Raw genomic sequence first — 223990 nt, 5'->3', positions numbered from 1 at the left:
GAAACCCCAACGGCCCGCGAAGAGGCGGCCACTGAAATTCCGACCGAGCCGCAAGAGCGCGCCAGCGCGCCGACCACATCCGTGCGCCCCAAGGCGCGACCAAACCGGCCCGCCGCCCAGCCCGCGCCGACCGAAACCACAGAGGCGCCAGAAGACAGCAACCGCGACAGCAGCGTGAATGACGCGCTCGCCGCCGCCCTTGCAGAGGCCGATGCTCCTGCCGTGCCAAGTGGTCCGCCCCTGACAGCGGGGGAGCGCGACGCTCTGCGCATTTCGGTGCAGGAATGCTGGGTTGTGGATGTCGGCAGCCAGGCGGCAAATGTGACCGTGACCATTGCCATGTCGCTGGACCGCGCGGGGCAGGTGGTGTCCGGCTCGTTGCGGCAGATCGCAGCTGAGGGCGGCGATGAGGCCGCCACGCGCGCGGCCTTTGATGCGGCGCGGCGCGCCATTCTACGCTGCCAGCGCGGTGGCTATAATTTGCCGATTGAGAAATATGACCATTGGCGTGAAGTCGAAATGACGTTTAATCCGGAGAAAATGAGGCGCAGATGAAACATATTATTGCATCCCTCCTGCTTGGTTTGGCCAGTCTTGGTGCCACCGCCCCCGTGGCGCGGGCGCAAGATGGCCCGCTTCGGATCGAAATCACCGACGGGGTGATCGAACCTTTGCCCTATGCGGTGCCGGCCTTTGTCGCAGAAACCGGCAACGCCGCGCAGATCGCGCAGGACATCGCTCGTGTTGTGGCGGCGGACCTCTCGGGCACCGGGTTGTTTCGGGAAATCCCGAAAGAGGCTTTTATCAGCAATATCACCAACTTCGCGGCCCCAGTTCAATTCGCGGACTGGAAGGCGATCAACGCGCAAGCGCTGATCACCGGCGCGGTCAGTGCCGATGGCGCGGGCAATATCGCAGTGAGCTTCCGAGTCTATGACGTCTTTGCCGGGCAGGAGCTGGGCAATGGGCTGCGCTTTCGCGGGACGCAGGATGGGTGGCGACGCATGGCCCATAAGGTGGCCGATGCGGTCTATAGCCGGATTACCGGCGAAAGTGGATATTTTGATAGTCGTGTGGTCTATGTCAGCGAGTCTGGCCCCAAAAATGACCGAAAAAAACGATTGGCGATCATGGATTATGATGGCGCGAACCTTAAATTTCTGACCGATAGCACCAGCATTGTGCTTGCGCCGCGCTTCTCGCCGACCGGGGATCGGGTACTGTACACCTCTTATGAAACCGGCTTTCCGCAGGTGTTTGTCTTGGACGTTGGCAGCGTCACCCGCCGCGTACTTGAAGCGCAAAGTGGCACGATGAGTTTTGCGCCACGCTTTTCGCCGAATGGGCAAGAAGTGGTCTATTCGATCACCGATGGGGGCAACACCGATATCTATCGCATGAATATTGGCACGGGCGTGCGCAGCCGTCTGACCTCGGCCCCGTCGATTGAGACCGCGCCAAGTTTCAGCCCGGATGGCCGCCAGATCGTTTTTGAAAGCGACCGCTCGGGCACGCAGCAGCTTTACATCATGCCTGCGAGTGGCGGCGAGGCAAAGCGCATCAGCTTTGGCCAAGGCCGCTATGGCACCCCGGTCTGGAGCCCACGCGGCGATCTCATTGCCTTTACCAAACAGAACAAGGGACGCTTTCATATCGGCGTGATGCGCACCGATGGCTCCGAAGAGCGGCTTTTGACCGCGAGCTTCCTTGATGAAGGCCCGACATGGGCCCCTAACGGACGTGTGATCATGTTTACCCGCGAAACGCAGGGTGCAACCGGGTCGGCCTCGCTTTATTCGGTTGACGTTTCTGGCCGAAACCTCAAGCCTGTACGCACGCAGGGCGGTGGGTCGGACCCAAGCTGGTCGCCGTTGCAAGAGTAATAACCAAATTGCCCGCGCGGCGACAGGATTGACCGCAGACCATTGAGGCGACAGTAGGAGTTGAGCATATGATGAGAGCCATTACAAAATCCGCCGCGCTATGCGCCATTGTCGCGCTTGCGGCCTGTACCAACCCCAACAGCGCCGGCCAGGGTGGCCTGTTTGGCGGCAACAGCGGCGCCGCAGGCGATGTCGTGCCCGGCAGCGCCAATGATCCGCGCAGCCCGGCCTATTTTCAGCAAGCCATCGGCGATCGGGTGCTTTTCCCGGTTGATCAATCCACGCTGACCGATGAGGGGCGCGCTGTGTTGACGGCGCAGGCGGGCTGGCTGATGACCAATTCGGATTACCTTGCGGTGATCGAGGGGCATGCAGATGAGCAGGGCACCCGCGAATACAACCTTGCGCTTGGGGCACGCCGCGCCAATGCCGTGCGCGAGTACTTGATTGAACAGGGCGTGGCTGGCAACCGGCTGAAAACGCTCAGCTACGGCAAAGAACGCCCGATTGAAATCTGTTCGCTTGAGGCGTGTTATGCGCAGAACCGCCGCGCAGTTACGATTATCTCCGCTGGGCTGACCAGTTGATAAAGAAAGGATAGCGCATGCGTGTTCTAGCCGTTGTTGCCTGTTTGATGGGGGGCGTTGCCCCGGGCGCTTTGATTGCGCAGCAAAGCGAGACCCTGGCCGATATCCGGCAGCAGATGTCGGTGCTTTATGTCGAGGTGCAGCGGCTTAAGCGCGAGCTGTCGACCACAGGCGCGCCGCAGACCGGCATCACGGGTGACAGCGCGCTGGCGCGGATCGACGCGATTGAGGCCCAGTTGCAGGCGCTGACCGGAAAGACCGAAGAGCTGGAGTTCCGGATCAGCCAGATCGTCACCGACGGCACCCGCCGGATCGGCGATCTTGAGTTCCGCCTGGTCGAGCTTGAGGGCGGCGATGTCAGCCAGCTTGGGGAAACATCGACGCTAGGCGGCGATATCGCGCGTCTACCTGGGCCGGTGCCGGTGACGGAAACCGGCACAAGTGAACTGGCGGTCGGGGAAGAGGCCGATTTCAACAGCGCCATGGCGTCGCTTGAAAATCAGGACTTCAGCGCTGCGGCAGAACAATTCTTGGCCTTTATCTCAAGCTATCCCGGCAGCCCGCTTGAGGCAGAGGCGCACCTGCGCCGGGGCGAAGCCCTGGAAGGCACCGGCGCGATGCCGGATGCGGCCCGCGCCTATTTGGAAAGCTATTCTGGATACCCGCTCAGCAGTGTTGCACCAGAGGCGCTGTATCGACTGGGGGCGTCGCTGGGCAAATTGGGGCAGGTGAACGAGGCCTGCGTGACCCTCAGCGAGGTTGAGGTGCGCCACCCCGGCCATGACATTATCGGCGATGCGCGCACCGAAATGCAGAGCCTTGGATGCAGCTGACCAGCGCTGATGAACGGCTGCTGACGCAAATTACCGCTGCACTTGAGATCAGGCGACACGCGACGCTGGGCGTTGCTGTTTCTGGGGGCGGCGATTCTATGGCCTTGTTGCATCTTTTGGTGCATTTGCGCGCGCGGTGGTCGTTGAAACTATCGGCGATCACTGTCGATCACGGCTTGCGCGATGGGGCCGCGGCAGAGGCGCAATTTGTTGCGAAGGCATGTGATGCGCTTGGCATTCCCCATGTCACCCGGCGTTGGCAGGGCTGGGATGGGCGCGGCAATCTGCAAGACGCTGCGCGGCAGGCGCGGTATCGCATGATCAGCGACTGGGCGGTCGATACGGGTTGTGACAGCGTTTGTCTTGGACACACGCAGGATGATGTAGCCGAGACATTTTTGATGCGCCTTGGGCGGGCGAGCGGCGTGGATGGCCTGGCCACTATGGCCCGGCAATTTGAGCGCGCGGGCATGAGGTATTTGCGCCCGCTGCTGACGATGTCGCGCGACGAATTGCGCGCGTTTCTGCGGCGGCATCAACTGGAATGGTGCGAAGACCCTTCCAATGAAAACGACATGTTCCAGCGCGTGCGGGCACGCAAGGCGCTGGCCGGGCTGGCACCGCTGGGCATCACTGCAGAGACGCTGGCGCAGGTTGCCGCCAACATGACCGATGTCAGCGCAGTGATGCTGGATCAGCTGCGTGCATTGGCGCAGACCGCCGTCAGCGAAGACAATGGCGATCTGCTTATTGAGAACAAGGCCTTTGGTGTGGCCCGCTTTGAGTTGCGCCGCCGGCTATTGCTGGCCGCCCTCAACTGGATACAGCCAAGCCCCTATCCGCAGCGGCGCAGCGCAGTGCAGGCGCTGGATGCTGCCATCGCGGAGGGGCGGGTGTTTTCCCTTGGCGGCTGTCTCATTCAGCCCGGCGAAAGGCAGTTCCGCGTGATGCGCGAATATAACGCGGTGCGCGACCTGGTCGAGCATTCGCCCGCCTGGGATCGCTGGCATCTGACCGGCTATTGGCAGGTGGGCATGCAGGTGCGCGCCCTCGGGGAGCCGGCGCTTGCGGTGGGAGACAATTGGCGCGACAGCGGCCTGCCGCGACGCTCGCTGATGGCGTCGCCCGCGCTTTGGCAGGATGGGCGGCTGATTGCCGCGCCGCTGGCCGGAATGATGAATGGTTGGCAAGCCACGCTTAAATCCGCATCATTTCAGGACAGCTTGGCCCGCGGGGACAATTATCGCATTGAACCTCGGTGATTGATGTCTATTTAACAGGTGTGGCTGCTGTGTTAGGGACAGCGCCAATTGACTTTTGGGAGAATTGCCTTGGGCAACGCACGTAATATCGCATTTTGGGTGGTGCTGTTCCTGCTGATCCTCGCCCTGTTCAATCTGTTCAGCGGCAACAGCAGCACATTGCAGAGCCGTGAAATAGGCTATTCAGATTTTGTCGCAGCCGTTGAAGATGGCGGCGTGACCAGCGTGACGCTGGACGGCGAAAAAGTGATTTACCGCGGATCGGACGGCAAGGATTATCTGACCATCGCGCCGGAAGACGCGAAAGTGACAGAACTTCTGCTTGAGAAAAACGTCCCTGTGCAAGCTGAGGCGCAGCAGCAATCTGGGCTGCAATCTTTCCTCTTGAGCCTGCTGCCCTTCGCGCTGCTGATCGGCGTCTGGATCTATTTCATGAACCGCATGCAAGGCGGTGGCAAAGGCGGCGCAATGGGCTTTGGTAAATCCAAGGCCAAAATGCTCACCGAAAAGCATGGCCGCGTCACCTTTGATGATGTGGCGGGCATTGATGAAGCCAAGGAAGAGCTGGAAGAGATCGTTGAATTCCTGCGCAACCCGCAGAAATTCTCGCGCCTCGGTGGCAAAATTCCGAAAGGCGCGCTGCTGGTAGGCCCTCCGGGCACTGGTAAGACGCTTTTGGCGCGTGCGATCGCGGGCGAAGCGGGCGTACCGTTCTTTACCATCTCCGGTTCTGATTTTGTTGAAATGTTCGTGGGTGTTGGCGCGAGCCGCGTGCGCGACATGTTTGAACAAGCCAAGAAGAACGCGCCTTGTATTGTCTTTATCGACGAGATTGACGCCGTGGGTCGCCATCGTGGTGCGGGCTATGGCGGCGGCAACGATGAGCGCGAACAAACGCTCAACCAATTGCTGGTTGAAATGGACGGCTTTGAGGCCAACGAAGGTGTGATCATTCTGGCGGCGACCAACCGCAAGGATGTTCTTGACCCTGCGCTGCTGCGTCCGGGCCGTTTTGACCGCAACGTGACCGTGGGCAACCCTGACATCAAAGGCCGCGAGAAAATTCTGGCCGTGCATGCGCGCAAGACGCCGCTTGGCCCAGATGTTGACCTGCGCATTATCGCGCGCGGTACACCGGGTTTCTCGGGCGCTGATCTCGCGAACCTCGTGAACGAGGCTGCGCTGATGGCGGCGCGTGTCGGTCGCCGCTTTGTGACCATGGAGGATTTTGAATCCGCCAAAGACAAGGTCATGATGGGGGCTGAGCGTCGCTCGATGGTGCTGACCCAGGACCAGAAAGAAAAAACCGCCTACCACGAAGCGGGACATGCGGTTGTTGGCCTGATGCTGCCGGAATGTGACCCGGTTTACAAAGCGACGATCATTCCGCGCGGCGGCGCTCTGGGTATGGTCGTGTCCCTGCCCGAAATGGACCGGCTCAACTGGCACAAAAACGAGTGTGAGCAAAAGCTGGCCATGACCATGGCGGGCAAGGCGGCCGAAATTCTCAAATACGGCGATGACCATGTTTCAAACGGCCCCGCAGGCGATATCCAGCAGGCGAGCCAATTGGCACGCGCCATGGTGATGCGCTGGGGCATGTCCGACAAGGTTGGCAATATTGACTACGCCGAGGCGCACGAAGGCTATCAGGGCAATACCGGTGGTTTCTCGGTCTCGGCCAACACCAAAGAGCTGATCGAAGACGAGGTGAAGCGCTTCATTCAGGAAGGCTATGAAGTAGCGCATCGAATCCTGACGGAAAACAAAGAGGCTTGGGAGCGTCTGGCGCAGGGGCTCCTGGAATATGAAACCCTGACCGGCGATGAAATCAAGCGCGTGATGGAAGGCCGCCCGCCGCAGGCAGGTGATGATGACGACGGATCTGCCAGCGTCGAAGAAAAACCATCGGTCACGGCGATCCCTAAAACCAAGCCGCGTAACAAACCGGACAGCGGATTGGAACCTGAACCAAGCGCCTGATTTTCGGAACTGACATCCAAAGAAACCCCCGGCCTCGCCAAAAGGCCGGGGGTTTTTTCGTGCCGCGCGCCCCCTTTGGGTGCAGCCATTGGACGCTTGCACCCCGGTCTTTGTCGCAAATCGACGCTGATTGTCTGGCAAAACACGATATTTGTTGAGATGCTTGCGTCAGACAGGGAGGGAGCAACCGTCATGACACATCAAAGCGATATCGAAATTGCCCGCGCTGCGGACAAATTGCCAATCGGAGATATTGCCGCGCGGCTGGGGATGCAGCCCACGGACATTGTTCCCTATGGGCATGACAAAGCGAAAGTTGGCCAGGGCTTTATCCGCTCTGTGCAGGACCGGCCGGATGGCAAGTTGATCCTTGTCACCGCGATCAATCCGACCCCCGCAGGAGAGGGCAAGACGACGACCACCGTGGGGCTGGGCGATGGTCTGAACCGGATTGGCAAAAAGGCGATGATCTGCATCCGCGAAGCCTCTCTGGGTCCCAATTTCGGTATGAAGGGCGGCGCAGCCGGTGGCGGCTATGCGCAGATCGTGCCGATGGAGGACATGAACCTGCATTTCACCGGGGATTTTCACGCCATCACGGCGGCGCATTCCCTGTTGTCGGCGATGATCGACAACCATGTCTACTGGGGCAATGAACAAGAGATCGACATTCGCCGCATCACCTGGCGGCGGGTGGTTGACATGAACGACCGTGCGCTGCGCCAGATCACGGCCTCATTGGGCGGGGTGTCCAACGGCTTTCCACGCGAAACCGGCTATGACATCACCGTGGCCTCTGAGGTCATGGCGATCCTCTGTCTGGCCGAAGATCTGAAAGATCTGGAGCGACGGCTTGGGAATATCATCATTGGCTATCGGCGTGACAAATCGCCGATCTACTGCCGCGATATCAAGGCGGCCGGGGCCATGACCGTCTTGCTGAAAGACGCCATGCAGCCCAATCTGGTGCAGACGCTGGAAAACAACCCCGCCTTTGTCCACGGCGGACCCTTCGCCAATATTGCCCATGGCTGCAATTCGGTGATTGCCACCAAGACCGCGCTGAAACTGGCGGATTATGTTGTCACCGAAGCGGGTTTCGGGGCCGACCTCGGGGCCGAAAAATTCATGAACATCAAATGCCGCAAGGCCGGCATCGCGCCGTCGGTGGTGGTTGTGGTGGCCACGGTGCGCGCCATGAAGATGAATGGCGGTCTGGCCAAAGATCAATTGGGCCAAGAGGACACAGACGCGGTGCGCCGTGGCTGCGACAACCTTGGGCGGCATATCGAAAACGTCAAATCCTTTGGCGTGCCCGTCGTTGTGGCGATCAACCATTTCGTCACAGATACCGACGCCGAAGTGGATGCGATCAAAGATTACGTCACATCTCACGGGTGTCAGGCAATCCTGTCGCGCCATTGGGAGCTTGGCTCAGAAGGGTCTGCTGATCTGGCTAAAAAGGTCGCGGAACTGGCCGATTCAGATGCCGCGCATTTTGCGCCGCTCTATCGTGACGAAATGCCTCTGTTTGAAAAAATCAAAACCATCGCGACACGCATCTATCGCGCAGATGAGGTGATGGCGGACAAGAAAATCCGTACCCAACTCAAAGAGTGGGAAGCCGCAGGCTATGGCCACCTGCCGATCTGCATGGCCAAGACACAGTATAGTTTTTCCACCGACCCCAATCTGCGCGGCGCGCCAACAGGTCATTCGGTGCCGATCCGCGAGGTGCGGCTTGCGGCCGGGGCGGGGTTTATCGTGGTGGTCTGCGGGGAAATCATGACAATGCCGGGGCTGCCGCGAACCCCTTCGGCTGAATTCATTCATCTAAACGAAGAAGGACAGATCGAAGGGTTGTTCTAAGCGCAAAAATAGGCTTTCTGCGGGGCAATGCCTTAGCGGCGCAGGAGTAGCAGTATGAACAATCCGCTTACAGCACAAGATTGCACAGACATGTCAGAGGTTCGGGCCGGGATTGATCGGTTGGACAAGGCGCTGGTGGCCCTGCTGGCGGAGCGCGCGACGTTTATCGACCGCGCGGTCGCGCTCAAGTCGGAAAACGGTTGGCCCGCGCGCATCCCGGATCGCGTCGAAGAGGTTGTGCAGAATGTGCGCCGCGAGGCCGAAGCGCAGGGGCTGGACTCTGCGCTGATCGAACGGATCTGGCGGCAGTTGATCGACTGGTCGATTGATCGGGAAGAACGGGGCCTGAACCGCAAATAAGCGCACGGCCAAACACGACGGTGTAGGAGAAGACAATGTCGGCACAGATAATTGATGGCAAAGCGTTCGCTGGGCAGGTGCGCGAGAAAGTCGCGCAGCATGTGGCGCGCTTGAAAGAAGAACACGACATCACCCCGGGTCTGGCCGTGGTGTTGGTGGGCGAAGATCCCGCGAGTCAGGTCTATGTGCGCTCCAAGGGCAAACAGACGGTCGAAGTGGGCATGAACAGCTATGAACACAAGCTTGACGCCGACACCTCGGAAGCGGACCTCTTGGCGCTGATCGAAAAGCTGAACGCCGATCCTGCGGTGCATGGCATTCTGGTACAGCTGCCTCTGCCGGGCCATTTGAACGAAGATCTGGTGATCAACTCGATTGACCCGGCCAAGGATGTTGATGGGTTTCATATTTCCAACGTCGGCCTGTTGGGGACCGGGCAAAAATCAATGGTGCCCTGCACGCCGCTGGGCTGCTTGATGATGCTGCGCGATCACCATGGCTCGCTCTCCGGCATGAACGCTGTTGTGATTGGCCGCTCCAACATCGTGGGCAAACCGATGGCGCAGCTGTTGCTGGGCGACAGCTGCACCGTGACGATCGCGCATAGTCGGACCAAGGATCTGCCCGAAGTGGTTGGCCGCGCTGACATCGTGGTGGCGGCTGTTGGACGGCCGGAAATGGTGCCCGGGGACTGGATCAAAGAGGGCGCGACCGTGGTCGACGTGGGTATCAATCGGATCGAACGCGACGGTAAGAACAAGCTTGTGGGCGATGTGGATTTCGCCAGCGCATCGGCGCGCGCAGGGGCGATCACGCCCGTGCCGGGTGGTGTCGGCCCGATGACCATTGCCTGCCTGCTGGCCAATACCGTGACGGCCTGCTGCCGTGCCAACGACCTGGCTGAACCTGAAGGGCTAACTGCCTAAGTTTACTCAACAAAAGATTGCATTGGCGCGGCCCTCGGGTCGCGCTTTTTTGTTGACTGCCCCAGAAATCCTTTGTCTCATTTTGACGTTTGCTCTATGCAGGTTTGAGTTTTTAAGCATCTATTGATATTTATTTTCGAACAGAGGAAGGCATGTTCATTATCTTTCGAGATACATTCAAATCGCTGTTATCGAGGCCCATTATTTTGATCTGGGCCATCGCCACGGGTGGAGCAATTTTGGCTGGCCCCTTTGGCACCTTTGAAAGCATGGCTTTCGCCCCCCGTGCGCTGTATTGGCTGATCATTGTCAGCAGCTCGATTGTGCTGGGGTATTTTGGCCATGCGCTCGCGCGTCTTGTGGCTGGTCCGGATGAAACCGCAGTGGTGCAATTGCTGAGCGGAGCGTTTGGCACGGTTTTTGTGGCCACCGATGTGTGGCTTGTGCGCCATCTTTTCCAAACCTCGGAAGGTGCCCAGATGGGGTATCAGGCCCTGCTGGGCAATGTGGGCTTTGTGTTCTTTGCCGTGGTGGCTGTTCGGATCGGCATCATGCAGGTCCATCGCGCTCAGGGGCATGACACGGAGCCAGAAAAAATGGCACCCAGCATGCGTGAGGCACCAGAAGAGGATGCGCCCGCTGCGACCCCGCGCCTGATGCAGCGACTGCCGGCCCATATTGGCGGGCAAATTTTGCGGCTGACCGCGGACAATCATTTTGTCGAGGTCGTTAGCACGCAGGGGGCGACCTCGCTGCGCATGCGCTTCCGCGACGCGATTGCGGAACTGGATGGGATCGCCGGGTCAGTGGTGCACCGGTCTCACTGGGTGGCGCATGACGCCATCAGCGGCGTTGATAAAACTCACGGGAAATTGGTGCTGCGCCTTCGCAACGGGGATGAAGTGCCGGTCAGCCGCAGCTATCGCGCCGAGTTAGAGGCCGCAGATCTGCCTATGTTGCCGTTTGCGACAGAGATATCATCCGAGGTGTCTGACCGGTCGTAATGGCATAGGCGGTGCGGCGCATAAGCCCGGCCAGCGCCGGATCGCTGCTGCGCAGCCCGCCGGTGTAGGTGCCATAGGCAGGCAGGATCACCCGATCGGAGTCAAAAAGGAAAGCTGGGCGCGAGATGCGTCTCAGCCGCGTTTGAACGCTGATCTTTGGATGGTAATGCCCAGAAATCTCACCGCTCTGCCCGGGTTGGGCAATGTGGCGAAACGTCAGGGGCGGGGTCAACAGCTCTGCCAGGTGGCTGCCGGGCAGATCCAGCGGGCCGGGATCGTGGTTGCCCTCAATCCACACCCAGCGTCGCCCTGCCTGAAGGCGCAAGATCCAATCCGTGGCCTGTTCTGGCAAAGCATCTGCAGCCGCCAAATCGTCAAAACTGTCGCCCAAACACACCACGTTTTCCGCGCCGGTCTGCCGCAGATCATTCTCAAGCCGGATAAGCGTATCCTGCACATCATAAGGCGGCAGGTGGCCACCGCCTTTGCGCAGGATGCGTTCTGATTTGCCCAGATGCAGATCGGACACACAGAGCAGATTGTGCGCGCCCCACCACAGCGCCCCGGACCCGAGCGCCGTGAGCGTTTCGCCTGCCAAAGAAAATTCAACAGTTTTCATGCCCCAGAGGTGACGGCTTTTGCCGGGCAGGGCAAGGGGCGCGCTGCGTTATTCTGAAATTCCAGCCGCCGTGAGCAATGCCGCCTCTTCTTCGGCCAGCAGACGTTCATCGGCACTGCCGTTGACCTGTACTTTGCCCACCTCCAGAAACAGCGGCGCGGCAAACGGGCTGACCCGCTCCAGCGGGTGGTGGTCAATATTACCGCCGGCGCGTTGCATCATCTCTTCGATCCGGGAAAAATCGACAAGGCCGCGCATGGCCTCTTCGCGGGTGATCTGCATCAGCAGGTGATCCGGGTCATAGCGCAGCAGCGTGTCATAAAGGATATCGCTGCTGAACGTCGCCTGCCGCCCGGTCTTTTTCTGTGCCGCTGTGCGTCGCTCCAGCAGCCCGGCGATGGTGGCGACACCGCGAAAGCTGCGTTTCATCAAGGCATTTTCCGCCAGCCAACCGTCCAGTCCCGCGCGCAAAAGCGCCATATCAAATAGCGGCACCGGGTCCGTGATGGCATCAAGCCCCCAGATCAGCGTCGCGTAATCGGTGGCGACAAACCCCATGGGCGCAAGCCCCAGGTCCTCCATGCGTTTGGTGAGCAACAGCCCTAGGGTTTGCTGCGCGTTCCGCCCGGCGAACCCGTAAACGCAGAGGTGGGCCCGCCCTTCGTGCGGAAAGCTTTCGATCAGCAGCCGCCCGGCTTGCGGCAGGCACGAAACCTCTTGCTGCAGCGCCACCCAATCGCGCGTATGGGGCGGCAAAGCCGTTAGATCACCGCCATTTAACAACGCCAGAATGCGCGCCGACAGCTGGGTGGAGGTGGCGAATTTGGTGCCCATGAACGTGGCGACTTTGGGCTTTTTCGCAGCGGCGCGGCTGACCTCAACCGTCAACTCGCGCAGCCCTTCGTATCGCACGATCTGCCCGCCCATCAGAAAGGTATCACCGGGGGTGAGCGAGGCGGCAAAGCTTTCTTCGATTTCCCCCAGCGGGCGGCCACCGCGCCCGCGCCCTAGGCGTACTTTCAAAAGGTCACTGTCCTGGATGGTGCCTGCGTTCATGCGAATGCGCGCGGCGCTGCGCGGATCGCGCAAGTGCCACAGCCCGTCGGCACCTTGCCGGATACGCTGCCATTGATCATAGGCGCGCAGGGCATAGCCGCCGGTGGCGCAGAACTCCAGACAGGCGTCAAAGTCGGCGCGGCTCAGCCCAAGGTAGGGGCCGGCGCTGCGCATCTCGTCAAATAGGGCGTCAGCGTCAAAAGGGCCCGCGGCGGCGCGCAGCAGAATATGCTGGCACAGTACATCCTTGGGCCCGTCTGCGCGCGGGCTGCCATCCAGTTTTCCGGCCAAAACCGCCTGAAGCGCCGCCACACATTCGATGACCTCAAAGCGGTTGGCCGGCACCAACAGGGCCTTGGAAGGCGCATTGTAACGGTGATTGGCGCGGCCGATCCGTTGCACCAGGCGCTTGACGTTCTTGGGGGCACCGATCTGAATGACCAGATCCACATCCCCCCAGTCGATCCCCAGATCAAGGCTGCCGGTGCAGACCACCGCGCGCAGCTCTCCGGCGACCATGGCGGCTTCGACCTTCAGGCGTTGGGCATGATCCAAAGACCCGTGGTGGATGCCGATCGGCAGGCTGTCGTCATTGGCAAGCCAGAGATTGTGAAAGAAAATCTCGGCCTGCGCGCGCGTGTTGTGGAAAATCAGCGTGGTCTTGTGTTTGCGGATCTCTTCCAGCACGGCGGGAATGGCATAGGCCGCGCCGCCGCCTGACCACGGGGGCGGCGTTTCGGTGCGCAGCATGGCGATATCGGGGGCGGGCCCCGGGTCGGCGTCGATCACCTCACAGGGGGCAGCGCCTGCGAGAAACTGCGCGATGTCTTCTGGGCGGTCCACCGTGGCCGACAGGCCCACCCGCTTGAGACCTGGGCAAATCGTTTGCAGTCGCGCCAGCGCCAGCATCAGTTGATCCCCGCGTTTGCTTTCGGCAAGCGCATGGATTTCATCCACCACAATGCGTTTCAGCCCGGCAAAGGTGCGCGCCGCATCTTCATAGCTGGTCATCAACGCAAGGCTTTCCGGGGTGGTCAGCAGGATATGCGGCGGGTCGGCACGTTGGCGTTTTTTGACGCTGTTTGCGGTGTCGCCGGTACGGTCTTCGACGCGGATCGGCAGCTGCATCTCGGCAATGGGCGTGCTGAGGTTGCGTTTGATATCAGCCGCCAGCGCCTTGAGCGGTGACACATAAAGCGTGTGCATACCCTGATGGGTGCCATCTGCGAGCGCGATCAATGTGGGGAGGAACCCGGCCAAAGTCTTGCCGCCGCCGGTCGGGGCAATCAGCAGAGTGGCGGGGGCAGCGGATCGCGCCAGCAAAGCGGATTGATGCGGGTGAATCTGCCAGCCCTTGTCATGAAACCAAGCGTCAAAAGCGGCGGGCAGTTGCGTCATCTCTGCGCGCGTCAGCCCTGATCGGGGGCGCAGAACATGCGATAGAGCAGGGCGATGACTTCTTTGGTGTTCGGGTCTGAAAGCGAATAATACACCTGCTTGCCATCGCGGCGCGTGGATACAAACCCATCGTCCCGCAGGCGCGCCAACATTTGGCTGACCGTCGCCTGACGTATTTCAAGCAGCGCTTCCAACTCGCTGACGGAGCGTTCGGCCGTGCAGAGATGGCACAGGATCATCAGCCGCCCACCATGCGCGAGCGTTTTCAGATAGCTCGCGGCGCTTTCGGCGTTTTGCTCCATCTCGGAGATCGGAACAGTGGTCGGCTGTATATTCATCGCGAATTCCCAAATGCCAGTCTTTGATACCATGCCGCTCGCGCGGGGGCGAGCATCATATGCCTCAAGAGGAGAGGGGGTTATCAGGCAATGGCTTGCGTGACAAGACCAGCAGCGCGCCGCCCATTAATGAGGCGGCGAGCACAAACACTGCGCCCGGAAAAAAGATGGGTGCCTCGCCCGAGGAAAAATAGGCAAAGGTCTGGGTCATCAGCAGGGGCGAGAGGATCATGCCGATGGAGGAGACCGCGCTGAGCACGCCCTGCAACTCCCCTTGGGCGTCATCCGGCACGCTTTGTGACATCAGCCCTTGCAACGCGGGCAGCCCGACCGTAGCAAGCGCGGCCAGCGGCGTGGCGATCAGCGCCAGGGATCCGGCGGTGATAAATGCCATCAGCGTCATGACAATCACCTCCATGCTGATACCGGCCACAACCGCGCCGCGCGCGCCAAACAGGTTCACGGCAGGCTGGACCAACCCGCCTTGCACCAGCGCAAAGGTTACGCCGAAAATACCCAGAGACAGCCCGATCAGACCGGGGCCCCAGCCAAATTGCTGCGCGGTGAAATAGGGCCAGATCACCGGGTAAACCATGACGGACAGCTGATAGAGGAAAAAGACGTAAATGAGGTTTGACAGCCCCGGCATCTTTGCAATTGACAGCAAGGCGCCCAGCGGGTTGGCCCGCCGCCATAAAAAAGCGCGCCGTTTTTCAGGCGGCAGCGACTCCTTCAGGACAACGCAGCCAAGCAGCATGATCGCAGTTGCCAAGAAAGCTGCGGCGAACATCGGTGCGCGCGTGCCATATTCGCCGAGGAGACCGCCAAGCATCGGGCCCAGAACAAACCCCACGCCAAAACCTGCGCCAATCAGGCCAAAGTTGCGCGCCTTTTCGTCCTGCGTGCTGATATCGGCCATATAAGCGCTCGCCGTGGCCTGCGTTGCGGCGGCAATCCCACCCAGCAGGCGGGCCAGGATCAGCACAATCATGCTGTGGGTGAGGCCCATGACCAAATAGCTGACAGCCATGACAGCCAGCGAACTCAGCAAAAGCGGGCGGCGGCCATAGCGATCAGAAAGCCCCCCGATCACCGGGCCAAACAGAAACAGCATCCCGGCAAATAGCGTCGCCAACAGGCCGCCCCAGATCGCGGCATCGGCGATGTCACTGCCTTCGATCTCGCGGATCAGTTCCGGTGTCACCGGCATGATCAGCCCAATGCCCATCGCGTCGACCATGATCGTCGCGAGGATGAAAATCTTTGAGGTAGGGCGCAGCATGGCGACTCGGTTTGAGGTGTTACCCCTAAGATTTAAAGCAAATTCTGGCTTGTTGCAGGTGTGGCAATCATGACTTTTGCGCCAAAAGCAGGCTGGAGTAGGCACCGAGGCACAGTTGTGGCAGGTGCAGCGTCGTGGTGACTTCCGAAACTTCGGCGCTCTCTGCAAAAGCGCTCTCATGCCCTCGGCAGGCGGACGCCAAAGCGGCATGGCGCGCATCGGCTTTGCTGTTGGCGTCAGACAACGCTCCGGCGAGCGCGGCCAGCCAACTGCCAAGCGCGTGCAACACCGCTTGGAGCGGCGCGCTCGGCGTATCCCCCAGCCGCAGCGCCGCGGCGAGCGCGGTGTGATCTTCGGCGGGCAGCCCCCTCAACCAAAGCTGTGATATTGCGGTTTTCAGTGCGGGCAGGGCGGCTTCCAGATCGGTCAAAGCGGTGGATTTCTCGGGCAAGGCTGCCAGATCACGCGCGCAGAGCGTCAGAAACTGTCGCAGGCGCAGCGCGTCAGCGGTGGCTGCGACGGCCTGCGCCTCTGCGCCGCGCATCAGATATTGGCTGTGCTCGGGGGCTTCGAGTTCCTTAGCAAAAGCGTCGGACAGCGCGGACGCCAGCGGACGTCCGGTGCCGATGCTCTGGGCCAGGCTCGCCGGATCAATCTGCACCTCCATCGTATTGCGATGCAAAAACATCCCAGACTCTGCGGGGATAGCCCCGCTTTCGGCCTGCACTTTGGCAAGGTTGCCGATCACCAGCAGGATGGCGCGCAGCTTTGCGGATTCGGTGAAAAGCCGTCCTGCGTCGCCAGTCGGGAAGCGTTTGGCATAAAGCGGGCTGTCAAATACAGAAGCGGCCATGGCAATGTCTTTCGGTCTATTAAGGTGGGCTTAGCCGCAGCAGCCTGCGGCACCATCATCGGTCTTGGCGGCACGCGCGGCTTGGCCAATTGCGATCAGAAAGTTCGAAAGCGCCTTGGCGAAAGCGGCGGGCTGATCCAGAGGGCTCAAATGGCTCGAGCGGCGCAGCAGGTGAAACTCTGATCCCGGGATCAGCGCCGCGGTTTCGCGCAGCATGTCTGGCGGCACCAGCCGATCCTCGGCGCCCGACATGGCCAATGTTGGCAGGCGCAGACCGCTGGTGGGGGTATAAAAATCGGTGCCCTTGATGGCTGCAAAGGCCCCGATCAGCCCATCCACCGGCGTGGCGGCAAACTGTGCTTCGGCCCGCTGATGAGCCCCAGCGCGCAGATCAGCACGATGAAACCACAGTGGCATCATGCGGGCCGCCAAAGGCGCGGCACCTGCTGAGGCCAGCTCGTCCATCATCGCGCGCCAATGGGGCGCATGACCAAGGCGAACGGCAGTATTTACCAGACCCAATGCGCGCACCTGATCCAGCCGTTTCACCGCCAGCCCCTGGGCAATCAGACCACCCAGTCCTAGCCCCAGCACCATCGCGTCACGAATGGACAGATGATCGAGCAGCCGTTCCGCATCACGCACCAGCGCCCCCATGCTATAGGGGGCCGGCGGGCAGGAAGAGCGGCCATGGCCACGCAGATCAAAGCGCAGCACCCGTAGTGTCGTTGGCAATAGCGGCAGCACCGCGTCCCAAAGCGACAGATCGGTGCCAAAGGTGTGGATCAAGACAAGGGGCGCACCTTCGTCCGGCCCGTGTAGTTCCGCGTTGAGGGTGACATCCCCAAGGTCAATCTGCATCATCCGGTCCCAGCCGCATATGTGCGATGATCTGCCCATGGTCCGACGCCAATTTGTTATACGGCGCTTCCGGGTGGCTCCCGTCGGTCAGATGATCATTAAGCACACTGAAATAGTTCATCGTGCCAATACGCTTTGGATTGTCCGGATGAAAGTGTTGGCTAAGGAAAATCTGGTCAATGCTCTCGTGCACGCCGCCAAAGGCGGTGGTGTAAATCATGTCGCGCAGGCTTTTGCGCACGAACAGCTTTTCCGCTGAGGTCAGGCGCAGCCGCTCCATCCGCGCGCGGATCGCGGCATCTTCGGCCGCGCTATAGCGGTCGCGCGGGCTTTGGGCGTCATGGCGCAGCATCCATTCATAGTTCTTGAACGGCACTTCGCCCGAAATGATTTCGGAACTCACCGCATCTTCGCCATCGTTGAAATCCCCCGTGACCATCACCGGATGGCCGGCCTCAAGTTCAGCCACGATCGCGCGGCGCAATACCCAGGCTTCTGCCATGCGGCGCAGCGCGGCGCGCAAGGCCCCTTGGGCCCGCCCCAGCGGATCATAGCGCGTCAGGTCCGCCTCAGGCGGATAGGGGCGGCCGGGCGGGGTGATGAACTCGCCCAGCTTGGATTTAAGATGGCAGGTAAAGACCGTGATCTCTTGGTCCGCCACCGGCACGCGCACCTTGAGGATCGGACGCGACAGCCGCGATATCGTATAATGCCCACCGTCCCCGCCGCCCAACTCCTGCAAGGGGATATGCACCGGCTCTTGCAGATCCTGGATCACCTCGGGCGCGCCGCGAAAGCCAAACCGGCTGAGCACCGCGACACCGGGCCGGCGCTGCCCGGGCGTGGGGCTGTCATTGCTGTTGGGGGCAAAGGCCAGCGCGGCATCGCGGTAGCCGCCAAATCCCAATTTGCGAAATATCGCCTTGCGGTGATAGCGCTTGTCCGGCCCCGGCACGCTGGCGGCATTCAGCGCCGCGCCCCGCGCATCCGCCTCTGCGATCACCGTTTTCAGCGCCTCCTCTTCAAAGATCTCCTGAAAGCCGACGATATCGGCATCCATCGACAAGAGTTGATCGGCCAGCCAATCGACCTTCCAGGCGTGTTCTTCCGGCGTATAGCTTTGGAACCTGTAATATTCCTGATCGGGGCCAATCAGGTTTTTGACGTTGAATGAGGCGATCGTGAATTCGGTCATGGAAACTCCGGCGCTTTGGGCTGGCGGTGGGCGTTCAAGTGAGCAGGCGTATCTGGTCGATCCACTGCCTCAGCGCGTCAAGCGCGGCGGGTTCGTCCAGAAAGGGGATGTGGCCGCGATCAGGGACGTTGACCGCAATGGCTTCGGGCAGAGCCGCCTGCATTTTGTCAAAGGTCTCTTGGGTCAATAGCGGGCTATTTGCGCCGCGGATCAATGCCGTAGGGCAGGCCGCGAAAGCGTTGAAAAACGGCCAGAGATCCGGGATGGGTTGCAGGCTGGCCTCGAGCACAGCGTCGCGCAGCTTGGGATCATAAGCGTTGATCAGCCCGGCGTCGGTCTGGACAAAAATCTTGGCGCATTCCTCACGCCAGCGCCCGTCGGGCACATTGGCAAAGCCTTGCATGATCTCGGCGCGTGCGCTGGCGGCGCTGTCCAGATTCTGCCAGATCGGCGGTTGACCGACGAAATTCTTGATGTCCTCCAGCGCGGCAGCGGCCAGTTCGGGGCCAATATCATTCAGCGCAACGCCCAGCAGGCGATCCATCTGCGTTGCGCCAAGTGCCATGGCGCACAGCCCGCCCCGTGAGCTGCCGATGATCGCAAAGCGCGCAATGCCAAGGTGATCCATCAGTTCAAGCGCATCCAGGCTCTCGCGGGGAATGGAATAGCTGCTGTGGTCTGTTGCCCAATCGGAACGTCCGCGCCCGCGATAGTCCATTTTGATCAGGCGCACATCGCCCAGAAGGCCGTCGATATAATCAAAGTCGCCGGAATTGCGCGTCAGCCCCGCGAGGCAGAGGATCGGCAGGCCCTTGCCGGTGTCGGTGTAATGCAGCGTCAGATTGTCGGAGGTTTTAAAGTTGGGCATTGGGCGTGATCATCTTTGCAATCGGGGACAGGTTGGCCAATTCAAATTGTGGCGTGTGGGGGAGGCGATCCATGGGTTCGCCACTGCGATTGACCCAGACGGTCTGAAAACCAAAGCCGCTGGCCCCGGCGACGTCCCAGCCATTGGACGACACGAAAAGCACCGAATCCGCAGCGACGTCAAAGTGATCGAGCACCAGTTGATACACCGCGCGGTCGGGTTTGAAATTGCCGACGCTTTCCACGCTCAGCTGCGCATCCAGCAGCGAGGCGATATCGGCGCTGTCGACCGCCGCTTGCAGCATCCTGGGGCTGCCGTTGGACAGGATGGCGGTCTTAAGCCCCGCCGCCTTCAGCGCCTGCAAAAGCGCGCGCGCCTCTGGATAGGCGTCAAGTTCCCAATAAAGTTGCAACAGCCGCGCCCGCAGCGCGCCATCCTCTAGCAGCCCTGAGGCTTCCAGCGCCCAGTCCAGGGCGTCTTCGGTGACGCGCCAGAAATCGCAATACTCGCCGCTGACAGCGCGCAGCCAGGAATATTGCAGCTGCTTGGCGCGCCAGTCTGTGGCCAGTTTGGGCCAATGGGCGGCCAGCATGGCGTGCTGTGGTTCCTCGGCGGCGCGGCGGGCCGCGGCGGTGACGTCAAACAGCGTGCCATAGGCGTCAAATACGCAGGTGGTGATTGGCATGGGGCCTCCTTATCAATGCAGGATGGGGTGCCACGGAAAGATGTCAACCGGGCGATTTGCCTTTTGGGCTCTGAGCGCTTAGGGTCCGGCGTTTGTGGCCTTGAGGCACAAGGCGAGACTGAGAGAAAAGTTAGGAAAACGCATGACAGCGGCAAAAGCGGGCGACAAGGTCCAGATTCATTACACAGGCACTCTGGACGACGGGAGCGTGTTTGACAGCTCCGAAGGGCGCGATCCGCTGGAGTTTCAACTTGGGTCCGGTCAGGTCATCCCCGGGTTTGACACGGGTGTGACCGGCATGGAAGTCGGCGAAAAGAAAACCATCAACATTCCTTGCGAAGAGGCCTATGGCCCAGTCAATGAGGCGATGGTGCAAGATGTGCCGCGCGGTCAGATCCCGGCCGAGATCCCGCTGTCCGAAGGGCTGATGCTGCAAATGCAGGGGCCGGATGGGCAGGTGCTGCCGGTGCAGGTCAAGAAATTTGACGATGAAACTGTTACGTTGGACGCCAACCACGCGCTGGCAGGTAAAGACCTGACCTTTGCGCTGGAGCTTGTGTCGATCAACTGATCGTCGCAGCAATTGGGACCAAAAAGCAAAGAGGCCGCCCGGTGGGCGGCCTTTTTTTGTTCGGTATTCGCGCGATCAAAGTCCGCGCGATCAAAGATTGTCTGGCTGCGGCATGCCCAGCACGTGGTATCCGCCGTCCACACGGATGATTTCGCCGGTGGTGCAGGCCCCGGCGTCCGACGCCAGATAAACCGCCGTGCCGCCCACCGCCTCGAGCGTCGCATTGGCGCGCAGGGGGGCGTTTTGTTCGGTCTGGCGGAAGGTCTTGCGCGCGCCGCCAATGGCAGCCCCGGCGAGGGTTTTCATCGGGCCGGGCGAGATGGCGTTAACGCGGATGCCATCGGGGCCAAGGTCATTGGCCAGATAGCGGGTTGTCGCCTCAAGCGCGGCTTTGGCAACCCCCATGACATTGTAAAACGGCGTGACGCGGTTGGACCCTTGATAGGTCAGCGTCAGAATGGTGCCGCCATTGTCTTTCATCATCGGATGGGCGCGGCGCGCCACTTCGATCAGGCTATAGGCCGAGATATCAAGCGAGTTCTTGAAATTGGCGCGGCTGGTGTCAAGAAAGCGGCCGGTCAGCTCGTTCTTGTCGGAATAGGCGATGGCGTGCACCACAAAATCAAGGCTGTCCCAGCGGGTGGCCAGCGCCTCAAACGCCGCATCAAGCGAGGCATCATCAGTGACGTCCACATCGACCAGAAGATCGCTGCCAACGCTTTCTGCTAGCGGGGCAAGGCGTTTGCCAAAAGCGTCGCCCTGATATGAAAATGCCAGTTCGGCCCCGGCGTCCGCCATCGCCTTGGCAATGCCCCAAGCGATGGAGCGTTCATTGGCCACGCCCATGACAAGGCCGCGTTTTCCTTTCAGAAGATCAGACATGCCTGCAGTCCCTCTTAGCCGTTGTATTTGGACAGGATCATGGAGCCGTTGGTGCCGCCAAAGCCAAAGCTGTTGGTCATCACACTGTCCAGACCGGCGTTCTCGACCAGTTTGGTGGCAATCTCGCCCTCGTTGATCCCTTCGGCGAGGGTTTCAACATTGATTGATGGGGTGATGAAATCATCCTTCAGCATCAAGAGGCAGAAGATGGCCTCCATCGCGCCCGCCGCGCCCTGACCATGGCCGGTCATGGATTTGGTCGAGCTGATGGGCGGCACATTGCCTTCGCCAAAGACGCGGCGCACGGCCTGAACTTCGCCGACATCCCCCACTGGGGTCGAGGTCCCATGTGCGTTGATGTAGCTGACGGCGCGGCCTTCGGGCAGGGTTTGTAGCGCCAGGCGCATGGCGCGTTCGCCGCCTTCGCCGGATGGGGCCACCATGTCATGGCCATCGGAGGTCGCGGCAAAGCCGGTGACTTCTGCATAGATCTTCGCGCCGCGCGCCAGCGCGTGCTCCAGATCTTCCAGCACCACAATGCCGCCGCCGCCGGTGATGACAAAACCGTCGCGGTCCTGATCAAAGGCGCGGGAGGCTTTGGTGGGATCGTCATTCTTTTTGGAGGACATCGCGCCCATCGCGTCAAACAGGCAGGACAGGGTCCAGTCCAGCTCTTCGCCGCCGCCCGCAAACATCACGTCTTGTTTGCCCATCATGATCTGCTCTGCCGCGTTGCCGATGCAATGCAGCGATGTGGAACATGCCGAGGTGATCGAATAGTTGATACCCTTGATTTTAAAGGCGGTCGCGAGGTTGGCCGAGATGGTCGAACTCATGCATTTTGGCACCGCGAAAGGCCCGATCCGCTTGGTCGCGCCGCTCTTTAGAACGGTTTGATGCGCGGTCAGCATGGCCGAGGTCGATGGGCCGCCGGAGCCGGCCACAAGGCCGGTGCGTTCGTTGACAACCTGATCTTGGCTCAGGCCGGAATCGGCAATGGCCTGCTGCATGGCGATATGGGCATAGGCCGCGCCGGGGCCCATGAATCGCAGCGTGCGTTTGTCGACATGTTCGCTGACGTCGATTTTCAGCGTGCCTGCGATCTGGCTGCGAAAGCCGTGTTCAATCATCTCTGGGCTGGATTCAATGCCCGATTTGCCTGCGCGCAGGGCGGCGGTAACTTCTTCAGCGTTATTGCCGATTGAGCTGACGATGCCCAATCCTGTGACGACGACACGACGCATACGTGCACTCCCTAAATTGCTTATGCCTTAGTAGGCTTTGCGCGGAGCGGGTGCAAGGCGACATGCCGGGCCACTCCATATAAAAAAGAGGCCTCAGGGCCTCTTTTCAGTCGTTCATGACATAGACGATCAGCTTTCGCTGAGGGCAACTTTCATGTCCTTGACCTGGTAGATCACTTCGCCATCGGCTTCGACGATGCCGTCTGCGACGCCCATGGTCAGGCGGCGGGTCTGGATCGCCTTGGTGAAATCAATCTTATAGGTCAGCATTTTGCGGTCCGGACGCACCATGCCGGTCAGCTTGACCTCACCCACACCCAGCGCATAGCCGCGCCCTTGCCAGCCGCGCCAGCCGAGGTTGAAGCCGGTCAGCTGCCACAGGCCGTCAAGGCCCAGGCAGCCGGGCATGATTGGGTTGCCTGGGAAGTGGCAGTCAAAAAACCAGAGGTCTGGCGTAATGTCGAATTCAGCCAGAACATGGCCTTTGCCATGTGCGCCGCCATCGCCGGAAATTTCGGTGATGCGGTCCATCATCAACATCGGAGGGGCCGGAAGCTGCGCGTTGCCTGGGCCGAAAAGCTCGCCCCGCGCGCATTTCAGAAGGTCCTCTTTGTCAAAGCTGGTTGGATAATCGGCCATTCTGGCGTGCCCCCGTAATTCTTTTGTGTCAAACTCCTCTATCATTGCCGCAAAGGGGCGTGCAAGGCCCGGCGCTGCCCGAGGGGCAGACTTCGCGGCAAGGCTGAAACGGGGGAAATCATTTGAATTCCACTTGGAATGCTTCTAATATCCATCTTCAACGTCACGCAGGCATCCAAGCAGAGATCATCGCTCTTATGACATCTCAGGCCATCAGCAACGGAACCCATTGGCTGACCAGCGCCGGGGTGCGCCCGACGCGGCAGCGCGTGGCGCTTGCGTCCTTGTTGGTTGGCGACGGCATGGATCGCCATGTCACCGCCGAAAGCCTCTATGCCGAAGTGCAGCGCCAAGGGGAAAGCGTGTCCTTGGCCACGGTGTACAACACCCTGCGTGCGTTCTGTGACGCAGGCTTGATGCAGGAAGTGCTGGTGGATGGCTCCAAAAGCTACTTTGACACCAACACCCATGACCACCCACATTTCTTCTGGGAAGATGATCATGTGCTGACCGATGCGCCTGCTGATCAGCTCAAGATCGTGGCGCTGCCAGAGGCCCCGGAAGGGGCAGAGATCGCCAAGGTGGATGTCGTCATCCGTCTCAGGCGGAAGTAATCCAATCGCTTTATCGCGGGGCCTTCGGGCCCTTCTTTTTTGGCACAATGCGTGCCGCCCACCACACGGCTTTGCCGTTTTGTCACGAGGTTAGACCGCCCGGCCTCAGCTTAATCCGGGCAAAGAAAGAGAGTATGTTATGGCTGGATTGCTGACCGCAATCATATCATTTGGCGTCTTGTTGACGCTTGGACTTGTGGCGTTTTGCGTCATCAAGTGGTGGAACGTCAAAGTCGTGGGTGTCACGCCCGTGCCGCTGTTCACCTTTATCGCGATCCTCTTTACATCCGGTTTGGATGTGGGGCTGATCATGTTCCCCTTGGGTGAATTCCCGGTCTATGCCGATCCCGAGAACGCCGAGTATGGCTTTACCAACCCGCTGTCGATCGAATTTGGGTTCTGGGGCTTTTTGATCTGGAGTTTCTACTTCCTCACCGCATTCTACTTCTGCGTGATCGAGCCGCGGGTGAAGTTCTTTGAAATCCCCGTTGTGCGCATCATCAACAATATTGTCATCATCGGGACCTGCGCGTTCACCGCAAGCCTGTTCCTGGTGTACCTGCCGTTTTACATCCCCGAAATCGGTGATGGCGAAACCGTGGTGCCGGTCTTCTATGTGATTGTTTTCCTGACAATTGTCGCCGCCAGCTATTCCAGCACTGACATCAAATATGTGCGCATTCTCAGCATCACCTCATCTGCGGTTTTTGCAGCGCTGATTATCTTCATGTGGCTTTATGCCAAGATGGGTTTTGGCGGACTGCTGGGCAATCTTGGTTTGCTTGCCGAGGGGTATTTTGGCAATATCCACCGCTTTGCGCTGCCGATTAATGATTACCATGAATTCTACCTTTTCTGGTGGTTTGCCTGGTCCATCATGATTGGCCAGTTCACCGCGCGGTTTGTTGGCGGGCTGCGCACGCAGACGCTGTTGCTTGCGCTTCTGGTGATCCCGTCCATCCCCTTGGCGATCTGGTTCTCGGTGCTGTATTTCTATCATCAGAACGGCATTGAGACCGCGGGTCTGGTCAACATGATGATGATCATTGTGGGCATTTCCTTTGTCGTGAACTCGCTGGACAGTCTGATCCGGCTTTACTCTGACAACCTGTCGCTCACCACCGCCCGGCTGGGCCGCATGGGCTATATCGCGCTGAATGTCGCGCTGCTCTTCGGGCTGACGCTCGCGTTTCAGAGCCAGTGGCTGCAGATCCAATGGGTCGGGGCGGTTGTTGTCGGCATCTATGTCGCCTGCTGCGCCTACATCCTGCTACGCAAACGCCGCGCTGTGCTGGAGATCAAAGCCGCGCCGGAAGAAAACACGCTGGATTTCAGCAAGATCGAAACCGTGCACTAAGCAGCGCTTCAGTGGCTGTCACGAAGCCCGCAGCCTTGGCTGCGGGTTTTTTTATGTGTAGGGCAGGGCGGGTTTGGGCATGACAGCGATTGCGTTATCTGACATAACCTGCGGCCTAATCGGATCCGGCTTGGCCACCGGGGTCCATACGTGATGTGGAGAATGGCGTTGAAATACGATGTGATCATTCCGGTCTATAATGGCGTGCAGAAATTAGAGCGCACCATTCAGAGTCTTCTGCAGCAGTCCTCGATTGCCTCTGGTCAGGATAGTTTTTCCTGTCTCATCGTTGATGGGGCGTCAACCGATGGGACCATAGACTTGGCGCGGTCGTTTCAGGACCCCCGCATTCATGTGATCAGCGAACCGGACAGCGGCATGTACCATGCGCTGACCAAGGGCCTAAAACGCGCGCAGGGCGATGTGTGCTGCTATTTGCCAGCCGGTGAATTTTTTGAGCCAAGCGCGTTTTCGACTGTCTCGGAAATTTTCACCACACATCGCGATGTGCATTGGTTGACGGGCATGAATGTCCTGCGAAATGAGAAACTTCAAACGATCAACGTGTTTACGCCACCCGCGTTCAAAAGAAAATTTTTCACCAAAGGCCTCTACGGAACCCGCTTGCATGTTGTGCAGCAAGAAAGCACTTTCTGGCGCACCACGCTGAACGAGTTGATCGATCTGGAGCGATTGGCCGCCTGCAGGTTGGCGGGGGATTTCTTTTTGTGGAAGTGCTTTGCGAAACAGCATGAACTGCATGTCGTCAGCAGCATTCTTTCCGGCTTCACAAGCGAGGAGGGGCAACTGTCTGGGCAGATACCGGGCGGTTATCGAAAAGAGCTTAAATCACTGCGCGACAGGCCAAGCGTGTTTGAGGAAATACACGCGATGGTTTTGCGTGAGGTCTACAAACACAAACGGTTTGATCCACGTAAGAGCGGCGCGTTTTATTACGATCTTGATAGGAAACGCTGGGCAAGAGGATGACAGCGCTGACCGCGCTTGTGCCAAATGCCTCTTGCGGCGTTGCGCCTAGAACCATTGCCCCGGTTCCATCAGCCCCAAATCCAAAAGTTGCCGGCTGTGCCATTCAAACGGCACGGAATTGTGCCATTTGAAGCTGGGGATATCAAAGGTGCTGCCCGGGTTTGTTTTCAGCGCCTTTGCCGTGCGGAAAGAGCAAACGGCGGCTGTCAGGTTGTTGTGCCATTTGCAGGCAAATGTATTGAACTCCGCCTCCGTAAACGTAAAGTCATCCAGAAGGGTCGCGCCCTCTTTACCGCGAAAAATAGAAATGCGGTCAATGTTGCGCCGGTTCTGCGGAATGTGTTCTTCATAGCGCCAGCGCAAACCGCCATAGAAATCGAGCTGCCGTTCCTTGGGGTGATTGTGATTGTCTGCATCGTGGCGCGACAGGGCGTAATAGCCGGTTTTGTCGATCTGCGCGGTCTCTAGGGAAACCGCGTTTTTGTGCTCATAGAGATTTTCGGCATAGAGATCGACCACATAGGTCAGCATGGCATCACGGCGTTCCTGGGCGTGAAACTCCAGCATCTCGCGCACGCTGCGCGATTCGCAGAACGGAAACAGCAGGTATTCCGCGTTGAAACAGTAATACAGCCAAACGCCTGGCGCTGCCTTGGCGACCGCGTTGACCATGGCCACCATGGCACTGCCACTGGTGGCTTCGCAATCGACGCGGATGATCTCTTCGCTGACGTCATAGGAAATCTTGAAGGCTTTGGGGCAGAAGGCAATCACCTGATCAAAGCCTAAGCCCTTGTGATGGCGCAGGGTTGAGTCGACCTCGACCTCATCCTCAACGAAGATCAGCGCAAGCGGGCCTTTGGCCAGCAGCTCCGGCGCTTGTGCCTTAAGATCGTCAAAGGAGGAAAAATGCATACCCGGCGCCTGTTCTTTTGCTCTGCAGTGCTCTGCTATTCTGCCTGTAAATTCGGTTAATTTGACGTGCATTGCAAGCCGGGGTGGTCCTGATGTAAGACACGCGCTTGAAACCTCGCCATTCGCAAAGGGCAAGATCATGGCCGATCCAAAGAAATTGTTCATCAAGACATATGGCTGTCAGATGAATGTCTATGACAGCGAGCGTATGGCCGAGGCTATGGGCGGGGCAGGCTATGAGACCACCGACAGCCCGGATGATGCGGATATGATCCTGCTGAATACGTGCCACATTCGCGAAAAGGCGGCGGAAAAAGTCTATTCGGAACTGGGCCGTTTCAAAGGGCTGAAGGCCGAAAAGCCGGATCTGAAAATCGGCGTTGCCGGCTGCGTTGCGCAGGCCGAGGGCGAAGAGATCATGCGCCGCCAGCCTCTGGTGGATCTGGTCGTGGGGCCGCAGGCCTATCATCGGCTGCCCGAGATGGAGGAAAAGACCCGCCAGGGCGCCAAGGCGCTCGATACGGATTTCCCCGAAGAGGACAAATTTGAAAAGCTCAAAGGCCGCTCCAAAGCCAAGCGCGCGCCGGCCGCCTTTCTCACGGTACAAGAAGGCTGCGACAAATTCTGTGCCTTTTGCGTGGTGCCTTATACGCGCGGCGCAGAGGTCAGCCGCCCAGCGGAGCGTGTGCTGAGCGAGGCGCGCGAGCTGGTGGATCGCGGCGTGCGCGAAATCACCCTGTTGGGGCAGAACGTCAACGCCTATCACGGCGCTGGCGAGAATGGCGGCACCTGGTCCTTGGCGGATCTGATCTGGAAGCTGAACGAGATTGACGGGCTGGAGCGCATTCGGTTTACCACCAGCCACCCCAATGACATGCAGGACGATCTGATTGCCGCCCATGGCGAATGCGCCAAGCTGATGCCCTACCTGCACCTGCCGGTGCAATCGGGCAGCGACAAGATCCTCAAGCGGATGAACCGCAGCCATACGGCGGAAAGCTATCTGCGATTGATCGAGCGGATCCGCGCCGCGCGGCCTGATCTGCTGCTCTCTGGTGATTTTATTGTCGGTTTTCCCGAAGAGACCGAAGAAGATTTTCAGGCCACCATGGACCTGATCCGCGAGGTCAAATACGGCCAGGCCTATTCTTTCAAGTATTCCACCCGTCCCGGTACACCGGCAGCCGAGCGCCCCTTGGTGGATGACGCTGAGGCGAGTGACCGTCTGCAGCGGTTGCAAGCGCTCCTGAGTGAGCAACAGCGCGATGTGCAAAACGGCATGGTGGGGCGCGAGGTTTCAGTCTTGCTGGAACGCGAAGGACGCGAAGCGGGGCAGATGGTTGGTAAGTCCGAATATCTGCATTCGGTGCATTTGCAGGCGAACGGCCATCAGATCGGTGACATCGTGCGCGTGAAGATCACGCAGAGCATGGCCAATTCTCTGACCGGCGCATTGATCTAGGCGCAGCAACGGCATTTGGGGTGGGGGCGTTGTGCCTTCGCCACGATGGCGCGGCTTTTCCTAGGCGCGGCTACTATATGTTGTGAAAAACCTTTCCATACCCCAGAAATTTGCTAAAGTGCCTCTAATTTCAGTTCGCCAGACTAAGCTGCACCATAGACGTGCGGCGGGCGGAGCAGACAGAGGACATGATCGTGGCAGTTACATTGAAAGCATCCGCGCGCAAAGTGATGGGAGGGCTGGCAATTGCGGCGCTTACCGCCACGGCTTTTGCTGGCGCAGCCGTTTCTCAGGAAACCAAGACCGTCCGGGCGCAGCAATATGTGCCCACCATCTGGGTGGACCCGGATGGATGTGAGCATTGGGTGATGGACGACGGGGCCGAAGGCTATATGAGCCCGCATCTCACCCGTCAGGGCCTGCCGGTTTGCCGCGACGGCAATATGTGCGGCGAGCTGAGCTCTGACCAGTTCTTCTCGTCCGGCAGCGCCGGGCTGAGCGCCGCTGGCCGCGCCAAGATCAAGCAATTCTTCGAAACTGCAGGCGCGCAATATTACATCGTGATGGGGCACACCGACAGCCGTGGCAGCGATGAAAGCAACATGGCGCTGAGTTTCCGCCGCGCAGCTGCTGTTGCCAAGGTTGGCTCCTCTGCCGGGGCCAAGATTGCCGATGTGCGCGCCTATGGCGAACGCATGCCACGTGCCAGCAACAAGACGTCCAGCGGCCGCGCGGCCAACCGGCGTGTTGAAATCATGTGTATCCGCTAAGGGGGACGGGTTATGAAAGCTATTAAACTTTGTGCTGCATTGTCTGTCGCCACCGCATTGGCGGGCTGTTTTGGCGAAGAAAGCGGCGGTGAAATCACCGACAAAACCGTGGACCGCGGTTATGATGAAAAACACCTGAGCCAGCTGGTCGCCGGTATTTGGGTGGATCCAAATGGCTGTCACCACTGGATTATCGACGATGGCAACGAGGGCTATATGGACGCCCGCCTGGATCGTTATGGCAAGCCGGTCTGCGCGCCAATCGCCCCTCCGGGCACGGCGACAGGGGCCTACAAAGAGGGCACCTTCTTTAACGATCCGGCTTGATTTTCTCGCCTGAAAATCCATCGAAATTTTTTAATGGTCGCATGTTTGGCATGCGGCCATTTTTTGTAACGAATGCATGATTTTTCGTCCAAGGCGCTTGCGCCCGCAGGGGGAAAAGTGGCAGCCTGAGACTCAGTAACCCGCCTGATAGGAGATGTATTTGGCCATCAGCGAAATGACCCCGCCACCCGCAAACGAAACCCCAAAAGAACATATTCTGGAGTTTCCCGACAATCGTTTGCTGATTGATCTTTGCGGCGAATATGATCGCAACCTGGCGGAAATCGAACAGAAGCTGAGCGTTCAGATCATCCGCCGTGGCAACCAGCTTGCGATTTTTGGCGAAGAAGCCGCACAGGCCGAAGCGGCCAGCGTGCTTGAAACACTGTATCAGCGGCTGGAAAGCGGCAAATCAGTGGAACACAGCGATATTGACCGCGAGCTGCGCATGGGCGGCTCTGAACAGAACACCGGCAGTCGCGATGGCGACCAGATGGAGCTGTTCAAGGGCGGCAAGGTTGAAATCAAGACCCGCAAAAAATTGGTTGAGCCGCGCACAGACGCGCAGAAAGCCTATGTGCAGAACCTTTTTGCCAATGAATTGGCTTTTGGCATCGGCCCCGCGGGCACCGGCAAGACCTATCTTGCGGTTGCGGTGGGCGTCTCGATGTTCATCAGCGGCGAAGTCGATCGCATTATCCTGTCGCGCCCGGCGGTCGAGGCGGGCGAAAAGCTCGGTTATTTGCCCGGTGACATGAAGGACAAGGTCGATCCTTACATGCAGCCGCTGTATGACGCGCTGAACGATTTTCTACCCAGCAAACAACTGGCCAAGCTGATCGAGGAAAAGCGCATTGAAATCGCGCCGCTGGCCTTTATGCGCGGGCGCACATTGGCCAATGCCTTTGTCGTGCTTGATGAGGCGCAGAACGCCACCACCATGCAGATGAAGATGTTCCTGACCCGTCTGGGAGAGGGCAGCCGCATGGCGATTACGGGCGACCGCACGCAAGTGGATCTGCCACGCGGTGTGCAATCGGGCCTGCGGGATGCAGAGCGGCTGCTCAACCGTTTAAATGGCATCAGCTTCAACTACTTCACCGCCGACGATGTTGTGCGTCATCCGCTCGTGGCTGCGATTATCAAGGCCTATGACGCGGATGCGGAGAAACCGACCACCTAAGGTCACTTATACAGAGGGTTGCCTATGTTCAGACGCCTGTTTTTGACGGTGACTCACTTGGGAATGTTGGCCCTTGGCTTCGCGCTTGGCATCTATTTTTTGCCGATTCTCACCGCGCCGCCGTCGCCCGATGGCAGCGAGATTGAGGCGCAGGCTGCGGGGGCATTGTTTGTCGCCAGCTTTGATCGTGACCGGCAGGGCAGTGATTTTCTGCATTGGGGTGAAGGCCAGCTGAGCGTGACCGAACGGGCAATCGTGCACGAAGGCAAGCTTGCGCCCGGGCCGGATTATAAACTCTATCTGATGACACAGTTTGTTGAGGACGAAGCCGGCTTTGAGGCCGCGCGCGCCGAGGCCCTCCAGATCGGCGATATCAAAAGCTTTGGCGGTTTTGTGGTGCCGGTGCCTGACGGGGTGGATGTAAGGCAATATTCGACGGTTGTTGTCTGGTGCGAAAGCTTTGGTGAATTCATCACTTCGGCCCAATATCAGTAAAATCATATGCGGCGCGGCTTTTGCTTTAGGGCCGTCTCAGGTAACAGGCCCCATGACCGTTGAGATTATCACCGAAGATCCGCGTTGGGATGCGCTTGCGCTTGAAGCTCTGGCAGAGCGCGCCAGCGAGGCGACGCTTGCGCATTTGGGATATGACCCGGATGAATGGGACATAAGCCTTCTGGCCTGCGATGACGCGCGCATTGCGGTGTTGAATGGCGATCACCGCGACAAGCCGCGCCCGACCAATGTGCTGTCCTGGCCCTCCGAAGAACGCGGCGCTGAGCGCGCTGGCGCGTCGCCGCAGCCGCCCGCGGGGCCGGACCCAGAGCTTGGCGATATCGCCATTGCTTATGACACCTGCGCGCGGGAGGCCGCCGAGGCCGGTAAACCGATGCAAGATCACGTCACACATTTGCTTGTGCATGGAATTTTGCATTTATTGGGCTACGATCATATCCGTGACCAAGATGCCACTTTGATGGAAGGTCTTGAGGTTGCGATACTTGGCAAACTGGGTCTGCCTGACCCATATAGGATAGACGCGGGGGAAACCCCCAATTTGGAAAGGTAAGATGGGCGACAGTACTGACGGGTCTTCTAACGCGGCGCAGCGCGCGCGGGAAGATTCTCAACCGAACCAGAACGATAAGGCGCGGAGCGGATTTTTCCGCCGTCTTATGGAAGCGATCAGCCCCGCCGATGCAGGTGCTGATGTTCAGACACTCTTGACAGAGCCGGCCCCCGTGCAGACGCATGGGATGATCAACTTGCGGCGAATGCGGGTTGAGGATGTGGCTGTACCCAAGGCGGATATCATCGCCGTCTCGGTGTCTATGGCGCAAAGCGAAGTGGTCAACACCTTCCGCGAAAGTGGTTTTACCCGCTTGCCGGTGTTTGATGGCACGCTGGATACGCCGATTGGCTTTGTGCATCTCAAAGACATTGCGCTGAAATATGGCTTTGACGGTCAGGGCGGACGCTTTGCCCTGCGCCAACTTCTGCGCCCCTTGCTGTTTGTGCCGCCGTCCATGCCGATTGGCGTCCTGCTCGCCAAGATGCAGACCGAACGCCGACACATGGCGCTGGTGATTGATGAATATGGCGGTGTCGAAGGGCTTGTGACCATCGAAGACCTGATTGAACAGGTGGTGGGTGAAATCGAGGATGAGCATGATCAGACCGGCGATCTGCTTTGGACCGAAGAGGCACCGGGTTGTTACCTCGCGCTGGCAAAAACACCACTGGACGAATTCCAAAACGCGATCGGCTATGCGCTGACTGATGCCGAAGAGATCGACGAAGAAGAGATCGACACGCTCGGCGGGCTGGTCTTTATGTTGGCAGGCCACGTGCCGGCGCGTGGCGAAGTGGTGATTCACCCTGATGGCACCGAGTTTGAAGTGGTTGATGCGGACCCGCGCAAAATCAAGCGCCTGCGCGTGCTCTTGAAGGATGCGCAGCGGCATGTGGCCGAATAGGGCGCTGGCACATCTGACTGACGCGCCACGTTGGCGGCGGTTTCTGACATTTGCATTACTCGGTGCAGTGGCAGCGATGGGGCAGGCCCCGTTTTCTTGGCCGTTGCTGTCGCTTCTTGGGTTTGTCGGTGCGTGTCTTTGTTTGGCCCAGACGGCTAAGGCGCGGTCCGCAACACTGTTGGGCTGGGCCTTTGGCCTTGGGTATTTTGTCACGACATTGCATTGGCTCGTCTCCCCCTTTCTGGTGGAGCCGGAGCGCCATGGCTGGATGGCCCCCTTTGCCGTGGGGTTCATGGCCGCAGGGCTGGCGCTGTTCTGGGCAGCGGCATTTGCTTTGGCAAAACGCTTTGGCTGGGCTGCGCTGGCGCTGACCCTGCCGCTTGCGGAACTGGCGCGCGCCTATGTATTTACTGGGTTTCCTTGGGGCATGCCTGCCTATGGGCTGATTGACACGCAGTTTGCCCAAGCTGCCGCCTATGTCGGCGTGCATGGCGTGAATTTGCTCTTTACGGTGTTGGCGGTGGCCATAGCAGGAGCCATCTTTGGGACCCTCTCAGCATCCAATGGCGACCGGGGCTGGCTGCGACTGCTCGCCTTGATGGGCGCTGCAATCGGGCTTGCCGGGTTTTTGCCGGGGCCAGCGCCCAGCGATGCGCCCGCTGAGGCCGCGCGCGTGCGTCTGGTGCAGCCCAACGCCCCGCAGCATTTGAAATGGCGGCTAGGCTATATGCCGGTGTTTTTTGACCGCGCGCTGGGGTTCACGGCGGCCGCGCCCGAAGGCCCCGCCGCGGACCTGATCATTTGGCCTGAAACCAGCCTGCCGGCGAGCCTGCCCAATGCGGACCGGGCCTTGGGCGCGCTGCATGCGGCGGCGGCGGGCACACCGGTTCTCTTTGGGGCTAATCGCTATCAGGGCTTTCGGCTTTTTAACACGGCGGCGCTCATGGGGGCGGACGGACAGATTGCTGCACAATACGACAAGCAGCACCTCGTGCCCTTTGGTGAATATTTTCCCTTTGGCGATCATTTGGCGCGGTTTGGCATCTACGGGCTGGCGGCCAGCGAAGGGCGCGGGTTCAGCGCTGGGCAGGGCAGCGGCGTGATGGATCTTGGCCCGCTTGGGCTGGCGCGGATGCTGATTTGCTATGAGGCGGTGTTTCCGCAGGATGTCCGCCGCTATGACAGCCGCCCTGCGGTGCTGGTGCAGATCACCAATGACGCCTGGTTCGGGGCATTTTCAGGACCCTATCAGCATCTGGTGCAGGCCCAAATGCGCGCGATAGAGCAGGGGCTGCCGCTGATCCGCGCGGCCAATACCGGGGTCTCGGCCATGATTGATGCGCGCGGGCGCATCACCGCTGCGCTGGGGCTGAATACGGCGGGCTATCTGGATGCGGCGCTGCCGCCCAAGCGCGCCATGACGCTCTATGCGCGTACCGGCGATTGGCTGATTTTCGCGCTGCTCCTCGGGGCATTGCTGCTATGCGCGGCCCGAAAGGCGCGGTTTAATGATTGACCTTGCTGCATCCCCCCCATATGTGCAGCGGGTACCAACTGTCACAACGGCTTCCTGGCGTGGCAGATATTTTGTTAATGGAGCACTTCATGATCAGACAGAATTTCACTTTCACGTCCGAGTCCGTCTCGGAAGGGCATCCTGACAAGGTCTGCGACCGCATTTCTGATGCCGTTCTGGATGCCTTGATCGCCGAAGAACCCGAGGCGCGCGTGGCCTGCGAAACCTTTGCCACCACCAACCGCGTGGTCATTGGCGGCGAAGTCGGCCTGTCCGATCAAGCGAAGCTGAAAGATTACATGGGCCGTGTCGATGAGATTGCGCGCGCCTGTATCAAAGACATCGGCTATGAGCAGGATAAATTTCACCATGAAACGGTGAAGATCACCAACCTGCTGCATGAACAATCCGCGCATATTGCTCAGGGTGTGGATGCCGCCGCCGACAAAGAAGAAGGCGCGGGCGATCAGGGGATCATGTTTGGCTATGCCACCAATGAAACCCCGGCGCTGATGCCAGCCCCGATCCAATATGCCCACGCGATCCTGCGCCGCCTCGCCGAAGTGCGCAAATCCGGCGAGCAGCCGGTGCTTGGCCCGGATGCGAAATCGCAGCTTTCCGTGCGCTATCGTGATGGCAAGCCGGTGGGGATCGACTCCCTTGTGCTCTCAACGCAGCATCTGGACGAAAGCCTGACCAGCGCCGACATCCGGGGCATCGTTGCGCCTTATATCGAAGAGGTCCTGCCCGAAGGCTGGCTGACGCCGGAAACCATCTGGCATGTGAACCCCACGGGCAAATTCGTGATCGGTGGGCCAGACGGCGATGCCGGGCTGACCGGGCGCAAGATTATTGTCGACACCTACGGGGGCGCTGCGCCGCATGGCGGCGGGGCCTTCTCGGGCAAAGATCCGACCAAAGTGGACCGCTCTGCCGCCTATGTGGCGCGCTATCTGGCGAAAAACGTTGTGGCCTCAGGCATGGCGGATCGCTGCACCATCCAGCTTTCTTATGCCATTGGCGTGTCGCGTCCATTGTCAATCTATGCCGATACCCATGGTACTGGCCAGGTCGAGGATGCGGCGATTGAAACCGCGATTGGCCAGGTGATCGACCTGACCCCGCGTGGCATTCGTGAGCATTTGCAACTGAACAAGCCTATCTACCAGCGCACTGCCGCCTATGGCCACTTTGGCCGCGCGCCTGATGCTGACGGCGGTTTCAGCTGGGAAGCGACCAATCTGGTGGATGCGCTGAAGGCCGCTGTCTAAGCGCAACGCCCCAAGATTAACACTTTGCAAAAGCGCGGCGGATGAATTCTGCCGCGCTTTTGCATGATCGGCGGCATTGCCAGGGGCCCTTGACCCAAGCGGCCCCATGCGGCACATGGGCGCGATCCAAATTGAGAGACCCAGATGGCCGACGACAGCTCTAAAACCCCAGATCAGCACCCATCCGGCGCGCCGTGGCGCAATTTTTATGGGCGGTTCAAAGGCAAAGGGCTGCGCAAGTCGCAGGAGGCTTGGCTTGATGAAGACCTCGCCAAGCTGTCGCCTGGAAAAGTGAGCTGGGAAGAGAACCCTGAGCGGGACAATATCGACCTGAACGCCTTGTTTGGCGCGCGCGACGTCTGGCTTGAGGTCGGGTTTGGCGGTGGTGAACATATGGTGCATCAAGCCAGTAACAATCCGGACGTCGGCTTTATTGGCTGCGAGCCTTATATCAACGGCGTCGCCATGCTTTTGGGGAAAATCCGCGCTGCGGGGGCTGACAATATCCGTGTGCATCCGGGTGATGCGCGGGACATGTTTGATGTGCTGCCGGAGGCGTCGGTTTCCAAGGCGTTTCTGCTGTATCCCGATCCATGGCCGAAGAAACGCCATCACCGACGCCGCTTTGTGACGCAAGAGCATCTTGTGCCTCTGGCGCGTGTGCTGAAGCCCGGCGCAATATTCCGGGTCGCCACCGACATCGAAGATTATGTGCGCCAGACACTGGAAGAGGTGCCGCAGGCGGGGTTTGAGTGGCTGGCCGAAGGCCCAGAGGACTGGCGAAAGCCCTGGGGGGACTGGATTTCGACCCGCTATGAGCAGAAAGCCTTCCGCGAAGGGCGCACGCCGCATTATCTGACCTTCCGCCGCCTCGGCTGAACTGCGTGCAAAAGGGGCAGGGGCGTTGCCCCTCGGCCACAAGGCGGGGCCTTGCGGCCTCACCCCAGAGTATTTTTGAAAAGATGAACCCCGGCGCAATGATTGGATCGTCGCGCTGCCCCATGGACCTTCGCAATCTTCTGCGCTAACAGCCTAACAAACGACAGTTTGAGGATCGCGCATATGTCTGGCCACGGCACCCCCATTCCGATGACATCCCGCCCCTGTGGGCCGCTGAACGGCATAGCCAATGTGCCGGGCGACAAATCCATTTCTCACCGCGCGCTGATCCTCGGTGCGCTGGCGATTGGGGAAACCCGCATTACCGGCCTTTTGGAAGGCGAAGATGTGCTGGACACGGCCAAGGCGATGCGTGCTTTTGGCGCTGAGGTCACGGATCACGGTGGCGGCGAATGGTCGGTGCACGGAGTGGGCGTTGGCGGCTTTGCCGAGCCGGAAAACGTGATTGACTGCGGCAACTCGGGCACCGGTGTGCGGCTGATTATGGGATGCATGGCCACGAGTGATATCACTGCGACGTTTACCGGCGATGCCTCGCTGAATAAACGCCCGATGGCGCGGGTCACAGATCCGATCGCGCTCTTTGGGGCGCAGTCTGTCGGCCGCTCTGGCGGGCGTCTGCCGATGACAATTGTGGGCGCGGCGGAGCCGATGCCAGTGCGCTACACGGTGCCGATGCCCTCAGCGCAGGTGAAATCCGCGGTTTTGCTGGCGGCGCTGAATGCGCCGGGCAAGTCCGTGGTGATCGAAAAAGAAGCAACCCGCGATCATACCGAGCGTATGCTGCAAGGATTTGGCGCAGAGTTGACGGTTGAACAAACCGATGAAGGCCGCGTCATCACGTTGACCGGACAGCCGGAGCTTAAGGCGCAGACCATTGTGGTGCCGCGTGATCCGTCCAGTGCCGCCTTTCCGGTCTGCGCCGCGATCATCACACCCGGCTCTGACGTGTTGATCCCCAATATCGGGCTCAATCCGACCCGCGCTGGGCTCTTTACCACGTTGCGCGAAATGGGCGCCGACCTCACCTATGAAAATGAGCGCGAAGAGGGCGGAGAGCCGGTTGCGGATTTGCGCGCCAAATTTTCGCCAGATCTCAAGGGGATTGAGGTTGACCCGGCGCGTGCCGCTTCGATGATTGACGAATACCCGGTGCTGTCGGTTGTGGCCGCTTTTGCCGCGGGCGATACGGTGATGAAGGGCGTCAAGGAGTTGCGCGTGAAGGAATCTGATCGCATCGACGCCATGGCCAAGGGGCTGCGTGCCAATGGTGTGACGGTCGATGAAGGCGAAGATTGGTGGGTTGTCAAAGGGCTGGGCCATGGCAATGTGCCCGGTGGCGGCACCTGCGCCAGCCAGCTTGATCACCGCATCGCGATGAGTTTCATGATCCTTGGCATGGCAACGCAGAAGCCTGTCAGTGTGGATGATGGCAGCCCGATTGCCACATCTTTCCCGATCTTTGAGCCGCTGATGGCGGAGCTTGGCGCGCAGCTCGTGCGCAGCAACGCCTGAGGGTCCCATGGCATTCACCATCGCGATTGACGGTCCTGCGGCAGCTGGCAAAGGCACGATTTCTAAGGCCATCGCGCGCGAGCTGGGCTTTGCGCATCTGGACACCGGGCTGATCTATCGCGCGGTTGGGGCCAAGGTTTTGGCGGGTTCAGATCCTTTGAAGGCGGCAAACAGCCTCAGTGCAGAAGATCTGGAGGCGGATAATCTGCGCACGCCCGAAGTGGCGCAGGCCGCCAGCAAAGCGGCGGTGATTGCCGAGGTGCGCGCCGCGCTGGTGCAGTTTCAGCGCAGCTTTGCGCGCCGCGCCGGTGGGGCCGTTTTGGACGGGCGCGATATCGGCACGGTGATCTGCCCGGAGGCTGAGGTAAAGCTGTTTGTAACCGCCTCTGCCGAGGTCCGCGCGCAGCGACGCCATGCTGAGCTGACCGAAAAGGGACATGCGCTGAGCTTTGACGAGGTGCTGGCTGATGTCAAAGCCCGTGACGATCGAGATATGAGTCGCGCCGAAGCGCCCTTGAAGCCAGCCGAGGATGCGGTTTTGATTGATACATCTGACCTGGCCATTGACGAGGCGATCACCGCCGCTTTGCAGGTCATTCACGCTGCGAGATAAGGAAAGCCCATGAAACATCGCCCGATTGGAACAGAAAAGCGCATGGTGTCTGCGGTCGGGGTCGGGGCGATGAGCTTTGCGGATTTCTATGGCCCGACCACCGAAGAGAATTCTTTGGCGATTTTGGATGCCGCCCGCGACGCTGGCGTTACCCATATTGATACTGCGAATGTCTATGGCATGGGCCGTTCGGAAACCGTCATTGGGCAGTATCTGGCTGCGCGCGGGGCGGCAGAACGGGAGCGTCTGCATATCGCAACCAAGGCGGCGATCATGCGAAATGCGGATGGCGGGCGCAGGTTCAACAACGAAATTGCCTATCTTGAGACGGAGCTTGACGCCAGTTTGAAGCGTCTGGGAACGGATCATGTGGATTTGTTCTACGTGCATCGGCGTGACCAAAGCATCCCCATCGAAGAGGTCGCCGGCGCTTTGGGAGATTTGGTGAAAAAGGGTAAAACACGCGGGATCGGGTTTTCCGAGATCGCGCCAACCTCGCTGATGAAAGCGCATGCGGTTCACCCTGTTGATGCCGTGCAGTCCGAATATTCCCTCGCGACGCGCGCGCCCGAGCTTGGGCTGCTGCAGGCCTGTGAAAGAACGGGCACAACATTTGTGGCCTTCTCGCCGGTGGGGCGGTCGTTTTTGACAGATGCGCCGCTGTCCGCCGACGCCGTGGCAAACGGGCCATTTCTGCGCGTCAATCCACGGATGCAAGAGCCAAACTACAGCGCCAATCTGGCCGCGGCCCAGCCCTTTCGCGCGCTCGCGGCGGATATGGGGTATGCGGCGGCCTCACTCGCGATTGCCTGGGTTCTGGCGCGCGGGCAACATATCATCGCCATTCCGGGCACCCGCTCGGTCGCACACTTTGAAGAGCTGGTGAAGGGTGCAGAGATCGATCTGAGCGCAGCAGATCTGGAGGCGATCGAAACGGTCCTGCCCGTGGGCTGGGCGCATGGCGATCGCTACAATGCGGCCCAATGGGAAGGACCGGAGCGGTATTGCTAGCGCTCCGCAAGGCCGTCCAATGTGGTTATAGCTCTTGCAAATAAGGATGAAACGCCGTAAATGCGCCCATGTCTGACGACCGTAAAGAGTCGCGATCATGGTGAGCAGGGGCTGAAAGCAACTTTCGGCCCTTGTTGTTTGTGTGTTTTTGCCATGAATCGTAACGCTTTAAATACGCCGTCAGGGCAACGAAACCAAGACCGGCGGAGACAACCGCGCGGCCAGAAAACATTGTCAAAGGAACCTGAGACCACATGGCTCAAAACGTATCTATGGAGGATTTCGAAGCCCTCCTGAACGAAAGCTTCGAGATGGATACCCCAGAAGAGGGATCCGTTGTCAAAGGCAAGATCATCGCAATTGAAGCGGGTCAGGCCATCATCGACGTAGGCTACAAAATGGAAGGCCGCGTTGAGCTGAAAGAATTCGCAAACCCTGGCGAATCCCCAGAAGTTGCTGTTGGCGACGAAGTTGAAGTCTTCTTGCGCGCGGCAGAAAACGCCCGTGGCGAAGCTGTTATCTCTCGTGAGATGGCGCGCCGCGAAGAAGCATGGGATCGTCTGGAAAAAGCATACGCAAACGAAGAGCGCGTCGAAGGCGCAATCTTTGGTCGCGTCAAAGGTGGCTTCACTGTCGATCTGGGTGGCGCAGTTGCCTTCCTGCCAGGTTCGCAAGTTGACGTGCGCCCTGTGCGCGACGCCGGCCCTCTGATGGGTCTGAAGCAACCATTCCAAGTTCTGAAAATGGACCGTCGTCGTGGCAACATTGTTGTGTCCCGCCGCGCGATCCTCGAAGAATCCCGCGCCGAGCAGCGCGCAGAAGTCATCGGCAAACTGGCCGAAGGCGATGCGGTTGACGGTGTGGTCAAGAACATCACCGAATACGGTGCATTTGTTGACCTGGGCGGCGTTGACGGCCTGCTGCACGTCACCGACATGGCATGGCGCCGTGTGAACCACCCATCTGAGATCCTGTCCATCGGCGAAACCGTCAAGGTACAGGTCATCAAGATCAACAAAGAAACCCACCGCATCTCGCTGGGTATGAAACAGCTGATGGAAGATCCATGGGATCTGGTTGCTGCGAAATACCCACTGGAGTCCGTCCACACCGGCCGCGTCACCAACATCACCGATTACGGTGCATTTGTTGAACTGGAGCCAGGTGTCGAAGGTCTGGTGCACGTGTCCGAAATGTCTTGGACCAAGAAAAACGTACACCCAGGCAAGATCGTCTCTACGTCGCAAGAAGTCGAAGTTATGGTTCTGGAAATCGACGGCGCGAAGCGTCGCGTGTCCCTGGGCCTCAAGCAGACCATGCGCAACCCATGGGAAGTCTTTGCTGAGACTCACCCAGAGGGCACCGAAGTTGAAGGTGAAGTCAAAAACATCACCGAATTCGGCCTGTTCATCGGTCTGCCTGGCGAAATCGACGGCATGGTTCACCTGTCCGACATTTCCTGGGACGAACGCGGCGAAGACGCCATTCAGAACTACCGCAAGGGCGATGTCGTCAAAGCGGTTGTGTCCGAAGTTGACGTCGAAAAAGAGCGTATCTCTCTGTCCATCAAAGCGCTGGGTGGTGACAAGTTCGCCGAAGCGACTGGCGGCGTGAAGCGTGGCTCCATCGTGACTGTTGAAGTGACTGCCATCGAAGACGGCGGCATCGAAGTGGAATATGAAGGCATGAAATCCTTCATCCGCCGCTCCGATCTGGCCCGTGATCGTGCAGATCAGCGCCCAGAGCGTTTCAACGTTGGCGACAAAGTTGACGTACGTGTGACCAACGTAGATGGCAAAACACGCCGTCTGGGTCTGTCTGTGAAAGCACGTGAGATCGCAGAAGAAAAAGAAGCAGTTGAACAGTATGGTTCTTCTGACTCCGGCGCGTCCCTGGGTGATATCCTTGGCGCAGCGCTGAAGGGCGACGAATAAGCGAAAGCTTCGTCTCCTAAGCAATTTGGCCTCGCCCGCTTGGGCGGGGCCTTTCTTATTGAAGGCCGTTTTGGGTATCGCAGTTCTCTGTTTTGCCTCGTTGGCCCTCCCACGCAGGGGCGTGGACACCTTACAAAAGAGAAGAACTGACTGTGAAACAAGCACTCCGCGACGCACTTGACGACCGTGGGTATGACACCCTGACACCTGTTCAACAGGCCGTTTTGGACCCTGAACTTGAAGGCAAAGACCTTTTGGTGTCAGCACAAACCGGCTCCGGCAAAACGCTGGGCTTTGGCCTGGCCATCGCGCCGACCCTATTAGAAGACAATGACCGCTTTGAACGCGCCGCTGCCCCGGTTGCCTTGGTGATTGCCCCCACCCGCGAGTTGGCCCTGCAAGTGAAACGCGAACTCAGCTGGCTCTATGCCAAAGCGGGCGCTGTTTTGGCCTCGACCGTGGGCGGCATGGACATGCGTGATGAGCGCCGCAATCTGGCACGGGGCGCACATATCGTTGTGTCCACACCGGGCCGTTTGCGCGACCACATCATGCGCGGCTCAATCGATCTGTCGCAGATCAAAGCTGTGGTTCTGGATGAAGCTGACGAAATGCTCGACCTCGGCTTTCGCGAAGATCTGGAGTTCATTCTGGCGGAATCTCCAGAGACACGCCAAACGCTGCTGTTCTCTGCGACGGTTCCAAAATCCATTCTGGGCCTCGCCAAGAAATACCAAAAAGACGCAGAGCGCGTTGTCGCAAAATCCGAAAACGCCCAGCACAGCGATATTGAATACCGCGCGATGAATGTGATTGACCGCGACGTTGAAAACGCCGTTATCAATACATTGCTTTATTACGATGCGCCAAACGCCATCGTCTTTGGCAACACCCGCGCAACGGTAAACCGCCTGACAACACGTCTGTCCAATCGCGGTTTCAAAGTGGTGGCCCTGTCGGGTGAGCTGTCGCAAACCGAGCGCACCCATGCGCTGCAAGCCATGCGTGATGGGCGGGCCAAAGTCTGTGTTGCCACGGATGTGGCTGCGCGCGGGATTGACCTGCCCAACCTTGATTTGGTTGTGCACGCAGAACTGCCAGGCAGCCATGAAACCCTGTTGCACCGCTCTGGCCGGACGGGCCGCGCGGGACGTAAAGGCACCAGCGCCTTGGTTGTGACCAAGCGCAACATGAAAAAAGCGCAACGCATCTTGAGCATGGCCAAGCTGAAAGCAGAGTGGGGCAGTGCACCCTCCGCTGCCGAAGTATCTGAGCGTGAGCAAGAGCGTATCTTTACCAGCGACGAGTGGACCCAAGCTGTGACTGAGTCAGAGCAGCCTTTGGTTACACGCCTGACCACGGAATTTTCCATCGAGCAAATCGCAGCGGCCTATACGCGTTTGCGTCAATCTCTGCATTCAGCCCCAGAAGAGCTGAGCGTGTTTGACGACAAGCCGCGCCCACGTGAGGAATTTGGCGCAAGCGTCTGGTTCTCGATCGAAGGTGGCCGCGCCATGGGGGCAGAGCCCCGTCGCATCCTGCCCATGCTGTGCAAAGCGGGTGGGCTGACCAAAGATGACATTGGTGCCATTCGCGTTCAGAAAAGCTGCACCTATGTCCAAATTCTCGAGTCCAGCGCCAGCAAGTTCCGCGCGGCCATCGGGCCGGACATGGTGGTGGAAGACGGCGCGGCTGTGACCCAGCTTGCCGAGACCCCAGTTCTGGAGCGCCCTGAACGTAGTGAGCGCCCGCGCAAAAACTTTGATCGCAAACCGGGTGGCAAACCTGCCCATCGCGGCAAGCGTGATTTTGCGCCCGATCAGGACGCCGCAGGCAAGGCCGACGGAAAACCCAAAAAGCCCAAGGGCGCGGGTAAACCAGCCGAGAAACCGGCGCGCCGCTATTCTGATGAAGAATGGTCCTCGGCCTCCAAAAAGGGTGGTAAACGACCCGGCAAGACGCCAAAGGGTCCACCGCCCCCAGCTGGAAAGGCCAACAGCAAAAAGAACAAGGCCCGCGCCAAACTGCGCGCCGAAGGTGGCCAGTCCGCGCCTCGGCGCAAGGGCTGATAGGGTCTTTGATCGCGCAGCGCCTAAGGCGCTGCGCCTCTGAACTGTTCCCGAATCGATTCAAATGCTGCGATGCAGCAGTTCGCACACGCCCAAGGGGAGTGCGCTTGCCGCGCTGTGATCACATGTTTTTTGCGAATTTTGACGACATTTTCGCGGAAAATCAGGGGTTTGGCCGATCTTAAGGTTTCCGTTTTCAGCGCGAATTTCGTATATTTGTCGCTAATGCCAACACTTTCATAACGAGCTTGGGGGGAGACATTAGATGATCCGATCGGAACTGATCCAAAAAATCGCCGACGAAAATCCGCATCTGTATCAACGCGACGTCGAGCGGATTGTGAACTCGATTTTCGAAGAGATTACCGGGGCCATGGCCCGCGGCGATCGGGTCGAGCTGCGCGGCTTTGGGGCCTTTTCTGTCAAACAACGCGACGCGCGCGTGGGCCGCAACCCGCGCACGGGCGAATCTGTCGCAGTTGAAGAAAAGCACGTTCCGTTCTTTAAGACTGGTAAGCTCTTGCGAGATCGTCTGAACGGGAAAGCCTAAATGCGCTATATTCGCTATGCCTTTTTGGCCACGGTGGCCGTGGTCCTGATTTCTGTCGCTTTGGCCAATCGGGATATGGTCACGCTCAACCTGCTGCCTGCGCCGCTGGCGCAGCTGACCGGCTGGGAATATGCGATCAGCCTGCCACTGTTCATCGTCATCTTCGGCGGGATCATTGTCGGGCTCTTGCTGGGCTTTGTCTGGGAATGGATGCGCGAATATAAGCTGCGGGCCGCCGCGTCGCGCACCGAGCGGGAGCTGAAGCAAACCCAACGCGAGATGCGCCGCCTGAAAGGCCGCGAGGGCAAAGACCAAGACGAGGTGCTGGCGCTTTTGGAATAAGCCCGGTAAACCAGACAAGATTATCTATGTGCCCCGGAGATGATCCGGGGCATTTTCATTTGGAGCGAACATGGACACGCGCGTCAAAATTTGCGGTTTGAAAACCCCGGAACATATTGCTGTCGCAGCAGAGGCAGGCGCGGCCTATGTGGGGTTTGTTTTCTTTGCAAAATCCCCACGCAATATCGCCCCTGAACTGGCGCGGGATCTGGCCATTGAGACGCCGGTTGGCGTCGCCAAAGTGGCGCTGACGGTCAATGCAGAGGATGCGTTTCTGGATGATCTGCTGGCGCAGGTGCCGCTGGACATGTTGCAGCTGCACGGCAGCGAAAGCCCGGAACGTGTCGCTGAGGTACGTGCGCGCTATGGCTTGCCTGTGATGAAAGCCATCGGCATTGCCACGCAAGCGGATGTGGCGCAGATCGATTTATATGGGCGGGTGGCTGATCAGCTTTTGGTGGATGCCAAGGCACCCAATGGCGCGGCGCTGCCGGGGGGCAATGGGCTGGCCTTTGATTGGCAACTGGTGAACCGGAAATTCTGGCCCAAGCCTTGGATGCTGGCCGGGGGGCTGACGCCCACCAATGTGGCGCTGGCCGCTCAAATGACCGGCGCGCGGCAGGTCGATGTGTCCTCCGGTGTGGAAAGCGCACCGGGCGTCAAAGACCCAGACCTGATCCGCGCCTTTGTCAAAGCAGCGCAAGAAGCGCCCGCGCCGAAACTTTCCTGACACTTTGCCATGGAAGTTTCGCGCCAAGCAGCCTAAGAAAAGCGGAACAGTTACCAAAGAGGCATCCATGGCCAACGATCTTTTCAACAGCTTCATGAACGGTCCCGACGAAAAGGGCCGCTTCGGCGATTTTGGTGGGCGTTTCGTGTCAGAAACCCTGATGCCACTGATCCTTGATCTGGAAGCGGAATACGAAAAGGCCAAGACCGACGAAAGCTTCTGGGCGGAAATGAACGATCTGTGGCAGCACTATGTTGGCCGCCCAAGCCCGCTGTATTTTGCACCGCGCATGACCGAAGAGTTGGGCGGGGCAAAAATCTACCTTAAGCGGGATGAGCTGAACCATACCGGGGCCCATAAGATCAACAATGTGCTGGGGCAGATCATTTTGGCCAAGCGCATGGGCAAAACCCGCATCATTGCGGAAACCGGCGCCGGCCAGCACGGGGTGGCCACCGCCACCGTCTGTGCCAAATTCGGCCTGAAATGTGTGGTCTACATGGGCGCGCATGACGTGCAGCGTCAGGCCCCCAATGTGTTCCGCATGCGTCTGTTGGGCGCTGAGGTTGTGCCTGTGACATCCGGTCGTGGCACATTGAAAGATGCGATGAACGATGCGCTGCGCGATTGGGTGACCAATGTGGCCGACACATTCTATTGCATCGGCACCGTGGCTGGCCCGCACCCATACCCTGCGATGGTGCGTGATTTTCAGGCCATCATTGGCAAAGAAGTGCGCACACAACTGGCCGAGCAGGAAGGCGAGGGACGTCTGCCCGATACCGTGATTGCGGCGATCGGCGGCGGCTCCAACGCAATGGGGCTGTTCTTTCCGTTTCTGGATGATGACAGCGTCGATATCATCGGCGTTGAGGCCGGCGGCAAGGGCGTTGACATGAAGATGGAGCATTGCGCTTCATTGACGGGCGGCCGCCCGGGCGTGCTGCACGGCAACCGCACCTATCTGCTGCAAGATGACGATGGTCAGATCCTTGAAGGTTTCTCAATTTCTGCGGGTCTGGATTATCCGGGCATTGGCCCAGAGCATTCTTGGCTGCATGAAATCGGCCGCGCGAAATATGTCGCGATCACCGATAAAGAAGCGCTAGAGGCCTTCCAATTCAGCTGCCGCACCGAAGGCATCATTCCCGCGCTAGAGCCAAGCCACGCGCTGGCCCATGTTATGAAGCTGGCCCCCACGTTGCCCAAGGATCATATCATCGTCATGAACATGTGTGGCCGGGGTGACAAAGACATCTTTACCGTTGCCCGTCATCTGGGGTTTGACATGAGCGACGCCGAGTAACGTATTGGCGTTAAATTCTTTTCTTTGTTTCAAGCGGCGGCCTTTTGGGTCGCCGTTTTGCGTTGGGCGGGCATAAACACAAGTTTATCCGCCTCAACCCCGGTGTCAGGGCAATGCAAATAAACCTGGGTACAATGGCGCAATTCGCTGGGCGTCCTCAGATGGGTGACACGGCAGGGCTGCTCCCTTGCCCTAACCTCGAAAGGACTTACCAAATGAAACGACTTCTTATGACCAGCGCCCTTGTCGCCCTTGGCTTTTCCGCACAGGCCCAAAGCGCAGATTTCATTGACCGCGTGAGCGCGGATTTGGCAGCGCAAGGCTATGACGATGTGGATGTGGAGACCGATGGCGGCACCATTGTGTTCGAAGCGACGCGCGATGGGGTGGAATTTGAATTCATCTATGACAGCGCGACCGAAGCGCTTCTGGAAACCCGCGAAGAGGCAGAGGATGACGACGCAGACGATGACGACGCAGACGATGACGATGATTCCGAAGAGGATGATGACGACGATGAAGACGAGGATGACGAAGACGACGAGGATGAAGACGACAATTGATGTTTAAATTGTTTGAGCGCGGTGTTTGATTAGTCAGGCACCGGCGACACAATCGGCGGGCTGGCTAAGCATCCCCGACAGGGGCCAGCCCGCCCTCTTTACCGGACCATGAGGATCAAGGAGCCTTCTATGCGCCGACTGGGACTATCTCTGTTGTTTCTGGCTGCCATGGTGCTGTGTGCGCCGGCGTCAGCCACCACGCTTGAGGCACTGCTGGCGGAGCTTGAGGCGCAGGGGTACCACGAGATTGAAATCAGCCGCACATGGCTCGGACGGATCCGCATTGAGGCGGAAAGCGCGACCCATGAGCGGGAACTCATTTTGGATCGCGGCTCGCTGGAAATTTTGCGCGACTATGCCGAGCCACAGGATGGGGATGACGATGATGCAGACAAGGCAGCGCCGGGCCACTGGCTGCTGGATTTTGACTGATGCGGCGCTGGCACCTTCTGTTGCTGACGCTCCTGCAGGCGGGCTGCGCATTGTTCTTTGTGCTCGATATCCTGCTGACCCTGACGGGCAGCCGCGTTGCGCCCAGCAGTTGGCAGTGGCGCGAAGCGTTGGAAATTGGCGCGGCCATCGGGCTGGTTTTGGGGACAGGGCTGGGGTTCGCAGCGCTGCGACACAGTATGCGCGCCCACGCCCGGGCCGCTGAAAGCCTGCGCATCGCGCGATCTGCGTTTCGCGATCACGTCACGCAGCAGTTTGAAGTCTGGGGGCTGACCGCGGCTGAAAAAGATGTGGCGCTGTTTTCCCTAAAAGGCATGAGCGTCGCGGAAATCGCCGCCCTGCGCGCCACCACCGAAGGCACCGTGAAAGCGCAAAGCAATGCCATCTACCGCAAGGCAGGCGTCAACGGCCGCGCGCAGCTGCTAAGTTGCTTTATCGAAGACATGATGCTGGATTAATCCAATGCGCAATCCTGCAGGACGACCAGCGGCACAATTTCTGCCGCGCGGGCATGAGTCGCCTCAAGGTCCACTTTGGGCGCGCAGCCTTCGTCATGGGCCTGCAGGAAGCGCGCAGCGCAAAGGCACCATTTGTCGCCGGGGGTCAGGCCGGGAAACCCCAGATCGGGCCGCGGGGTTGTGAGGTCATTGCCGACATATTTGGAATAGGCGAGGAATTCGGCGGTCATCACAGCACAGACCGTATGGCTGCCTTTGTCCGCCTCGCAGGTGTTGCAATGACCATCGCGGAAAAATCCAGTGGTCGGCCCATTAGAGCACCGCGTCAGCTTGCCACCCAAGATGTTGATTTCCGGGTCTTTCTGCATGGCATAAGCTTGCAACCGCTATTTGAATTTGTCCAATAACTTTTGCATCGGCGTGCGGGCATCTTCGGCCGGGGTTGGCGTCTTTTCGGGCTTGGCAGGGGCGGCCGCTTTGGTCCCGGTGGAAGAGCGGGGCGGGGCGACGCGCAATGCAACCGCGTTCATGAATTTGCCGCTGTCATCCGCCGCCAGATGCGCCGCGCCGTCACTGATGCCGCGCAAAAGATCATCCAGCCAGTCCTGATCGGCCTTGGCAAAATCGCGCAACACATACCCTGCGACGGCATCTTTGTGGCCCGGATGGCCGATGCCCAGCCGCACGCGATCATAATGTGGCGAAATATGCTGATGGATCGAGCGCAACCCATTGTGCCCGGCATGGCCACCGCCCGATTTGACGCGGCATTTGCCGGGCGCGAGGTCCAACTCATCGTGAAACACCACCACATCGGTGCTGTCGATTTTGTAAAACCGCATGGCCTCGCCAACAGACTGGCCGGACAGGTTCATAAAGGTTTCAGGCTTCAGCAGGGCAACGCGGGTGCTGCCGAATTTGCCTTCGCTCACCTGCGCCTGAAATTTCTTGCGCCATGGGCCAAAGCCGTGGTCTTCGGCGATCCGGTCGACCGCCATAAAACCGATATTGTGGCGATTGCCTGCGTATTTCGGGCCGGGGTTTCCGAGGCCGACAAAGAGTTTCATCAAAATAGTCTCTGGTGTTGGCAAGTGATTGGCCAGAGTTTTACGCGCCCTGACGCTGAAATGCGAGGGGAATTCATGGATAAACACCTGGCGGAGCTGTGCGCTGTGTCACATGATTTTTGGGCACAAAAAAACGCGGCCCTGAAACAAGGCCGCGTTTCAATTTGGTCGCGCAAGCGAGACTGGGCTTATGCCTCTTCGGTCTGCTCGATTGCTTCCACTTCATCTGCAGCAACTTCTTCTTCGTCGTCGTCAGACGCACGCAGGGAAGATGGTGCAGAGAGGTTCGCAATCACGAAATCGCGGTCGATGGTTGGCTTGGCACCTTCTGGCAGATCGATCTGCGAGATGGTGATTGTGTCGCCAACTTCTTTGCCGGTCAGGTCGAAAACCAGTTTCTCTGGGATATCGCCAGCGGTTACGTTCAATTCGACTTCGTTACGCACAACAGTCAGAACGCCACCTTTTTTGATGCCGGGCGCTTCTTCTTCGTTCACAAACTCAACAGGGATGAAGAGGTTGATTTTCGAAGTGCGGCGCAGACGCAGCAGGTCAAGGTGGGTTGGCAGGTCCTTCACGACGTGACGCTGCACGTTGCGGCAGATCACGCGCACGTCTTCCTGGCCTTCAATCTTCAGGTTGAAAAGCGTGGAAAGGAAGCGGCCTTGCTTCAGCTTTTTCAACAGAACATTGAAAGGAATGTTGATTGCTTGTGGTTCTGCGTCGCCGCCATAAACCACACCAGGAACCATACCATCGCGACGTGCTTGACGAGCGGCGCCCTTGCCTGTCCCCGTACGGACCTCGGCGTGAAGATCAGGGATCTGTCCAGCCATTTGAATTCTCCAATATGTTAGGGCGGGGTTCCTCCAAGGCTGTAACCCCGCGTGAAGCCCGGCCCATAGCGCAGAATCGTCAAAGGGGAAAGACGGAAATCACGCTTTTTTGCTGAAAATCAGCGTGGCGGCAGGCGCAAATGTCCGCCGGCCTGCAAGATCCGGTCATATAAGGCGAATTCTGCAGCGCGCGTCTGGCGCAGGCGCGCTTCGATATCCGGGGACAATGGCGTTGCTTTTGGCGGGGAGACATTGCGCACCGGCACCGTGATCGCGCGGCCAAAACGGTCATTCAGAAACGCTTTGATCTGCGGCTGACGTTCATAGGCAAACAGATGTTCCAGCGGCAGGCTGCCATCTGCCATCGTCAGGAAATGGTGCTGGCTGCCAATGGCAAAGAGTGGCGGCTGCGGATCCTTCAGCACGCCCAGCACAAAGGCATCAAAGCTGATCTCATTGGTGGAGCCATCCAGCCGCGCGCTTTTAGGGGCGGTGCGATAGCGATACCAGCTGCGGATCTGTTCAATCGGGTCGCGCATCACCGCCATGCGTTCGGGCACCAGCCGATAAAATTGCGCCAGAAATGGCATCATACGGCGTTCAAACTGCCCGGCGGTCATATGTTTGCGACGTTTGGCAAAGGTGATGTCCGCCTCTGGGCGCAAGGCGCGTTCATAAGCCGTGGTGCCGGTTTTGGGCACCGCAAGAAACGCCAGTTTTTGTTTGAAATAAATTTGCACTGTCGTCGCCTGCCGCTGTGTTGCCCTGACTATCGCTTGACCCGCCGCCACTGTCAAAGCGGCGCTGGGTATGACCGGGCAAGGTATCGGGCGCGGGTTTTATTTGTGTTAAACTATGCGCGCAATCTCGGAGGTTCCAACATGCCAAAAACAGCTCTCATCACCGGCGCATCAAGCGGCATAGGGCAGGGCACCGCCATTCGGTTGGCGCGCGAGGGGTGGCATATCCTGGCCCATGGCAGAGACGAAACTCGGCTCCGGCGGACTGTCGAGGCCATCAAGGCTGCCGGTGGATCAGCAGAGTATTTTTCTGCTGAGATGGGTGACATGGATGCCTTGGCAAAACTTGCAGAATGGGCGATCGGGCAGCCCCGGTTGGACGCCTTTGTGCATTGCGCCGCAAAGTACACTTACGGCAAGGTGTCGACGGACCGGTTCGCTGACTGGGATCAGTCCATTAATGACGTGCTCCGGGCGACGATCCGCCTGACGGCCTATGTACTGCCAGCGTTGGCGAAGACCCAAGGGTCCGTGGTTTACATCTGCGGCCCGACGTCTTGGCTTGGCTGGTCCCGCCACGCGATACATTGTGCCCTGCGCCACGCACAGGCGGGCTTTGCCAAGGCGCTGTATGAGGATGTCCGCGAAGAGGGCATTGGCGTCACCGTTGTGCATCCGGGGTTCGTGAACACCAGTCGCGATGGGTATGATGGCAAGGACGCCAGCAAGATGATCCAAGTCGAGGATATCGCGCAGGCGATTTACGGCGCAATTTGCTTTCCCAATACGGCCTGCGTCACGGAAATAACGCTGCGCCCGCAGCGAAATCCATATATCTGATGCGCGCAATCGGCCTTAGCCGCCACCGTCCATCAAGGCAAATGCCAGCGGAACCGGCGCGACGGCGATCATCACGCTGATCATAAAGGGCACAAAGCGATAAAGACCGGAAGACCCTGCGAAAAAAGCCAGCCCGCCGCCGCCGCCGAGCAGAGAGTTGCCCGGCGTGTTCAATAAGAGCATCAACAGCAAATACCGATTGTTCAGCGCGAACTTCGCCAAGCGACCATCCACCATCTGCGAGAGCTGCTGAATTACGGCGTCGCCATTCACTGATTGTGTAGCAAGCAGTTTCGCGGTGCGCGTGAGGCCGAGCCAATTGGCAAAATGGCCCATCGCTGCGGCGGGAACAAGCCGCGCCACAATGTAGGAGAGTAACATTGCTCCGGTCATCCCAAGGAACACCAAAAGCGCAGCTTGGCCGCCGAAGATAAAAAGCAGCGCGAAACCGATTTCTGCGCCCGGTACAAAGGGAATTGCGGCCGCAAGAATGAAGACCGCAAGCGCAACCATGACCAGGCGATGAATAAGCGGTTCATTCATGGGGCGCATCTCTGGGACCGCCAAGCCGTGAAGCGCTTCGCCGATGACCCAGCCCATCAACAAGAGCGCGACGTAAAGCAAAAGCGCGCGCCTTTTTGCCCAGATGCCCGTTAGAAGCGTGCGCACAGCGGGTCTTCGTCAATGTTCTGCAACTGCATTGCCGCACGTGTTTCCATGAGTGGCGCGGCAAGCCGGTCATCTTTCAACTGACCGCGAAAGGCAATTTCGCGCCGCGTGGTCCAGTACCACCGCTTGCGTTCCCATTTAATGGTCACATCAATGCCGCCGTCCGGGCGCACCAGGCCTTCATAGGTAAATTGCCCACGGCTTTCGCTTTGCAGCACACCTTGAAAGGTGATGCCCCGGTCTGTCGCCTGGCTTTGATATGCGCCCGGTTGAAAGCCGCAACGTGTGCAGATATCTGACCAAAAATGCCCGTCGGAAAAATGCAGGCTGTCTTCCAAATCAGGGTTGCTGCTCGGGCCGATCAATCCTTGAAAGACCTTGCCATCCAATTCGCTGGCGAAGGCATGGCTTTGCCCGATGCACACGAGCAGCAGGGCCGCGCCGCATAGGCGGCGCAGCGTCACTGCGATTTGATGGGTGTCACTCCACATCTTCCGTCGGGCCGCCCGCCGCTTTCCAGGCGTCGATGCCGCCGACATTGGTCACGTTGGCATAGCCCATTTCTTTTAAGGTCTTACCGGCCATGGCTGCCATCACGCCGCCGCCGCAAACAAGGCAGAGGTGCGCGTCTTTTTGCAGTTCTGGTTTGTAAAACGGGGTGTCCGGGTCCGCCGACAGTTCCACCATGCCCCGCGGGATGTGCAGGGCCCCTGCGATTGTGCCGCTGTCGCGCAGGCTGTTGCTGTCGCGCACGTCAATAAACACCGCGTCGCCCTTGGCGTGAATGGCGATTGCATCTTCGGTCGTCGCCTTTGGAACGATGGCATTCGCCTCGTCCAGATAGTCCTTCATGCGTTTCATCGCGTTTCCTCCCATGGTTCTGTCGCCCAGACAGCAGAGCAGACTTCGGCGGTTTTGCCAAGCGTCTGGGGTTTGCCTAGACGGGGAGGGCGGTGCTGGATTTCGTGCGCCGCAGGACGAAATTGGTATGGGAAGACCGCACGATCCCCAAGCGCAACACCCGTTTCATGATGAAGGTCTCAAGCGCCTCTGGTCCTTCTGCGACCACTTTCAGCATGAAATCATCCGACCCGGTGATCGAGCAGCATTCGGTGATCTGCGGTTCGTTCTGCACAAAGCGATCAAAGGCCGCAATCGTCGCCTCTGTATGGTCCATCAGCGAAACATGCATATAGGCCTGCGCATGCAGCCCCAGAGCGCGCGGGTTGAGAATGGCGACATAGCGATCAATCAGCCCGGCCTCCTCAAGCCGCTTTACCCGTCGCCAGCAGGGCGAGGACGACAGGTGCACTTTTTCCGCCAGCGCCTGAAGGCTGATTTTCCCATCTTGCTGCAGGATGCGGAGAATTTCTCTGTCTTTTTCTTCAAGTTGGGTCATGTATTCCACAATTTCGATATTTTTGGGTGAATTTTACCCAAAAATGCGCGTGCAGGCAATGGAATAGGGCAAACTTACCCTCGGTGGCGGGCGAGCCTATGAGAAAGGAGGACGCGATGCCAAAATCAACCAAATACCAAGCCAAGGTTCCCGACGCGGCGGGCTATATTTCCTATACCGCCGAGGAAGACGCGGTGTGGCGCGATCTTTATGCCGCCCAAGAAAGCGCAGTGCAGCAACATATGGCGCAGCCCTATCTGCAGGGGCTGGAAAAGCTGAACATGCCCAAGGATCGCGTGCCGCAATGCCCGGATATTTCGGCGGTGTTGACCCGAGAGACGGGGTGGAAAGTCGCCCCAGTGCCGGCCCTGATCGGGTTTAAAACCTTCTTTGGCATGCTGGCGGACCGGACATTTCCGGCCGCGTCGTTCATCCGCAGCCGTGAGGATTTTGATTACATCGAAGAGCCGGATATCTTCCACGAAATCTTTGGCCATACCCCTTTGCTGACTGACCAGCGCTTTGCTGAGTTTTCCCAAGCGATTGGTCAGGCCGGGCTGCGCGCGGAAAAGCAGGACTATAGCTGGCTCATTCGGCTGTACTGGTTTTCGATCGAATTTGGTCTGACCCGTGAAAACGGCGCGCGCAAGGCGCTGGGCTCAGGGCTGGCCTCCTCCAAGACCGAGCTGCCGCATGCGCTGTCAGATCAGCCGGTGGTGCGCCCCTTCGATGTGATCGATATCCTGCGCACGCCGTATCGCATCGACATTCATCAGCCGATCTATTTTGAGATTGGCGACATGAATGATCTGTTTGCGGCTGCGGACCGCGACCTGATGGCTGATATCAAAACAGCGCAGGCTAAGGGCCTGTTTGATCCGCTTTATCCCCCTGTCGAAAAGAAAGCATCTTGAAAATGACCGAAGCTGTTTGTGTCCCCTGTTCCGAAGGCACTGGTGTCTTGACCGAAGAAATGATCGCCGAAGGGCTGGCGGGCCTTGATGGCTGGGCCCGGCGGGGCGAAACCATCTATAAGCGGTATGAATTCAAAGGCTTCGCCAAGGCCACGCAGATGGCCAACCTTGTGGCCTGGCATTCTGACAAGATGGGGCATCACGCCGACATCAGTTTTGGCTGGGGCTATTGCGAGGTGGTCTATACCAGCCATGAAGCTGGCGGATTGACGGAGAATGATTTTCTCTGCGCCATGCGCCTTGAAGCGCTGCTTGCTTAAAGTGCTTATGAAGGCCGCGTTTTGGCCAGCCGCCGACCCTGGGTGGGGGTGAAGCCCCCTCCCGTGGGGAGGGTCGGGGGCTGGCCGGCGTCGCCGGCTCTGTCATGATTAAGGGTCGTTGCCCAAAAATGTGGCTTGTCTAGGGGCAATGAAAAGGGCCGCGCAGATCCTTCTGCGCGGCCTAATTTGTTCTGTGCCGTTGCTTAAGCCCGATGCGCGCCGTCGGACAGGGTTTTCACAAACGCCAGCACGTCTGCCACCGGCTTACCCGCCGCGATTTCGCTGACGATGGCAGAGCCGACCACCGCACCATCCGCAACCGAGGCGATGGCTTCCGCGCGTTCTGGCGTCTTGATGCCAAAACCAACAATCACCGGCAGATCGGTCGAGGCTTTGATGCGCGCCACCTCTGGGCCGACATCGCCCGCCTCAGCTTCGGCCGAGCCGGTGATCCCGGTGATCGAGACGTAATAGACAAACCCGGAGGTGTTCTGCAGCACTTTGGGCAGGCGTTTGTCATCTGTGGTTGGTGTAGCAAGGCGAATGAAATTGAGCCCTGCCGCCTGCGCTGGAATGCACAGCTCTTCATCTTCTTCAGGCGGCAGATCCACCACAATCAACCCGTCGATACCCGCCGCTTTGGCGTCTTTCAGGAATTGGTCAACACCGCGGTTATAAATCGGGTTGTAATAGCCCATCAGCACAATCGGCGTTGTGTCATCGGTTTTGCGGAATTCAGTCGCCAGATCCAGCGTCTTTTGCAGTGTCATGCCAACGTCGAGCGCGCGCTGACCCGCCAACTGAATGGTGCTGCCATCGGCCATCGGGTCGGTAAACGGCAGGCCCAGTTCGATGACATCCACACCTGCGGCGGGCAGGCCCTTCACCACCTCAAGCGAGGTGTCATAATTGGGATCACCTGCCATCACGTAGGCAACAAAAGCCTTCTTGTTGGCGGCTTTCAGCTCAGCGAATTTGGCGTCGATACGAGTCATGGGGGCCCCTTAGATGTCTTGCTAGGGGTTTGCCCGTTTCATCCCGGAAAATCAATGGCGGTTAGCGCGATGAGGGCGCGTCTTTCACCATGATCATCCAATGGGTGCCGAACCGGTCAAAACAGACCCCAAAACCGGCGGAAAAAAACGTTGCTTCAAACGGCATAGTCACCTTGCCCCCTTCTGCGAGTTTTTCGAAGGTCGCCTGCGCCGCTTCAACCGTGTCAGCCTCATGGGCAACGGCGCAGCCCGCCTGCGGTTCAAACTGCGAGGTGTCGGCGACGTCGCTGCACATCAGGACCGTATCACCCACGTTGATCTGGGCATGCATATAGCGGTCCGCGAGCGGCGGCAGGCCGATGTCAGGCGGTGCATCGGAAAACGGCATCTTTAGCACATTGTCGGCCCCAAAGACATCGGCATAGAAATCGATCGCCTCAGAGCAGTTTCCATCAAAGAAGAGATAAGGTGTGAAAGACATCTGGGCCTCCTATGTTGCCCGGCAAATGGTAACACGGCTTGCGTCATCCCCCAACTCTGCCTAGAAGCGGCACGAACATCTGTTAGGAGGCCGCAATGGGCTTTAAAGTTGGGATTGTCGGCCTGCCGAACGTGGGCAAATCGACCACATTTAACGCGCTGACCAGGACCGCCGCAGCGCAGGCGGCAAACTTTCCGTTTTGCACCATTGAACCCAATGTGGGCGACGTGGGCGTGCCGGATGACCGGCTCGATAAACTCGCGGCCATTGCCGGCTCCAAGCAGATCATCCCAACGCGCATGACCTTTGTGGATATTGCCGGTCTGGTGAAAGGCGCCTCCAAGGGCGAGGGGCTGGGCAATCAGTTCTTGGCCAATATTCGCGAAACCGACGCGATTGCGCATGTACTGCGGTGTTTTGAAGACAGCGATGTCACCCATGTTGATGACCGTGTTGATCCGGTGGCCGATGCGGAAACCATCGAGACCGAATTGATGCTGGCGGACCTGGAGAGCATTGAAAAGCGCCGCCAGGGCCTTGTGCGCAAGCTGAAGGGCAACGACAAAGAGGCCAAGGAACAGGATCGCCTGCTGGCGCTTGCGCAAGAGGCGATTGAAAACGACCGCCCCGCACGCACCGTGGAGATCGCGCCAGAAGACGAAAAAACCTGGAAAGGGCTGCAGCTCTTGTCCACCAAACCCGTGCTTTATGTCTGCAACGTGGGCGAAGGCGATGCCGCCACGGGCAACGCCCATTCCGAAGCAGTCGCCAAGATGGCCGCAGCGCAGGGCAATTCGCATGTCATTATCTCGGCCCAGATCGAAGAAGAGATCAGCCAGCTCGACGCGGAAGAGGCTGAAATGTTCCTGTCGGAAATGGGTCTGGAAGAAGCGGGGCTCGATCGTCTGATCCGCGCGGGCTATGAGCTTTTGCAACTGGAAACCTATTTCACCGTCGGCCCAAAAGAGGCGCGCGCCTGGACCATCACCAAGGGCACCGCAGCGCCTCAGGCCGCTGGCGTGATCCACGGCGATTTTGAGCGTGGGTTCATTCGGGCGGAAACCATTGCATATGACGATTTTATCGCGTGCAATGGCGAACAGGGAGCAAAGGAAGCCGGTAAGATGCGGGCGGAAGGGAAAAGCTATATCGTGCGCGATGGCGACGTGATGCACTTCCTGTTTAATACCTAAGCTTTCGGACAAACGCGCAATGATCGGGAGGCGCGCGCGCCTCCCGTTTTTTTTGAGGGGAGAGCGCTATGGTTGAGACTGTGAAACTGATCATCGACACCGATCCGGGCGTGGATGACGCCATGGCAATTTTCTATGCGGCGGCCGCGCCGGAAATTGAACTTTTGGGTCTGACCAGCATCTTTGGCAATGTGACCGTGGAAATGGCCACCCGCAACGCCCTGCGCTTGCGAGAGGCCGCGGGCCTTGCCGTGCCGGTCGCCCAAGGCGCGCAGGTGCCGCGTGTTCTGCCGCCTTTCAAACCCTCCTTTCATGTGCATGGCGACGAAGGGTTTGGTGATATCCCGGCCAAAACCCCAAAAGGCCGCGCCATTGACGAAAGCGCCGCTGCCTTTCTGTGCCGCATGGCGCGTGAGCACGCCGGTGAACTGGTGCTCTGCCCCATTGGGCCGCTGACCAATATCGCCGCCGCCATCGATCTGGACCCGGATTTTATTCGCAACGTCAAACGCATTGTCCTGATGGGCGGCAGCTATCGAGAAGGCGGCAACATCACGCCGCACGCCGAAGCCAATATCTACCACGACCCGCACGCCGCAGAGGTGGTGTTTGCCTCGGGCGCACATGTGGAGATGGTCGGGCTGGATGTCACCCATCGCATCCTGTGCCGCCCCGAGGATTTTGCTGATATGGCCAGTGCCGCCCCCAAACTGGGCGGGATGCTGCAGGACATGAGTCACTTTTATCTGAAGTTCTATGAAAGCGTCGGCAAGCTGGATGGCTGTTCATTGCATGACCCTGCCGCTGTCATCGCCTGCACCCATCCTGAGCTCTTTACCGCTGAGGCGGTGCCCATCACCGTGTCGTGCGACGCGGACACTTCGGGCGCGACGCTGAAGGCTGAGGACAGCCGGGCCGCCACGCAGGTCTATACGGCGGTGGATGCGGCGGCGGTCAAAGCGCTCTTTATGCAGCGGATCCAGCAGCTGCCGTAGCCCGCGGCAGGCTGAGGCGTTGGTCAAAATCGAGCGATAGGATGATATCGCTGATCCATTTGTGGCGCGAACTGTCTGTATTGCGCTTGTGCCACAACAGATCAAAATACAGCGTGATCCCCGACAGCGCGGGCACGGCGCAGCAGGCAAATTCTTGCATCACATTGCTGCTGAGGTGACTGGGCATGCTGGCGATGACATCCGTGCCCCGCATCAGCCCAGCCAACACCGAAACATTGCCCGCTGACAGCACAACATTGCGATGCCCCTGCACGCGCTTGACCTCATTGGCCACCGTGCTGCGCACATTGCCGCCAAAATCCAGCACCGCATGGCGCGCCTCAAAATAACGTTCATCCGTGTCCGGGGCCGGGCGCACGGAGGGATCGTAATAGGCGACAGTTGTATCGGTGAACAACGGCGCAGACGTCAGGGCAGGGGGATAATGCGCGGTGCGTACAGCCACCAGAAAATCTGCCAACCCATAAGAAAGAAAGGCTTCCATCTGATCGCGGCTGCCCAGTTCCAGAAACCGCACATGCCGATCCGGGCAAACCGCCCAAATCGCCTCACGAATCGCGGTCAGCGCGGGCATCATCGAATTCAGATTGCCGGCCAACGTGATGGGGCGCATGTCCTCTTTGGGGTCATAGGTGCCGGTGTCAGGCAACCCTTCGATTGCAGAGACGATCTGCTCTGCACGCGGAATGAGAGCCTTGGCATTTTCTGTCGGTTCGATGTTTCGCCCCACTTTTTCAAACAGCTTATACCCCAGAGATTGTCTGAGACGATCCAAGATATTGCTGACAGTGGATTGATTTATATCGAAAAAATCCGAAGCTCGGCTGACGGACTTTAATTCGCAGACCTTCAGGAACACACGCAGCGTATGTGCATCCAGCTTATATACATCATTTTTTTGCATGATTTTATTCGCTTTTCACGATGGATCGCAGAAACATCAGAGCATATTCTGACGCCGTAGTCATTCCCTGGCACTACATCGCCCGGAATTTCGCGCTGCATGGGTCGGTATGGCCCCACTCGCATCGCGCTCTCCCGGCACAGCGATACGCCCCCGGTTGCCGATGGTTTTGGGCACCGGGGGCGTTTTTCGTTTCGACGGACGGGCCAAGGCCCGCCGCGCCAAGCCTCTTCAAAAAAATGACAAATATCACTTGTGCCCCGCCGGGCTAATCATTAAACCCCGTCCTCGGAGACGTGGCCGAGTGGTCGAAGGCGCTCCCCTGCTAAGGGAGTATACCGGAAACGGTATCGAGGGTTCGAATCCCTTCGTCTCCGCCATTAACACTTAAAAAAACTGCTTGAAAACAATAACTTGTGGCACGTCGATTTCGGCAATTCCGTCAAGTAATTGATTTTGCTGCACAAAATGTCCCGCGTTTTGCCCCACATTACGAAATTGCCCGACATCTTAGCAGAGTAATTTCGTTGCCCGCATAAAAGCTCAGTTTCACGTATATGGCAAATTCAATGCTATTGAGATATGGCTCCTAAGAGAGAAATGTGAAAACAATTGACCCAATTTTACAATTTCATAGTGAACAGCGATAAAGTATGAACCCTGCAATTTCCGCCCATGAGGATGGACAGCAATTGGAGCTACAATTGTCTTACGAAGATAGAGACGAAGAGTTCGAAGATATTGAACCTACTGAGGAGGGCGATAGTTCTGGAGTTTCGGCCGGCGAATTCTCATCCCTTCTAATCTCGCCAACCGATTGGACAATCGAGACTCTTTATCGCCAAATCGGAAAGCAGATAAATCTTTCTCCAGAGTTTCAGAGGCGAAATGTTTGGTCTCCTAAAGCTAAAATAAGCTTCATAGAATCTTTGTTCCTTGGGATTCCAATTCCGCAAATTTTGCTTTCGTCCAGCGGTGGGAGTAATAAGGCTTTCTTGGTGCTGGATGGAAAACAACGTCTTCTCACTATTCAGGAATTTATCGACGGAAAATTTCCGAGCGGCAAAAAATTTAGACTGAAAGACTTAAGAGTGCTTTCCGAACTTGAAGGACTGACTTGGGAGGACATCAAAAGCGATGAAGAGTGGAGCTTTGAACTGCTGAACCAAACACAGCGCACTGCGGTAATTCGAGGGTGGGAGAATGACAGGATACTCTACGAGATTTTCCATAGACTGAACTCTGGTTCCGTAAAGCTCTCTCCCATGGAGCTCAGAATGTCACTTTTCCCCGGGGGGTTCCTAAAATTGTTGATCGATTGGACGGAGAAGGTTGGCCCCTTGCACCAACTTATTTCGAAAAAGTCTCCAGATCCAAGAATGAACGATGTTGAGTTGGCGGCTCGGTTCCTGGCTTTCTCAGATCCAGATTTAACGTATGCCGGAGATCTTAAGAAATTTCTCGATGAATTGTGCGTAAATCAGAACCAAGCTTTTGCGGAAGACAATTCCCAAAAAGCACAAATTCTTAGTAAGTTAGAGCAGATGGAAGCAGCCATCAAAGTTGGATTGACAATTTTTCCAGCAAAAAAATTCTGTAGAAAATTTGTGTCCGGAGAATATGAAAGCCGTTTCAATAGGGCCCTTTTCGACGTCTTAGTCGGCGCTCTATCTAATAGTGGTGTCCGAGCATGGGCGCTTGAGAATGGTGAGGCGTTTGTCGAGGGTTTCGAAGCAGTTTCCTCAAGCGACGAATTCAGGCGCGCAGTTGAAACAACAACAAAGTCTGTAGCCTCAACAAGAATTAGATATGAGAATTTTTACGCCAAAATTTGTGAAATGACAGGCATTGATTTAAAGTTACCGAAGTTTTCCGATGAACTCCCCAACTGAGCCATATTTAAGACTAAAAGACTCACTCAAATACATTAGAAAAATACTAGTTCGAGTCCCGGAAAGTGGATGCCTGAGTGATTTGGATCATCTGAAGGTCCAATCATTCGTATTGCTTTCGCATGCAGCGTTTGAGCAGTACATCGAAGAATTAGTTTCTGAAATATCCAAGAAAGCGCTCTCAGAACTTAAAAATAATGATGAGGTTTGCCGCGCGTTGTTATGTTTGGTGGCTTCAGAAGCGATGTTGCAAGTGGATAAAGAGGTGGCAAGGCGGAAAATACGATCTACGGCAGCAAGCGATTTGGTAGGTTTTGCTTCCGAGGCATATACGAACCTAACTAGAGACATAAAGTCCAATCACGGTGTGACTACTGCTGATCAAAGAAAATTGCTTTTGCAGGTAGGGATAGATCCTGAGGAAGTTGATCTAAATGTCTCTGCTGCACTGAACGCATTTGGTACAAAGCGCGGAAACATTGCGCATAAATTCAAAATCCAAACAAGTGAAACTCGAAGCTCAGTCCTCGCAGAAACAGACCAAATTTTTGAGGGTCTACTGAATTTCGACAAGGCCGGTTGCGTTCAGTTAAAAAGGTGACGCACGGCTTTTCAAGTTTTCTGGATATAACAATCATTTCTGTTGTGTTTATTAATTGGGGACATCGCCAACTCCGCAATGCACGCTCAAAAGTTGTTTGAAATTGCCCCATATTGCAACTTGATCAGAAAAATATTATTAAAAACAGATTCTTGTGGGGCAGAGTGTCGAAATCCGGCTCTCTTCGTCTCCGCCATTAGGCTTTGAAATAAATGACCTTTTAAACCTTTATTTCAGATACCCACTTAAAAATTTGTACATTCAATTGTTTCCGGCGAGTTTGATCTACCTGATACGCATTTTACTCATAGCCAATTTGATTGCAGGTGCGGCTCACGCTCAGACCGCGACAGAGAGGCACTATGAAAACGCTATTAGGGCCTTTGATACGTGTCAGGAAACTTGGTTCCAAAGTCGTCGAGAAGAGGCTCTCAGAGAATTTGAGAAAGCTGGTTCGCAATTCGCCCTAACCATGCGACCACTTTCACGTGACTTTGACCAACACTCTAAAATGCTTGAAGACGTTACGATTGCACTGAGGGTTTGTGCGGGCATTGTCTTTTCGAAATAGTGGTCATGATTTAGTGACAATGGTTTGAGTTTGTCCCGAGTGGTGCCGCTGAGGCCATGATCGCAGGTTAGATTCTGATTGCGCCTGCGGCTCCTCAGCCTCGCGCTTGCCCAGAAATCCATGCCCAGCTGCTGCGGCACATGTCGGTCAGATCGCGGGTTGCGTCAAAACCGAGGGCCGCGCGCGCCTTGGCGGGGTCGGCATAACAGGAGGCGACGTCTCCGGCGCGGCGGGGGGCGATTTTGTGGGGCAGCACGGTGCCGCAGGCCACCGAATAGGCGGCAATCATCTCCAGCACCGAGATGCCTCTGCCGGTGCCCAGATTGACCAGATGCCCTGCATCCTCCCGCGCCAGCGCCTCCAGCGATTGCACATGGCCGCGGGCCAGGTCGCAGACGTGGATGTAGTCGCGCACGCCGGTGCCATCGGGCGTGTCATAATCATCGCCGAAAACCTGCACATGCGGCAGCTCTCCGGCGGCGACTTTGGCAATATAGGGCATCAGATTGTTGGGAATCCCATTGGGATCCTCGCCAATCAGCCCAGAGTCATGCGCCCCGACCGGGTTGAAATAGCGCAGGATGCCGATGCGCCAGCGCGGCTCTGCGATTTGCGCCGCGCGCAGGATCTCTTCGCCCATGAGTTTTGTCATGCCATAGGGGTTGGTGTGGCTCAGCGGCGCGGTTTCCGGGATCGGCAGGACCTCTGGGTCGCCATAGACCGTCGCCGAAGAGCTGAACACCAGATCAAACACCCCCTGCGCCTGCATCACTTGCATCAGGGTGACAAGCCCGCCGACATTGCAGCTGACATAGTCAAGCGGTTTGGCCACCGACTCGCCCACGGCCTTTTTCGCAGCGAAGTGAATTGCCGCATCAAACCCGTGGGTTTCAAACGCGCGGGCAAGGGCGGCCTGGTCGCGGATGTCCTGCTCCAACAGCTGTGGCATCTGCCCGGTCAATTTGGCGAGCCGGGTGATCACGCTGCGATCTGCATTGGAAAAGTCATCCAGGATTGTCACCTGATGACCCGCTGCCAGAAGTTCCACATAGGTGTGCGAACCGATATAGCCCGCCCCGCCGGTCAGAAGAATATGCCGCGTCATAGAAAACCCTCGATGTTATGAAACCGGATTGCCACAGCCGCAGGCGCAATGCCAGAGCGGCGGGCAAAATTTGATAGGCTCGGCCGCAAGATGCCCAAATACAGTCATATTTTCTGTATAAGCCCAGTCTGATTGCGTATTATGACATATGGAACGGAACGATGGATGGAGCCTTGGATTTGGTAGATCCCACTGGTCAGGATGCAGCCCAAAGCACGCCGGCATCGCGGCTGTCCTGGAGCCTGACAATCTGTACATATAATCGGCCACATTTTCTGTTGCCGATGGTGGGGTATGTGGCGCAGCAGACCCGGTTGCCGCGAGAGGTGGTGATTGTCGACGCCAGTGATGATTGGCAGGACAGCAAGGCTGCGCTTTTGGCCGCTTATCCAGAATTTTGGGAAACTGTCACGCTGACTCATGTCCCGGCCAAGGTACGCGCCGTGGCCTACCAACGTAATCAGGCATTGGACCTCACCTCTGGGGACATTGTTTTTTCACTGGATGATGACATTTATCTCTATCCGGATACCGCTGATACAATCATGCGCATTTACGAAGCCGACCCGGAGCAGCGTATCGCAATGGTGGGGGCGCTGTTTGCCGATCTGCCACCTGAGGCGGCTCAAGAGGATGACAGCGCTGTCGTGGACTCGCCCGCACCGGGTTTGAAACAGCGGCTTAGGTCTTGGCTTGAAGCGCAGATGACGCTGGACCGCCATTTTGTGCCTTACGGCAAGCCGGTGGATCGAAGTCCCTTAGAAGAGCTCACCCTTCCAGTCAGGGTCTTCGCCACTGGTCTGATCAACGGCGGGCGCATGACATTCCGGCGCGGATACGGAGTGCAAACCCGCTGGTCAGAACTGCTGCGCTACTATGCCACCCATGAGGACAGCGATTTTTCCTATCGCATGTCGGCGCATGGGCGGCTGGTGACAGCGCCCGACGCGCGTCTGTTTCACGCTGATGGCAATGAGCGCGTGCTCAAGCCTTATCGCGTCAATCTGATCCGGGTGCGCAACATGATGGCGCTGACCCGCGTGTCAAGCGCGCGCAAACCCATCTCAGCACTCAAATTGATGCGGTCATTTCTGAAATACGCGGCGCTTTATGCGCTGATTGACCCGATACGCAAACGTTTCACCCTGCCAACCGTGCGCGCCTATCTCTATGGGGCGCTGCAGGTGCCATTTTTCCTGTTTGCGCCAATCCGCGATTTCAAAAGCTGGTATATCGCGCTGCAAGAACGGATGTATCAAACGCGCTAAGGCGGGCTGGACGGCTTCAGCATGCGCAGGATGGCCGACAGGCTTTTGGCTGTCGCGTTGCTGCCTTGCGCCAGCGCTGCTTTGGCGCGGGCGGCCATGGCGGGGGCTTCGCCGGTCAAAAGCGCGCTGAGCGCAGCGGCGATGTGCTCCGGCGTGTCCCGCATTTGGCAGCCGTTTGCGGCGCCAAGCGTGCGGTACACATCTTTGAAATTATAGACATGCGGGCCATGCAGAATGGCTGAGTTGAGCAGGGCAGGCTCAAACGGGTTATGCCCACCAATTGGCAAAAGTGATCCGGCCACAAAGGACACCGGCGCCAGCCGATACCAGAGGCCAAGTTCCCCGAGCGTATCGGCAATATAGATTTCAATCTCGGGCGACAGCGCGTCATCGTCAGATCGCAGGGCCACCGTGCGCCCCTCTGCGCGCAGCGCGGCGGCCAGTGCGGGGCCGCGTTCTGGGTGGCGCGGCACAAGGATCATGAGCGCGTCAGGCAGCGCGGTCTGCAAAAGCGCATGGGCCTTGGTCAGGACGTCTTCTTCACCCTCATGGGTGGAGGCCGCAGCCCAGGTTGGCCGCGCGCCAATCGCGTCTTGCAAAGCGCGCAGCAGTGCCGCATTGACCTCAGGCGGGGGCACCTCTTGCTTCAGCGCGCCGATCACCGCAACGGGGGCGTCCGGTCCCAAGATATCGCGGATCAGCTGCGCTGTGTCCTCGGTCTGGGTCAGGATCTGATCAAAATCCTGCAGCATAGCGCTCAGCGTACGCGGCCAGCGCCGCCACAGCCGCGCGGTTTTGGTTGAGATCCGCGCCGAGAGCAGCATCATCGGCACCTGTTGAGCGCGGCATTCGCGCAGCATACGCGGCCAAAGCTCGCTTTCCACCCAGATCGCCACATCGGGCTGCCAATGGGAGAGAAAGGCGCGGGCCGCGGCGGTGGTGTCGATGGGTGCATATTGATGCAGCGCGCGGCTGGGCAGCTCTTGCGCCAGCATCTGGGCCGAGGTGCGGGTATTGGTTGTCACCAGCACCTGCAGATCGTCGGATTGGGCCAAGAGCTGGCGGATGAGTTCTAGGATCGACCGGCTTTCGCCGACACTGGCCGCGTGAAACCACACAAGGCGGCCCGGTGGGCGCGCCGGCGGCGACTGCGCATAACGTTCGCCCAGCCGCGCGGGGTCTTCCTTGCCAGATTTCAAACGACGCCGGTGCAGCGCGCGATACACCGGGTCCGCAATGCGGCTAAAGCCCAGATAGGCCACAAGAACGGGTGGCAGCGACATCAGGCGGTGCCTCGTTTGGCGTGAAAGCTGCGGGTGATTTCATCGGGGTCATAGTGCTGCGCAAGCCATTGTCGCAGCGGCATGTCGCCCTGTTTGCGCATATCCGCAGCATAGCAATCAAGGATATGATCCAGAATACCGGCCTTGGTCCAATGCAAATGCACATAGCGCAGAGCCAGATGTTTGCGCGCCTCTTCCAACGGGCGGTTTTGCACGTGCAACAGGTAAAAGGCCGCAGCCAGCCCGGTGCGATCGGCACCGGATTTACAATGGATGACATACCCCGGCTTGAGCGTGTCAAAATGATCCAAAAGCGCCAAAAGCTCTGATCTGGGCGCGGCAGAGCGCGCGCTCAGCTCCAGCGTGATCAGGCGGATGCCGTGTTTGGCGCAGGATTCTTCTTCCAGCAACGCATGGCTTGAACGTGATGTACCGCGGAGGCTGAGGATCGTGTGAATGCCCATCTTGGCATATTGGGCAATGCGCTTGGGGCTGGGTTGATTGGCGCGATAGACGCCGGGGGCAAGCGCTTCGGTGTTGGTCCAGAAAACCCGCAGGATGCCGTGATCGGTCCAGTTAAAATGGCGCATCGCGGCGCGGCGCCCCTCTGCGGTACTCAGATCAAAGTGGCGGGGCCTTTTGCGGCGCGCGCGCAGCTTGCCCGAAATTTCCGATACCAGTTTTTCGAACATGCCATTTCCGCGTCTACCCTGTCCTTGCGCATACGGGAGATGGCGCGCTGATACAAGATGGTGATGCCGCGCGGCGTCATAGCGGGCAGGGGTTAACAAAGGCTTGCGGCGCGCGCTCTGATTTTCTGACAGCACTTTCCTGACAGTGTCAGGAGATTTCCCGTCTGCCCCAGACCCCGTTGCCCCAGCATAGTTAATGCGCGCTCAGCATTATGAATTCATTAGGATTTTGTGAGGTTCACATGGCGACAGTCAGTATTTTTGGCATTGGGTACGTGGGGGTCGTGGCGGCGGCCTGTCTGGCGAAAGACGGCCATCACGTGATTGCGGTTGATATTGATCCGGCCAAAGTGGCCGCGCTGAATGCCGGGGCCTCGCCCATTGTTGAACCCGGGCTACCGGCGCTGATCGCCGAGGGGATCGACACAGGCCGGTTGCGTGCCACCGAAGATGCCGAGGCGGCGATTGAACAGTCCGATATCTCATTTGTGTGTGTCGGCACCCCGAGTGACGAAAACGGTGCGGTGGGCCTCGCGGCGGTGCGCGATGTCTGTGACACCATCGGGCGGGCGCTTGCCAGCAAGGACCGGTTTCATTCGGTGGTCATCCGCTCCACCATCGTGCCGGGCACCGTGTCTGGGGTTTGCATTCCGGTGTTGGAACAGAGGTCTGGCAAACGGGCGGGGCGCGATTTTGGCGTGGGGTATTACCCAGAGTTCTTGCGCGAAAGCACCGCGATCCGCGATTATTACGACCCCGGTATGATTGTCTACGGTGCGCTTGATGCCCGAACGGCGAGCCAGTTGCAGGCGCTGAACGCGGATTTGCCATGCAGCCACCATCACGTGGAGATCGCGGCGGCAGAAATGGTGAAATACACCTCAAACGCCTGGCGCGCCGTGAAGATCAGTTTTGCCAATGAAATCGGTAATATTGCCAAATCCTGCGGGCTGGACGGCCCCCAGATCATGGATATGCTTTGTTCTGATACCAAGGTGAATATTTCGCGCGCCTTCATGCGGCCCGGCTTTGCCTTTGGCGGCTCCTGCCTGCCCAAAGACCTGCGCGCCCTGTCGCATCTGGCGGCCGGGCACAATGTCAAAACCCCACTTTTGCACGCAGCACTTGAGGCCAACGAGGCGCAGATTGCGCGTGCTGAAACCATGGTGATGGACAGCAAGGCGCAGCATGTCGGTTTTGTCGGCATCAGCTTTAAACCCGGCACGGATGATCTGCGCGAAAGCCCGCTGGCCGAGCTGGCGCAACGGCTGATCAACAAGGGCGTCGGGGTCGAGATTTTTGATCCCTATGTGCAAGAGGCGCTGGATGGCCCACAGACCGCTGGGCGCGGCAGCATGGGCGAGTTGCAGCGGCGTATCGTGCCCAACTTGGCCCCGTTGATTGACCGTTCTGATGCGATTGTGGTGGGCAATTACTACCACGAAACGGTTGCGCTTTTGGGAAAGGCCGCCCGCACCAAGCCGATGATTGATCTGGCGCGGCTGGATCCTGCGCTGACCTCGCAAGGGCAATATGCCGGGATCTGCTGGTAAAGCGTGCTGGGGCATATCGCATATCTCGCCGCCATCGTGCTTTTGGCGGCGCTGGTCCCGGCAGAGCGGCTGGGCGAAGGGCGGCAGGCGCTGATTGTGGTCGGTCTATTAGGCGGCTGGCGCTATTCTTGGGCGCTGACCAATTTTGCCCGCGCGATTTATTTTCGCCGTCATGCCTACCCGCGCCGCAAGGCCGCAGCGGAGGCGGCCTATGCCCTGCGCAAGATTGAGCCAGCGGCGTTTTTCCTGTGTACCTCTTATAAGATCGCGCCTGAGATTTCCGTGCCGGTCTACCAAAGTCTTTTTCGGGCGGCCGCCGCCGCGCGCGGGCAGGCCACGGTTGTGGCGTCGGTGGTCGATGGCGCGGATGCGCGGCTTGTGCGCCGGATCTATGAGGCCATGGCGCTGGATGCGGCGCAGGTGCGCCTGCGGATTGACCAGATCGCGGGCACCGGCAAACGCGATGCTTTGGCCTCGGGCCTTGCGCGTATCGCCGCCTTTAGCCCCGGGGCCCAGGATCTGGTGGTGCTGGTGGATGGTGACAGCTGCGTGCCCGCCGATATCATCCGCCGCAGCGCACCGTTCTTTACCCAGCCCAATCTGGGGGCCTTGACCACGGATGAAGCAGTTGCCATTCGTCAGCCCGGTGCCTTCAAAGATTGGTTCTGCCTGCGGTTTGACCAGCGGCAAGTGATGATGTGCTCAATGGGGCTCAGCAATCGCGTGCTGACGCTGACGGGACGTATGTCGGTCTTTCGCGCTGATCTTGCCACGCATCCCGAATTTATCCGCCTTGTGCAGCATGATGCGATTGATCATTGGCGTTTGGGCCGGGTGGATTTTCTGACCGGGGATGACAAATCGACCTGGTTCTGGCTGATGGCGCAGGGCTATGAACTTGGCTATCTGCCGGATGTGCGCTCTGTCTCGATGGAAACTCAGCCGGGGCCGCGTTTCTTGCCAAGCGCCATCGCCCTGATGCTGCGCTGGTTTGGCAATATGCTGCGCACCAATGCGCGCGCGCTGCGCCTGCCGCCGCGCCGGATCGGCCTGTTTGTCTGGTGGTCGATCTTTGATCAGAACCTGTCAATCTGGACAACATTGGCGGGGCCGATTGCCGCGATCAGCGCGGCGCTGCTTTATGACCCGATTGTGCTGCCGGCCTACCTCGCCTGGATCATGCTGACGCGCTATCTGTTTTGCTGGGCGATCGCTGCCTTTCGAGGGCGCAGCTTTCCGATCAGCTTTCCCTTTCTGCTCTACTTCAGCCAGCTCATGGGCGCGGCGGTCAAAAGCTATGTGTTCTTCCGGCTGGACCGCCAGAAATGGACGCGGCAGCAAACCGAAACCGGCAAGACGGGGCCCGCGGTGCGCCGGTTTGGCTCCGCCTATCTGCATGTGCTGGCGCTGGGCTGGCTGGCGCTTGCGGTGCTGCTGATGACCAGCGCGACGTAACCTGATGTCAGGAGAGATAAGATGACCCAAGCGGATCACACGGCGCAGACCGGCCAGAAAACCCCCCTTTGGGGCGACGAGATCCCAACTGATTTCGCCTTTCAGGATGAACATCCGCAGGTGCGATTGCCCTTTTCGGCGATCATCGACGATCGCAAGGTCGAAGGGCATAGCCTGTCGCTGACCCAGGCGGTGGTGCGCGGCTTGCTGCCCCCGGCGCTTGAGGGGCAGGAGGAGCTGGTCACGCTGCGCTTTGATTTTGACGGCTTTGCCGTGAACCTATTTGCCGAAGCCTTCGTGCACAAAGACGGGGCCGCGGATGATCCACAGGTGCGGCTGGTTTTCTCTGATCCCACGGGCGAACATCTGGCCCCGCTGCGCTATATCCTGAATGGGTCCATCGCGGGTGATGTCGTCTCGGTTGGGCAATTGCTGGGCTTTTCCGGCTCGGCGCGGGTGCCGAGTGCGCGCGCAACACCAACCCAATCCCCCATTTTGCGGTTGCGCAGCCTGTCCCGATTGGCGGCAATCTTCGCGCTGAGCGCGGGTCTGGTCTATGGCGCGGCCTCGATCGTGCATCAGCGCGTTGCCTATCAGTATGAATCACGGCCGGTTGTGGTCTCTGCCGGCGGAACGCTGTTGCGCGCCACAAGTGCGGGGCAAATTTCCTACCTCAATCCCGCCGCCCAAAAAGGCGAGGTGATTTATGCCATCAACGCCAACTCCGGCGCGGTATTGGCCACGCAGATGCCCTGTGATTGCCGCGCGACGCTGCACGCTGGGCTGTTTGATGGCGCAACAGTTCTGACGGGGGAGCCGCTGGTGACACTGGCGCGCGAGGATGCGCGCGTGCGGATCACCGCCGAGGTCAGCGATGCGGGCATCGCGCGCATGATCAAGGGCGATCAGGCCGAAATTGAATTGCTCAGCGGCGATGTGCTGCCAGTCTCGTTGCGTTTTGAAACCGGCACTGGTGGGGCCGCGACCGATGGCTTTGCCAGCGCCGAAGTGATCCTGCCGCCGCCCTTTGCGCAGCGCATAACACCGGGGGAGGTCGCGCGGCTGCGGTTTCGCAATGTCTGGGCCTTTGCGGGGATTTGGGCGCGCCAAAACGTAAATGAGGCGGCGGGCAGCTGACCTGCCGAAAACTCATTAAATTTTAACGAAATCAAGGAAATATCACTTTCACCACCACCCTCAGATTGAAACTGGAGAAGCCATTGAAGGACATTCATCCCATCATCTTATGCGGTGGTTCCGGTTCGCGGTTGTGGCCGGTCTCGCGGGTGCAAAGCCCCAAGCAATTTCATGCCATGAATGGCCCCGGATCGCTGAGCTTTTTTCAAGCCACCGTGCAGCGCCATCGCGCCGCGGGATTTGCGCGGCCGACGGTTGTCACCTCGGTCCAGCACAGCCACACGGTGGCGCGGCAACTCGAGGCGCTGCAATGCGACGCGCGGGTGATCTGCGAGCCGATGACGCGCAATACCGGCCCAGCGGTCTTGGCCGCCGCCATCGAAGTCGCCTCAGAAGACCCCGAAGCGCTGCTGCTGATTGCGCCCTCCGACCATGTGATCGAAGGCGATCTTAACCGCTCTATTCTAGAGATGCGCACCCCAGCCACTGCGGGGCGCATCGTGATGTTCGGCATTCCGCCGCGCTATGCCGAAACAGGCTATGGCTATCTCGTCGATGGCGGATCAGAGCCGGGGCAGGACGGTCTGCGCCGCGTGAAACGCTTTGTGGAGAAACCTCCCAGCGCGGAAGCGCAGAGGTTGATTGACACAGAGCACGCCTTTTGGGCGTCAGGGCTTTCGCTGATGACCGCGTCCACCCTGATCAAGGACATGCGCCGGTATGATGAGGCGACATACCACACGGTCTTTTCCGCGGTGGATCAAGGCGAACGCTCAGGCGCAATGTTGACGCTGCATCCCCCCAGCTTTCGCCGCGCTGCGGATGCGCCCACCGAAAAGCTGATCTTTGAACATTCTGATCGGGTATGCATGGCCGTGCTGGATGTCGGCTGGGATGATGTTGGCTGTTGGACGGCCATGCATGCGGTCAATCGCAGCGATCCGCAGGGCAATGTCCTGCTGGGGGATGTGCTGGCCGTGGAAACCGAAAATGCCTTTGTGCGCGCTGACAAGCGCCTGGTGGCTGTCGTGGGGCTGTCAGACGTGATTGTGGTCGATACGCCAGATGCCATTTTAGTGACGCAGCGCGGCCGGTGCCAGGACGTACGCCGCATTGTGCACGCCCTGAAAGCGGACGAACGCCCAGAGGCAGTGGCTCCGCTGGCCAAGGAATACCACTGGGGGCAGACGACGCGGCTGATGCGCTCCGGGCGGTTTGACATGTCGGTGATCAAGATCAACCCGGGGGCGTCGATCAAGATCGACTCCATGCCCGGACGCCAACTGATTGCCATCGGCGGAAGCCTGCAGGTGTTTGACGGGCAGCAGCGGCGCGATCTGGGAATGGGGGAGCGTTTGGTGATGCCGCCCATCGGGCGCACGAGCCTGACCAACACCCAGAACGACCCGGTGGAGGCTTTGCTGGTGACCGTGGCCTTGCCGATGGAGGATGAGATCGGCCTAGGGGCGGTGCAGAATGCGTAAGATTTTTTGCCAGAAAAACCTTCTTGTCCTGATATTGGCCTGGGGTCTGCGCTTTTGGCCAAGCGCCGTGGGTGCGGATGATCAATTTGCCGTGGCTCAAGCGCAAGATCACGTGTTTCACGCCGCCCTCATCGCGGCGCGGTCGGCCGACATCGGTCCGGCGCAGGCGCTTTTGGATATTGCTGAGCCGCACCCCACGGCGCGGCCGGAGGCGCTTGATTTGCCCGCGGCAAAGGTCAGCCTCACGGATCTGCGGCTGGCCCTTGCACAGCTGACGTTGGTCAGCGGTGCGAATGACCAATTGTTGGTGCTGCGGGCGCAAGCGCAGATCCAGCCGCGCGCGCTGACGATCAGCGGCGGTGCTATTTCGCTCGCAGCGTTGAAACGGGCGGCACAAGATTTGCCACAACCGGGCGGCACCGCGCTATGGGGGCCGCAGGGTCTGAACGTGCCGCTTGTGATCTGGCAGGACGCGGCGTTGCAATTGCGCCCGGGCGACCAGCTGGAGCTCTCGCGCCCACATGGGGCGTTTCTGTTGAATTTCGGGCAGCTCACTGCCGACCGGGCGGTGCTGCACGCAGTGGGGGGAACAAACCCGCGCGCCGCAGGCTTTCGCCCCTTTGTGGCCACGGTCGGTACCGGATCGGCACAGATTTGGGGCAGCGCGTTTGCCGGCCTGGGGTTTGGCCAGACCGCAGCATTTTCCGGGGTTTCTTTTGTGAACGGTGGCGTTTTCAGGCCGCGCCACATCAGCGAAATTATCGGGAGCCGGTTTGCTGACATTGGCGGCATCACTCTGCGCGGCACCACGGGCGCGCAATTGGCGGGGAACCTGATTGTCAAAGCGCGCGGCCCGGCGGTGGATCTGCGCGGAACAGAGGCGAGCCATCTGAGCAACAATGTAATTGTCGATGCCGCCGCGCGCGGCGCAATCCGCGTGACGCGCGAGGCGCGCGGCAGTGTGGTGCGGGGCAATGTGTTGCTGGCCAACAAGGGCGTTGGGATCGAGATTGGCAGCGCCGGGCCGGGGACGGTGGTTGCGGGCAACCTTATCTGGGCGCAGGGGCAGGCCGCCATTGCAGTGACGCTGACCGATTGCCTGCGCGTGACGGGCAACCAATTGTTGGCCAGCGGCGCGAAGGGCATCACGTTGCGCAGCGTGCGGCAGGCGCTGTTGACGGACAATCGCATTGAGCGCAGCCGCTCGGCAGGTCTGGCGATCACCGGGCAGGCTGCGAGCAGCCAGATTGCCCTACACGGCAACAGGTTTCAGGCCAACCGCAGCGGGATAAGCGGTGCCGGCTCGGGCGCGCTGCTGCTTAGTCGCAACGATTTTTCGCAGCAATTGCCGCAGATTGTCGCCGGTGATCTGGCCGGGCAGAGCGCCGCGCTCCTCAGCGATCTATATGGCGTGCGGCCCGTTCATCTGACAACGCCGACCTCTTCTGAGGCGCGACGCCCCACCGCATCATGCGCGCTGTGGCAGGAGGCGATGTAATGGTCTTTTCTTCGGAAAGTTTCCTCTTTCTTTTTCTGCCGGTCTTTATGGCGGTCTATTATGCCACGCCGCAAAGATGGCGGTCCTATCCGATCTTGCTGGGCAGCTATGTTTTTTACGCCTGGTGGCGCATCGATTTTCTGGGGCTGCTGGTGCTGACCACGCTGTTTGCCTATCTGATGGGGCAGCGCGTTGCGGCACACCGGGGCTCGCGACAGGGCCGCATTTACCTCACCATCGGGATCGGCGGCTGCCTGCTAGTGCTGGGGGTCTTTAAATACCTTAATTTCTTTGTCGACAGTTTCGCGGCGCTCTGGGGTACGGATGCCGCCGGGCTTGGCGTGCATTGGCGGCTGATCTTGCCGATTGGCATTTCCTTTTACGTCTTTCAGGCCATGAGCTATCTGATTGATGTGCATCGTGGCGATGCCCGCGCCAACGCGCGTCTCATTGATTTTGCTGCCTTTATCGCGCTGTTCCCGCAGCTGATCGCCGGGCCGATCCTGCGCTACAAGGATCTGGAACATCAGTTTGAACATCGCCGTCACAGCGCCGAACTGTTCTGTGATGGCATGGCGCGGTTTCTCGTGGGTCTCGCCAAAAAGGTCATTCTGGCTGATGCCATTGCCCCTTTGGTGGATCTGACCTTCGGCGCTTCGGATCCGGGCTTTGTTGTCGCATGGGTCGGGGCGCTGGCGTATATGTTGCAGCTTTATTTCGATTTTTCCGGCTATAGCGACATGGCAATTGGCCTTGGCAAGATGATGGGGTTCCGCTTTGGCGAGAATTTCCGCTTTCCCTATGTCAGCCGCTCGATCACCGAATTCTGGCGGCGCTGGCATATTTCGCTTTCAAGCTGGCTGCGCGATTACCTTTACGTGTCGCTTGGCGGCAACCGCAAAGGCGCGGCGCGCACCTATGTGAACCTGCTGATCGTGATGCTGTTGGGCGGGCTGTGGCATGGGGCCAACTGGACCTTTGTGATCTGGGGTCTTTGGCACGGCGGGTTGCTCGCGCTTGAGCGTGTCACCGGCTGGCATCAGCGCGCCGCGAGCTATTGGCTGGCGCTGCCGCTAACATTGATGCTGGTGCTGCTGGGCTGGGTCATGTTCCGCGCCGAGGCGGTCAGCGACAGTCTGGCGATCTACGCGGGTATGTTGGGGCTGAATGGATTCATCAATGATCCTTTGCTTTTTGGGGCGATGAGCCGCGAAAGCATTGCGCTCGCAGGGCTTGCGGCCTTGGTCGCGGCGGCAGAGCCCAAGCTGTGGCTGATTTTTTCAAATGCTGAAAACAAGGGGCCCAGCGGCGCGGTTGTTTCAACGCGCTTTCCAGCGGCCTCTGCGCCCCGGGCACATGCCAGCGCTGCGCTCGCGCATCAAAACGATGGCTGGACGGTGACGCTGGCGACGCTTGTTCTGGGTGCATACGCCGTCTTCCGCCTGACAGAGCAAAGCTTTTCACCCTTTCTCTATTTCCAGTTCTAAGGGGGCATCATGCGGTCGTTCTCTCCTAAATTGTTGTTGCCGATATGTTTCTTTGGCTATGCGGTCTTGGCCAATCTGGCGCTGTGGCACAATGGCGGCTGGCCCGGGCGCGCCGGGGCGCTGACCGACGGCGGGGCAAGTCAGCAGATCGACCGGCTTTATGGCGATGAAATGCCCCATCGCACCGTGGCTGTCGCAATGGTCGGCGCGTTGCGCTACCTGCTGTTTCACGAAGGGCGCAATGGTGTCGTGCCCGGCCATCACGGCTGGCTCTTTACGGATGAAGAGTTTCGGCAGATCCCGGATCGCGCCATCCAGCGCACGGCGGATCATATTGCCAGGGTGCAGGGCCGGCTGGCCGCCCACGGCAGCCAACTGGTGATGATGCCACTGCCGGCCAAGCTCGACATGGTGCGCCGGTTTTCACACCATCACGCCGCGGCATCCTTACAAGAACGTGCCTACACGACGTTTGTCCGCGCGATGGCGCAGCGCGGGATCAAGGTGCTGGATACACGAGCCGCCTTGGATCGCGATTTTCCTGCGTTTTTTGCCACAGACACGCATTGGACCACCGAGGGCACAATTGCTGTGGCGCAGGCGCTGCGCCACAGCGGGATGGTTGCCATCGGCGCGGATCGTTACGCGGTGCGCCCTGTGCCGCGCCAGACCTTTACCGGGGATCTTGTGAAATTCGTCACCACCCCAGAGGTGGCCCCGCATATCGGCCTTCTGCCCGAAGATATCGCCCCATTTGAGGCGGTGTCGCTGACCGGGGACTCATCCGGTGTGCGCAATCTCTTTGACGCGCCGCCGCCGGCACCTGTCGCGCTGGTTGGCACCAGCTATTCGGCCAATGCCAGCTGGAGTTTTCTTCCTGCTTTGCAGCTCGCGCTGCGTCAGGATGTCGTGAGCTATGCCGAAGAGGGGCAAGGGCCCATCGCGCCGATGCAAAACTTTCTTTCCGTCACTGAAGGGGCGGGCGGCACTTGGCCGCAATATGTGCTTTGGGAATTTCCGGTGCGCTATCTTGGCGATGAGGCATTGCTAAATGCGCTGCCCGCGCCGGCCCCAGATCAATTGGCTGAGGTGCAGTGATGCGTGCGTTGATCCTCCTTCTGACCCTGAGCGCACCAGATCCTGGCAGCGCCCAAGAGCTGACCCCACTGGGGGGCATCGCGCTGGGCAGTATGCCTGGCGCGGCGACGGTCCAGTTGGCCCCGCGGCGCGTTGCAAGCCGCGATTTGCCTGATGCCGGGCTGCGCAGGGCGCGCAGAAACCTGGTGCGGGGTCATCATGTCTCCAATCGCGATCTGCGTGCCCTCGCCGATTTGGGGGAGGGCAATGCGGCCTATCATTTTGCCCAAAGGCTGCGTGCCCAGGATCAGGCCGCAGCCGAGCAGGCGCATTATTTCGGAATATCGCTGGCAACCGGGCGTGACTTCGCCATGGGGCCCTTCCTTGCGGCAGTGGCGCAGCTGCCGCCTGGCACCCCCGCAGCCCGCCTGCGCGAGCTGCGCAAAATCCTGTTGGCCTATGTTGCGGCGGGCGATATGCGCGCAGTCACGGCCGCGCTTTCATTGGCCGAAGCGGGGCGACCCTTTGCCGGGCTTTTGCCCGATCTTCGGGAGATCGCGACAGGCGATGCCCCCGGCAGCGGCCCCCTTGCGCTGCATTTCGCAATTCGCTCGCTGCACACTGGGGAGGACGCATCGGCGCGCGACAGGCGCGACGCGGCGCGATGGCTGGCGCATGCCAGCACCAGCGCGATGCTTCCCGTGCGGCTGACCGCGCAAAACCTGCTGGTGCAGCTGGCATCGACCACATTCAAGGAGCCGAGACCATGACGCGGATTTGGCATTGGATCGCATGTATCGCCGCCATGGGTGCGGGCCCAGCCATGGCCTCACAATATGGCTGCACCGGCCTTGAAGAGGCGCGCGATTTGCCCGCCCTTGAGGGGCACGCAGGCGTGATCTACCGGATCAATGCCGATCTGCGCATGTATCACCCGTTTTCCGATCAGGTCGTTGACCAAATGGGGGCGCTGTCGCGGGCGCTCAGCGCGCAAGGCACCACATTGCTCTATGTGCCGGTGCCGACCAAAAGCGTGGCGATGCCGCAGTATTTGCCGGAACGGGCGGGGCTTTATGGCTTTGATCTAAATGTGGCCACCGAAGTGCACACAGATATCTTGCGCCGCCTTGCTGAGGCGGGGGTGCTGGCGGTGGATATCCGCGACGCGATGCGGCAGGTGCCTGCGGACGAATTGGCCTTCTTCAAAAGCGATTTTCACTGGACAACCGCCGGGGCCCGCGCCGCCGCACAGGCAATCGCGCAGCAGTTGCGCGCGACGCCCGGCTATGCGGATGCCAAGAAAACCCAGCATGAAACCTTGCCTGCAGGAAATGAGATTGCGTTTTCCGGCATGCGCCGCATTCTGCAAAAACGCTGCCGGGCCAGCTTGCCGCAACCACAAACCCCCACCTTTGTGACCCGCGCCAAGGCCGCAGCGTTGACCGCAGAGGGGCCGCTCGATCTATTTGGCAGCGCCAGCAGCGGGCCTGAGGTGGCGTTGCTGGGCACATCGTTTTCGGATTCTCCGATCAACAATTTTCCGGGATTTCTGGGGCAATATTCTGATCTGGAGGTGGTGAATTACGCAATCACCGGGGGCAATCAATTCGGTGCCATGCTGTCCTATCTGACCTCTGAGGAGTTTCAGCAAAACAGGCCGCGCTATCTGATTTGGGAAAACCCCATTTACAACAATCTGGCGCAATTCGGTGATCAGCCGATGCGTGCGCTTATTGCTGCGGCGGGGCAAAATTGTCAGCTGCCCTTGCCGGTGAGGCGCGGCGCAACCCCGCGCGAAATCAGCGTTGATTTGCGCCAGATTGCACTGGACCCGGCGCAGACGCTGTTTCTGGATAGCGATGGGGCACCGGCGCTGGGGGTGACATACCGCTTTGCGCTGGCCAGCGGGCGCATGCGGGAAAAACGCATATCGCGCAGTGCCCGGCTGCGTCGCACGGGCCGGTTTTACATGCCGCTGACCGGGCTTTGGCCTGCGGGCGCGGATCACGTGACCATTGCGCTGGATGCGGATTTCGGCCCCGCGCCGCGCGCCTTTCTTTGCACGGATGTACACGGAGGATAATGATGCAGACATCTGCCATGTTTTGCGCCTGTTTGGCGACCCTGGGTCTATTGACAACCGCCGCCCTCGGCGGTGACGACCGGTTATATGAAGGGGTGTTTGCCCCCAACACAAGTTTCATTCGCGTTGTTGCCCCCGGCGCGCAGTTTGCGGCGGTCGATGGGCACAGGCTGCCCACCGAAGATCTTGTGATCTCAGCCTATGTCAACGTTGCGCCAGGCGAGGTTGCGGTTGATCTCGCCGCGACAGCCGTGCCGGTGCCGGTGGCGGCCAATCTGCACTATACGGTCTTGGTGCATGACAGCGGTGCCCATGCGGTGATCACCGATGATTTGCAGGCCAGCCCTGCAAAGGCCGATGTCACGTTCTACAACCTCAGCGATCAGGCCGGCGTGACACTTTTTGCGCCAGCCGCATCAGCGGCGGTTTTTGAAGATGTCGCGCCACAGACTGGGGCGGCCATGGCACTGCGCGCGCCGTTGACCCTCACCTTTGAGGCGCGCGCCGCCGGGGTGACGCTGGCCGCCGCTGAGGCGGTTGCGCTGCGCCGCAAAGAGGGTGTCAGCCTTGTGCTGACCGGGGCAGCCGGGGTCTATGAACTCAGCGCATCGCCGCATCGGTACCAAAAATGAAGATGCGCCTGAAGCAGATTGGCAGATGGGCGCGCGGCGCGCTGCTGGTGGGCTGGCTTAGTCCGGCCGCGCTTTGGGCAGAGCCGTTGCCATTGGCGTTTCACCCGCCTGAGATTGCCGCCGCCCCGGTTTGCGTTGCGCGCCGGAGCGATGCAGAAACCCTGGCCTTTTGGTCTGCGTGGGATGGGAAAAGCGCGCCAGAGATGTCCGCAGCGCTGATCCGCCGCGACATCAAGCGGCTGCAATATCTGGATGCGCGAAAATGGATCGGCACCATTGAACAGATGATTGATTTGCTGGAACGGCGCGCTGCGCATTATGGCGGCAAAAATGCGCTGCTGACCCGGATCGAGGCACTGCAGGCCGCCGGACAGATCCAGCGTATCCGTTCTGAACGGCTTGTGCAGGCCCTGGCGGAGGGGGCGGATCAAGCCTCGCCACGCATTCAAAATGCGCTGTCTCGTTTTTACCGCGCGGGCATCGGCGTTGCGCCGGATGCGGCCCGCGCAGATGAATTGCTGTTTGCGGCGGGCTATGGCGGCAATGCAGATGCCTTGTTGGCGCTGAGCAAACGCAGCCTTGATGGGGCACCCGTCGCGGGGTGGGATGTGGCGGAATCCCTTGCCATCACCATGGCGTTTGGCGCGCTGGTGGGGGAGCTCAACGATACGATCTGCGATCGCACCTCTCGGATTGCGCGCGAATATCACAATGGGGAAATCGTGCAGAAAGATGCGGGCCTTGCATTGGCGTGGTTTCGGTTTGGGGCCGACCTGGGGGATGTGAATGCCGCCTGGAAAGTGGCCGAATATCACCTGCGCGCTGAAGACGTGCCCAAAGACAACGCGGTTCTTATGACCTATCTGACGCAAGCAGCGGAGGGCGGATTGCCCTTTGCGCAAGTCGAGCTGGGTCGTCTTTATGAGGCGGGCGCGCTCTTGCCGCAAAACCTGCCGCGGGCACTGACGCTTTACCGGGCCGCCGCCGACACTGGCAGTCGCGCAGGGCTGACGCGGCTGGCGCTGTTTTTGGAAGAACATGCAGCGGATTTCCCGCAGCATCAAGCAGAGCGCGGCGCGACGCTGGCACAGCTCGCCGCGCGCGCGGATGCACCGGGCTGGGTGTTCACACGGCTGGCGCAGGATGCAGAACGCAAAGCCGGCCGCTGGGCGGCGCGGCCAGAGGTGCTGGCGCTGCTGAAAAAAGCCAGCGTGCGCGACGATCTGGACGGCAGCAACCGCTATGCGCTGGCCTTGCTGGCAGATGGGCCATCGCCGGCTGAATTTGATCAGGCGACAAGCCTCTTGGGGCGATTGGTGTCGGTGCAGGGCGGGGTCACGCCAAGCAAACAGCTATTTGCCGCTTATATGTGTCAGGCCCCAGACGGTCCGCACATCGCTGAGGCACGCCATTGGGAAGCGATGGAGGTCGCCACTGGCACCGCCAACGTCAATCTAGACGCTCATGCATTGGCAGATTTGCACCGGCTGCCCCAGGCCGTCACCCTGGCCAAGTTGCAATCGCAGGCGCTTTACGGGCGGCCGACGTCTTTGGCCAGCTGGTTGCAGTATCTGGCCGTGGTTGGCGCAGCAGATGCGCAACAGGCGTTCTGGGCCTCGCGCGCAGAGGAGTATGAGCTGGTGGTTGAGGCGCGTCACAAGGCCACGATTCGCGCCGCAGAGGCAGATCTGAAAGCGCCGGTTCTGGCGCTATTGGCCCAGCAGAGCGCGGCAGGTGCCGCCGCAGCCGCCCCGCAATTGCCGGTGATCTGGCCAATGCTCACGCTGGCGGAGCAGACGGCAGCGCTGGAGAGTCTGGAGGTCATGGCAGCGCAGGGCAATGGTGCCAGCATGCGCGCTATCGCCGCCATCAGCAGGCAGCCCGCTGCAGAGATTTACGCCCGCTATGCCGAGGCGATCGCCCGATCCGGGGACAGCGCCGCGCATATTTTTGCATTGCCGCATGTGTCAAAGGCCCTGCGCGGCCAATATTTTGCGCGCGCCATTGGCCTGATGAGCTGTGATTACAAAACGGCGCGCGCGCTTGCCGATGTGGCGGCGGAGCTTGGCGAAGCCACGCGCGCCCGCAAATGGCTGCGTATCGCGGCAGAACTGACCGAAGATAACCTCTGGGCAGAGATTGACCTTGCAAATGCCAAGCTGCGCATTTTGGGACCTGATGCCTTGCCCGAGGCGCTTGCCGTGATCGAAGCAGCGAGCGCGGCAGGGGATACATCGGCGCGCATCCGCCTGTTTGAACTTCTGCTCCTGCCGGAAGCGGCAAGTTTTGATATGAAACGCGCAGTGGTGCTGCTGAGAGAGGCGCAATCTGATCCCGGTTTGCTGAGCGCGCTTTTGGGGCGTTTTCGGCGCGCGGACCAAAGCGTACAGCGCGCCCTGGCAGAGGAATTGGACGTGCCCGCAATCTTTCGCGTGGCCGCCGAGGCAGGAGATATCTACGCGATGCGCGGCTATGGGCAGATGCTACGCGATCAGGCAGAGACACCGTCAGATCTTGCGGTGGCGATGGGGTGGTTGCAGCGCGCGGCCGAAGGCGGGGATGTGACCGCCATGAGCGAGTATGGCCAGGCGCTGGCGCTGGGGCTGGGCGTGCCTGCGCAGCCGGATGCGGCGCTCAAATGGTTGGCGCGCGCGGCAGAGCACGGTCAGACCGAGGCGGCTGAAATCATGCGGCTTGTCGCCGTCTCGCAGCAGGTGACGCCGTGAGGCGCGTTTTCGGCCAGTGTTTTGCCCTCTGTCTGAGCCTGTGTCTGGCGACGCTCTTGGGGCCGACGCCCGGGCATGCGCAGAATGCGGTTTGCGCGGAGGCGCCGCCACCCGTGGTGCGCCTTGCCCATGGCAGCCGCTATCAGGCGGCGGACAAAAGCCGCTCGGTTCTGGATGCGGCCTCCAATGCAGAGGTGAACCGCGCGCTGGCCCCGGTAGAGGAGTTCCTGCGCGCGCTGGCGCGTGAGAGCAACGCAGCCCTGCGCGCAGGCACCGACCCGGCGAAGCGACGTGCACAGGCCAGTTGCGTGCTGCGCCGTATGGCCAGCTGGGCAGAGGGCAATGCGCTGTCAGATCTAGAGACGATGGGCGCGCAATTTGCTGTGGGCTCACGTCTGGCGGCTTTTGGCATGATCTATCTGCAGCTGCGCCCCTACGCAGCGGAGGCCGAAGACGAACAACTGATTGCAAATTGGCTGTTGCAGCGCGCGCGCGCGCAGGCCCGGTTTTGGGAGCAAGAGGCCCCGCCGGGCGCAGCGCGCGGCAATCTGCGTGCCTGGGCCACATTGGGGATCACCCTGGCTGCCATCGCCAATCAGGATCGCGAATTGCTGGATGACGCCGCCGCCGCCGCCGCACGGCTGCAATGTGAGGCTGCCGCTGATGGAAGCCTGCCGCAAGAAATGAAACGCGGCAAATATGCGTTGCATTACCAGCTGCACGCCGTGGCACCGATGGTGACAACAACGCTGTTGCTTGAACAGCAGGGAAATTCCATTCGCGGCGTCTGTAATAATGCGCTGCAGCGGATTGCGCGCTTTGCCTTTGACGATCTTGAGACTGGGGCCCGCAGCGCGGCGCATGCGGGGGTAAAACAAAGTTATTTTGACGGCACCGAGACGCTGCACAAATACGAGTTGGCCTGGATCGAGCCCTATCTGATCCTGCATTATGACGCCGAGATGGACCGGTTTGCCTCCGATTTGCGTCCTTTCAGCCACTCCAAGCTCGGCGGCAATCAGGATCTGGTCTGGGGGCGCAGTTTCTGACCAGCTTTGGTCTTTCTTAAGCGGATTTTAAGACACCCTTGGCGAAGCTGGGCTGAAGAGGTCTGGCTGGGGCAGGATCTGCGCGTCCAGCCTGCCTGCATGAATTGCAAAAGGAGCCTGCGCATGCATCGCGTGACATTGGTTGATCGCAATCCTTCTTTGGCCGAGGCGCTGGCCGTGCAATTGTCGCTGCCCAATGCGGTGGTATGCACCGGCCTTGCCGCGCCGCAGGCCGTTGGTGCGGTGCAGCTGAAGCAGGTGCCGGACCTGATGATCCTTGATCCGGCGCAACTGGCCTTGCAGCCGGGCTTTGATCTTGGCGAATATGTCGATGGGTTGCGCGCACGAAACGCAGCGCTGCGGCTCTTGTGTTACAGCTTTGACAGCAGTGATCCGATGGTGACTGCGATCATGCACGCCGGGTTTCATGGCGGGCTGAGCAAGACGGCGACCCTGGATCAGCTTGAGGTGGCGATTGCCGCAGTGCTCGGCGGCGGTGTGTACTTTGACGACGCCTTTGCGGCGCGGGCCCTTCAGCGGTGCGGGCAAAACCGCGCCGATCTGCTGAGTGCCCGCGAGAAAGAAGTGCTGGTGCGCATTGCCAAAGGGCTTGCCGGCAAGCAGATCGCCTTTGATCTCAGCATCAGCGCCAAGACGGTGGAAACCTACAAGGCGCGCGCCATTCAGAAACTGGGGCTGACCGATCGTTCCAAGGTGGTTGAATACGCGCTGGAACACGGATGGATTTCATGAGGTTTCCTCGGGTCCTACCGGCACGGCGCGCGGGTTGCCGTCGTGGTCAAGGGCCACAAAGATGAAATCCGCTTGGGTGACGCGATCGCTTTGCTCGACAAAACGCGCGCGTGCCCAGGCATCGACATGAATTGTCATTGAAGTGCGCCCGACCTTTTTGAGTGTGGCGTATAGCGTCACCTCATCGCCCACTTTCACGGGCCGCAGAAATTGCATCGCCTCCACCGCAACCGTCGCGCCGCGCCCGCGCGAGACGCGCGCAGCCAGGTTTCCGGCGGCGAGATCCATTTGCGACATCAGCCAGCCGCCAAAGATATCCCCGGCCGGGTTGGTGTCTGCGGGCATGGCAATGGTGCGAATGGCCAGCACGCCGTCATCTTGCTGCTTGGTACTTTTGGGGTATCCCTGCATGCCCTGCTTTGGGGCGCTGGGGGGCTTTGCTTCGCTCACTGTTGGGTCCCTGTCGTTTTGCATCAGTAAAGGCGCTGCGCCACATGGGGGCAAGGCAAAAACACCAGCTGCGGCTGTTAGGAGTTGTCTAGCCGGTTACAAAACTGACATCTATTTGCGATCCCACTGACATATTATGTTTATTTTTCTGTGATGCCGCGACCCTAGGGTGCCCCGCAAGCCTTGAGGGATGCCATGCTGACACTAGAAAATGTGACCAAGCGATTTGGACAGAAAATCGCGGTCGACAACGCGAGTTTTTCTGTCGATCAACCTGCCATGATCGGGATCATCGGCAGATCCGGGGCCGGGAAGTCGACCCTTTTGCGTATGCTCAACCGGCTCAGTGATCCGAGCGCGGGCACCATGCAGTATCGCGATATCAATGTCTCCGCGCTCTCCGGTGCAGCCAAGCGTAATTGGCAGTCGCGCTGCGCGATGATTTTCCAGCAATTCAACCTCGTGCCGCGCATGGATGTGGTGTCAAACGTGCTGCATGGCACGTTGAACCGCCGCAGCACGCTGGCGACGATGTTCAACCTGTACCCGCAGGCGGATATCCATCAGGCGATTGATATTCTGGAGCGGCTCGGCATCGCCGATCAAGCGGCCAAACGGGCCGAGGCGCTTTCGGGTGGGCAGCAGCAGCGTGTCGCCATTGCGCGGGCACTGATGCAAGACCCGGAAATCATTCTGGCGGATGAGCCCATCGCGTCGCTTGACCCAATGAATGCGCAGATTGTTATGCAGTCTTTGCGCCGCATTCACGAAGAAGACGGCCGCATGGTGATTGCCAATCTGCACACGCTGGACACCGCGCGCCGCTATTGCGACCGCGTGATCGGCATGCGCGATGGGCGCATCGTATTTGACGGCACGCCTGCGCAGCTGACCACCGGGGTCGCACGCGACATCTACGGGGCCGGGGATGATTTTTCCGAGGCCGCGACCTCAACCGAAATTGACGCTTTGGACCGGCCCAAACAGGGCATGCCCCTGCCGGCCTGATCCTTTCACAGCGCGCAAGTGAACGCGCGCCCCTTTCATCACGGAGAAACCAAATGACAAAAACCCTCGCCTTTGCGCTGGCCGCGACCACCGCGCTTAGCACCGCAGCCTTTGCCGACGATCAGGCAATTTCTGAATTCCGCATCGGCATTCTGGGCGGCGAAAACGCCCAGGACCGTCTGAACAACAACGAGTGTCTGCGCGAAAAAACCGAAGCGCTGCTGGGCGTTGAAACCAAACTCTTTGCCCCAGCTGATTACAACGGCGTCATCCAGGGCCTGCTGGGCGGCACCATTGATATGGCGTGGCTGGGCGCGTCCGGCTATGCAAAAATCCATCTGACCGATCCAGAAGCGGTTGAGCCTATTCTGGTCAAGGTCAACAACGATGGTGGCTTTGGCTATTATTCCATCGGCTTTGCTCGCAAGGACTCTGGCATTCAGTCGCTGGAAGATCTGAAAGGCAAAGTCTTTGGCTTTGGCGATCCAAACTCCACCTCCGGTTATCTGATCCCATCCATCGAGATCCCAGCACAGATCAATGCGACCATGGACTCCGGTGATTACTTTGGCGAAGTCAAATTCACGGGCGGTCATGAGCAAACCATCGTTGCGGTCAGCGCCGGTGATGTCGACGGCGGCGTGACCTGGGCGGACGGCCTGGGCGAATGGGAAGACGGCTTTAACTCTGGCGCGCTGCGCAAAGCCGTGGACGCGGGTCTGGTGGACATGAATGATCTGGTTCAGATCTGGCAATCTGCCCCCATTCCTGAAGGTCCAGTTGTGCTGCGCACCGAGCTTCCTGAGGACGTGAAAGTCAAAATGACCGGCTTGATGGCCTCGCTGAAGTCGATGGACGAAGACTGCGCCTATGGCGTGCTGCAGGGCGACGCCAAAGGCTTTATGCCGATCACCCACGACGCCTATGAGGTGATCGTGGAAGCGCGCAAGCGCAAATCCAGCTGATCACAGTGATCCCGGCGGGCGCGGCCTATTGTCTGCGCCCGCTTTCTTTTTACTGCCCGAGGTGCCCTGAATGACCGACGCCACGCTTGACGATGCAACGTTAACCACTGCCCAGATCCGGCGGGCCTATTTGGCGCAGACCCGGCGCAAGCGCAGCTATGGCGCGATCCTGATGGGGGTATTCGTCGTTTTGATGGTGGCGGGGTTTCACACCGCTGATCAACGCAACGCGGGTGGGTTCTGGTCGGGCCTGCATCGGTTCTTTGATTTCCCGGGCGAAGTGCTGGGCGAGGCGGCCCAAAAACTGGCTGATATGCCAGCCCATCTGGCGACCTATGCGCCCGCGCTGTTGGAAACGATCAATATCGCAGCGGCATCCACTTTGATCGGGGCGCTCTTGGCGGCGGTGCTGTCGCTTTTGTCCACGCGGGGCATGGCACGCTGGCCGCGGCTTGTGCCGGTGTTTCGGCGCTGCATGGATATCATGCGGGCCGTGCCCGAGATCGTGATTGCGCTGGTGTTGATCTTTGTGCTTGGCGGCGGGCCGGTGCCGGCCATGATTGCCATCGCCATTCACACGGCTGGGGCGCTCGGCAAACAGTTTTCCGAAGTGAACGAAAATGCCTCTCTCAAACCGCTGGAGGGGCTGGAAAGCGTCGGCGCCACCTGGGCACAGCGCATGTGGCTTGGCGTGTTGCCGCAGGTGTCGCCCAATTGGTTCAGCTACGGTTTGATGCGCTTTGAAATCAATATTCGCGCCTCGGCCATTCTGGGGTTCGTGGGTGCGGGCGGCATTGGCTATGAGCTGCGCAATGCCATTTCCTGGGGCAAAGGTAAATATGACGAGGCAGCAGCCATCTTTTTCATGCTCTTCGTCACGATTGTGATTGTCGATCAGATCTCCGCGAAAATGCGTCAGCAGCTGACCCATGGACGCCAGACGAAGGAGCAGGGGCAATGACTGCGACAGCGACCGCTTTGAATGTGAATAAACAGACCGCGCGTCAGCTCTTTGCGCGCAAACGGATGATCAACCTTGGCCTGCCAGTTCTGGTGGCGTTCTATCTTGGCTATATCTTTTTCGCCTTTGATGTCCCCGGCCTCTTGGCACGCGCGGACAGCGAAAATGCGCGCACGCTGGTGGCGGACAGCTACAGTTATAAAACCCATGTGACGCGCGATAACCGCAGTGGCGACATCAGCGTGGCCATCGAGGGCGAACGCAAAGGCAGCTATCCTGACGGCACCGCCCCCGCATGGGTCACGCTAGCGCCCGAGACAGGCGGCGACACCCGGATCGATCTGGGCACAGGCCATCTGGTGACGCTGGGGGCAGACAATTTTGTGGCCTTTGACATCCCCGGATATGGCCGCATCACCGCGCAACCAAGCCGCGCGCGCGGCGTCAACGCCACTTTCCCAGACGGGCCGTTGCCCGACTGGATCAATGCCAGCAAAAACCGGCTGGCGGTCACGACCGATGCTGGTCGCTTGTCGGTCACGCGCAATCAGACGCAGGTTTTCAAATATGCGCTGGGCTGGGAACTGTTCTTCTTTACGCTCGACAGTCCCTATCATGGCCTGCCGGTGTCCGAAGTTGCGGCGCGCGCCGTTTCGGGTGAGGCCGCGGCAATCTGGGCTGAATTCTGGAACAATAAGATGTGGCGCCATGCCGATGTGGCCTGGGCGTTGTTTGAAACCGTGTTGATGGCATTTCTCGGCACCATGGGCGCAGCCATCGTGGCGCTGCCGATGGCCTTTATGGCGGCGCGCAATTTCGCACCGTTTGTGGCGCTGCGCTTTGCGGTGCGCCGGGTGTTTGATTTCTTTCGCGGGGTGGATGCGCTGATCTGGACCATCATTCTGTCGCGCGCCTTTGGCCCCGGGCCCCTGACTGGAGCCTTGGCCATCCTGATCACGGATACTGGCACTTTTGGAAAACTGTTCTCAGAAGCGCTTGAAAATGTCGACGGCAAACAGATCGAGGGCATTCAGTCCACAGGAGCCAAGCCTTTGCAGCGCTATCGCTTTGGGGTCATCCCGCAGATCACCCCGGTGCTGTTGTCCCAAGTGCTCTACTATCTTGAAAGTAACACCCGCTCGGCCACCATCATCGGCGCAATCACCGGCGGCGGTATCGGCCTGCTTTTGACGCAGGCGATGATCACGCAAAAAGACTGGGAAGAAGTGACCTATTACATCTCCCTGGTGATCCTGATGGTTATGGCAATGGACAGCTTGTCCGGTTGGTTGCGCGGCAAGCTGATTGGATCGCGCGAGGATCAGCACTGATGACGCGCCTGTCACCGGACCAGCCGTTTTTGCATGCCGATGTCACCCTGACCGACACCACCTTTGGGCGCTATACCGAGGTGGGGCAGGGCAGCCGCATCGCCCATAGCGACATCGGCGATTATTCCTATTGCGACCGCTATGCCGATATTGCCAACGCCAGCATCGGCAAGTTTAGTAATATCGCCAGTTTTGTGCGCATCGGTGCCACCGATCATCCGATGCAGGGGGCGTCGCTGCATCATTTCCTTTATCGCTCTGCGGACTATTTTGACGATGCTGAGAACGACGCAGCGTTCTTTGCCCATCGGAAATCGCGCCGCGCCAGCATTGGCCATGACACCTGGATTGGACACAATGCAATGATCAAGCCCGAGGTGACGGTCGGCCATGGCGCGATTGTGGCCGCCGGCGCGATCGTGACCCATGACGTTGCGCCCTATACCATTGTGGCAGGCACCCCCGCGCGGGTTTTGCGCCTGCGCCAGTCGCCCAAGATTGCGACGCGGCTATTGGCGCTCGCGTGGTGGGATTGGTCCCATGACCGGCTCCGCGCGGCTTTGCCTGATTTTCGCGACCTGGCGGCCGAAGCCTTCTTGGAAAAATACGAACTTCAGTTGGCGTGATCGACCGGCGGCTCTTCCAGCGTCATCGTCACGCGCTCGCCGCTAAACCAGCTCATGCCGAACTCAACAGGCTGACCAGCGGCATCGATATCCAGCCCGGTTGTATAAAGCAGCGGTGCCCCTTCGCGCAAATGCAGGTGCAGCGCCTGTGTGGCATCCGCGAGCACCGCGCGCAGCCGGGTGCTGGCACGGGTGAAATCCGCAACACCCACAGCCGCAAGCGCGGCTGTCACGCTTGGCTCTTGGGTCAGGACCTTGGCAAGTCCCGGCAGCCGCGCCTCGGGGAAATGGCTTTCCGTCAGGGCAATGGGCTGATCGTCGGCCAGCGACAGGCCATGTTTCACGCAGATCAGATCACCGGGTGCCAATGCGAGGCGCATCGCTTCTTTCTGGGTGGCCTTGCGTGTTTCGATGCTGAGAATGCGCTTGGAGGGCGCACGCCCCGCCGCGCGCAGGTTTTGGTGATAGCGCATGCGTTTGCCCAGCGGGTATTCCGCCGGGGTGCCGGTCACAAAGGCCCCGGCGCCGCGCCGCGTGTGCACCAGCCCTTCCTCAACCAAAGCCGACAGCGCATGGCGCACGGTATGGCGATTGACGCCAAAGCGTTCTGCCAGCTGCGCCTCGGTCGGGAGCTTTTCGCCCGTGGTGTACCGCGCTTCGGCGATATCGCTGCGCAGGCTGTTGGCTATGGCGATCCAGATCGGCGTGCGGCGGGTTGGGCGGCTCATTTCATCGAAACTTCACAAAACTGCGGTGGCCAGAATCAGCCCCTGCTTCTAAGATATGTATAGTTGTATAGGAATGGCCGGAGTTGTCGAGAAAAAATGCCTGATGCTGCACATATAGATCGCCGGGGCTGGCTGAGCCTGCTGGCCAAGGCCCCCGACGCCGAGTTTTTGCCGCTGTTTGACGCGCTTGGGACCCTGCCGGATTTCGATTGGCTGCGCGCGCCCGAAGTAGGCAGCGTGATGGTGCAGGGCCGCATGGGCGCGACCGGCGCACCGTTTAATCTGGGTGAAATGACCGTGACGCGCTGCAGCTTGCAGCTGCCCGGCGGGCAGGTTGGCCATGGCTATGTGCAGGGGCGCAGCAAACCCGCAGCCAAGGCCGTCGCCTTGGTGGATGCGCTGATGCAAACCGATGCTGCGGCGCGTCTGCGCGCCGACATTTTGGCCCCGTTGATGGCCGGGGCGGCGGGGCGCGCTGAGACGCGAGCTCGCAAAGCCGCCGCCACGAAAGTGGAGTTCTTTACCATGGCGCGAGGGGAAGATTGATGCAATCAGCTGCACTCAAAGGTGGGTTTGAAACCCCGGCAGTTCAGTCCGCAGTGGCGTTCCGCGAGATCATGACCGCCATGGCGCGGCCGGGTCACGTGAGCCACGTGACAGGGGGCGAAGCGCCCGCGCCAGTCTCTGCCGCGGCAGCCGCCGTTATCCTGACGCTGTGTGACGCGGACACCGGGCTTTATCTGGCCGGTGCCTATGATACCGAGGCGATGCGCGCCTGGGTGCGCTTTCACACCAGCGCGCCGCTCTGCGGACCGGAGGCCTGCAGCTTTGCGCTCGGCACATGGGATGATCTGCGGCCGCTCGGCCGGTTTCCATTGGGCAGCGCGGCGTATCCGGATCGCTCGGCCACATTGATCGTGGAGGTCGCGCATTTGCAGCCACAGGGACGGACATTGACCGGACCGGGCATTCAGGACCGGGCGGAGTTGTCGTTGCCCGCGGGCCCAGAATTTGCCGACAACCACGCGCTTTTTCCACGCGGGTTGGATTTTATTTTCACCTGTGGCGCGCAGCTTGCCGCGTTGCCGCGCAGCACGAGGGTTCTTTAAATGTATGTGGCGGTAAAAGGCGGCGAACGCGCCATTGACAATGCCCATGCCTGGCTGGCCGAAGAGCGGCGTGGCGACCAAGATGTGGCCGAGCTCAGCATCGCGCAGATCCGCGAACAGCTGTCTTTGGCGGTCAATCGCGTGATGGCCGAAGGTTCACTTTACGATCCAGATCTTGCTGCGCTGGCGATCAAACAGGCGCGCGGCGATCTGATCGAAGCGATCTTTCTGATCCGGGCCTATCGCACGACGTTGCCACGTTTTGGGTCTTCAAAGCCGGTGGAGACCGGGGCAATGCGCTGCGAACGGCGCATTTCTGCGACCTTCAAGGATTTGCCGGGCGGGCAAGTCCTGGGGCCAACTTTTGATTACACCCACCGATTGCTTGATTTCAAATTGGCGGCGGAAGGCGTGGCACCAGAGGTGCCGGAACGGCCCGCGGCCGAGGGGCCAGTGCCGCATGTCGCAGAGTTTTTGAATCGCGAAGGGCTGATAGAAACCGCCCCAGCCGAGGACACGCCCCCGCCGGATCTGACGCGCGCGCCGCTTGAGTTTCCGGCAGAGCGGGCGCTGCGCTTGCAGGCGCTGACGCGGGCGGATGAAGGGTTCTCGCTGGGGTTGGCCTATTCGACCCAGCGTGGCTATGCGCGCAACCACGCTTTTGTTGGCGAGCTGCGCATTGGACAGGTTGATGTCGCGATGGAGGTCCCGGAACTGGGCTTTGCCATCGACATTGGCGAAATCACGTTGACAGAATGCGAAACCGTCAATCAATTCAAAGGCTCACGCACCGAGCCGCCGCAGTTTACGCGCGGCTACGGTCTGGTGTTTGGCCAATCTGAACGCAAGTCGATTTCCATGGCGCTGGTGGATCGTGCCTTGCGCTGGGAAGAGCTCGGCGAGGACAATGTTGGTGCCCCGGCGCAGGACACGGAATTTGTGCTGGCGCATGGCGATAACATTCAAGCGACCGGGTTTCTCGAACATATCAAACTGCCCCATTACGTCGATTTCCAATCTGAACTGGAACTCGTCCGCAAATTGCGCCGCGAGGCCGGGGCCGCGCCGATGCAGGAGGCTGCGGAATGAGCGATTACAATTTTGCCTATCTGGATGAACAGACCAAGCGGATGATCCGCCGCGCCATCCTCAAGGGGTTGGCGATCCCGGGCTATCAGGTGCCCTTTGCCAGCCGCGAAATGCCGATGCCATATGGCTGGGGCACCGGCGGCGTGCAGGTGACGGCGGCCACATTGGTTCCCGATGATTGCCTCAAGGTGATTGACCAGGGGGCGGATGACACCACCAACGCCGTGTCGATCCGCAAGTTCTTTGAAAACACTGCCTCGGTGGGCACCACCACCCAAACCGCTGAGGCCAGCGTGATCCAGACCCGCCACCGCATCCCCGAAGAAGCGCTGCGCGAAGATCAGATCCTTGTCTATCAGGTGCCGATCCCCGAACCGCTGCGCTTTCTTGAGCCGCGCGAAACCGAAACCCGCAAGATGCATGCGCTGGAAGAATACGGGCTGATGCATGTGAAGCTCTATGAGGACATCGCGCGCCATGGGCATATCGCCACCAGCTATGCCTATCCGGTCAAGATTGAGGACCGCTATGTGATGGACCCCTCGCCAATTCCCAAGTTTGACAACCCCAAGATGGAGATGGCGGCCATCCAACTGTTTGGTGCAGGGCGCGAGCAGCGGATTTATGCGCTGCCGCCTTATACAAAAGTGGTCAGCCTTGATTTTGACGATCACCCCTTTGAGGCCAGCAAAGCCCCGCATCCCTGCGCGCTTTGTGGGGCGACGGGTAGCTATCTGGATGAGGTGATCACGGATGACGCGGGCGGGCGAATGTTTGTCTGCTCGGACACCGATTACTGTGAAACACGCCGTGCCCAAGGCCATGTTGGCGCAACTCAGACGGAGGAAGCCGCATGACGCCTTTGCTTTCTGTGCGGGATATCCGCAAGACCTACGGGGCCCATATTGGCTGCACCGATGTCAGCTTTGATCTTTTCCCCGGCGAGGTGATGGGCATTGTCGGCGAATCCGGCTCTGGCAAATCGACGCTGCTCAATTGTCTCGCCGGGCATATTGCGGCGGACAGCGGGCAGGTGATTTTTGATACCCGCGCCGAGGGGCCGCAGGACACGCTGACGATGTCAGAACCGGCGCGCCGCATGTTGGGGCGCACCGACTGGGCCTTTGTGCATCAGCACGCGCGTGACGGGCTGCGCATGGGGGTCAGCGCGGGCGGTAATGTGGGCGAGCGGTTGATGGCCGTGGGCGCGCGCAACTATGGCGACATTCGCCACCAGGCGATTGACTGGCTGGGGCGCGTGGAAATCGCTGAGGACCGCATCGACGATCGCCCCACCACCTTTTCCGGCGGCATGCAACAGCGGCTGCAGATCGCCCGCAACCTTGTGACCGGGCCGCGGCTGGTCTTTATGGATGAACCCACGGGCGGGCTTGACGTGTCGGTGCAGGCGCGTCTGTTGGATCTGCTGCGCTCTTTGGTGCGCGATCTGGGCCTGTCTGCGATAATTGTGACCCATGACCTCGCAGTTGTGCGGCTGTTGGCCGACCGGCTGATGGTGATGAAATCCGGGCATGTGGTGGAAACCGGCCTGACCGATCAGGTGCTGGATGACCCACAGCATGCCTATACCCAGCTGCTTGTCAGCTCTATCTTGCAGGTGTGAGCGATGATTGAGATTGAAAACCTTTGTAAGACGTTCACCCTGCACAATCAGGGTGGCACCGTGCTTGAGGTGATGCGCGATGTGTCACTGACAGTGCCGGCCGGCACCTGTGTGGCACTCACCGGGGCCTCCGGCGTTGGCAAGTCGACATTGATGCGGATTATCTATGGCAACTACCTTGCGGCCTCCGGCAGCGTGCGGGTGGCCGGCGTGGATGTGACCCGCGCGGCCCCGCGCGAGATACTCGCGTTGCGGCGTGAAACCCTGGGCTATGTCAGCCAATTCCTGCGCGTCGTGCCACGGGTGCCAACCTTGGATGTGGTGGCCGAACCCTTGCTGGCACGCGGCGCGGCCAAAGACGCGGCCCATGCACGGGCCAAAGAGCTTTTGACCCTGCTCAACATTCCGGAACGGCTTTGGGCGCTCAGCCCGACCACATTTTCGGGCGGAGAACAGCAGCGCGTGAATATCGCGCGCGGTTTTGCGCATCCTTATCCGGTGCTGATGCTGGATGAGCCGACCGCCAGCCTGGATGCCACAAACCGCGCGATTGTCTTGTCGTTGATCGAAGAGGCAAAGGCACGCGGGGCCGCCATCGTCGGGATTTTCCATGACGAAGCCGCCCGCGCGCAGGTCTGTGATCGCGAAATTGATGTGACGCTTTTTGCGCCACAGGTCGCGGCATGAGCGGGCAGCTGATCGGTGTTGTTGGCCCTTCGGGCGTCGGCAAGGATTCTGTCATGGACGGGCTTGTGCGTGCCGTGCCCGGGCTGCACCGGGTGAAGCGGACGATCACGCGCGCGCCGGGTTTGGGCGGCGAAGACTATGAGCCGGTCAGCGAAGCAGAATTTGAGGCGCGGGCCGCAGCAGGGGATTTTTGCCTGCATTGGCAAGCGCATGGTCTGCACTACGGGGTGCCCGCCACGCTAAAGACCCGCATTGCGCAGGGCGAACATGCCCTTGTGAACCTGTCGCGCAGTATTCTGCTGCAAGCGCAGGCGGTTTTTCCCGGACTTGTCACCTTGAACATCACCGCCAGCCCCGAGGTGCTGCTGGGCCGCTTGCAGACCCGTGGCCGCGAAACCATCGCCGGGATTGATGCGCGGCTTGCGCGTGCAGCGCAGCCGTTGCCGATGGGCGTGCGGGCGATCAATATCAACAACGACGGCGCGCTTGCCGATACCATTGCCACAGCGCGCGCTGTGCTCTTTCCAGATGAGGCGACACAATGAACACCCCTGTTACCAGTGCAAACCTGCAATCGGGCCGCAGCCCGGAGCGGCAGGAGTTCTGCCTTGCCAATGCCAGTATTGTCATGCCGGATCACGTGCTGCGCGGGGCGCTGACCATCGTGGATGGGGTGATCGCCGATATCCGCGAAGGTGACGCGGTGCCGCTTGGGGCGGTGGACTGCGGCGGCGATGTGCTGATGCCTGGCGCGGTTGAGCTGCACACCGATAATCTGGAGCGGCACATTCAACCGCGTCCCAAGGTCGACTGGCCGCATGACGCCGCCATTCTGGCCCATGACGGCGAACTGGCCGGTTGTGGCATCACCACGGTGTTTGACGCAATGCGCGTCGGCTCTATCCCAACCGGCAAAGGGCGCTACCGCAAATACGCGCGCGAACTCTCGCGCGAGATGATGGCGCTGCGCGATCGGGGGGCGCTGAAAATCAGCCATTACCTGCATTTACGCGCCGAGGTCTGCTCTGAAACCCTGGTGGCGGAACTGGCCGAGTTTGACGCCGAGGACCGCGTCGGCATCGTGAGCCTGATGGATCACACACCCGGTCAACGGCAATTCCGGAATCTGGACAAATTCAAAGCCTATGTCGCCACCAAAAACGGTCTTTCGGATCAAGAATTCGAAGCCCACTGCCAGCGTCTATATGACCTGCGTCAGCAATTTGGCGATCTGCATGAATCTAAGACCGTGACCGAAGCGGCCCGCTTTGGTGCCGTGCTCGCCAGCCATGATGACACGACATCGGCGCAGGTTGCGGTTTCGGCGGCGCATGGCATTCGTCTTGCCGAGTTTCCGACAACGATCGAAGCAGCCGAAGCCTGCCGCGATGCGGGCATCGCTATCATGATGGGCGCGCCCAATATCATTCGCGGCGGCTCGCATTCGGGCAATGTCTCCGCGCTGGAACTGGCGGACCTGGGGCTGCTGGATATTGTCTCGTCCGATTATGTGCCCGCGGCGCTGCTGTTGTCGGCCTTCCGTCTGGCCGCGGTCTGGGATGATCTGCCGCGCGCGGTGCGCACGATCACTGAAGCCCCTGCACAGGCCAGCGCACTACACGATCGTGGCCGGGTTGAGACCGGGTTGCGCGCAGATTTGCTGCGGGTTGCGACGGTGGCTGACACCCCGGTTGTGCGCGGGGTCTGGAGCCAAGGGCGGCAAGTCGGTTAAGGCCGTCAGCCTGCCGCTTGGCTGCCCGCCAATTGCGTCAGGAAGCGCCGATAGGTGTCGGTGCCCTGCGCGCCCGTGACCAGATGCTGCCTGTCAAAGATCATGGCAGGCACGCCGGAAATCCCGCGTGAGGCCCAGAAGTCTTCCTTGTTGCGCACTTCATCGGCGAAGCGGCCATCTTGCAGCACCGCCAGCGCCTCAGCGCGATCCAGCCCGATGCCTGCGGCGACATCCGCCAGCACGTCATGCTGCGAGACATCGCGCCCATCAGTGAAATATGCGGCAAACAATGCTTGTTTCAGCGCGTGCGATTTACCTTGTTCTCCGGCCCAATGGATCAGTTGATGCGCCGAAAATGTATTGTAGATGCGGCTGTCATCCGCAAATTTGAAGTCAAAGCCAAGCGTCTCGCCCAGCTCTGTCAAGCGGGTGCGCACCTCTTCGGATTGTTCGGCGGTCGACCCGTATTTTTCGGTGATATGTTCACGCAGGTTTTGGCCCGTGGGTCCCATTTGGGGATTTAGCTCAAATGGATGCCAGTAAATCTCTGCCTCGGTGCCGCTGTCGATGAGCGCCCGCTCTAGCTGTTTGTAGCCGACGATACACCAGGGGCACATCACGTCTGAGACTATGTCAATCCGAAGCGCCATGGGGCATCCCTTTCAACTCAAAAAAATCAAAGTAGCGCGCCTGAGATGGGAGGTGCCGGAGCGCTTTACAAGATGCGCGGCGCTTAAGGCAGGATCTGCAACCAAACGGAAATGGTCAAAATCGAAAAGGCCGTGCCGATCAGCACAGAAGAGGCAGCCACCCGCATGGCGCGGCCATAAAGCGCGGCAAAGAGATAGGCATTCACCCCAGGCGGCATGGTCGCGGTGATCACCGCGGCCCGCAGGGTGTCCTGGGGCAACGACAGCGCGTGCCCCATAGCAAAGGCAATCGTCGGGTGGATGATCAAGGACAGGGCGCAGATGAACAGGATGATGCGGCTGTCACCTTCGCGGCGATAGCGGCGCAAAACGCCGCCAATGCCAAACAGCGCCACTGGCAGGGCGGTGCGGGCCAGCAGATCAAAACTATCGGCAAGCGGCACCGGCACTTGGATGCCCGAAAGGTTGACCGCAAAACCGGCAAAGATGGCGAGGACCAGCATATTATTGAACATGCCGCGCCGCACGGTGTTCAGCGTGGCCAACACGCTTTGTCCCTTGGCGGTGCTAATTTCCATAACGGTGATGCCCAGCCCGTAGCAGAACAAGGAATGCACAGAGATGATGGCGAACATACTGCTGAGCACAGCGTCGCCATAGGCGCGGTCTGCGATGGGCAACCCCAGCAGAAGCGAGTTTGAAAACAGGCAACAGAAACCGATGGCGATGCTGTCCTGAGCAGAGCGCCCAAAGAGCAGCCGCGCGCCCAGGCTTCCGAGAAGAAAGCAACTGCCCGCCCCGGCATAAAAACTGACCAAAAGCGGCCAGTTCATATGCGCCGCGAGATCAAGCGTAGATATGGCGCGAAACAGCAGTGCGGGCACGGCGAGTTTCAGCGCAAAGCGCATCAGCGCGTCAATCATCTGGTCCGTCATGATGCCGCGCCAACGCAGGGCATAGCCCAGACCGATCAACACAAAGACCGGAAGGATTATGTTCAGATTGCCGGCCATGCTGTGCGGATAACGCTAAAGGTCAAACCGCAGCGTCAGACCATCAAAGGCGGGCTGAATATGCGCTGGGGTTTCTGCCGCGACGGTCGCGTAATCAAGATCAATGTGCATGTTGGTCAAGACGGCACTTTCGGGGGCCGCGCGGGCGATCCATTCCAATGCGCGGTCAAGATGCACATGGGTGGGGTGGGGCGTGCGCCGCAGGGCGTCAAGAATCCAGCACTTCAGACCGGACAGCGCGGGCCACACCGGCTCCGGGATTGCCGAGACATCCGGCATATAGGCCACGTCATTGATGCGAAAACCAAGCGCGTCGATGCTGCCGTGTTCCACTTCAAGCGAACGGAAGGTCAGATCGCCGCCCGCCCCAGAAATCGTGACATCACCAGCGATGCTATGCAGATCCAGAATAGGCGGGTAAGGGGAATCGTCGGGCTGCACAAAGGCATAGCCAAACCGCGACAAGAGCGCATCTTGCGTCGGGCCATCCGCCCAGACAGGCACACGTTTGCGCATGTTGAACACCACCATGCGCAGATCGTCGATCCCATGTACGTGATCTGCATGGGCATGGGTGTAAATCACCCCATCAAGCGCACCAATACCCGCGTTCAGCAGCTGTTGCCGCATATCAGGGGATGTATCCACCAGCACGGTTGTGACACCATCGGGGCCCTGACGTTGCACCAGAATAGAACAGCGGCTGCGGCGGTTTTTCGGCTCATGCGGGTCGCAATCCCCCCAATGGCCGCCAAGGCGGGGCACCCCGCCAGAGCTGCCGCAGCCCAGAATGGTTATGATCAGCTGATCGCTCATGCGGCGGCGGCTTTGGGCGTTGCTTTGGAAAACAAGCGCTCAAAATTGCGTTGGGTCTGCGCTGCAAAATCGGCATAGGGCAGGCCAAACAGCTCGGCCCCCATGCGGGCGGTATGAGCGGTATAGGCCGGTTCATTGCGCTTGCCGCGATGCGGCGTCGGCGCAAGATACGGCGCGTCGGTTTCCACGAGGATGCGGTCAATCGGGGCGGCCGCGAAGATATCGCGCACCTCTTGGCTGTTTTTGAAAGTCGCGATGCCGGACATCGACAGGTAAAAGCCCAGATCCAGGCAGCGTTTGGCCAGATCCGGTCCAGAGCAATAACAATGCATCACGCAGGAATAGGCCCCTTTGGCGAATTCACTGCTGAGGATCTGCGCCATATCCTCATCCGCCGCGCGGGCGTGAATGATCAGCGGCAGGCCAGTCTGGCGCGCGGCCTCGATATGGACCAGCAGCGACTCCTGCTGAATGGCCTTGCTGTCCGCGGTATAGTGATAATCCAGCCCGCTTTCACCGATGCCGACAAATTTCGGGTGCTTGGCAAGTGCCACCAGATCTTCGACGCTCACCAGAGGTTCATCCGCCGCGCTCATCGGGTGGGTGCCGGCGGCATAAAACACAGGATCATGGGCCTCGGCGATGGCGCGCACCTGCGGTTCATTGCGCAGCTTGGTGCAGATCGTGACCATGCGCGTCACGCCAGCCGATTTGGCGCGGTCAATCACGGCCTCAAGCTCTCCGTCAAAGTCGGGGAAATCAAGGTGGCAATGGCTATCGGTGATCTGTGGTGCGTCGGTCATCTTACGTCTGGGCGGTTTGTTGTATCTTCCAAACCGTATCCAGCACGAGCGCGGCAGGGTCAAGGTTTACCGACTTACCATGACGGCTGCGCGCGGTGATTTCTGCGGCAACCTCTGCCCATTTGCGGGTTTTTTCAACAGTGGGCGCAAGACGGGCGAACAACGCGGCCTCGCCGGGCGCAACCTCGACCGCAGGGGGCTGGCCGGTGGCCCCGGTGCGCGCCAGGCGGATCAGGAACAGATCAATCAAGTTCAAGAGCTGTTCAAAGCGGTCATCCGCACCGCGCGCCGCGGCCATGTCGGCCAGTTTCAATGCGCGCTGACGATCCAAACCCGGTAAGTCCTGGAACAGCGAGATCAGCGCCGTATAGGTCGCCAACCCTTCCATCTGCGCCAAGCGGATTGCATCACCGATGGACCCGGCCGACAACTCTGACATGGCGGCGCTGGCGTCAGTCTCAACCTCGGCCTGCGCCAGAGCCGCTGCCATATCCTCGGGCTGCAATTGGGTCAGGCGCAATTCTCGGCAGCGCGAACGGATGGTGGGCAACAGCCGCGACGGCTGATGTGAGATCAGCAGGATCGTGGTGTCCGCAGGGGGCTCTTCGAGCAGTTTCAGCAGCGCGTTGGCGGCGCTGGTGTTCATCTCATCTGCGCTGTCCACAATGACGACACGCCGCCCGCCATCTGCCGCAGACAGCGCAAAGAAATTCTTCAATTTGCGAATTTCATCAACAGTGATCTGCGATTTCAGTTTTTTGGTTTTCTCATCATAGGGCCGTTTGACTGAAAACAGCCCCGGTTCCGACCCGGCCTGAATGCGCCGCGCCACCGGGTGCTCGGGGTCAATCTGCAAGCTGGTCGCGATTTGTGGGGCATCGCCAAAGAGACCGCCATCGGACTTGGGCGTCGCCAGCAGAAACCGTGCAATCTGCCAGGCCAGCGTGGCTTTGCCGACGCCGCGCGGGCCGGTGATCAGCCAGCCGTGGTGCAGGCGCTCTGCGTTGAAAGCCTCAAGAAAGGCCGCCTCAGCCGCGCTCTGGCCAAAAAGCTGCAGCGTCTCGCGCGGGTGCGGCGCGCCGGGCAGGCGGTCTGGCTCAGGCAGCTCTTCGCCGGTGCTCATGACAGGTAATCCTCAACCGCCGCTTGGATATCTGCGGCAACGGCCTCTTGGCTCTGCGCGCCATTGATCACGCGGAACCGATCTGAATGCGCTTTGGCCAGCGCCAGAAAGCCGCTGCGCATCTGCGTTTGCAGGTCTTGGCCAAAATCCTCAAAGCGTTCTTCGGTGGTCTGCCGCCCTTTGGCGCGCGCAAGGCCGGTGGCCGGATCCATATCCACCAGAATGGTCAGGTCCGCCTCCCGGCCAATCATCAGATCGTGCAGCGCGTCGACTTCGGCGCGCAAATTGCCGCGCGACAGACCCTGATACATGCGCGTGCTGTCCACAAACCGGTCGCAGATCACGATTTTGCCTGCCGCCAGCGCCGGGTTGATCGTGCGTTCCAAATGGTCGCGGCGCGCGGCGGTAAAGAGCAGAAGCTCGGTCTCGGCCGACCAGCGGTCCGGGTCGCCTTCCAACACCAGCGCACGGATTTCCTCAGCCCCGGTGGAGCCGCCCGGCTCGCGCGTCAGCACCACGTCGTGGCCCTGCGCGCGCAGATGGTCCGCAAGGTGCCGCGTTTGTGTGGATTTCCCAGAGCCGTCGATGCCTTCGAATGTGATGAACACGCCCTGTTGCTTGCCCAGGTTTGTGCCGGTCACGACGCGCCCTCAAGCGAGAGGCCAAGCTGCCCCAAAAGCACCGTGGTCGCGGTGCGCAAACGGACGGCAAAACCGCCGCTGCCCACATCGCTTTCGGCGACAAGCGGCACGCGAATTTCAGGCAAGTCCACGGGTTTCAGCACCAGTTCAGCAATCTGCTGACCTTGCGCAATCGGTGCTTCAAGCGGGCCGTGATAGACCACCTCGGCGGCCACATCATCCTGCCCCAGCACCGGCAGCAGCACATCGACATCGTCGGCCGCGACCAGCCCGACACGTGGGGCATCCCCCATCCAGACATCTGCTGTGGCGACCCGGCGACCAGCGCGCAGCAGTTTGTGTTCGCTGAATTGGCGGAAGGCCCAATTGACGACCTGTTCGGACACTTCAGCGCGGGCGCGCGTGCTTTCCAGCCCGGAAAGCGCAAAGATCACCCGGCGTTGCCCCTGCCGTGCAGAGCCGACCAGCCCATAGCCTGCCTCTTGCGTGTGGCCCGTTTTCAGACCATCCGCACCAATTCCAAGGTTGAGCAGCGGATTGCGGTTCAGCGTGTTCTTTGGGGCCCGCCCGTCAAAGGCAAATTCGGTCTCGGCAAACATGGGGTAAAATTCGGGAAAATCGGTGATCAGCCGGTTGGCCAGTAGCACCAGATCGCGCATCGACATGCGGTGCCCCGCTGCCGGCCAGCCGTTGGAGTTGGCAAAGGTTGAATTGGTCATGCCCAGCTGGCGTGCCCGCAATGTCATCTGCCGGGCAAATCCGGCTTCGGTGCCATCTGGGCTGAGGGTTTCGGCCAACACAACGCATGCGTCGTTGCCCGACAGCACGATGATGCCCCGCAATAGGTCGGCGACCTTCACGCGATCGGTCGTATCCAGAAACATGGTAGAACCGCCATAACTCATCGCATGTTGCGATACCGGCAGCTTTTCTTCCATCGACAGGCGACCATCGCGAATGGCTTCAAACGTCATATAGAGCGTCATCAGTTTGGACATCGACGCAGGCGGCAGCGCCTCATCGGCATTTTTTGCCATCAGGATCGTGCCGGTGGTCTGATCCAGCACAAAGGCCGCTTTGGCGCGGGTTTCAAAACCTGCCGCAGGCAGTGCCAGCAACGCCGAAGCGAAGAGGGCTGCAACAAAACGTTTTGCAGATCGCATGGTCATGCTCTCCTTAAAATCATCAATGGGTCACAGCATAGGCATCGGTAAAGCCCGCTGCGTGAATCTTTTTGATCAAATCGCCGCGCTCCGCCTTTGAGGTGGCGGGGCCAACGAGGACACGCCAGAAGGTCTTGCCCTTGCTGGTCTGCTTTTTGACCGTGGGCACCATGCCAGCGCTGCGCATCTGCGCGGCGGCACCGTTGGCATTGCCTTCGACGCTGAAAATGCCGATTTGAATAAAGGGTTTGGTCAACCCGCTGGCGGCGGGGGCCGCCGGTTTGGGTGCTGCAGGGGCCGGGGGCGTTGCCGCCACCTCTGTTTCGGCGCTGGCCTCGGCGGCATCGATGGCTGCCCCGGCGCTGAGGATCGGATCAAGTGTTTCGGTCTCAACAGTATCGGCGGCTTCGACGCTGTCCTCTTGGGGCACATCCACTGGGGCCTCTTCGCGGCGCAGGGCTGTCACTTCCAACTCAACCGGCTGCCCGGCCAACATCGAGATCGCGGCGGCCGCATCGGAGGACACTTGCAGACGCGGCCCTGGAATGGCGCGTTCGCGGCGGAACAGCGCGCCGATGACGAATTTACCATTGGCCTTGTTGCGGATGATCACCCGCTCCGGATCGGTCACATCCGGGTGCGCGACCCAAACGCCACCAAGGCTGGGGCGCCCATCCCAGAGACCGGCCTCAGAGACCGAGAAAACCTCGGGGGCTTCGACGTCGCGTTCGACAAATTTTGTGGTGGTTGCGGTATTGGTGGTCGCCGTTTCCTCGGCCGGTTTGCGCAGGCTGAAATCTTTCAGCGGCTCGCAGGCGCTGACCGCCACAAGCGCGGTGGCCAAAAGCGCGGCGCGCCCGGCCTGCATGTATGGCTGCTGTCCGCGTGGCAGTCGCCCGCGTTCCTGTGGGGAATGCCCAAGAATATTCTTCGTCATGACGTGCCCTTTGCCTGATATCCGCGCCGATTTTTGACCAGCGTTCTGCCCCGTTTTTCGTGCCTGTCGGCTGGGGATTGAGCGCAGTCTATCGACTGTCAAGCCGCGTGAAAAGGCTGCGCCCCTCCGTCGGCGAAATTTCCCCTAATTCGCCCTTTCAGAATCAATCCGGTGGCATTAGTTCAGTCCGGGTCGGAGAAGTGGCAGAGTGGTTGAATGCACCGGTCTTGAAAACCGACGAGGGTTAACGCCCTCCGTGGGTTCGAATCCCACCTTCTCCGCCATCCCCCATCCGAGAAAACACGATACAGGGTTGGGTGTGGTCCTTTTGGCATCCAAAATCCCCATATTTACGTGCCTGACGCGGGGTGCACCGCGCCGGTCCGCTGATCAGAGCCTGCAAAGTTGCAAAGCAACCCGCATGGCGCTTGCAGGGGCACAGGCACAGCGTCATGATTGATGTAAGACGGCGATTCCTTTGTGGGCGCGGTCAGTTTTGCCAGAGGGCATATGGGGAAGAAAAAACAGAAGATCAAAGATCAGGCCGCATGGTTGCACGCGCTGCCTGAGGCGTTTCAAGACTATCTGAGCGGGGCCCGCCTTGAGGAGGTGGAAATTATCATCCCTGACCTTGCAGGGACCTCGCGTGGCAAGGCCATGCCCGCTTATAAGTTTGACCCCACAGACACCTATTATCTGCCGATATCGCTGTTCTATCAGACCATTTCTGGCGAATACGTCGATATGGAGATTGACCAGCAGTGGATGGAAAAAGACGTGGTGCTGGTGCCGGATATGGCGACAGCGACGGCGGCCCCCTGGGCTGAAGAACCCACGTTGCAGGTGATCTGCGATATGCAATTTCGCGGTGGTGGCCATGTGACGCTGGCCCCGCGCAATGTCCTGCGGCGGGTGCTGGATCTTTACAGCGAGCAGGGGCTGACCCCAGTGGTCGCCCCCGAGCTGGAATTTTACCTGACCAAACCCAATATCGACCCCAATGAGCCGGTCGAACCTCCGGTGGGCCGCACCGGACGTCGGGGGGCAAGCCGTCAGGTCTATTCCATGGCCGCGGTGGATGAATTTGGCCCGATCATCGACACGGTTTATGATTTTGCCGAAGATCAGGGGCTGCGCATTGATACGGTCATTCAGGAAGGCGGGGCCGGGCAGATCGAAATCAACCTGCCGCATGGCGATCCGCTGCAACTGGCGGATCAGGTGTTTCTGTTCAAGCGCACGATCCGCGAGGCCGCGTTGCGCAACGGGGTGTTTGCCACGTTCATGGCCAAACCGATCCGCGATGAGCCGGGCAGCGCCATGCATTTGCATCAATCGGTGCTGGACGCAAAAACCGGGCGCAACATCTTTTCGGACCCAGAGGGCGAAGCCACAGAGGCTTTTGCGCATTTTATCGGCGGCTCGCAGAAATACTTGATGCAGGGCATGCCGCTGCTCGCCCCTTATGTGAATTCCTATCGCCGCATTTCTGGCGAAACCCATAGCGCGCCCTCCAATCTGGAATGGGCCGTGGACAATCGCACCACCGGATTGCGGGTGCCCCATTCTAGCCCCGAAGCGCGGCGGGTGGAGAACCGGGTCATCGGCATGGATTGCAACCCATATCTGGCGATTGCCACCTCGCTTGCCTGTGGTCTCTTGGGGATGCGCAACAAGGTTCAGCCGCGGCAACCGGCCTTGGTCGAAGTATGGGACCCTGAGGATCCGCTGCCAGTCAGTCTGAATGTGGCCTTGGATATCTTTGAAGGGGCCAAAGAGCTGTGGGAAGTTCTGGGCCCTGATTTCTGCCGGCTCTATTACGACATCAAGATCGCAGAAAACGAAGAATATCAGCGCGAAATTTCGCCCTGGGAGCGTCAGCATCTGTTGCTGAATGTCTGATGGATCTTTTGACCGCGAATGATCGGCCCGGCCGCTATCCGCCGTCTTATTATGCAACTGGTGTCAAGGGGCTGCCGAATTGCACTGCGGCACAGGGTCAAATCTCTTGTGACGTCTGCGTCGTGGGCGGTGGCTATACCGGGCTTTCTACCGCGCTCCATCTGGCGCAGCGCGGCTATAAGGTGCACCTGCTTGAGGCGCAGCGCATAGGCTTTGGGGCCTCCGGGCGCAATGGCGGGCAGGTCGGGCAGGGCCAGCGCATTGATCAGATTTCGCTCGAAAAGCGCTATGGGCGCGACAGGGCGGCCGCGCTCTGGCAGATCGGTCGACAGGCGCTGGACAAGGTGCGGGCCCTGTCTGAAACCGATGCGGTGCGAACGCAGTTTCACCCCGGGCTTTTGCATCTGGACCACCGCGCGCGCTATGTGCCACACACCGAAGCCTATGTGCGGCACCTGCAGGACCGCTATGGCGAAGAGGCGATCACGTTTCTGGACAAAGATGCTGCGCGACAGTTGGTGGGCAGCACAGCCTATCACGGCGGGCTGCGTGATCAGCGGGCCGGTCATATTGATCCGTTGCAATTTGCCCTTGGCCTTGGGCGTTTGGCGCAGCGTGCCGGGGCGGTGCTGCATGAACAAAGCCGTGTGATCGGTATTTCGCCGGGCAAGCGCCCTGTGGTCAAAACAGATCGGGCGCAGATCAGCTGTGATTACGTGGTGCTCGGGTGCAACGGCTATCTTGGGGATCTGTCCAGCGCCGTGGCGCGCCATGTGATGCCAATCAACAATTACATCATCGCAACCGCGCCTTTGGCACCGGCTCTGCGCGCCTCGGTGCTGCGCGAAAACCTTGCGGTCGCGGATTCCAAATTTGTGGTGAATTACTTTCGCCTGAGTTCAGATCATCGGCTGCTGTTTGGGGGCAGCGAAAGCTATGGGGATCGCTTTGCCAGCAATATTGCCGCGAAAGTCCGCCGCCCGATGGTGCAGATATTTCCGCAATTGGCGCAGACCCGCATTGATTACGCTTGGGGCGGCACCCTGGCGATCACGCGCACGCGCCTGCCGGATTTCAGGCGGGTGGCTGGCAATATCTTCAGCATGTCCGGCTATTCCGGTCACGGGCTCGCGCTTGGGACGCTGGCCGGGGAAATCGCTGCCGAAGCCATCGCCGGGCAGGCCGAGCGCTTTGATATTATGGCGCAGGTTGTTCCGCCAGCGATGCCGGGCGGCGCGCGGTTTCGATTGCCTTTGCTGACTCTGGCGATGCTCTGGTACCGTCTGCGCGATCGAATGTGAGCAAAATGCCGTGTGATTCTCGGCCGGATCTCAAGGCGTGATTTCATATGATGTTGTAATTTGCTCAAATGAATGTCGCCGAATGTCGCACTCGTCTATGGTGTATAACTGTTTGAATTCAAGTGGTTGAAAATGTGACGTGAGGGCACGAGGTCTGTCTACTAATTTATTAGTTGACGTATTACCCCGGTTTTGCAAACGTTATGTAACCGGTTGAATGCCGGGTTCGTAAAATTGGGAGGAAAAGATGCGGACGTATCTTCTTTCCGCTGTTGCAGCTGCGGCTGTGATTGCGGGCACACACTCGCTTTATGCCGATGAAGCGGCGGCAAAGCGTTGGATCGATACCGAATTCCAGCCATCTACGCTCAGCAAAGATGAGCAGATGTCTGAAATGCAATGGTTCATCAAAGCAGCAGAGCCGTATGCCGGCATGGAAATCAACGTGCTTTCCGAAGGCATTCCAACGCATGGCTACGAAGCCGAAGTGCTGACCAAAGCCTTTGAGGAAATCACCGGGATCAAGGTGAACCACCAGATCCTTGGCGAAGGCGAAGTGGTGCAAGCTGTGCAAACACAGATGCAGACCAAGCGGAACCTCTATGATGGCTATGTGAACGACTCCGATCTGATCGGTACGCACTCGCGCCTGCAGCTGGCCTATAACCTCAGCGACATGATGGCTGGCGAGTGGTCTGGCGTAACCTCGCCAACGCTTGATCTGGATGACTTCATGGGCACCCAGTTTACCACGGGTCCGGACGGCGATCTTTATCAGCTGCCAGATCAGCAATTTGCGAACCTCTACTGGTTCCGCAAGGACTGGTTTGACCGCGAAGACCTGAAAGCGGCCTTCAAAGAAAAATACGGCTACGAGCTGGGTGTTCCGGTCAACTGGTCGGCCTACGAAGATATCGCTGAATTCTTTAGCAAAGATGTCAAGGAAATCGACGGCACAACCATCTATGGCCACATGGATTACGGCAAACGCGCCCCGGATTTGGGCTGGCGGATGACCGATGCTTGGTTGTCTATGGCGGGTGCTGGTTCGAAAGGTGAACCAAACGGTGTGCCAATCGACGAATGGGGCATCCGCATGGAAGAAGGCTCCTGTAACCCAGCTGGTGCAAGCGTCACCCGTGGCGGCGCAGCAAACGGCCCAGCGGCTGTTTATGCGATCCGTAAGTGGGATGAATGGCTGCGGAATTACGCCCCTCCAGGTGCGGCGTCCTTTGACTTCTACCAATCCCTGCCAGCGCTGTCGCAAGGCAACGTGGCGCAGCAGATCTTCTGGTATACCGCCTTCACCGCAGACATGGTGAAACCGCAGTCCGAAGGCAACAACACTGTGGATGCCGAGGGCAACCCACTGTGGCGCATGGCCCCATCCCCGCATGGTCCTTATTGGGAAGAAGGCCAGAAGGTTGGTTATCAGGATGTTGGCTCTTGGACCTTCCTGAAATCCACCCCATCCGAGCGCGCGCAGGCGGCATGGCTCTATGCACAGTTCGTGACATCCAAGACTGTGGACGTGAAAAAATCTCACGTTGGTCTGACCTTTGCCCGTGACTCTTCGGTGAACCATGCGTCCTTTACCGAGCGCGCACCAAAGCTGGGTGGTCTGGTTGAATTCTACCGCTCGCCGGATCGTGTGGCTTGGTCGCCAACCGGGATCAACGTTCCTGATTATCCAAAGCTGGCCCAAATCTGGTGGCAGCAGATTGGCGACGTAAACTCCGGTGCCTTCACGCCGCAAGAGGCGATGGACCGTCTGGCTGAGGAAATGGATATCACCATGGCGCGTATGCAGCGTGCGGACGAAGCCCAGAACGTCTATGGCGGCTGTGGTCCACGTCTGAACGAAGAACGCGACGCAGAATGGTGGTTTGCCAACGGCGGTGCCAAGCCCAAGCTGGACAACGAAAAACCACAGGGTGAAACCGTAAACTACGACGATCTCGTGGCCCGCTGGAGCGGCAACTGATCATCGCGTCACTCAGACAACTCTCCCCGTTTGTCTGACGCGGGCTGGGGCCATCACGGCCCCAGCCACTTGCCGACCGGACGGCGGCTCCCTTCAAATACACTCTCTCTTCGAAAAGGTGCGCTATGGCACTTGTACTTAAAAACCTGACCAAGGTTGTGCGCGGGGTTACGCATATCAAACCCACCAGCCTGACGTTGAAGAAAGGTCATTTCAACGTCTTGCTGGGCGAAACCGGCGCAGGGAAAACCTCGCTCATCAAGATGATGGCTGGCATTGATCCCGTCGCTGATGGCCGGCTGCTGATGGAAGGCACCGACATCACCGATCTCAGCACGCAAAAGCGGCGCATCAGCCTCGTGCATCAGTTCTTTGTGAACTACCCGCATATGACCGTCTTTGATAATATCGCCTCACCGCTGCGCGTGGCTGGCATGGCCAAATCGGAAATCGAAGGCAGGGTCGGCGAAGCTGCCGACATCCTGAAGCTTGGCCCGATGCTGCATCGGCGGCCGCATGAATTGTCCGGGGGGCAACAACAGCGCTGCGCCCTGGCGCGGGCAATTGCCAAGGACAGCCAGGCCGTCTTTCTGGATGAGCCTTTGGCCAACCTGGATTACAAACTGCGCGAAGAGCTGCGCGAAATGCTGCCCGAACTTTTCGCCGGGCGAGGCGCGGTGGTGGTTTATGCCACCTCAGAGCCGGAAGAAGCCCTGCTGCTGGGCGGGGAAACCGCATTGATGGTCGATGGTCAGGTCGCGCAATTTGGCCCCACGGCCGAGATCTATCGCGCCCCGGCATCGCTGACAGCAGCGCAGGTCTTTTCCGATCCGCCGATCAACCACGCCACGGTCCAAAAGACTGGCGGCCAGTTCCGCCTTGGCGATGTCAAATGGGACGCCGGTGCAAAGGCCGCGGGCCTTGCGGATGGGCGCTATACCGTTGCGATCCGGCCCAACCATGTGTTGCCGTTTGCGACCGACGCCGCGCGCACCGCGCTTGTCGGGCGCGTTGGGGTGACGGAACTTTCCGGATCAGAAAGCTCGGCGCATTTTGAGTTTGGCGACAACGGTTGGGTGTCGCTGGCGCATGGCACGCACCCCTATCGTTTGGGCGAAGATCACACATTCTACATGAACACCGATGCCTGCCTTTACTTTGCGGCTGATGGCAGCCGGGCGGCCTAGGGGGACAATATGGCCAAGATTACTCTCAAAAACCTCAGACATTCCTATTTCCCCGCACCAAAGGGGCCAGAGGATTATGCGCTGAAAGAAGTTGACCTGGATTGGCAAGACGGCGGGGCCTATGCGCTGCTGGGGCCATCGGGCTGCGGTAAGTCGACATTGCTCAACATTATTTCAGGGCTGCTGGTGCCGTCCGAAGGGCAAATCCTGTTTGATGGCAATGACATGACCACCGCGACGCCGGATCAGCGCAATATTGCGCAGGTGTTTCAGTTCCCCGTGATCTACGACACGATGACGGTTTATGAAAACCTGGCGTTTCCCTTGAAAAACAGGGGTGTGGATGCCGCTACCATCGACAAACGTGTGCGCGAAATCGCGGAGATGCTGGAAGTCACCGACATGCTCGACCGCCGCGCCGCGGGGCTTTCGCCGGACAACAAACAGAAAATCTCGATGGGGCGGGGCCTTGTGCGGGATGATGTGAATGTCGTCATGTTCGATGAACCGCTGACCGTGATCGACCCGCATCTGAAATGGAAGCTGCGCACCAAGCTCAAAGAACTGCACCAGCGGGTGGGGCGCACGATGATCTATGTGACCCACGACCAGACCGAGGCGCTGACATTCGCTGATCAGGTTGTGGTGATGGAGCTGGGCGAAGTGGTGCAAGTCGGCACCCCGGTTGAGCTGTTTGAACGGCCCGCGCATACTTTTGTGGGGCATTTTATCGGCTCACCCGGCATGAACGTTCTTCCGGCGGAAATGCGCAATGGCACGGCCCATTTTTATGGCCATCCTGTTGCGCTGGAAGGGCCGATAAAATCCGGCACATCCGGCAAATTAGAGATCGGCATTCGGCCTGAGTTCGTGTCGCTTTCTGACACCGGGATCGAGGCGCATGTGCGCAAGGTTTCAGACGTGGGCCGGCACATCGTGGTCGAGGTCGAAGTCGGAGAGCACCGCGTTTCCGCGATCTTAAACGGCAACCCGCCCGCCAAAGGCGACATCGTGCATCTGCAATTTCAGCAAAATCAAACCCGCCTTTATGCCGATGGCTGGCTGGCAACTGATATTGCGTCACAGGAGGACGCGGCATGAAAACCGAAAATCAAAAGGCATGGTTCTTTGTCCTGCCCGTTCTGCTGCTTGTCGCGTTTAACGCGCTGATCCCGATGATGACGGTGGTCAATTATTCGGTACAGGAAACCTTTGGCGACAACCTGTTCTTCTGGGAAGGCTTGGGCTGGTTTGAACAAATCCTGCGCTCAGATCGGTTCCACGCCGCATTGGGCCGTCAGTTTATGTTCACGGCGCTTATCCTGATCATCGAGGTGCCGCTGGGCATTGCCATTGCGCTGTCGATGCCGCGCAAAGGCTTTTGGGTGCCGGTCTGCCTGGTCCTTATGGCATTGCCGATGCTGATCCCATGGAATGTTGTGGGCGCGATGTGGAACATCTTTGCGCTGCCTGACATTGGCCTTTTGGGCTATTTCCTGAACCATGTTCTGGGCATCAACTATGACATGACCCAAGATCCGGTGGCGGCCTGGGTGACGATCATCACAATGGACGTCTGGCATTGGACATCACTGGTGGTGCTCTTGGCCTATGCCGGGCTCGTCTCGATCCCTGACGCCTATTATCAGGCGGCCAAGATCGATGGCGCCAGCAATTGGAGCGTCTTTCGCTTTATCCAGCTGCCCAAGATGAAGAATGTTCTGACCATCGCGATCCTGTTGCGGTTCATGGACAGTTTCAACATCTACACCGAACCTTTCGTGCTGACGGGCGGCGGGCCGGGCAATTCGACCACGCTGCTGTCGATTGATCTGGTGAAAATCGCCTTGGGTCAGTTTGACCTTGGCCCTGCGGCGGCGATGTCTCTGATTTATTTTGCAATCACGCTTTTGGTGTCTTGGCTGTTCTACACGCTGATGACCAAAGACGATCTGAACTAAGGAGGGCGATCACATGCAAAAACGATCTCTCGTTCCCATTCTCTACATCTTCTTCCTGATGCTGCCCATCTACTGGCTCGTCGCGATGAGTTTTAAGACCACCAATGAAATCCTCTCTGGCTTTTCATTGTTCCCGCAGACCTTCACGCTAGAGGCCTATAAGACGATTTTCACCGATCCGACCTGGTATTGGGGTTACATCAACTCGATCCTCTATGTGTCTATCAACACAGTGATTTCGATCACCGTCGCGCTGCCTGCGGCCTATGCGTTCAGCCGCTATCGCTTTCTTGGCGACAAGCAGCTGTTTTTCTGGCTGCTGACCAATCGAATGGCCCCGGCGGCTGTCTTTGCGCTGCCATTCTTTCAGCTTTATTCCGCTGTTGGCATCTTTGACACGCATCTTGCCGTGGCGCTGGCGCATTGTCTCTTTAACATCCCGCTGGCGGTCTGGATTTTGGAAGGCTTCATGGGCGGCGTCCCAAAAGAGCTGGACGAGACGGCCTTTGTTGATGGCTATTCTTTCCCGCGCTTCTTTGTGTCGATCTTTATTCCGACCATCAAAGCCGGCGTCGGGGTCGCGGCCTTCTTCTGCTTCATGTTCTCATGGGTGGAACTGCTGCTGGCCAAAACACTAACGGCAGTTGCCGCCAAACCCATTGCGGCAACGATGACCAAAACCGCCTCAAGCGCGGGCTATGAGCTGGGGCTGCTGGCGGCTGCGGGCACCCTGACCATCGTGCCGGGGGCCATCGTGATCTATTTCGTGCGCAATTATATCGCGAAGGGCTTCGCGATGGGGAGGGTTTGATATGCTGAGTTGGATGGCATGGACTTGGCCGACAGCGGCCGTTTTCATCGGGATTTTCAGCGCCATTGGCATTCTGGTGATGCTGGAAATCCGCAACCCGGGGGGCGACGAACGCCAAGGCATTCTGGGCCTCACCACCACGCGCGGGGATCGCCTGTTCCTGACCTGCCTGGGCACAAGCTATATTTTCCTGATCTGGATTGGCCTTTTTGGCATGCCGCTCTGGGTGCCGCTGGGACTGGCCATTCTGTGGGGGATCATCGCGTTCTGGAAAGTCTAACCCCCGACTTTAGGCTTTCTACACTGGCCCGGCTTTTCCGGGCCATTTTTTGTTGTTGGACCGTCGTCATGTGCGGTTCAGGCAAATGCACAGGAAAGCGTTCGCTTGGGAGCAGGAAGCAATCGGGCAGGTTAAAAAACAAACCTAGCTCGCGGCTTCAATCGGTGACGCGACTAAAGCTTGGGTCCTGCTGCAAGGGCGGCAAACCCGCCCTTAGAACCGCGCACATAACCCTGCACCCCCGGCCAGGCCCATATTGCGATCGACGCTACCTTTGGCCATTCATACGCGCTGGAGCGGTCAAATCGAGAATGCGGCAGCGGGCGGTTTCAGCGCCATTTGTTTGTCACGTTTGATTGGGGTGCGGTGTGGCGACCTGCTGGCTTACCAGCTGCGCTGCGCCAGCGTGTTCAGCTCGTTCAGCCGATCCAAATTCGCGACGGTCGACAGCATGATGCGATCATGGCTCCATTCTGGTGGCTCGGCCAATGCGGCGGCACCAAACAGCACACCGACGGCCATCATCAGCGACAGCGCAAAGGCAAACCATATCGTCTCTCGCTTGGGATCTTCTTGATCATGTGCAATCGCCAAGATCCGTTCTTTCAAGATCGAGCGATGCCCCTTGAACAGGATATTGCGCCCGGCCAGCGGCACGCCCAAGGCGGTGGGCTGGGCGGGATTGCTCAGGTTTTGTTTGGCAAGGGTCAACAGACGCAGGGAATAGCCATGGGCGTCAAAGCCGCTGCGCGCCAGATAGGCGCGATCACAGGCCAGCTCGCCCAGCTTACGCAGGCGGCTTGACAGGAACCAAAAGCCGGGGTTGAGCACCACAAGCGGCGAGAGGATCGACATCAAGACCTCTGCATCGACATCACCTTGCCGGATATGTTGCATTTCATGCCCAAGCGCCATCTGCATGGCCCGGCGATCGCCGCTAAAGCTTTGCGGGATCACAACGTAGTAAAACCACAGCCCACGGGTCGAATAGGGCACTGTGATATGTGGGCTCATGATCAGTTTCATGCGGCGCGATCGATGAATGACCCAGCCCTGGCGGATGGATCGACGCACGCGCCATAGGTTCACCAGAATATAGGCCGCGCGCAGGATCAGGGCGGTCAGAAATACCGCGATCACCAGCTGCGCCGTTACGGACCGGCCGGTGGTCAGATGTTCCATCACACGCGCCTTGATCTGAAAGAGGTTGTTCATCTCAATCGCAGAGATGCCAATATTGCCCTTCAAGACCTGCGCCACAATCACATCAGTGGCATTCACCGAGGCGGCATAAGACGTTTTGGACAGGTACGGCATGATGAAGGGCAGGCTGCCCAGGCAGGCAATGGTCGCGACACCCAAACGGCGTCGCGTCAGATAATGCCGCCGGTTGCCAGACAGCAACAGCAGGCCTTCGAACACTGCAAAGACCAGTGCCGCCAACAGGATCATGAGCTGAACCCAGATCGCCCCCCCTACGATTTGATCAACCGTCATCCTTTCTGATCCTTGTATCAATGATCTCTTTTATTTCCTGGATCATTTCGTCCGTCAAATCTTCGTTATCCACCAATCGCGCGACCAGCGCTGTTGGCGTTCCTCCAAACAAAGAATCTGACAAATTTTTGAGGGACCGCCCCTCATAGTCTGCTCGTTGCACAACAGGGCTGTAGATCAGGCTGCGGTCTTGGCGTTCTGATCTGGCATAGCCCTTGTCTTCCAAGATCTTCAAGACCGTGGCGACCGACGTATATGCGCGTTTGGTTTCGCCCGTAACGGCGGCCATGACATCACGCACGGAACCTTTCCCGATCTCCCAAAGGGCGACCATGAATTCAAGTTCAACATCCGTAAGCATTTCACTGCGTCGCCGCACCAAGGCTCTACTCCACATATATCTACTACGGTTTTAGTACATGAATTTTCGCGCGATGGGAAGGGGCATGATTTGGCCCACCCGGAATGCGAAGAAGCGCAGGTTGCCCTGCGCTTTTCTGGTTGGTCTGTCCGGGCGTGTTACACCGCTGTGTCAGGTCCGTGCGGCCTCAAACGCGCTCCAGGCGGCGCGGAAGGCGTCGATGTCAAACCCGTCTTTGGTGGCGGCATCCAAAATGATGCGCTCAGTCTGCATCAGCTTTTGAATGGCGGCTTCCAGATCCGGGATCACCTCGGGTGGGATCACAATTGCGCCGTGGCGATCCGCATGCACCAGGTCGCCCTCCTTGACGCGCATGCCAAAGATTTCCACTTCGGTGCCAATCTCTTTGACATGCACAAACCCGTGGCTCGGCCCAACAGAGCCGGCAATCACCGGATAGCCCTCCGGGACATCCCCGAGATCACGCATCACCCCATTGGTCAGCGTGCCTTCAATGCCAAACCCCTTGTGGATCGACACGTTGATTTCACCCCAATACGCGCCGATGCAGTCGGGGTAATCGACGTCCTCAACCACGCAGACCGAAGGTTTGGGGCCGCTGGCCATATGTTCGTAATAGGCCATGCGACGGGCCTTGATGACCTCTGGGGCTTCGGTTGGCGGATTGACCGCCGCGATTTTCGCAGTGCGGGCATAGCCGACGATCGCGCCGTCTTCGGGGGCAGAACTCAGCATGGTGCCGCGAGTGAACTGGTTAAATCCGCGTTTGCCCTGGGCCACTTCGATGGCATTGCAAACAGTGGGCGTATCAACAGAGCGCATCAGCGCCAATAGGGACGGGGTCATAGGGCCTCCAGCCAGCGGCCGAGCGCCGCGTTTGTGTCTTCGGGTTGTTCCAGCGTCGGCAGATGTCCGGCGCCTTCGATGATTTCCAGGGTGCTGTTTGCCAGCAGTTCGTGCATCAAAGTGTGGCGCTCGACCGGGCAAAGCGTATCGGCGCGTCCGCACAGCACCAGCGCCGGGCCACCATAGCCGCGCAGCGTTTCGCATTGATCGGGACGCTCGCGCAGGGCGATGGATTGGCGCACAAAAACCTCTGGCCCCAGATCTTCGGCCATGGCCATGCAAAGATCGAGGATCGCGCCCAGATTGGGGCCATCGGCCAAGTAATTCGGTTTCATTTCATCGCGCATCACCTGCCGCAGCTGCCCGTTCTTGGCCGCCGCGATCTGCGGCGTGCGGCGGGCTTTGGCCTCTGGGGTTTCAGCGCGCGGGTTGGTGTCCATAAGCGCCACGCCTGCGATACGTTCCGGGGCCTGCCGCATAAGCTCCATCGCGACGATGCCGCCCATGGACAGACCGGCCAGCGCAAAGCGCGGCGGCGCGGTACGCAGGATGTCAGCGGCCAGCGCGGCCATGCTGTCCTGCGCGCCCAGCGGGTAGCACATCAGGGGTCTCTGCCCGGAAAACGCCGCGATCTGCGGCTGAAACAGCCGCGCATCACACATCATACCGGGCAGAAAAATCAGCGGTGTCACAGGCGCTCCGAAGCGAGGGCGGCACCCTCTGACAAGGCTTTGAGCTTGGCGTAGGCAATCGACGGGTCAATTGCGCCAAAGCCTGCAAAGGTGCCAAAGCCGCAGTCGCTGCCCGCGATCACACGGTCCGCGCCGACAATATCGGTGAAACGTTCGATCCGTTGGGCCACCAGTTCGGGGTGCTCAATGAAGTTGGTGGTGGTGTCAACGACGCCGGGCACCAGCACTTTGCCCTCTGGAATGTCGGCCTTGCGGTCGCGGAAGGTTGTCCATTCATGCGCGTGGCGTGGGTTTGAGGTGTCAAATAGCACATAGCGCGCCTTGGTCGACATCAGCGTGGTGAACACCTTGTCCATCGGGATGTCGCAGCAATGCGGGCCTTCGTAATTGCCCCAGCAAATATGCACACGCACCTTGTCCTCGGGCACGTTTTGCAGCGCATGGTTCAGCGCTTCGACATGCATATTGGCGATTTTCAGAAATTCTGCGTCGCTCAGATCGTTGAACAGCATGTGCCGCGACAGCGCCAGATCTGGGCAGTCCAATTGCAGATGCAATCCCGAGGCGACGATGGTTTCATATTCGTCCTTCATAGCGTCCGCCAAAGCCGCCAGATAGGCTTCGCGGTTTTTATAGAAATCATTCTGCAAAAACAGCGAGATTACACCGGGGGAGGCGGCGTTCATGAACCCCTGTTCAATCCCCTGATCGGTCAGTGCCGATTTGAGGTTGGCGATGTCTTTCTTAAGCTCGTCCTGCCCTTTGGAGCGCACTTCGCCCGTGCACATCGGCCGGGCATATTGCGGGGTGCCGCCATCATCTGCCAGTCGCTCAAGAAAGCTGGGGAACATCTTTAGGTCCGCAGGCGCGTTGCGCGGGCTATCGCCGGAAAAGCCGGTGTAGCGGTCTTTGACATATGTCGCATAAGAGATCTTGGATGTTTCGCCATCGCTGGCGATATCAACCCCGGCCTCTTTTTGCTGGCGCACGGTTTCGGCCACGGCCTTTGTCATGCAGGCATCAAAGGCCGCCTGATCGAAGGGTTTTTCATTTTCACGCGCAAAGATGAAATCAACGACATCTTGCGTGCGGGGCAGAGAGCCCACATGGGTTGTTTTGATCTTGGCCATATGGGCTCTCCGTTCTTATCTTAGTTGCCGGTCCAGGTCGGGCCTGCCGGATCATCTGTGGCGGTGATGCGGTATAGACCTGCAGTCCCAGTCATGGAAGGCGCAACCGAATAGCTTTCGCCCGGCAGCACCAGGGCAGTGTCGCCGTTTGACAAAGTGGTGGTGACGTCCTCGATGCTGATGCGCCAATGACCGCTTGCCGGCATCAGAACCACCGGTTTGTCAGCCTTTACCGCGGTCTCAACCGCAGAGCCGCGGCTCAGGAAATCAACCTCAAAGCCCGGCTTGTCTTTGATCATACCGTTTTCACCAATAACCACCGCAGGTTTCTTGGCCGAAAGCGCCATCAGATCCCAGAAACGGGCGATGTAGGTGCCCACCACATCTTCGACCGGGACCTCTGGGTAGTTCTTCAGCTCGTCTTCGGTCAGAAGTGGCATCGGTCCCACGTTGTGGGGCAGGGTCTGTCCTTTCTTGCTGTCATAGAGCACGCCGTTTTCCCCAAGCACGAGGCCATGGGCCTGCGCGTCCTCAATGACCTGCGGGGCCCAGGTGACACCGCCGCCAGCGTCATCGCCGCCGAGCATCGACATGATCATGCCGTAGTCCTGGCCGACGTTCTCAAAGCCGCGGAAGATTCCGGTTGGGATGTTAAAGATATCGCCTTCCTCGGCGATGAATTCGCCCGCAGTGCCATAGCGCCCCCAGAAAAAGCGCCAGCGGCCCTTGGCCACGAAAAAGACTTCGGCCGTGGTGTGAGAATGCAGCGAGTTGCGGCATTTGGGCGGTTGACCCGCCGCGCCGATGTTAAAGCCGATCTTGTCGGTGATATGCACGTGCTGATCGGGGCTTTCGGACACGCCGCCGCCGATGATGGTGAAGTTTTCCTTTTGGTCGCTGCCCGGTGTGTGGGCGTCGATGAAGGCGGTTTTGCAGGGCTGCAGCTCGCCGTAACGGACGATGCGGCTTTGGATCGAAGAATTGGTCATGTCATGTACCTTTGTGGTTGTGGATCTGAATGGCCCCAGGGCCGGTGGGTTCAGATCCCGCGTCCGGGCGGGCGCAGATTAAGGCGGCGCGCGCGCAGCCCCTGGCAAAAGGCGTGAAAACGCCGTGTGCTCTGCGTTTCAAACAGCCCCGTCCGGGGGCAATAGAGGGCCCGATTGTGACTCACGTTAGGCTCCGGTCTGCAACGCAATCTGTTTCCAGATTGCGATTTCGTCAAACAATGTGTATTCGCGGCGAATTCTTGGCTCCCCCGCGATCAACGCGCCAAATTCGGCGTGGCTGATGCCCAGCACGTAGACCTCTGCGCCGGTCGGCGCGCCAAAGCTGCCCCAGCCTTCGTGTTTGCCATGCAGGCTCCAGCGGATGGCCGCGCGTGGCGGCATCATCGGATCTTCGCGCCCGATCTGATGTTCAATGGTGAATTTTGCATTGGGGAAGGCGGCGCGCAGCCCCATCCAGAAGATATCAACGCTGGACCAGCTGAAGCCGGACACGCCGCCGGGATATTCGGTGTTCACCGCGCGGTCATATTCGGTTGGGATCACCGCGAGGTCAGCGTTCATGATCCGGGTGATCACATCCGCATAGCGTTGGCCCCATTCATTTGCATTGCCGGTGCCCTTATAGGGGCCGTCGATGTCATTCTTGGGGGTCAGCGGTTTGACGCAGGTGTCCGGGCCGCCTTCGCGGGCGATCTGGTCGCGGGCAAATTGTGCGGGCTCCCAGCCCATCTGGCGCACAATCGCGCCGTTGTCGCGGATCAGCCATTCGTCGTTGATCGCATTGTTGATCGCGTGGCAATCCGCCAGAATGCGATAGGTCAATTTGGTGCCCGTGGCCTTGCCAAAAGCGCCATCGCCGGTGTGCGTAGCGGTTGAGGTGATGCGATGCGAACTCAGCATGCCCTCTTCAGGGGTGCCGGACCAGATCACATCTTCGCCAAACAGTGTCCGATCCGGAAATTCCGCCAATGTCGCCATGGTGGCCCCGATCACGCCGGCATTGCCGGTCGAGACAGAGCCGGGCATACGCACCACGATGTCGGGCGCGTAATAGTCGTGCAAGGTGGCGATGCCGCGATCTTCCCAAATCTCTTTGGTGATGCCGATGATATACTCGGGGAAGTCGCGGAATTTTGGGTCAAAACCCTTCATAGTCTTATCCTTTGGGTGTCCAGCCTTGGGGCAGGCGGGCAGAGGTGCGCACGATCAGCGGACCATCAATGGCGACACGTCGTGGGCGGGCAATATCTGGGGATTGGATATGCTCCATCAGAGCATTCACAGTTTCATCAACCATGGTGCGCGCGCGTTGGCGCATGGTGGTCAGGTTATAGGCGGGCCAGCTGGCCGGGGGCACATCATCATAGCCAATGACCGACACGTCTTCGGGCACGCGCAAGCCAAGTTCAAACCGCAGCACATCCAGCGTGGCAATCGCCATATGGTCGTTGGCGACGAACAAAGCATCCGGGCGTTTTTCCGGGGCGGTGTCAAACATGTTTCTGGCTGCCTGACGGGCAGTTTCTGTATTGAAGTTGCCAATTTCATAAGCGTCGATGTCGCGCCCGGCCTGATGCAGCGCCGCTCGAAATCCGGCCTCGCGGTCGCGCTGCGTCGATGCCCCGACCCAGCCGGCGATATAGCCGATTTTTTCATGCCCGGCGGCCAGCAAAAACTCGGCGACCTTACGCCCCCCTGCATAGTTGTCTGAGGTGACAGAGGTGATGCCGTCGATATCCTGGTTTCGGTTGAACAAGACCACCGGCACGCCGGCCTGCTGGCAGCGCGAGGAAATTTCAGAGGACATGGCAACCGAAGCAAGCACAATGCCATCCACTTGATAATCCAGAATTTCATCCATCACACCGTCGATATTCTCGCCGGTCTGAGGGGCCATGAAGATCAACAGGTGATAGCCCTGTTCCTGCAAGCTGGTGGACAAAAGCTCCATGGCTTTGGGATAGAAGTAATTGTCGAGATAACCGACAACGAGGCCGATGATGCGGCTTTGGCCTTTGACCATGGCGCGCGCCAGAACATTGGGGCGATAGCCGAGCTCGCGCGCGGCTTTGCGCACCTTGTCTGCTGTTTTCTTTGAGACCGACGCTCCGGGCGTGAAGACGCGCGACACCGCCGACTGGCTGACGCCAGCGCGTTGCGCGACCTGAAGCGATGTGATCTTCTCTGCCATCAGCCCGCAGTCCACCCGCCGTCGATCAAGAGCGAGGTGCCTGTGACCATGGCTGAGGCATCGGACGCCAGATATTGTACCGCGCCCATGATGTCCTCAACCTCGCCGACGCGATCAAGTTTGATTTTGCTCATGATCCAGTCAAACCGCTCAGGGTTGTCAAAGGTCGATTGGGTCAGGGGGGTGCGAATGAAAGTAGGGCAGATCGAATTGATGCGCACGCGCTGCTTGCCCCATTCCATGGCCATGGATTTGATCATGCCTTCCAGCCCATGTTTGCCTGCGCAATAAAGCGCGCGGTCGATGCCGCCCACATGACCCATCTGCGAAGAGATGTGGATGATCGAGCCGGGCTTGCCCGCCGCCATCATGGCTGCCGCCGCACGGGCGGACAGAAAATAGGCCGACCGCAGATTGATATGCATCACCGCATCGTAATCTTCTGGGGTGGTGTCGGTGGCGGCGCTGTGGCGGGCAATGCCGGCAGAATTGACCACGACATCAAAACTTTCGCGCGCCATCACGTCGCTGACGGCGGCGACATCGCCTTGATCAAGCGAGAGAGCGCTGGCGGTATAGCCTGCGGCCTGCATGGCTGCGACAGCTTCTTGCAGCCGATCCGCCCCGCGCGCGGCGCAAACCACGCTGCCGCCCGCTTCGGCGATGGCCACGGCGCAGCCCAGCCCGATGCCCGACGATGCCCCGGTGACAAGTACTTTCTTACCGGAAAGATCAAAACTGGGGGTACGGGGAAGGCTGGTCATGCTGATAATCCGTCTGAAATGCTGAGCGCGCCGAGATTGCGCGCCTTGTTGAATTCACGCAGGCGGCTGAAAACGTCCAGCCCCAATTGCGCATAAATGTCGATCAAGTCCACAAGCACCCAGTTTTCGCGGATCTTGCCGTTTTCGACACGCCAGAAATCCAGCGACCGCAGGGTGATTTTCGCGCCTGTGGCCGGCAGTCCAAGCCAGCCGCCGCCGCTCAGCGTCTGGGCCATGTTCGGCCAGCCGGTGACAGCCGCGTAATTGGCATCGCCAAAGAAATGATGGGTGATCTCATTGGGGTATTGGCCCCGGTCCGGCATCGCGGCCAGAAACGGCGTCTGATGCCAGTGGCGAAAGCCCGAAATGCCGCGCGCTGTGCCGATGCCTCCGGGGCCATACCAGTTCATTTTTGGGTGCCAGAACCGGGGCATGTCCATCACCTCGGGGCCACCCTGCGCCGGGTAGCGGATCAAATGCGCCAGCATGTCCATGATCAACTGACAGGACGCGGCGCTTTGTGCCTCATTGCGGGGGCCGGTGATAATGCCATCTTGCGTGGCCGGGGCAGGGGCACGCCATTCACGCCCGAGCGAGGGCGCAAGTGGCCAGGCCTGGGCCTGAATCATGACCTCGGGAATGTCCCAGATCGCTTGCATCTCGACGATTTGGCCATCTTGGAAACGATAGAATTCGTGAAACCGCATCGCGACCTGATGGCCGGTGGGCGGAATGTCGAGCCAAGGGGCTAGGAAAGTGCCGGTATAATAGCCGCCGCAGCCAACCCAATCGGCCCCATCTTCGTCGGCACCCGCCATGACAATGTAGTCGCGGCGCTCAAGGTCCGGCCAAGCCGTCAAAAGGCCGACAAAAGCCGTGTCGTAATACGACTCTGGGCCGGTTGTGTCACCAAAAGGGGCCGACAAGCGAAACAAAGCATCCGGTGCCGCGATTGCAGCAAGGGCGGCCTGAACCCCTTTGGGGTCAAAGTCATACATCGCTGCGCGCAGCGGCGCGATCAGGGCTTTGTGTTTGCTGTGGCGGTCCATGAATGCCTCAAAAGGATAAGCGGGGCGGCCAGCGCCGCCCCCACGGTGATGTTATTCGGCCGCGTCGCGATAGGGCGCTGCGGTGCCATAGGGAACGTTCACCCCGCCATACCGACGCACGCGGATATTGCATTGCTCGGCATGGCCCACAAAACCTTCCAGCATGCAGAGCCGGGAGCCATATTCACCGATCAGCGTTGCGGCTTCGTCGGTGGTGACTTTCTGATAGCTGTGGGTTTTCAGGTATTTACCAACCCAGAGCCCGCCTGTGTAACGCCCGGCCTTTTTGGTCGGCAGCGTGTGGTTGGTGCCGATCACCTTGTCGCCGTTTGACACATTGGTCCGTGGGCCAAGGAACAGCGCGCCATAGCAGGTCATGTTTTCAAGGAACCAATCATCGCGGTCAGTCATCACCTGAACGTGCTCAGAGGCGATGTCATCGGCGACCTCAAGCATTTCCTCATAGGTGTCACACACGATGATTTCACCATATTCATCCCAGCTGACGCGCGCGGTATCAGCGGTGGGCAGAATGCCAAGAATGCGATCAATCTCGCTCAGGGTCTCTTCGGCCAGCTTCTTGCTGTTGGTCAGCAGAACGCAGGGGCTATTATACCCATGCTCTGCCTGACCCAAGAGGTCAGTGGCGCAAAGTTCAGCGTCCGCGGCGGTTTCATCCGCGATGACCATGGTTTCTGTTGGCCCAGCGAAAAGATCGATACCCACACGGCCAAAGAGCTGGCGTTTGGCTTCGGCAACAAAGGCGTTGCCCGGCCCGACCAGCATATGCACCGGATCAATGGTTTCTGTCCCCAGCGCCATCGCGCCAATCGCCTGAATGCCGCCCATGACGTAAATTTCATGCGCGCCGCCCAGATGCATCGCCGCAATCACGGCCGGGTTCGGCTTGCCTTTGAAGGGGGGGGTGCAGGCGATGATACGTGGCACGCCCGCCACTGACGCGGTGGCGACGGACATATGTGCCGACGCCACCATGGGGAACTTGCCGCCCGGCACGTAACAGCCGACCGATTGCACGGGGATGTTTTTGTGACCCAGGATCACACCGGGCATGGTTTCGACCTCGATATCCAACATGGAATCGCGTTGCGCCTGGGCGAAATTGCGCACTTGTTCCTGCGCGAATTTGATATCTGCCAGCTCGCGATCGGACAGCTGCGCCATCAGATCGTCGATCTCTTGCTGGCTCAACCGGAACGATGCGGGGGAGTAGTTGTCGAATTTTTCCGACAGCTCCCGTACGGCCGCATCGCCGCGCGCACCGATGTCTTTCAGCGTCGCTTCGACAGTGGCGCGGGTCTTCGCATCATCTTCCGCCCGATCCGCTTCGGGTTTGCCGCGTTTCAGATATTCGATGGTCATCGTTTTGTTCCTTAGTTGTCGGGACGCGGCGGAGTCTTTTCGCCGCTATCAAATGCTTCCCAGCCATGGCCGTTGAAAAGATCGACGCCCAATTGCGCCGCCACATGGGCGAAATCCACATTCACCCAATTGTCGACAATCTTGCCGTCGACCACTTTCCAAAAGTCCATGTAGCGGATCTCCACCCGCTTGCCGGTTGGGGCAATCCCCAGAAATTCTCCGCTGTGGGTCGCTTCTTGGCGACCAAATGCAGCGGCCCATTCGCCCATGTAAAGCCGGGCTTCGTCGATGCAGACCTTATCGGAAAACGCCGCTTGGAAGGGGCGCTGCCAATTGTCTTGAAACTCTTGCAGGCCGGTTTTTGTGCCGCAGCCTTGGTTGCCCATCCAGCGGAACCCTTGGCTGAAGAAATCGCCGATATCATCAATCCGGTGATCGTTCAGACCATCCACCATGGTTTCAATCACGGCGCGGGTTTCTTCGGTTTTTGTCAGGTCGGTGTCGCGTGTCAACACGGCCTGCTCGGGGCGAGAGCCTTTCATGTGTCTTTCCTTTCAGAATGCTAAGAGAGTTTTGGAGGGGAGGAAGAGAGGGGATCACCCAAGCTCCAAAAAGTCTCTTGGCATTCTGTTGAGCGCCGGATGACGCGCCATCGCGCCGTGCCGGGAATTTGAACTCATCCTTTAACGGCCCCTGCAGTCAGGCCAGACACGATCTGGCGCTGGAAGAAGAGGACCAACACAAAGAGTGGCGCAGTGGCTGAAACAACGGCTGCGACGGCGAACATCACGTTGCCTTCGGTCTGTGTCGTGCCAAGGAAGGCCGCGATCTGAGGCACCATGGTGCGGTTGTCTTCGTTCAGGATCATCGAGGTTACGGCAAAGTCGTTATAGGCCAGCAAGAAGCTGAACAGACCCGTGGTGATCACGCCTGGCCACATCACCGGGATGATGACACGGCGGAAGGCCTGGAACTGTGTGCAGCCATCCACTTTTGCACTTTCGTCCAGCTCTTTTGGGATCGATTCAAAGAAGGAATGCAGCATCCACAGGGTGAACGGCTGGTTGATCGCCACAAGCACGATGATCGCGGTCGGCAGATAGCCCCAGGCATTGTACTGAAAGAAAACAGGCAGGTAGCCGGACACCAGCGTGATCGGCGGGATGGCGCGGAAGATCAGCGCCGCGATCAGCAGCCAAAAGACATATTTGAAGCCCGAGCGCGACAGCGCATAGCCGCCGAGTGTCCCGATGGTCAAAGAGGTGCAGACCACGAAGATACACACAATCCCCGTGTTGATGATGTTGCGCAGAAAGCCTTCTTTTACCCATGCGCCTTCATAGCCGGCCCCGGTGAAGGGCGTGCCATGGGTGCGCTCGGTGTTATCGCCAGTCAGCGCATTGGTCCAATCGGCGATGGAAAAGAAATCAAGCTCGACCTTGAAGCTGCCCCACAATGTCCAAAGGAAAGGGAAGGCGGCCATCATCAGCCAGATAGCGACGAAGCTCCAAAGTGCGATTTTCAGCGGGAGCGGTTTACGATTAGCAGCACTCGACATGGTTTAGCTCCGTCCTTTGAAGTCACGCCAGGTGCGTACCAGCACGGGCGACAGTAGAATTGCGACACCGATCACGGTGAGAACCGAGGTCGTGGCAGCCGCAGACAATTGTTGGGTTTCGCCGCCGAGGTCATTGAAGATGATCCAGCTGAGCGATGTGGCGTGGGCCTGGGCGCTGAAGCCGACAATCGGTTCGAAGACGCGGAAGTTATCCATCAGCTGAATAAGCGCAACAAAGGTCACAAGCGGCATCAGATGCGGAATGGTCACAAAACGGATCTGCTGCCAGCGGGTTGCGCCATCAATCTGGGCGGCTTCCAATGTGTCTTTCGGCTGGGTTTGAAGCCCGGCATAGAAAACCACAAAGGCGAAGGGAGCAGAGTTCCAGATCCCGTAGATGATGATCGAGGTCCACATCAGCGGCGAGGAGGCCTTGAGCGAGAGATCAGGATCATCAGCCAAGTACGATAGCAAGTTGCCCAGCACCCCGCGGCTATCGATCATCCAGAACAGGATCAACGAGCCAACAAGCGGCGTCACAATCATGGGCAGCAATGAGAAAAAGATAACCAACCCTTTCAGGTGGCGATGCAGCGAGTTCACCGAAATGGCGATGAAAAAGCCAAGGATGATCAGCAGCGGCGTGCAGACAAAGGTGTAGGTCAGCGTAAAGGCCAGCGCGCGGTAGAATGGCAGGTTGTAGATGGTGCCAAAGAATTCGCCGATGCTTTCGGATGTGCGCCATGCCTCTGCGACCTCTGCCACAGCCAGGTGGCCGCGATCGAGGTAAACAGACAGGCCAACAAATCTGCCCATTGGTTCGGCCTCGCGCAGGGCTGCGGTGGCACTTTGGTCAATGGTTGTTTCCTCTTTGCATCCGAACGGGCCGCAGTTTTCGACGGTGACGAAAACGGCCTCATGTGGCGCGAACAGCGACTGAGTGATAATCGATACCAATGGGGCAGCGATGAACAGGATCATTGCCAGGCCCGTTGGCAGGAAAAACCAGAAGAAGGTACGATGTTTCATGGCTGCTCCACCAAATAAGTCAGGGGTGAGAGGGGGCAGGGCCCCCTCTCAGGGAAAAGGTCCTTAGAGGAAGCCTTTTTCTTTGGCTGCAGCGATATAAGCCGCTTCAACGTCTTTCAGAGCTTGCTCTGCGCTTTCCTTACCTTGCATGAAGTCGGTCAGCTCAGCACCCAGTGCAGTGTGCATCAGGCCCATGAATGGCAGCATTGGGTAAGGGATTGTGTTGGCTTGCGCCGCCGCAAATACACCTTCGGCCGCTGGGGTTGGGTCATAGCCGTCGATCAGCCAAACCGCCTGCGTGGAGATTTCTTCGTCTTCCAGGATCGCTGGGCGGATTGCATGGGTCAGGGCGATAAAGGTTGAGGCCGCTTCTTCGTCGCTGATGTTTTTCGCGACGGTCCAGCCATCCCACCACAGGGTAGAGGCAGGGGTTTCACCACCGCCCACGGTCATAGGGCCAGCGATTGCGAAACCGTCGACGACCTCTTGAGGAACACCGTCAGCTTCGGTCAGGGTCGCCGCACGGCTGCCCCACATGTTCATCAGCGCAACGTTACCCGCGCGGTATTCGGCGTTGGTCGCGTTGGAGTCATGTGTCAGGAAGTCCGGGTTCATGTACTCAGACAGCGCTTTCATCATTTCCAGCGCTTTTACGCCTGCTTCGGTGTTGATGTTTGGCTCTGCTGTGCCGGCTTTAAAGTGCTCGCCGCCATAGCCCATGAACATGTTGTTGAATTCCTGCGCGAGGTTCCAGCCCGCAGCATAGGCACCGCCAACCGGGTTTTCCATGATGCCCTGGTCGCGGATCATCTTGGCCACTTCCAGCATCTCTTCGTAGGACTTTGGTGGCTCTGCACCGACCTGTTCCAGCACGTCTTTGCGATAAACGAGGTGCTGCGCGTTGGCCATAAAGGCCACAGCCATAACTTTACCATCAATGGTGATCAGCTGGTTTTTCTGCAGCGTATCGCCGTACTGAGCGACCAGATCGTCAAGCGGACGGATGACATCTTCGTTGATCAGCGCAACGATGGAAGAGTTCGCGATGATTGCAGAAGTGTATTCTGCTGGGTCGCCCTGCATACCGGCCAGATTGATTTTCTGGTGGTCGGCAGTGAGGTTGGAGGACACGTCGCCACCGGAACATTCCGCCGCGCCTGCGCCAACGGTTTGGATCGCCGGGAATTCGTTGCCGACGATATTGACGCGCGCATTGATTTCACATGCGGCAACTGCGGTGCTCGACAGCAGCGCCATACCGCCCGCAAGAGCAAGTTTTTTCATGAACATATTAACATTCTCCCTGTTATGTTCGGGGTGCAGCTTCGAAGCCTGCACCCAAGTCTCCGCGCTTTTCGCGGAAGTTTATGGGGGATTAGTCCCCGACTCGCGCACCTGTTTGAGCATCAAACAAATGGCAATGTTCCGAAGGCACCTGGATCGACACGGTATCGTCGATCTCGGCGCGATAGGTTTTGTCTGCTTTGACAGAGACCAGCGCCCCGCCGATGCGCACCGAAACCATTGTGGCGTCGCCCAAAAGTTCCATGGTGTAGATCGGCGCGTTGATCTGCCCGTCATTTGCGACCACAACCGCGTCTTCCGCCCGGAAGCCGAGCGTCATGGGGCCGTCAGGCCCGGTGAGGTTCGAAATCGAAACATGCGGCGCAGTAAAAGTGCCGTTTTTCATTTCACCATCAATCAGGTTCATCGCTGGTGAACCGATAAAGCTGGCGACAAAGGCGTTGGCCGGTTTGTCATAAATATCGGTGGGCGAGCCGACCTGCTGCACAATGCCGCCTTTCATCACGACAACCCGGTCAGCAAGCGTCATGGCTTCGATCTGATCGTGGGTCACATAGATGGTGGTGACCGCCAGTTCGTGGCTCAGGTTTTTGATTTGCGCGCGGGTGGACACCCGCAGTTTGGCGTCCAGGTTGGACAGCGGCTCGTCCATCAAAAAGACGTTGGGCTCGCGCACGATGGCGCGGGCCAGGGCAACACGCTGGCGCTGACCACCTGACAATTCCGCTGGCTTGCGGTGCAGGAAGTCATCCAGTTCAACCATGGCCGAGGCGCGGCGCACCTTTTCATCATGGGTGGACTGGTCGATGCCGCGCACCCGCAATGGGAAGCGGATGTTTTCATACACGTTCAGGTTCGGATATAGCGCATAGCTTTGGAACACCATCGCGACATCGCGATCCTTGGGCTCCAGATCATTGACCGGCTTGCCGTCAATCAAAATCTCCCCCTCGGTCACATCCTCCAGACCCGCAATCATGCGCATGGTGGTTGTCTTGCCGCAGCCGGAAGGCCCAAGCAGCACGAGGAACTCCTTGTCGGCGATCGTAAGGTCAAAATTGTCAACGCCAACAAAGCTACCCCAACGTTTGCCAACGTTGCGCAATTGAATCTCGGCCATATGGTCCCCCTAGCTGGACTTGTTTTTGCATACGCTTGCAAAAAACGTTAATTCTTGGGTGTCACTTCTGGCAAGACATTTTTGCATACGTATGCAAATATTGTGCTGCGGCACGATTCACGTCATGGATGGAATTGCCGCAAGCATATATTTTCAAAGGAAAAAGACGTGTCTTTTCAAAATGCCAAGAAAGTCGTGAAAACTTTCTACTCCGCATTAGATACCGCTAACATAAATGAAGTCTCTGGCGTTATGGACCTGTTCCATGAGTCGGATGCGCGCTGGCGCGGCTATCATCCGTTCAATGAGATTCGCGACCCCGACCAAGTGGCCGAGCGCTTTTGGGTCCCGCTGAAATCCAGCCTGACCAGCCTTCAGCACCGGCTTGATATCTTTTTTGCCGGTGACAATGTCTATCCTGACACGGGCGGAGTCTGGGTGGCCACCATGGGCCATCTGATCGGGCTGTTTGATAAACCCTGGCTGGGCATTCCACCCACGGGAAAAATGGCGTTTCTGCGCTTCAGCGCGTTTCATCGCGTCGAAGGCGATAAAATCGTCGATACCGCGATGTATTTTGACATCCCGCATCTGATGATGCAGGCCGGGTTGCAGCCCTTTCCCCCACAGACCGGCGCGCATTTTGTGCAGCCAGGTCCCGACAGCCACAATGGCCTGATCTTTGAGGATCGCCCGCCGCACGAAGGGCAGGAGACACTGGCCGCAATCGACCGCATGGTGAAGGATCTGGGGCAATGGAACAGTGGCCTGCCACTGGAGGAAGAGCTTGCGCGCACCTGGCACAAAGACATGCTGTGGTGGGGCCCGGCGGGCATTGGGTCGACCTATACAATCGAGCGCTACGCCAAACAGCATGCCGGGCCGTTCCGCGGCTCTTTCAAGGAACGCAGCAAAACCAACCATATCTGCCGCATCGGCGAGGGGCAGTATGGCGGCTTCTTTGGCTGGCCGAATTTTACCGCCATTCCCAAGGGCGGCTTTATGGGCATGCCCGCCAGTGAGCGGCCCGGCGAATTCCGCGTCATCGACATGTACCGCCGCGATGGTGACAAGCTAAAGGAAAACTGGGTCTTCATCGACTTGCTGCATTTCTGGAAACAGCAGGGGGTGGACATTCTTGAACGCACAACCGGGATTGTAAGCCATGCGCATTGATGCTCATCATCATCTCTGGGATCTGGATGCGGTCAGCTATCCATGGCTGATGGAAAAAGGCGCGCCGCGGTTCTTCGGCGACCCGACACCGATCCAGCGCAATTACCTGCTGCCCGAATTTTCCGCCGATGCGCGCCAGCATGGGATGCGTGGCTCGGTGCACATCCAGGTGGGCGCGGCTGACCCTCTGGCCGAGGCCCGATGGGTCGACGCCGTGGCTGCGGCCAACCCGGATTGGCCGATGGTGCAGGTTGCGGCCTGCGATCTGACGGATGACGCGCTGCTGGACCGATTGGCCGCACTATCCGCGCTGCCAAGCCTGCGCGGTGTGCGGCAAATCATCGGCCGCGCCCCGGGCGAGGATGCCAAGACCGGCACCAATGATCTGTTGACCAACCCGGCGTTTGCCAAAGGTCTGGCGCAGCTCGGCGCGCGGGGGCTGAGCTTTGATCTGCAGTTGTTGCCAGAATTGATGGAGGCCACGGCCGACATTCTAAAGGACACGCCGCAGACGCCTGTTGTCCTGTGCCACGCAGGATCTCCGCATGATCGCACCCCTGACGGGTTGAAGGCCTGGGCGCGGGCGTTGCGGTTATTGTCCGATCTGCCCCATGTCAGCTGCAAGCTTTCGGGGCTTGGCATGTTTGACCATGATTGGACCGCTGCCAAGATTGCGCCGATCGTCAGCGAAGTATTGGCGCAGTTTGGCGCGCAGCGGGTGATGTTCGGTTCAAACTTTCCGGTCGATTCGCTGTCATCTGACTATTCCACGTTGATCGCGGCTTATGAGGCGCTGGTGCCGGCCACCGATCACGCCGCAGTCTTTGGCGGCACCGCGCAGCGGTTTTATCGCTTCTAAATCAATAAAAAACGCGCGCCTTCTTGGGCGCGCGTTTCACATTTAGGGCCTCTGTGGGCTGGCCTAGGCGATGGCCGACACCGGCTGCCGCGCAAAGCGCAGCACCAGAAAGCCGACGATCCCTGACATGACCGAGCCGCTGATCACGCCCAGACGCACGGTGTTCATATATTCGGGTGCGCTGAAGGCAAGCGAACCGATAAACAGGCTCATGGTAAAGCCGACACCCGTCAGGCAGGCCACCCCATAGACATGCTGCCACGTCACACCCGCCGGCAAGCGTGCCAGACCGGATTTGCAGCCCAGCCAGGTGGCGGCAAAGACGCCGATCTGTTTGCCAAAGAACAGGCCAAAGGCGATGCCCATCGGCAGCGGCTCTGCCAGATCGGACAAGGAAATGCCCGACAGGCCGACCCCCGCATTGGCAAAGGCAAAGAGCGGCAGGATCAGGAAATTGACATAAGGGTGCAGCGCATGTTCGCAGCGGATCAGCAGCGCTTTGTCGCCCTCTTTGTGCTTCATCGGAATGGTCATGGCGATCAGGACGCCCGCGAGCGTTGCATGCACGCCGGATTTCAGAACGCAAACCCACATGAACAGACCCAGCAGCAGGTAAGGCGCGATCCGCTGCACGCCCATGCGGTTCATCGTAACGGCCGCAAAGAACGCCAGCATCGACAGGGTCAGGGCGTTGACCGACAGTTCAGAGGTGTAAAATACCGCGATGATCACAATCGCGCCGAGGTCATCAATAATGGCAATCGCCAGCAAAAACACCTTCAGCGCCAGCGGCACGCGGGTGCCCAGCAACGCCAGAATCCCGAGTGCAAAGGCGATGTCAGTGGCGGTCGGAACAGCCCAAGCCCGCAAAGTTTCTTCGGAGCCCCAGTTGAAATAGACAAAAATCAACGCCGGGATCGCCATGCCGCCCACCGCGGCAAGGATTGGCAGAATTGCCTTGTCCAAGGTCGACAGCTCGCCCTTTAGGACTTCGCGTTTGATTTCCAGACCAACCAGAAAGAAAAAGATCGCCATCAGCCCGTCGTTGATCCACAACAGGGCCGGTTTGGAGATTTCAAAGCTGCCGGCACCAACACGGACGTTGGTATCCAGGAACCCGTTGTAATATGGGGCAAGGCCGCTGTTGGCGGCGAACATGGCCAGAAGCGCGACCGCCATCAAAACGATGCCGGCACTGGCCTCATTCTGAAAGAATAGATTGATACGAGAAGAGGGTCTAGCCAAGGGGTCACTCCGTCAAAAGGGCAATGGGCATGTGTACTGGTTTAAATGTAGTGGCTTTTTCAAAGTTTCAAATATAAGTTCTCGTTAAGTTAAATAGTTTAAGGCTATGTAAAATGCGCCCCACGCTCCGGCAGCTGCAATATATTGTCACCGTCGCCGAAACCGGTCGCATCGGCACGGCCGCCAGCCGCCTCAATGTCAGCCAACCCAGCCTCTCGGCGCAGCTCGCCGAGGTGGAGGCCGATCTGGGGGTCACACTCTTTATGCGCGGGCGCAGCGGTGCGGTGATTACGGCAGCAGGCGAAGAGGTCGTGCGCCGCGCGCGCCGCTTGTTGCGCGATCATCAGGATTTGCGCTCTGCGGCCCGGGGGGGCGGCATATTTCATGGGCGGCTCAGACTTGGCGTCTTGCCGTCGCTTGGGCCATATCTCTTGCCCAACGCGGTGCGCCGCTTGCATCAGGAACACCCGGAATTTCGCCTTGTCGTGCGCGAAGAGGGCACACGCGAGTTGGATGAGCGTCTGCGCAACGGTCAGCTTGATATGATTATCTCCACGCCCGAGGACCATCCGGGCACGCGGCGTTCATCCCTGTTTCGCGAAAGTTTCTGGGTGGCATTGACGCTGGATAATCCACTTGCCGCCGAGCATGGGCCCATTGGTTTGCCGGAGTTGAAGGGACAGATTTTCCTGACCTTGGGTCAAAATCACCGGCTGTCGCACACCGTGGCCGCACTTGCGCAAGAAGCGGGCGGTTTTGTTTCGGACGAATACGAAGGCACCAGTCTCGATGCGATCCGGCTGATGGCGGCCACGGGGTCGGGCGTGGCGATCCTGCCGCAGATATATGCCTTGACCGAGGCAAAACGCAGCCCCGATATCGTGCTGCGCAAACTTGTGGCTGACGAGAATGATCGGGAAATTTCCTTAATCGAGCCGCCGCATCCGGATGTGCGCCCCGGCAGTGACGAATTGATCGGTATTCTGCGCAGCGAGGCCAAGCAGATGCTGTCTGAAGGGCGTGTCTGAAACGGCGTTGCTGCTTAAGTCACCGGGAAATACAAAACCAAGATTGGCCCAAGAGGCATGACAAGGACAAAAGGGGAGGGACCATGGCAGAGCAAAATGCAAACGCACTTGCCCAGATCGCGGATCTTTTGGGGCCGCGTTTGACCACAGCGCTGGCAGACCGTGAAAGCCATAGCCGGGATGAGGCCTATACCCCACCCGTGTTGCCGGACGCAGTGGCATATCCTGAAACCACGGACGAAGTCTCGGCCATCCTGAAAATCTGTCACGCGCAGGGCTGTCCGGTGACGGCTTTTGGCGTGGGTACCTCGCTTGAAGGGCATGTCGTGCCGACGCACGGCGGGGTTTCTCTCGACATGACACGGATGAACCGGGTCCTAGCGGTGCACCCGCAGGATCTGGACGCGGTGGTCCAGCCCGGACTGACCCGTCGTGACCTGAACGAAGAGCTGCGCGACACCGGGCTGATGTTCACGGTTGATCCGGGTGCCAATGCCACCATCGGGGGCATGGCCGCGACGCGGGCCTCGGGGACCAATAGCGTGCGCTATGGCACGATCCGCGAAAATGTTCTGGCGCTTGAGGTGGTGCTGGCCGATGGCACCATCCTGCGCACCGGCAGCCGGGCGCGCAAATCCGCTGCGGGCTATGATCTGACACATCTCTTTATTGGCTCCGAAGGCACGCTTGGTATCATCACCGAGCTGACAGTGCGTCTGCATGGGCAGCCCGAAAAAATCTCGGCCGCGACCTGCGCGTTTGAAAGCATTTCGGGGGCCGTTGAAAGCGTGATCTCCGCCATTCAAATGGGGTTGCCCATGGCGCGCATTGAATTGGTGGATGAGGTGCAGGTGCGGGCCATCAATCGGTACAACGCCGATTTTGACCTGCCGGAAAAACCCTATCTGTTTTTGGAATTTCACGGCTCCCCCGACGGTGTGGCCGAGCAGGTCGAAAATTTTCGAGCCATCGCCGAAGATCAGGGGGCCAGCGCCTTTCAGTGGGCTGAGAAGACCGAAGATCGCAACCGGCTTTGGGCGGCGCGGCATGCGGCCTATTACGCCGTCAAAACCCTGCGCGCTGGGGCGGTGGGCGTGGTCACGGATTGCTGCGTGCCCATTTCTGCGCTGGCGGCCTGCATTGCGCGCGCCAAAGCGCTGATTGCGGCATCGGACCTGATTGCGCCGATCGTTGGTCACGTCGGGGATGGCAATTTCCACCTGCAGATATTGGTGGACCCGGACAGTGCCCAAGAGGTGCAGCGCGCCAAAACCCTGGCTGGGCAGCTCAATCAACTGGCACTGGACCATGCGGGGACGGTGACAGGCGAGCACGGCGTTGGCACCGGAAAACTGGACTATATGCAGGCCGAACATGGCGCTGCCTATCAGGTGATGCGCGACATGAAACGCTGCCTTGACCCCAAGGGTATCCTCAATCCCGGCAAACTGGTCGGGTCATTATGATATCACAGCGCAGATGCATTAATATCAAATAATATCAGCAATTTGGTGGATTGGAGCGGGTAGCGGGAATCGAACCCGCACCTTAAGCTTGGAAGGCTCTTATGATACCATTTCACCATACCCGCTCGTGTTCGGACTAGTTATTTCACGCAGATTCCAAGGTCAAGTGGGCAGGCGCAAAAACTGCGCATCAGGAATGGCGGTTTCTGTCTGACCTGTGTTAAGGCGGGGCAAAGAAGAAGTAGCGAGCGATTACGAGGACGCCATGGCGCGCAGACCGACACCGGCAAAAAGCGATGAAGATCGGGCAAAGTCAAAAAATATTGGTGCTTTGCGGGCGCTCGCCCCGTATGTGAAACCCTATCGCGGTCTTGCGCTCTGCGCCGGGCTGGCGCTGGTGCTGACGGCCAGTGTTTCCTTGGTGATGCCCATCGCCGTGCGGCGTGTGGTGGACAATTTCAACACCGCGGCGGATGCGCTTCTGGATCAATATTTCCTCGCGGCCATCGGTGTCGCCGCCTTGCTCGCGATTGGCACGGCGCTGCGCTATATGCTGGTGACGCGCCTTGGCGAAAACGTGGTGGCCGACATTCGCAAAGCGGTGTTTGACCGGATCATTGGCATGAGCCCGGCGTTTTTTGAAAACATCATGACCGGCGAGGTGCTGTCGCGCATCACCACCGATACCACGCTGATCCTGTCGGTGATCGGCAGCAGTATCTCAATTGCGCTGCGCAATCTGCTGATCTTTGCGGGCGGTCTGGTGCTGATGCTCTTTACCTCTGCCAAATTGACCGGGCTGGTGCTGTTGATTGTGCCTCTGGTGATCGTGCCCATCCTTGTGCTGGGGCGACGTCTGCGGGTGCTGTCGCGGGAAAATCAGGATTGGATTGCCGAAAGCTCGGGCAGCGCGTCCGAGGCGCTTTTGTCGGTGCAGACCGTGCAGGCCTTTACCCATGAGGGCGAAAGCCGCCGCAGCTTTGCCAAAGTGACAGACCTCAGTCTTGATGCCGCCAAGCGGCGCATCAAAACCCGGGCGTTTATGACCAGTATCGTAATTTTCCTGATCTTCACAGGTGTGGTTGGCGTGCTGTGGATCGGCGCGCGCGATGTGCGCATGGGCGCGATGAGTGCCGGTTCGCTGATTCAATTTGTGATCTACGCGGTGATGGTGGCCGGGTCCGTCGCCGCCCTGTCAGAAATCTGGGGGGAGCTTCAGCGCGCTGCGGGGGCCACCGAACGTCTGGTGGAATTGTTGGAGCAAGATGACAGCGTGCAGGACCCTGGCGCACCGCTGCCACTGCCGCAACCTGTGCGCGGTGAGATCCGGTTTGAAAACGTCAATTTCAACTATCCGGCGCGGCCCGAACTGCCTGCGCTTGATAATGTCACCCTGACGATTGCGCCGGGCGAGACGGTTGCGCTGGTTGGCCCTTCTGGGGCCGGGAAAACCACGATCATTCAGATGATCCAGCGGTTTTATGATCCGCAAGGCGGGCGGGTTCTGCTTGACGGGGTGCCGCTGAGCGCGATGGCGCGGGGTTCCTTCCGCAAGGCAATGGCGCTGGTGCCGCAGGACCCGGTGATTTTTGCCGCCTCAGCTCGCGACAACATCCGCTTTGGCCGGATCGACGCCACCGATGCCGAGGTTGAGGCCGCCGCGCGCGCCGCTGCTGCCCATGACTTTATCAGCAAGCTGCCCGAAGGCTATAACAGCCAGGTTGGCGAACGCGGCGTGATGCTGTCGGGCGGGCAGAAACAGCGCATTGCCATTGCCCGCGCGATCCTGCGGGATGCGCCGGTCTTGCTTTTGGATGAGGCGACAAGCGCGCTGGATGCAGAAAGCGAACGTCTGGTGCAAAACGCGGTGGACGCGCTGGCGCAGTCGCGCACCACATTGATTGTCGCGCACCGTCTAGCAACGGTGAAAAAGGCCGACCGGATTATTGTGATGGACGAGGGGCGCATTGTTGCGCAGGGCCGTCACGATGATCTCGTCGCCGAGGGCGGGCTATATGCAAAACTCGCGCGGCTGCAGTTCACCGATGGGTCTGTGGCCGCCTGAAACAAGTCCGACGTAACGTCTGATAAAAGCTGACCTTTGGTGAACCTTGCCGCGTGACAACGCGCGATGCTCTTTGGTATCACTCCCGTAGTTCTACGGGACCATGACCAAAGGGGAGGAGTGGTTTATGACATTTGCTTCGGTCGAAGATCGCAACGCCATCGACGCAGAAATGGCGTGGCAAGACCGTGATGTCGCAAAGACGATGTATGAGTTTCTGACCCGTGTGCGAGACCGGTTTCCCGATCGCCCGGCCAGCAGCTATCAGTTGACGTCAGGCCCGAAAGATCGGGCAGAAACTCTGACATGGGACCAGTTGCACCAGCAATCCGTGCAGGCGGCCAATCTGTTTCGCAGCCTTGGCATCGGCGAAAAGGACGTGGTGGCCTATGTGCTGCCGAACGCGCATGAAACGCTGATCACCATGCTGGGCGGCTCTATCGCCGGGATCGTCAACCCGATCAATCCACTGCTGGAGCCAGAGCAGATTGCAGCGATCCTGCGGGAAACCGGGGCTAAGGTTGTGGTCACGCTCAAAGCTTTCCCCAAGACCGATCTGCCGCAATCCGTCGCCGAAGCGTTGACCATGGCCCCCGGGGTCAAAACCGTGCTTGAGGTGGACCTCAATCGCTATCTTGCGCCGCCCAAAAGCCTGATTGTGCCGCTGATCCGCCCCAAGAACCCCGTCAGCCACAGCGCCAAAGTTCTGGATTTCAACAAAGAGCTGAAAAAGCAGAATACCACGCTGAATTTTGCCGACAGCACCGGCGATCGCGTCGCCGCATATTTTCACACCGGCGGCACGACCGGCATGCCGAAAGTGGCGCAGCACTGCTATGAGGGGATGACCTACAACGGTTGGCTGGGTCAGCGCCTTTTGTTCACCGAAACCGACAGCATCATGTGCCCGCTGCCGCTGTTTCACGTCTTTGCGGTGCAGGTGATTGTGATGTCGGCCATCGCCTCAGGCGCGCATATGGTCTTTCCAACGCCGCAAGGCTATCGCGGCGACGGGGTGTTTGACAATTTCTGGAAGCTGATTGAACGCTGGAAGATTTCTTTCATTATCACCGTACCGACAGCGGTGTCCGCGTTGATGCAGCGCCCGGTGGATGCGGATGTCTCTTCGGTGAAAGTGGCTTTTTCCGGCTCTGCCCCCATGCCGCTGGAGCTGTTTAAACGCTTTGAAAGCGCCTCCAACGTGACCATCATCGAAGGCTATGGTTTGACCGAGGCGACTTGCCTCGTGTCCTGTAACCCGACCGATGGCGAAAAACGGGTTGGGTCGGTTGGTATTCCATTTCCGCACACCGAGGTGAAGATTGTCAAAACCACCGAAACCGGGCCCGAGGAATGCGCCACTGACGAAGTGGGGGAGATCTGCATCTCCAATCCTGGGGTCTTTGTCGGGCAAACCTACACGGATGGCGACAAAAACAAGGACCTCTATTACCAAGAGCGTTTTCTGCGCACGGGTGATCTGGGCCGGCTGGATGACGATGGCTATCTATGGATCACGGGCCGCGCCAAAGACCTGATCATTCGCGGCGGTCACAATATCGACCCGGCTGAGATCGAAGAGGCGCTGACAGAGCACCCGGCGGTGGCCGTTGTCGGGGCAATTGGTCAGCCGGATGCGCATTCGGGCGAATTGCCCTGCGCCTATGTCGAATTGGTCAGCGGCGGCGAGGTGACGCCGGAAGAGTTGATGACGCATGCCAAACGCACGGTGCATGAACGCGCGGCGCAGCCCAAATATATTGAGATCATGCCAGAGCTGCCCAAAACTGCGGTGGGGAAGGTGTTCAAACCTGATCTGCGCAAAAGTGCCATCACCCGGGTGTTTGATGCCGCCTTTGAAGCGGCAGGCTCGCCCGCACGTGTTGGGCTGGTTGTAGACGACCGCAAGCGCGGTCTGGTGGCGCAAATCATTCAAAACGGTTCAAATGAACATGATGTGCGCGACGTGCTTGGGCGCTTTGCAGTTCAGTGGGAATGGGCTGAGTAGGGATATCACGCAAAAAGAACCGTGAATTTCGCGTTCATTTGGGTTCTTTTTGCATTCACCTCTTTTCAAACGCGCATTTGGGCGCTAACGAAAGTGACCAGAGATCGTGAGGGAGGCGGTCTTGGCCACGCCCCATGTGGCGACCGCTTTGCCTCACCAGATGTTTTCGGGCAGTCTGCTTGAACTGCAGTGAATAGGGTGGAGCACGCATGACCTATATCCTCGCCATTGACCAAGGCACGACATCAACCCGCGCAATCCTGTTTGATGGCGAGATGCGGATCATTGACAGCGCGCAGCAGGAATTCGCGCAGCATTTCCCGAAATCCGGTTGGGTGGAACATGATCCGATGGATCTGTGGAACACCACGCTGGCGACCTGCCGCGATGTGATAGCGCAGGTTGGCATTACTGCGGCTGAAGTCACGGCGATCGGCATCACCAACCAACGCGAAACCACGCTGATCTGGGACCGCGAGACCGGCGAACCAGTTCATAATGCCATCGTCTGGCAGGACCGCCGCACCGCCGAGATCTGTCGCATTCTGAAATCAGAAGGCCACGAAGATCTTGTGACCGACACCACCGGGTTGCTGCTAGATCCTTATTTCAGCGCGACCAAAGTGAAATGGATCCTGGATCACAACGAGGGGCTGCACGCGCGCGCGCGTCTGGGGCAGTTGGCCTTTGGCACCGTGGACAGCTGGCTGATCTGGAACCTGACGGGCGGCAAACGCCATGTGACCGATGCCACCAATGCGGCCCGCACCATGCTGTACGATATCCGCAAAGGCAAATGGAGCAGCCGCATCTGCGAGCTGCTGGATATTCCGCAGGCCATGCTGCCCGAGGTGCTGGATTGCGCCGCAGATTTTGGCACCACCGAGGCCAGTGTCTTTGGGGCCGAAGTGCCGATCTTGGGCGTGGCCGGTGATCAGCAGGCCGCCACCATTGGCAATGCGTGTTTTGAACCGGGGATGCTGAAATCCACCTATGGCACCGGCTGTTTTGCCCTGCTGAACACCGGCGATACGCCCGTGACGTCAAAGAACCGATTGCTGACCACAATTGGCTATCAGCTGGACGGCAAACCGACCTATGCGCTGGAAGGGGCGATTTTTATCGCCGGCGCGGTGGTGCAATGGCTGCGCGATGGGCTTGGGATCATTGAAAACGCCAGCGAGACCCAAGCGCTGGCAGAGGCGGCGGATAAATCGCAGGATTTGATTCTTGTCCCGGCCTTTACCGGGCTGGGCGCGCCGTATTGGGCCCCGGATTGTCGCGGCGCGGTCTATGGGCTGACGCGCGGCTCCGGCCCGGCAGAATTTGCTCGCGCCGCGCTGGAAAGTGTCGGCTTTCAGACCCGCGATCTTCTGGAGGCCATGCATGGCGACATGGGCGAAGCGGAAACCCAGGTGCTGCGCGTGGATGGCGGCATGACCGCCAGCGATTGGGCGATGCAGTTCCTCGCCGACATTATCGGCGCGCCGGTCGACCGCCCGGAGGTGTTGGAAAGCACCGCGCTTGGTGTCGCTTGGCTGGCCGGTATGCGGGCAGGGGTCTATCCGGATCAACAGGAGTTCGCGGCCAAATGGGCGCTAGAGCGCCAGTTTGAACCCAAGATGCAAGAACCCTACCGCGAAGACAAATATGCAGCCTGGAAACGGGCGGTGGCGGCAACGCTGTCCGTGTAGTAATTTGGCGCTGGACCTTGGCATAAGCGCGGCACATAAGCAGGGCACTCCAATCGAAGGAACCTGCCATGAGCTGCGCCATTTGTTCTGCTGAGGCTGAGCTGCTGGATTTTGCCCTCGCGCCGCGAAGCGACACTCTTGCGCTGTGCCCAACGTGCCATGCTGGCGCGAGCGGTGCGGTCGAAGAGGCTCCACATTGGCAATGCCTGCATGAGGCGATCTGGTCCACAGACGCAGCAACGCAAGTACTGGCCTATCGTCTTTTGCAGGCGCTACCAGAGTCGCCCTGGGCGCGTGAATTGCTCGAAATCGCCTATCTTGAGCCGGAGACTCTTGCCTGGGCAGAAGCCGGCATGCCGCTGCCCTCTGATGTGGTGCACCGCGACAGCAACGGCGCGGTGCTTTCGGCAGGTGACGCGGTGGTCCTGATCAAAGATCTGCCTGTCAAAGGGGCCGGGTTCACGGCGAAACGCGGCACGGCTGTGCGCAATATTTCCCTTGTGCAGGACAATGACTCCCAGATCGAGGGGCGCGTGGAAGGTCAGCGCATTGTGATCCTGACGAAATTTGTGAAAAAATCTGGCTAACCGCGCGGCCGCTAGGCCCACTGGTCTGTGTCAATCCAGACCGTCACCGGCCCATCATTCAGCAGCGAAACCTTCATGTCTGCACCAAAGATGCCTGTGGCCACCGGCACGCCCGTCGCCGCCATTGCGCGGGTGAAATACTCATAAAACGCCTTGCCCTCCTCGGCACCGCACGCGGTGGAAAACCCCGGGCGGTTGCCGCTGCGCGTGTCGGCCGCCAGGGTGAACTGGCTGACCACCAGCGCGCTGCCGCCGATATCGAGGAGCGATTTATTCATCTTGCCCGCGTCGTCTTTAAAGATACGCATCTTGCTGATTTTGTTGGCAAGTTTGTCGGCTTCCGCCTCTGTATCGCCTTTCATGGCGCAGATCAGCACCAGCAGGCCCGGGCCGATTTCCCCCGTGACCGCGCCGTCAACACGGACGGCAGCCTCACTGACGCGCTGGATCAATGCTCGCATGGTTTTTGCCCCTGTTTATTGTGCTTGGGACATCACATAGCCCACAGCGGCGGCAACAATCGCCCCTAAAATGACCGCGATGGCGATTTTTATCGCCGAATAAGGGCGTTCCCCCTGCACGCGGCCGTTCTGGCCATTGACCACGAACCGATAGGTCTTGCCGCGGTATTTATAGGCCGCCATCCAGACCGGCAGCAGCACGTGTTTGAACGTCACATCCGACAGCTGTGTGTCCACCGCATGCACCCGCTGCCGGTCGCCACCGATGTCAAATTTCACGTCTCGCAGGATGACCTGATCCATATAGGCGCGCGCTTCGCGAAATCCGTCCTCCAGCTCGACCGCATAGCCTTCGGCGCGAAACCCGGCGAGGAATTCGGGGCGATAGGGCTCCAGCCCACTAAGATCCCAGGGGGCCAGCGCGTCGGTAAAGCGTTTGGGCAGGCTTTTGGAGGCCAGCACCAGCACATCATCAAAAAACCGGGCCACGCGCCCGGTGACGCCACGCCAGCGCACTTTCGTTACCCGTTGCTGCACCCGCTTGCCATCGCGCATCACAGTGCGGGTTTCATAATATTCCGTGCCGCGTTCGCCGCGATAGGCCGACTGGGTCTGCGCATCAAAGGTCCAGTAGGGCACATAGATGCCATCCATCTTGCGCCCTTTGCGGGCGTATTGCTGCAGCCCACTGGGGGCGAACCAAAGCCGGCCCAGCCAATTGCTCACGGCGCTGTTGGCGGCGCGTTCATCCAGCGCAAAGGGCAGAACACCTTTGGGTTTGATATGGCGGTGCGTGCCGCTGTCCACGACCACAGGCGTGGCGCAGAAGGGACATTCCTTGGCGTGGGTTGTGGCATCAAATTCCACCTGCGCCGCGCAGTTTGGGCAGCGCGAGACGCGGGTTTCTTCGATTTCATGGCTCGGCAAGGCATTCTGCAGCGCGGTTTTCAGGTCGAGCTCGCGGATCACCGCGCCTTGCCAGGGAGAGGCCTCTTGCACCGGCTTTTCGTCCCCGCAGTGATCGCAGATCAGCTTTCCGGCGTCAGGGTCAAACCGGTAATCCGCCCCGCATTGATCGCAGGGAAAGCGGTGGGTGGATCGCGGGGTTGGCGAATTTTCCGGCAGGGGCGGCAGATCGGTCATAAAGCACAAGCAAACAATGGCTGAAAAACGGGGGGCGCGGCAGCCTTAAGAAGCTGCCGCGTGGTCAGGGCGGGTTGCGCGGTCAGACGCCGGGTGGCGGCGGGGGCGGCATGACCGTAAAGAGCTGCGCCAGTTCGGCCACCTCTCCGGCGGCTTTCCAGCCATCTTGCCCGGCGGTCCAAACGTAAGTCTCGCGCTTGATTTTGCCTTCAGCGGCCATGCGACCCAGTTTCGCCTTGGAAAACGGGCCCGTGGTTTTGCCCGCTTCGGCAATATGCCAGACATGTTCGACCGGCGGGGGCGGCGGTGCAGGCTGTGCACTCGGCGCTTGGCTCATGCCCCAGGGTCCGCTCGTCTGGGAGGGGGCGCCGAAGCCTTGCTGCATGACATTACCGGCCATGGCCATGCCAAGCCCCGCGCCAAGCCCGGCCCCCATCGCATCCCCAGCGCCGCCGCCTTTGCCAACCGCCTCGGCGGCCTTCCAGCGCATGTGGTCATTCAGGTCGCCCGCAATGCCGCGTGATGTGCGATCGTCCAGCGCCTGTTCAACTGCGGGCGGCAGGCTGATGTTTTCAATGTATAATTCCGGCAGGGACAACCCGTATTGCTGCACCACCGGATCAATGGCCTCGGCGACGATCTTGCCGAATTCGGCGGTATTGGCAGCCATGTCGAGCACCGGGATGCCTGCGCCGGCGATCACGCGCGAGAAGGCCTGCACAATCACATTACGGATCTGATAGCTGATCTCATCCATGGTGAATTCGCCATCGGTGCCGACGATTTCTGTCAGGAAACGTGCGGCATCAGCAACGCGCACCGAATAGGTGCCATAGGCCCGCAGGCGCACCGGGCCAAATTCCGGATCACGCGCCATGATCGGGTTTTTGGTGCCCCATTTCAGATCATTGAACCGCGTGGTGTTGACGAAATAGATCTCGGATTTGAACGGGCTTTGAAAGCCGTGATCCCAATGGTTCAGCGTGGTCAGGATCGGCATGTTGTTGGTTTCAAGCATATAGAGCCCGGGGGTGAACACATCAGCAATCTGCCCCTCGTGGACAAAAACAGCCGCTTGCCCTTCGCGCACCGTCAGCTTGGCCCCGTATTTAATCGCATGGCCTTCGCGCTCAAACCGCCAAACCATCGTGTCGCGGCTGTCATCGGTCCAATGGATGACGTCGATGAATTCGCCTTTGAGGAAATCGAAAATACCCATGGTGGTCTCCTGATCGTTAAAGGGGCTGGCCGACCTCGCGCGCGGCGAGGCTGCGCACGATGGGGCGGGCTTGGTCAACGGACATGCCGATCTTCAGCTCCGGGCTGTATAACATGCGCAGCAGGGCCTCATCATGGCTGGTGAGCAGCGCAAATTCGTCGTCGTCGTTAAAGATGGACGGGCGTGCATTCGGACTGTCGTTCACCAGCCCCATGCCCTGCGCGAGCTCTTCGTGAAAGCAGGCCTGACGCAAAAGATCCGGGTGCTCGGCCCGCACGATCGCCACCGCTGACATGATCTGCGGCGTGGCGCTGTCAGCGTGACTCACCACCACCAGGCAATGCAGATCGCGCGGCAGGTTCTGCAGCAATTGGCGGCTGACCGGGGTCAGGTTTGGCAGCAGTTCGGCAAAGCGGGTCTGCATCGCGCTGCGGTCGTCTTCGCCAATCACAAGCACATGGAAATTACCGCGCCCGCGGGTTGTATTCACCGGATGCCCGGTGACGCGCGTCAAGCGGTCGGCAAAGCGGTTGATGCTGGCCATATCTTTCGCGCGTTGCGGCGCGGGCACGCTGGGCCCAAATTCGACCTTCATGCGCACGGGGGCATCCCAACGCGCCAAAAGCCGCGCCTCGCCGCTGCTGGATTGCAGCCGGGTGCCCAGTTTGTGTTCTTCATAAAAGGCAATGCGTTCAAAATTGCGCGCCAGCATGGTGGCGGTATAGGGCGTGTCTGGCCCGCCGCCATCCACCCGCATCAACCCCTGTACCAAAAGGTCAGCCTGTAGATTGGCGTAATAGGCCTTGATGCTGTCGCTTTGCTGGCTGGGCGCGGCAGGCAGGGGCAGTGCAACCGGGGTCGGTGCCACCGGTTCTGGCGGGGCCACCATCTGGCACCCCGCAAGAAAGGCGATCCCGCCCCAGAGCGCTGCTGCGCCTATGCCACGCTTTGGCGGCATTTATTCCGCGCCCGAGGCGGTGCCAATCGTGTCCCCAAGACCAGTGGCCTTGGCTTTGGCCGCGGCGAGCGTGTCGCGCAGCTCTGCTTCCATCTGCTTCAGATCTTCTTCGGCGGCGGCGCGGCGCGCCTTGCCTTCGTCGGCGATCTGCAGGCTTTCCTCGATGGTGCCGATCAGATCGGCATTGGCCTGTTTCACGGCTTCGATGTCAAAGACACCCCGTTCCATCTCTTCGCGGATCATCTTGTTGGACTCGCGCAAATTGGCGGCATTGGCCGTCAAAAGTTCGTTGGTCAGATCATTGGCTTCGCGCACGGCGGCGGCCGCCTCGCTGGAGCGTTGGATCGTCACGGCCTGCGCCAGCTGCGTTTCCCAAAGCGGCACGGTGTTCACAAGGGTGGAGTTGATCTTGGTGACAAGGGATTTGTCGTTTTCCTGCACCAGACGGATGGAGGGCAACGACTGCATCGTCACCTGGCGCGTCAGCTTCAGGTCATGCACCCGGCGTTCCAGATCATCGCGGGCGGCGCGCAGGTCGCGCAGCTCTTGTGCTTTCATCACCTGCTGGTTTTCGTCAGCGGCCTGAACTTCGGCCTCTTTGGCCGGGATGTCGGTGGCGTCGATCTCGGCAATCTTGGCCTCGCCGGCCGCAATGTAAAGCGCCAGCTCGTCATAGAAATCGAGGGTCTTTTCATACAGCAGATCAAGCGATTTGATGTCTTTCATCAGCTTGTGCTCATGATCCAGCAGATTATCCGTCACCTTGTCGATTTGGCTTTGAACTTGCTCAAACCGCGCGGTGAATTTTGCAAAAGGCGCGGCGCGACCCATCAGGCGCTCCCACCAGCTGCGTTTGCGCCGCACGTCCAGCTCCGACACCGAAAAGCCGCGAATGGTGGTCACAATCTCGCGCAGGCTGTCGCCCGCCGGGCCGACATCTTTGTTGCGCACATCCTGCAACATGGATTGGCTGATCTGCTGCAATTCGGCCTGCGCTGCTGACCCAAATGTGACAATGGAATTGGTGTCACTCATGTCGAGTTCCGCCATGCGCTTGGTAATCTCGGCGCTTGTGGGCGCATCTGCGGCCTCAAGCGGTACAACGGCCTGGGCCTCAACCGGCTCTGGCAGCACCACGGCGTTCAGTTTTTCGACCTCGGCCAGCGCTTCTTGTGCTTTCTCGCGAACATTCTGTGACATAACTTCCCCTCACTCAGTATCCAATGCGTCCTCAGACGCCTTCTCGTTGCAGCCGTTCCCGCAGCACATCAATTTCGATGCTGAGGTCGGTATTGTCGTTTTCCAGCAGCTTACCCGTGCGGGCCGCGAAATTCTGTTCCAGATCATCCAGAAGCGCTGCGTAAGAAACGCGCGCCTCATCGGACTGGTTCCGGCTATAGACATCGGCGAATTTGATCGTCGCGTCGCGCGCGCCCTTCAGATAGACCGTCAGATATTTGCGAGCGGCCGTCAAATCGCGCGGGTCATTTTCTACGCCGCGAAACAATTCGCGGGCTGTCGCGACGAATTGTTCCACCCGGCGCTGCATCATGCGGTCGCCAGAGCGTTTTATCGCGTCCTGCATCGCTGTGATATGTTTTTCCGCCTCTTCCACGGCGCGGGCGACGCGATCTGTCTGATACATGTCTACGCCTTCGGTGCCTTTGTTGCGCAGCGGGTCAAGCCCAAAGGACATGCTGTGCAGTGCCGCGCCAAGCACGGCAAAAATCGCGGCTTCGATCGCACCAAAACCCGCAAGACCAGCCATGCCAAGCCCCAGGCCCGTGAGCGCGGAGCCAAGCATTTTGCGCGGCACCGACGGACGCCGCGCCACTTTGCGGGCCTCAAAAGCTTCCTGCGCCAGCAGACCTTCGCGGGTGAGCCAGGCCGCCAGAATCAGAAGACCCAGCGCCAAGAGATATTGTGCCATCACAATGGGTTCTGAGGTGAAAGCTTTCCAGATCAAGGGCAGGGGCAGCAGGAAAAGCGCGTTGACACGCCCGCCCGCGCGGCTGCGTTTGGCGTGCTGATACTGGCCAGGCTTGCGCTCTGGTCTTTTTGCCGATGTGTCACCCTGGCCTGGTGCGGACTCTGGGCTGTATTTTCCACCGTAGCGCTGCGCCATCACGCACCCCCTGCCAACGAGACATAGAGCGTGAGTATGACAAGAAGAATATAAGCCAGCTTTTGCAATCCGGTGTCGGACATTCGATTTACCCTGTTGTCTTATCTGAAACTTAGGAAGTTTGGCGGCGGCTTGCTAGGGGGAGAAAATCACGGGCCGCGTCAGGCACGGCCTGCGCCGGTCAATGCGGGGTTCCGGCCTTGCGTTCGCGCGCCAGTTTGCGGGAGTAGCGGGACTGGATGATTTCGACGATGAACAGCACCACGACGCTGAAGTAAAACGTGGTCTTTGACATCGGCACCAACTCGTAGCCGAAAAGATGCAGCGCCAGACTGTCGTCATGGGCAGCATGCGCCGCGGCCTGCCCAGCTTCGCCCAGCAGCACAACACCGACAATAAGCAGGATGAAGAGACCCAGCACCTCATACATGCGGTTCTTTTCCAGAAAACGTGTGACGCCATCGGCCAGAAGCAGCATGGCAAGACCGGACAGAAGGATCGCAGTGGCCAGCACCGGGAACACATCTGTGATCGCCAAGGCGGAGAGTACGGAATCAAATGAGAAAATCAGGTTCATGAACACGATCAGCAGCACGACCTGCACCGCGGATTTGCCGCTTTTGTTGTCAACATCCGTGTTGAGGTGTTCGATGGACAGCATATGGCTGATTTCTTTCACCGCCGTATAGATGATAAAAATGCCACCCAAAAGAAAGACGCAGGTGGCAAAATTGACGCCGCCGGAAATAACCCCCGGGACATCCAGGATCAGGAAGGGCTCGGACAAGGCGTCGATCAGCCGGATCATGGTGAACAGCAAAATGACCCGCAGCGCCACAGCGATGATGATGCCCCAGAACCGCACGGCCCGTTGATGCGCAACGGGCGCGCGCTGGGACTCAATCGAGATATAGAGCAAGTTGTCAAACCCCAGCACGGCCTGCAAAAAGCAGAGCATCAGCAAGTTGCCCAGATTTTCAAACGTCAGCAAATCAGCCATAATGTCCCTCATTCTCAAAAGTCTTGAGACACACTTAGCGCGCATTCCGCCTTTGGCTAAGGGAAAGTCAGATAATCGTGCTGAAAGAGGAGCTTAGCGCTTGCCGCGCGGCTTGCCTGTCTGAAATTTTCCTGTGGGTTTGCCGTTGGGGCTGCCTGCAGGGCGCCCGCCCGCTGATTTGCGCGGGCCTCCGGGTTTGCCGGAATGCGGTTTTCCGCCCGTCGGTTTCCCAGGGCGTTTGCGCGTGGGTGTCATGTCGCTCAGATCGGTGCCATGGGGTTTGGGGGCGGCGTCGCGCTGCGGGGCCTTGCGGCGGCGCGCGGGCGTCTTGCGCTCTTCCGGCGGCACGGCCCCATCCAGCCCCAACTGGTCCCGCACCACGCGGCGGCGCAGCTCTTCGACCGCGCCGGGTTTCAGATCGCCCAATTGGAATGGTCCATAAGAAATACGGATCAGGCGGTTCACCTTTAGATCAATCGCTTCCATCGCGCGGCGAATTTCGCGGTTTTTCCCCTCGCGCAGGGCGACAGTCACCCAAGCGTTGGCCCCTTGCTGACGATCCAGCACCAGATCCATGGGGGCAAAATGTTCGCCATCTACGGTGATGCCGTCGCGCAGGGGCTGAAAACGCGCCTCATTGGGGCGGCCATTCACGCGCACACGGTATTTGCGCACCCAGCCGGTGGAGGGCAGCTCAAGCTTGCGCTTCACATCGCCATCATTGGTCAGCAGCAGCAGACCTTCGGAATTCAAATCAAGCCGCCCGATGGTCATCACATGTTTGGGCATGGTGTCTGGCAGATCATCAAAGATCGTCGCGCGATCCTTTTCGTCCTTATGGGTCGTCACCCGGCCCACCGGTTTGTGATAGAGCCACAGGCGCTCTGGCTCTTTTTCGGCCAGCGGCTTGCCATCCACCAGAATGCGCGCAGTTTCGGTCACGTTGAACGCAGGGCTGGTCAGCACCTTTCCGTTCACGCTGACACGGCCCGCTTCGATCATCCGCTCTGCTTCGCGGCGCGACGCCACGCCCGCGCGCGCCAAAACCTTGGCGATACGGTCGCCCTCGGTTGCAGAGGAGGCAGCAGGATTTGAAGCGGGTTTCTGAGGTTTTCTGGTCATTGCGGTTCTCTATCGGTCAAATTGCGATTGCGAAAGGGGAATTGCTGAGGCAACAGAGAAGAATGCAGTTCAAAAGCCATATGGAACGCGCGCTGCAAGAGGCGCGCGCTGCCGCGGCCCGCGGCGAGGTGCCCGTGGGCGCAGTGCTGGTTGCGCCAGACGGCCAGGTGCTGGCCAGTGCGGGCAACCGCACGCGGGCAGATTGCGACATGACGGCCCATGCCGAAATTCTGGCGATGCGCGCGGCGGCCAAAGCGCTTGGCAGTGAGCGGCTGGTGGGCTGCGATCTCTACGTCACGCTGGAGCCATGCCCGATGTGCGCCGCGGCCATTTCGCAGGCCCGGATCGCGCGGGTGTATTACGGCGCGGCCGACCCGAAATCCGGCGGGGTGGCGCAGGGGCCACGGGTGTTTGATCACCCGCAATGCCATCACAAGCCTGAGGTCTACGATGGCATCGCAGCCCGCGACTCCGAAGCTTTGCTGCAAGACTTCTTTCGCGGCAAACGCGGCTAAAACGCAATCGCCTGCATCACTTGCGGTTCAATCACCGTGCCTTCTGGCAGCGCCTTGATCAGCACTTCGGCCGATTGCTCCAAGACCGGGAATGTCTTGTAGTGACAGGGGATCACGGTTTTGAAATCAAAGAAGGTCTTGGCCGCATAGGCCGCGCGACGCATATCCATGGTGAAATGCCCCCCAGCGCAAAGAATGCCGATATCAGGCGCGTGCAGATCGTTGAAGATCTTCATATCCGCCATCACATCCGTGTCGCCGGATACATAGATGGTATGCCCGTCCCCGGCGATCATATAGCCGCATTCGCTGCCGGCGAAGGTCGGCCCCTCGGCGCTGGCAAAGCTTGAGGAATGCACCGCGTGCACCATCGTGACTTTGGTGGTGCCCAGCGTCACGGTGCCGCCTTTGTTAAAACCGACCGTGGCCAGATGTTCATGCTCTTGCCAATAGGACATCAGGTCAAACTGCCCGACTATCGGCACCGACAATTTGCGCGCAAGGTCCAGCACGTCGCTGGCATGGTCGCCATGCGCGTGGGTCAGCAAGATATGCGTGGCCCCGGCGCAGGCGGCCTCGTGTTGATCTTTGGGCAGCATCGGGTTGCCCGTCAGCCACGGATCCACCAATAAAACCTGATCGCCGATCTCAATGCGAAAAGATGCATGCCCCAGCCAGATGATTTTCATATAAACCTCCCTAAGTTGCACCCCAGCCTAACGCATCACGTGAGTCGGAGAAAAAGATGAATTGGACCCAGCAGGTTGACGGATATTGCGAACGGCTTGATCCCAGCTTTTGGGCAGAGCCGGTCAATGCGATCACCAATCTGGCCTTTGTCATCGCCGCGCTGATCATGTGGCAGCGCAGCGCCGGGCTCCCATTGGCGCGGCTCTTGTCAGCGATCCTGATGGCGATTGGTATCGGCAGTTTTCTTTTTCACACCTTTGCGCAGACCTGGGCCAGTATGGCAGACACGCTGCCCATCGTGCTCTTTATCCTGACCTATATTTTCGCCGCAACGCGGGACTACTGGGGCCTATCGGCTGCCAAAAGCGGCTTTGTGACTTTGCTATTTTTTCCTTATGCGGCGCTTTTGGTGCCGGCCTTCGGGGCCTTGCCGTTCTTTGAGATTTCCGCCGCTTACTGGCCGGTGCCGCTCTTGATATTTGTCTATGCCTTCGGGCTGCGCCGCCGCATCCCCCGCACCGCGCGCAATCTGGCGATTGGGGCAGGGGTGATCTGCCTGTCGCTCACCTTCCGCTCGCTTGACATGCCGCTCTGCGCGCAGCTGCCGCTGGGCACGCATTTCATGTGGCATCTGCTCAATGGGCTGGCATTGGGCTGGATGATTGAAACCTACCGCGTGCACATGCTTGCACCGCCTCACAAGCAAGGCTAAACGCTGTGTCCAAGTTGTAACTGGAGTTTTCGCATGTCGATTGACAAGGACACCGCCGCGCGCGTCGCCAAACTGGCGCGCATCAAGGTCGAGGATGACGCGCTGCCCGCCCTGGCAGAGGAATTCAACACGATCCTTGGCTTTATCGAGCAGTTGAACGAAGTCGATGTGGACGGGGTGGAGCCGATGACATCGGTCACGCCGCAGAAACTTAAGCGCCGTGTCGATGTGGTCACGGATGGCGACCAGCAAGACAAGGTTCTGTCCAATGCGCCCGATGCGCGCGAAGGCTTTTTTGCGGTTCCGAAGGTGGTAGAATAATGAGCGATCTGAACACACTCACCCTGGCCGACGCACGCGACAAACTGCGCGCCGGTGACGTCACCTCTGTTGAACTGACCGAGGCCTGCCTGGCCGCCATTGACAAAGCAGAGGCGCTGAACGCCTTTGTGCACAACACGCCCGAGGCGGCGCTTGCGCAAGCCAAGGCCGCGGATGCGCGGCTTGCGGCGGGCGATGCCCCGGCCATGTGCGGTCTGCCGATTGGCATCAAGGATCTTTTCTGCACCAAAGGCGTGCCCAGCCAAGCCGCCAGCCGCATCTTGGAAGGGTTCATTCCAGAGTATGAATCCACCGTGACGCAGAACCTGTTTGATGCTGGCTCTGTCATGCTGGGCAAGCTGAACATGGATGAATTCGCCATGGGCAGCTCTAACGAAACATCCTGTTATGGCAACGCGGTGAACCCGTGGCGTCGCGGCAATGACGACGCGCAGCTGACACCCGGCGGCTCGTCTGGCGGGTCGGCCTCGGCGGTTGCGGCCGACATCTGCCTTGCGGCCACCGGCACGGATACCGGCGGCTCGATCCGCCAGCCTGCGGCCTTCACCGGCACCGTGGGCATCAAGCCGACCTATGGGCGCTGCTCGCGCTGGGGCGTGGTGGCCTTTGCCTCCTCGCTGGATCAGGCCGGGCCAATGACCAAATCGGTGCGCGATGCGGCCATCATGCTGGAAGCCATGGCAGGTCATGACCCCAAAGACAGCACCTCGGCAGATCTGGCGGTGCCAAATTTCGAAGCCATGTTGACCGGCGACATCCGCGGCAAGAAAATCGGCATTCCAAAAGAATACCGTATGGACGGCATGCCTGCTGAAATCGCCAAGCTTTGGGATGACGGCGCAGCCATGCTGAAAGACGCCGGCGCTGAGATCGTCGATATCAGCCTGCCGCATACCAAATACGCGCTGCCGGCCTATTACGTGATTGCGCCAGCCGAAGCCTCATCAAACCTCGCGCGTTATGACGGCGTGCGCTATGGCCACCGCGCTAGCCTGGCCGCCGGGGATGGCATCACCGAGATGTATGAAAAAACCCGCGCCGAAGGCTTTGGCCATGAGGTGCAGAACCGTGTGATGATCGGCACCTATGTGTTGTCTGCGGGCTTTTATGACGCCTATTACAACCGCGCCCGCCGCGTGCGCGCGCTGATCAAGAAAGACTTTGACGATGTCTTTGCCGCCGGTGTCGATGCAATCCTGACCCCGGCAACGCCCTCTGCGGCCTTTGGGCTGGGTGAAATGAACGACGCGGATCCGGTCAAAATGTACCTCAATGACGTCTTTACCGTCACCGTCAACCTCGCGGGCCTGCCGGGCATTTCCGTGCCCACGGGGCTGAGCGATCAGGGCCTGCCTTTGGGCCTGCAGCTGATTGGCCGCCCCTGGGAAGAGGGCGATCTGCTGAATACCGCCTATGCGCTGGAAAACGCAGCAGGATTCGTGGCGAAGCCGGGCCATTGGTGGTAAACCCGGCGCAACGATAACAAGTGCGAGGCAATGCAATGCGGTTGATCTTGAGCAGCGTGGCCCTTCTGGCCCTGGCGGCCTGCGACCCGCCAATCCCGGATTCGGCGGCGGGCGTTGGCTTTGACAACGCCAACCTCAGCCCGCGTGCCGCGGCGGTGCCCGCGCCCTTCACCCCGGCCGTGCCCCCGGCGCAGACCGTGTCCGAAGAAACGCTGGCGACGCTGGAAGCCACCCGGCCCGGATCGACCAGCGCGGTCAGCCCCAGCACCAATGTGCAGAACGGCCGTGTCGTGGTCGAGGCCAGCCCCTCTAATCCGCAGCCCCTGCAGCTGGAAAACGCTGGCCTGTCGGATGAAAACGATTTTGAAGCAGTGGGCGATCGCCGCTCCATCGAAGAAGATGCGCGCCGCCGCGCGGCCATCGCGGGCCAGTATCAGGTGATTGCCCCCACCGACCTGCCGCAGCGCGAAAACAGCGGGCCCAATATTGTCGAATATGCGCTGCAGACCGACAACCCATTGGGCAATCGCATCTATCAACGCTTTGGGATCAACGCGCAGGCGCGATTTGAACGCAACTGCCGCGCCTATCCGTCGCCAGATCAGGCGCAGATTGATTTCCTCAGCCGGGGCGGGCCTGAAAAGGACCGCCAGGGGCTGGACCCGGATGGCGATGGCTATGCCTGCGCCTGGGATCCGCGGCCCTTCCGCCGCGCGCGGGGCGGCTGATGGCGCGGCCCGCGCCCAAGATCATCCCCCATCCTTCGCCCAATTTCGGGCCGCGCCGCGACGGCGCGCGCCCGGCGCTGATTGTGCTGCACTACACCGCGATGCACAGCGCCAAAGCGGCGCTTAAAACGCTGTGCACCCCGGAAAACGAAGTCTCCGCCCATTACCTGATCGGGCACCATGGCGACATCTGGCAGCTGGTTGATGAAACCCAGCGCGCCTGGCACGCCGGGGCCGGGCAATGGGGCGCGATCACCGATGTGAACTCGCATTCCATCGGCATTGAGCTCGACAATAGCGGCGATTGCCCTTTTGCCGCGCCGCTGATGACAGCGCTGGAATGGCTCTTGCCACAGATCATGCAGCGTTGGGACATTCCGGCGGCGGGAGTCATTGCCCATTCCGACCTGGCCCCCACGCGCAAAATTGATCCGGGTCGCCGCTTTGATTGGCAGCGGCTGGCGCGGCAGGGGCTGGCGCTTTGGCCCGGCGATATCCCGCTAGAAACCGACCCGCCTTGCTGGTCTGAGAGCGCCGCGCGCTTTGGCTATCCGGTGGCCGCGGATTTTGGCCCCGGCACCGATGCCGCCTCGGCCTGCCTTGCCGCCTTTCGCAGCCGCTTTCGTCCCTGGGCCAGCGGCCCCGAAGATGCCGAAGACGCCCGGCTGATGGCGCAGCTGGCCGATCAAAGCGCTTCGTAGCTTCACCTTTTTCCAAATACTCAAATCCCGCCGGTGCCACTCTGCGCCCCGTTGACGACCCGCGCGCAAGCGCCTATCACGCCCTCACGCACAGGGGGCTGGATGGCCGCGGGGGCAACCTCGAGGAAAGTCCGGACTCCACAAGGTAACGGTGCCGGGTAACGCCCGGCTGGGGGAACCCAAGGGAAAGCGCCACAGAGAACAGACCGCCTTGATTAAAAGCGCTGCTTTTGAATGGGGTAAGGGTGAAACGGCGGTGTAAGAGACCACCGCGGATCTGGCAACAGATCTGGCAGGGCAAGCCCCACCGGGAGCAATGCCGAATAGGAACCGCACGCCGCAAGGCAGGGAGATCTTGGCCCGGCGGTTCGGGTTGGCAGCTAGAGGGCGCTTGGTAACAGGCGCTTTAGATGAATGGTCATCCAGAGGGGGCAACCCCTTGGACAGAATCCGGCTTATAGGCCCCCTGTGTGTTATCCAACCCGAATGCGCGCGCCAATGTAGAACGCGCTTGCCTGAGCCAAAGAAAAATCTGCAAAACCCCAAGAATTCTCGGTCTGGACCATTGACTTGGCCGGTGGCACGAGTAAAAGGCCACTTCAATACAGATTTCACGGGCGCTGCTGCCCGGCGCAGGAGAAGAACGATGGCGAAGCCGACCACAATCAAGATCCGCCTGAACTCGACTGAGGGCACTGGCCACTTTTACGTGACCAAAAAGAACGCACGCACCATGACCGAAAAAATGGTCGTCCGCAAATACGACCCGGTTGCGCGCAAGCATGTTGAGTACAAAGAAGGCAAGATCAAGTAAGATCGCTTTCAGAGACTGATGCAAAAGCCGCGCAAGATCAGCGCGGCTTTTTGCTTTTCTGGCAGGTGAAAACCCGGGTCGCGCTGAAGACTGACCACTTCTTCAGGACAGGGACCATGCCCATTGAATTTACGATCCGCCCCGCCAGCCTTCAGGATGCTGATGCCATTTCAGCGATGATGCGCCGCAGTTATGGCGACTTGCTGAAACCTGACTATCACCCGCGCATTCTGGCCAAAGCCTTGCCGCGCATCGCGCAGGCGCGACCCGAGCTCTTGGGCTGTGGCACCTATTTTGTCGCCGAGGGCTCTGATGGTCGCATTCTTGGGGCAGGGGGCTGGACCGACATGAGCCCCACGCGCGGGCTGAGTTGTGCGGGTGAGGGGCATATGCGTCATGTGGCGGTGGACCCAAGTGCCCTGCGCCGCGGGATTGGCGGGGCGATTGCGCGTCATGCCTTGGTCTCGGCCCAGACACAGGGCATGCGCGGGCTGCGCTGCATGAGTACGCTCACCGCGGTGCCGTTTTACGCGGCGCTGGGCTTTGAGCCGCGCGGCGAGATTGAGCTGACGCTGGAGCCGGGGCTGTTTTTCCCGGCGGTTGACATGATGCTGTGTTTCGCGCCGGTTACTGCAGAATGATCTTTGCGTTGCGCATGATCGCGGCCTGCCAGGTTTCCGGGTCCAGCACCGGGGCCAGATCCCCGCGCAGCACGATGCGTTTGGTTTCATCCAGCTGCGTGATGGGCTCGGCCAGTACGATCTGCAGATTGGCCCCGTGCTCGGAATTCCCGCAGAGGGGGCAAAGCCCCATGTCCGACACCAGCAGCAGCTCGGTGATCTCGGACCCGGGGTACATCGGCACCGCGTAGCCGGAAATTTCGATATCGCGGCCAAGTTCTTGCAGATCACCCGGATAGGATTTCTTCACCTCATAGGAAGTTTCGGTAATGATCTCTGTGACCTTGATTTGCTCAAGCAGGGTCCAGGCGTCGGTGGTGGTCCCGGAGGTCTCCGCCTGCGCGGTGGCTGCGGTGGTACCAAGCGCGGCGGCCAAGGCAAATCGACTGGTCAGCATGGGCAATCCTTTCGTTGCCCATGTTGTGCCAATCCCGCTGCACTTTGTGAAGACCTTTCTTCAAACGCCCGGCCCGCGCGCATAAATAAGCCGGCCCAAAAGGGGCCGGCCATGACTGTCATGTGGGCATCAGATCAATTCGGGTCGTCATCCCCGCGGCCATCTTCGCCATTCTTGTTGGGGGTGTTGCCCTCAAGGTTTTCACCGCCATTGCCGCCACCATTGTCGACGCGGCCATTGTCACCGCTGACATTCAACCCTTTGGGCACATTGCCCTGGTATCCGCCGCCAGAATCTTCCCATCCGTTCTTATTGCCATTGTCCACGCCATTACCGTTGCCAATGCCCGCATGGGCACCGGACGCTGCAAGCGCTAGGATGATGCTGGTTGTGGTGAGAAATTTCTTCATACCGTCCTCCCGAGTTAAAGAAGGGTTAAACTTAACATAAAACCTATAATCTGTCGCCCCACACCTAAGTGCTTCAACTTATTTGCAAAGCGGGAAATTGACCCCCAAAAAAAACCGGCCCGAAGGGGCCGGTTTTCGATCTGTAAAGGTGGGTGAGTCGCGCTTATTCGCGATTGCCCAGCAGCTGCAGCAGCATCATGAACATGTTGATGAAGTCCAGATAGAGGTTCAGCGCGCCCATGATGGCAGCTTTGCCCAGCCACTCGGTGTCACCGCTGTGCGCATGCATCAGATAGGTGTTCTTGATGTTCTGCGTGTCATAGGCGGTGAGGCCAGCAAAGATCAACACACCCAGTACCGATACCGCAAAGGCGATGGCGGAAGAGGCGAGGAAGATGTTGACGATCGAGGCCACGATCAGGCCGATCACACCCATGATCAGGAAAGAGCCCCAGCCAGAGATGTCCTTTTTGGTGGTGTAACCCCAGAGCGACAGGCCCGCAAAGGCAATCGATGTGATCAGGAAAACCTGAATGATCGAATAGCCGGTGAACTGCAGGAAGATCCAGCTGATCGACAGGCCCATGAGGGCCGCGAAGGCATAGAACACGGTTTGAACACCTGCGGCACTCAGCCGATTCATCGCTGCGCCAAAGCCGAAGAACACAAAGGCCAGAGGTGCAAACATGATCACCCATTTCAACGGCGAGGTGTAGATCGCCGCGCCAAAGGACGTCAGGTATTTATCCGCGCCAATCTGCGCCACCGCCTGCGATGGGTCGGCCGTTACCGCCAGACCGGAAATGGCCCATGCCGCCAAAAAGGTGATGAACATCCCCACGGACATGGTGCCGTAGACCTTGTTCATATGCGCGCGCAGCCCTGCATCGATCTCCGCTGAGCGGGCCCCTGCGACGCCACGAATTGTATCAAATTGAGCCATCAAAGCCTCCGAAATTTGCTCATTCGGCCGCCAGGGATACCCGGCAGCCGTCCTAACAGAATATCGGGCAGAGACAGTGGCTTTTCAAGGAGTTCCGGCGCTATTTTCGGTAAAAATGCGCCGGTGTTCCTTTCTTAGCGATGCCAATAGTTTGGCACATCAAAGACAGAGCGTTGCAGCTCTTTGGTGACATCAGCCTCCGTCAGGCCGATATCGTGCAATTGCGACGGCGTCAGTTTGCGCAGATCATTGCGCTGGCGCATCAGCGCGATGATGTCCGCCACGGATGTCCGCTGGCCTGCAGAGAGGCCGGTGATGCGACCGAAGGCTTGAATAAGAGTCATGGTCCTTTCCTTTCTCAATAAGTGATGCATTGTGGCGAGTTCATCAAAACTCTTGATGAATATGCTTGGGTGTGTCAGATTTTGAAAACGAATGTTTGTACGGCCTTGCATCAAGGATTGTGATGATGAGAAATTTGGACGTAACCACCCTGCGCAGTTTCATGACGGTGGCGGATCTTGGCGGGGTCACGAAAGCGGCGGGTTTTCTCAACCTCACGCAATCTGCCGTCTCAATGCAGTTGAAGCGGCTCGAAGAGATGCTGGGCGTCAACCTGCTGGATCGCAGCGGGCGCACCGTCGCCCTGACCGCGGAGGGCGAGCAGCTCTTGGGCTATGCGCGGCGCATGGTGTCCCTAAACGACGAAGTGGTGCGCCGCCTCACACATGATGATTTTGAGGGCCGCCTGCGTCTGGGCGTGCCGCATGATATTGTCTATCCGGCCATCCCGCATGTGCTGCAACAGTTCAGCCGCGCCTTTCCGCGCGTCAAAGTCAGCCTGAACTTCAGCTTTACCAGCGCCTTGAAAGACGAATTTTCGCGCGGAGAGTTTGATATCATTCTGACAACCGAAGCTTCGCCCACCGCCGAGTCCGAGGTGCTGTGCGAAACGCCGCTTGTCTGGGTCGGGGCCATTGGCGGAGCCTCATGGCGGCGGCGCCCGCTGCGCTTTGCCTCTTGTCAGAATTGCCTCTTTCGTCCGGGTACACTGGCGGCGTTGGATCAGGTCGGGATCGAATGGGAGCCTGCGCTGGACAGTTCGTCAGATCGCGCGGTGGAGGCGACGGTCAGCGCGGATCTGGCGGTTATGTCGATGCTTGAGGGGACCGAGCCGCCGCATTTGGAAGTGGTGCAGCACAATGGTGCGCTGCCCGATCTGGGCTTTCAACACATCAATATGTATGGCGCAGAGCGCGATACCAGCGAGGCGCGCAGCGCCATGGCTGACATGCTGCGCCAAGCCTTCTGCACCTTGATGCCCCGACATGACAGGCTGGACAGACGCGCTGAGGCACCGCGCCTTGCGTCGATCAGCTGAGGGGTTGGGGCGAGATCCCGGGGTTAGATTTTGATCACAACCTTGCCGGTTGAGGCGCGCCGCCGCAGCAGGTCAAGCCCCTTTGCGGCCTCTTCGAGCGGCAGCACATGGCTGACATGCGGTTTCAGCCGCCCCTCGCTGTACCAACTGAACAGCTGGGTCAGGCTGTCGGTGATGATTCGCGGTTTGAACTGCAAATATCCGCCCCAATAGACACCCAGAACACTCAGGTTTTTCACCAGCATGTGATTGGCGGGAATTTTCGGAACCTCGCCGCTGGCAAAGCCAATCGGCAGCAATCGCGCGTCCGGGTTCGCCGCCCGGAAGGCGGCTTTCCACTGCTCACCCCCAACCGGGTCGTAAACAACATCCGCCCCACCGAGCGCTTTGATCGCGCCGCGCAGATCGTCGGTCTGTGCATCAATCAGATGGTCCGCGCCCGCGCGGGCGGCCACATCCAGTTTGTCTTGTCCGCGCGCGCAGGCGATGACCCGCGCGCCCATCAGTTTGCCAATCTCAACCGCCGTCAGCCCCACACCCCCGGCAGCGCCAAGCACCAGAAGCGTTTCACCCGGTTGCAGCCGCGCGCGATAATCCAGCGCCACATGGCTGGTGCCATAGGCGATCAGAAAGGCGGCCGCATCTTCGAAAGGCATTGATTCCGGTAAAGAAATTGCCCGCTCTGCGGGAAAGCAGCCATAGTCCGCCAGACCGCCCTGACCACCAAAAACCGCCACGCGACTGCCAATTTCGGGACCATCAGTCTCAGGGCCAAGCGCAGACACCACGCCCGCCACCTCCATACCGCCCACAAAGGGCAAATCGGGCGTGTCCTGGTAGGTGCCTTTCTGCATCAGCAAATCCGCGAAGTTCAACCCACAGGCGCGGATCTTGAGCTGGATTTCACCGCGTTTTGGGCTGGGCACCGGCAGGTCAACCACCTGTGCCGGTGTGTCAAATGAACTGATCTGATACGCGCGCATGGGGCCCCCGAGACCTGTGAATTTCCGCCCAAGTGATACGCCAAAGACGCGCCGGAAAGAAATGAAAACGGCGCGTCATATTGCTCGCAATATTCAGCAACCTAGGGTTACTTTTGTTGAAATCTATTCTCAAATAACTTGATCAATTTGAATGAAATGCTAATATAAGTTGCTGCTGTAGGGATGCGCAGCTGTCTTAACAAGTCGTATTTGTCAGTATGGGAGCTGGCGAGACGCCCGAGCAAGGCGCCGTTTTTGCCTGTTTGGTCATTAGTAAACTAAGGAGTTACCCAATGACGCACCCTGTTGATGTGCATGTCGGTAAGCGAATTCGTCACCGTCGGTGGCTTGTCGGTAAAACCCAGCAGCAGCTGGCGGAGCAAGTCGGCATCAAATTCCAGCAGATCCAGAAATATGAAACCGGTGCCAACCGTGTCAGCGCCTCCCGCCTTTGGGATATCGCCGAAGCGTTGGATGTGCCTGTCAGTTTCTTCTTTGAAGGGATTGGCGAGACCAGCGACGCCAAACAGTCTGGCTCTTCGGTACCTGCTGATCTGATGAGCGATAAAGAAGCGCTTGATTTGGTGCGCTCTTATTATGCCATCCCGGAAAATCAGCGCCGTCGCCTGTTTGATCTGGCGCGCGTTCTCAGCAACGTCGCTTGAGTTTTCGCCCCTGCTGCTGTAGCGCTGCTGCAGCAGGACCGGGGGCGGATATGACGGTAAGTACATCAGAACAAACAGAGCTTCTGGCTCTTGCTCATGAAATGGCCGACGCTGCGCGTGCGGCCATTTTGCCGTTTTTTCGGCAGGCCGGTCTGGGGGCGGACAATAAGGAAGAGGGCGGGTTTGATCCCGTGACCGAAGCGGACCGCGCCGCAGAACGCGCGATGCGCGCCGTGCTTGACGCCAAACGCCCGCAGGATGGCATTTTGGGCGAAGAATACGGCCACAGCGCCGGATCCTCTGGGCTGACCTGGGTGCTCGACCCGATCGATGGCACCCGCGCTTTTATTTCCGGCACGCCGACGTGGGGCGTGTTGATTGCTTTGTCAGATGCCAATGGGCCCCTTATGGGGATGATCGACCAGCCTTATATTGGCGAGCGCTTTGTCGGCGGCTTTGGCACTGCAGAAATGCGTGGCCCGATGGGCGCGCGCGCGCTTGCCACCAAACCGGCCGGCCCGCTTGTAGACGCGACGCTCTCTACCACCTTCCCCGAAGTGGGCACCCCGGCAGAGCGCGCCGCGTTTGATGCAGTGTCTGAGGCCGTCAAGCTGACGCGCTTTGGCATGGATTGCTACGCCTACGCGCTGCTGGCGGCGGGGCAGATTGATTTGGTGATCGAGGCGGGGCTGCAGCCCTATGACATTCAGGGGCCGATTGGCGTGATCGAGGCGGCGGGCGGCATCGTCACAGATTGGAACGGCGGCCCGGCCCATCAGGGTGGCCGCGTGATCGCCGCCGCCAATGCCGAAATTCACGCGGCCGCCTTGGCCGTGCTGACGAAAAATTGCGCCGAAAGCTAAACTCTGGGTTGCAGGTGAGGCCGCGCTTTGGCTAACGTGCCTGCACGATGAGTCCTTTGCCCGTTTTCTGTCATCGTCCGTGCCACGCCACACCGAAACGGGTCTGTGGAGCGTGCTGTGCAAAAACCTGAAAACACATCTGAAATCCTGATCAAAAACGCTGATGTCATCCTGACGATGGATGATCAGGATCGCCGCTTAAGCGGCTGCGATATTCGCGTCAGTTCTGGCCAGATTGTTGAGATCGGGCAGGGGCTTCGTTCGGGCGGCGAGGTGATAAACGCCCAAGGCTGCGTTATCACGCCGGGGCTGGTGAACACGCATCACCACCTCTTTCAGACCCTGACCCGCGCCGTACCCGCCGCGCAGGATGCGCCGCTCTTTGACTGGCTGAAGGTGCTTTACCCCATCTGGGCACGCTTTGGACCCGAAGAGATGTTTGTTTCGGCCCAAATCGGCCTTGCCGAGCTGGCGCTCTCTGGCTGCTCACTGACCTCAGATCACCTCTATCTGTTTCCAAACGGCGCGCGGCTGGACGATACGATCGAGGCCGCCCAAGAGATTGGGCTGCGGTTTCATCCGACCCGCGGCGCGATGAGCATTGGGGAAAGCGCAGGGGGCCTGCCGCCCGATCAACTGGTGGAGCGCGAAGAGGCCATTCTGGAGGATTGCATCCGCCTGATTGACCGCCATCACGACGCCAGCGAGGGGGCGATGCTGCGTGTGGGGATTGCGCCGTGTTCGCCGTTTTCCGTCAGCCGCGAATTGATGCGCGACGCCGCGCTTTTGGCGCGTGACAAAGGCGTGATGCTGCACACCCACCTGGCAGAGAACGATCAGGACATCGCGTATTCCTTGGAAAAATTTGGCTGCCGTCCGGGGCAATATGCCGAAGATTTAGGCTGGACAGGCCCCGATGTCTGGCATGCGCATTGCGTGAAGCTTGACACGCAGGAGATTGATTTATTTGCAAAAACGCGCACCGGGGTTGCGCATTGTCCGTGCTCGAATTGCCGGCTCGGCTCGGGCATCGCGCCTATTGCCGACATGCGCCGCGCGGGGGTGCCGGTGGGGCTTGGCGTTGATGGGTCGGCCAGCAATGACATGTCGAATCTGATCAGCGAAGCGCGGCAGGCCTTGCTGTTGCAGCGGGTGGCATTTGGCGTAGAGGCGCTGAAGGCGCATGAGGCGCTGCGCCTGGCCACACGCGGCGGGGCCGACGTGCTGGGTCGCGCGGACTGCGGGCAGATTGCCGTGGGCAAGCGCGCTGATATCGCGATTTGGCACACCGGCGGCCTTGAGAGCGCCGGCAGCTGGGATGCGGCGGCGCTGCTGCTGGCCGGGCCGCAGCGGGTGCGCGATCTGCTGGTCGAAGGGCGCACCGTCGTGCGTGATCATCAGCTCACCACAATTAACCTTCCGTTAGCACTTTCACGGCAATCTGCGCTTGTGGGGGCGTTGCTGGAGTAAGTGACATGCGTGTAAGGATGCTGATCCTTTCCGCGATGGCAGCGCTGATGATGAGTCAGACGGCAGAGGCCGGGCCAGTGCGCGAGGTTGCGACACTGACAAATGACTATCGCGCCAAACACGGGCTGCCGCCGCTACAAATTTCAACCGTTCTGGAACATGTGGCCTATGCACATGGCGAAGATATGCGCCGCTATCGGTTCTTTTCCCATCAGGGGTCTGACGGCTCGGACGTGGGGGATCGCGCCCTGCGCCGGGGCTATCAGTTCTGCGTGATCGCCGAGAACATCGCCCAGGGCCATCGCAGCCCGCGCGCGGTGACGCGCGGCTGGATCAGCTCACCCGGGCACCGGGCTAACCTGCTGGATTACAGCGTGACTGAAATTGGCGTGACCCGGGGGGCGGGCAATATCTGGGTGATGGTGCTGGGGCGCCGCTGCTGAGCGCAGGGCTATCTGACCTGCGCCCCATTGATCCAAACAGACGCAATCGCCCGGTCGTCCCCCATCATCAACGTGGGGAACAGCGCCTCCCAGAGGGTTTCGGCTTCGGCCTCACGCTGCGCAATGGCGGGGGTGGAGGCCAGGTCGAGCACAATCACGTCCGCCTCTTGGCCGGCGGTCAGGTTGCCGATCTTGTTATCCAGATGCAACACACGGGCGCTGCCCACCGTGGACAGCCAAATCAACTGCGCCGCGTGCAGCGGTGTGCCGCGCAATTGGCCCAGCTCATAGGCTGCGGCCATCGTGCGCAGCATCGAAAACGAAGATCCGCCGCCGGTATCGGTGGCCAGACCCACGCGCTGCCCATCCTGCACGAGCCCCATCATGTCAAAGATGCCGGACCCGATAAAGGTGTTGGAGGTGGGGCAATGCACCAGACCCGCGCCGGTTTCGCGCAGGCGCGCCCGTTCGCGGTCGGTCAGGTGGATCGCGTGGCCATAAAGCCCGCGTTCCCCGAGCAGCCCATGCATTTCATAGGTGTCCAAATAGTCGCGCGCGCTGGGATAAAGCGCTTTGACCCATTCAATTTCATCGGTCTGCTCGGACAGATGGGTCTGCATCAGGCAATCTGGGTTTTCCTGCCACAGCGCGCCCATCGCAGCCAGCTGATCCGGTGTTGAGGTCGGCGAAAACCGCGGCGTGATCGCATAGCCAAGGCGCCCTTTGCCATGCCATTTCTGCAGCAGCGCTTTGCTGTCGTCATAGGCCGATTGCGCCGTGTCCAGCAGCGCTGCCGGGGCGTTCTGATCCATGCAGGTTTTGCCCGCGACCACCCGTTGCCCGCGCGCCTTGGCGGCCTCAAAAAAGGCGTCGGCCGATTGCGGATGGCTGGTGCAATAGCTGGCCACAGTTGTGGTGCCATGGCTGGAGGTCAGATCCAGATAGCGATTGGCGATTTCGCTCGCATAGGCGGGATCATCAAAGCGCATTTCTTCCGGAAAAGTATAGGTGTTCAGCCAGTCGATCAGCCGCTTGCCCCAACTGGCAATCATCGCCGTCTGCGGATAATGCGCATGGGCATCCACAAACCCGGCCATGATCACGCCATCGCCATAGTCGACGACCTGGGCCTTTGGGTGCAGCGCCCGCATTTTGTCTGCCTCGCCAACCGCGGCAATTTTGCCCGCTTGCATCAGCACGGCGCCGCGCCGGGCATGCTGTACTGCGGCGTCGACAGGAACAACAAAAGGGTCATCCGTGAATGCAAGGGTCTGGCCAAGTAGTAATGTGCCCTCTGGCGATGTCATAATGCGCGCTCCTAAATCAACCTGAGACTACCCCGCAGAAAATCCCGAGTAAATCGCGGCTATACCATTGAGTTTCGACCGGCTCCTCCCCTATGTTCGCTGCAACGCAGTACGGCCCTCGGGAGGTGAAATCGTGACCGAACAGAGTGATCAGGTAATCGCCGAGGCCGAGCTGGACGAAGAAGACGCCTACGCCCTTGACCCCAAACTGCGCGCTGCGGTTCTGGAGGCGGTCGATACCGGCAATCGCGCCCAGCTTGTCGCGTTGATGGAGCCGCTGCACGCAGCGGATATCGCCGACCTTCTTGAGCAGGTGAACGGGCCGGAGCGGCGCGCGTTGATCATGCTTTATGGTCAGGAATTTGACGGCGAAATCCTGTCCGAACTGGATGACAGCATCCGCGAAGAGGTCATTGCCGACCTGACGCCCGAAGTGCTGGCGGATGCGGTGCGCGAGCTTGACTCCGACGATGTGGTTGATCTGGTCGAGGATCTGGATGAACCGCAGCAGGAAGCCATCCTTGAGGCGCTGGAAGATGCGGATCGGGTCGCGGTCGAAAAGGCGCTGAGCTACCCGGAGTTTTCCGCAGGCCGCTTGATGCAGCGCGAAACCGTGATGGCCCCGGAGCATTGGACTGTGGGCGATGCCATCGACTATATGCGCGGTGCCGATGAACTACCGGAACAGTTTTACCACGTGATCCTGGTCGATCCACGCCTGCGCCCGGTGGCCAATGTCACCCTGGGCAAGATTATGGGCGCGCCGCGCGATACGCCGCTGACAGCGCTGGCCGAAGAGATGTTCCGCACCATTCCGGTGACGCAGGATGAGGGCGACGTGGCCTATGCGTTTAACCAATACCACCTGATTTCGGCCCCGGTTGTCGATGAAAACGAACGACTTGTTGGCGTTATCACCATTGATGACGCGATGTCGGTGCTGGATGAGGAACACGAAGAGGACATCCTGCGTCTGGCGGGTGTGGGCGAAGAAAGCTCCCTGTCGGACAAGGTGATGGAAACCACCAAACAGCGTCTGCCGTGGCTCGCGGTCAATCTGGTGACGGCGATCCTTGCCTCGCTGGTGATTGCGCAGTTTGAGGCAACGATTGCGCAGATCGTGGCGCTGGCAGTTCTGATGCCAATCGTGGCCTCGATGGGGGGCAATGCGGGGACGCAGTCGCTGACGGTTGCGGTGCGTGCATTGGCCACCCGCGACTTGACCAGTGCCAACGTCTGGCGGGTTATTCGCCGCGAAAGCCTTGTGGGGCTGGTCAATGGGGTGCTGTTTGCGGTGGTGATGGGCATTATCGGCATTATCTGGTTTGGCTCGCCGATGCTGGGGGCGGTGATCGGCGTTGCGATGGTGATCAACCTTGTGGTGGCGGGCCTCGCGGGCACCGGCATTCCGGTGCTGCTTGAGAAATTCGGCATTGACCCGGCGCTCGCCTCGGGTGCGTTTGTGACCACCGTCACCGATGTGGTGGGCTTCTTTGCCTTTCTGGCGCTGGCCAGCGCATTGCTGCTGTAAAGGGGCCGGGGATGGATGATCTGACCGCCGCCAAAACCGCCGCACGGCGCGCTGCCTTTGCGCGCCGCAAGGCGGCCTTTGCCAGCAAGCTGCCGGGGCAGGCGGGGTATCTTTCCGAAGTGCTGGCCGGCTATCGCGGTGTGCCCTTGGCGGGCTACATGCCGATTCAGACCGAAATCAGCCCGCTGGCCGCCATGGCCGAAGCGACAGCGCATGGCCCGGTGGGCGTTCCGGTGATTACTGGGGCGGATCGGCCCCTGAAATTCTCGCGCTGGCAGCCGGATGGCGCGCTGCGCGACGGGGCATTTGGAGCGGCGGTGCCGGAGGTCGACGATTTCTTTGAACCGGAAATTGTGATCGTGCCCTTGGTGGCCTTTGATGCGCGCGGCGGGCGCCTTGGCTATGGCGGCGGCTTCTATGACCGCACATTGGCGCAGCTGCGGGCCAAACGCGCGACCTTGGCCATTGGTTTTGCCTTTGCCGCTCAAGAGGCAGAGGCCTTGCCGCTGGAGCCAACCGATGAGCCGCTGGACATGATCGTGACCGAGGCGGGTATTCGCAGCTTTTCGCGCGCCTAGGGCGGAAAACCGTCGCAGGGTGTGACATGGGCCTTGTTCCGCCGCGCGTGCTGGCGTAGGCCACATGCCTATGAAAATTCTGTTTCTCGGAGATGTCATGGGGCGCGCGGGGCGCGCTGCCATCGCAGAGCACTTGCCGCGCCTGCGCAAGGACTGGGCGCTTGATTTCATCGTGGTCAATGCGGAAAACGCCAGCAATGGCATGGGGCTGAGCGCCGATCACGCCAAACTGATGTTTGATGCGGGCGCAGATTGCGTCACGCTGGGCGATCATGCGTTTGATCAGAAAGACATGCTGCAGCATATCCAGAGTGACAGCCGCATTATTCGCCCGATGAACTATGCGCAAGGTGATGTGCCGGGCCGGGGCTTTCGCGTGTTTGAGGCACGCGGTGGTCGCAAGGTGCTGGTGGTGCAGGTACTGGGGCAGGTCTTTATGAAACGCCCCTTCGGCGATCCGTTCTCTGCGGTCGACAAGGTGCTGCGCGCCCATCCGCGCGGCGGCATGGTGCAGGCCAGCATTGTGGATGTGCATTGCGAAGCGACCTCTGAGAAAATGGGCATGGGGCATTTCTGCGATGGGCGCGCCTCGCTTGTGGTGGGCACCCACACCCATGTGCCGACGGCAGATACGCAGATCCTGCCCGGCGGCACGGCCTTTCAAAGCGATGCGGGCATGTGCGGCGATTACAATTCAGTCATTGGCATGGAAAAGGCCGAGCCGATGCGCCGCTTTATCACTGGCATGCCCAAGGCCCGCTTTACCCCGGCGACGGGGGAGGCAACGCTGGCCGGGGTCTATGTCGAAACGGATGACCGCAGCGGTGCGGCCACGCGCATTGAAATGGTGCGCCAGGGGGGGCGACTGGCGCAGGCCGGCCCCAGCTGAGGCGCGCGGCGCGAGAAATTTCCCCCCAATAAAGAGAGCTCGCTTGCGCGCAGCCGCGCCATGGTTGATGCTGAGCGCCGCACCAAGGCACTTCATAGGGCAGATCTATGGACTATTTCCAGTTCACCCAGACCACGCAGGCCATCCTGACCCTCTGCACCGTGGGGGTGATGTTCCTGTTGTTCCTGCGCGAAACCTTTCCCACGGAAGTTGTCGCCATCGCGGGGGTGGCAGCGCTGCTGATGTTGGGGGTTTTGCCCTATGATCAGGCGCTGGATGTGCTGTCAAACCCCGCGCCTTGGACCATTGCCGCCATGTTCATTGTCATGGGGGCGCTGGTGCGCACTGGGGCGCTGTCGGCCTTTACCCATCTGGCCGATCGCAAGGCGCAGACAAACCCAAAACTGGCGATTGCGCTTTTGATGGGTTTTGTGATCATCGCGTCGGCCATCGTGTCCAATACGCCGGTGGTGGTGGTGATGATCCCGGTCTTTATCCAGCTCAGCGGCACCTTGGGGGTTTCGGCCAGCAAGCTTTTGATCCCGCTCAGTTACGCGGCGATTCTGGGCGGCACGCTGACGCTGATTGGCACCTCAACCAACCTTCTGGTGGATGGGGTTGCGCGCGCGCAGGGGCTGGAGGCCTTTTCGATTTTTGAGGTCACGCCGCTGGGGGTGATCCTCGTGGCCTGGGGGATGTTCTATCTGCGGTTCATTGGCCCCCGTCTGCTGCCGGATCGCGCCAGCATGGCCAGCCTTTTGGGCAACCGCAGCCAGATGAAATTCTTTACCGAAGCGGTGGTGCCGCCCGACTCAAATCTGATTGGGCGCGAAGTGACGGGCGTGCAGCTTTTCAAACGCGAAGGGGTGCGTTTGGTCGATGTGGTGCGCGGGGATCTGTCGCTGCGCCGCAACCTGAAAGACGTAAAGCTGCAGGTGGGCGACCGCGTGGTGTTGCGCACCAAGATGACCGAGCTTTTGAGCCTGCAGCGCGACAAGTCGCTAAAGCCGGTTGATCAGGTTTCGGCCATCGAAACCAAAACCGTCGAGGTGCTGATCACCCCGGGCTGCCGCATGGTGGGCCGGCGGCTTGGCAGCATGCGCCTGCGCCGCCGCTATGGTGTGTACACATTGGCGGTGCACCGCAAAAACCAGAACATTGGCCTGCAGCTCGATGATCTGATCGTGCGCGTTGGCGACACGCTGCTGCTTGAGGGCGCGCCTGCGGATATTCAGCGTCTGGCCAGTGATATGGATATGGTCTCGGTCAGCCAGCCGAGCGAGCGCGAATACCGCCGCAGCCATGCCCCGATTGCGCTGCTGGCATTGGTGGCGATTGTGGCGCTGGCGGGCTTTGGCGTTGCGCCGATATTCCTATTGTCCATCCTCGCGGTGGCCGTGGTGCTGATCACCCGATGCATTGACGCGGACGAGGCCTTTGCCGCCGTTGACGGGCGGCTTTTGGCGCTGATTTTTGCGATGCTGGCCATTGGCGTGGCGCTGGAAAGCTCGGGCGCGGTGCGGCTGATTGTCGAGGCGCTGTCCCCCTACCTTGGGATGTTGCCGCCGTTTCTGGTGGTCTGGGCGATCTACCTTCTGACGTCGGTTCTGACCGAAATGGTCTCAAACAACGCGGTGGCAGTTGTGGTCACGCCGATTGCGGTTGGCCTGGCTGAGGCCATGGGCATTGATGCGCGCCCCTTGGTGGTTGCGGTGATGGTGGCGGCCTCGGCCAGCTTCGCCACGCCCATCGGCTATCAAACCAATATGCTGGTCTATGGCCCCGGCGGCTATCGTTTCAGCGACTTTCTGCGTGTGGGCATTCCGCTCAATCTCAGCATTGGTCTGCTGGCCAGCCTGATTATCCCATTCATCTGGCCGCTTGTGCCCTAATCCAGATCACCTCTGGCTGATGAACCCATAATTTCTTGGATATCTGATCTCTTCGATTGCCTCTTTATGTGTTGTCTTGCGGTCCCTAGGCCGCACTTAAAATCAATAAAGGGACGCCTGAAATTGGCGTTGAGGAGACAAGAAATGAAAGCCGCACTCTTTGGAGCCGCCCTTCTGGCCGCGCCAATCGCAGCAACCGCAGAAGAACTGTCGTTCTTTGCAAGCGTTGATATCGTTACCGACAACCTCGTGGCAGGAACCACGCAGACCTCCAACGGCCCTGCGATTCAACCCTACCTGTCGATTGGATACGGCGGGGCCTATCTGGGTATTTTCGCAACCAATGTCGATTTTGGCACAAATGATTCCGCTGAGGTCGATGTCTCTCTTGGCTATCGTCATGACTTTGCAGGCGGCCAATACCTCGATGTTGGCTATGCCCGCTATTTGTTTAACGGCGTCACCGGCAATTGCTGCGGCGAAGCCTATGTGATCGCGGGCAGCCCGATCACCGAGAAGGCCTGGGGTGAGCTCTATCTTGCATATGATCCAGAGGCGGAAACCTTTGATCGCAAAGTCACTTTGGGCACCTCCCTTACGGACGAGATTGGCGTGAAGGCCTCCTTTGGTAAAAGCGACGTCTTTGCCAATACCTACTGGGATGTGACAGCCAGCTATCAGGTCAATGACCGCGTGTCCGGTCGTGTCGGATACTCCGGTGCCTCAACCGGCGATGAAGGGCTTTTTGCAGGCATTTCGATTGTCCTGAACTAAACTTCCAAGGCGACGGGGAGCAGCCTCGTCGCCTTTTTGGTGACCGTTTGGTCACAGCGGCCAGAAGATCAGGATCGAAGGGATCGAGACGGCCACAACCAGAATTTCCAGCGGCAGCCCCATGCGCCAGTAATCGCTAAACTGGTAGCCACCGGGCCCCAAGATCAGCGTGTTGTTCTTGTGCCCAATCGGGGTCAGAAACGCCGAGCTGGCCGCAATTGCCACCGCCATCAGAAACGGATCTGGCGACACCCCCAAAGATTGCGCCATCTGAATCCCGACCGGCGCGGCCACAATCGTCGTGGCGGTATTGTTCAGCACATCGCTCAGCGTCATGGTCACAAGCATCAGCACGGTCAGGATGGCCCAGGCGGGCAACCCGGCGGTCAGATCAACCAATGTGCCCGCGATCAACTCTGTGCCGCCCACACGCTCCAGCGCTGCGCCCAGCGGGATCATACTGCCGAGCAGCACAACAACCGGCCATTCGATATGGGTGTAAAGCTCTGACAGCGGCACGATTTTGGTCAGCACATAGGCCATGACCACAAGCCCCAAGGCCACAGGCAGATAGATCAGACCCAGCGCGGCGGCAAAGACCGCCCCGGCGAAAATGCCAATGGCCAGCCAGACTTTGTCATCGGCGGTCACCGCAAGCCCGCGGTCGGCCAGCGGCAGGCAGCCCAGCCAATCGGTGATGTCATCGCCGCGATCCTTGGGCACCAGCAGCAGTAGGATATCGCCGGGTTTCACCACGGTTTTGCGCAGGTGCTGCGTGATGCTGCGCCCTTGGCGGGAAATGCCCATCAGCACAGCGTTCTGTCGCCAGGTCAGCCCCAAACGTTCTGCCGTGCGCCCGGCGATGCGCGCGGTCACGGGCACGACCACTTCGATCACATCCAGCCCGTCGCCCGCGGCTTTCAGTTTTTCTTCGCGCTTTTCGTCTGAGAAATTCAGCGACAGCGCGGCGCGGAATTCATCCAGCGCATCTGGCGTCGCCTCAAGGATCAATGTGTCATGCGCCGCAAGGGCCACATTGCGCGCATTGCCGTAGCGGCGCTTTTTGTCGCGGATCAGCCCCAGAATCGCGACGTCGGTTTTGGCGGCGGTTTCTTCGAATTCCGCCAGGCGCTTGCCGATATGTTTGCTGTCCTCGGGCACCGTGAGTTCGGCCATATATTCGGTGATATCGCTCAGCGCGCTGCCCGCATCACCCCGCGCCGGGATCAACCGCCAGCCCACCAGGGCCACAAAGGTTAGGCCGGCAATTGCGGTGATGCCGCCCACGGGCGCGAAATCAAACATCTTAAAGGGCGCGCCGAGTGCATCTTCGCGGATGGTGGCAATAATGATATTGGGCGGGGTGCCAATCAGCGTCGCCATGCCGCCCAGAATGGTGGCAAAGGACAAGGGCATCAGCGACAGCCCCGGGCTGCGCTGCGCCTTGCGCGCCGTCTGAACATCCACCGGCATCAGCAGCGCCAGCGCCGCCACATTGTTCATAAAGGCCGACAGCACCCCACCAACACCGCCCATCAGGCTGATGTGCAGGCCCAGACTGCGGCTGCTGTCCACCAAGGTGCGGGTGATCAGAAACACCGCGCCCGACCGGACCAGCCCGGCGGAGACCACCAAGACCAGTGCCACCACCAAAGTGGCGGGATGACCAAAGCCGGAAAAAGCGTCTTTTTCCGGCACCACGCCCAGAATAACTCCGGCCAAAAGCGCGCTGAAGGCGACCAGATCATAGCGAAACCGACCCCAAAGCAGCAGTGCAAATACAGCGCCAAACAGGGCGAAAAGGATGATCTGGTCTTGGGTCATGGACATGCTCTTCTGTTTTTTCTCAGCCAACCCGAGCGGCGCGCGCAAAACAAGGGGAAAAGCCCTCTCTTGGGCAACTTGCAGCCGGGGTGGTCTCTGGGCTATACGAAGCCCAATTTGAATTAACGGTAGGGCAAACACGATGGCTGGCCACAGTAAATGGGCAAATATCCAGCACCGCAAAGGGCGTCAGGACGCTGCGCGGTCCAAGCTGTTTTCGAAACTGGCAAAGGAAATCACCGTTGCCGCGAAAATGGGCGACCCTGATCCTGACAAAAACCCGCGCCTGCGTCTGGCCGTGAAAGAAGCCAAGGGCCAATCGGTGCCCAAGGACGTGATCGAACGCGCGATCAAAAAAGCCATCGGTGGCGACGCGGAAAACTACGATGAGATCCGCTACGAAGGCTATGGGCCGAACGGCGTTGCGGTGATCGTGGAAACCATGACCGACAACAAAAACCGCACCGCCTCCACCGTGCGGTCGACCTTTTCCAAGAACGGCGGCAACCTCGGGGAAACCGGTTCGGTTGGCTTTATGTTTGAGCGCAAGGGCGAGGTGGTTTACCCGGCTGATGCCGGCGATGCGGATGACATCATGATGGCGGCGATTGAAGCCGGGGCAGAGGATGTGGACAGCAGCGAAGATGGCCATATCATCTATTGCGCAGACACGGATCTGAACGATGTGTCCAACGCGCTTGAGGCGGACCTGGGCGAGTCGGAAAGCACCAAGCTGATCTGGAAACCCACCACCACCACAGAGCTGGGTCTTGAGGACATGCAAAAGCTGATGCGGTTGGTGGATGCGCTGGAAGATGATGATGACGTGCAGCGCGTCACCACCAACTTTGAAGCCAGCGATGAGGTCATGGCGCAGCTCTAAGCGCCGCCACATTGATTGCGAAAGCCCACCGCGTTGCGGTGGGCTTTTTGTTTGGCTTAGGGCTGGGTCAAGACGCCCGCGTTGAACAGCGCCCGGCGGCCCGGGGCCCAGAGGGCCTCGCGCTCCAGATCAAAGGCGCGTTCGATAAAGTCGGAATTGATGCCGCGCCCCAGGAAATATTGCCGGTCTTTGGGCAATTCTTCCTCGATTTTCACATGCGCAAGAAGTTGTAGGAAATCAAGACCATAGCGATGAAATCCAAGCTCCGCGCCCGCGTTCATCGTGCGCTCGCGCCCGGCGGCAAACACCAATGTGCAACTTGCACCGCATTCCCGCTCAACATGGGTGTTTAGCCCGCGCGCCATCACCTCTTGCGCCATTTCGCGCGCCGCATAAAGGTTACCGCCCGCGCTGTTCAGCACCAGTGTTTCAAGCTCGGGAACCCGATTGAAGATCGGCACCAGATCGTCAAGCGTGCCCTGTGACACCACACCCGTGAACTCCAGGCTCTTGCGGTCTTTGGACAGGGTCATCTTGAACCGCTCGACCTTGGGCCCGCCGTGCAACGCCATATTGGCCGCCTCGGCCTTGCGTGCCTGCGCCAGTTCCGAACTGTCATAGAGCAGCCACCACTGCGTCAGCATGGCAATGGCCATGACGAGAAACAGCAGATAGCCCGCTGTGATCTGCCAGAAGCGGCCGGTGTTGTTGAAATAGGCCACCGAAGCCGCGTTGAACCGCACCAGTTGCCAAAAGAAGGCAAACAGATCCGTGGCCAAGGCCGCTGCCAGAACCGGCAGCGCCAAAGGCGCGAGCGTGCCCAGATATACAAGGCCGCCAGCACAAAGCAGCCGCAGGCCAAACCCGGTCAAAAATAGGGCCGAGCCAAAGGAAGGGCCGCGTTCGACCCCGTCAAATGAAATCGCGCTCATACATGCTCCCAGATGCGCAGGCGTTGTAATTCCGCGCAACCTGACAAGTGTCTCGGGCATTATTGTGGCAGGGTTTTGATCGCAGTTTGGCAAATCGCTTTTGTCAGCCTTTTGAGCGCCGGTCGCATCAGACGGGCGGTCTGCCAATACAGCGGTGTCTCCAGCGGCGCATCCGGCAACAGCGGCACCAGCGCGCCGCTGTCCAGATGCGGGCGCACCAGTGCTTCGGGGTTCAGACCCCACCCAAGCCCATGCAGGCAGCCATCCACAAAACCCTGCGAACTGGACAGGCTGTGAAACGGCGGCCGCAGCTCTTGGCCGAACTGCGCGCGCAGCCAGTGCGTTTGCAGCGCATCCTTTTCATCAAAGCGCAGCATCGGCGCCCTGGCCAAAGTATCGAGGATCGGCCCCCCTGGGAAATGTTTCGCCATAAAGGCGGGCGTTGCCGTTGCGATATACCGCAGCCGCCCGAGATAATGGGAATCGCACCCTGCAATGGCATCGCCGTGGGAGGTCACGGCTGCTGCCACTTCGCCGCGGCGCAGCTGCTCGACAGAGAAATCCTGATCATCAATGTGCAGATCATACAAATGGCCGTCGACCTCTGCGAGCGGCTTGATGAACCAGGTCGCCAAGCTGTCGGCATTCACCGCAATGCGCAACCGCGCGCCCTGGGCGGGCGACAGCTCTCCCAGGTCCTGGGCCAGATGCGCGTCCAGCGCGGCAATATGATCCGCATGGGCCGCCAACCGCCGCCCGGCATCCGTGCCGACACAGGGTTTGCCACGGGTGATCAAAAGCGTACCGACCCGCTCTTCGAGGGCCTTGACGCGCTGGGAAATCGCGGATTGAGTAACAGAAAGATCCGCCGCTGCCGCTTCAAAGCTGCCATGACGCAGGATCGACGCCAGCGCCGCGAGATGCTGATAATCGTATTTCATTAGTTTCTCTTATGTGGCGCGCGTCACTTTAATTTGATTAATCTATTCATGCTGGCTACACAAGGCCAAAAGCAGCGAGAGCCACCATGTTACAGTCTTTGATCGCAGGATATCTGCTGAGTATTTCGTTGATCATGGCGATCGGCGCGCAGAACGCTTTTGTCTTGCGGCAGGGGCTACGTGGGCAGTTTGTTCTGCCGGTTGTCCTGACCTGTGCGCTCTCTGATCTGATCCTGATTGTTGCGGGCGTCACGGGCTTTGGGGCGCTGGTTGTCGCCTTTCCAATGGTGGTGACATTGGCCAAATGGGGCGGGGCGGCATTCTTGTTTGTCTATGGCGCGATGAACTTCAGATCCGCCTTCCGCGGCGGGGATGCGCTGGCTGCTGAGGGGCGCGTCGCGCAGACCGTGGGCGCAGCGCTGGGCACATGCCTGCTGCTCACATGGGCCAACCCGCATGTCTACCTGGACACCGTGGTGCTGCTGGGCGGGCTATCGGCGCAATATGCCTCTGCCGCTGGCTTTGCGATTGGCGCGGCGCTGGGCAGCTTTTCATTCTTCTTTGCCTTGGGCTATGGCGCACGGCTGTTGCGGCCACTCTTTACCTCAGCCAAGGCCTGGCGCATTCTGGATGCGCTGATCGGCGTGGTTATGTGGGCGATTGCGCTCTCGCTTTTGATGATGAGCTAAGCGCCGCGCTTTCAAGCAGCAAGAGCGCCACGCGGCGCGCTTCGGCGCGCACGACATCAGGCAAGAGCGGCGCATCGCTCTGCGCAGCCTGAAGCCAGATCCCATCCATATAATGTTGCAGTGCCAACCGCAGGGTTTCTCGTTGCGCGCCGGGCACAAGCGCGCGCAGCTCTGCTTGAAAATGGCTGCGCACCCTTTGGCGGTTGATGTGGTGCAACCGCGCCAACAGCGCGGAATAAGGGGCATTGGCCCAGAATTGCACCCAGATCGAACATTGCGCTGGCTGGAACAGCGAGTCGTCAAAATTCGCCTCCACCACCGCCAAAAGCCGTGCCTGCGGCCCCTCGGCCACTGCAAGACGTCGCAAGGTCGCTTGGCGCAGCAGCTCCAGCAGGTGACGCATGGTGGCTTCCATCAGCCGGTCCTTTGAGCCGAAATAATAGTTGATACTCGCCGCCGTGGCCCCGGCCTCAGCGGCAATTTCTGCCATGGTGACAGCGGCATAGCCCTTGCTGTGCACCGCTGCGATCGTGGCGGCAATCAGCTCATCGTGGCGAATGTCTCGGATGCGTTTTCTGCTCATGCGCGCAGTTTCGGCTGGCTGGAACAAATGTGCAATCTGAATGTTCATAAAATTTCTTAAATGACCATTTAAAAAATGGCATAACTGTTCTAAATAACGGCTGAACTTAGATCGCAACCCTTCGGAGCCGCCATGACCGTCACGCCGACCCAGCCCACCGCCAGCCATTTTGTTGATGGGGCCTATCTTGAAGACACCGCCGGGGCAGAAATTGCCGTGATCTACCCGGCCACTGGCGCGCGAATTGCCACCGTCCACAGCGCGACCCCCGCGGTGCTGGAGGCGGCGTTGACCTCTGCCCAACGGGCACAGAAAGACTGGGCCGCGCTCAGCGGGCGCGAGCGCGGGCGCGTGTTAACCAAGGCGGCAGAGCTGATCCGCGCGCGCAACCGCAGCCTGTCCGAGTTGGAAACCCAAGACACTGGCAAACCTTTGCAGGAAACTTTGGTGGCCGACGCCACCTCAGGTGCGGATGCGCTGGAATATTTCGGCGGTCTCGCCGCCAGCCTGACCGGCGAGCATATCCCTTTGGGCGAGGACTGGGTTTACACCATGCGTCAGCCGCTGGGCGTCTGCGCCGGGATCGGCGCATGGAACTACCCGACACAAATTGCCTGCTGGAAAGCCGCGCCCGCGCTGGCCTGCGGCAATGCGATGATTTTCAAACCCAGCGAAATGACGCCTCTTTCGGCGCTTAAGGTGGCGGAAATCATGATGGAAGCGGGCGCGCCTGCTGGTCTGTTCAACGTGGTGCAGGGGCTGCGTGATGTCGGCGCGGCCTTGGCCACCGATCCGCGCATCGCCAAGGTGTCGCTGACCGGCTCGGTGCCGACTGGCAAAAAGGTCTATGCCGCCGCCGCCGCCGAAATGAAACATGTCACCATGGAGCTGGGCGGTAAATCACCGCTGATCATCTTTGATGATGCCGATATCGACAACGCCGTGGGCGGCGCGATCAATGGCAATTTCTATTCTTCGGGGCAGGTCTGTTCCAACGGCACCCGCGTCTTTGTGCACAAAGACATCAAAGAGGCGTTTCTGAGCCGCCTGAGCGCGCGGCTCAAAGGCGTGGTCATGGGTGATCCACTGGACGAGGCCGTGAATTTTGGCCCCATGGTGTCCGAGCGGCAGATGGAGATTGTGCTGGGCTATATCGCCAAGGGGCAGGCCGAAGGCGCGCGTCTGGTCGCAGGCGGCAACCGTGTAGATCGCGCAGGCTATTTCGTTGCGCCCACGGTCTTTGCCGATGTCACCGACGATATGACCATCGCGCGCGAAGAGATCTTTGGCCCTGTGCTCTCGGTGCTCGACTTTGAGGATGAGGCCGAGGTGATTGCTCGCGCCAATGCGACCGAATTTGGCCTCTCTGCCGGGGTGTTCACCCGCGATTTTGCCCGCGCCCACCGCGTCATTGCGCAGCTGGAGGCCGGCAGCTGCTTTATCAACTCTTACAATGATGCCCCGGTTGAGGCCCCGTTTGGCGGCGTCAAAGCCAGCGGAATTGGCCGCGAAAACAGCAAAGAGGCGATCAACCACTACAGCCAGGTCAAATCTGTCTATGTGCGCATGGGCGACGTAGAGGCGGCGTTCTGAGCATGGCGGAACAGATGATTGCCGATTATGTCGTGGTGGGGGCGGGCAGCGCGGGCTGCGCGCTGACCTACCGTCTGGCCGAAGCGGGCCACAGCGTGCTGGTGCTAGAACATGGCGGCACCGATGCGGGGCCGCTGATCCAGATGCCCGGCGCGCTGAGCTTTCCGATGAACATGCGGCGCTATGATTGGGGCTATCACACCCAGCCAGAGCCGCACCTGGGCGGGCGGCAACTCGTGACGCCGCGCGGTAAGGTGGTTGGTGGATCAAGCTCGATCAACGGGATGGTCTATGTGCGCGGTCATGCGCGGGACTTTGATCATTGGGCCGAAAGCGGCGCTGCGGGCTGGGGCTATGCTGACGTGCTGCCCTATTTCAAACGGATGGAGCATTGGCACGGCGGCGCAGAAGGGGAACTTTCGGATTGGCGTGGGGACTCTGGTCCGCTGCATGTCACCCGCGGCCCGCGCGACAACCCGTTGCACGCCGCATTCGTGCAAGCCGGGGCCGAGGCGGGTTATCCCGTGACCAAAGACTACAACGGCCATCAGCAAGAAGGCTTTGGCGCGATGGAGATGACCGTCTGGAAAGGACGGCGCTGGTCGGCGGCCAATGCTTATCTCAAACCGGCCCTTAAGCGTGACAACTGCACGCTGCTGCGCGGCTTTGTCGAGCGTGTGGTGATCGAAAATGGGCGCGCCACCGGGGTGGAGATCACAAGCGGCGGGCGCAAGCAGATCGTTGAGGCCCGGCGCGAGGTGATCCTTGCGGCAGGCTCGATCAATTCGCCGAAACTGCTGATGCTTTCGGGTATTGGCCCTGCGGCGCATCTCGCGGAACATGGCATTGCGCCCATCGTTGATCGCGCGGGCGTTGGGCAGAACCTGCAAGACCACCTGGAGCTTTATCTGCAAATGGCTGCAAGCCAGCCCGTGACGCTCTATAAATATTGGTCGCTCTTTGGAAAGGCGCTGGTCGGGGCGCAGTGGCTCTTTGCCAAATCCGGTCTCGGGGCCAGCAACCAATTTGAAAGCGCGGCTTTCATCCGCTCTGCCCCCGGCGTGGACTACCCGGATATCCAGTATCACTTTTTGCCGCTGGCTGTGCGCTATGATGGCAAGGCCGCCGCCGAAGGTCATGGGTTTCAGGCCCATGTCGGCCCGATGCGCAGCGCCTCGCGCGGGGCCGTCACGCTGGCCAGCAGTGATCCGGCCACCGCGCCGAATATCTTGTTCAACTATATGTCGCAGGACAGCGATTGGCGCGATTTCCGCCGCTGCATCCGCCTGACGCGCGAGATATTCGGCCAGCCGGCCTTTGCGCCCTATGTGAAGCATGAAATCCAGCCCGGCGCAGATTTGCAGAGCGATGATGAGCTGGACGGGTTCATTCGCGAACACGTCGAAAGCGCGTTTCACCCCTGTGGCACCTGCCGCATGGGGGCGGTCGAGGATGCGGGCGCTGTGGTGGACCCAGAGTGCCGGGTGATTGGTGTCGCGGGGCTGCGCGTGGCGGACAGCTCGATCTTTCCGCGTATCACCAATGGCAATCTGAATGGTCCATCCATCATGACCGGCGAGAAGGCGGCGGATCACATTTTGGGCAAACAACTGCCCGCGTCCAATCTGGATGTCTGGCAGCACCCCGAATGGCGGCAGGCGCAGCGCTAAAGCGCGTCGATAAACCGCCAAAACTGCGGCAGCACATCGCTGCGCCAGAGCGTGGTATGCGTGCCGCCGGGCACCGTTAGCAATTGTTTGCGCGGGCTGGGCGCGGCGCGGTGAATGGCGGCGCTTTGCGCGGGCGGGATCAGCGTGTCGGCACTGCCGCGCAGGACCAGAAGCGGCGCACGGAGTGCCGCCTTGGCGCGATCCAGCGAAGGCCATTGATCCCGTAAGGCCCCGCTTAGGCTGGCAAATTGCGGATAGTGATGCGCCGCCAGATCGGCGATTGAGGCAAAGGGCGCTTCCAGAATAACGCCATCGGCCGCTTTTGGATTATGCGCTAAGAGGCCAATGGCGACCGCGCTGCCCAGGCTTTCGCCATAGATGACGATCTTGCCCTGCGGGCGCAGCCTGCCGCCTGCGCCCATGGCGGCGCGCACGGCAGCGGCATCTGCGATCAAACGCGCTTCAGTGGGCGCGCCGGGGCTGCCGGAGCTGCCGCGATAGGCCGGGGCAATGACCCCATAGCCGCGCTTGAGAAAGTGCTGAAACCGTCCGGCGCGGGCGGCCAGATTGCCCGCATTGCCATGAAAATATAGCAGGGTGGGGCGGCCATTTTTCGCGGGTTGATGCCAAACGATGAGCGCAGTGCCATCTTCGGCAGTGACGGTGGTTTCCTGCATCTGCGCCAGCCCGGCCTCTGCGGGGGGCACCTGACGCGGATCAAAGGGATAAAGCACCAGCCGTTCCGCCCAGCCGCCAAAGGCAGCAAAGCCAAGAAAGCCCAAGAGGCACAGCAGCGTGAGGCGCAGCATCAGCTGACCTCATAGGGCAGCACGCCGCGTTCGTTTTCGCGAATGGTCAGCTTGCGCTCCAGCGGCGGGACAGAGCGTTGATGGCAATCGCGGCGCTCGCAAATGCGGCAGGAAATGCCAATCGGTTCAAAGGCGGCGGCATTGTTGGCATCAAGGTTATCCGCATAGACCAGTTGATCGGCATGTTTGATTTCGCAGCCAAGGGCAATTGCATAGCGCCGCACCGGCGCGCCGTAATGGCCCCCGGATTTTGAGATGTCGCAGGCCAGCGAGAAATAGCGCACCCCATCCGGCGTCTCGGCCAGCTGACGCAAGAACCGCCCCGGTGTTTCAAAGGCCCGGTGCACGTTCCACAGCGGGCAGGCCCCGCCAAACCGCGCAAATTGGAGCCGTGTGGCCGAATGGCGCTTGGTGATGGTGCCGGCCTGATCGACGCGCACAAAGAAGAAGGGCACGCCTTTGTGGCCGGGGCGCTGCAGGGTCGACAGGCGGTGCGCCACCTGCTCAATCGAGGCCCCGAACTGCATCGCCAAAATTTCCAGATCATGGCGGTGTAGCTGGGCGGCGGCCAGAAACGCCCCATACGGCATGATGGCCGCACCGGCGAAATAATTGGCAAGGCCGATCTTGGCGATCTGCCGCGCGGCGTTGGATTGAAACCGCGCCAGATCCAGTGTCGCCTCCAGCAGGGCGTTTTGTTGCAAGAGCGCGACCTGCAGCAAAAGCTGAAAGCTGCGGGTTTCCGGCGTGGCAAATTGCGACAGCTCCAGCGTTTTGCTGGCGGGGTCATAGCGGCGCATCGCGGCGCTGTCCCCCACAACAATCGTCACGCCCAGATTATCCAGTGCCTGCAAGGCGGCGGCCTGAATGCCGCCCTGATCCGCAGATTTTACGGCGAAGCGTTCCGCCGCGCGGTCCACCGCATCAATGTAATTGTCACAATAATGAAAGAAATCGCGCACCTCATCCCAGGGGCTGGGCTGCATTTTGACATCATCGCGCCCCAGCGCCTCATCCAATGAGGCGAGCCGCTCATGGGTCTGGCGATAGGCGTGATGCAATCGCAGGAAGGCGCGGGCAAAGGCCGGGGCGTTTGACGCGCTCATGCGGATATCGGCCAGCGGCACCTCGGCGTCGGCCAGGATCGGATCGGCCAGCGCCTCGCGGATGTCACTGACCAAACGCTCAGAATCGCCGCTTGAAAGTTCGGTCACGTCAATGCCGAACTCCTGCGCGAGCGCCAACAGCACGGTGGTGGACACCGGCCGGTTGTTGTTTTCCATCTGGTTGAGGTAGGGCAAAGACACGCCCAGTTTGCCGGCAAACTCTTTCTGCGTCAGGGAAAATCGCCCGCGCATCTCGCGCAGCTTGGCCCCGGCGTAAAGTTTCTGTGCCACCATCGGGAGATCCCTTTGCAAATTAGCTTTGCAGTATCATAGCTTTGCAAACTTGGTGGCGCTAGCCCTCAATCTGGCGCTCGCGCAGGATGACGATGACAATTGACAGGATGCCCAGAAGCGACGTGGCCAGCATCAACCACAGCAGTGGGAAGACCCCCGTGTCGGGCGTCAGAAGGAATCCGGCAAAGGCCGAGAGCAGTGCTCCGATGCCGATCATCATGGCCCCGCTCAGCCCCGAGGCGGTGCCCGCCAGATGAGGCCGCACCGACAGCGCGCCCGCCGTCGCATTCGGGATCACAAGCCCGTTGCCCAACCCCACCAAGGTCATAAAGCCAAAGAAACTCAGCACGCTGCCCAGCCCAAGTTCAAACACCACCAGCGAAACGGCGAGGCCGCCGCCGTTGACCACGGTGCCCCAGAACACCATGCGGTTGACGCCGACGCGGGCGGAAAAGGCCCCGGACAGGAAGTTCCCGGCAAAATAGCCGATAGCAGGGGCCCCGAAATAGAGGCCCAGGGCCGCCGGGGGCAGGCCAAACAGTTCTGACCCGACAAAAGGCGCGCCCCCCAGATAGGCGAAAAACGCCCCTGACGCGAAGGCAGAAGCCAGGGTATAGCCCCAGAACCGTGGGCTTAGCAGCAATTCGGGGTATTGGCGGAACTGCGCGCCCAGCGACAGCCCGCTGCTGACCTTGGTCTCGCCGAGGTCACGGTAAGTGATGACGAAAAGCAGCAGGCCAAGCCCGGCAAGGGTCCAGAAATTGCCTTTCCAGCCAAAGAATTCCTCAATCACGCCACCAATTGTCGGCCCGAACATCGGCACAACGGACATGCCCATGGTGACATAGCCAATCATCGAGGCGGCCTGATCGGTTGGGTATATGTCGCGCACCACCGCGCGCGACAGCACCATCGCCACCGCGATGATCGCCTGCGCCATGCGCGCGAGCAGAAAGGCTTCGGCGGTTGGGGCAAAGACGCAGGCCAGCGAGGCCAGCACAAAAAGCGCAATGCCCCAGAGGATGACCTGACGCCGCCCGAATTTATCCGAGATTGGCCCGATCAGAATTTGCAGAAACGCGCTGATGCCCAAATACAGCGCGACCGACAGCTGAATCACGCGATAGTCGGTCTGAAAATGCACCGCCATCCCCGGCAGGGAGGGCAGAAAAATATTCATCGACATCGCGCTGACCCCGGCAAGCAGGATCAGGGTCGAGATATGCGGTGGGCTGGTGCGATCCAGATACCGGGTGCTGAGGCTTTGTGTCATTGTGATAGTCCTAGGGCCTTCGTCTGCGCCTGTCCATCGCGCGGAAACGACAGCGGACCGTGCGTTGATGCACAGAGATGCGCAGTGGCGTGCACGCATGGGGGAGGTGTTTGCAGATTTGCATATTAGCAAAAATTGATTTTCAAAAATTTGCAAATTTGCCAATTAAGGCTTTGGGGCGGGCGTCTATGGCACTAAGGTTGCGGCAACGCCAAAAGGATCTGTGATGAAAGATATTCTGCAAGAACTCGAAGAGCGCCGCGAAACTGCCCGTCTGGGCGGCGGCCAACGCCGGATCGACTCTCAGCATGCGCGCGGCAAACTGACCGCCCGCGAGCGGATCGAACTGCTGCTGGATGAAGACAGCTTTGAAGAGTTTGACATGTTCAAAGCCCATCGTTGCACCGATTTTGGCATGGAAAAACAAAAGCCCGCGGGTGACGGGGTTGTCACCGGCTGGGGCACCATCAACGGTCGCATGGTCTATGTTTATTCGCAGGATTTCACCGTCTTTGGAGGCTCGCTGTCTGAAATCCACGCCGAGAAGATTTGCAAGATCATGGATATGGCGATGCAAAACGGCGCGCCGGTGATTGGCATCAACGATTCAGGCGGGGCGCGTATTCAGGAAGGCGTTGCCTCGCTTGCGGGCTATGCCGAAGTGTTCCAGCGCAACATCATGGCCTCTGGCGTGGTGCCGCAGATTTCGGTGATCATGGGGCCTTGCGCGGGCGGCGCGGTCTATTCGCCGGCGATGACCGATTTCATCTTTATGGTGAAAGACACATCCTACATGTTCGTGACCGGCCCGGATGTTGTGAAAACCGTCACCAACGAAGTTGTCACCGCCGAAGAGCTGGGCGGCGCAAGCACCCATACGAAAAAATCATCGGTCGCAGATGGGGCCTTTGAAAACGATGTTGAGGCGCTGGCCGAAGTGCGCCGTTTGGTGGACTTTCTGCCGCTGAACAACCGCGAAAAGCCACCGGTGCGCCCCTTCTTTGATGAACCGGGCCGGATCGAGGAAAGCCTTGATACGCTGGTGCCTGAAAACGCCAACACGCCCTATGACATGAAAGAGCTGATCCACAAGCTGGCGGACGAGGGTGATTTCTACGAAATTCAGGAAGATTTCGCCAAGAATATCATCACCGGGTTCATCCGCCTCGAAGGGCAGACCGTGGGCGTGGTCGCCAACCAGCCGATGGTCTTGGCCGGTTGTCTGGACATCGACAGCTCCCGCAAAGCGGCGCGGTTTGTGCGCTTTTGTGATTGCTTTGAAATTCCAATCCTGACGCTGGTGGATGTTCCGGGCTTTTTGCCGGGCACCAGCCAAGAATATGGCGGCGTGATCAAACATGGCGCGAAACTGCTCTTTGCTTATGGCGAAGCGACGGTGCCAAAGGTCACGGTGATCACCCGCAAGGCCTATGGCGGGGCCTATGACGTGATGGCGTCAAAGCACCTGCGCGGCGATTTCAACTACGCCTGGCCAACAGCTGAAATTGCGGTGATGGGGGCCAAGGGCGCAACCGAGATCATTCACCGCGCCGATCTGGGGGATGCCGACAAAATCGCCGCGCACACCAAGAACTATGAAGACCGCTTCGCCAACCCGTTTGTGGCCGCCGAGCGGGGCTTTATCGATGAGGTGATCATGCCGCATTCCACCCGGCGTCGCGTCAGTCGCGCCTTTGCCAGCCTGCGCAACAAGCAGCTGAAAAACCCGTGGAAAAAGCACGACAACATCCCGCTGTAACCGCTTGACCTAGAAGAATTATGCAGAGTTCAGCCTTGGCTGGGGTCTGCTTTGACACCTGCTTTCGGAGATCCCATGCCCCGCACGACCTGGCATATCACAAAAGACGCAGAGAGCCTGACGCTCTCGCGCCGTTTGCCTGCGCGGTTTGATGTCTGGGGTGAAACCGAATTGCCGCGCGGCAACCGGTTGCGGATCGCGCATCAGATCCGTCAGGATCTGTGGCGGGCCTTGCAGGATCTGCGCGGGTTTGCCCCCGTTGTCCAACTGACCGCACAGGGCGCATACCTGCGGGTGCGGGCCGGGGGGCAGATTGATGGGCGGTTTTCCCGGGCCTCGGTTGAGGCGCAGATTGCTGCGGTGCTTGAGGATGGGTCAAACCGCGCGCGTTGGTCTCGCTTTGCGGCACCAAAACCCGCTGTGACGGCGGAGGCTGCTGATGTTTGATCTGCGCGCCGCTCTGATCCCATGGCTTGTGTTCGGCGCGCCTGTGCCTTTGGCGGCCCAGGCGGTAAAACCGGCGATTGCGGTGCCGTCGGGGATCGAGATCGCGCTGCAAGAAGTGCGATTTGAACCGGGCGCTGAGGGCGGCAATGTGCTGCGCCTGCGCTATGTCGCGCCGCAGATCGGGCAGGGCGGGGCGGGTTTTGATACCGTCGCGCAGGACTTTGAAGTGCTCTGCAACACCCACGCCGCGCCCGAGTCGCGCGCGCGCGGTGTCAACGTCGACCTGGTGGTCGTTTCTCTTTCTGATCGCGCAACCGATTTTGGGGTGTCCTACCCCGATGCAACCCAGTATTTCGAGGCATTCACCTTTGAAACTGACATCTGCATCTGGGAGGGTTTCTAATGCGGCTACTAGATATAGCGGCCTCGCGCCCCAATCGGCAAACTTCTGCGGCTTTGTCGCCACAACACGCCTATGCCATGGGCAATCCGTTTATTTTTACTGCGTCTTCCGGTAGGCTGCGCCTGAGGTCTTTCCAAGATACCTCAAACCCGAAACTGGGGCAGGCAGGGCAATTGCGTCCTGTTCTTAATGATAAGAAAACTAGGAGAAACGGATGTCTAAGAGCATCAAAACACTACTCGCCATCGGCTTTGTTGCCGTTGTTGCAGCCTGTGCGCAAGAACCTGTCGAAGAATATGTTGTTGCAGAGCCAACACCTATCTCGACTGAGCCGACACACACCGGCAAATACAAGTAATTCCCGTCAGGGGCCGGCCCGGCCTGCCCCTGATACCCTTTCTGCGGACAGTCGGCTATGGACCGACCCGGCGACGGTACTGGCGACCGGACCTGCGGAAAAACTGGATTTTTATGTTAATTTCGCGCAAAATTGTCCCCCTCAGAACGAGGGAGGACCACAATCATGCGTATTATCTTTGCAACTCTGTCCACCGCGGCCCTTGTCGCAGCCTGCGCTGCGCCGCCGCCTGAACCGATCCAAAGCGAACCACGTTACGACAAATTCGGCAATTACGAGTGTGATGTCATTCCTGGCACCAACACCTGCTTGCCACCGGATGACGACACGCCCTGCATCTTGGCCGATGGCACCGTCTTGCCGCCGGGCACCCCATGTCCGCCTGATGGCGGGCGCGACCCGGATGACAGCTCTACTGGCGGCGGCACGTCCACGCCAGGCACACCCGGGCGCCCCTGACGCCATTGCCCGGTCTTTCACAAAGGAGGGCCGGGCATGATCAAACATCGCGGTTTCCCCGGCCGTCTGCCGGGCACGGATTTTCAATTCATCATTCGCCGCCCCAATCCGCGTGGCGTGACAGAAATCACCCGGCGCGAACGGTATCGCGACCGTAAGCCGGCGGATCGACGCGCGGACGCGGGCTTTATGAAGGCGCTCTGGGACCATTTTGGCGATCAACCCTTTGAACGCGGCAATCTGGACGCCGGGCGACTGAGCTGGCTGTTTGGCCGCGAGGTTGTGGCGGTAGAGGAGTCGTTTGACCCCAAGGATTACGAGGCCCTGCTGCAGATCAACGAATCTGTGGCGCGCGCGTCTTTCCCGGAAGTCTTTGAAGAGGACGACTGGGGATGAGCTTGTGTCGGCTATATCCCGCTGATTTCCTAGGAAATCCCATCGTGCTGCACATGCACGGTGGCGCAGTTTTGCCGACTGTTCGGAAAAATGCGCGGGTTGATGCTGACCGGATGACTGCGCGCACAGTTGCACTTGCGATAGGCACCACACGTGAAAATAGTAACGGTGTGGCATTTGAGGTGACCCCCAAAGATGCCTGTAACAGTGTATTCCGTTACCCTTCCCAAAGCAGATGGTCTGGCGATGTCCCCTCCAGACCATCTGCGCTTTCGCCCCGCGCGCACCATGCGCGAAGCTTTGCCGAAACCCGCCCGATTGACAGACCGCAATTGCTTGCGGCCCCGTCTTTGGCATGTTTGCGGGTAGGTCAAACAAACAAAAGAGGCGATAGCAGATGCGTTTCACCAAAATTGCGGCCCTCACGGTCGCGCTTGGCAGCGGCCTTGCGGCCTGCGGCGACACCGCGTTGGAACAAGGGCTCCTTGGGGCCGGTGCCGGCGCTGGCGCAGCCATCATCACCGGCGGCGATGCGGCCACAGGGGCCGTCATTGGCGGCGTGGGCAATGTCGCCTACTGCCAAACCTACCCAAGCCGTTGTAACTGACGCCAACATTCCGGCTGCGCCTGCGCAGCCCCTGACACATGTGACCATCAACGCCATTGGCGTTGGTGGTTTTTTTATTGCCGCGCCGGATCGCTCAGCGCGCCAGACCAGAACTGAAAGGGACATCTGATGTTCAACAAAATCCTGATTGCCAACCGGGGCGAGATCGCCTGCCGCGTGATCAAGACCGCGCGCAAAATGGGGATTGCGACCGTGGCGATCTATTCGGATGCCGACAAGAATGCGCTGCATGTCAGCATGGCGGATGAAGCGATCCATATTGGCCCGCCACCGGCCAACCAATCTTATATCGTGATCGACAAGGTGATGGAGGCGATCCGTCAATCTGGTGCAGAGGCCGTGCATCCCGGCTATGGCTTCCTGTCTGAGAACTCCAAATTCGCCGAGGCGCTTGAGGCGGCTGGCGTCGCCTTTGTCGGCCCGCCTGTGGGCGCGATTGAGTCGATGGGCGATAAGATCACCTCCAAGAAAATTGCCCAAGAGGCCGGGGTGTCGACCGTGCCCGGTTACATGGGGCTGATCGAAGATGCCGACGAAGCGGTGCGGATCTCAAACGACATCGGCTATCCGGTGATGATCAAAGCCTCGGCAGGCGGTGGCGGCAAAGGCATGCGGATTGCCTGGAACGACGCAGAGGCGCGCGAAGGTTTTCAGTCCTCCAAGAATGAGGCGGCAAATTCCTTTGGGGACGACCGGATTTTCATCGAAAAATTTGTCACCCAGCCGCGCCACATCGAAATTCAGGTCCTGTGCGACAGCCATGGCAACGGCATTTACCTCGGCGAGCGCGAATGTTCGATCCAGCGCCGCAACCAGAAAGTTGTCGAAGAGGCCCCATCGCCCTTCCTTGATGAAGAGACCCGCCGCGCGATGGGCGAACAGGCGGTCGCGCTGGCCAAGGCGGTTGGCTATGCCTCTGCCGGGACGGTGGAGTTCATCGTGGATGGCGACAAGAATTTCTATTTCCTTGAAATGAACACCCGCCTGCAGGTGGAGCACCCGGTGACAGAGCTGATCACAGGGGTGGACCTGGTGGAGCAGATGATCCGCGTCGCGGCGGGCAAAGAACTGGGCATCACCCAAGACGATGTCAAACTGACGGGCTGGGCAATTGAAAACCGGCTTTATGCCGAAGACCCTTATCGTGGCTTCCTGCCGTCGATTGGCCGTCTGACCCGCTATCGCCCGCCAGCAGAGACCGCAGCCTACGCGCCGGGCACAGCACCGGGCGACGCCGGGGATGTGGTGGTGCGCAATGACACCGGCGTCTTTGAAGGCGGCGAAATTTCGATGTATTACGATCCGATGATCGCCAAGCTGTGTACCTGGGCCCCAACCCGCGCCGCCGCGATTGAGGCGATGCGCGTGGCGCTCGACAGTTTTGAGGTCGAAGGCATTGGCCACAACCTGCCATTCCTGGCGGCGGTGATGGATCATCCGAAATTCGTGTCTGGCGAGATGACCACCGCCTTTATCGAAGAAGAATACCCCGAGGGCTTTAACGGTGTGGATCTGCCGCGCGCGCAGCTGCGCCGCATTGCAGCCGCGACAGCGGCGATGCACCGGGTGGCCGAAATTCGCCGGACCCGCGTGTCAGGCCGCATGGACAACCATGAGCGGCGGGTGGGCACTGATTGGGTCGTCACGCTGCAAGATCATGAATTCAAATTGAAAATCGATGCTGATCCCGAAGGATCGACGCTGAAATTTGATGACGGACAAAGCCTGCGCGTCACCAGCGACTGGACCCCGGGCGACCAGCTGGCGGATGTTACGGTGGACGGTGAACCGCTGGTGATGAAAGTGGGCAAGATGTCTGGCGGCTTCCGTATCCGCAACCGGGGCGCCGATATGCAGGTCTTTGTGCGCACCCCGCGTCAGGCGGAGCTGGCGAAACTGATGCCTGAAAAAATAGCGCCGGATACTTCCAAATTGCTGCTGTGCCCAATGCCGGGCCTGATCGTGAAAATCGACGTCGAGGTTGGCGATGAGGTGCAAGAAGGCCAGGCGCTCTGCACGGTCGAAGCGATGAAGATGGAAAACATTCTGCGCGCCGAGAAAAAGGGCACCGTCAGCAAGGTCAACGCAGCACCGGGCGACAGCCTCGCGGTGGATGATATCATTCTGGAGTTTGAATAAGGTGCTGCGGCGGCGCGCCTCAGATCGGCCCCTCGGGGCCTATGGCGTCAGCCGCCGGTCGCGCACCTCTTGCTGGCGCATCGGCAGCTTGTCGATGGAGCGGGAAATCTCGCGCACATCCCAGGGAAAGGGCTTGCGCAGGTATACCGTGCCGTCTTTGCCGATCAGCACCATCATGAAACCGCGTGGCCTAAGCGATTTGCGCAGCCCTGAAACGGTGCTGGCATCCGTGTCGGTCAGGATGATGACATCACGCTCGCGCAGCTCATCCTCGCGGGCGGTCAGATATTCCATCTGCTGCACGAAACGCGGGTCATTCGGGCTGTCGGCAAACACCACAATAGGCCGGTGCGTCCATTGGAATTCGGACAATTCCGGCGCATCCCCTTCAAAGAAAAGCGGCGGCTCCGGCGCGACCGTGCTTTCTTCGGCGGCGCTGGCAGGGCCAATTAATAATGGCAAAACAAGGGCTAAGACCAAGCGATTCATATATCCCATGTCTTTCAATATAGGGCATGCGCGCGTGAATGCGATGGCTCGTTTCAAAGGTCGTGCAAAAAGAACGATCGCGAATGCGGGCAAACCGGGCCAAATGCCCGACATGAGAGGACGATAAGATGACCACCCGTGACGATTGGGCAAAGCTGGCAGAAAAAGAACTGCGCGGCCGCCCCCTTGAGGAGCTGAACTGGAGCACCCTTGAGGGCATCAAGGTCAAGCCGCTGTACACCGAAAAGGACACGCAGGGCCTGCCGCATATGGGCAGCTTGCCGGGGTTTGGCCCGTTCACGCGCGGCGTCAAAGCCACCATGTACGCCGGGCGTCCCTGGACCATCCGCCAGTATGCCGGGTTTTCAACCGCCGAAGAATCCAACGCCTTTTACCGCCGCAATCTTGCCGCCGGTCAGCAGGGGGTTTCCGTGGCCTTTGATCTGGCAACCCACCGTGGCTATGACAGCGATCATCCGCGCGTCGTTGGCGATGTCGGCAAGGCGGGCGTGGCGATTGATTCTGTTGAGGATATGAAAATCCTCTTTGATGGCATTCCACTCGACAAAGTCTCTGTCTCGATGACAATGAACGGCGCGGTTATTCCGATCCTCGCGAATTTCATTGTGGCAGGCGAAGAGCAGGGTCATGATAAATCGGTGCTGGCCGGGACCATTCAGAATGACATCCTGAAAGAGTTCATGGTGCGGAATACCTATATCTATCCGCCAGAACCGTCGATGCGGATCATTTCGGACATCATTGAATATACCTCCAATGAAATGCCGAAATTCAACTCGATCTCGATTTCCGGCTATCACATGCAAGAGGCGGGCGCGAACCTCGTGCAAGAGCTGGCCTATACGCTGGCCGACGGCCGTGAATATGTGCGCGCCGCCATCGAAGCGGGCATGGATGTTGATAAATTCGCGGGCCGCCTCAGCTTCTTCTTTGCGATTGGCATGAATTTCTTCATGGAGGCAGCCAAACTGCGCGCCGCGCGCCTGCTGTGGCACCGCATCATGACCGAGTTTGGCGCGAAATCCGAACGCTCCAAAATGCTGCGCACCCATTGTCAGACCTCGGGCGTCAGCCTGCAGGAACAAGACCCGTACAACAACGTGATCCGCACCGCCTATGAGGCGATGTCAGCCGCGCTGGGGGGCACGCAATCTTTGCACACCAACGCGCTGGATGAGGCGATTGCGCTGCCCACCGATTTTTCGGCCCGCATCGCGCGCAACACGCAGCTGATCTTGCAAGAAGAAACCGGCGTGACCAATGTGGTCGATCCGCTGGCGGGCTCTTACTATGTGGAAAGCCTGACAGATGAGCTGGCGACCAAAGCCTGGGCCTTGATCGAAGAGGTCGAGGAAATGGGCGGCATGACCAAAGCCGTGGCCTCAGGCATGCCAAAACTGCGCATCGAAGAAAGCGCCGCCCGCCGTCAGGCGATGGTGGATCGGGGCGAAGAGGTTGTGGTTGGCGTCAACAAATATCGCCTGTCTGAACAAGACCCGATTGATATTCTGGATGTCGACAACGTGGCTGTCCGCGAAAGCCAGATTGCGCGGCTGAAATCCATTCACGCAAGCCGCGATCAAGCGGGTTGTGAGGCGGCCTTGGCCGAGCTCAGCCGCCGCGCCAGTGAAGGGGGCAACCTGCTGGACGCCGCCGTCGAAGCCGCCCGTCAACGCGCCTCTGTAGGAGAGATCAGCATGGCCATGGAAAAAGTGTTTGGGCGTCATCGCGCCGAAGTCAAAACCCTCGCCGGTGTCTATGGGGCCGCCTATGAGGGCGACGAAGATTTCGCTAAGATTCAGAAATCCATAGAAGATTTCGCCGAAGACGAGGGCCGCCGCCCGCGTATGCTGGTCGTCAAGATGGGTCAGGATGGCCATGACCGCGGCGCGAAAGTCATCGCCACAGCCTTTGCTGACATCGGCTTTGACGTCGATGTTGGCCCGCTCTTTCAGACGCCGGAAGAGGCCGCGCAGGACGCCATCGACAATGACGTGCATGTGGTAGGCATTTCCTCGCAGGCCGCCGGGCACAAAACATTGGCCCCGCAGCTGATCGAGGCCTTGCGCGCCAATGATGCGGGCGAAATCATCGTGATTTGCGGCGGCGTGATCCCGCAGCAGGATTACGAGTTCCTCAAAAATGCGGGGGTCAAGGCGATCTTTGGGCCGGGCACCAATATCCCCGAAGCAGCGCAAGATATTCTGCGTCTGATCCGCGACGCCCGCAGCTGATTAAGGCCCGCGCCCATTGAAACAGGCCCCCATTGTGGGGCCTGTTTGCGTGTCTGCCCGCGCATTTTGGGCCCATGATTGATTTTTTGGCCAAGGCGCGTAAGCTTAGGGGCCGCCCAGCAGCGCGAAACGCGCTCGGTTTTTTGCTGGGCCCGTGTGGTAAAGGGGGCGATATGTTCATTCGCAGAGCGCAGCAGGCGGACACCGCGGCCATTGCCGCGATCTGGAATGCTGAGATCCGCAGCGGCATCAGCACATTCAACACGCTGGAAAAATCCGACCGCGACATCACCCAGTTGATCATCAACCGCAAAGAGGCGGTGCAGGTGGCTGTGGAGGAGGGCGAGATCATCGGCTTTGCCACCTATTTTCCCTTTCGCGCGGGCGTCGGCTATCAGTTCAGCAAGGAACACACGATCTATCTGGATGACGCCGCGCGCGGCAAAGGGGCCGGGCGGGCGCTGATGCTTGAGATTGAGCGTCTGGCAACGGCGGAGGGCGTGCATTCGCTTATGGCCGGCATTGCGGGTGAAAATGAGGCGGGCATTGCCTTTCATACCGCGATGGGGTTTGAACATGTGGCACGTATCCCCGAAGTCGGCTACAAGTTTGGGCGTTGGATGGATTTGATTTTGATGCAGAAATTCCTTCAGCGCCCAACAAAAGATGCCGCGCCTGCTGCCGAGGACGAGACCTAGGAAACGCCATGTCGATTTGGATCCGTATCAACGAAGCGCTCTCTGCGCTGACCCAAGGCGCGAGCCTAAGCGAGGTCTTTGCCAGGCTGCGCACCCCACCAGAACGGTCGGTTGCGTTTACCATTGCCGTGATCGCGCTGGGGGCAAAGATGGCCAAGGCTGACGGGCTTGTGACACGCGATGAGGTGACGGCCTTTCGCGAGGTGTTTCAGATCGCCCAAGAGGATGAGGCCGGGGCTGCACGGGTGTTCAACCTGGCGCGGCAAGACGCGGCTGGGTTTGAAGATTACGCCCGGCAGATCCGCAACCTCTTTTCCGAGGATCACACCTGTTTTTGCGACCTGATGGAGGGGCTGTTTCACATCGCCATGGCCGACGGGCAGTTTCATCCCAACGAAGATCTGTTTCTGGAGCGTGTGGCCGAAATTTTCGAAATGGATCCGGCGCGATTTCAAGCGATCAAAACCCGGTTTGTGCCGGATGCAGAGCCGGACCCATATACTGTGCTCGGCGTTGCGCCGGATACGCCTCTGGCTGACATCCGCAAAGCCTGGCGGCAGCTGGTGCGCGACACCCATCCTGATGCCATGATGGCGCGCGGCGTGCCCGCCGAGGCGATCAAACTGGCCGAGCGCAAGATGATTGACGTCAATCGCGCCTGGGATGCGATCAACAGCCAGGCGGCCTGATGCGGCTGGCGACCTACAACATCGAGTGGTTCTCCAGCCTATTTGATGATGCGGATCAACTGGTGCTGGATGGCAGCTGGTCCTCGCGCCGCGATGTCACCAAACAGGATCAGGCGGCTGCCATCGCCACCGTCCTGCGGGCGCTTGATGCCGACGCGGTGCTGGTGGTGGAGGCCCCGGATCAAAACGGCACGCGCAGCACGGTTGCCGCGCTGGAGAATTTCGCCGCCCATATGGGCCTGCGCACCCGTGCGGCAGTGATCGGTTTTTCCAATGACACCCAGCAGGAAATTGCGCTGCTCTATGATCCGGAGGCGCTGAGCGCGCGTCATGCGCCGATGGCCAGCCCGGAGGCACCGCGCTTTGATCAAAGCTTTGCCATTGATCTGGATGTGGACGCCCATCAGGATCTGGTGGTGTTCTCTAAGCCGCCGCTGGAATTGGCGCTGACCACAAAAGGCGGCACAGAACTGCGCCTGATCGGGGCGCATTTGAAATCCAAGGCCCCGCATGGTGCACGTAACCGCGATGAGGTGATGCGCATTTCCATCGCCAATCGGCGCAAACAACTGGCGCAGGCGGTCTGGTTGCGCCGCCGGATCGAAAGCCTTCTGGCCGCAGGGGAGGCGCTGATTGTTGCCGGGGATCTCAACGATGGGCCGGGCCTTGATGAATACGAGGATCTCTTTGGACGCTCCTCTGTGGAAATCATACTGGGCGAGGATGGGCCTGACGGGCTTTATGACCCGCACGCCCGCCGCGCGCTGGAACGTCGCTTGGGCGCGTCGCCCACAACCTCGCGGTTTTTCATCCATCAGGAAAACCGCTACCTGCAGGCACTGCTAGACTATCTGATGATTTCGCAAGACCTGCGGGCGCGCCAGCCCAAATGGCGCATCTGGCATCCGTTTGATGATGTGGCCTGCTGGAATGACGCTGAACTGCGGGCGGCGTTGCTGGCCGCGTCAGATCATTTTCCTGTCACTTTGGATCTGGCGATCTAAGTTTAAGGCTGAAAGGAGTGCAGGATGCGATACCTGAGACAAACCGCCTTGATCACCGCCTTATGCCTTGGCACGGCGTCTTGGGCCGGCAGCCACGCTGAGGCCCCCACCGAGGAGGGGGGCAACTCTCTAATGCGGCAGGGGATAGAGCTATTCCTGCGCGGGCTAACGGATGAAATCGAACCGGCCCTCAAAGACCTTGAGGCGCTGGCAGACTCCATGGGGCCGGAATTGCGCAGCTTTCTGCAGGACATGGGGCCTGCGTTTGCGGATCTTCTGGATGAGATCGAGGATTGGAGCGTCTATGAGCCGCCGGAAATCCTGCCCAATGGCGATATCATCATTCGCCGCAAACCCGACACGCTGCCCGACCCCGATGCGGCACCGGGGATTGAGCTTTAGCGGCCAGGCCTAGCGGATTTTCACAGTAAGCTCTGCGCCCAACGTGTTGGCCAAGGACTGCAGACGCGCCTCGGCCACCTCGCCATAGAGCGTCGAGATCGCCCGCGGCAGCCGCAGTTCCAGCTGGTGTTTCTTGGGGAAGTAGCGGAATTCGCCAATCGCGGCATCCTTGCGCATCGACAGCATCGCCCCAAACCGCAGCGCTTTCCCCAGCACTTCGGCCTGATGCACATCCTTGTCGCTCAGCAGGGCAAACAGGTCCTCAAACCGGGTGCCTTCGCGTTTGTTTTTGTACCGGTGCATCAGCGCAAGCCCAAGCCAGACACGCTCTGAATGGCGCAGCCCGCCCAGGTTGGCGCGGGTGGCGTTGTCAAAACAGGTTTCCGCCCGGTAATCAGGATGCGCCCGCCAGCTGACATCATGCAGAAGGCAGGCCGCCTTGATAATGCGTTTGCGATCAGCGCTGGCGGATTTGAACAGCGGCAGCACCAGTTGATAGAGCGATTTGCCAAACCCCGGCACGCGGGCATCTTTGGCCTCGGCAAAGCGGCAGGCTTCGATCAGCGGGTCTCGGTCGCGCAGTTTCTGCGGCATCTGTTCATACAGCATACCTTCGCGGATACCGTAGGAGGAAATGGCGATATCATGCGGTTTAAAGCGCCGCACCACGCCGCGCAGCACATCCACTGCCAGCGGCACCAGCGCCATACGCTGCGCTGAGACGCCGCAGCGCTGGCGCAACTCTTCAGGCTCTTGGGTCTTGATGTAATCGGCGGTGGCTCGGATGGCTTTGGCGGTCATGCGATATTCATGCAGTACGTGCAGCGGATAGCCGCGCCGCTCCATATCGATGCGTGCAATGGCCCGCCAGGACCCACCCACCAGAAACAGCCGGTTGGTCTGCTCGCCCATCACCTCATGCAGGTGATCCAAGGTCTCGGCGATATAGGCCGCGCGGCCTTTTTTGCCGCCGGGCACATCCTGCAATTTCAGCGGCCCCAGCGCTGAGGTCACGCGCCGCCCGACCTGCCCATCGTTGATTTCCGCCAATTCCATCGACGAGCCGCCGATATCACAGATCAGCCCATAGGCCCCCGGCCAGCCCAGCAACACCCCCTGCGCCGAAAGCCGGGCCTCTTCCTGACCGTCAATCACGTGAATTTTCAGGCCGGTTTCGCGCAGCACCTCGGCGCAGAAATCCGGGCCATCTTCGGCCTCGCGCACGGCGGCGGTGGCCACGGCGGTCAGGGGCTCATGGCAAATCTGCGCTGCGATGCTTTGAAACCGGGCGATCGCCGCGCGGGCGCGGCGGCGCCCTTCGGGGTTAAGCTTGCCGGTCTCTGACAGCCCCGCGCCAAGCGCACACATGATTTTTTCGTTGTAAAAATAGGCAGGCGAGCGCGCCGCGCCGTCAAAAACCACCAGCCGGACAGAGTTGGAGCCGACGTCGACAACCCCGACGCGCGACAGTTTGCGTGCCGCTGGATCGTTGAACAGGGGGCGCCCGAAGGGGCCCCATTCCTGCGGGCTGTCCTGCGTGATGTCCATCAATCCCCCTGGGTCCGGTCCGTTGCACCCACCTAGCGTGGGCACCTTGGATCGGTCAATCAACTTGCTTGATTTTAATACCTAATCTGACCGGTGGATCAATCAACATGCGTATGGGTCAGCTGCGGCACATCCGCCGCCCCGGCAGACCCGCGCCCGGAAAGTGAGGGGTTTTCCATGAAAAACCGGTGGCAGTTAAAGGCAAATTCGCCTTCGGGCACCGACGCGCGGGCAAAGCTGCCGTCCCCGGCCATCACCCAGCTTTGCGCGACATCGGCCAGGTTGGCGGCCATGATCTGGCTGACAATCTGCGCCTTGACGGTGGGGTTGGTGACTTTGACCAGCGTTTCCACCCGGCGGTTGAGGTTGCGGCTCATCCAGTCTGCAGAGGAAATGAAGACCTGCGCCTTGTCAGAGGGCAAGCCATGGCCGTTGCCAAAACAGGCAATGCGGCTGTGCTCCAGAAACCGTCCGACGATGGATTTGACGCGGATGTTTTCTGACAGCCCCTTGATGCCCGGACGCAGCCCGCAAATGCCGCGCACCACAAGGCTGATTTTGACGCCCGCCTGAGAGGCCGCATAGAGCGCGTCGATCACCTCAGCCTCGATCAGCGAATTCATCTTCGCCCAGATTTCAGCCGGACGCCCCGCCTTGGCGTGTTCAATTTCATCATGGATGCGCGCAATCAGCGTCGATTTCAGCGAGTGGGGCGAAATCGCCAGATTTTCCAGGCTTTCCGGCAGCACATAGCCTGACAGGTAGTTGAAGACTTTGGTCGCATCGCGCCCCAGCGCTTCGTCGCAGGTGAAAAAACTGAGGTCGGTGTAAATCTTGGCGGTGATCGGGTGATAATTGCCGGTGCCATAGTGGGTGTAGGTCACAAGCCGGTCGCCTTCGCGGCGCACCACGGTTGAGATTTTGGCGTGGGTTTTCCAATCGGTGAACCCGTAAACCACATGGGCGCCCGCGCGCTCCAGCCGGCGGGATTGCCGGATATTGGCCGCCTCGTCAAAGCGGGCCTTCAGCTCAACCAAGGCGGTGACGGATTTGCCGTTTTCTGCCGCTTCGCACAGCGCTTCGACAATCGGCGAGCGTTTGGACGTCCGATAGAGCGTCTGTTTGATCGCCACAACATCCGGGTCGCGCGCCGCCTGCGTCAGAAAGCGCACCACCATATCAAAGGTTTCATAGGGGTGGTGCAGCAGCATGTCTTTTTGCTTGATCGCGGCGAACATGTCGCCGCTGTGGTCCTGTACCCGTTCGGGCACGCGCGGCGCAAACGACGGCCAAAGCAGATCGGCGCGTTCGTCCAGCACCAACTCCTTGAGGTCGGCGATGCCGATCATGCCCTCGATCTCGACCACTTCTTCGTCCTTCACATGCAGCTCTCGCATGATCAGGGTTTTCAGTCGCTGCGGCGCATCAATCGACATTTTGAGGCGCACGACTTCGCCGCGGCGGCGCCGTTTCAGGGCGACTTCAAATTCGCGCACCAGATCCTCGGCCTCTTCCTCGACCTCAAGGTCGCTGTCGCGCAGTACGCGGAAGGTGCAATGCCCCTTGGCTTTGTAGCCCGGAAAGAGGCTGTCCAGATGCAACAGCAGCAGTTCTTCCAGCGGCAGGAAACGATAGCTGCCCGGATCGGAGGGCAGGGCAACAAATCGGTCGATCTGTGCCGGGATCGGCAAGAGCGCCTGCAGGCGGCGTTTGTCTTTCTTGCGCTCAAGCTCCAGCGCCAGCGAATAGCCGGTGTTGGGGATAAACGGGAAAGGATGCGCCGGGTCGATCGCCAGCGGCGAAAGCACGGGGAATACGTTGTTCAAAAAGACATTGCGCAGAAAGGCTTCGTCTTTTTTGGTGATGGTCTTGTGATCCAGCAGAACGATGTTTTCCTGCTCCATCTCGCTGCGCAGGGTGACAAAAATGCGCTGCTGGGATTGCATCAGCGCGCGTGCATCATCGTTGATCAGGGCGAGCTGCGCATCGGGTGTCAGCCCGTCCAGCGCCGGCGTCTGATTGCCTTCACGCGACAGCTCGCGCAGGCCGGCAACGCGGACGGTGTAAAATTCGTCCAGATTTGTCGCCGAAATCGACAGAAAGCGCAGGCGCTCCAGCAGGGGCACTTTGGGGTTTTCCGCCTCTTCCAGCACGCGCCAGTTAAAACCCAGCCAGCTGAGTTCACGGTTATAAAACCGCGCCGGCCCCGTCAGATCGAGGTCGGGCAGGTCAATGGCGGCGGGGAAGTCGGATTTGAGAAAGTCAGCTTGAATCATGGGGAGCATATGCCAATCGGCGGTAACGGTTCTATGACACTATCAGCCGCGCGCGATCCGAAGTCCAGCAGATGGGGTGTCAGGCACAGGAAAAAGCGATTTTTGCTGAGGCTTTATGGGCTTGCTGGGCAAAGTTCATCGCCGCGGCAGGCGTGGTTATGCCGCGCGAGACTTCAGATGTTTGCTGGCAAAGGCACGGGTAATCGGGCGTTGTTGCGCCAGAGATTCCCGGTCCAGATCTTCGACGAGGGCGCGGGCGGCGGCATAGCTGCGATCAATCTGGCGCACCAGATAGGGGATGGTGTCCGGCGTTGGCACCAACTGCCGGTCGGCAAAAAGCTTGCCCAAAAGCACGGTCAGCAGCGTGTCATCCGGCTCACTCAGCGCGGCGGTGGTTGTGCCCTGCATGCGGCTGGCGAGATCCGGCAGGCTTAGCCCCCAGTGCTTGGGCTCGGCGATGCCGGTGAAGAGCAGCGAATGCCCCTCTGCCAACGTCAGATTATGCAGGTGAAACAGCGCTGCCTGCGCGTCGGGATCATCGGCGATCTCGGGCACGTTCTCCACCGCGACGGGCCCCTGCGCAAGCGAGGGGATATCCGTGCGCGTTAGGTTCTTGGCTGAAACGATGCGCGCGCCGCTTTGCGCGGCCCAAACATGGGCCAGATGGGTTTTGCCGCTGCCCGCCGGGCCAATGATGGCCAGTTTACCATGGTGCCAATTGGGCCAGCCTTCCACCAGCGCAAGCGCTATGGCATTGGCAGAGGTGACAAAGAAATCATCGCGCCCCAATGCCGGTCGCACGGGCAGATTGAGACTCAGTTGTTCAGCCATGAGCGTCGGGGTCATGCGCCGCGTGGCCTTTGTAAAGGCGCGAGGCTTTGTATTGATCGGCCACATAACGCACCAGCACGCCAATCGCAGCCGCAACCGGAACCGCCACCAGCATCCCGACAAAGCCAAAGAGCGTGCCAAAGACCGAAAGCGCAAAGATCAGCCAAACCGGGTGCAGCCCAACCGAACTGCCCACCAGTTTGGGGGTCAAAAGATTGCCTTCGATCACTTGGCCCAATGCAAAGACACCGGCCACAAGGCCGAGCGACAGCCAATCGCCCCAGAACTGAAACAGCCCCAGACCAATCGCCAAGGCCCCGCCCACCAGCGCGCCCACATAGGGGATGAATGTGATCAGACCAGCGATGAAGCCAACCACCAGACCAAACTGCAGCCCCACCAGCATCAGCGCGACCGCATAATAGGTGCCAAGGATCAGACAGACCGTGCCCATGCCGCGCACAAAGCTGGCGAGAGTGTTGTCGATCTGCCCAGCCAATCGGCGCACGGTTGGCGCGTGATCGCGGGGCAAGAGGTCATCAATGCGGGCAATCATATTGTCCCAGTCCAGCAGCAGATAGACCGCCACAACCGGCACAATCACCAGCAACATGACAACATTGAGCAGCGAGGCCGCCGAGGTCAACGCCGTTTGCAACAGCGCGCCGCCGCGTTCCTGAACCGTCTGCCCGATCGACCCAAGGGTTTTTGAGACCGCGCTGTCCGGCTCCAGCAATTGCGGGAATCGCTCGATCAGAAAGGCCTGCAGATCTGCCGCCAATGTCGGGGCGGTTTGAATAAGGCTGGTGGTCTGCTCAACCAGGGTCGGCACCACCGCCAGCACCATGACCACAAAGATCAGCAGCGCGGCAAGGGTGATCAGCCCGGTGGCCGCCGCACGCGAGAGGCCCATCGCCTCAAGCCGGTCGGCCACGGGATCAAGAAAATAGGCAATCGCGCCACCAAGGACAAAGGGCAGGATCACATCACCCAGAAACCAAAGCGCGATGAAAAACACCGCCGTTGTCATGCCCCAGTATTTCGCCTGATCCTGTATCGGAAGTGCCATGGATGCCTCTTGAAAATATCTTGACTGACACATGGCCCAAGGGAGGCGCTAAAGCAAGTTCCAGCCTGAAACTTCACGGGCTCCGGGGCGGCGCTGCGCGGCATTACATCACTATATGTAATGGGTAACCCAAATATCATTCATTTTACTTATGATGATTGGGCTGCCACGCTGGGTGTCATCACATCGTTAACGGCTTCTGTAAGGAGAATGATCATGACACCCGTATTACACGCGCGCATCGCGCCTCTGGGCGGCACAGCAACTGGAATCGCGCTGATCCTAGCGCTGGCTTTGGGGTATGGGATTGGGACGGCAGACATTGTCCCGCAAATGCCGCGAGATTATCAGCACGCCCCCGATGGGCTGCCCGACTGGCACGGCAATGTCAAAAGCGCGCAGCCCTAAAGCTGCGCGCGCTGCCTCCGGGGGGTGAGGCATAGTTGTTGTTATGTCGGTTTAGCAGGCGGGGCGGGTGCCCGGCAGCAGCACTTTGTCGATCACGTGGATGACGCCATTGTCGGCCTTGATGTCGGCAATGATCACATTGGCCATATCGCCGGTGCCATCTGCGATCATCACACCATTGCTGTTCTTGGTGATGCACAGACGTTCCGAGGCCAGCACAGGTTTGAAGTAATTGGACCCGGCCGGGATCATGCCTGCGGTGAGGTTGCGGTCATCGACGTGATAGAGCAGCACATTTGTCAGCTGATCTTTGTTTTCCGGCTTCAAAAGATTGTCCACGGTGCCCTCGGGCAGTGCGGCAAAAGCGTCATTGACCGGCGCGTAGACGGTGAACGGGCCGGGGCCCTGAAGTGTTTCCGCAAGGCCCGCAGCGCTCACGGCCGCCACAAGCGTGGAGAAACGTTCATCGCCAGCGGCGATATCAACAATGGTATTGGCCAGTGCAGCAGACGTGCTGAGGGTGGCGGCCACGGCGGCGGCCGCAAATGTACGTGCGATTTTCATGATGTTTCCTCTCTGGTTTTTGACACCCGCTCCCCTTGGGTGTTTCTGCAAAGGGATACGGCAGAGCGGTGCAATTGGATCAAATTTTTTTATGTTCTGTTTTTGCGGGCGCTTTGCGGCCTTCATGCGCGGCATTTGCCGGCGGGGGCGGGCGCTCCCTTGCTTGCGGGCGGGCAAAGCCATAAACGGGGGCAAAGCAATTCATCCAACGGAGCCGGTATGCGCCTCTCTCGCTATTTTCTGCCTGTCTTGAAGGAAACCCCTTCGGAGGCCCAAATTGTCAGCCACCGCTATATGCTGCGCGCGGGCATGATCAAACAATCCAGCGCCGGGATTTATTCTTGGTTGCCGCTGGGTTTCAAAGTGCTGCGCAAGCTGGAAAACATCGTGCACGAAGAGCAGGTGCGCGCTGGGCATATTCCGATGCTGATGCCAACGTTGCAATCGGCTGACCTTTGGCGCGAGAGTGGCCGCTATGATGGCTATGGCGAAGAGATGCTGCGCATGAACGACCGTCATGGCCGCGACATGCTGTTTTCGCCCACCGCCGAAGAGATGTTCACCGATGTGTTCCGCAGCCACGTGCGGTCCTACAAAGACCTGCCGCTGACGCTTTATCAGATCCAATGGAAATTCCGCGATGAAATCCGCCCGCGCTTTGGCGTGATGCGCGGCCGCGAATTCCTGATGAAAGACGGCTATAACTTTGACCTGACCAAAGAAGACGCGCTGCACGCCTATAACCGGCACCTGGTCAGCTATCTGCGCACCTATGAGCGGATGGGGCTGCAAGCGATCCCGATGCGGGCGGATTCTGGCCCGATTGGCGGCGATTACACCCATGAATTCTTGGTTTTGGCGGACACCGGCGAATCCGAAGTCTTCTATGATGCTGAAATCACCGATCTGAAATTCGGCGATCGCGAGATCGATTTTGACAGCCATGCGGAATGCAAGTCGGTTCTGGAAGAGTTCACCAGCCGCTATGCGCGCACGGATGAAACCCATGACGCCGCCGCCTTTGCCGAAGTGCCCGCCGAGCGCCAGCGCACCGCGCGCGGCATCGAAGTTGGCCAGATTTTCTACTTTGGCACGCAGTATTCCGAAGCGCTGGGCGCAACCGTGCAAACCCCGGATGGCGCGAATGTGCCGGTGCATATGGGCAGCCACGGCATTGGTGTGTCACGCCTGCTGGGCGCGATCATCGAAGCCAGCCATGACGACAAAGGCATCATTTGGCCCGAAGGCGTCACACCGTTCCACGTGGGCATTGTAAACCTGAAGCAGGGCGATGACGAAGCCGACGCGGCCTGCGAGGCGCTTGAAAAGAGCTTTGAAGCGCTGGGCCTTGAGCCGCTTTATGATGACCGCAAGGAACGCGCGGGCGGTAAATTCGCCACGATGGATCTGATCGGTCTGCCATGGCGCATCACCGTTGGTCCACGCGGGCTGAAAAACGGTGTGGTTGAACTGACCAGCCGCCGCAGCGGCGAAAGCACTGAGATGCCCCCCGAAGAGGCGGTGAAAAAGGTTGCAGAGATTTATGCAGGTCACCGCGTCACAGGTCTCTGAGATCTGCTGATATGATTTAGAAAAGGCGGGGCCATGTAGTCCCGCCTTTTTTTATGCAGACTGAGCTGCTGTTGCCTCTTTGCGTAGGGGCAGGGATTGTAAAATCGCCCAGATCACCTCGGCGATCAAAAACCCCCACAAAATTGGACTGGCCCCTTGGCTGAGTGCATAAAGCTGCCAGGCTGAAAACGACCAGCGGCCCACGGCGTCATAACGCGCCAGGCGCACATCGTTCAGGCGCAGGCGCAGCACTGACCAGATGAGCACAACTGTGCCAAAGAAATTGGCAAACAACACGGCATAAGTGTCAAGCGCAGGCAGCGGGGCCAACCCCAGCGCGTCATGCGCGGTGCCCATGCTGGACCAGAACAGGGCCAGGGTGATCGGCGTGGCAAAGGGCCAGGTCACGATCAGATCATACCAGGCTGAGAGGCGATAAATGCGGTGAAATTGGCGCTGAGACAGCATTCGGTTTTTCCTTTGTATTCGAATGCCACCGGCTATAGACCTTTGAGTATGGTCCAAGGTCAACAGGTATCTTATGCGAATTGGTGAATTGTCAGAGCGCACGGGCGTCAGCTGTGATGCGCTGCGCATGTATGAAAAGCGTGGTTTGATCACCGCGTTGCGCCGAGGCAACGGCTATCGGGATTTTGACAGCGCAATGGTGCAGATTGTCGGCATGATCCGGCTGGCGCAGCGATTGGGCTTTTCGCTCACGGAAATATCGGCTTTGCTAGCGCAGATGAACCGCGGCCTCAGCGAGGTGGACGTCGCAGAGGTCCTGGGCGAAAAGCTGAATGAGATTGATGCCAAGATTGCAGGGTTGCAGGAATTGCGGCAGATTCTGCAGGCGCGGATCGCTGCGGCCTGTCCGCTCGGCCTGACGTAGGCGGGGCGTGTGTTAAACGGCTCTGGACGGGGTTCCCGCGCGCCTGTGGGATGCCTCCGGCAGGAGTATTTGTGAAAAGATGAAGGGCAGGTGGATGATCACACGCGCAGTGGTTTTGGCGGCGGGCATACTTGGGGCGGCGGGGGGATCGCAGGCCCCTGAGTTTTCCCAGCAATATGTGCAGCGTCTAGGCGGCGCGGTTGAGGAATTGCAGCGCTTTGTCACCGCGTTTGACGCTGATGCGGCCTCTGTTGGCCTGTCGCGGCAGGCGGCCTTGCAGGAGCTGGCCCAAGGCGGCTCGCTTGGGCGCGCGCGGGCCGAAAGCATGCGCAGCACCATGGCGCGTGAGGCGCGGCTCAGCGCGACGCTTGAGGCCGTCACAGGTGCAGGGCCTTTCATGCGCAGCTATGCGGTGGCCAAGATGTCTGATCCTGCGCTCTTGTCGGCGACCTGGGCGCATTATCAACCGGCGCTGCCGCTGACCTTTCCCGGGGTGATTTTTGCCGGTGGCGGCTTTGTGCTATCGGGGATTGCGGGGGCAATTCTGGTGGGCTGCCTGCGCCTGCTTTTGGGTCGGCGTAAACGCACCGACCGGGCTGCTTGACCCGGCCTTACGGCAGACATAGGGTCCGGCCAAAGCAACGCCGGAGCAGATATGGCAGGCACAGCCCCGTTTTCGAAATTTGAGTGGATGATTGCCTGGCGCTATCTGCGCGCGCGGCGCGCCGAAGGCGGCGTATCAGTCATGACCTGGATCAGCCTTGTTGGCATCACGCTGGCGGTCTTTGCGCTGATCGCGACCTTGGCGGTGCGCTCGGGCTTTCGCACCGAATTTGTCGATACCATTCTTGGGTCAAACGCCCATGTGACAGTCTATCAGAGCGCGGAAGTCACCGCGCGCGGCAGGCTGGACCGGACCATTCACGATTATGAGGCCATGGCAGAGCGGTTGCGCGCCGTTGACGGCGTGACCCGCGCCGCACCGTTGATCAAAGGCCAGGTGATGGCAAACCTGCGCCAAAGCAACGCCGGGGTTGAGGTCTTTGGCATCACGCTGGACGATCTGATGACCATCCCGCGTGTGGCCCGCGCCGAGACATCCGATGGCGACATCAGCCGCTTTGCCGAAGGTATTGCCATTGGGTCGGGCGTTGCGCGTGAGTTGGGGGCTTCGGTGGGGGACCGCATCAAGTTGATTTCCCCCAATGGGGTCAAAACCGCCTTTGGCACCAGCCCACGCGTCAAAAGCTATGAGGTGGTCTATGTCTTTACCGCCGGGCGTTATGACATTGACCGTACGCGCGTCTATCTGCCTTTTGCGGAAGCGCAGAGCTTTTTTAATGCCGAAGGCGTCGCGCATGAGATTGAGGTGATGGTGGCAGAGCCGGAGGAGGTTGACCTCTTGGCGATTGACCTGATCCGCGCGGGCGGAGAGCGGGCCTTGGTCTGGACCTGGCGTGATGCCTCGGGCGGTTTTCTGCGTGCGCTTGAGATTGAAGACAACGTGATGTTTGTGATCCTGTCGATCCTTGTGCTGATTGCCGCCATGAACATTGTCAGCGGCTTGATCATGCTGGTGAAAAACAAGGGGCGCGACATTGGCATCCTGCGCACCATGGGGCTGACCGAAGGGTCGGTGCTGCGGGTGTTTTTCATCTGCGGCGCGTTTACCGGCGTGATTGGCACGGCGCTTGGCGTCGCGCTTGGCTGTCTCTTTGCGATCTATATTGATCAGGTGTTTTCCTTTGTGAACTACGTCGCGGGGGGCGGGGTGTGGGATCCGGCGGTGCGCGGGATCTACCAGTTGCCTGCCGAGTTGCGCGCCGAGGATGTGATCAAAGCTGTGGCGCTGTCGCTGGGGCTGTCGTTTGTGGTGACAATTTTCCCCGCGCGCCGCGCCGCGCGTATGAACCCGGTGGAGGCCCTGCGCTATGAATGATGTTTTGCGCCTGTCCGGAGTGACCAAAGCCTATAACAAAGGCCAGCCAAACGCGGTCGAGGTGCTGCGCGGCTGTGATCTGACCGTGAAAACCGGCGAAGTGGTTGCGCTGGTGGCCCCTTCTGGATCGGGCAAATCCACCCTGCTGCATATCGCTGGGCTGCTGGACAGCGCCGACAGCGGTGCGGTTGAGATTGCCGGACAAGACACGCAAGCGTTGTCAGACCGTCGCCGCACCGCAGCACGGCGGCAGGATGTGGGGTTTGTCTATCAGTTCCACCATCTGCTGCCAGAGTTTACCGCTGCAGAAAACATCATCTTGCCGCAACTGGCCAATGGGGTGGATCGCAAGGCGGCGGATGCCCGGGCCTTGTCCTTGCTGGATATCGTCGGGTTGGCAGACCGCGCGAGCCATCGTCCGGCAGAATTGTCAGGCGGGGAGCAGCAGCGGGTGGCGTTCTGCCGCGCCTTGGCCAATGAGCCGAAATTGCTGCTGGCGGATGAGCCGACGGGCAACCTTGATCCGGGCACATCTGATCGGGTGTTTGAGGCTTTGATGACGCTGGTGCGCAGCACCGGCATGTCAGCGCTGATTGCCACCCACAACCTAGACCTCGCCGCGCGCATGGACCGCACCGTACGGATGCAAGAAGGGGTGCTGGTTGCGGGCGTGTGAGTGTTAGGTGGGATAGAAGCTGACCAGTTTAGGGAAATGGACCTATGCGAACGTCCGATTTGAGCCCATTTTTCCGGATGCTGCAGACTGCTCGAATGGCTGCTTGCCCTGTGAGATTCCAGGGCCGGCTGAAATCAAACACCCAGCCACTTCAAACCGGTTTGACCCGTCCGAAGGTACACCAATCCGACCGCAACCACGGCGATTACTGTGTATGGTAAAAGGCTAGAACTGAACCATGAATTCGGATCACGGAATCCGGCGAAAATGGCCAAGTTTGCTGCGATGTTTACTGTAAGATGGATCAGGATTGCGGGCAAAATGGAGCCGCCGGACAGTGTGTAGACCGCGCCAATGATTACAGCGTAGCACATCACATGCCCTGCATAGAGCGGCAATGCAATCTGGGCATGAGGTGAATCAATGGTCCAAAGTGGCAAATGCCAAACGAACCAGATCACGCCAATCATCAGCGACGCTACAAGCCATCCGATATTCTGATTGAGGCCATCTTGGAAGTATCCCCGCCAGCCAAGCTCCTCGCCGAGCGGTCCGAGTATCAAGTTGAATCCGATCATTGCCACAAGAAGGCCCGCGCCTAGTTTTTCTGCTCCATCCGGCGCGAAGGGGCGCATCACAAGCAAAAGAGCCAGCGGTGCGATAACAAGCACCCAGGCAACGGGCGGGATCGTCGAGAGTTTCACGGCCCGTCCCAAGAGGTCTATGAGTTGACCGTCACGCAGACTAAGCAGAATGGCCGCCAGCGAAGGGCCCCAGACCATAATCAACCAAAAGGGAAGCCCGATTGCGCTTTCAGGAGAGCGTGCGGCGGGTATGAAGAAGATGCAGGCAAATCCCGCGAGTGAAATGGCAAAGGTAAGTGCCAGAAATTGAACGAGTACCATCAGGATGAGGCCTTATGCTTGAGGTCCGCGATGATCGGAGCGAGTTCTTCAGGAGACTGCAGTAGAGGAGCCAAAGCCTCCAGCGATGTGGCAGCAAATCCTGCAGCTTGAGCGCTTGACCATTGTCCCAGGATTTCGCGTCTGTTGATGTGTGTGTTAATTGTCATGAACAATTCAGCCACGTGTTCGGCGTTGATGTCGTTGCGGACGAATTCACCCATTCGTGCAACTAAGGCGTCCATTAGGATTGATGAGAATGCCTGCTCAAGTGAGGAAAGATAGTCCAGCTTTTCCTCCGGCGTTTGAAGGGCCGAGAGAACACCGGCATTGGCACCGCGATGGCTCGATCCGACCTCAAGCAAAACGAGGATCGGCGAAGCGCCGTCGACATTCAGTGCGTCCGCAAGACCGGCGACGTCGCCCTCGACCACCGCATCGAGAACGGCACGCTTGTTTGAAAAGTGATGATATAGCCCCCCACGTGAGACCCCGCATGCCAGACGGATGTCTTCCATCTCGGTGTCGGCCAGCCCCTGCTCTAAAAAGAGCTGGCGGGCCTTCCTCAGGATGTCCTCTCGTCGCTTGGATTTTGATAGACGTGTTCGCATACAGCACCATTACCGACATGTGTCGGTAGCGTCAATGCCATGTCTCAGAAGTCGAACCCACTTTGGACGGCATCAGCCAAATCGGCGCAGTAATCGCGACTGGAAGTTGATCCCGTTCCGCTAGGTTTGCTCCCAAATTCGGCGGTTCGCGCAAACGCAGCGAAAGCCCGCTCCGTCCGCGGTGCAGCCTTTCAGTTAACCGATCTTGACCGTCCGCCTGCCGGCGAACGCGCTTCACGCGATTTGCGTTAGCCAGACCCCACAGCCATGACGCCAATCCCGGCTGTGCGGGTCAGCGAAATGGGCGAGAGCTGCGCGCCAAAGAGGCCAAAGTGGTCAATGGCGGCGGCAGAGATCAGCTGGCCGAGCAGCACAAAAAAGAACGCGTTGCTGGGCCTTGAATTTTCTCCTTAACTCCAGCGGAAGCTCGGCTAGGCTCATGGGGTGCTGCCTCAGCGGCGATGCTTTAAGGGGGGATTATGGACAAAAGCGCTTTGATCGGGTCGTGGAAAATGCATGCATGGACGCGCCAATCGGTGGCAACAGGTGAAATTACCGATGCATTGGGGCCTGATCCGATTGGTTATATTGCCTATCATGCAGACGGGCGGATGATGGCGACGGTGTTTCGGCGTGATCGCCCGACCTCGGGCGAAGAGGGGTGGACTGAGGGTGAAAAAGCCCAGCTTTTTGACGACATGCTTGCCTATGTCGCCTCTTATACGCTCAAAGAAGATCGCGTCATTCATCATGTTGACGGGTCTTGGAACCCAAATTGGCATGGCGATCTCTCGCGTCCCTTTGTACTCGAAGGGGATAGGTTGGTGATCAGCGGTGCGCCCGGTATCGACCCCAAGACCGGCGAAGAAGTCGTCTACCGGATGGAATTCACAAAGGTGTAGCGCGCGCTCGGTCGAGCCCAAGGCTGGCCCGTATCGGTATCGGGCTGCTTGGGCCTGACACGGCCGCAACATTGGCGCAACGCGGTCTAGAGACCGGATTGAAATCTGGCTGCTTGCCAAGCTACTTGAACGTCACCAGGTAAACACCGGCGATCACAAGACATGCGCCAAGGATTTTTCCAACCGAAAGTGCGCTGGCTGGAACGCCAAACAAACCAAAATACCCGAACACGAGGCCTGCAATGACCTGGCCTGAAACCAGCATGACAAAGAAGGAGCCTATGCCAATCTTCGGGATCAGAAAGCTGGACCCAATGATCATTCCCGCGCTCATAACGCCAGCAGACAGAAGCCAGATCGGCAATGTTCCGATCTTTTGAAACTGTTCAGTTCGGCTGCCGGATGCGACGGCAATTGCGATGGAAGAGATGAGCGCGATCGCAAAGAATGGAACATTTGCCATGGGACCGGAGCCAAGTATCTTGGCTGATTGCGTGATCATTGGGAGATAAATCGAAATAATCGCGCCCATGAGCAACGCGAGGCCTGTTAAATGGAGAGACATAGTCGTTTCCTCTTTTTTTGGCGGTCACAGCCAATTGAGGGGGAGAATGTCACTTGCGTCAATGATTGCCTTGTTTGCGGAGCCACATTTGGACGCGCAGGACTCAGCAGTTCAGCCCAATCTTAAGCCATCTGCGTCAGCCAGACGCCAACAGCCATCACGCCGATACCTGCCGCGCGGGTCAGTGAAATGGGCGAGAGCTGCGCGCCAAAGAGGCCAAAGTGGTCAATGGCGGCGGCCGAGATCAACTGGCCGAGCAGCACAAAGAACACCGCGTTGCCGACGCCGAATTTTGGGGCCACAAAGGTGATGGTGATGGCGTAAAACGCCATGAACGCCCCGGCCAAAAGCAGATGCTTGGGCGCTAAGGGCAATTTGGCGAGATGGCTGGCCTCGCCGGTGGCCAGCACCACCGCGCCGCTGATCACTAAGCCAACCACAAAGACAACCACGCCCGCCGCAAGGGGCGAGGCGATATATTGACCCAGCGCCGCATTCAGCGCCGCCAGTACCGGAATGCCAATCCCGGCAGCGAGCATGATCAGGGCATAGGTGGTGGTGGCGGGCATATCAGACACTCATCGCTAGGGTGCGGCTGATCTGGGTGAGGCCGCGACCGGATTGCGCCATCCAGTCATTAAACGCGGCCTGCACCGCGCGCAGCGCAGTTTTACTGCTGGCAGGTTTGTCGATCACACCCTCGGCAATCAAGCGTGCCGTCACGTCCTGCGATAAGATCCAACTGTCTTTGCCCATAAAGCGCAGCATGTAGCAGGCGCTGTTGCCGCCCAAACGGCTGGCGTCTTTCTTCAGAAGCTCCAGCAGACCGATGAAATCTTCTGATGGCCAATCGGCGATGCGCTGGGCAATGCCGCCCTCTGCACGCTGCTCTTGAATGAAAATTGCGTTGTCGATCACCGTGCGCAGTTTCTGACCATTGCGCACGACATCTTTGTTGGAAAGCAGCGCATCAAACTCTTCGTCATTCAGAAACGCACATCGGTTGACGTCAAAGCCGTGAAATGCCGCCTCAAAGCCGGGCCATTTGGCCTCGATCACTTTCCAGTTGAAACCGGCCTGAAAGATGCATTTGGTCATCTGCGCCAGCCAGCGGTCTTCTGGAATGGCCGCCAGATCGGTGGCGGGCAGGGGGGAGCCCAGCTGCGCCTCTAGCGCCTCCGCGCCGCCTTTGCGGTCTGCGGCGATTGCAAAAATCTCGTCATAGCTACGCATGGGCTGTCCTGCTGTTAAAAGCGAATTCTGCCGCAAGACTGCCACCAATTTGCGCAATAACAAAGCGCTTTCGCCGTGCACATTTGCGTGGGGTGCCGTGCAGATGTGCCGGAAAATCGCCGCCTGCTCTTGCAGCTCCCCGAGCGCGCAACTAAGACTCTGGTAAGCGCCGATCACAGGGGTTGGCCAGAGCGAGAGGCAGGCGAAATGAAAGATCCAATTGAGACATATATGAACCTCGTGCCCATGGTTGTTGAACAGACCAGCCGTGGCGAACGTGCCTATGATATTTTCTCACGCCTTCTGAAAGAGCGGATCATTTTTCTGAACGGTCCGGTGCATGATGGCATGTCGTCGCTGATCGTGGCGCAGCTCTTGCACCTTGAGGCGGAAAACCCGTCCAAAGAAATTTCGATGTATATCAATTCCCCCGGTGGCGTTGTGACAGCGGGCCTGTCGATCTATGACACGATGCAGTACATCAAACCCAAAGTGTCCACGCTCTGCGTAGGGCAGGCGGCGTCAATGGGGTCGCTCTTGTTGACTGCGGGTGAACCGGGCATGCGCTTCAGCCTGCCAAATTCCTCGATCATGGTGCACCAGCCGTCGGGCGGCTATCAGGGGCAGGCGACGGATATCATGATCCACGCCGAATATACCCAGAAGCTCAAACAGCGCCTGAACAACATCTACGTCAAACACACCGGCCAGAAACTTGACACTGTGGTGGATGCGCTGGAACGCGACAACTTTATGTCGGCTGAAGACGCCAAAGAATGGGGCCTGATCGACGAAATCGTCGAGACCCGCAAATCTGGTGACGAAGACGCCAAGTAAGCGGCGCGGCCCCCGGCGTTAATCTGGGGGTCACTTTGAGATTGTACACGGTTTTGCCCCTCGCTAAGCTGGGGCAAACGCAGAGATGATCTGGTGTAGAACACATCAGCAAATGGGTGTGAGGCCTGAAAGGTAGAACATGGCGACGAATTCCGGTGGTGACAGCAAAAACACCCTCTACTGTAGCTTCTGCGGCAAAAGTCAGCATGAGGTGCGTAAGCTGATCGCTGGCCCGACAGTATTCATCTGTGACGAATGCGTTGAGCTGTGCATGGATATCATTCGCGAAGAGACCAAGGCCAGCGGCCTGAAATCTTCCGAAGGGGTGCCCACGCCAAAAGAAATCTGCACTGTGCTGGATGATTATGTCATCGGGCAGGCCGTGGCCAAACGGGTGCTGTCGGTGGCGGTGCACAACCACTACAAGCGGCTTAATCATTCGGCCAAGACCGGTGATATCGAGCTGCAGAAATCCAACATCCTGCTGATCGGTCCGACCGGCTGCGGTAAGACTTTGCTGGCCCAGACTCTTGCACGCATTCTGGATGTGCCATTCACCATGGCCGACGCGACAACGCTGACCGAAGCGGGCTACGTTGGCGAAGATGTCGAAAACATCATTCTGAAGCTGCTGCAGTCCTCTGAATACAATGTGGAACGGGCGCAGCGCGGCATCGTCTATATTGACGAGGTCGACAAGATTACTCGCAAATCGGAAAACCCCTCGATCACCCGCGACGTGTCGGGCGAAGGCGTGCAGCAAGCGCTGCTGAAACTGATGGAAGGCACGGTTGCCTCGGTGCCGCCACAGGGGGGGCGCAAGCATCCGCAGCAGGAATTCCTGCAAGTGGACACCACGAATATCCTGTTCATCTGCGGCGGGGCCTTTGCGGGTCTGGACAAAATCATCGCCGCGCGCGGCAAGGGCTCTGCCATGGGCTTTGGCGCGGATGTGCGCGACAATGATGACCGGGGCGTTGGCGAGATTTTCCAGGATCTGGAGCCGGAAGACCTGCTGAAATTTGGCCTGATCCCGGAATTTGTTGGTCGTCTGCCGGTTCTGGCAACGCTTGAGGATCTGGACGAAGATGCGCTGGTCACCATTCTGACAGAGCCGAAAAATGCGCTTGTCAAACAATACCAGCGCCTGTTTGAGCTTGAGAACACTCAGCTGACCTTTACCGAAGATGCGCTGGCCGCCATCGCCAAACGCGCGATTGAACGCAAGACCGGCGCGCGGGGCCTGCGCTCCATCCTCGAAGATATCCTGCTGGATACGATGTTTGACCTGCCCGGTCAGGACAGCGTGACCGAGGTTGTGGTGAACGAAGAAGCGGTGACACGCGAGGCGGCCCCCCTCATGATCCACGCGGATGCCGATGCGGGATCGGCCTCAGCGGGCTAAAATCACAGATCTGGCTTTGACGGCGCGGTATTTACCGCGCCGTTTTTTTATGGAGAGCATATCATGATCAAACGCATTCATTCCGGCGGCGAGTTTGAAGCCAAAATTGGCTATTGCCGTGCGGTTGTGGCCGGGGGCTTTGTGCATGTCGCCGGCACCGTCGGGCAGGGCGACGGGGTTGAGGCGCAGTGCCGCGCTGCGCTGGACACCATCAAAGCCGCGCTGGAAAAGGCAGGCAGCAGCCTCGAAAAAACCGTGCGGGTCAATTACTACCTGCCGGACGCAGCCGAATTTGAACCCTGCTGGCCGATCCTGGCCGAGGCCTTCGGCGCAAACCCTCCGGCGGCCACGATGATTGAATGTAACCTGATTGATCCGAAATACCGGATCGAGATCGAAGTCACCACGCTGGCCTAAGCCCCGGTAAGCTCTGGCGCGCCGTCAGAGGGCGGCGCGCATACTCGCAAGCTTGGCGGCAAAGCCGATGAAAATCACGCCCGTTATCGCCTTAAGCCAGCGCTGAAATGCGCCGCTCTGCGCCGCTTTGCTGAGCTGCGCAAATAACAGAACCATTGCGCCAAACCACAGGCCGTTGATCAGGCTGTGCACGGCGATCAGGTGATAGGCGGCCCAAGGGCCCGTGTCGCTGGCGGAAATAAACTGTGGAAACGCCGCCAAATAGAACATCGCGGTTTTCGGGTTCAGCAGGTTGGTCAACAAACCCTCACCATAGGCGCGCCACAGCGTGCGCCGGCGTTTCGCTGGGCTGACGGCCTGCTGTGCAACGTCGCCGCGCCAGGCGGCGATCAGCGCCTTGAGGCCGATCCAGCACAGATAGGCCGCCCCCAAATATTTCACCACCGCGAAGGCAACGGCCGATTGCAGCAAGATCAGCGCCAAACCCAAGAGGCTAAGCGTGCCCTGCACGAAAAATGCGCTGACAAAGCCTGCGATATTGGCGAATCCGGCTGCGCGGCCCGAGGTTGGCACCGTCTTGGCGATCAACAGCCCATTGGGGCCCGGGGACATCACCAGCAGACTTGCGACAAAGGCAAAGGTCAAGATTTCCGTCAAGGTCATTGCGAGGCTCCTGTGTCTTGCGAAGCTAGCTGTGATTTGGCCGCACGCAAGAAAAAACGCCCCATGGGGCGCTTTCCTTCACTGTCCTAATCTTCCGCACGTTGGCCGGTGATCAGTGGTGGCGCAGCAGCGCCGCTTCTTTTTTGTTGAGCGACCGGCGCGCCGCCGCATAGCCGCCGAGTGCGGCGCTGTCTTTCAGCTCTGGGAACAGGCCATAGATTTCGCGTCGCTGAGCATCTTCCAGCGTGTCCATGGAATAATCACCAGGCTGGAAGCTTTCGGACCATGCGCCGTTGCCCAGGACAACTTCGTGGTTTTCAAACAGGATGTGATAATAGCTGACGCTTGTGGCCTCAGCGATATCAACCCCATCGCGCCCCACCAGGTGTTTGGCAGCGACCAGCGTTTCGCGTTCGTCAAAGAGCAGCGACGTGGTGTCATTGGCGATCAGCATCCGGTGGTTGGGCGATACATAGATATCGCGCTCAGGCTGGTTGTGTCCCAGGCTGCCCGCCTTGATGCGGATCGGGCGCAGCTTGGGCTTATCCGCCAAGGTCACGGTTTTATGCCCAATCCAGCAAATTTCCTGCAGGCCATTGTCGCGGGTGATGATCTTGTCGCCCTCGCGCAGGCCTTGCACGCTGCGCTCGCCGGAAATGGTGGCAATCATCGTGTCTTGCGCAAAGCAGATCACTTCAGTTTCATCGGTCATGTTCAACCCTCTCGCGCAGCAGATGGCCGCGCCACAAATTCATACACACACATGTCGCGTCTCCAGGGCAAAATCCCCACTTTGCCTTCTCTCCGCTGCATCCCCACGCGCGGAGCCGGGCGCGACCCCATACAAGTAACAGCCTAGTATTAACCTTTGCGCAGGAATTTGGGAAACGCCCAAAGCGGCGCGCGGTCGAATTCACACAGCGTTGTGACCAAGGTACTGCGCCGCCGCCGCTGGCACGGCCCTGAATTGGTGTTCATTTTGGAAACAGTCCTGCGCGGCCAACGTTCTGCGCGCGCTGTTTTTCGCTGGTTTTACGCAGTTCCGCGCCAAATCCAAACCTGCAGGACAATCGATTGTTTCCCGTCGGTGAACATTCAGGATCGCCTTGGGCCGAGCCCGATGGGGACGGGCGAGTTTCTGGCTTGGTTAACGTATTGTTCGCCGCGCAGGTTCAATGCATGGTCGGCTTGGTGATTGTTCACATTTCGCCGGTGCTGACCGGCCAGGCATGATTCGGCGCGGTGCTATCGGGCGACTTCAGCCGATTGGCGAAAACTTCCCAAAACCGCCCTGCGCAAAAATCAGCGGGCGGCCGCTATGATGGCGCACACGGGCAACCTGACCGACGTGAATCAGATGATCACCGCCCTCATATTCCGCCACGCGGCGACATTCAAAACTGCAAAGGCAATCCTGCAGCACCGGAACGCCCTCGGCGTTCTCCTCCCAGTCCACCAGATCAAAACTGTCGCCCTGCGCGGCAAAGGCCTTGGCAACCGCGCGCTGTGACGAATGCAGCACATGAATGGCAAAATGCTCAGCAGCCTGAAAATGCGGCAACCGCAGCGAATTTTTCGCCGGTGCCCAGAGAATAAGCGGCGGATCAAGCGACAGCGAACTGAAGGAATTGGCCGTCATGCCCAACGGGCCCGTCTCGGTGGCGACGGTCACAACGGTGACGCCGGTGCCAAATGCGCCCAATGCATCGCGAAACGCTCTTGACGCCGCTGGGGTGGGTTCAAAGCTCTTGCTCATATGATTATCCGCTCGCCTGCCGCCGTTTGGCCCTTCTGCCAGCGTAGCTAGTGCAGCCCCGCGCCGCAAGCAAGGGGCAGGGGGGCGGCCCGCGCAAGGTGACTCTTTCAGCAGGTGTGGTCATTATGGCCCAAACAATGCTAAACGCCGCGCTGAACTTTGCATGCCTCGCCGCCAAATCGCAGGACCCCCCATGGAGCCGACCGCCGATCCCTTCGACACAACCCCGATCCGCACCGCGGCACGTCTAAGCGTTGCACCGATGATGGACTGGACTGATCGCCATTGTCGCTATTTCCATCGGCTGCTGTCGCGCGAGGCGTTGCTTTATACCGAAATGGTGACGGCCCCCGCCTTGGTGCGCGGGGGGGCGGTGCATTTGTTGGACTATGACGCGGCGGAGCATCCGGTTGCCTTGCAACTGGGCGGCTCGGACCCGGCAGAGCTGGCGGCGGCGGCGCGGATGGGCGCGGCGGCGGGCTATGATGAGATCAACCTGAATGTTGGCTGCCCGTCCGATCGGGTGCAATCGGGCACCTTTGGGGCGGTCCTGATGAAACAGCCGCAGCTGGTCGCGGATTGCGTTGCTGCCATGCAGGATGCCGTCGATGTCGAGGTGACGGTGAAATGCCGTCTTGGGGTGGACGATCAGGAGCCGACCGAGGTGCTGCCGCAGTTCCTTGAGACCGTTTCGGCGCGCGGCATCACCCGGTTTACGCTGCATGCGCGCAAGGCCTGGCTCAAGGGGCTGTCGCCGAAAGAAAATCGCGATATCCCGCCGCTGGACTATGATTTGGTGCACCAGATGAAGGCAGAGTTTCCGCATCTGCACCTTTCAATCAACGGCGGCATTCAGACCTTGGACGCCGCCATGCCACATCTGGAGCGGGGTCTGGATGGCGTGATGATTGGCCGCGCGGCCTATCATGATCCGGCCAATGTGCTGCTGCAGGCGGACCGGCGCATTTATGGAACCCCCTATCAAACCACCGCAGAGGGCGCGGTTCAGGCCATGTTGCCCTATATTGAGGCGCATCTGAGCGCCGGGGGCAAGCTGCATCAGGTGACGCGGCATATGCTTGGGCTGTTCACGGGCCGACCTGGCGCGCGGATCTGGCGGCGCACGCTCTCTGAAGGTGTGTCCAAACCCGGCGCGGGGCCAGAATTGGTGCTTGAGGCGCTGGCGCAAGTACAGCAAAGTGTCGCCGGATACGCCGCGCAATAATCCCAATATAGGACATCACTTTATGCCAGATCTTTCCCTGCTCTTGGCCATGGGGGCTTTGCTCGTGATCATTGGTGGCGTGGCGGGCGTGCTGGCCGGGCTGCTGGGGGTAGGTGGCGGCATCGTGCTGGTGCCAGCGTTTTTCTACGCACTTCAGACGTTGGGTTATGATGGGCCGCAGTTGATGCAGATTTGCCTTGGCACCTCATTGGCGACCATCATTGTCACCTCGACCCGCTCCGTGTTGAGCCATCACAAGAAAGGCGCGGTTGACTGGCAGATCCTGCGCAGTTGGGCACCCGGAATTGTGATCGGGGCCTTTCTGGGCGTGGCGCTGGCGGCGCAGTTGCGCTCAGCGACATTGCAGGGGCTATTTGGTGTTTTGGGCGTGTGCATTGGGCTTTACATGGGATTTGGCCGCAGTGAATGGCGGCTCGGTGCGGCCATGCCCCAAGGGGCGGTGCGCGTGATCCTCAGCCCAATTGTCGGGTTTCTGTCGGTGCTGATGGGCATCGGTGGCGGCAGCTTTGGGGTGCCGATCATGACGCTTTATGGCGTGCCGATCCACCGCGCTGTTGCAACGGCGGCGGGCTTTGGCTTGATCATCGCCCTGCCGGGGGTCATCGGTTTTCTGATGGTGCCCATTGCGCCGGAAAACCGCCCGCCATTGACGCTGGGCGCGGTGAATTTTGGGGCTTTTGGCATTGTCATCGCAATGACGCTGATCACAGCGCCTTGGGGCGTGCGGTTGGCCCATGCGCTGGATCCCAAACCGCTGAAGCGAATCTTTGCGGTGTTTTTGATCTTTGTGGCGCTCAATATGCTGCGCAAAGCTTTGGGTTATTAATCGCAACGGGCTGGGCATTGACCCCAATCAACCAACAATTGTTGCGAAATCCGCTGATCGTTTCTTTCCCGCATACATTGCAAGAATTTCGTTCATATTTGCCTTAATTTCGCCTATTTCTCCTCTGGATAGAATTTTGTTGAAGGTATTCCGCTATGGAACTGTTTCTTTTGCTCGGCTTCCTGGCCATTGGATCATTCATTTACTTTGATCATCAGGATGATGACGACGACATGGATGATACCACCGATGATGGCACCGATACCGTAGATGGTGCCGGTGGTGGTGACGATGATGACGACGATGACGGTGACGACGACGGCGGAGACGACGATGGCACCGATACAGTGGATGGCGCAGGCGGTGGCACCGACACCGTTGACGGTGCTGGCGGCGACGACGATGATGACGATGACAGCATCGAATTTGACACGGAAATCACAGGTACGGTTGGTGCCGACAGCATTGATGGCACGACCGGCAACGATCTGATCGACGGCGGACCCGGCGATGACACCATTCGCGCCTCGGGCGGCGATGATGGCGTGCTGGGCGGCACTGGTGATGACTCAGTTGTCGGCAACAGCGGCGATGATACGATCTTTGGCGAATCCGGCGAAGACAGCATCTTTGGCCGTGGCGGCGATGACGCGCTTTATGGCGGGGCCAATGACGACGTGATCAGCGGCGGCTCTGGCAATGACTTCATCTGGGGCAGCGTCGGTGACGATGAGCTGAGCGGCGATGAAGGCAATGACACCATTCTGGGTATGCAGGGCGCGGACACCATGGATGGTGGCGAGGGCGACGATGTGATTGTTGGTTATTTTGACACCGACGATGACATCACCAATGGCGATGTTTCGGATGCGGAATCCATCGATGGTGGTGCAGGGGCCGATATCCTCTGGGCCGGTTCCGGCGACACTGTCACTGGCGGTCTGGGCGCGGATGATTTCATCACCGGCACCTACGTTGAAGAAACCGAAGCGCCGGTGATCACCGATTTCGCCGCGGGCGAAGATGTGCTGACCGTGATTGTCGATGATGCGGCAACCGGCGACATCACCTTTGCCGAGGGCGACCCGGACGAAGCGCTGGTCTATGCCGATGGCGTGCTTGTTGCCCGTGTGGCGGGGGCCTTTGGCTCCATCACCGAGGCAGACGTGGCGGTGATCACCGTGGACGACATGGACACCCGCTACGCAAGCATCAGTTAAGCTGCGTAGATAAGCGAAAGTCAAAAAAACGGCGCATCACGGATGCGCCGTTTTTTTTGTGTCGAGCGATAAAACTTCAGTCGCGCTGCCGTGCCTTGCGCCCGCCGCGGCGTTTTTTCAGCAGCGCCGCGCGCTCTGGCAGATCTTGCATGATGTCTTTACGCGCCTTGGGGGCCATCTGCGACCATTCAGCGATTTCATCCAGCGTGCGATAGCAGCCCGTGCAGATGCCCGCCGCGCGGTGGATCACGCAGATATTGATGCAGGGCGAGTCGATTTCATCGCGCTGCCAGATCGGGTCATTCTCTTTGCTCATGTGACCTCCGCTCTAGCTGCGCAGATGCGCCAGCCGGTCGAGCACCCCTTGCAGAATGTACCCGGCCGCGACGTGGTCGATCACCTCAGCGCGGCGTTTGCGCGAAGTATCCGCCTCAAGCAGGGCGCGTTCGGCGGCGACGGTGGACAGGCGTTCATCCCAGAAGAGGATCGGCAGCGAGGTCAGCGCCGTGAGGTTGCGCGCAAAGGCGCGGGTGGATTGCGCGCGCGGCCCTTCGCTGCCATCCATGTTCAGCGGCAGGCCCAGAATGATGCCACCGATGTCGCGGCCCTTGGCAATTTCCAGCAGGCGCGCCGCGTCCACGCCAAATTTCTTGCGCTTGACGGTTTCAAGCGGTGTCGCCACGGTTTGCAGCCCGTCAGAGACCGCCACGCCAATGGTCTTGGTGCCCAGATCCAGCCCCATCAGCGCGCGCATGCGGGGCAGGGCCTCAGGGGCATCCGTGATATTTTCGATGATTTGCGTCATTGCTCGTGTCCTGCGCGCGCTGCGGCTTCGCTTAGAATGGCAAGCGCATCGGCGTTGCCTGCAAATGTGTCCTGCGCTTCTTGCCAGATGGCGCGGCTGTCCTCAGAACGGCCCTGCACCGCCAGCGCGACGATCAGCTGCGCCCATTCGGCGGGGCTGCCGCCCTCAGAGGCGAGCCGTTCTGACAGACCGGCAACCATGGCGTTGATCATCTGGGCGCGGCTTTCCGCATCGAGGCTTTCGGCAGCGGCCACATCTTCGGCGCTGGGGCCACGCGGGTCCGGGGCAGTGTAGTTGACACCCGCAATCCAGGCCAGATCATCAATGCGTGCCCGAATGGGTGCGATCCAGGGGGCCGCTTCGGGGCCGCGCTCCAGCAGGGCGCTCCAGATGCGGAAGGTCAGATCGGGGCGGCCGGTCTGGGTCAGCATCAGGCCGGTGTAATAGCGGGCAAATCCGTTCTCTGGGTCACGCTCCAGCGCGGCGCGCAGCGCCTGATCCGCCTCAGGCGAGACATAGCCACCGGCTGCGCGCACCATCAGGTCCGCGAGCTGCACGTAATCGGCGCTGCTGGCCGCGGTGCCCCGCAGCGCGATCACCCGCTCTTGCGCCTGATAGGCGGCTTTGAAATTGCCAAGGCTGCCTTCGTTGCGCGCCAGCAGCCGGTGCCCTTCCAGATCATCCGGGCGGGCGGCGACTTTGCGGCGCAGCTCCTCCATCAGCGTCAGAAATTCCGGGTCGACCTCGGCAGGGACAGGGGCGGGCTGGGCCGCTTCGGCCTCGGCCTGAGGGGGGCGATTTTCCAGACGTTCTGCCGCATCGGCGATGCGGGTTTGCAGCGGCATATCCGGGTAGTCCGCCGCGCCGATCATGGCATAGGTCACAGCCGCGCCGCCGGTCATGAACAGCACGCAGGCCACGGCGGCCCATGTGCTGATCCTTGGGGCCTTGCCGTCTGGATCCGCTTCGCTGCGCAATTGGGCGTCTGCGCCAAGGATGCGGCGGGAAATCTCGGTCTTAAGGCGCGCTGCGTCCTCTGCGCGGATCACACCACGTTTCAGGTCGCGCTCCACCTCGCTCAGCTGATCTTTGTAAACCTTCAGGTCATAGGCCGCCGGGGCCAGATCGCCGCTGCGCCCGCGCAACAGGGTGATGGCCAGCAGGGTGCTGATGATCGCAGCCAAACCCAAAGAGATGATCCAGAACAGCATCTTGGTAATCCTTAAACTCCCCTTCATGTAAACCCTGTGCCGCCCGCAAGAAAGGGCCAAACAGGTGATCGGCGCAACCTGTCGCATGCGCAGGTGCCATTTTCCGAGAAAAACACTCGAAAACTTCGCTTTCCCCGGGTTTCTTGGGCTTAGCCCTTGACCTTGGGGCGCAAAAACTCACATCTGTGACCCAGAGACCGCACGAACCAACTGAGGAGGCCATCATGGCTTTTGAACTTCCCGATCTTCCCTATGCACATGACGCTCTGGCTGCGCACGGCATGTCCGCAGAGACGCTGGAATACCATCACGACCTGCACCACAAGGCCTATGTCGACAACGGCAATAAGCTGATCGCCGGCACCGAGTGGGATGGCAAATCGCTGGAAGAGATCATCGTTGGCACCTATGACAAGGGTGCGGTCGCCCAAAACGGCATTTTCAACAATATTTCGCAGCTGTGGAACCACAACCAGTTCTGGGAAATGATGGGCCCGAACAACGGCGCAATGCCGAGTGAGCTGGAAAAAGCGATTGTTGAGAGCTTTGGCTCTGTCGAGAAATTCAAAGATGACTTTGCTGCCGCTGGCGCAGGTCAGTTCGGCTCCGGCTGGGCCTGGCTGGTCAAAGACACCGATGGTGGCCTGAAGGTGACCAAAACCGAAAACGGCGTGAACCCGCTGTGCTTTGGTCAGACCGCGCTGCTGGGCTGTGATGTTTGGGAACATTCCTATTACATCGATTTCCGCAACAAACGTCCGGCCTATCTCAGCAACTTCCTGGACAACCTGGTCAACTGGGAAAACGTCGCGTCCCGCCTGTAATTTGCGGATCGAAATCTGATGTGAAAACGCCCTCTCAAGCGAGAGGGCGTTTTTTTGTGCATCACATATACCATTGGCCGGGCAGAATGACCGGCAGGCCAAAGTGGCGCGATAAGCGATAGACCAGCCGTGTCCGGGCGGCCTGTAGGGCCAGAATGGGACCTTGGGCGATTGCGGTGCCTGGGGCAGCAAAAGGCGCGTTTGGCGTCTGGGCCATGGCAGTCTTGGCGGTCATCGTGATCTCCCTGATTTGGTTGATCCTGAGTATGTCGAGACCCAAGCCTGCGCGCTTGAGCAAGCTGCCCCATTTTGCTTTGGGTAATTTTGCCCATGAGACATGGCCGCAATTTGTGTAAAATGCCCCATGGCCAAACCAATTTTTTCACCGGAGGAGCTCTCGGAGCTGATCGGGGTTGTTTACGACTCCGCCTTTGAAGACGTGCAATGGAAAGGCCTGCTGACCACCATCCGCAAAATGTTTCCCGGTGTGGGCGCGCTGGCGTGGGGCTATGACGGCGACACGATGTTGCCGGAATATGTCAATGCTGGGCAGACGCCGATTTTCCCATCGCCCTTTGAGTTCAACATGAAGAATGAAATTGGCGAAACCATCGCCGAGGCGGTCAAGCGCACGCCCAACGGCTTTGTGGTGCGCACCAAGAACTATTTTCCTGAGGCGCAGCTGTTGAACGCGCGCTGCTACACGGATTTTCTGCAGCCCATGGGCTTTCGCAATTCCCTGCACCTGAAGGTCGATCACAATGGGGATCGGGGCGCGTTTCTTGGCTTTCCTCTGCCCGCTGACCCGGATCTTGAGGCCGAGCTGCATGATCCGCTGTTTGAAGTGCTCAAACTGTTGTCGCCCCATGCGGTGCGCGCCAGCCAACTCGCGCGGGCCTTGGCGCTGGCCAAACGCGCGACCGAGGCGTTCACCGGGTTTTTTGATGGGATCATTTTGCCCATGCTCGTCACCGATGTGCAGGGCAAATTCCTCTTTGCCAACAAAGCCGGGCGGCAGATCCTTGGCCGCTCTGACCCGTTTCAAGTTGCCCAGAACGGCGCGCTAAAGCTGACAAACGGATATGACACTGCGGATCTCTATCACAAGATTTCGCAAACCAGCCGCGACCTGGTGCAAAGCGGCTTGCGCGTGGACACCAGCGACACGCCGCTGATGTTGGCGATTTCGCCATTTCGCCCGTCGATGCGCGACGCCAGCGCCATTGATCGCCACCTGCTGGATGATGAGCAGATGTTTGCGATTTTTGTCGGCCAATCGGTGCAGGATGCGGTCAACACCGCTTTGCTGGAAGATGTCTTTGATCTCAGCGCGCGGGAGGCGCAGATTTGCAAAGGCTTGCTGACCGGGCAGAATGTGGCGGCGATTGCCGAGGCGTCCGGGCGTTCGCCCAAGACGGTGCGCAATCAGATCCAGATGATCTATGAGAAAGTCGGCGTATCCTCTAACGCCGAACTGCTGGATCGCCTCACGGTGTTCCGCACCGTGGGCACCATGTTTGAAAACAATCCGGAGGCCCAGATGCCCGACGCGATGACCGCGCTCAGCCAGCCGCACTGATGTGCGTCACAGCAGACGGGTCAGGGTCGCAACCGCGCGCTCCACGCTGTCTTCGATGGTGATGAAATCGCGCAGGGAGGCATCCGCAAAGCCCTGTGCAATCACATGATCCAACAGCGCAATCAGCGGGTCCCAGTATCCGGCGATATTCAGCAGTACGATGGGTTTCTCATGCAGGTCCAGCTGCCGCCAGGTCAGCACCTCAAAGAATTCGTCCAGTGACCCGGCCCCGCCCGGCAACATGACCACCGCGTTGCAGTTCATGAACATCAGCTTTTTGCGCTCATGCATGTTTTCCGTGACGATAAACCGGGTGAGGTCGGTCTTGCCAACCTCGCGACGCAGCAGATGTTCAGGGATGACGCCAAACGTATCGCCGCCCGCATCCTGGGTGCCATGGGCCACGGCCCCCATGAGGCCGATGTCGCCCGCGCCATAGACCAGCCGCCACCCGGCAGCGGCGATTTCAGCGCCCAGCGCCGTAGCCGCCGCGTGATATTCTGGTTTCGCCCCGGAACGTGAGCCGCAAAAGACACAGATAGATGCAGTCGACATAGAAAATTCCAAGTTTTTCAAAGCTGT

Annotated in this window: 233 protein-coding genes, 3 tRNA genes, 1 other RNA gene and 1 riboswitch (1 of these 238 running past the window's edge); of the genes, 139 read left to right on the top strand and 98 right to left on the bottom strand. The window is 59.5% G+C overall.

Features of this window, described 5'->3' with window-relative positions; translation table 11 throughout:
- From N6L24_RS10830 to N6L24_RS10785, 10 genes are all read left to right on the top strand, one after another.
- Window positions 1-555 carry the 3' portion of a hypothetical protein gene (locus N6L24_RS10830; RefSeq protein ID WP_271844693.1) on the top strand. The gene continues 549 nt to the left of window position 1, outside the view, so only the last 555 of its 1104 coding nucleotides appear in the window; its start codon lies off the left edge, out of view; its stop codon occupies window positions 553-555.
- Window positions 552-1883, top strand: coding sequence for a Tol-Pal system beta propeller repeat protein TolB (gene tolB, locus N6L24_RS10825; RefSeq protein ID WP_271844692.1), 1332 nt, complete (start codon window positions 552-554; stop codon window positions 1881-1883). The genes N6L24_RS10830 and tolB overlap by 4 nt, the downstream gene beginning before the upstream one ends.
- Window positions 1884-1954: 71 nt before the next feature.
- A complete protein-coding gene (pal, locus tag N6L24_RS10820) occupies window positions 1955-2470 on the top strand; it encodes a peptidoglycan-associated lipoprotein Pal (RefSeq protein WP_271844849.1) in 516 nt (171 codons plus the stop codon).
- 17 nt (window positions 2471-2487) lie between these two features.
- A complete protein-coding gene (ybgF, locus tag N6L24_RS10815) occupies window positions 2488-3303 on the top strand; it encodes a tol-pal system protein YbgF (protein WP_271844691.1) in 816 nt (271 codons plus the stop codon).
- Window positions 3294-4565, top strand: coding sequence for a tRNA lysidine(34) synthetase TilS (gene tilS / locus N6L24_RS10810; protein WP_271844690.1), 1272 nt, complete (start codon window positions 3294-3296; stop codon window positions 4563-4565). Before ybgF ends, tilS begins: the two co-directional genes overlap by 10 nt.
- Before the next feature lie 69 nt (window positions 4566-4634).
- Complete coding sequence (ftsH, locus tag N6L24_RS10805; protein WP_271844689.1) at window positions 4635-6548, top strand: ATP-dependent zinc metalloprotease FtsH; 1914 nt, start codon at window positions 4635-4637, stop codon at window positions 6546-6548.
- Between the two features lie 192 nt (window positions 6549-6740).
- Entirely contained in the window at window positions 6741-8417 is a 1677-nt protein-coding gene (locus N6L24_RS10800) for a formate--tetrahydrofolate ligase (protein WP_271844688.1), read from the top strand.
- A 54-nt stretch (window positions 8418-8471) separates the two neighbouring features.
- A complete protein-coding gene (locus tag N6L24_RS10795) occupies window positions 8472-8777 on the top strand; it encodes a chorismate mutase (protein ID WP_271844687.1) in 306 nt (101 codons plus the stop codon).
- 35 nt (window positions 8778-8812) lie between these two features.
- A complete protein-coding gene (folD, locus tag N6L24_RS10790; RefSeq protein ID WP_271844686.1) occupies window positions 8813-9703 on the top strand; it encodes a bifunctional methylenetetrahydrofolate dehydrogenase/methenyltetrahydrofolate cyclohydrolase FolD in 891 nt (296 codons plus the stop codon).
- A gap of 152 nt (window positions 9704-9855) precedes the next feature.
- On the top strand, window positions 9856-10707 hold the full coding sequence (locus tag N6L24_RS10785) for a LytTR family DNA-binding domain-containing protein (protein WP_271844685.1): 852 nt from the start codon (window positions 9856-9858) through the stop codon (window positions 10705-10707).
- Here N6L24_RS10785 and pdeM read toward each other — a convergent pair.
- The 9 genes from pdeM to N6L24_RS10740 all read right to left on the bottom strand — a co-directional run bounded on the left by pdeM (window position 10655) and on the right by N6L24_RS10740 (window position 19862).
- Complete coding sequence (pdeM, locus tag N6L24_RS10780; RefSeq protein WP_271844684.1) at window positions 10655-11326, bottom strand: ligase-associated DNA damage response endonuclease PdeM; 672 nt, start codon at window positions 11324-11326, stop codon at window positions 10655-10657. The genes N6L24_RS10785 and pdeM overlap by 53 nt on opposite strands.
- Window positions 11327-11374: 48 nt before the next feature.
- Window positions 11375-13780, bottom strand: a complete 2406-nt coding sequence (locus tag N6L24_RS10775) for a ligase-associated DNA damage response DEXH box helicase (RefSeq protein WP_271844683.1) — start codon at window positions 13778-13780, stop codon at window positions 11375-11377.
- Between the two features lie 11 nt (window positions 13781-13791).
- Entirely contained in the window at window positions 13792-14118 is a 327-nt protein-coding gene (locus N6L24_RS10770; protein WP_271844682.1) for an ArsR/SmtB family transcription factor, read from the bottom strand.
- 64 nt (window positions 14119-14182) lie between these two features.
- On the bottom strand, window positions 14183-15400 hold the full coding sequence (locus tag N6L24_RS10765; RefSeq protein WP_271844681.1) for an MFS transporter: 1218 nt from the start codon (window positions 15398-15400) through the stop codon (window positions 14183-14185).
- Between the two features lie 67 nt (window positions 15401-15467).
- Window positions 15468-16253 carry a hypothetical protein gene (locus N6L24_RS10760; protein ID WP_271844680.1) on the bottom strand — a complete coding sequence of 262 codons (786 nt, stop codon included), beginning with the start codon at window positions 16251-16253 and terminating at the stop codon, window positions 15468-15470.
- Window positions 16254-16283: 30 nt separating this feature from the next.
- Window positions 16284-17114 (bottom strand): alpha/beta fold hydrolase, encoded by an 831-nt coding sequence (locus N6L24_RS10755; protein ID WP_271844679.1) that lies wholly within the window; start codon window positions 17112-17114, stop codon window positions 16284-16286.
- Window positions 17104-18309 carry an endonuclease/exonuclease/phosphatase family protein gene (locus N6L24_RS10750; protein WP_271844678.1) on the bottom strand — a complete coding sequence of 402 codons (1206 nt, stop codon included), beginning with the start codon at window positions 18307-18309 and terminating at the stop codon, window positions 17104-17106. Before N6L24_RS10750 ends, N6L24_RS10755 begins: the two co-directional genes overlap by 11 nt.
- Before the next feature lie 34 nt (window positions 18310-18343).
- Complete coding sequence (locus tag N6L24_RS10745; protein ID WP_271844677.1) at window positions 18344-19177, bottom strand: alpha/beta fold hydrolase; 834 nt, start codon at window positions 19175-19177, stop codon at window positions 18344-18346.
- The gene (locus N6L24_RS10740) at window positions 19164-19862 is read right to left on the bottom strand and encodes a haloacid dehalogenase type II (protein WP_271844676.1); all 699 of its coding nucleotides are present in this window, start codon (window positions 19860-19862) and stop codon (window positions 19164-19166) included. The genes N6L24_RS10745 and N6L24_RS10740 overlap by 14 nt, the downstream gene beginning before the upstream one ends.
- A 142-nt stretch (window positions 19863-20004) precedes the next feature.
- On the opposite strand from N6L24_RS10740, the gene N6L24_RS10735 reads away from it, so the two are divergent.
- Entirely contained in the window at window positions 20005-20433 is a 429-nt protein-coding gene (locus N6L24_RS10735) for an FKBP-type peptidyl-prolyl cis-trans isomerase (protein ID WP_271844675.1), read from the top strand.
- A gap of 90 nt (window positions 20434-20523) precedes the next feature.
- Here N6L24_RS10735 and N6L24_RS10730 read toward each other — a convergent pair whose 3' ends face one another.
- The 3 genes from N6L24_RS10730 to fabA form a co-directional block, all read right to left on the bottom strand.
- The gene (locus N6L24_RS10730) at window positions 20524-21315 is read right to left on the bottom strand and encodes an enoyl-ACP reductase FabI (RefSeq protein ID WP_271844674.1); all 792 of its coding nucleotides are present in this window, start codon (window positions 21313-21315) and stop codon (window positions 20524-20526) included.
- A gap of 14 nt (window positions 21316-21329) precedes the next feature.
- Window positions 21330-22559, bottom strand: coding sequence for a beta-ketoacyl-ACP synthase I (gene fabB / locus N6L24_RS10725; protein WP_271844673.1), 1230 nt, complete (start codon window positions 22557-22559; stop codon window positions 21330-21332).
- 129 nt (window positions 22560-22688) lie between these two features.
- The gene (fabA, locus tag N6L24_RS10720) at window positions 22689-23198 is read right to left on the bottom strand and encodes a bifunctional 3-hydroxydecanoyl-ACP dehydratase/trans-2-decenoyl-ACP isomerase (protein ID WP_173485582.1); all 510 of its coding nucleotides are present in this window, start codon (window positions 23196-23198) and stop codon (window positions 22689-22691) included.
- A 197-nt stretch (window positions 23199-23395) separates the two neighbouring features.
- Here fabA and irrA point away from each other — a divergent pair, with 197 nt between their 5' ends.
- The 3 genes from irrA (at window position 23396) to N6L24_RS10705 (ending at window position 26159) form a co-directional block, all read left to right on the top strand.
- The gene (gene irrA / locus N6L24_RS10715; protein ID WP_271844672.1) at window positions 23396-23812 is read left to right on the top strand and encodes an iron response transcriptional regulator IrrA; all 417 of its coding nucleotides are present in this window, start codon (window positions 23396-23398) and stop codon (window positions 23810-23812) included.
- A 151-nt stretch (window positions 23813-23963) separates the two neighbouring features.
- Window positions 23964-25169 carry a BCCT family transporter gene (locus tag N6L24_RS10710; protein ID WP_271844848.1) on the top strand — a complete coding sequence of 402 codons (1206 nt, stop codon included), beginning with the start codon at window positions 23964-23966 and terminating at the stop codon, window positions 25167-25169.
- A gap of 153 nt (window positions 25170-25322) precedes the next feature.
- On the top strand, window positions 25323-26159 hold the full coding sequence (locus tag N6L24_RS10705) for a glycosyltransferase (protein WP_334312323.1): 837 nt from the start codon (window positions 25323-25325) through the stop codon (window positions 26157-26159).
- A 45-nt stretch (window positions 26160-26204) separates the two neighbouring features.
- Here N6L24_RS10705 and N6L24_RS10700 read toward each other — a convergent pair whose 3' ends face one another.
- Complete coding sequence (locus tag N6L24_RS10700; RefSeq protein WP_271844670.1) at window positions 26205-27074, bottom strand: hypothetical protein; 870 nt, start codon at window positions 27072-27074, stop codon at window positions 26205-26207.
- A 139-nt stretch (window positions 27075-27213) separates the two neighbouring features.
- On the opposite strand from N6L24_RS10700, the gene miaB reads away from it, so the two are divergent.
- From miaB to N6L24_RS10590, 22 genes are all read left to right on the top strand, one after another.
- Window positions 27214-28536, top strand: coding sequence for a tRNA (N6-isopentenyl adenosine(37)-C2)-methylthiotransferase MiaB (miaB, locus tag N6L24_RS10695; protein ID WP_271844669.1), 1323 nt, complete (start codon window positions 27214-27216; stop codon window positions 28534-28536).
- 188 nt (window positions 28537-28724) lie between these two features.
- Window positions 28725-29306 carry an OmpA family protein gene (locus N6L24_RS10690; RefSeq protein WP_442872596.1) on the top strand — a complete coding sequence of 194 codons (582 nt, stop codon included), beginning with the start codon at window positions 28725-28727 and terminating at the stop codon, window positions 29304-29306.
- Window positions 29307-29318: 12 nt separating this feature from the next.
- Window positions 29319-29633, top strand: a complete 315-nt coding sequence (locus N6L24_RS10685) for a hypothetical protein (RefSeq protein ID WP_271844668.1) — start codon at window positions 29319-29321, stop codon at window positions 29631-29633.
- A gap of 154 nt (window positions 29634-29787) precedes the next feature.
- On the top strand, window positions 29788-30816 hold the full coding sequence (locus N6L24_RS10680; protein ID WP_442872595.1) for a PhoH family protein: 1029 nt from the start codon (window positions 29788-29790) through the stop codon (window positions 30814-30816).
- 63 nt (window positions 30817-30879) lie between these two features.
- Window positions 30880-31311, top strand: a complete 432-nt coding sequence (locus tag N6L24_RS10675) for a DM13 domain-containing protein (protein ID WP_271844845.1) — start codon at window positions 30880-30882, stop codon at window positions 31309-31311.
- 52 nt (window positions 31312-31363) lie between these two features.
- Window positions 31364-31885 (top strand): rRNA maturation RNase YbeY, encoded by a 522-nt coding sequence (ybeY, locus tag N6L24_RS10670; RefSeq protein ID WP_271844667.1) that lies wholly within the window; start codon window positions 31364-31366, stop codon window positions 31883-31885.
- 1 nt (window position 31886) lies between these two features.
- Window positions 31887-32792, top strand: coding sequence for a hemolysin family protein (locus N6L24_RS10665; protein ID WP_271844666.1), 906 nt, complete (start codon window positions 31887-31889; stop codon window positions 32790-32792).
- Window positions 32779-34308, top strand: coding sequence for an apolipoprotein N-acyltransferase (gene lnt, locus N6L24_RS10660; protein ID WP_271844665.1), 1530 nt, complete (start codon window positions 32779-32781; stop codon window positions 34306-34308). Before N6L24_RS10665 ends, lnt begins: the two co-directional genes overlap by 14 nt.
- 35 nt (window positions 34309-34343) lie before the next feature.
- A riboswitch (SAM-SAH riboswitch) is annotated at window positions 34344-34393 on the top strand.
- 4 nt (window positions 34394-34397) lie between these two features.
- Window positions 34398-35579 carry a methionine adenosyltransferase gene (metK, locus tag N6L24_RS10655; RefSeq protein WP_271844664.1) on the top strand — a complete coding sequence of 394 codons (1182 nt, stop codon included), beginning with the start codon at window positions 34398-34400 and terminating at the stop codon, window positions 35577-35579.
- Window positions 35580-35723: 144 nt separating this feature from the next.
- Window positions 35724-36458 carry a tRNA (guanosine(46)-N7)-methyltransferase TrmB gene (trmB, locus tag N6L24_RS10650; RefSeq protein WP_271844663.1) on the top strand — a complete coding sequence of 245 codons (735 nt, stop codon included), beginning with the start codon at window positions 35724-35726 and terminating at the stop codon, window positions 36456-36458.
- A 183-nt stretch (window positions 36459-36641) separates the two neighbouring features.
- Window positions 36642-37994, top strand: coding sequence for a 3-phosphoshikimate 1-carboxyvinyltransferase (aroA, locus tag N6L24_RS10645; protein ID WP_271844662.1), 1353 nt, complete (start codon window positions 36642-36644; stop codon window positions 37992-37994).
- A 7-nt stretch (window positions 37995-38001) separates the two neighbouring features.
- Window positions 38002-38607, top strand: coding sequence for a (d)CMP kinase (gene cmk, locus N6L24_RS10640; protein WP_271844661.1), 606 nt, complete (start codon window positions 38002-38004; stop codon window positions 38605-38607).
- Between the two features lie 9 nt (window positions 38608-38616).
- Complete coding sequence (locus N6L24_RS10635) at window positions 38617-39618, top strand: aldo/keto reductase (protein ID WP_271844660.1); 1002 nt, start codon at window positions 38617-38619, stop codon at window positions 39616-39618.
- Window positions 39619-39872: 254 nt separating this feature from the next.
- A complete protein-coding gene (gene rpsA, locus N6L24_RS10630; protein ID WP_271844659.1) occupies window positions 39873-41552 on the top strand; it encodes a 30S ribosomal protein S1 in 1680 nt (559 codons plus the stop codon).
- 152 nt (window positions 41553-41704) lie between these two features.
- Window positions 41705-43621, top strand: coding sequence for a DEAD/DEAH box helicase (locus N6L24_RS10625; RefSeq protein WP_271844658.1), 1917 nt, complete (start codon window positions 41705-41707; stop codon window positions 43619-43621).
- Between the two features lie 265 nt (window positions 43622-43886).
- Window positions 43887-44171: an integration host factor subunit beta gene (gene ihfB, locus N6L24_RS10620; RefSeq protein WP_271844657.1), complete on the top strand. Its 285-nt coding sequence runs from the start codon at window positions 43887-43889 to the stop codon at window positions 44169-44171.
- Window positions 44172-44513, top strand: coding sequence for a LapA family protein (locus N6L24_RS10615; RefSeq protein WP_271844656.1), 342 nt, complete (start codon window positions 44172-44174; stop codon window positions 44511-44513). It begins immediately after the preceding gene.
- Between the two features lie 70 nt (window positions 44514-44583).
- Window positions 44584-45243, top strand: a complete 660-nt coding sequence (locus N6L24_RS10610) for a phosphoribosylanthranilate isomerase (RefSeq protein ID WP_271844655.1) — start codon at window positions 44584-44586, stop codon at window positions 45241-45243.
- Window positions 45244-45310: 67 nt separating this feature from the next.
- Complete coding sequence (gene trpB / locus N6L24_RS10605) at window positions 45311-46549, top strand: tryptophan synthase subunit beta (RefSeq protein ID WP_271844654.1); 1239 nt, start codon at window positions 45311-45313, stop codon at window positions 46547-46549.
- 215 nt (window positions 46550-46764) lie between these two features.
- Window positions 46765-47112, top strand: coding sequence for a hypothetical protein (locus N6L24_RS10600; RefSeq protein WP_271844653.1), 348 nt, complete (start codon window positions 46765-46767; stop codon window positions 47110-47112).
- 129 nt (window positions 47113-47241) lie between these two features.
- On the top strand, window positions 47242-47544 hold the full coding sequence (locus N6L24_RS10595; protein WP_271844652.1) for a hypothetical protein: 303 nt from the start codon (window positions 47242-47244) through the stop codon (window positions 47542-47544).
- Window positions 47544-48020 carry a helix-turn-helix transcriptional regulator gene (locus N6L24_RS10590; protein ID WP_271844651.1) on the top strand — a complete coding sequence of 159 codons (477 nt, stop codon included), beginning with the start codon at window positions 47544-47546 and terminating at the stop codon, window positions 48018-48020. Before N6L24_RS10595 ends, N6L24_RS10590 begins: the two co-directional genes overlap by 1 nt.
- Here N6L24_RS10590 and N6L24_RS10585 read toward each other — a convergent pair.
- The 4 genes from N6L24_RS10585 to N6L24_RS10570 all read right to left on the bottom strand — a co-directional run bounded on the left by N6L24_RS10585 (window position 48017) and on the right by N6L24_RS10570 (window position 50663).
- Window positions 48017-48388, bottom strand: a complete 372-nt coding sequence (locus N6L24_RS10585) for a DUF2237 family protein (RefSeq protein WP_271844650.1) — start codon at window positions 48386-48388, stop codon at window positions 48017-48019. The genes N6L24_RS10590 and N6L24_RS10585 overlap by 4 nt on opposite strands.
- Window positions 48389-48406: 18 nt before the next feature.
- Window positions 48407-49087: an aminoacyl-tRNA hydrolase gene (pth, locus tag N6L24_RS10580; RefSeq protein ID WP_271844649.1), complete on the bottom strand. Its 681-nt coding sequence runs from the start codon at window positions 49085-49087 to the stop codon at window positions 48407-48409.
- 188 nt (window positions 49088-49275) lie between these two features.
- On the bottom strand, window positions 49276-49923 hold the full coding sequence (locus N6L24_RS10575) for a 50S ribosomal protein L25/general stress protein Ctc (RefSeq protein WP_271844648.1): 648 nt from the start codon (window positions 49921-49923) through the stop codon (window positions 49276-49278).
- Between the two features lie 119 nt (window positions 49924-50042).
- Window positions 50043-50663 carry a sulfotransferase family 2 domain-containing protein gene (locus tag N6L24_RS10570; protein ID WP_271844647.1) on the bottom strand — a complete coding sequence of 207 codons (621 nt, stop codon included), beginning with the start codon at window positions 50661-50663 and terminating at the stop codon, window positions 50043-50045.
- 141 nt (window positions 50664-50804) lie between these two features.
- Here N6L24_RS10570 and N6L24_RS10565 point away from each other — a divergent pair, with 141 nt between their 5' ends.
- A complete protein-coding gene (locus N6L24_RS10565; protein WP_271844646.1) occupies window positions 50805-51503 on the top strand; it encodes an SDR family NAD(P)-dependent oxidoreductase in 699 nt (232 codons plus the stop codon).
- Between the two features lie 15 nt (window positions 51504-51518).
- On the opposite strand, the gene N6L24_RS10560 is transcribed toward N6L24_RS10565, so the two are convergent.
- The 4 genes from N6L24_RS10560 to N6L24_RS10545 form a co-directional block, all read right to left on the bottom strand.
- Complete coding sequence (locus N6L24_RS10560; protein ID WP_271844645.1) at window positions 51519-52172, bottom strand: hypothetical protein; 654 nt, start codon at window positions 52170-52172, stop codon at window positions 51519-51521.
- Window positions 52157-52663 carry a hypothetical protein gene (locus N6L24_RS10555; RefSeq protein ID WP_271844644.1) on the bottom strand — a complete coding sequence of 169 codons (507 nt, stop codon included), beginning with the start codon at window positions 52661-52663 and terminating at the stop codon, window positions 52157-52159. Before N6L24_RS10555 ends, N6L24_RS10560 begins: the two co-directional genes overlap by 16 nt.
- Complete coding sequence (locus tag N6L24_RS10550) at window positions 52653-53033, bottom strand: rhodanese-like domain-containing protein (protein ID WP_271844643.1); 381 nt, start codon at window positions 53031-53033, stop codon at window positions 52653-52655. Before N6L24_RS10550 ends, N6L24_RS10555 begins: the two co-directional genes overlap by 11 nt.
- 76 nt (window positions 53034-53109) lie before the next feature.
- On the bottom strand, window positions 53110-53571 hold the full coding sequence (locus N6L24_RS10545) for an Lrp/AsnC family transcriptional regulator (protein ID WP_271844642.1): 462 nt from the start codon (window positions 53569-53571) through the stop codon (window positions 53110-53112).
- Between the two features lie 116 nt (window positions 53572-53687).
- Here N6L24_RS10545 and phhA point away from each other — a divergent pair, with 116 nt between their 5' ends.
- Both phhA and N6L24_RS10535 read left to right on the top strand, forming a co-directional pair.
- Window positions 53688-54485: a phenylalanine 4-monooxygenase gene (phhA, locus tag N6L24_RS10540; RefSeq protein WP_271844641.1), complete on the top strand. Its 798-nt coding sequence runs from the start codon at window positions 53688-53690 to the stop codon at window positions 54483-54485.
- 2 nt (window positions 54486-54487) lie between these two features.
- Window positions 54488-54805, top strand: coding sequence for a 4a-hydroxytetrahydrobiopterin dehydratase (locus N6L24_RS10535; protein ID WP_271844640.1), 318 nt, complete (start codon window positions 54488-54490; stop codon window positions 54803-54805).
- A 203-nt stretch (window positions 54806-55008) separates the two neighbouring features.
- Here N6L24_RS10535 and trpA read toward each other — a convergent pair whose 3' ends face one another.
- Both trpA and N6L24_RS10525 read right to left on the bottom strand, forming a co-directional pair.
- Window positions 55009-55800: a tryptophan synthase subunit alpha gene (trpA, locus tag N6L24_RS10530; protein ID WP_271844639.1), complete on the bottom strand. Its 792-nt coding sequence runs from the start codon at window positions 55798-55800 to the stop codon at window positions 55009-55011.
- A gap of 61 nt (window positions 55801-55861) precedes the next feature.
- On the bottom strand, window positions 55862-56281 hold the full coding sequence (locus N6L24_RS10525) for a VOC family protein (protein ID WP_271844638.1): 420 nt from the start codon (window positions 56279-56281) through the stop codon (window positions 55862-55864).
- Window positions 56282-56376: 95 nt separating this feature from the next.
- Here N6L24_RS10525 and ychF point away from each other — a divergent pair, with 95 nt between their 5' ends.
- Window positions 56377-57474: a redox-regulated ATPase YchF gene (gene ychF, locus N6L24_RS10520; protein ID WP_271844637.1), complete on the top strand. Its 1098-nt coding sequence runs from the start codon at window positions 56377-56379 to the stop codon at window positions 57472-57474.
- 68 nt (window positions 57475-57542) lie between these two features.
- Window positions 57543-58469, top strand: coding sequence for a nucleoside hydrolase (locus N6L24_RS10515; RefSeq protein ID WP_271844636.1), 927 nt, complete (start codon window positions 57543-57545; stop codon window positions 58467-58469).
- Here N6L24_RS10515 and N6L24_RS10510 read toward each other — a convergent pair.
- On the bottom strand, window positions 58441-59394 hold the full coding sequence (locus N6L24_RS10510; protein WP_271844635.1) for a LysR family transcriptional regulator: 954 nt from the start codon (window positions 59392-59394) through the stop codon (window positions 58441-58443). The two genes, N6L24_RS10515 and N6L24_RS10510, sit on opposite strands and share 29 nt — an antisense overlap.
- Window positions 59395-59684: 290 nt before the next feature.
- On the opposite strand from N6L24_RS10510, the gene N6L24_RS10505 reads away from it, so the two are divergent.
- The 3 genes from N6L24_RS10505 (at window position 59685) to N6L24_RS10495 (ending at window position 61887) form a co-directional block, all read left to right on the top strand.
- Window positions 59685-59774 (top strand) — tRNA-Ser (locus tag N6L24_RS10505).
- Between the two features lie 273 nt (window positions 59775-60047).
- Window positions 60048-61286: a DUF262 domain-containing protein gene (locus N6L24_RS10500; protein ID WP_271844634.1), complete on the top strand. Its 1239-nt coding sequence runs from the start codon at window positions 60048-60050 to the stop codon at window positions 61284-61286.
- Window positions 61287-61368: 82 nt separating this feature from the next.
- On the top strand, window positions 61369-61887 hold the full coding sequence (locus N6L24_RS10495; RefSeq protein ID WP_334312322.1) for a HEPN domain-containing protein: 519 nt from the start codon (window positions 61369-61371) through the stop codon (window positions 61885-61887).
- A 665-nt stretch (window positions 61888-62552) separates the two neighbouring features.
- On the opposite strand, the gene galE is transcribed toward N6L24_RS10495, so the two are convergent.
- Window positions 62553-63563 carry a UDP-glucose 4-epimerase GalE gene (galE, locus tag N6L24_RS10490; RefSeq protein ID WP_271844632.1) on the bottom strand — a complete coding sequence of 337 codons (1011 nt, stop codon included), beginning with the start codon at window positions 63561-63563 and terminating at the stop codon, window positions 62553-62555.
- Between the two features lie 161 nt (window positions 63564-63724).
- On the opposite strand from galE, the gene N6L24_RS10485 reads away from it, so the two are divergent.
- The gene (locus N6L24_RS10485; RefSeq protein ID WP_271844631.1) at window positions 63725-64831 is read left to right on the top strand and encodes a glycosyltransferase family 2 protein; all 1107 of its coding nucleotides are present in this window, start codon (window positions 63725-63727) and stop codon (window positions 64829-64831) included.
- On the opposite strand, the gene N6L24_RS10480 is transcribed toward N6L24_RS10485, so the two are convergent.
- Both N6L24_RS10480 and N6L24_RS10475 read right to left on the bottom strand, forming a co-directional pair.
- Complete coding sequence (locus N6L24_RS10480; protein WP_271844630.1) at window positions 64828-66114, bottom strand: 3-deoxy-D-manno-octulosonic acid transferase; 1287 nt, start codon at window positions 66112-66114, stop codon at window positions 64828-64830. The two genes, N6L24_RS10485 and N6L24_RS10480, sit on opposite strands and share 4 nt — an antisense overlap.
- Window positions 66114-66806, bottom strand: a complete 693-nt coding sequence (locus N6L24_RS10475) for a phosphatase domain-containing protein (protein WP_271844629.1) — start codon at window positions 66804-66806, stop codon at window positions 66114-66116. Before N6L24_RS10475 ends, N6L24_RS10480 begins: the two co-directional genes overlap by 1 nt.
- A 242-nt stretch (window positions 66807-67048) precedes the next feature.
- Here N6L24_RS10475 and N6L24_RS10470 point away from each other — a divergent pair, with 242 nt between their 5' ends.
- From N6L24_RS10470 to N6L24_RS10410, 13 genes are all read left to right on the top strand, one after another.
- Window positions 67049-68359, top strand: a complete 1311-nt coding sequence (locus N6L24_RS10470; protein ID WP_271844628.1) for a nucleotide sugar dehydrogenase — start codon at window positions 67049-67051, stop codon at window positions 68357-68359.
- Window positions 68360-68362: 3 nt separating this feature from the next.
- Window positions 68363-69814: a glycosyltransferase gene (locus N6L24_RS10465; protein ID WP_271844627.1), complete on the top strand. Its 1452-nt coding sequence runs from the start codon at window positions 68363-68365 to the stop codon at window positions 69812-69814.
- Between the two features lie 21 nt (window positions 69815-69835).
- The gene (locus tag N6L24_RS10460; RefSeq protein ID WP_271844626.1) at window positions 69836-70951 is read left to right on the top strand and encodes a hypothetical protein; all 1116 of its coding nucleotides are present in this window, start codon (window positions 69836-69838) and stop codon (window positions 70949-70951) included.
- An 83-nt stretch (window positions 70952-71034) separates the two neighbouring features.
- Window positions 71035-72435 carry a mannose-1-phosphate guanylyltransferase gene (locus N6L24_RS10455; RefSeq protein ID WP_271844625.1) on the top strand — a complete coding sequence of 467 codons (1401 nt, stop codon included), beginning with the start codon at window positions 71035-71037 and terminating at the stop codon, window positions 72433-72435.
- Complete coding sequence (locus N6L24_RS10450; RefSeq protein ID WP_271844624.1) at window positions 72428-73933, top strand: right-handed parallel beta-helix repeat-containing protein; 1506 nt, start codon at window positions 72428-72430, stop codon at window positions 73931-73933. The genes N6L24_RS10455 and N6L24_RS10450 overlap by 8 nt, the downstream gene beginning before the upstream one ends.
- Entirely contained in the window at window positions 73933-75420 is a 1488-nt protein-coding gene (locus N6L24_RS10445) for an MBOAT family O-acyltransferase (RefSeq protein WP_271844623.1), read from the top strand. Before N6L24_RS10450 ends, N6L24_RS10445 begins: the two co-directional genes overlap by 1 nt.
- A 9-nt stretch (window positions 75421-75429) precedes the next feature.
- Window positions 75430-76518: an alginate O-acetyltransferase AlgX-related protein gene (locus tag N6L24_RS10440; protein ID WP_271844622.1), complete on the top strand. Its 1089-nt coding sequence runs from the start codon at window positions 75430-75432 to the stop codon at window positions 76516-76518.
- Entirely contained in the window at window positions 76518-77267 is a 750-nt protein-coding gene (locus N6L24_RS10435; protein WP_271844621.1) for a hypothetical protein, read from the top strand. The genes N6L24_RS10440 and N6L24_RS10435 overlap by 1 nt, the downstream gene beginning before the upstream one ends.
- Window positions 77264-78580: an alginate O-acetyltransferase AlgX-related protein gene (locus tag N6L24_RS10430; RefSeq protein WP_271844620.1), complete on the top strand. Its 1317-nt coding sequence runs from the start codon at window positions 77264-77266 to the stop codon at window positions 78578-78580. The genes N6L24_RS10435 and N6L24_RS10430 overlap by 4 nt, the downstream gene beginning before the upstream one ends.
- Window positions 78580-79212 (top strand): alginate O-acetyltransferase AlgF, encoded by a 633-nt coding sequence (locus N6L24_RS10425; RefSeq protein ID WP_271844619.1) that lies wholly within the window; start codon window positions 78580-78582, stop codon window positions 79210-79212. Before N6L24_RS10430 ends, N6L24_RS10425 begins: the two co-directional genes overlap by 1 nt.
- Entirely contained in the window at window positions 79209-81938 is a 2730-nt protein-coding gene (locus tag N6L24_RS10420; protein ID WP_271844618.1) for a tetratricopeptide repeat protein, read from the top strand. Before N6L24_RS10425 ends, N6L24_RS10420 begins: the two co-directional genes overlap by 4 nt.
- Entirely contained in the window at window positions 81935-82987 is a 1053-nt protein-coding gene (locus N6L24_RS10415; protein ID WP_271844617.1) for an alginate lyase family protein, read from the top strand. Before N6L24_RS10420 ends, N6L24_RS10415 begins: the two co-directional genes overlap by 4 nt.
- Before the next feature lie 123 nt (window positions 82988-83110).
- Window positions 83111-83740 (top strand): response regulator transcription factor, encoded by a 630-nt coding sequence (locus N6L24_RS10410; RefSeq protein ID WP_271844616.1) that lies wholly within the window; start codon window positions 83111-83113, stop codon window positions 83738-83740.
- Here N6L24_RS10410 and N6L24_RS10405 read toward each other — a convergent pair.
- Window positions 83735-84151, bottom strand: coding sequence for an acyl-CoA thioesterase (locus N6L24_RS10405; protein WP_271844844.1), 417 nt, complete (start codon window positions 84149-84151; stop codon window positions 83735-83737). The two genes, N6L24_RS10410 and N6L24_RS10405, sit on opposite strands and share 6 nt — an antisense overlap.
- Window positions 84152-84385: 234 nt before the next feature.
- Between N6L24_RS10405 and phnC the strand changes: the two genes are divergently transcribed.
- The 5 genes from phnC to N6L24_RS10380 all read left to right on the top strand — a co-directional run bounded on the left by phnC (window position 84386) and on the right by N6L24_RS10380 (window position 89081).
- A complete protein-coding gene (phnC, locus tag N6L24_RS10400) occupies window positions 84386-85198 on the top strand; it encodes a phosphonate ABC transporter ATP-binding protein (RefSeq protein ID WP_271844615.1) in 813 nt (270 codons plus the stop codon).
- Between the two features lie 53 nt (window positions 85199-85251).
- A complete protein-coding gene (gene phnD / locus N6L24_RS10395; RefSeq protein ID WP_271844614.1) occupies window positions 85252-86163 on the top strand; it encodes a phosphonate ABC transporter substrate-binding protein in 912 nt (303 codons plus the stop codon).
- 70 nt (window positions 86164-86233) lie between these two features.
- Window positions 86234-87124 (top strand): phosphonate ABC transporter, permease protein PhnE, encoded by an 891-nt coding sequence (phnE, locus tag N6L24_RS10390; RefSeq protein ID WP_271844613.1) that lies wholly within the window; start codon window positions 86234-86236, stop codon window positions 87122-87124.
- The gene (gene phnE, locus N6L24_RS10385; protein ID WP_271844612.1) at window positions 87121-88455 is read left to right on the top strand and encodes a phosphonate ABC transporter, permease protein PhnE; all 1335 of its coding nucleotides are present in this window, start codon (window positions 87121-87123) and stop codon (window positions 88453-88455) included. Before phnE (N6L24_RS10390) ends, phnE (N6L24_RS10385) begins: the two co-directional genes overlap by 4 nt.
- Window positions 88455-89081, top strand: a complete 627-nt coding sequence (locus N6L24_RS10380) for a chloramphenicol acetyltransferase (RefSeq protein ID WP_271844611.1) — start codon at window positions 88455-88457, stop codon at window positions 89079-89081. Before phnE (N6L24_RS10385) ends, N6L24_RS10380 begins: the two co-directional genes overlap by 1 nt.
- On the opposite strand, the gene phnF is transcribed toward N6L24_RS10380, so the two are convergent.
- Window positions 89069-89809 (bottom strand): phosphonate metabolism transcriptional regulator PhnF, encoded by a 741-nt coding sequence (phnF, locus tag N6L24_RS10375; RefSeq protein ID WP_271844610.1) that lies wholly within the window; start codon window positions 89807-89809, stop codon window positions 89069-89071. The genes N6L24_RS10380 and phnF overlap by 13 nt on opposite strands.
- A 96-nt stretch (window positions 89810-89905) precedes the next feature.
- Here phnF and phnG point away from each other — a divergent pair, with 96 nt between their 5' ends.
- From phnG to N6L24_RS10335, 8 genes are read left to right on the top strand one after another with little or no spacing between them, the layout of a single operon-like run.
- The gene (phnG, locus tag N6L24_RS10370; RefSeq protein WP_271844609.1) at window positions 89906-90355 is read left to right on the top strand and encodes a phosphonate C-P lyase system protein PhnG; all 450 of its coding nucleotides are present in this window, start codon (window positions 89906-89908) and stop codon (window positions 90353-90355) included.
- Window positions 90355-90918, top strand: a complete 564-nt coding sequence (gene phnH / locus N6L24_RS10365; protein WP_271844608.1) for a phosphonate C-P lyase system protein PhnH — start codon at window positions 90355-90357, stop codon at window positions 90916-90918. Before phnG ends, phnH begins: the two co-directional genes overlap by 1 nt.
- Window positions 90919-92007: a carbon-phosphorus lyase complex subunit PhnI gene (locus N6L24_RS10360; RefSeq protein WP_271844607.1), complete on the top strand. Its 1089-nt coding sequence runs from the start codon at window positions 90919-90921 to the stop codon at window positions 92005-92007. It begins immediately after the preceding gene.
- On the top strand, window positions 92004-92864 hold the full coding sequence (locus tag N6L24_RS10355) for an alpha-D-ribose 1-methylphosphonate 5-phosphate C-P-lyase PhnJ (RefSeq protein WP_271844606.1): 861 nt from the start codon (window positions 92004-92006) through the stop codon (window positions 92862-92864). The genes N6L24_RS10360 and N6L24_RS10355 overlap by 4 nt, the downstream gene beginning before the upstream one ends.
- Window positions 92861-93631 (top strand): phosphonate C-P lyase system protein PhnK, encoded by a 771-nt coding sequence (gene phnK, locus N6L24_RS10350; RefSeq protein WP_271844605.1) that lies wholly within the window; start codon window positions 92861-92863, stop codon window positions 93629-93631. Before N6L24_RS10355 ends, phnK begins: the two co-directional genes overlap by 4 nt.
- Window positions 93632-93634: 3 nt before the next feature.
- Window positions 93635-94318, top strand: a complete 684-nt coding sequence (phnL, locus tag N6L24_RS10345; RefSeq protein ID WP_271844604.1) for a phosphonate C-P lyase system protein PhnL — start codon at window positions 93635-93637, stop codon at window positions 94316-94318.
- A complete protein-coding gene (gene phnN / locus N6L24_RS10340) occupies window positions 94315-94863 on the top strand; it encodes a phosphonate metabolism protein/1,5-bisphosphokinase (PRPP-forming) PhnN (RefSeq protein ID WP_271844603.1) in 549 nt (182 codons plus the stop codon). Before phnL ends, phnN begins: the two co-directional genes overlap by 4 nt.
- Window positions 94860-96050, top strand: a complete 1191-nt coding sequence (locus N6L24_RS10335) for an alpha-D-ribose 1-methylphosphonate 5-triphosphate diphosphatase (protein ID WP_271844602.1) — start codon at window positions 94860-94862, stop codon at window positions 96048-96050. The genes phnN and N6L24_RS10335 overlap by 4 nt, the downstream gene beginning before the upstream one ends.
- Window positions 96051-96055: 5 nt before the next feature.
- Here the strand turns inward: N6L24_RS10335 and N6L24_RS10330 are convergent, their stop codons facing one another.
- From N6L24_RS10330 to N6L24_RS10295, 8 genes are all read right to left on the bottom strand, one after another.
- On the bottom strand, window positions 96056-96700 hold the full coding sequence (locus N6L24_RS10330; RefSeq protein WP_271844601.1) for a DsbA family oxidoreductase: 645 nt from the start codon (window positions 96698-96700) through the stop codon (window positions 96056-96058).
- 83 nt (window positions 96701-96783) lie between these two features.
- Entirely contained in the window at window positions 96784-97713 is a 930-nt protein-coding gene (locus N6L24_RS10325) for an AEC family transporter (protein ID WP_271844600.1), read from the bottom strand.
- A 15-nt stretch (window positions 97714-97728) separates the two neighbouring features.
- Window positions 97729-98529, bottom strand: a complete 801-nt coding sequence (locus N6L24_RS10320) for an MBL fold metallo-hydrolase (protein WP_271844599.1) — start codon at window positions 98527-98529, stop codon at window positions 97729-97731.
- Window positions 98526-99332, bottom strand: coding sequence for a TatD family hydrolase (locus N6L24_RS10315; RefSeq protein WP_271844598.1), 807 nt, complete (start codon window positions 99330-99332; stop codon window positions 98526-98528). Before N6L24_RS10315 ends, N6L24_RS10320 begins: the two co-directional genes overlap by 4 nt.
- 1 nt (window position 99333) lies before the next feature.
- Window positions 99334-100455: a DNA polymerase III subunit delta' gene (locus N6L24_RS10310; RefSeq protein WP_271844597.1), complete on the bottom strand. Its 1122-nt coding sequence runs from the start codon at window positions 100453-100455 to the stop codon at window positions 99334-99336.
- Window positions 100452-101096, bottom strand: coding sequence for a dTMP kinase (gene tmk, locus N6L24_RS10305; RefSeq protein ID WP_271844596.1), 645 nt, complete (start codon window positions 101094-101096; stop codon window positions 100452-100454). Before tmk ends, N6L24_RS10310 begins: the two co-directional genes overlap by 4 nt.
- Entirely contained in the window at window positions 101093-102259 is a 1167-nt protein-coding gene (locus N6L24_RS10300) for a D-alanyl-D-alanine carboxypeptidase family protein (protein ID WP_442872594.1), read from the bottom strand. The genes tmk and N6L24_RS10300 overlap by 4 nt, the downstream gene beginning before the upstream one ends.
- Window positions 102260-102281: 22 nt before the next feature.
- A complete protein-coding gene (locus N6L24_RS10295) occupies window positions 102282-103196 on the bottom strand; it encodes an SPOR domain-containing protein (RefSeq protein WP_442872593.1) in 915 nt (304 codons plus the stop codon).
- Between the two features lie 194 nt (window positions 103197-103390).
- Between N6L24_RS10295 and N6L24_RS10290 the strand changes: the two genes are divergently transcribed.
- The 9 genes from N6L24_RS10290 to N6L24_RS10250 all read left to right on the top strand — a co-directional run bounded on the left by N6L24_RS10290 (window position 103391) and on the right by N6L24_RS10250 (window position 112622).
- Window positions 103391-103480, top strand: a tRNA-Ser gene (locus tag N6L24_RS10290).
- A 226-nt stretch (window positions 103481-103706) separates the two neighbouring features.
- Window positions 103707-105098 carry a glutamine synthetase family protein gene (locus N6L24_RS10285; RefSeq protein WP_271844594.1) on the top strand — a complete coding sequence of 464 codons (1392 nt, stop codon included), beginning with the start codon at window positions 103707-103709 and terminating at the stop codon, window positions 105096-105098.
- Window positions 105098-106399 (top strand): NAD(P)/FAD-dependent oxidoreductase, encoded by a 1302-nt coding sequence (locus N6L24_RS10280; RefSeq protein WP_271844593.1) that lies wholly within the window; start codon window positions 105098-105100, stop codon window positions 106397-106399. Before N6L24_RS10285 ends, N6L24_RS10280 begins: the two co-directional genes overlap by 1 nt.
- Window positions 106400-106646: 247 nt before the next feature.
- A complete protein-coding gene (locus N6L24_RS10275; protein ID WP_271844592.1) occupies window positions 106647-108383 on the top strand; it encodes an ABC transporter substrate-binding protein in 1737 nt (578 codons plus the stop codon).
- 125 nt (window positions 108384-108508) lie between these two features.
- The gene (locus N6L24_RS10270) at window positions 108509-109570 is read left to right on the top strand and encodes an ABC transporter ATP-binding protein (protein WP_271844591.1); all 1062 of its coding nucleotides are present in this window, start codon (window positions 108509-108511) and stop codon (window positions 109568-109570) included.
- 9 nt (window positions 109571-109579) lie between these two features.
- Window positions 109580-110671: an ABC transporter ATP-binding protein gene (locus N6L24_RS10265; RefSeq protein WP_271844590.1), complete on the top strand. Its 1092-nt coding sequence runs from the start codon at window positions 109580-109582 to the stop codon at window positions 110669-110671.
- Window positions 110668-111531 (top strand): carbohydrate ABC transporter permease, encoded by an 864-nt coding sequence (locus tag N6L24_RS10260; RefSeq protein WP_271844589.1) that lies wholly within the window; start codon window positions 110668-110670, stop codon window positions 111529-111531. Before N6L24_RS10265 ends, N6L24_RS10260 begins: the two co-directional genes overlap by 4 nt.
- A gap of 13 nt (window positions 111532-111544) precedes the next feature.
- Window positions 111545-112342: a carbohydrate ABC transporter permease gene (locus tag N6L24_RS10255; protein ID WP_271844588.1), complete on the top strand. Its 798-nt coding sequence runs from the start codon at window positions 111545-111547 to the stop codon at window positions 112340-112342.
- Between the two features lies 1 nt (window position 112343).
- Entirely contained in the window at window positions 112344-112622 is a 279-nt protein-coding gene (locus N6L24_RS10250) for a DUF2160 domain-containing protein (protein ID WP_271844587.1), read from the top strand.
- 384 nt (window positions 112623-113006) lie between these two features.
- Here N6L24_RS10250 and N6L24_RS10245 read toward each other — a convergent pair whose 3' ends face one another.
- The 16 genes from N6L24_RS10245 to N6L24_RS10170 form a co-directional block, all read right to left on the bottom strand.
- Window positions 113007-114119 (bottom strand): M56 family metallopeptidase, encoded by a 1113-nt coding sequence (locus tag N6L24_RS10245; protein ID WP_271844586.1) that lies wholly within the window; start codon window positions 114117-114119, stop codon window positions 113007-113009.
- A complete protein-coding gene (locus N6L24_RS10240; RefSeq protein ID WP_271844585.1) occupies window positions 114109-114480 on the bottom strand; it encodes a BlaI/MecI/CopY family transcriptional regulator in 372 nt (123 codons plus the stop codon). The genes N6L24_RS10245 and N6L24_RS10240 overlap by 11 nt, the downstream gene beginning before the upstream one ends.
- Window positions 114481-114651: 171 nt before the next feature.
- Complete coding sequence (locus N6L24_RS10235; RefSeq protein ID WP_271844584.1) at window positions 114652-115347, bottom strand: RraA family protein; 696 nt, start codon at window positions 115345-115347, stop codon at window positions 114652-114654.
- The gene (locus tag N6L24_RS10230) at window positions 115344-116039 is read right to left on the bottom strand and encodes an alpha/beta fold hydrolase (protein WP_271844583.1); all 696 of its coding nucleotides are present in this window, start codon (window positions 116037-116039) and stop codon (window positions 115344-115346) included. The genes N6L24_RS10235 and N6L24_RS10230 overlap by 4 nt, the downstream gene beginning before the upstream one ends.
- Complete coding sequence (locus N6L24_RS10225) at window positions 116036-117169, bottom strand: cobalamin-independent methionine synthase II family protein (protein WP_271844582.1); 1134 nt, start codon at window positions 117167-117169, stop codon at window positions 116036-116038. The genes N6L24_RS10230 and N6L24_RS10225 overlap by 4 nt, the downstream gene beginning before the upstream one ends.
- Before the next feature lie 20 nt (window positions 117170-117189).
- On the bottom strand, window positions 117190-118158 hold the full coding sequence (locus N6L24_RS10220) for a cupin (RefSeq protein WP_271844581.1): 969 nt from the start codon (window positions 118156-118158) through the stop codon (window positions 117190-117192).
- 186 nt (window positions 118159-118344) lie between these two features.
- Window positions 118345-119331 (bottom strand): nuclear transport factor 2 family protein, encoded by a 987-nt coding sequence (locus N6L24_RS10215; RefSeq protein ID WP_271844580.1) that lies wholly within the window; start codon window positions 119329-119331, stop codon window positions 118345-118347.
- A gap of 4 nt (window positions 119332-119335) precedes the next feature.
- Complete coding sequence (locus tag N6L24_RS10210; RefSeq protein WP_442872592.1) at window positions 119336-120370, bottom strand: LacI family DNA-binding transcriptional regulator; 1035 nt, start codon at window positions 120368-120370, stop codon at window positions 119336-119338.
- Window positions 120370-121134, bottom strand: a complete 765-nt coding sequence (locus N6L24_RS10205) for an SDR family NAD(P)-dependent oxidoreductase (protein ID WP_271844579.1) — start codon at window positions 121132-121134, stop codon at window positions 120370-120372. The genes N6L24_RS10210 and N6L24_RS10205 overlap by 1 nt, the downstream gene beginning before the upstream one ends.
- The gene (locus N6L24_RS10200) at window positions 121131-122183 is read right to left on the bottom strand and encodes an ester cyclase (RefSeq protein WP_271844578.1); all 1053 of its coding nucleotides are present in this window, start codon (window positions 122181-122183) and stop codon (window positions 121131-121133) included. Before N6L24_RS10200 ends, N6L24_RS10205 begins: the two co-directional genes overlap by 4 nt.
- 51 nt (window positions 122184-122234) lie before the next feature.
- On the bottom strand, window positions 122235-123566 hold the full coding sequence (gene hisD, locus N6L24_RS10195) for a histidinol dehydrogenase (RefSeq protein ID WP_271844577.1): 1332 nt from the start codon (window positions 123564-123566) through the stop codon (window positions 122235-122237).
- Between the two features lie 11 nt (window positions 123567-123577).
- A complete protein-coding gene (locus tag N6L24_RS10190; protein WP_271844576.1) occupies window positions 123578-124108 on the bottom strand; it encodes an ester cyclase in 531 nt (176 codons plus the stop codon).
- Window positions 124109-124242: 134 nt separating this feature from the next.
- Window positions 124243-125124 carry a carbohydrate ABC transporter permease gene (locus N6L24_RS10185; protein WP_271844575.1) on the bottom strand — a complete coding sequence of 294 codons (882 nt, stop codon included), beginning with the start codon at window positions 125122-125124 and terminating at the stop codon, window positions 124243-124245.
- A gap of 3 nt (window positions 125125-125127) precedes the next feature.
- The gene (locus N6L24_RS10180) at window positions 125128-126153 is read right to left on the bottom strand and encodes a carbohydrate ABC transporter permease (protein ID WP_271844574.1); all 1026 of its coding nucleotides are present in this window, start codon (window positions 126151-126153) and stop codon (window positions 125128-125130) included.
- 63 nt (window positions 126154-126216) lie between these two features.
- Entirely contained in the window at window positions 126217-127443 is a 1227-nt protein-coding gene (locus N6L24_RS10175) for an extracellular solute-binding protein (protein ID WP_271844573.1), read from the bottom strand.
- Between the two features lie 85 nt (window positions 127444-127528).
- Window positions 127529-128578, bottom strand: coding sequence for an ABC transporter ATP-binding protein (locus tag N6L24_RS10170; RefSeq protein WP_271844572.1), 1050 nt, complete (start codon window positions 128576-128578; stop codon window positions 127529-127531).
- Window positions 128579-128746: 168 nt separating this feature from the next.
- Between N6L24_RS10170 and N6L24_RS10165 the strand changes: the two genes are divergently transcribed.
- Both N6L24_RS10165 and N6L24_RS10160 read left to right on the top strand, forming a co-directional pair.
- Entirely contained in the window at window positions 128747-129754 is a 1008-nt protein-coding gene (locus tag N6L24_RS10165; protein WP_271844571.1) for a nuclear transport factor 2 family protein, read from the top strand.
- A complete protein-coding gene (locus N6L24_RS10160; protein WP_271844570.1) occupies window positions 129744-130613 on the top strand; it encodes an amidohydrolase family protein in 870 nt (289 codons plus the stop codon). Before N6L24_RS10165 ends, N6L24_RS10160 begins: the two co-directional genes overlap by 11 nt.
- 63 nt (window positions 130614-130676) lie before the next feature.
- Here the strand turns inward: N6L24_RS10160 and nhaA are convergent, their stop codons facing one another.
- Entirely contained in the window at window positions 130677-131858 is a 1182-nt protein-coding gene (gene nhaA / locus N6L24_RS10155) for a Na+/H+ antiporter NhaA (RefSeq protein WP_271844569.1), read from the bottom strand.
- A gap of 113 nt (window positions 131859-131971) precedes the next feature.
- Between nhaA and N6L24_RS10150 the strand changes: the two genes are divergently transcribed.
- Together N6L24_RS10150 and N6L24_RS10145 are read left to right on the top strand one after the other, a co-directional pair.
- Entirely contained in the window at window positions 131972-132886 is a 915-nt protein-coding gene (locus N6L24_RS10150; protein ID WP_271844568.1) for a hydrogen peroxide-inducible genes activator, read from the top strand.
- An 83-nt stretch (window positions 132887-132969) separates the two neighbouring features.
- Window positions 132970-134352, top strand: a complete 1383-nt coding sequence (locus tag N6L24_RS10145) for an FAD-binding oxidoreductase (RefSeq protein WP_271844567.1) — start codon at window positions 132970-132972, stop codon at window positions 134350-134352.
- Window positions 134353-134403: 51 nt separating this feature from the next.
- Here the strand turns inward: N6L24_RS10145 and N6L24_RS10140 are convergent.
- Window positions 134404-134477 (bottom strand) — tRNA-Gly (locus tag N6L24_RS10140).
- Between the two features lie 140 nt (window positions 134478-134617).
- Between N6L24_RS10140 and N6L24_RS10135 the strand changes: the two genes are divergently transcribed.
- The 4 genes from N6L24_RS10135 (at window position 134618) to N6L24_RS10120 (ending at window position 140706) form a co-directional block, all read left to right on the top strand.
- Complete coding sequence (locus N6L24_RS10135) at window positions 134618-136417, top strand: ABC transporter transmembrane domain-containing protein (protein ID WP_271844566.1); 1800 nt, start codon at window positions 134618-134620, stop codon at window positions 136415-136417.
- A gap of 127 nt (window positions 136418-136544) precedes the next feature.
- Complete coding sequence (locus N6L24_RS10130) at window positions 136545-138425, top strand: acyl-CoA synthetase (protein WP_271844565.1); 1881 nt, start codon at window positions 136545-136547, stop codon at window positions 138423-138425.
- A 209-nt stretch (window positions 138426-138634) separates the two neighbouring features.
- Window positions 138635-140119 (top strand): glycerol kinase GlpK, encoded by a 1485-nt coding sequence (glpK, locus tag N6L24_RS10125; protein ID WP_271844564.1) that lies wholly within the window; start codon window positions 138635-138637, stop codon window positions 140117-140119.
- 68 nt (window positions 140120-140187) lie between these two features.
- On the top strand, window positions 140188-140706 hold the full coding sequence (locus N6L24_RS10120) for an alkylphosphonate utilization protein (RefSeq protein WP_271844563.1): 519 nt from the start codon (window positions 140188-140190) through the stop codon (window positions 140704-140706).
- Between the two features lie 11 nt (window positions 140707-140717).
- Here the strand turns inward: N6L24_RS10120 and dtd are convergent, their stop codons facing one another.
- From dtd to N6L24_RS10080, 8 genes are all read right to left on the bottom strand, one after another.
- Window positions 140718-141167 (bottom strand): D-aminoacyl-tRNA deacylase, encoded by a 450-nt coding sequence (dtd, locus tag N6L24_RS10115; protein ID WP_271844562.1) that lies wholly within the window; start codon window positions 141165-141167, stop codon window positions 140718-140720.
- A gap of 15 nt (window positions 141168-141182) precedes the next feature.
- Complete coding sequence (locus N6L24_RS10110; protein ID WP_271844561.1) at window positions 141183-142310, bottom strand: TFIIB-type zinc finger domain-containing protein; 1128 nt, start codon at window positions 142308-142310, stop codon at window positions 141183-141185.
- Between the two features lie 82 nt (window positions 142311-142392).
- On the bottom strand, window positions 142393-143529 hold the full coding sequence (locus N6L24_RS10105; RefSeq protein WP_271844560.1) for an SPFH domain-containing protein: 1137 nt from the start codon (window positions 143527-143529) through the stop codon (window positions 142393-142395).
- 16 nt (window positions 143530-143545) lie between these two features.
- Window positions 143546-144487 carry a DUF2927 domain-containing protein gene (locus tag N6L24_RS10100; protein WP_271844559.1) on the bottom strand — a complete coding sequence of 314 codons (942 nt, stop codon included), beginning with the start codon at window positions 144485-144487 and terminating at the stop codon, window positions 143546-143548.
- A complete protein-coding gene (locus N6L24_RS10095; protein WP_271844558.1) occupies window positions 144488-145687 on the bottom strand; it encodes a toxic anion resistance protein in 1200 nt (399 codons plus the stop codon). It abuts the gene before it with no gap.
- 31 nt (window positions 145688-145718) lie between these two features.
- Window positions 145719-146612, bottom strand: a complete 894-nt coding sequence (locus N6L24_RS10090; protein ID WP_271844557.1) for a 5-bromo-4-chloroindolyl phosphate hydrolysis family protein — start codon at window positions 146610-146612, stop codon at window positions 145719-145721.
- A gap of 181 nt (window positions 146613-146793) precedes the next feature.
- Window positions 146794-147612: a TerC family protein gene (locus N6L24_RS10085; RefSeq protein WP_271844556.1), complete on the bottom strand. Its 819-nt coding sequence runs from the start codon at window positions 147610-147612 to the stop codon at window positions 146794-146796.
- Between the two features lie 93 nt (window positions 147613-147705).
- On the bottom strand, window positions 147706-148734 hold the full coding sequence (locus N6L24_RS10080; RefSeq protein WP_271844555.1) for a pseudouridine synthase: 1029 nt from the start codon (window positions 148732-148734) through the stop codon (window positions 147706-147708).
- 62 nt (window positions 148735-148796) lie between these two features.
- Here N6L24_RS10080 and N6L24_RS10075 point away from each other — a divergent pair, with 62 nt between their 5' ends.
- Entirely contained in the window at window positions 148797-149249 is a 453-nt protein-coding gene (locus tag N6L24_RS10075) for a nucleoside deaminase (RefSeq protein ID WP_271844554.1), read from the top strand.
- Here the strand turns inward: N6L24_RS10075 and N6L24_RS10070 are convergent.
- Window positions 149246-149938 carry a metal-dependent hydrolase gene (locus tag N6L24_RS10070; RefSeq protein WP_271844553.1) on the bottom strand — a complete coding sequence of 231 codons (693 nt, stop codon included), beginning with the start codon at window positions 149936-149938 and terminating at the stop codon, window positions 149246-149248. The two genes, N6L24_RS10075 and N6L24_RS10070, sit on opposite strands and share 4 nt — an antisense overlap.
- A gap of 56 nt (window positions 149939-149994) precedes the next feature.
- Between N6L24_RS10070 and N6L24_RS10065 the strand changes: the two genes are divergently transcribed.
- The 8 genes from N6L24_RS10065 to N6L24_RS10030 all read left to right on the top strand — a co-directional run bounded on the left by N6L24_RS10065 (window position 149995) and on the right by N6L24_RS10030 (window position 155343).
- The gene (locus tag N6L24_RS10065) at window positions 149995-150651 is read left to right on the top strand and encodes a ceramidase domain-containing protein (protein ID WP_271844552.1); all 657 of its coding nucleotides are present in this window, start codon (window positions 149995-149997) and stop codon (window positions 150649-150651) included.
- A 33-nt stretch (window positions 150652-150684) separates the two neighbouring features.
- Window positions 150685-150972 (top strand): Asp-tRNA(Asn)/Glu-tRNA(Gln) amidotransferase subunit GatC, encoded by a 288-nt coding sequence (gatC, locus tag N6L24_RS10060; protein ID WP_271844551.1) that lies wholly within the window; start codon window positions 150685-150687, stop codon window positions 150970-150972.
- The gene (gene gatA, locus N6L24_RS10055) at window positions 150972-152459 is read left to right on the top strand and encodes an Asp-tRNA(Asn)/Glu-tRNA(Gln) amidotransferase subunit GatA (protein ID WP_271844550.1); all 1488 of its coding nucleotides are present in this window, start codon (window positions 150972-150974) and stop codon (window positions 152457-152459) included. Before gatC ends, gatA begins: the two co-directional genes overlap by 1 nt.
- A gap of 35 nt (window positions 152460-152494) precedes the next feature.
- Window positions 152495-153187, top strand: coding sequence for a hypothetical protein (locus tag N6L24_RS10050; protein ID WP_271844549.1), 693 nt, complete (start codon window positions 152495-152497; stop codon window positions 153185-153187).
- The gene (locus N6L24_RS10045) at window positions 153187-153888 is read left to right on the top strand and encodes an N-acetylmuramoyl-L-alanine amidase (RefSeq protein ID WP_271844548.1); all 702 of its coding nucleotides are present in this window, start codon (window positions 153187-153189) and stop codon (window positions 153886-153888) included. The genes N6L24_RS10050 and N6L24_RS10045 overlap by 1 nt, the downstream gene beginning before the upstream one ends.
- A gap of 90 nt (window positions 153889-153978) precedes the next feature.
- Window positions 153979-154362, top strand: an RNA gene (gene rnpB, locus N6L24_RS10040) — RNase P RNA component class A.
- Window positions 154363-154534: 172 nt separating this feature from the next.
- Complete coding sequence (gene rpmG / locus N6L24_RS10035; protein WP_009812452.1) at window positions 154535-154702, top strand: 50S ribosomal protein L33; 168 nt, start codon at window positions 154535-154537, stop codon at window positions 154700-154702.
- Between the two features lie 116 nt (window positions 154703-154818).
- Window positions 154819-155343, top strand: coding sequence for a GNAT family N-acetyltransferase (locus N6L24_RS10030; RefSeq protein ID WP_271844547.1), 525 nt, complete (start codon window positions 154819-154821; stop codon window positions 155341-155343).
- Here N6L24_RS10030 and N6L24_RS10025 read toward each other — a convergent pair.
- From N6L24_RS10025 to N6L24_RS10010, 4 genes are all read right to left on the bottom strand, one after another.
- Entirely contained in the window at window positions 155330-155779 is a 450-nt protein-coding gene (locus N6L24_RS10025; protein ID WP_271844546.1) for a hypothetical protein, read from the bottom strand. The two genes, N6L24_RS10030 and N6L24_RS10025, sit on opposite strands and share 14 nt — an antisense overlap.
- Window positions 155780-155913: 134 nt before the next feature.
- Window positions 155914-156189 (bottom strand): hypothetical protein, encoded by a 276-nt coding sequence (locus N6L24_RS10020; protein ID WP_271844545.1) that lies wholly within the window; start codon window positions 156187-156189, stop codon window positions 155914-155916.
- A 163-nt stretch (window positions 156190-156352) separates the two neighbouring features.
- The gene (locus tag N6L24_RS10015; protein ID WP_271844544.1) at window positions 156353-157132 is read right to left on the bottom strand and encodes a Bax inhibitor-1/YccA family protein; all 780 of its coding nucleotides are present in this window, start codon (window positions 157130-157132) and stop codon (window positions 156353-156355) included.
- 134 nt (window positions 157133-157266) lie between these two features.
- Window positions 157267-157476 carry a DUF1127 domain-containing protein gene (locus tag N6L24_RS10010; RefSeq protein WP_271844543.1) on the bottom strand — a complete coding sequence of 70 codons (210 nt, stop codon included), beginning with the start codon at window positions 157474-157476 and terminating at the stop codon, window positions 157267-157269.
- Between the two features lie 125 nt (window positions 157477-157601).
- Between N6L24_RS10010 and N6L24_RS10005 the strand changes: the two genes are divergently transcribed.
- Window positions 157602-158513 carry a LysR family transcriptional regulator gene (locus tag N6L24_RS10005; protein WP_271844542.1) on the top strand — a complete coding sequence of 304 codons (912 nt, stop codon included), beginning with the start codon at window positions 157602-157604 and terminating at the stop codon, window positions 158511-158513.
- Window positions 158514-158536: 23 nt separating this feature from the next.
- Here N6L24_RS10005 and N6L24_RS10000 read toward each other — a convergent pair whose 3' ends face one another.
- Window positions 158537-159496, bottom strand: a complete 960-nt coding sequence (locus N6L24_RS10000) for an NADPH:quinone oxidoreductase family protein (RefSeq protein WP_271844541.1) — start codon at window positions 159494-159496, stop codon at window positions 158537-158539.
- A 293-nt stretch (window positions 159497-159789) separates the two neighbouring features.
- On the opposite strand from N6L24_RS10000, the gene N6L24_RS09995 reads away from it, so the two are divergent.
- The 4 genes from N6L24_RS09995 (at window position 159790) to N6L24_RS09980 (ending at window position 162937) form a co-directional block, all read left to right on the top strand.
- Window positions 159790-160161, top strand: coding sequence for a helix-turn-helix domain-containing protein (locus N6L24_RS09995; RefSeq protein WP_271844540.1), 372 nt, complete (start codon window positions 159790-159792; stop codon window positions 160159-160161).
- A gap of 50 nt (window positions 160162-160211) precedes the next feature.
- Window positions 160212-161024 carry a histidinol-phosphatase gene (gene hisN, locus N6L24_RS09990; RefSeq protein WP_271844539.1) on the top strand — a complete coding sequence of 271 codons (813 nt, stop codon included), beginning with the start codon at window positions 160212-160214 and terminating at the stop codon, window positions 161022-161024.
- Between the two features lie 117 nt (window positions 161025-161141).
- On the top strand, window positions 161142-162494 hold the full coding sequence (locus N6L24_RS09985; RefSeq protein ID WP_271844538.1) for an 8-oxoguanine deaminase: 1353 nt from the start codon (window positions 161142-161144) through the stop codon (window positions 162492-162494).
- Between the two features lie 5 nt (window positions 162495-162499).
- Window positions 162500-162937 carry a CAP domain-containing protein gene (locus tag N6L24_RS09980; protein ID WP_271844537.1) on the top strand — a complete coding sequence of 146 codons (438 nt, stop codon included), beginning with the start codon at window positions 162500-162502 and terminating at the stop codon, window positions 162935-162937.
- A gap of 8 nt (window positions 162938-162945) precedes the next feature.
- Here N6L24_RS09980 and guaD read toward each other — a convergent pair whose 3' ends face one another.
- Window positions 162946-164244 carry a guanine deaminase gene (guaD, locus tag N6L24_RS09975; RefSeq protein ID WP_271844536.1) on the bottom strand — a complete coding sequence of 433 codons (1299 nt, stop codon included), beginning with the start codon at window positions 164242-164244 and terminating at the stop codon, window positions 162946-162948.
- Between the two features lie 133 nt (window positions 164245-164377).
- Between guaD and mgtE the strand changes: the two genes are divergently transcribed.
- The 5 genes from mgtE to N6L24_RS09950 all read left to right on the top strand — a co-directional run bounded on the left by mgtE (window position 164378) and on the right by N6L24_RS09950 (window position 169908).
- The gene (gene mgtE / locus N6L24_RS09970) at window positions 164378-165775 is read left to right on the top strand and encodes a magnesium transporter (protein ID WP_271844535.1); all 1398 of its coding nucleotides are present in this window, start codon (window positions 164378-164380) and stop codon (window positions 165773-165775) included.
- An 11-nt stretch (window positions 165776-165786) separates the two neighbouring features.
- Window positions 165787-166353, top strand: a complete 567-nt coding sequence (locus N6L24_RS09965; RefSeq protein WP_271844534.1) for a 5-formyltetrahydrofolate cyclo-ligase — start codon at window positions 165787-165789, stop codon at window positions 166351-166353.
- A 70-nt stretch (window positions 166354-166423) separates the two neighbouring features.
- Window positions 166424-167242 (top strand): TIGR00282 family metallophosphoesterase, encoded by an 819-nt coding sequence (locus N6L24_RS09960; protein ID WP_271844533.1) that lies wholly within the window; start codon window positions 166424-166426, stop codon window positions 167240-167242.
- Between the two features lie 107 nt (window positions 167243-167349).
- Window positions 167350-169134, top strand: a complete 1785-nt coding sequence (locus tag N6L24_RS09955) for an SLC13 family permease (protein WP_271844532.1) — start codon at window positions 167350-167352, stop codon at window positions 169132-169134.
- A gap of 144 nt (window positions 169135-169278) precedes the next feature.
- Complete coding sequence (locus tag N6L24_RS09950) at window positions 169279-169908, top strand: TorF family putative porin (RefSeq protein ID WP_271844531.1); 630 nt, start codon at window positions 169279-169281, stop codon at window positions 169906-169908.
- A 51-nt stretch (window positions 169909-169959) separates the two neighbouring features.
- On the opposite strand, the gene N6L24_RS09945 is transcribed toward N6L24_RS09950, so the two are convergent.
- On the bottom strand, window positions 169960-171732 hold the full coding sequence (locus tag N6L24_RS09945) for an SLC13 family permease (protein ID WP_271844530.1): 1773 nt from the start codon (window positions 171730-171732) through the stop codon (window positions 169960-169962).
- 142 nt (window positions 171733-171874) lie between these two features.
- Between N6L24_RS09945 and N6L24_RS09940 the strand changes: the two genes are divergently transcribed.
- The gene (locus tag N6L24_RS09940; RefSeq protein ID WP_271844529.1) at window positions 171875-172615 is read left to right on the top strand and encodes a YebC/PmpR family DNA-binding transcriptional regulator; all 741 of its coding nucleotides are present in this window, start codon (window positions 171875-171877) and stop codon (window positions 172613-172615) included.
- Between the two features lie 56 nt (window positions 172616-172671).
- Here the strand turns inward: N6L24_RS09940 and N6L24_RS09935 are convergent, their stop codons facing one another.
- Both N6L24_RS09935 and N6L24_RS09930 read right to left on the bottom strand, forming a co-directional pair.
- The gene (locus N6L24_RS09935; RefSeq protein WP_271844528.1) at window positions 172672-173547 is read right to left on the bottom strand and encodes a hypothetical protein; all 876 of its coding nucleotides are present in this window, start codon (window positions 173545-173547) and stop codon (window positions 172672-172674) included.
- Between the two features lie 59 nt (window positions 173548-173606).
- Window positions 173607-174488: a LysR family transcriptional regulator ArgP gene (locus N6L24_RS09930; protein WP_271844527.1), complete on the bottom strand. Its 882-nt coding sequence runs from the start codon at window positions 174486-174488 to the stop codon at window positions 173607-173609.
- 86 nt (window positions 174489-174574) lie between these two features.
- On the opposite strand from N6L24_RS09930, the gene N6L24_RS09925 reads away from it, so the two are divergent.
- Entirely contained in the window at window positions 174575-175177 is a 603-nt protein-coding gene (locus tag N6L24_RS09925; protein ID WP_271844526.1) for a LysE/ArgO family amino acid transporter, read from the top strand.
- Here N6L24_RS09925 and betI read toward each other — a convergent pair.
- A complete protein-coding gene (gene betI, locus N6L24_RS09920) occupies window positions 175137-175760 on the bottom strand; it encodes a choline-binding transcriptional repressor BetI (RefSeq protein WP_271844841.1) in 624 nt (207 codons plus the stop codon). The genes N6L24_RS09925 and betI overlap by 41 nt on opposite strands.
- Before the next feature lie 132 nt (window positions 175761-175892).
- Here betI and betB point away from each other — a divergent pair, with 132 nt between their 5' ends.
- Window positions 175893-177353: a betaine-aldehyde dehydrogenase gene (gene betB, locus N6L24_RS09915; protein ID WP_271844525.1), complete on the top strand. Its 1461-nt coding sequence runs from the start codon at window positions 175893-175895 to the stop codon at window positions 177351-177353.
- Window positions 177354-177367: 14 nt separating this feature from the next.
- Window positions 177368-179023 carry a choline dehydrogenase gene (gene betA, locus N6L24_RS09910; RefSeq protein ID WP_271844840.1) on the top strand — a complete coding sequence of 552 codons (1656 nt, stop codon included), beginning with the start codon at window positions 177368-177370 and terminating at the stop codon, window positions 179021-179023.
- On the opposite strand, the gene N6L24_RS09905 is transcribed toward betA, so the two are convergent.
- From N6L24_RS09905 to N6L24_RS09895, 3 genes are read right to left on the bottom strand one after another with little or no spacing between them, the layout of a single operon-like run.
- The gene (locus N6L24_RS09905) at window positions 179020-179832 is read right to left on the bottom strand and encodes an alpha/beta hydrolase (RefSeq protein WP_271844524.1); all 813 of its coding nucleotides are present in this window, start codon (window positions 179830-179832) and stop codon (window positions 179020-179022) included. The two genes, betA and N6L24_RS09905, sit on opposite strands and share 4 nt — an antisense overlap.
- Window positions 179832-181232 (bottom strand): helix-turn-helix domain-containing protein, encoded by a 1401-nt coding sequence (locus N6L24_RS09900; protein ID WP_271844523.1) that lies wholly within the window; start codon window positions 181230-181232, stop codon window positions 179832-179834. The genes N6L24_RS09905 and N6L24_RS09900 overlap by 1 nt, the downstream gene beginning before the upstream one ends.
- Window positions 181233-181290: 58 nt before the next feature.
- Window positions 181291-182505 carry a multidrug effflux MFS transporter gene (locus N6L24_RS09895; protein WP_271844522.1) on the bottom strand — a complete coding sequence of 405 codons (1215 nt, stop codon included), beginning with the start codon at window positions 182503-182505 and terminating at the stop codon, window positions 181291-181293.
- Window positions 182506-182731: 226 nt separating this feature from the next.
- Here N6L24_RS09895 and N6L24_RS09890 point away from each other — a divergent pair, with 226 nt between their 5' ends.
- From N6L24_RS09890 to N6L24_RS09855, 8 genes are all read left to right on the top strand, one after another.
- Window positions 182732-184264 carry an acyl-CoA carboxylase subunit beta gene (locus N6L24_RS09890; RefSeq protein ID WP_271844521.1) on the top strand — a complete coding sequence of 511 codons (1533 nt, stop codon included), beginning with the start codon at window positions 182732-182734 and terminating at the stop codon, window positions 184262-184264.
- Between the two features lie 75 nt (window positions 184265-184339).
- Complete coding sequence (locus N6L24_RS09885; RefSeq protein ID WP_271844520.1) at window positions 184340-184711, top strand: hypothetical protein; 372 nt, start codon at window positions 184340-184342, stop codon at window positions 184709-184711.
- Entirely contained in the window at window positions 184704-185114 is a 411-nt protein-coding gene (locus N6L24_RS09880) for a DUF6497 family protein (protein ID WP_271844519.1), read from the top strand. The genes N6L24_RS09885 and N6L24_RS09880 overlap by 8 nt, the downstream gene beginning before the upstream one ends.
- Before the next feature lie 214 nt (window positions 185115-185328).
- On the top strand, window positions 185329-185472 hold the full coding sequence (locus N6L24_RS09875; RefSeq protein WP_271844518.1) for a hypothetical protein: 144 nt from the start codon (window positions 185329-185331) through the stop codon (window positions 185470-185472).
- A 165-nt stretch (window positions 185473-185637) separates the two neighbouring features.
- Window positions 185638-185931 (top strand): hypothetical protein, encoded by a 294-nt coding sequence (locus N6L24_RS09870; protein WP_271844517.1) that lies wholly within the window; start codon window positions 185638-185640, stop codon window positions 185929-185931.
- A gap of 36 nt (window positions 185932-185967) precedes the next feature.
- Window positions 185968-186327 (top strand): hypothetical protein, encoded by a 360-nt coding sequence (locus tag N6L24_RS09865; protein ID WP_271844516.1) that lies wholly within the window; start codon window positions 185968-185970, stop codon window positions 186325-186327.
- Between the two features lie 397 nt (window positions 186328-186724).
- On the top strand, window positions 186725-186934 hold the full coding sequence (locus N6L24_RS09860) for a hypothetical protein (protein WP_271844515.1): 210 nt from the start codon (window positions 186725-186727) through the stop codon (window positions 186932-186934).
- A gap of 129 nt (window positions 186935-187063) precedes the next feature.
- Window positions 187064-189094: an acetyl-CoA carboxylase biotin carboxylase subunit gene (locus N6L24_RS09855; protein ID WP_271844514.1), complete on the top strand. Its 2031-nt coding sequence runs from the start codon at window positions 187064-187066 to the stop codon at window positions 189092-189094.
- A gap of 39 nt (window positions 189095-189133) precedes the next feature.
- On the opposite strand, the gene N6L24_RS09850 is transcribed toward N6L24_RS09855, so the two are convergent.
- Entirely contained in the window at window positions 189134-189556 is a 423-nt protein-coding gene (locus N6L24_RS09850; RefSeq protein ID WP_334312321.1) for a DUF4174 domain-containing protein, read from the bottom strand.
- A gap of 155 nt (window positions 189557-189711) precedes the next feature.
- Between N6L24_RS09850 and scpA the strand changes: the two genes are divergently transcribed.
- The 5 genes from scpA (at window position 189712) to N6L24_RS09825 (ending at window position 194631) form a co-directional block, all read left to right on the top strand.
- Window positions 189712-191838 carry a methylmalonyl-CoA mutase gene (scpA, locus tag N6L24_RS09845; RefSeq protein ID WP_271844512.1) on the top strand — a complete coding sequence of 709 codons (2127 nt, stop codon included), beginning with the start codon at window positions 189712-189714 and terminating at the stop codon, window positions 191836-191838.
- Between the two features lie 173 nt (window positions 191839-192011).
- Window positions 192012-192536: a GNAT family N-acetyltransferase gene (locus N6L24_RS09840; protein ID WP_271844511.1), complete on the top strand. Its 525-nt coding sequence runs from the start codon at window positions 192012-192014 to the stop codon at window positions 192534-192536.
- Between the two features lie 8 nt (window positions 192537-192544).
- Window positions 192545-193225, top strand: a complete 681-nt coding sequence (locus N6L24_RS09835) for a molecular chaperone DjiA (RefSeq protein WP_271844510.1) — start codon at window positions 192545-192547, stop codon at window positions 193223-193225.
- Entirely contained in the window at window positions 193225-194229 is a 1005-nt protein-coding gene (locus N6L24_RS09830; RefSeq protein WP_271844509.1) for an endonuclease/exonuclease/phosphatase family protein, read from the top strand. Before N6L24_RS09835 ends, N6L24_RS09830 begins: the two co-directional genes overlap by 1 nt.
- 24 nt (window positions 194230-194253) lie before the next feature.
- A complete protein-coding gene (locus N6L24_RS09825; protein WP_271844508.1) occupies window positions 194254-194631 on the top strand; it encodes a hypothetical protein in 378 nt (125 codons plus the stop codon).
- Between the two features lie 9 nt (window positions 194632-194640).
- Here N6L24_RS09825 and N6L24_RS09820 read toward each other — a convergent pair whose 3' ends face one another.
- From N6L24_RS09820 to N6L24_RS09805, 4 genes are all read right to left on the bottom strand, one after another.
- Window positions 194641-196179: a Ppx/GppA family phosphatase gene (locus N6L24_RS09820; RefSeq protein ID WP_271844507.1), complete on the bottom strand. Its 1539-nt coding sequence runs from the start codon at window positions 196177-196179 to the stop codon at window positions 194641-194643.
- A gap of 98 nt (window positions 196180-196277) precedes the next feature.
- Window positions 196278-198455, bottom strand: coding sequence for an RNA degradosome polyphosphate kinase (locus N6L24_RS09815; protein ID WP_271844506.1), 2178 nt, complete (start codon window positions 198453-198455; stop codon window positions 196278-196280).
- 156 nt (window positions 198456-198611) lie between these two features.
- Window positions 198612-199286, bottom strand: coding sequence for a chromosomal replication initiator DnaA (locus tag N6L24_RS09810; protein WP_271844839.1), 675 nt, complete (start codon window positions 199284-199286; stop codon window positions 198612-198614).
- On the bottom strand, window positions 199279-200355 hold the full coding sequence (locus N6L24_RS09805) for an AI-2E family transporter (RefSeq protein ID WP_271844505.1): 1077 nt from the start codon (window positions 200353-200355) through the stop codon (window positions 199279-199281). Before N6L24_RS09805 ends, N6L24_RS09810 begins: the two co-directional genes overlap by 8 nt.
- A gap of 216 nt (window positions 200356-200571) precedes the next feature.
- Between N6L24_RS09805 and N6L24_RS09800 the strand changes: the two genes are divergently transcribed.
- On the top strand, window positions 200572-200763 hold the full coding sequence (locus tag N6L24_RS09800; RefSeq protein WP_271844504.1) for a hypothetical protein: 192 nt from the start codon (window positions 200572-200574) through the stop codon (window positions 200761-200763).
- A 51-nt stretch (window positions 200764-200814) separates the two neighbouring features.
- Here N6L24_RS09800 and N6L24_RS09795 read toward each other — a convergent pair whose 3' ends face one another.
- The gene (locus tag N6L24_RS09795; RefSeq protein ID WP_271844503.1) at window positions 200815-201327 is read right to left on the bottom strand and encodes a fasciclin domain-containing protein; all 513 of its coding nucleotides are present in this window, start codon (window positions 201325-201327) and stop codon (window positions 200815-200817) included.
- A gap of 219 nt (window positions 201328-201546) precedes the next feature.
- Between N6L24_RS09795 and proS the strand changes: the two genes are divergently transcribed.
- A complete protein-coding gene (gene proS / locus N6L24_RS09790) occupies window positions 201547-202899 on the top strand; it encodes a proline--tRNA ligase (RefSeq protein WP_271844502.1) in 1353 nt (450 codons plus the stop codon).
- A 51-nt stretch (window positions 202900-202950) separates the two neighbouring features.
- Here proS and N6L24_RS09785 read toward each other — a convergent pair whose 3' ends face one another.
- Window positions 202951-203367: a hypothetical protein gene (locus tag N6L24_RS09785; protein WP_271844501.1), complete on the bottom strand. Its 417-nt coding sequence runs from the start codon at window positions 203365-203367 to the stop codon at window positions 202951-202953.
- Between the two features lie 73 nt (window positions 203368-203440).
- Here N6L24_RS09785 and N6L24_RS09780 point away from each other — a divergent pair, with 73 nt between their 5' ends.
- From N6L24_RS09780 to N6L24_RS09765, 4 genes are all read left to right on the top strand, one after another.
- The gene (locus N6L24_RS09780; protein ID WP_271844500.1) at window positions 203441-203791 is read left to right on the top strand and encodes a MerR family transcriptional regulator; all 351 of its coding nucleotides are present in this window, start codon (window positions 203441-203443) and stop codon (window positions 203789-203791) included.
- Window positions 203792-203885: 94 nt separating this feature from the next.
- Window positions 203886-204395, top strand: a complete 510-nt coding sequence (locus tag N6L24_RS09775) for a DUF2937 family protein (RefSeq protein WP_271844499.1) — start codon at window positions 203886-203888, stop codon at window positions 204393-204395.
- Between the two features lie 51 nt (window positions 204396-204446).
- Complete coding sequence (locus N6L24_RS09770; RefSeq protein WP_271844498.1) at window positions 204447-205730, top strand: lipoprotein-releasing ABC transporter permease subunit; 1284 nt, start codon at window positions 204447-204449, stop codon at window positions 205728-205730.
- Complete coding sequence (locus tag N6L24_RS09765) at window positions 205723-206406, top strand: ABC transporter ATP-binding protein (RefSeq protein ID WP_271844497.1); 684 nt, start codon at window positions 205723-205725, stop codon at window positions 206404-206406. The genes N6L24_RS09770 and N6L24_RS09765 overlap by 8 nt, the downstream gene beginning before the upstream one ends.
- Before the next feature lie 134 nt (window positions 206407-206540).
- On the opposite strand, the gene N6L24_RS09760 is transcribed toward N6L24_RS09765, so the two are convergent.
- From N6L24_RS09760 to N6L24_RS09750, 3 genes are all read right to left on the bottom strand, one after another.
- The gene (locus N6L24_RS09760; protein ID WP_271844496.1) at window positions 206541-207311 is read right to left on the bottom strand and encodes a CPBP family intramembrane glutamic endopeptidase; all 771 of its coding nucleotides are present in this window, start codon (window positions 207309-207311) and stop codon (window positions 206541-206543) included.
- On the bottom strand, window positions 207311-207919 hold the full coding sequence (locus tag N6L24_RS09755; RefSeq protein WP_271844495.1) for a TetR/AcrR family transcriptional regulator: 609 nt from the start codon (window positions 207917-207919) through the stop codon (window positions 207311-207313). The genes N6L24_RS09760 and N6L24_RS09755 overlap by 1 nt, the downstream gene beginning before the upstream one ends.
- Before the next feature lie 248 nt (window positions 207920-208167).
- Entirely contained in the window at window positions 208168-208293 is a 126-nt protein-coding gene (locus N6L24_RS09750; protein WP_271844494.1) for a DMT family transporter, read from the bottom strand.
- 105 nt (window positions 208294-208398) lie between these two features.
- Here N6L24_RS09750 and N6L24_RS09745 point away from each other — a divergent pair, with 105 nt between their 5' ends.
- Complete coding sequence (locus N6L24_RS09745) at window positions 208399-208821, top strand: lipocalin-like domain-containing protein (protein WP_271844493.1); 423 nt, start codon at window positions 208399-208401, stop codon at window positions 208819-208821.
- A gap of 121 nt (window positions 208822-208942) precedes the next feature.
- On the opposite strand, the gene N6L24_RS09740 is transcribed toward N6L24_RS09745, so the two are convergent.
- The 3 genes from N6L24_RS09740 to N6L24_RS09730 all read right to left on the bottom strand — a co-directional run bounded on the left by N6L24_RS09740 (window position 208943) and on the right by N6L24_RS09730 (window position 210619).
- On the bottom strand, window positions 208943-209386 hold the full coding sequence (locus N6L24_RS09740; RefSeq protein ID WP_271844492.1) for a DMT family transporter: 444 nt from the start codon (window positions 209384-209386) through the stop codon (window positions 208943-208945).
- A gap of 122 nt (window positions 209387-209508) precedes the next feature.
- Entirely contained in the window at window positions 209509-209955 is a 447-nt protein-coding gene (locus N6L24_RS09735; RefSeq protein ID WP_271844491.1) for a DMT family transporter, read from the bottom strand.
- Between the two features lies 1 nt (window position 209956).
- Entirely contained in the window at window positions 209957-210619 is a 663-nt protein-coding gene (locus N6L24_RS09730) for a DNA-3-methyladenine glycosylase I (protein ID WP_271844490.1), read from the bottom strand.
- Window positions 210620-210826: 207 nt separating this feature from the next.
- Between N6L24_RS09730 and N6L24_RS09725 the strand changes: the two genes are divergently transcribed.
- From N6L24_RS09725 to N6L24_RS09715, 3 genes are all read left to right on the top strand, one after another.
- Window positions 210827-211456, top strand: a complete 630-nt coding sequence (locus tag N6L24_RS09725) for an ATP-dependent Clp protease proteolytic subunit (RefSeq protein WP_271844489.1) — start codon at window positions 210827-210829, stop codon at window positions 211454-211456.
- A 139-nt stretch (window positions 211457-211595) separates the two neighbouring features.
- Window positions 211596-212861 (top strand): ATP-dependent Clp protease ATP-binding subunit ClpX, encoded by a 1266-nt coding sequence (gene clpX, locus N6L24_RS09720; protein ID WP_271844488.1) that lies wholly within the window; start codon window positions 211596-211598, stop codon window positions 212859-212861.
- Between the two features lie 63 nt (window positions 212862-212924).
- Window positions 212925-213278 carry a RidA family protein gene (locus N6L24_RS09715; protein ID WP_271844487.1) on the top strand — a complete coding sequence of 118 codons (354 nt, stop codon included), beginning with the start codon at window positions 212925-212927 and terminating at the stop codon, window positions 213276-213278.
- Window positions 213279-213302: 24 nt separating this feature from the next.
- On the opposite strand, the gene N6L24_RS09710 is transcribed toward N6L24_RS09715, so the two are convergent.
- The 3 genes from N6L24_RS09710 to N6L24_RS09700 all read right to left on the bottom strand — a co-directional run bounded on the left by N6L24_RS09710 (window position 213303) and on the right by N6L24_RS09700 (window position 215697).
- The gene (locus N6L24_RS09710) at window positions 213303-213941 is read right to left on the bottom strand and encodes a LysE family translocator (protein WP_271844486.1); all 639 of its coding nucleotides are present in this window, start codon (window positions 213939-213941) and stop codon (window positions 213303-213305) included.
- 112 nt (window positions 213942-214053) lie between these two features.
- The gene (locus N6L24_RS09705) at window positions 214054-214653 is read right to left on the bottom strand and encodes a Hint domain-containing protein (protein WP_271844485.1); all 600 of its coding nucleotides are present in this window, start codon (window positions 214651-214653) and stop codon (window positions 214054-214056) included.
- Between the two features lie 546 nt (window positions 214654-215199).
- Window positions 215200-215697, bottom strand: coding sequence for a flavin reductase family protein (locus tag N6L24_RS09700; RefSeq protein ID WP_271844484.1), 498 nt, complete (start codon window positions 215695-215697; stop codon window positions 215200-215202).
- Between the two features lie 193 nt (window positions 215698-215890).
- On the opposite strand from N6L24_RS09700, the gene dusA reads away from it, so the two are divergent.
- The 3 genes from dusA to N6L24_RS09685 all read left to right on the top strand — a co-directional run bounded on the left by dusA (window position 215891) and on the right by N6L24_RS09685 (window position 218989).
- Window positions 215891-216922, top strand: a complete 1032-nt coding sequence (gene dusA / locus N6L24_RS09695) for a tRNA dihydrouridine(20/20a) synthase DusA (RefSeq protein ID WP_271844483.1) — start codon at window positions 215891-215893, stop codon at window positions 216920-216922.
- A gap of 22 nt (window positions 216923-216944) precedes the next feature.
- The gene (locus tag N6L24_RS09690) at window positions 216945-217769 is read left to right on the top strand and encodes a sulfite exporter TauE/SafE family protein (RefSeq protein WP_271844482.1); all 825 of its coding nucleotides are present in this window, start codon (window positions 216945-216947) and stop codon (window positions 217767-217769) included.
- 155 nt (window positions 217770-217924) lie between these two features.
- Window positions 217925-218989 (top strand): calcium-binding protein, encoded by a 1065-nt coding sequence (locus N6L24_RS09685; RefSeq protein WP_271844481.1) that lies wholly within the window; start codon window positions 217925-217927, stop codon window positions 218987-218989.
- 76 nt (window positions 218990-219065) lie between these two features.
- Here the strand turns inward: N6L24_RS09685 and N6L24_RS09680 are convergent, their stop codons facing one another.
- The 3 genes from N6L24_RS09680 to ccmI are packed head-to-tail and all read right to left on the bottom strand — an operon-like array spanning window position 219066 to window position 221005.
- Window positions 219066-219305: a DUF1289 domain-containing protein gene (locus N6L24_RS09680; RefSeq protein ID WP_271844480.1), complete on the bottom strand. Its 240-nt coding sequence runs from the start codon at window positions 219303-219305 to the stop codon at window positions 219066-219068.
- A gap of 12 nt (window positions 219306-219317) precedes the next feature.
- A complete protein-coding gene (ruvX, locus tag N6L24_RS09675) occupies window positions 219318-219794 on the bottom strand; it encodes a Holliday junction resolvase RuvX (RefSeq protein WP_271844479.1) in 477 nt (158 codons plus the stop codon).
- Window positions 219791-221005 (bottom strand): c-type cytochrome biogenesis protein CcmI, encoded by a 1215-nt coding sequence (ccmI, locus tag N6L24_RS09670; RefSeq protein WP_271844478.1) that lies wholly within the window; start codon window positions 221003-221005, stop codon window positions 219791-219793. Before ccmI ends, ruvX begins: the two co-directional genes overlap by 4 nt.
- Window positions 221006-221229: 224 nt before the next feature.
- Here ccmI and N6L24_RS09665 point away from each other — a divergent pair, with 224 nt between their 5' ends.
- Entirely contained in the window at window positions 221230-221829 is a 600-nt protein-coding gene (locus N6L24_RS09665; protein ID WP_271844477.1) for a superoxide dismutase, read from the top strand.
- Between the two features lie 61 nt (window positions 221830-221890).
- Here the strand turns inward: N6L24_RS09665 and N6L24_RS09660 are convergent, their stop codons facing one another.
- The gene (locus N6L24_RS09660; protein WP_271844476.1) at window positions 221891-222064 is read right to left on the bottom strand and encodes a hypothetical protein; all 174 of its coding nucleotides are present in this window, start codon (window positions 222062-222064) and stop codon (window positions 221891-221893) included.
- Window positions 222065-222193: 129 nt separating this feature from the next.
- Between N6L24_RS09660 and N6L24_RS09655 the strand changes: the two genes are divergently transcribed.
- On the top strand, window positions 222194-223408 hold the full coding sequence (locus N6L24_RS09655) for a LuxR C-terminal-related transcriptional regulator (protein ID WP_271844475.1): 1215 nt from the start codon (window positions 222194-222196) through the stop codon (window positions 223406-223408).
- Window positions 223409-223414: 6 nt separating this feature from the next.
- Here the strand turns inward: N6L24_RS09655 and N6L24_RS09650 are convergent, their stop codons facing one another.
- A complete protein-coding gene (locus tag N6L24_RS09650) occupies window positions 223415-223963 on the bottom strand; it encodes a TIGR00730 family Rossman fold protein (RefSeq protein WP_271844474.1) in 549 nt (182 codons plus the stop codon).
- Window positions 223964-223990: the final 27 nt, after the last annotated feature.

Source organism: Cognatishimia sp. SS12, assembly GCF_028369055.1.
Taxonomy (GTDB): Bacteria; Pseudomonadota; Alphaproteobacteria; order Rhodobacterales; family Rhodobacteraceae; genus Cognatishimia.
This window is presented reverse-complemented; position numbering and strand designations above follow the sequence as displayed.

Coding starts and splice junctions, on each gene's coding strand:
- tolB (WP_271844692.1), top strand. CDS start 552: ATGAAACATATTATTGCATCCCTCCTGCTTGGTTTGGCCAGTCTTGGT.
- pal (WP_271844849.1), top strand. CDS start 1,955: ATGAGAGCCATTACAAAATCCGCCGCGCTATGCGCCATTGTCGCGCTT.
- ybgF (WP_271844691.1), top strand. CDS start 2,488: ATGCGTGTTCTAGCCGTTGTTGCCTGTTTGATGGGGGGCGTTGCCCCG.
- tilS (WP_271844690.1), top strand. CDS start 3,294: ATGCAGCTGACCAGCGCTGATGAACGGCTGCTGACGCAAATTACCGCT.
- N6L24_RS10800 (WP_271844688.1), top strand. CDS start 6,741: ATGACACATCAAAGCGATATCGAAATTGCCCGCGCTGCGGACAAATTG.
- N6L24_RS10795 (WP_271844687.1), top strand. CDS start 8,472: ATGAACAATCCGCTTACAGCACAAGATTGCACAGACATGTCAGAGGTT.
- folD (WP_271844686.1), top strand. CDS start 8,813: ATGTCGGCACAGATAATTGATGGCAAAGCGTTCGCTGGGCAGGTGCGC.
- N6L24_RS10785 (WP_271844685.1), top strand. CDS start 9,856: ATGTTCATTATCTTTCGAGATACATTCAAATCGCTGTTATCGAGGCCC.
- pdeM (WP_271844684.1), bottom strand. CDS start 11,326: ATGAAAACTGTTGAATTTTCTTTGGCAGGCGAAACGCTCACGGCGCTC.
- N6L24_RS10775 (WP_271844683.1), bottom strand. CDS start 13,780: ATGACGCAACTGCCCGCCGCTTTTGACGCTTGGTTTCATGACAAGGGC.
- N6L24_RS10770 (WP_271844682.1), bottom strand. CDS start 14,118: ATGAATATACAGCCGACCACTGTTCCGATCTCCGAGATGGAGCAAAAC.
- N6L24_RS10765 (WP_271844681.1), bottom strand. CDS start 15,400: ATGCTGCGCCCTACCTCAAAGATTTTCATCCTCGCGACGATCATGGTC.
- N6L24_RS10760 (WP_271844680.1), bottom strand. CDS start 16,253: ATGGCCGCTTCTGTATTTGACAGCCCGCTTTATGCCAAACGCTTCCCG.
- N6L24_RS10755 (WP_271844679.1), bottom strand. CDS start 17,114: ATGCAGATTGACCTTGGGGATGTCACCCTCAACGCGGAACTACACGGG.
- N6L24_RS10750 (WP_271844678.1), bottom strand. CDS start 18,309: ATGACCGAATTCACGATCGCCTCATTCAACGTCAAAAACCTGATTGGC.
- N6L24_RS10745 (WP_271844677.1), bottom strand. CDS start 19,177: ATGCCCAACTTTAAAACCTCCGACAATCTGACGCTGCATTACACCGAC.
- N6L24_RS10740 (WP_271844676.1), bottom strand. CDS start 19,862: ATGCCAATCACCACCTGCGTATTTGACGCCTATGGCACGCTGTTTGAC.
- N6L24_RS10735 (WP_271844675.1), top strand. CDS start 20,005: ATGACAGCGGCAAAAGCGGGCGACAAGGTCCAGATTCATTACACAGGC.
- N6L24_RS10730 (WP_271844674.1), bottom strand. CDS start 21,315: ATGTCTGATCTTCTGAAAGGAAAACGCGGCCTTGTCATGGGCGTGGCC.
- fabB (WP_271844673.1), bottom strand. CDS start 22,559: ATGCGTCGTGTCGTCGTCACAGGATTGGGCATCGTCAGCTCAATCGGC.
- fabA (WP_173485582.1), bottom strand. CDS start 23,198: ATGGCCGATTATCCAACCAGCTTTGACAAAGAGGACCTTCTGAAATGC.
- irrA (WP_271844672.1), top strand. CDS start 23,396: ATGACATCTCAGGCCATCAGCAACGGAACCCATTGGCTGACCAGCGCC.
- N6L24_RS10705 (WP_334312323.1), top strand. CDS start 25,323: ATGTGGAGAATGGCGTTGAAATACGATGTGATCATTCCGGTCTATAAT.
- N6L24_RS10700 (WP_271844670.1), bottom strand. CDS start 27,074: ATGCATTTTTCCTCCTTTGACGATCTTAAGGCACAAGCGCCGGAGCTG.
- miaB (WP_271844669.1), top strand. CDS start 27,214: ATGGCCGATCCAAAGAAATTGTTCATCAAGACATATGGCTGTCAGATG.
- N6L24_RS10690 (WP_442872596.1), top strand. CDS start 28,725: ATGATCGTGGCAGTTACATTGAAAGCATCCGCGCGCAAAGTGATGGGA.
- N6L24_RS10685 (WP_271844668.1), top strand. CDS start 29,319: ATGAAAGCTATTAAACTTTGTGCTGCATTGTCTGTCGCCACCGCATTG.
- N6L24_RS10680 (WP_442872595.1), top strand. CDS start 29,788: ATGTATTTGGCCATCAGCGAAATGACCCCGCCACCCGCAAACGAAACC.
- N6L24_RS10675 (WP_271844845.1), top strand. CDS start 30,880: ATGTTGGCCCTTGGCTTCGCGCTTGGCATCTATTTTTTGCCGATTCTC.
- ybeY (WP_271844667.1), top strand. CDS start 31,364: ATGACCGTTGAGATTATCACCGAAGATCCGCGTTGGGATGCGCTTGCG.
- N6L24_RS10665 (WP_271844666.1), top strand. CDS start 31,887: ATGGGCGACAGTACTGACGGGTCTTCTAACGCGGCGCAGCGCGCGCGG.
- lnt (WP_271844665.1), top strand. CDS start 32,779: ATGTGGCCGAATAGGGCGCTGGCACATCTGACTGACGCGCCACGTTGG.
- metK (WP_271844664.1), top strand. CDS start 34,398: ATGATCAGACAGAATTTCACTTTCACGTCCGAGTCCGTCTCGGAAGGG.
- trmB (WP_271844663.1), top strand. CDS start 35,724: ATGGCCGACGACAGCTCTAAAACCCCAGATCAGCACCCATCCGGCGCG.
- aroA (WP_271844662.1), top strand. CDS start 36,642: ATGTCTGGCCACGGCACCCCCATTCCGATGACATCCCGCCCCTGTGGG.
- cmk (WP_271844661.1), top strand. CDS start 38,002: ATGGCATTCACCATCGCGATTGACGGTCCTGCGGCAGCTGGCAAAGGC.
- N6L24_RS10635 (WP_271844660.1), top strand. CDS start 38,617: ATGAAACATCGCCCGATTGGAACAGAAAAGCGCATGGTGTCTGCGGTC.
- rpsA (WP_271844659.1), top strand. CDS start 39,873: ATGGCTCAAAACGTATCTATGGAGGATTTCGAAGCCCTCCTGAACGAA.
- ihfB (WP_271844657.1), top strand. CDS start 43,887: ATGATCCGATCGGAACTGATCCAAAAAATCGCCGACGAAAATCCGCAT.
- N6L24_RS10615 (WP_271844656.1), top strand. CDS start 44,172: ATGCGCTATATTCGCTATGCCTTTTTGGCCACGGTGGCCGTGGTCCTG.
- N6L24_RS10610 (WP_271844655.1), top strand. CDS start 44,584: ATGGACACGCGCGTCAAAATTTGCGGTTTGAAAACCCCGGAACATATT.
- trpB (WP_271844654.1), top strand. CDS start 45,311: ATGGCCAACGATCTTTTCAACAGCTTCATGAACGGTCCCGACGAAAAG.
- N6L24_RS10600 (WP_271844653.1), top strand. CDS start 46,765: ATGAAACGACTTCTTATGACCAGCGCCCTTGTCGCCCTTGGCTTTTCC.
- N6L24_RS10595 (WP_271844652.1), top strand. CDS start 47,242: ATGCGCCGACTGGGACTATCTCTGTTGTTTCTGGCTGCCATGGTGCTG.
- N6L24_RS10590 (WP_271844651.1), top strand. CDS start 47,544: ATGCGGCGCTGGCACCTTCTGTTGCTGACGCTCCTGCAGGCGGGCTGC.
- N6L24_RS10585 (WP_271844650.1), bottom strand. CDS start 48,388: ATGCAGAAAGACCCGGAAATCAACATCTTGGGTGGCAAGCTGACGCGG.
- pth (WP_271844649.1), bottom strand. CDS start 49,087: ATGAAACTCTTTGTCGGCCTCGGAAACCCCGGCCCGAAATACGCAGGC.
- N6L24_RS10575 (WP_271844648.1), bottom strand. CDS start 49,923: ATGGCTGGACAGATCCCTGATCTTCACGCCGAGGTCCGTACGGGGACA.
- N6L24_RS10565 (WP_271844646.1), top strand. CDS start 50,805: ATGCCAAAAACAGCTCTCATCACCGGCGCATCAAGCGGCATAGGGCAG.
- N6L24_RS10555 (WP_271844644.1), bottom strand. CDS start 52,663: ATGTGGAGTGACACCCATCAAATCGCAGTGACGCTGCGCCGCCTATGC.
- N6L24_RS10550 (WP_271844643.1), bottom strand. CDS start 53,033: ATGAAACGCATGAAGGACTATCTGGACGAGGCGAATGCCATCGTTCCA.
- N6L24_RS10545 (WP_271844642.1), bottom strand. CDS start 53,571: ATGACCCAACTTGAAGAAAAAGACAGAGAAATTCTCCGCATCCTGCAG.
- phhA (WP_271844641.1), top strand. CDS start 53,688: ATGCCAAAATCAACCAAATACCAAGCCAAGGTTCCCGACGCGGCGGGC.
- N6L24_RS10535 (WP_271844640.1), top strand. CDS start 54,488: ATGACCGAAGCTGTTTGTGTCCCCTGTTCCGAAGGCACTGGTGTCTTG.
- trpA (WP_271844639.1), bottom strand. CDS start 55,800: ATGACTCGTATCGACGCCAAATTCGCTGAGCTGAAAGCCGCCAACAAG.
- N6L24_RS10525 (WP_271844638.1), bottom strand. CDS start 56,281: ATGTCTTTCACACCTTATCTCTTCTTTGATGGAAACTGCTCTGAGGCG.
- ychF (WP_271844637.1), top strand. CDS start 56,377: ATGGGCTTTAAAGTTGGGATTGTCGGCCTGCCGAACGTGGGCAAATCG.
- N6L24_RS10515 (WP_271844636.1), top strand. CDS start 57,543: ATGGTTGAGACTGTGAAACTGATCATCGACACCGATCCGGGCGTGGAT.
- N6L24_RS10510 (WP_271844635.1), bottom strand. CDS start 59,394: ATGCAAAAAAATGATGTATATAAGCTGGATGCACATACGCTGCGTGTG.
- N6L24_RS10500 (WP_271844634.1), top strand. CDS start 60,048: ATGAACCCTGCAATTTCCGCCCATGAGGATGGACAGCAATTGGAGCTA.
- galE (WP_271844632.1), bottom strand. CDS start 63,563: ATGACGCGGCATATTCTTCTGACCGGCGGGGCGGGCTATATCGGTTCG.
- N6L24_RS10485 (WP_271844631.1), top strand. CDS start 63,725: ATGGATGGAGCCTTGGATTTGGTAGATCCCACTGGTCAGGATGCAGCC.
- N6L24_RS10480 (WP_271844630.1), bottom strand. CDS start 66,114: ATGTCGCTGCCACCCGTTCTTGTGGCCTATCTGGGCTTTAGCCGCATT.
- N6L24_RS10475 (WP_271844629.1), bottom strand. CDS start 66,806: ATGTTCGAAAAACTGGTATCGGAAATTTCGGGCAAGCTGCGCGCGCGC.
- N6L24_RS10470 (WP_271844628.1), top strand. CDS start 67,049: ATGGCGACAGTCAGTATTTTTGGCATTGGGTACGTGGGGGTCGTGGCG.
- N6L24_RS10460 (WP_271844626.1), top strand. CDS start 69,836: ATGACCCAAGCGGATCACACGGCGCAGACCGGCCAGAAAACCCCCCTT.
- N6L24_RS10450 (WP_271844624.1), top strand. CDS start 72,428: ATGCGTAAGATTTTTTGCCAGAAAAACCTTCTTGTCCTGATATTGGCC.
- N6L24_RS10445 (WP_271844623.1), top strand. CDS start 73,933: ATGGTCTTTTCTTCGGAAAGTTTCCTCTTTCTTTTTCTGCCGGTCTTT.
- N6L24_RS10440 (WP_271844622.1), top strand. CDS start 75,430: ATGCGGTCGTTCTCTCCTAAATTGTTGTTGCCGATATGTTTCTTTGGC.
- N6L24_RS10435 (WP_271844621.1), top strand. CDS start 76,518: ATGCGTGCGTTGATCCTCCTTCTGACCCTGAGCGCACCAGATCCTGGC.
- N6L24_RS10430 (WP_271844620.1), top strand. CDS start 77,264: ATGACGCGGATTTGGCATTGGATCGCATGTATCGCCGCCATGGGTGCG.
- N6L24_RS10425 (WP_271844619.1), top strand. CDS start 78,580: ATGATGCAGACATCTGCCATGTTTTGCGCCTGTTTGGCGACCCTGGGT.
- N6L24_RS10420 (WP_271844618.1), top strand. CDS start 79,209: ATGAAGATGCGCCTGAAGCAGATTGGCAGATGGGCGCGCGGCGCGCTG.
- N6L24_RS10410 (WP_271844616.1), top strand. CDS start 83,111: ATGCATCGCGTGACATTGGTTGATCGCAATCCTTCTTTGGCCGAGGCG.
- N6L24_RS10405 (WP_271844844.1), bottom strand. CDS start 84,151: ATGCAGGGATACCCCAAAAGTACCAAGCAGCAAGATGACGGCGTGCTG.
- phnC (WP_271844615.1), top strand. CDS start 84,386: ATGCTGACACTAGAAAATGTGACCAAGCGATTTGGACAGAAAATCGCG.
- phnD (WP_271844614.1), top strand. CDS start 85,252: ATGACAAAAACCCTCGCCTTTGCGCTGGCCGCGACCACCGCGCTTAGC.
- phnE (WP_271844613.1), top strand. CDS start 86,234: ATGACCGACGCCACGCTTGACGATGCAACGTTAACCACTGCCCAGATC.
- phnE (WP_271844612.1), top strand. CDS start 87,121: ATGACTGCGACAGCGACCGCTTTGAATGTGAATAAACAGACCGCGCGT.
- N6L24_RS10380 (WP_271844611.1), top strand. CDS start 88,455: ATGACGCGCCTGTCACCGGACCAGCCGTTTTTGCATGCCGATGTCACC.
- phnF (WP_271844610.1), bottom strand. CDS start 89,809: ATGAGCCGCCCAACCCGCCGCACGCCGATCTGGATCGCCATAGCCAAC.
- phnG (WP_271844609.1), top strand. CDS start 89,906: ATGCCTGATGCTGCACATATAGATCGCCGGGGCTGGCTGAGCCTGCTG.
- phnH (WP_271844608.1), top strand. CDS start 90,355: ATGCAATCAGCTGCACTCAAAGGTGGGTTTGAAACCCCGGCAGTTCAG.
- N6L24_RS10360 (WP_271844607.1), top strand. CDS start 90,919: ATGTATGTGGCGGTAAAAGGCGGCGAACGCGCCATTGACAATGCCCAT.
- N6L24_RS10355 (WP_271844606.1), top strand. CDS start 92,004: ATGAGCGATTACAATTTTGCCTATCTGGATGAACAGACCAAGCGGATG.
- phnK (WP_271844605.1), top strand. CDS start 92,861: ATGACGCCTTTGCTTTCTGTGCGGGATATCCGCAAGACCTACGGGGCC.
- phnL (WP_271844604.1), top strand. CDS start 93,635: ATGATTGAGATTGAAAACCTTTGTAAGACGTTCACCCTGCACAATCAG.
- phnN (WP_271844603.1), top strand. CDS start 94,315: ATGAGCGGGCAGCTGATCGGTGTTGTTGGCCCTTCGGGCGTCGGCAAG.
- N6L24_RS10335 (WP_271844602.1), top strand. CDS start 94,860: ATGAACACCCCTGTTACCAGTGCAAACCTGCAATCGGGCCGCAGCCCG.
- N6L24_RS10330 (WP_271844601.1), bottom strand. CDS start 96,700: ATGGCGCTTCGGATTGACATAGTCTCAGACGTGATGTGCCCCTGGTGT.
- N6L24_RS10325 (WP_271844600.1), bottom strand. CDS start 97,713: ATGGCCGGCAATCTGAACATAATCCTTCCGGTCTTTGTGTTGATCGGT.
- N6L24_RS10320 (WP_271844599.1), bottom strand. CDS start 98,529: ATGAGCGATCAGCTGATCATAACCATTCTGGGCTGCGGCAGCTCTGGC.
- N6L24_RS10315 (WP_271844598.1), bottom strand. CDS start 99,332: ATGACCGACGCACCACAGATCACCGATAGCCATTGCCACCTTGATTTC.
- N6L24_RS10310 (WP_271844597.1), bottom strand. CDS start 100,455: ATGAGCACCGGCGAAGAGCTGCCTGAGCCAGACCGCCTGCCCGGCGCG.
- N6L24_RS10300 (WP_442872594.1), bottom strand. CDS start 102,259: ATGCGATCTGCAAAACGTTTTGTTGCAGCCCTCTTCGCTTCGGCGTTG.
- N6L24_RS10295 (WP_442872593.1), bottom strand. CDS start 103,196: ATGACGAAGAATATTCTTGGGCATTCCCCACAGGAACGCGGGCGACTG.
- N6L24_RS10285 (WP_271844594.1), top strand. CDS start 103,707: ATGGGGAAGAAAAAACAGAAGATCAAAGATCAGGCCGCATGGTTGCAC.
- N6L24_RS10280 (WP_271844593.1), top strand. CDS start 105,098: ATGGATCTTTTGACCGCGAATGATCGGCCCGGCCGCTATCCGCCGTCT.
- N6L24_RS10275 (WP_271844592.1), top strand. CDS start 106,647: ATGCGGACGTATCTTCTTTCCGCTGTTGCAGCTGCGGCTGTGATTGCG.
- N6L24_RS10270 (WP_271844591.1), top strand. CDS start 108,509: ATGGCACTTGTACTTAAAAACCTGACCAAGGTTGTGCGCGGGGTTACG.
- N6L24_RS10265 (WP_271844590.1), top strand. CDS start 109,580: ATGGCCAAGATTACTCTCAAAAACCTCAGACATTCCTATTTCCCCGCA.
- N6L24_RS10260 (WP_271844589.1), top strand. CDS start 110,668: ATGAAAACCGAAAATCAAAAGGCATGGTTCTTTGTCCTGCCCGTTCTG.
- N6L24_RS10255 (WP_271844588.1), top strand. CDS start 111,545: ATGCAAAAACGATCTCTCGTTCCCATTCTCTACATCTTCTTCCTGATG.
- N6L24_RS10250 (WP_271844587.1), top strand. CDS start 112,344: ATGCTGAGTTGGATGGCATGGACTTGGCCGACAGCGGCCGTTTTCATC.
- N6L24_RS10245 (WP_271844586.1), bottom strand. CDS start 114,119: ATGACGGTTGATCAAATCGTAGGGGGGGCGATCTGGGTTCAGCTCATG.
- N6L24_RS10240 (WP_271844585.1), bottom strand. CDS start 114,480: ATGCTTACGGATGTTGAACTTGAATTCATGGTCGCCCTTTGGGAGATC.
- N6L24_RS10235 (WP_271844584.1), bottom strand. CDS start 115,347: ATGACCCCGTCCCTATTGGCGCTGATGCGCTCTGTTGATACGCCCACT.
- N6L24_RS10225 (WP_271844582.1), bottom strand. CDS start 117,169: ATGGCCAAGATCAAAACAACCCATGTGGGCTCTCTGCCCCGCACGCAA.
- N6L24_RS10220 (WP_271844581.1), bottom strand. CDS start 118,158: ATGACCAATTCTTCGATCCAAAGCCGCATCGTCCGTTACGGCGAGCTG.
- N6L24_RS10215 (WP_271844580.1), bottom strand. CDS start 119,331: ATGAAGGGTTTTGACCCAAAATTCCGCGACTTCCCCGAGTATATCATC.
- N6L24_RS10210 (WP_442872592.1), bottom strand. CDS start 120,370: ATGGCAGAGAAGATCACATCGCTTCAGGTCGCGCAACGCGCTGGCGTC.
- N6L24_RS10205 (WP_271844579.1), bottom strand. CDS start 121,134: ATGACCAGCCTTCCCCGTACCCCCAGTTTTGATCTTTCCGGTAAGAAA.
- N6L24_RS10200 (WP_271844578.1), bottom strand. CDS start 122,183: ATGGACCGCCACAGCAAACACAAAGCCCTGATCGCGCCGCTGCGCGCA.
- hisD (WP_271844577.1), bottom strand. CDS start 123,566: ATGACCATCGAATATCTGAAACGCGGCAAACCCGAAGCGGATCGGGCG.
- N6L24_RS10190 (WP_271844576.1), bottom strand. CDS start 124,108: ATGAAAGGCTCTCGCCCCGAGCAGGCCGTGTTGACACGCGACACCGAC.
- N6L24_RS10185 (WP_271844575.1), bottom strand. CDS start 125,124: ATGTCGAGTGCTGCTAATCGTAAACCGCTCCCGCTGAAAATCGCACTT.
- N6L24_RS10180 (WP_271844574.1), bottom strand. CDS start 126,153: ATGAAACATCGTACCTTCTTCTGGTTTTTCCTGCCAACGGGCCTGGCA.
- N6L24_RS10175 (WP_271844573.1), bottom strand. CDS start 127,443: ATGTTCATGAAAAAACTTGCTCTTGCGGGCGGTATGGCGCTGCTGTCG.
- N6L24_RS10170 (WP_271844572.1), bottom strand. CDS start 128,578: ATGGCCGAGATTCAATTGCGCAACGTTGGCAAACGTTGGGGTAGCTTT.
- N6L24_RS10160 (WP_271844570.1), top strand. CDS start 129,744: ATGCGCATTGATGCTCATCATCATCTCTGGGATCTGGATGCGGTCAGC.
- N6L24_RS10150 (WP_271844568.1), top strand. CDS start 131,972: ATGCGCCCCACGCTCCGGCAGCTGCAATATATTGTCACCGTCGCCGAA.
- N6L24_RS10145 (WP_271844567.1), top strand. CDS start 132,970: ATGGCAGAGCAAAATGCAAACGCACTTGCCCAGATCGCGGATCTTTTG.
- N6L24_RS10135 (WP_271844566.1), top strand. CDS start 134,618: ATGGCGCGCAGACCGACACCGGCAAAAAGCGATGAAGATCGGGCAAAG.
- N6L24_RS10130 (WP_271844565.1), top strand. CDS start 136,545: ATGACATTTGCTTCGGTCGAAGATCGCAACGCCATCGACGCAGAAATG.
- glpK (WP_271844564.1), top strand. CDS start 138,635: ATGACCTATATCCTCGCCATTGACCAAGGCACGACATCAACCCGCGCA.
- N6L24_RS10120 (WP_271844563.1), top strand. CDS start 140,188: ATGAGCTGCGCCATTTGTTCTGCTGAGGCTGAGCTGCTGGATTTTGCC.
- dtd (WP_271844562.1), bottom strand. CDS start 141,167: ATGCGAGCATTGATCCAGCGCGTCAGTGAGGCTGCCGTCCGTGTTGAC.
- N6L24_RS10110 (WP_271844561.1), bottom strand. CDS start 142,310: ATGACCGATCTGCCGCCCCTGCCGGAAAATTCGCCAACCCCGCGATCC.
- N6L24_RS10105 (WP_271844560.1), bottom strand. CDS start 143,529: ATGGGTATTTTCGATTTCCTCAAAGGCGAATTCATCGACGTCATCCAT.
- N6L24_RS10100 (WP_271844559.1), bottom strand. CDS start 144,487: ATGCCGCCAAAGCGTGGCATAGGCGCAGCAGCGCTCTGGGGCGGGATC.
- N6L24_RS10095 (WP_271844558.1), bottom strand. CDS start 145,687: ATGTCACAGAATGTTCGCGAGAAAGCACAAGAAGCGCTGGCCGAGGTC.
- N6L24_RS10090 (WP_271844557.1), bottom strand. CDS start 146,612: ATGGCGCAGCGCTACGGTGGAAAATACAGCCCAGAGTCCGCACCAGGC.
- N6L24_RS10085 (WP_271844556.1), bottom strand. CDS start 147,612: ATGGCTGATTTGCTGACGTTTGAAAATCTGGGCAACTTGCTGATGCTC.
- N6L24_RS10080 (WP_271844555.1), bottom strand. CDS start 148,734: ATGACCAGAAAACCTCAGAAACCCGCTTCAAATCCTGCTGCCTCCTCT.
- N6L24_RS10075 (WP_271844554.1), top strand. CDS start 148,797: ATGCAGTTCAAAAGCCATATGGAACGCGCGCTGCAAGAGGCGCGCGCT.
- N6L24_RS10070 (WP_271844553.1), bottom strand. CDS start 149,938: ATGAAAATCATCTGGCTGGGGCATGCATCTTTTCGCATTGAGATCGGC.
- N6L24_RS10065 (WP_271844552.1), top strand. CDS start 149,995: ATGAATTGGACCCAGCAGGTTGACGGATATTGCGAACGGCTTGATCCC.
- gatC (WP_271844551.1), top strand. CDS start 150,685: ATGTCGATTGACAAGGACACCGCCGCGCGCGTCGCCAAACTGGCGCGC.
- gatA (WP_271844550.1), top strand. CDS start 150,972: ATGAGCGATCTGAACACACTCACCCTGGCCGACGCACGCGACAAACTG.
- N6L24_RS10050 (WP_271844549.1), top strand. CDS start 152,495: ATGCGGTTGATCTTGAGCAGCGTGGCCCTTCTGGCCCTGGCGGCCTGC.
- N6L24_RS10045 (WP_271844548.1), top strand. CDS start 153,187: ATGGCGCGGCCCGCGCCCAAGATCATCCCCCATCCTTCGCCCAATTTC.
- rpmG (WP_009812452.1), top strand. CDS start 154,535: ATGGCGAAGCCGACCACAATCAAGATCCGCCTGAACTCGACTGAGGGC.
- N6L24_RS10030 (WP_271844547.1), top strand. CDS start 154,819: ATGCCCATTGAATTTACGATCCGCCCCGCCAGCCTTCAGGATGCTGAT.
- N6L24_RS10025 (WP_271844546.1), bottom strand. CDS start 155,779: ATGCTGACCAGTCGATTTGCCTTGGCCGCCGCGCTTGGTACCACCGCA.
- N6L24_RS10020 (WP_271844545.1), bottom strand. CDS start 156,189: ATGAAGAAATTTCTCACCACAACCAGCATCATCCTAGCGCTTGCAGCG.
- N6L24_RS10015 (WP_271844544.1), bottom strand. CDS start 157,132: ATGGCTCAATTTGATACAATTCGTGGCGTCGCAGGGGCCCGCTCAGCG.
- N6L24_RS10010 (WP_271844543.1), bottom strand. CDS start 157,476: ATGACTCTTATTCAAGCCTTCGGTCGCATCACCGGCCTCTCTGCAGGC.
- N6L24_RS10005 (WP_271844542.1), top strand. CDS start 157,602: ATGAGAAATTTGGACGTAACCACCCTGCGCAGTTTCATGACGGTGGCG.
- N6L24_RS10000 (WP_271844541.1), bottom strand. CDS start 159,496: ATGCGCGCGTATCAGATCAGTTCATTTGACACACCGGCACAGGTGGTT.
- N6L24_RS09995 (WP_271844540.1), top strand. CDS start 159,790: ATGACGCACCCTGTTGATGTGCATGTCGGTAAGCGAATTCGTCACCGT.
- hisN (WP_271844539.1), top strand. CDS start 160,212: ATGACGGTAAGTACATCAGAACAAACAGAGCTTCTGGCTCTTGCTCAT.
- N6L24_RS09980 (WP_271844537.1), top strand. CDS start 162,500: ATGCGTGTAAGGATGCTGATCCTTTCCGCGATGGCAGCGCTGATGATG.
- guaD (WP_271844536.1), bottom strand. CDS start 164,244: ATGACATCGCCAGAGGGCACATTACTACTTGGCCAGACCCTTGCATTC.
- N6L24_RS09965 (WP_271844534.1), top strand. CDS start 165,787: ATGGATGATCTGACCGCCGCCAAAACCGCCGCACGGCGCGCTGCCTTT.
- N6L24_RS09960 (WP_271844533.1), top strand. CDS start 166,424: ATGAAAATTCTGTTTCTCGGAGATGTCATGGGGCGCGCGGGGCGCGCT.
- N6L24_RS09955 (WP_271844532.1), top strand. CDS start 167,350: ATGGACTATTTCCAGTTCACCCAGACCACGCAGGCCATCCTGACCCTC.
- N6L24_RS09950 (WP_271844531.1), top strand. CDS start 169,279: ATGAAAGCCGCACTCTTTGGAGCCGCCCTTCTGGCCGCGCCAATCGCA.
- N6L24_RS09945 (WP_271844530.1), bottom strand. CDS start 171,732: ATGACCCAAGACCAGATCATCCTTTTCGCCCTGTTTGGCGCTGTATTT.
- N6L24_RS09940 (WP_271844529.1), top strand. CDS start 171,875: ATGGCTGGCCACAGTAAATGGGCAAATATCCAGCACCGCAAAGGGCGT.
- N6L24_RS09935 (WP_271844528.1), bottom strand. CDS start 173,547: ATGAGCGCGATTTCATTTGACGGGGTCGAACGCGGCCCTTCCTTTGGC.
- N6L24_RS09930 (WP_271844527.1), bottom strand. CDS start 174,488: ATGAAATACGATTATCAGCATCTCGCGGCGCTGGCGTCGATCCTGCGT.
- N6L24_RS09925 (WP_271844526.1), top strand. CDS start 174,575: ATGTTACAGTCTTTGATCGCAGGATATCTGCTGAGTATTTCGTTGATC.
- betI (WP_271844841.1), bottom strand. CDS start 175,760: ATGAGCAGAAAACGCATCCGAGACATTCGCCACGATGAGCTGATTGCC.
- betB (WP_271844525.1), top strand. CDS start 175,893: ATGACCGTCACGCCGACCCAGCCCACCGCCAGCCATTTTGTTGATGGG.
- betA (WP_271844840.1), top strand. CDS start 177,368: ATGATTGCCGATTATGTCGTGGTGGGGGCGGGCAGCGCGGGCTGCGCG.
- N6L24_RS09905 (WP_271844524.1), bottom strand. CDS start 179,832: ATGCTGCGCCTCACGCTGCTGTGCCTCTTGGGCTTTCTTGGCTTTGCT.
- N6L24_RS09900 (WP_271844523.1), bottom strand. CDS start 181,232: ATGGTGGCACAGAAACTTTACGCCGGGGCCAAGCTGCGCGAGATGCGC.
- N6L24_RS09895 (WP_271844522.1), bottom strand. CDS start 182,505: ATGACACAAAGCCTCAGCACCCGGTATCTGGATCGCACCAGCCCACCG.
- N6L24_RS09890 (WP_271844521.1), top strand. CDS start 182,732: ATGAAAGATATTCTGCAAGAACTCGAAGAGCGCCGCGAAACTGCCCGT.
- N6L24_RS09885 (WP_271844520.1), top strand. CDS start 184,340: ATGCCCCGCACGACCTGGCATATCACAAAAGACGCAGAGAGCCTGACG.
- N6L24_RS09880 (WP_271844519.1), top strand. CDS start 184,704: ATGTTTGATCTGCGCGCCGCTCTGATCCCATGGCTTGTGTTCGGCGCG.
- N6L24_RS09875 (WP_271844518.1), top strand. CDS start 185,329: ATGTCTAAGAGCATCAAAACACTACTCGCCATCGGCTTTGTTGCCGTT.
- N6L24_RS09870 (WP_271844517.1), top strand. CDS start 185,638: ATGCGTATTATCTTTGCAACTCTGTCCACCGCGGCCCTTGTCGCAGCC.
- N6L24_RS09865 (WP_271844516.1), top strand. CDS start 185,968: ATGATCAAACATCGCGGTTTCCCCGGCCGTCTGCCGGGCACGGATTTT.
- N6L24_RS09860 (WP_271844515.1), top strand. CDS start 186,725: ATGCGTTTCACCAAAATTGCGGCCCTCACGGTCGCGCTTGGCAGCGGC.
- N6L24_RS09855 (WP_271844514.1), top strand. CDS start 187,064: ATGTTCAACAAAATCCTGATTGCCAACCGGGGCGAGATCGCCTGCCGC.
- scpA (WP_271844512.1), top strand. CDS start 189,712: ATGACCACCCGTGACGATTGGGCAAAGCTGGCAGAAAAAGAACTGCGC.
- N6L24_RS09840 (WP_271844511.1), top strand. CDS start 192,012: ATGTTCATTCGCAGAGCGCAGCAGGCGGACACCGCGGCCATTGCCGCG.
- N6L24_RS09835 (WP_271844510.1), top strand. CDS start 192,545: ATGTCGATTTGGATCCGTATCAACGAAGCGCTCTCTGCGCTGACCCAA.
- N6L24_RS09830 (WP_271844509.1), top strand. CDS start 193,225: ATGCGGCTGGCGACCTACAACATCGAGTGGTTCTCCAGCCTATTTGAT.
- N6L24_RS09825 (WP_271844508.1), top strand. CDS start 194,254: ATGCGATACCTGAGACAAACCGCCTTGATCACCGCCTTATGCCTTGGC.
- N6L24_RS09820 (WP_271844507.1), bottom strand. CDS start 196,179: ATGGACATCACGCAGGACAGCCCGCAGGAATGGGGCCCCTTCGGGCGC.
- N6L24_RS09815 (WP_271844506.1), bottom strand. CDS start 198,455: ATGATTCAAGCTGACTTTCTCAAATCCGACTTCCCCGCCGCCATTGAC.
- N6L24_RS09810 (WP_271844839.1), bottom strand. CDS start 199,286: ATGGCTGAACAACTGAGTCTCAATCTGCCCGTGCGACCGGCATTGGGG.
- N6L24_RS09805 (WP_271844505.1), bottom strand. CDS start 200,355: ATGGCACTTCCGATACAGGATCAGGCGAAATACTGGGGCATGACAACG.
- N6L24_RS09800 (WP_271844504.1), top strand. CDS start 200,572: ATGACACCCGTATTACACGCGCGCATCGCGCCTCTGGGCGGCACAGCA.
- N6L24_RS09795 (WP_271844503.1), bottom strand. CDS start 201,327: ATGAAAATCGCACGTACATTTGCGGCCGCCGCCGTGGCCGCCACCCTC.
- proS (WP_271844502.1), top strand. CDS start 201,547: ATGCGCCTCTCTCGCTATTTTCTGCCTGTCTTGAAGGAAACCCCTTCG.
- N6L24_RS09785 (WP_271844501.1), bottom strand. CDS start 203,367: ATGCTGTCTCAGCGCCAATTTCACCGCATTTATCGCCTCTCAGCCTGG.
- N6L24_RS09780 (WP_271844500.1), top strand. CDS start 203,441: ATGCGAATTGGTGAATTGTCAGAGCGCACGGGCGTCAGCTGTGATGCG.
- N6L24_RS09775 (WP_271844499.1), top strand. CDS start 203,886: ATGATCACACGCGCAGTGGTTTTGGCGGCGGGCATACTTGGGGCGGCG.
- N6L24_RS09770 (WP_271844498.1), top strand. CDS start 204,447: ATGGCAGGCACAGCCCCGTTTTCGAAATTTGAGTGGATGATTGCCTGG.
- N6L24_RS09765 (WP_271844497.1), top strand. CDS start 205,723: ATGAATGATGTTTTGCGCCTGTCCGGAGTGACCAAAGCCTATAACAAA.
- N6L24_RS09760 (WP_271844496.1), bottom strand. CDS start 207,311: ATGGTACTCGTTCAATTTCTGGCACTTACCTTTGCCATTTCACTCGCG.
- N6L24_RS09755 (WP_271844495.1), bottom strand. CDS start 207,919: ATGCGAACACGTCTATCAAAATCCAAGCGACGAGAGGACATCCTGAGG.
- N6L24_RS09745 (WP_271844493.1), top strand. CDS start 208,399: ATGGACAAAAGCGCTTTGATCGGGTCGTGGAAAATGCATGCATGGACG.
- N6L24_RS09740 (WP_271844492.1), bottom strand. CDS start 209,386: ATGTCTCTCCATTTAACAGGCCTCGCGTTGCTCATGGGCGCGATTATT.
- N6L24_RS09735 (WP_271844491.1), bottom strand. CDS start 209,955: ATGCCCGCCACCACCACCTATGCCCTGATCATGCTCGCTGCCGGGATT.
- N6L24_RS09730 (WP_271844490.1), bottom strand. CDS start 210,619: ATGCGTAGCTATGACGAGATTTTTGCAATCGCCGCAGACCGCAAAGGC.
- N6L24_RS09725 (WP_271844489.1), top strand. CDS start 210,827: ATGAAAGATCCAATTGAGACATATATGAACCTCGTGCCCATGGTTGTT.
- clpX (WP_271844488.1), top strand. CDS start 211,596: ATGGCGACGAATTCCGGTGGTGACAGCAAAAACACCCTCTACTGTAGC.
- N6L24_RS09715 (WP_271844487.1), top strand. CDS start 212,925: ATGATCAAACGCATTCATTCCGGCGGCGAGTTTGAAGCCAAAATTGGC.
- N6L24_RS09710 (WP_271844486.1), bottom strand. CDS start 213,941: ATGACCTTGACGGAAATCTTGACCTTTGCCTTTGTCGCAAGTCTGCTG.
- N6L24_RS09705 (WP_271844485.1), bottom strand. CDS start 214,653: ATGACCGATGAAACTGAAGTGATCTGCTTTGCGCAAGACACGATGATT.
- N6L24_RS09700 (WP_271844484.1), bottom strand. CDS start 215,697: ATGAGCAAGAGCTTTGAACCCACCCCAGCGGCGTCAAGAGCGTTTCGC.
- dusA (WP_271844483.1), top strand. CDS start 215,891: ATGGAGCCGACCGCCGATCCCTTCGACACAACCCCGATCCGCACCGCG.
- N6L24_RS09690 (WP_271844482.1), top strand. CDS start 216,945: ATGCCAGATCTTTCCCTGCTCTTGGCCATGGGGGCTTTGCTCGTGATC.
- N6L24_RS09685 (WP_271844481.1), top strand. CDS start 217,925: ATGGAACTGTTTCTTTTGCTCGGCTTCCTGGCCATTGGATCATTCATT.
- N6L24_RS09680 (WP_271844480.1), bottom strand. CDS start 219,305: ATGAGCAAAGAGAATGACCCGATCTGGCAGCGCGATGAAATCGACTCG.
- ruvX (WP_271844479.1), bottom strand. CDS start 219,794: ATGACGCAAATCATCGAAAATATCACGGATGCCCCTGAGGCCCTGCCC.
- ccmI (WP_271844478.1), bottom strand. CDS start 221,005: ATGCTGTTCTGGATCATCTCTTTGGGTTTGGCTGCGATCATCAGCACC.
- N6L24_RS09665 (WP_271844477.1), top strand. CDS start 221,230: ATGGCTTTTGAACTTCCCGATCTTCCCTATGCACATGACGCTCTGGCT.
- N6L24_RS09660 (WP_271844476.1), bottom strand. CDS start 222,064: ATGACCGCCAAGACTGCCATGGCCCAGACGCCAAACGCGCCTTTTGCT.
- N6L24_RS09655 (WP_271844475.1), top strand. CDS start 222,194: ATGGCCAAACCAATTTTTTCACCGGAGGAGCTCTCGGAGCTGATCGGG.
- N6L24_RS09650 (WP_271844474.1), bottom strand. CDS start 223,963: ATGTCGACTGCATCTATCTGTGTCTTTTGCGGCTCACGTTCCGGGGCG.